This is a genomic window from Pseudoalteromonas sp. SWYJZ12 (genome assembly GCF_015864395.1).
In the GTDB taxonomy this organism is placed as follows: Bacteria; Pseudomonadota; Gammaproteobacteria; order Enterobacterales; family Alteromonadaceae; genus Pseudoalteromonas; species Pseudoalteromonas arctica.
This window is the reverse complement of sequence record NZ_JADYXH010000006.1, coordinates 1-230,686: the sequence shown is the minus strand read 5'-3', so window position 1 is coordinate 230,686 and position 230,686 is coordinate 1. Positions and strand designations below refer to the sequence as shown.

The following is a 230,686-nucleotide window of genomic DNA, read 5'->3' as shown; positions in this document are numbered from 1 at the left end:
AATGCTGTTAAAAGATGAAGTAAGCTTTCTTCTACTTCTCTAACAAGTTCTATAACACGGCGAATAACTTGACCTGTTAAGTCTTGATAGTCTTGAGCCATTAGTACATTTGTCATTAAGCTTTGAAGCTCATCGGTTTTATGATGAGAGTTATTCATAAACTTATCGATGCTGTGGCAAAGTTGTTTAAACTCACCTAACTCAATTTCGCGACTCATTAAACGATCCCATGTCGGTTTGATATGAGATATTTCATCTGCTAATTGCTGGGCTATAGGTAAACTAGCCTCAACAGCATCCATTGTTTTATTAGCCGCATTTTCTGTCATTTCTATAACATAATTAAGCCGCTTTTTAGCATCTGGAATAGCATCTGTTGTTAAATCTGTTAAACGAGTATCAAGATCAAAGCTTTTAAGTGCTTCGTGCAATTGACGGGTCAACTTTCCAACTTCAGCAAATAATTCAGACTGCTCTTGCGAGGCAGTCTCTAAAATTAACTGATTTGCTTTATCTTGCTCATCATTTTCTAAAAAAATAACGAGCTGTCGAGCTTGTTCTAACGTTATTTGAGGCGCAGCTGGTGCTGGCATAAGCCTCTCCCCCATCATTAGCCTAAGCGTTCAAATACTTTTTCTAACTTAGTTTTTAATGTTCCAGCCGTAAAAGGCTTAACAATATAACCATTAACGCCAGCTTGCGCTGCAGCTATTATTTGTTCTTTTTTAGCTTCTGCCGTTACCATTAATACAGGGATATGTTTTAACTTATCATCTGCACGAATTGCTCTTAAAAGGTCAATACCTTGCATTCCCGGCATATTCCAATCAGTAACTACAAAATCAAACACTTGATTTTGCAACATAGGCAAAGCTGTTGACCCGTCATCAGCTTCTTGAACGTTAGTGAAACCTAAATCACGTAACAGGTTTTTTATAATGCGTCTCATCGTTGAAAAATCATCGACTACAAGAATTTTCATGTTTTTATCCAAAACATCCCCCAGTGAGGTATTAACCTTTGTTTGCTTACTACTAATTTATCCAGTCATTGATTTTAGCTTTAAGCTTAATCATCGCCTGACCATGTATCTGACTTACACGCGATTCACTTACATCGAGTATATGTCCTATTTCTTTTAAATTCATTTCATCGTTATAGTATAAAGAAAGTACCATTGCATCACGCTCTGGTAATGACTTAATTGCACTTAGCAAAGACTCATTAAACCGATCATTTTTAACATTATTAAAAGGTTTATCTTGCGCTAAATCTTGGCCTACGGGAGTTATAACATCCTCATCAACACCAAGGTCTTCAATACCTAGTATTTTACTCGCATTCACATCATTTAAAATATGATGGTACTCATTGAGTGAAATTTCAAGTTTTTCAGCAACTTCTGTATCTGTTGGTTCGCGATTAAGACTACTTTCGAGTCCTGTAATTGCTTCTGCAACTTGCCGGCTTTTGCGATGTACTGAACGAGGAGCCCAATCACCACGGCGCATTTCATCAAGCATGGCACCGCGAATACGAATACCTGCAAAGGTTTCAAAGCTTGCGCCCTTAGTTGCATCGAAGTTTTTTGAAGCTTCTATTAAACCTATCATTCCTGATTGAATTAAATCATCAAGCTGAACGCTAGGTGGTAATCGAGCAATTAGATGACATGCCACTTTTTTGACAAGTGATGCATGTTTCTCAACAATCACATTTAAGTTTTGTGTTGATTGATATCCCATAGCTCTATTCACCAATATTGTCATAATTAACCGTTTACTAGTTTCTCAATGAAAAACTCTAAATGCCCAGATGGTTGGTTTGGTATTGGCCATTTAACTGCTTTGGTTGCCAGCGCTTTAAACGCGAGAGCGGCTGGCGAATTAGGAAAGAGCTCTACTATTACTTTTTGACGACGCGTTGCTTTGCGCATATTTTCATCATAGGGAACCGTTGCTACTAGCTCCATTGACACATCTAAAAAGCGATCGGTAACTTTAGATAGTTTTGCAAACAATTCAGTACCTTCACGCATACTGCGGACCATATTTGCAACAATTTTGAACTTATAAACACCATGCTCGCGGCTTAATACTTTAATAAGTGCGTAAGCATCGGTTATTGATGTTGGTTCATCGCACACTACAACCATTACATCTTGTGCTGCTCGTGAGAAGCTTAGCACCATGTCTGAAATACCAGCGGCTGTATCTACAATTAAAATATCGAATTCGGTATTCAATTCGCTAAACGCACGAATTAGTCCAGCATGCTCCGATGGTGATAACTCAACCATACTTTGCGAACCCGATGTAGCGGGTACAATTTTAATACCAGCAGGACCTTCAACTAAAATTTCGTCAAGCTCACATTCACCAGACAAAACGTGTGACAAATTACGCTCTACACGTAAACCAAGCATCACATCACAATTTGCCAAACCTAAGTCAGCATCCAGTACTAGTACTCTATTACCTTGCTGCCCTAGTGCTATAGCAGTATTTAGAGAAACATTTGTTTTCCCCACCCCACCTTTACCACCGGTTACAGCGATAACTTTAACGCCGTTGTTATTGTTTTGACTCATTTTGCGCAGGCCGCTTGCTTGATCTAATACTGTGTTAATCATACATCCCTACTGTACTTGGCGCCACTGCTTGATGCCTTGAATGTTGTGCTTTTGTTCTTTTTAAATATAATTGCTCAGCCTTTTTCACTAGTTTTTCAGCATTTGCAACACGAATATCTTCTGGTACTCGTTGTCCATTAGTAAGATACCCTATTGGAAGGCGATTTTGAATCGCAATACTAATAATCTCACCCAAACTTAATGATTCATCCAACTTGGTAAAAATACAACCACTTAACTGTACTTTTTTAAAGTGGCGTACAGTTTCTTGTAGTACATTAATTTGCGCTGTGGCACTGAGTACTAAGTAGCTGCGAATATCCACACGCTGGTTGCGCATTAACGTATTTAACTGCTCAGTTAAGCGTAAATCTCGCTGGCTCATACCTGCCGTATCAATTAACACTAGACGTTTATTTCGTAAATGATATAAAACTTCAGCTAACTCATTAGCATCTTTAACTTGTTTTACACCACAACCAATAATACGACCGTAAGTTGCAAGCTGCTCATAAGCACCAATTCTGTACGTATCAGTGGTTATTAAGGCAACTTTATCGGCGCCATACTTTTGTGCACCTAGAGCTGCAAGCTTAGCAACTGTCGTGGTTTTGCCCACACCTGTTGGACCCACTAACGCATATACACCACCTTGGCGAAGTATTTCGTTATTGGTTGTTTGCATTTGATCTTCAACCATTGTTAGCAATGCTTTCCAGCCTTGCTGACGAGACACGTCGTCAGGTACGAAACATGCCATTTGTTGCGCGACTTCTTTATCAATACCCATACCGACTAAACGGTCAACCATGCACGCACGCGTTGGATCGCGACGCGCCATATCTTGTTGCATTAAACCTGATACTTGATGTTCAAGTAACTGACGAATCGCGTTCATTTCTTCACGCATTGTTGTCATTTCTTCGCTTTCATTATTTTTATTTTGTGGGCGAGCAGTTACCGGGCTATCTAAATCATCAAAATCGCGGTCTAAATCATCAAAACCTAAACTATCGGCTTGAGTTTGTGGGCGAACTGGCGCTGCACTTTCAGGAATAAACATATTTTTAGTACGCGGCTGCGCAGCCGGCTCTTGATAGTTATCGGTAGTATCAATACCCGATTGTGAAAACATAGAAGCAAGTTCAGGGGAGCGAGGACGCGGTGATTGTCGCTCTAGTAATGCTTGTAAGCTGTCAGCAACCTTTGCTTGTGGCTCAGGCTTAGCACGCTGTGGCTCTGGTCTTACAAAGTTATGCATGCTTTGCTGTGGCGCTTGAGCACGAGGCTCAGCATTACGTTGTGGTTGCGCTGCTACTTTAGGGGCTGCTTTGTCATAATCAACTGCCGCTACAATTTCTACACCGTTAGCCAGCTTCTTATTTGACATAATAACCGCATCAACACCTAATTCATCTTTAACTTCTTTAAGTGCTGTGCGCATATCTTTAGCAAAAAAACGTTTAATTTTCATGATTCAACCCCTGTTAAAATCTTATTGTTGCCCTACAGAGCTAACAATCTTTATCTGTCTTTCATCTGGTACCTCTTGATAAGACATCACTCTCAATCCTGGAATGGTGTACTTAACAAAACGAGATAACACAGTGCGTAACATTCCTGACGTTAGCAATATAGAAGGTTCACCGGCCATTTCTTGATTTTGATGCGCTTGTGTTAATGACACTTGAAGTCGCTCTGCAAGTCCTGGCTCAATACCGGCACCTTCATCACCTGCATTTTGTAATGACTGATGCAACATCTGTTCCAACTCAGGCGCCAAGGTTATGACAGGAATTTCTGATGACATTCCCACCGCATCTTGAACAATTAATCTACGCAGGGAAATACGCACTGCAGCCGTTAATACATCAGGGTCTTGGCTACGCGGACCATATTCAACAAGGGTTTGAACAATTGAGCGCATATCGCGAATAGCTACACCTTCATTCAATAAATTTTGCAGTACTTTTACAATTGCAGTTAATGGCAACACATCAGGTACTAGTCCTTCTACTAAGCGAGGATGGCTTTTAGCAAGCATATCAAGCAGGTTTTGAACTTCTTCATGCCCTAGTAGCAACGCCGCACTGTTAGTTAATAACTGGCTAATATGAGTGGCAACTACCGTGGCTGAATCTACAACGGTATAACCTAGTGATTGCGCTTCATCTTTTTGATCAGGCTTGATCCATACTGCATCAAGGCCAAACGCAGGATCTTTAGTTTCAACCCCTTTAATAGGACCAAATACTTGCCCTGGGTTAATCGCTAGCTCGTCGCCATGTTTAAGTTCGCTTTCACCGGTTGAAACACCCATTAACGTTATTCTGTAAGCATTCGGATCAAGCTCTAAATTATCGCGAATATGAACAGGTGGTACTAAAAAACCAAGTTCTTGAGAAAGCTTTTTACGTACACCTTTAATACGATTAAGTAGCTCACCACCTTGAGATTGATCTACCAACGGAATTAATCTGTAACCTACTTCTAGGCCAATTACGTCAACCTGCTGAACATCATCCCAACCAAGTTCTTTTTGCTCTTGTTTATTGGCAATACCTGTTGCAGCGCTTCCGCCACTGGCGGCTTCTTCGGCTTCTGCTGCAGCGGCTTTTAACTTAGTTTGCTGTGTGTAGTAAGCTAAATAACCCAATAACGCACCTAAACTTAAAAAAGCAAAATGCGGCATACCAGGCACTAACCCCATGATGATCAAAATACCTGAAGCAATAAAGAGTGATTTTTCGTTACCTAGTTGTTTCTTAAATTGGTCACCCATATTGAGCGACTCATTTTGACGTGTTACAACAATCGCGGTACCAATTGAAAGCAGTAAAGAAGGGAGCTGAGCAACTAAGCCATCACCAATGGTAAGTAATGTATATACTTCCATTGCGTTGCCAAAACTCAAATTATGTTGAATCATACCGACAAATAAACCACCAACAATATTGATGATTAATATAACAATACCTGCAATGGCATCGCCTTTTACAAATTTACTCGCACCATCCATTGAGCCGTAAAAATCAGCTTCGCGAGTTACTTCCTCGCGGCGGTCACGCGCTTGCTCGGCACTGATAAAACCAGCGTTTAAATCGGCGTCAATTGCCATTTGTTTACCCGGCATTGCATCAAGGGTGAAACGTGCAGATACCTCAGAAATACGCCCAGCACCTTTAGTAATTACCACAAAGTTAATAATGATCAGAATTAAAAATACGACCAAACCAACTGCGTAGTTACCACCAATAACAACTGAGCCAAACGCTTCAATTACCTTCCCAGCAGAATCCCCACCGTTATGACCTTCAAGTAATACAACTCGAGTGCTGGCAACATTAAGCGCTAAGCGCATAATCGTAGCGATTAGTAATACAGAGGGGAATATACCAAACTCAACCGGCTTCATCGTGTAAACAGTCACGAGTAAAACCACTAATGCGAGGGCAATATTAAACGAGAAAAGGATATCGAGTAAAAATGGCGGTAACGGTAAGATCACCATTCCCAAGGCTGCAAGCACAAGCAAAGGAGTACCTACCCCTTTGGCATAGTCTTTTTTGTCTCTGTTAAGTTGTTGTAATACCGCTTTAAAACTCATAATTCTACAATTTCAAAAAATTGACACTACGTAGAATTTGCAATAACTATTCCAGGTTACTAAGTTAACGGTTTAATACTTGTAGGCATCGGGGATTGGGAGCTTGTTATTGAGCTTAGTTGGACGTTTACCGCGTCCTTTATTAAAGCGCTTAAGCTGAAATACATACGCTAAAACTTGCGCTACTGCAGTAAATAGCTGATCGGGTATTTGCTCTCCTACTTCAGCCGTATGATAAAGCGCTCGGGTCAACATAGGGGATTCTAAAATAGGTACTTCATTCCCTATTGCTACTTTTCTAATTTGCATCGCCATTTCATCGATACCCTTAGCAAGCACTATTGGCGCTCCTGCGCGCTCTGTATCGTATTTTAATGCTACTGAGTAGTGAGTTGGGTTGGTAACAATAACATCAGCGTCAGGGACATCTTGCATCATACGGTTTTGCGACATTTGCCTTTGAGTTTGCCTAATACGCGCTTTTATTTGTGGGTCACCTTCAGAGTTTTTATACTCATCTTTAATCTCTTGCATTGTCATTTTAAGTTGTTTGTTATGGTTATAACTTTGAAATGGTGCATCAATAGCCGCAATAATAATTAAAGTGCACGAAAGACCTAAAAACATCCAGCCTAAAATCTCTAAGGCATGGATAATATTACCCGGTGCACTTTCTAAACTTAAATGCAGTATTTCATCAAAATAGGTATTAATTAAAAATATAGCAAAACTTGCAACCAAGCCAAATTTTAAAAGTGACTTTACAAGCTCAATAGCCGCTTGCGGGCCAAACATACGTTTAAAGCCTTTCATTGGCGACATTTTACTTGCTTTAGGTGCAGCGGCTTCCCAGCTAAAATTAAAACCACCTAGTAACGTATTACCAATAAATGCAGCCAAAACTATAATTAATACAAACATAGCCATAGGAAACATTAAAGCGTCTGCAACCTCTCCCCATACGGCAAACATTTTAGTGGTATCAAAGGCTTCGTTGCGATTTAAACTAAGGGTTCGGCCCATTACATTGTATAAACCTTTGCCAATTTCTGGCCCATACATCAAAAGCGATATAGCCGAAAAAATAAGTACAAACATAGTACCTAGCTCTTTTGAGCGCGCTATTTGGCCTTTCTTTTTAGATTCTTCAAGCTTTTTGGATGTGGGTTCTTCTGTTTTTTCTTGTCCTGAGTCTTCAGACATGACTTTCTCCTAAGGTGAGCAACCAACTAAAGTACACATTAGCTCAACCATTTTTAACCATTGAAACTCAAACTGAGTAACAAAGTTACCTAGTGTCGCCCAAATAATAATAAGCCCCGCTACCAAGGTAAACGGAAAACCAATAGAGAAAATATTTAATTGCGGTGCTGCACGCGTCATAATACCAAACGACATATTAATAACGAGCATCGCGGTAAGCGGTGCAAGTGAGAGTACAAGTGCTGTAGTAAACATCCAGCCACCCCAGGTCACTATGTCCCAGTAATGATCTACAGACCACCATGTGCCATCAATGGGTAGCACTTGAAAACTATGCACCACCATTTGAATCATCATTAAATGACCGTTAAAAGCAAAAAATAATAGGGTGGCCAAAATAAGAAAAAACTGGCCCACAGCAGGCACACTCGCACCATTAGAAGGGTCAATAACCGAAGCAAAACCTAAACCGGTTTGCATCGCGAGTATTTGCCCTGCTAACACAAAAGTATTTAATAAAAGTATAGATGCAAAACCAATAGCAACACCAATCAGCATTTGTTGAATAACGACTAAAATCATCTCAAACGAAAATAAATTAGTGAATGTAGCTGGGGGCAGAACAGGAACTACAACAAAAGTTACAACAACCGATAAACCCATTTTTATACGTGTAGGAACATTTTTAGCCCCCAAACCAGCCATAATCATAATCATTGAGCTAATGCGTACCAGCGGCAACAAAAAATCGCTCAACCATTGAATAACGACAGCAAATGGGTATTCCACGTTTAACCTGCAATTTCAGGAATAAGTAATACTAGGCGAGTAAAAAAGTCCATTAGCTCTTGAGTAAGCCAATGCCCACCCACAATAAGCGCACTAATGGTAATTAATAAACGAGGTAAAAAGCTCAATGTTTGTTCATTGATAGACGTCGCGGCCTGAAACACAGCAACAACTAAACCAATAATTAAGCCTGGGACTACAATTGCAGACACCAGCTTAATAACTAAAAAAAGAGCGTCACTTAGGATATCAACAAAAATTTCCGGTTCCATGTTGTACTCCTATTGTTGGGTCATGTTAATGCTTTGCATACTAAGTCCCTAAACCAAAGCTTTTAGCTAGAGTCCCCATCACTAAGCTCCAGCCGTCTACAAGTACAAATAACATAATTTTAAACGGTAAAGACACAATCATGGGTGAAAGCATCATCATACCCATCGCCATTAATACTGAGGCGACTACTAAATCAACAATTAAAAATGGGATAAAAAACATAAACCCTATTATAAATGCGGTTTGCAATTCGCTGGTTACAAAGGCGGGTATAAGCACTATTAACGGTGTATCTTGTGGCGAATCAAGCTGATCGTAACCGGCAATTTTAGCAAACGTTTCTAAATCTTTTAAACGCACTTGTGAAAGCATAAAGGCTTTCATTGGCTCTTTAGCCAGCTCTAAAGCTTGTACTGAAGTAACCTGCTCATTTAAGTAAGGTTCTATAGCTCGCTCGTTTACCTGCTGATAAATAGGCGACATTATAAAAATACTTAGAAAAAGCGACATCCCTAATAACACTTGGTTTGACGGTGTTTGCTGCAAACCAATTGCTTGGCGCAAAATGGCGAGTACAACAATTATTCGTGTAAAGGAGGTCATCATAATTATGGCAGCCGGTATAAAACTCAGCGCCGTCATAATTGCTAAAACTTGTAACGTTACTGAGTAATCCTGTGTGCCATCAGCGTTTGTTGTAATAGTAAGCGCATCAATTCCTTCCGCGCTTACACTTGGTACAAACACCATGGCAAAAATAATAAGCAGCCACTTTGTCATAGGTTTAATTCTTTTTATTTTGGTTTGATTGTGGGTTTAAAAGTTTACCAAATCGTTTAGCGAGTTCAGGTAGTTCTTTTTCACTTAATGGGGTTTCTAACTTGTGTAAGTAATTAATACTGTGGGGAGTTACACCAAGTAAATGCTGAGCATTATCTATCTCAACAACCATTAAACGCTCGCGAGAACCCAAAGGTAGACTTCTGACTACTTTAAATTCATCGCTGTTTGCTAAATTTGGATTAAGCTTTTTAACAAAAAATGCCAGCACAATGATTAGTACTAGCACCATTACAAGCGACAGCACCATAGAGAGTATATCTCCAGTGGGTGTTGCCACATCTGCTTTTGAAAAAACGGAACTCGTTAAAGCAATTAATAAGCTCATCGTAGTTTTTTGATCCGCTCTACTTGGCTTATCACGTCAGTTAAGCGAATACCAAACTTGTCGTTTACTACAACTACTTCACCATGGGCTATCAAAGTACCATTAACTAGCACGTCTAGCGGCTCGCCCGCAACACGGTCAAGCTCAACAACAGAGCCTTGGTTGAGTTGCAATAAGTTACGAATATTAATTTTAGAGCGTCCTACTTCCATTGAAATAGTAACGGGGATATCTAAAATAGTGTCGAGTTTTCGTTTTTCATCGCCACTCATTTCGTGTTTTGAATCACTTAACTCATCAAGCTCTGCAACATGTGCTTCGCTACTATCATCTGGAGCTTCGGCTTCTGCTAATGCTGCTGCCCATTCATCCATTGTGTCTTGATCATCGCTCATACTTTTAACCTTTTAATCAATTACCAGTCTAAGTCTACACCGTCAGAGAGGTGTAAATCATCTTCTAGTTCTGCTAATTCTGCATCTGAGTCAATTTTCTTGCCGCCTTTGGTAAATACATGCAGCTCAGATTTAACTGAATCAGGTCGTTTAATTTTTTCACTAATTTGAAGCGCAACATTATCGCGAGAGCGACCCATTTTGGCTCTAAATGTAGGTAGTTCTTCAACAAACACGGTTATATGCTCAGGCATTTCAACCGGAATAATATCACCGGCTTTGAGTTCCATAATTTGTTTTAAGGTTAAATCAACTTCAAGTAACTGAGTTGATATTTCAACCTCTACATCCATTATTTCATCGCGAAGCGCTTTGCTCCAACGTAAATCAGTATCTTCAGTATCAGACTGAACACCCGCATCTAACAGCTCTCGAATTGGCTCAAGCATTGAATACGGAAGTGCAATATGAAAATCGCCACCGCCGCCATCGAGCTCAATATGGAAAGAACTAATAACCACAACCTCAGTTGGGCTTACAATATTAGCCATAGCTGGATTTACTTCAGAATCGAGATATTCAAACGATACATCCATAACCGGTGCCCAAGCTTCTTTATAATCTTCAAAGATTATTTTAAGGAGCATTTGTACAATTCGCCGCTCTGTTGGGGTAAATTCTCGGCCTTCTATTTTTGCATGATAACGCCCGTCACCACCAAAAAAGTTATCTACCAAAATAAACACAAGTCGTGCTTCCATGGTAATCAGGCCAGTGCCCTTTAAAGGTCTAAAACGGACCATATTTAAGCTGGTTGGAACAAATAAAGTATGAATATACTCGCCAAATTTAATCATTTGTACGCCGTTAATAGACACCTCTGCGGTGCGGCGCATCATGTTAAATAGGCTAATTCGCATATGACGAGCAAAGCGTTCATTAACAATTTCCAGCGTCGGCATACGACCACGTACGATCCGATCTTGCGAAGAAAAATCGTACTGAAGCGTACTCCCTCCGCCATCTTCACCATCGTGTATATCTTCCTCTTCAACGTCATCAACACCATGCAATAGCGCATCAATTTCCTCTTGGGATAATAAATCGCTCACGCTAACCCCTTATTGCATTACAAAGCCGGTAAACAATACCCGCTCAATTACTTTACTGCCTTCAACATCCATTAAGGCTTTTTGTACCTTTTCAAGTGCAGAAAAACGAAGTGTTTCTTTACCAGAGCTCGTACTTAACTCATCAGCAGTTGTAGTAGAAAACACGCTTAGTAGCGTCCCTTCTATAAGCGGAATATGTTTTTTAGCTGTTTCTTCATTGACTTCGCCACGTACCAGTAACTGTACTTTAATTTGCACAATTCTGTCGCGGCTTGAGCCAGGTACGTTAAATACAAATGGGCGTGGCATAGAAACATATAAAGCACTGCCTATTTCAGCTGAATCACCAAATCCAATTGACAGATCTACAGAGATTCCCGCTTCTTCATTTAAGGTTTCAACTGGCGCATCCGAACCCGACATAAAAAAGTAACCCGCTGCACTGCCTACAATAAGTAGTACAGCGACTATAATTATTATTAGTTTCTTTTTACTTTTACCGGTTTCTTCAATTTCTAAACTTGTTTCTTCAGCCATCATGATTCCTTTAATCGCAAAGGTACTTGCTTGTTTTAACTATTATAATAGCAGCACTTAGGCATAGTAATCTATTGATGATGAAGTTTGTTGTCGAGAACTTTGTGCAGTGTTATTTGCTTGCTCGTCGTTTTCATCATTAACTGACTTATTATTAGCCAAATTACCTTGAGTTCCACTCTCACTTTGATCAGCAGTTTCACTACCTGATTGCCCGTAAGAAATAGTGCTTTCACCAAGCTCTAGTCCCTGTTGCGCTAACATTTCACGTAAGCGTGGCATTGATTGTTCAAGTGCTTCTTTGGCTTGCTGGTTTTGTACTACAAAGTTTATATGTGCTTGTTCTGCATCGCTGCGAATACGTATTTGCATACTACCCATTTCGGGAGGATCTAGACGAATTTCTGCTTCTTTATTATTAATGCTCAGCATTGAGCTGACGCGATCTTGCAATAATTTAGCTGCATCACTTTTAACAATATTAATTGCTTGCATTACACCTGAGTCAATACTTACCTGCTTTACTTGCGATGTACTTTGTAATTGTTGAGTTTGTATTATTTGGGTATCAAGTAAGCTCTGATCATAACCCAATGAATCGTATTGGCTTAATGTACTCGGTTGCTGAGTATTTAAAGCAGTTGTAATTTGCGTAAATACTTGTGCTACACGTACCGGTACTTGCTCTGCACTTATATTTTTCAACCCATCTTTTTGTATCAGCTCAGATGATTTTGTGGCGTTTTCATCTTTTATAGAAGCTGTAGCAACCTTACTTGGTTCAACATTTTCACTTGTCGATATTTTTGAGCTGACTTTTTGCGCGTCATTTACAACGCTCTGAGTAACTGGCGCTACAAACGTTTTTGAGTCTGATTTTGCAGTATCGGCCAAACCTATTTCAATTGAAGCCTTTAACTCATTAACTGTTTGCTTAAGCACTGACAGCTGCTCGCCTTTTGGGTGCTCAGCTTTAATATAAGCGTTTAATTGTGTTAACAAGCTTTGTTTTTCAGTGGTATTAAGCGTATCAATCTCAGAACTAAAAGACTGTTTAGCTACGCTACCCTGTGCTTCTTCATTATCAGTAATAAATTGCGCAAGCATTTGTTTAAGGTTGGCAGTGCGATTAGTAGTCGCACTATTAGTCGGGTCGGCATTGTCTAATATCTTAATTTGCGCATTAAGTTGCGAGCGCTGCTCAGGCGTTAAACTAGTAATAACGTTATTAGCTTTAATTAAGCTCGTATCCTTAGTCATTAAAGTATCTATTGCAGCACTTTTTTCACTTTCAGATTTCTGTGGAGTTGCTGGCGTAGGCACTGGTGTTGGCAACACTATATTTTTTGAGCTTTTATCAACGGGTTTGCCTTGAGCTAATTGATCCTTTAAATCCATTGAAACTAATTTAGCATCATCAACTATAGGACCAATACTGTCATTAGGCTTTTTATTTATAGGATTTAATGGCTGTTCAATACCTTCGGCAACACCACTTTTATGATTTTTGCCTTCATTTAATGGTAACGAGTTCAAAGGTAGTGAGTTTGAGCTATCAATTTTTGCCCCCTTTGACTCCGCTGTTTTAGAGTCGCCATTATCTAACTCTGTACTTTCAGTTGCCTCAAAAGGCTTATTAATCGAAGTGCTCATTGCTTGTGCTGAATTAATTTGATCAAGCATCTCAACAGATACAAAAGTAACTTCGTCTGCGGTGTCTTCATCTGCCTTTGCACTCAGATTTTCATTGTCTTCTTTTTGTTTATGCTTAGGAATGGCAATCGAATTTTCGGCATTAGGGTTTTTATTGCCTTTTAGTAAAGGCTCCATAGAACTATGGGCTTCGTTTAGTTGGCTTAAAAACTCCTCGCCTAAATTTTCTTCGCTATTAGCTAAGCTATTGTCTTTAAAGGCTAACAAAGAATCTTTTTCAGAAGAAACTAAAAACGAAATGTTATTCATCGCCATAAATCACCTAATACCATTACGGCAATATGCCACCGCATACCGCCAAAAGTTGAATTCCACTAAGTAACAAAGCAATTAACGTGCCTGAATTACAAAGCTTTACGACGTTGAAAAAACTGATTAGCCGAAAATTCATCTAACATTTTTTGCTCATTTTTTGCCATTAACGCATTTGCTTTGAGTTTTTGATTTTCGATTAATTTGGCAACTGCTTTAGCTTTAATTTGCTGCTTAAGCCATAGAGTTTTACGTTGAGTAACAACTTGCTTAGCGGTATTTACGGTACTTGCTTGTTGGCGAATTGCCTCTTCAATTTTAGCTATAAAAGCATGGTACTGACCAAACCCTGCACTAGATAAACCCGACTTACCTTTTAGGTGTAACTGCTGAGAGTATTCCAGTCTAAAATTGTTTAAACCTTGTAGCTTTTGTTGATTCGATTGCAAGTTTTGATTAGCTTGTAAGTAACTCATGCGCAAACTTTCTTCTTTATCATTTTCAATTTTGAGCAATAAATCGAGTTTGTTTTTAGCCATTATGCTTGTCCTAGTAACTGAGCAAGACCTTGCAGACCATCATCGTAACTAATGACATCTCGCATACCTTGTTGTAAAAATGCATTTACTCTTGGCATCATATTTATGGCTTGGTCGAGCATTTGATCGGTCCCTTTTTGATAAGCGCCTAAAGTAATCATGTCTTTGTTTTGCTGATACATGGAATACACTTGTTTAAGTACACGGGCTTGTTGCATATGTGGCTCAGAAACAACTTGAGGCATAACACGCGAAATCGATTTTTCTATATCTATAGCGGGATAGTGCCCGCTGTCAGCTAAATCACGCGATAGTACAATGTGGCCATCTAAAATAGCTCGCGCTGCATCAGCAATAGGGTCTTGCATATCATCCCCTTCACTCAACACGGTAAAAAAGGCAGTAATTGAACCTTGCCCTTCACCGCCATTACCAGCACGCTCCACCAGCGCAGGTAGTTTAGCAAACACCGAAGGCGGATATCCCTTTGTAGCAGGCGGCTCGCCTACAGCAAGTGCAATTTCACGTTGCGCCATTGCATAACGCGTTACCGAATCGAGTAACAATAATACGTTTAAACCCTGATCTCTAAAATACTCAGCAATAGTGACTGCACTCTCACAGCCTTTTAAACGCATAAGCGGTGATGAATCAGCAGGCGCTGCGACAACAACTGAACGTTTACGCCCTTCTACACCGAGTATTTCTTCAATAAATTCTTTTACTTCGCGGCCACGTTCCCCCACTAAGCCAACAACAATGACATCAGCTTCGCTACCTCGGGTCATCATACCCAGTAGTACTGACTTACCCACACCAGAGCCTGCAAACAAGCCCATACGCTGGCCTTGCCCTACTGTAATAACCGAGTTAATAGCACGTACACCTACATCCATAGGCTTAGTAATTGGTCTTCTTGAAAGCGGGTTTATAGTATTTTGTGCAAACTTTAAATGATGTTCAGCATTAATTTTACCAAGGCCATCTAGCGGTCGCCCTAAACCATCCACCACGCGGCCTAATAAACTCATCCCTACAGGTAAACCTAAATTATTTACTTGAGGAATAACACGCGCACCAGGTAATACACCAGAGATGTGGTCGTTAGGCATTAAGTACAAAGTTTGATCGTTAAAACCGACTATTTCGGCGTCTACAAAGCCGTTGATAGTTTCTATTTTACATTGGCTACCAACGGGAGCACGTAAACCTCTAGCCTCAAGGGTAAGGCCCACAACACGCGTTAAAATACCTGCCACAGCAGGCGCTGGGGTTTTAATATGTTGTTGATATTGAGATAAGCGTTCGCTTAAAGGTGCACGTTGAGTTGACATAACACGCCAATAAAATAGTTAGATACCACTATTATGCAAAAAACTATCCAACGTTTCTTTGACACGTGTTTTAAGGGTCATATCGAGCGATGATTGCGCTGTTTTAACTTCACAGCCACCGCGCTCAAGAGTGGGCTCTGCCATTAATTGCCAGTTATTATCAATAATGGTTTGTTCGCCGTAACTCTCTTTTATGAGCTCTAAATCTTCGGGGTTTAAATGAATTCGTACTTTTTCTTGCTCCGCATTAAGAGAATCTATACTTTGCTTTAACGTATGTAAAATCACATCTGGCGATGTTTTTACTTCTTGATAAATAACAGCTTCCGCTAACATACTAGCAAGTTGTACTAATTGCTTTTCAGCTTGTTCATCTACTTTATCTAGCGGTGCAGTAAGTCCCTCTAAAATAGTTTTTAAACTTGTTAACTGCTCTTCAATTAATGGTTTTACGTCATCAAGGCCTTTTGTTTTACCTTGCTCTAAGCCTTCTTTGTAGCCTGCCTCTTTGCCCTCGCCAACGCCTTTTTCAAAACCGTCTATGTAGCCTTGCTCATGACCTTGCTTGAGGCCTTCTTCGTAGGCGTCTTGCCTAATGCGTTCAAGCTCAACCATAGTAAGCGCAGGCAATTCTGGTTCTTGTGGCTCATCAATTGGCATTTCTTCAGCTAATTCTTTTTTATACAGATCACTAAGCGGTGTGCCGTAAGCCGTAGAGCGATTGCCAAAGCTGCTCTCATCTGGTGCTACATCTGGAATAGCCCAATTTTTTAATAATTCATCTGCTTCATCAGCCCGAAGTGTGCGTCCTTTGAGTTTGCTCATAGTTTACAGGAACTCCTCGCCACCGCCGCCGCCCAGCTGAATTTCACCTGAGTCAGACAAACGACGCGCTGTTGATAAAATCTCTTTTTGCGCCGCTTCTACTTCGCTTATACGTACCGGTGCCATAGCTTCTAAGTCATCAGCAAGCATTTCGGCTGCACGCTTAGACATATTACCCAGTATTTTATCTTTAAGTGCATCATCAGCACCCTTAATTGCTTTCATTAGTACGTCTTGTTGTACTTCTCGTAGGATTGCTTGAATACCACGGTCTTCAACATCCATTAAGTTTTCAAACACAAACATAAGATCTTGTATTTGCTGAGACATCTCTTCGTCATGTTCACGAATAGAGTCCATTAACTGCCCTTCAACGTTAGTATCAAGGTAATTTAAAATATCTGCGGCAGCCTTCAACCCACCCATTTTAGCAGCTTGCGCACCTGCTTGGCCGGCAAATTGTTTTTCCATTATTTCGTTTAGCTCTTGCAGTGCTGCTGGCTGAACCTCTTCAAGGTTTGCAATACGCATGGTTAAATCTAAGCGTACTTTTTCAGGAAACTGAGAAATAATTTCAGCTGACTGTTCTGGCTCTAAATATGATAATACAATGGTTTGAATTTGCGGATGCTCATTGCGAATAATACTAGCGACCTGCTTAGAGTCCATCCATTTTAATGAATCCAAGCCTTTAGCGCCTGAGCCCATAACAATTTGGTCAATAAGGCTAGCGGCTTTGTCTTCACCAAGGGCGGCTGTAAGCGCTTTTTTAATAAAGTCTTCTGACTGAAAACCAATGGTACTAAAGCTTTGAATTTGTTCTATAAACAAGTTGTGTACAGCGCTAATCTTAGCTTGTGATAAGTCCTGTAAACCAGCCATCGCCATACCCACTTTTTGCACCTGTTTAGGTTCTAAGTGTTTAAGGATTTGCGCGGCATCTTCTTCTGATAAACTCAAAAGTAATATAGCGGCTTTATCTACCCCATCTAGCTTATCAACATCAAAGGCTGGCGGGAGTTGTTTTTGTTCTTGATCAGTCATCTTCTGTTAACCACGCTTTGACTACTTGTGATGATAGTTCTGGTTCGTTAGCTACAAGGGCACGAATTGCTTTAAGTAAATCTTCGTCGCCATGTAAATCCGGTAACTGCAGTGTACCATCACTTGAGAAACCAACCGAAGCAGAATCAAAGTCTTTATTTAGCATATCAAGCGTATTGTCGCCAATATCTACGCCTGAACTTAATGCATCTTCGTCGTATTCTTCTAGTGTATCGTCTGGGTAAATTAAGCGTTTAAGCATTGGTTTTACTACTGCCATTATCAATACAATGATAACTAAGGCGCCTAATACAAGGCGGGCTATTTTCATAAACCAGTCTTGTTCCCACAGTGGCACTTCTATTGCTAAATTTGTTTCTTCACGTACAAACGGCACTGTTACGACTTCAAGTGCATCACCACGTTGCATATCAAAACCTACACCACCTTGCAGTAAGCGACGAATATTTGACAATGCCTCTACCGAACGTGGAGTCATGGTTGTTTCGCCGTTTTCTCCCACTTTAGCAATGTAGTCAACAGCAACTGATACGCTTATTCTACGTATTACACCACTTTGCTGGCGCTTATGAGAAATTGTAGTGTCGAGTTCATAATTACGTGTGGCTTCTTTGTGGCTGCGTGTTGGTGATGTAGCTGTGCCTGCACCACCTTGCCCTGCAACCTCAGGAATGTTCGAGTTTAACGGTGGCTGATTTGTAAGCGCACCTGGAATACCAACAGCTAGGCCGCCAATGTTATTTTCTTCAAATGTGGTTTCGCTTCTAACCGCTGGTAGGTCTGGGTTATAACGCTTTTGAGTTTCCTCAATCGAGCTAAAGTCCATACTCAAATCAACTTGAGCTGTATAGTTTGCAAGCCCAACAACCGGTATTAAAATACTGTCTATTTTTTCAAGGTACTCTTGTTCGCGCTTACGTTCTAAATCGTATTCTTTACGAGAGCGTGCTGCTAATGAGCTTTGCGAACCTGAATTTAGTAATCGACCATTTTGATCGGTAACAGTAACTCGCATAGGCTCTAAACCCTGTACTGCCGAGGCAATCATATCAACAACAGAGTCTACTTCTTCACGGTCGAGTGAGCGTCCACGTTTGAGTGTTAATACAACGGTAGCTGATGGTTTTTTCTCTCTGCGGGCAAATACGTTTTCTTTAGGAATGGCTAACAATACTTTAGCGCGAGTAATATTATTAAGCTCTTCAATGGTCCGTGCTAATTGCTGTTCACGGCCATGTTTTAGGCGTTCACGCTCTAAGCGTTGGCTTACACCAAAGCCCATATCTTGCATAATTATATCAGAGCCCGACGCTGGCCCTTGCTCTAACCCTTCGCGGGTCATTAACAATTTAATATTTTGGTATTCGCTTTCATCAACCGATACAACGTTGCCATCTAGTTGATATTCAATTTGTTGCGCATCTAAAAAGTCGAGCGTTTGAATAAGCTCTTCAGTTTGCATTTTGCCTAACGGGCGCATATCTGGCTGACGAGCCCAAATAATAATGAAAATCGCGATAGCTAAACAAATAGCCAATGCTATAACCAATGTTACTTGGCGCAATACATCAACACCATTTAAAGCACTTAAGTAGCCTGACTTTTGTTCTTGTTGATCATCACCACCACTTTGGTCAATACCGCCACCAGCAAGTGCTAGGTCTGTAGATTGGTTAGATTGCGCCACAATAATTCTCCACTACCTAATTAAACAGGCATGTTCATGATTTCTTTATAAGCTTCAACAAGTTTATTACGAACCTGTACTGTAGCCTCAAAAGCAACTGACGATTTTTGAGAAGCAATCATCGCCTCAGCAAGGGATACACTTCGATCACCCATCTCAACCGCTTTTACTTTTTGACCCGCATCTTGTTGTAAACCGTGCACTGTATTTAGTGCATCACTTAGCATGTCGCCAAACTGGGAAGTAGAAGTAGGCTGAACTTGAGTCGGCAATTTATTAAGTTGATTATTACGGCCGGCCTCTAAAGCCATCGATTGCATTTCTTGAAATACAGCACTGTTTTGAATTTTCATAATTAATCTCTGACACGCAGTGAACTCTTACAAGTAATAAAGCACAAAGCATGCCAATTAATTAATCATTTAAATACAGTAGGTTAACTTTAATTTGTGTGAGTCAGAGTTTTGACAACCCTAAGTTCGCAGCGCAAACTTAGGGTTTATAGGAGGTTATGCAGGGAGTGAAATGCCTAAATCGCGCATTTGCGCAAGTTTATAACGTAAAGTGCGCGGGCTTATACCCAATGTTTCGGCAACGTCTTTACGCTTACCTTGGCAACGTGCAAGGGTTTCTAAAATAATGCGATGCTCTTTGTCTTTAAGCTCATCTTTATAGCTACCGGTGTCTGCCGCTAGCAAGCCCTGCTTAGGTTCAACCTCGGCATGTGATTTTTCATCATAATATGCAGAGCTTAGCGTGCTTTTATCAACGCCTTTATCTGCGTGAGCTAATTCTGTTGACGATACTGTTTGCGCCGGCGCCAATGATGGCTCCATAACAAAGTTATTAGCTGCTAAGTTTTCAATAAAAATGGCATGCTCGTTTATTGTATCGCCACTTCGCAGTATAAGTGCACGCTGTATAACGTTATCAAGCTCGCGCACATTACCAGGCCACGCGTGAGCCAGTAACTTTTGCTCGGCAGCTTTATCTAAATATGCCATAGGCTCTTTGCTTTTACTTATATGGCGCTCAATTAAATGCTTGGCCAATACAATAATATCGCCAGGGCGTTGGCACAATGGTCGCCACATAAGTGGAAACACATTAAGCCTGTAGTATAAATCTTCTCTAAACTGGTTTTTAGCAACCGCTTCTTGCAAATCACGATTACTGGTTGCCAAAATACGTACATCGAGCTGAATTGTTTTACGACCCCCTAAACGCTCTACTTCACGCTCTTGCAGTACGCGTAAAAGTTTAGCTTGTAGTCCTAAGTCCATCTCAGTAATTTCATCAAGTAAAATAGTACCGCCTTGTGCTTGCTCAAACTTACCCGGACATGCTTGAATCGCCCCCGTAAAAGCCCCTTTTTCGTAACCAAATAACGTGGCTTCGAGCATATTTTCAGGAATAGCCGCGCAGTTAATCGCTACAAATGGCTCATTACATCGGCTCGACTTATCATGAATATAACGCGCAAGTACTTCCTTACCCGAACCACTTGGGCCAAGTACCATTACACTTGCATCAGAGCGTGCTACTTTACTTGCAAGCTCCAATAATTGAATACTAGTTGGGTCAGCAACAATGGGGCCGTCGGTTTCTTTTGCTTTTTCAGGCAAATAACGGCTCACCATATTTAACAGCACTTCAGGTGCAAATGGTTTTGCCATGTAGTCAATTGCACCTAGGCGCATGGCCTCTACCGCATCGTCAATTGTGGCATACGCCGTCATCATCAATACAGGTAAATCAGGGTGGTTTAATTTAATACTGCGTAGTAAATCCAGTCCACTCATTGCGCCCATTTGCACGTCGCTTACAACAAGCGAAAATTGATCTTTTTTAAGCAGTAACATTGCTTGCTCAGCACTGCTCGCTGCAACACATTCAATACCCGACATTTCAAGGGTATCTATTAAGGCTTCACGAAGCCCTGCGTCATCTTCGACAACTAAAATAGTGTTACTCATAATGATCCCTCTAATTTAGATGTTGCCTTAATAGGCAGTAACAAGCTAAAGCAGGCACCACCCTGCGTATTATTGGTCACATCAACACGGCCTTGGTGCGCACTAGCTACCGAACTCACTACAGCAAGCCCTAAACCTGTGCCCTGACTTTTGGTAGTAAAAAATGGTTCAAAAATTTTATCGCTTTGGCTTAAATCAACACCTGGGCCATTGTCGCTCACACTAATACGAACCATATCTAAATCTTTTAAATCTCTTTGTGCGCTAATTTTTACTTTTGCACCGCCGCCGATAACTTGAATACTATTGTGCACAAGATTTTGAATAGCACTGGCCAATGCCGTTTTATTACCGACTATTTGTATATCTGGCTCTGGTAAGCTTACATCCAGCTCACTTTCATTAAGTGCGACCATCGCATCAGCGCCCGCTTTAACTTCTGTTAAAAGCTGCTGCATTGAAACTTGCTCAACAACTTGCTGATCGCCACTTTTAGCAAATAGCAGCATGTCGTTTACTTGAGTTTCTAAATCTTTTAAACGCGACATTAACTTTGTTTGAAAATTATCGCGAGATGCTTCGGGTAAGCGCTTAGACCCTAAATTAGCAGCATAAAGCATAGCGGCTGAGAGCGGCGTACGTACTTGATGCGCTAATGATGCAACCATTTTACCCAGCGCGCTTAATCGCTGCATATGTGCAACACGTTTTTGTAAGCGGCGAGTTTCGGTTAAATCCGTCATTAAAATAAGTTGCCCAGGCTCTGGTGCTAAAGCGGTAATATCAAGCTTTATTAGGCGCCCATCTTTTAAAGACACTTCGTGGCCATCATCTTGATGTGGCCTAAAAGAGCGCTGAATAACATTAAACCAGCGTTCGCCTTCAAGTGGCTCGCCAAGCATATCAATCGCTATTTGATTCGCTTTTGCAATCAACCCTTTGCCATCAAGTACAACCACGCCTGCTGGCATGGTATCAACCAAATGCGAAAGCCAACTTGCTTGCTTGCGCAGATCGCTTAATTCACCAATGTACTCCTCTTGAAGTAAACATGGGTTATACTGATTTGCAGAAAAAAACTGTGGTTTTAGCACGCTAGCAAGAGCCATAATCAAATCTCGAATTGATGTAGATACATGTCTAAATGCACGATTTATACCAAAATTTATTTACATACTTATCATTAAGTTACATCAATAATTTGAGCGACATAAAAATGACGCACACAAAAAGGAATAATAATGAGTGAGCAAATAAAGTGCCGTTGCCCGTGGCTCGACACCACTAAACCCGACTACGTTATTTACCATGATGAAGAATGGGGCGTCCCCCTTTACGATGATACAAAGCTGTTTGAATTTATCACGCTTGAATCAGCGCAAGCCGGCTTAAGCTGGTACACAATTTTAAAAAAACGCAGCGGTTACAAAAAAGCATTTGCTAATTTTGATGTAAAGAAAGTGGCACAATTCACACAAGATGACGTTGAGAGATTAATGCTTGATGAGGGTATTGTGCGCAATCGCTTAAAAATTGCGGCAACTGTTAACAACGCAAAGTGCTTTATAGAAATACAAAAAGAATTTGGAAGTTTTAGTAACTACCAATGGCAGTTTGTCGATAATAAACCGATTATAAGTAATTTAAATAACGCTGAGGACTACCCAGCAATTACAGAGGCATCAACCGCATTCGCTAAAGACTTAAAAAAACGGGGTTTTAAGTTTTTAGGCCCTACAACGGTTTACGCTCATATGCAGGCCTGCGGTATGGTTAACGATCACAGTAATGATTGTTTTAGAAAAGAAGAAATTATTGAGGCTTTTAGTAGTAAGTGATTTATAACCATAAAAGTGATTTGTTCACAAAGAGGTTAAGAGACGCTGCGCTATAGAGAAGTAACGCGTAAGTTGACTATGGTTTCTCATTTACCCTCGTTTTTCACGCGAGCAAGTCTAGCGTCTACAACAAAAGTAAAAACCGTGTAGGTGCGAATTTACTTCGCGCTCTTGCTAATATTTTTTAAGTAAAGTGCGGTATAAAACCGCACCTACAAAACGGGGGTTATTTATCTACTGTGTTTGGCCAATTTATAACTAAACACTGACAGCTGCTTTTAAACCTTAATCTCTTGAAAGATTATACTTTTTCATTTTCTCAACGAGTGTTGTTCTGCGTACACCTAATATCTCTGCAGCGCGAGCTACAACGTAATCATAGCGCTCTAACGCTTGGGTTATTAAGCTTATTTCGAGCTCGGCTAAATAATCTTTAAGTTCAATACCATCATCTGGCAATAGCCCACTACCCGTTTGGCTAAACTCAGCGTCTGGCTCACTTTCGTAATCGCTAAAACCGGTGCTAAATATGTCGTTAAAGGCATCTTTTTCCATTAACTCTTCAGGGTATTCTGGCTCGTACGCTTCAACTTCGATGTAACGATATTTGTTAGGTAAATCGGGAATATCAACCACTTTTTCAGGAAACATAATAACCATACGTTCCACTAAGTTAGCAAGCTCACGAATATTACCAGGCCAAGCATGTTCTTTTAAGCTCTCAACTGCGCGCTCGGTAAACTTAGCGGTAGAACCAGTCTGGTCGTTAACACGGCGCATTAACTCTTTTAAAAGCAGCGGAATGTCATCAGCACGTTCACTAAGCGATGGGTTTTCGATAGGAAATACATTTAAGCGGTAATATAAATCTTCCCTAAAACTACCCTCTTCAATCATTGTTTCCAAATTACGATGCGTGGCTGCAATAACGCGTACATCAGCTTGGATAGCCTTTGTACCACCAACACGTTCGTAGCTGCGCTCTTGCAATACTCGCAGCAACTTAACTTGCATTTGCAGAGGCATATCGCCTATTTCATCTAAAAATAGCGTCCCGCCTTGAGCTAGTTCAAACCGCCCTTTACGAGCCGATATAGCACCAGTAAACGCGCCTTTTTCGTGGCCAAATAGTTCACTTTCGAGCAGCTCTGCCGGAATAGCACCACAGTTAACAGGTACAAACGGTCCATTAATACGCTTTGAAAGCAAATGTACATTACGGGCAACCACTTCTTTACCTGTGCCTGATTCGCCTAAAATTAAAACATTGGCATCGGTTTTTGCCACTTGTTCAATTAAAAAGCGAACATCTTTTACGGCCTCTGTTTCACCAACAAGTCCATCAAAGGTTTTATGTGGTTTTGTATGCTTATGCTCATTAGGCAACATGCGCTGATACTGCTGGCAATCGTGAAGTAACTGCGTTGTCACTTCGTGATTAAATGGCTCGCAAATAAGCCCCACCACATTAGCGATACTTAATAGGGGTTTTAGCGTTTCGCCAATTAATAAAAACGGTAATGTTGGATAGCGTTTAATTAAGCTTTCGTGGTCAAGTGATTGCAATGCTCCTAAAATGATCATGCATTCTTGCTGCTGATATTTTTTGCATTCTTGTTCAAAGCAGTCTTCGCTTAATAGTTGAGCAGCTTCACCAATAAAGCCAAGTGAAGCATTTAATCCTATTGCGCGGTTGTTATTATTATCTAAAATCAAGATCATATTTAGCGAGCCGTACTTTCACTAATTTATATAGTTAGTTAAATTGTAAGCTAGTTCAGCATGGATGCAAGCGATAGCGGCAGTTTTTTGACATGAACGTCAAAAAACAGACGGGCTAGTTAAGTCAATCATACTTAATAGTTAATCATTAAGTATGAGTTATAGTTTTAACTTAGTTATTACTCAGCGATTACCTAACTATTACTTAACTATTACTTAACTATAACTTAGCCTTAAAAATTAATTTACTCGGCTATAAAAATGCTATTGTTAGTAAATAAACTCAATTATAAATTTAAGTTGAAGTTACAAATGCCGATACATAGATAAGTGAAAATGCTTGGCATTAATATTGCTTTGTTCTTATAAAAGTATAAAAGCTTTATTGATTTTTTGTATAAGTTTTTATATTAACTTTCACATAATTTTATCGTTTTAAATTTTAGGATTTTCCCATGGCTCATGTCTCATTAAAAAAATACGGTCAAGTTCGTGCTAGTAGTATTGCCGAAATGACTCCTTACGAACAAATAAACCTTATATTTAGTAATATTATCGGCCGTTTAGCAGCTACAAAAGGGTTTATTGAGCGCAAAGAAATAGCTAAAAAAGGTGAGAACATTTCAGCCTGTGTTTTATTATTTGGTGCCCTACAAGACGCACTTAATTTAGAAGTAGAGCAAGACCCTAGTATTTCTAACAATTTATTGGCACTTTACGACTACTGCCAACGCCGTTTAACGCAAGCAAACATAAACAACGATATTGAAGCAATTATGGAAGTATCAAGTATTGTTAAAGAAATTAAAGAAGGTTGGAATAATATTCCGCTAGATCAACGCAGCCCTGCGGTTTAATTTAAATTATGGACTCGCCAACATCTTCGCAGCAACTAACAAGCCATGCAGAGCAAATACAAACACTGCTTAGTAACATTGAAGTATTAGTAAATGATAATAATGCAGACGAAGCTCAGCCTTTTTTAGACACTTTAAATACTAAACTAAAGCAATGGTGCGAAAGCAGCAAAGCTCCAAGCGCAGAGCAATTAGAATTAATTCAGCTTCGTATAAATACTATTTTAGTAAAAGCAAATAGCGCTAAAAACGAGTCATCTAAAGCCATTATTAAACAAAAAAAATCTGGTAAGGCAATTAAAGCTTATAAAGCAGCCAATTAAAATTAACCTCAAACAGTAAATATAAAAAACCGTTGTAAATAACGGTTTTTTTATGTTTTTATTTAGCTATTAAAACTATATGCTATTTATATATTAAGAGTTATCTCGTACAACCCCAGGCATATTTTCCAGCTGAGCTTGAACATATGTACTGGTGTTATTAAGGCTAGCCACTAATAAATCCATCGCATTATATTGAGCGTATAATCGAGAGGATAGAGACTCCATTTTACTTTTAAGGTCCAAGCGTTGATCATCTATGTCATCAAGTTGGTTTGTTTTACTGTCTATTCGGTTTTGAATAATACCATCGGAATCTGTATAAAAGCTCATTAGCTCATCGAACGACTGCGCAAAACCATCATCGTCATCACCTACAAAAAACTGTTGCACTAAATCTACATCGCTTGCTATTTTTTCATTGAGTGTTTCTGTATTTAGCGTTAAAACACCGTAGCGATCTGTTTCAACACCTAATTGCGAAAGCGATAACGATTTTCCGTCACCTAAATCAACGGGATTTGTTATTTCGCTACGAAGCTTTGACATAACACCACGAAGCAGTGAATCCCCCGCCATAACGCCTGCGCCACCTTCGCCGGAGGCACCCAAGTTATTACTAAGCTCTAACAGTTCGTTATAACTTGAAATAAAACTATTTAAACCTGTTTTAATATTATTATTGTTTTCGGTAACCGATATGTCGCTTAAGTCGTCATCGGTATCGTGCGGTTTTTTAGCTGTTATATCCACGCCATCAATCACGTTACTAAATTCATTAGTGTTGCTTGATATCGTCAACGTGCCATCAATCGTTATTTGTGCATTTTGAGCAGCATTAACTTGCGTTAAATTAGTTGTGTGGTTAGCCGGGTCTGCATCTGATACATCATAAGCTAATCGAGATAATCCGCCTGTATCAGTATTACTGCCGTCATCGTCTTGTACGGTTATTGTAATTGCGTTGTCTTCGCCAGTTTCTTTACTAGTAAGTACTAAATGCTGACCGGTATCACTGGTTATTATAGTGGCGACAACAGAATCATTACTATCACTGCCAGTAAAAGGGCCATTATTAATTTGGTCGCGTAAATCTTCTAAGGTGTTAGTAGCCGACAAAACAGTAGAGAAACTATTTGCGCCAGAGCCAATTGTAATTACGCCAGCTCCTATTGCCTCGTCTGCTGAAAATGCAGGGGAAGATAATTTATGAGCTTGGGCTAATGCATCCACTTTTACGTTGTAGCTACCTGGTTGAGCATCTTTATCTGAACTAATAGATATAAAATCATCGTTACCCGAAGCGGTGCGCTTTTGGTAATTATCACTATCACCTAGTGCTTCCATTGAGGTTTGTACTTTCTCAAGCGCAGACTTAAGTGCACCAACGGCTGAAATATCCGTTGTTAATTTGCCTTCAGTAGTATTTAAACGAGCTTCAGCAGGGGCTTGCTCAGCATTAACTAGCGCATCAACAATATCTGATACTGCTAATCCCGAACCTAAACCAGTAAACGAAATAGCCATACTTCACCTCTTAAATACAAAAAAACTAACTTAACTCTTAATAATTAACACTTGAAAGATAATATTTTGAGCTGATTGCTAAACTGTTTGGTCAATTAAAATACCTGCCGACTCCGACAATTTAGAAACCAAACTTAATACTTCCTCAGAAGGATATTGTTTGATAACTTCACCACTGTCTTTATCGAGTACTTTAATTACATCGCGACCTGAATCTTCATCTACTTTAAATTGCAAACTACGGTTCATTTCGCCCATGAAGTCCTGCAATTGTTGCGCCATTTTCTCTAATTGTTCGCGCTCTAACGGCTGAGCAGTTACTTCTTGGTTATTTTTTTCGTATTGGTTTTGCTGTAATCGCTGTTGATTTTGTGTATCAGCATGCTTTACATCGTCAACAGCACGCTCAGTTAGCGAACTAGCAGCCTGACCAAATACTTTATCTTCACCCGCTAGCGGAGTTGGTAATGTAACTTCTGCATTGGAATTAATAGTATTCATAACAGATTCCTATTTTTCACTTAATTAAACTAATAATAGTTTAATTACTCTAAACCACAAAAGGAGGCAGCTAAAGCCACCTCCTTTTATTTGTAAAACTAATACTGACTTTATGTACTAGCTAGCTAACCATTAAGCTATTACTTTTAACTTATTAACCTAATAAGCTAAGTGCTGCTTGTGGTAACTGGTTCGCTTGCGACAAGATTGACGTACCTGCTTGTTGCAAGATTTGGTTCTTCGTCATGTTAGCTGTTTCAGTTGCAAAGTCAGTATCTTGAATACGGCTACGTGACGCAGATACATTTTCTTGAATATTAGCAAGGTTACTGATTGTGTGACCAAAACGGTTTTGAACCGCACCTAAATCGGCACGTTGGCTATCTATTTGTGCTAGCGCATCATCAATTACAGACAAAGCGTCTTGCGAACCAACTGCTGTAGATAAGTCAATACCATCAACGCTTGCAAAAGCTGCCGCTGCAGATAACCCTGTAACAGTTCCATCATCGACGGCTAAATCTTCAGATGAAGTTAAAGTAATTCCCTCTTGAGCTGCCGCAGTGGCAGAAACAGTACCACCGACTTCCAGTGAGACATCTGACGTAGCAGCATCCGAATCCGCAAAATTAGCAGCAATAGTTGCACCACCCGCACCGCCCGAACCAGCAAAATCACTTAGCTCTATAGGGTCACCAGCGGCATTTGTAATTGTAATAGTCCCCGAAGACTCTGCTGCAGTGTAGCCATCTAGTGCATCTATCGCTGTTGCTAGAGTAGCTTCTGAATCGCCACTTACTGAATCCCCGCCTATTTTAAATGAAATAGTACCAGTACCATCGAACTCAAAACTATCCAATGTTGCTACATTATTTTCTTTTTGACCAACTACAGCTGACGCACCATGCACACTTGTTGTAGCATTAATTGCCTCTGCTTTCTCAGTTGCCGTTGCACCACTTGCTACAGTTACAGTAGTGCCGCCAATTACAACATCACCCGTGCCAGCACCATCAATAGTTAAACTAGCCTTGTTACCACCAATATCTTTAGCTGCAGTGCTTGTTAAACTAATTGATATTGTTTCGTTAGCATTTGAACCTACTTGGAATTGTTTAGTACCAAAATCACCATTTAATAATTGCTGACCACCAAAAGAGGTTGTATCAGAAATTCGTGTTAACTCATCTTGTAAAGCTGTCACTTCTTTTTGTAGAGAAGCTCTGTCATCACTAGAATTCGAACCATTCGCTGATTGTAGAGCCAATTCACGCATACGCTGTAAAATGCTAGTAGACTCTTGCATTGAACCTTCAGCAGTTTGCGCCATAGAAATACCATCGTTAGCGTTACGCTGTGCTACACCTAAACCGTTTATTTGCGATGTTAAACGGTTTGAAATTTGCAGGCCTGCCGCGTCATCTTTTGCGCTATTGATACGCATACCTGATGATAGGCGTTCCATTGATGTCGCTAAGTCAGAACCTGATTGCGATAGGTTACGTTGGGCGTTTAGTGAAGATACATTTGTGTTTACTGAAATCATAATAAAACTCCTGATTACTTTCGTAATGTTGCTATTTTAATTTAACCAAGAGCTGTCACAAATGTATGCTCAGCTCCGTACTGATTAAGTTAACGGCAGGAGGTAAATTATCTTTAGGAGTATTTTAAAAATAAATTAGTTTATTTATTTAATAAAACGTAACCAACTGTTTTAAAATTAAAAATAGTTATTTGTTAATTTTTATAACGCATAAGTTTATGCTCTAAATAATTCTTACTATCTCAAAAAACAAAAAAACGCACTTCAAGTTGAAGTGCGTTTATATAAACAGTGACTAGTAAACTAAATAATTAGCCACCTAATAAACTAATTGCTGCTTGTGGTATTTGGTTTGCTTGCGAAAGTATTGACGTACCCGCTTGTTGGAGTATTTGATTTTTAGTCATTTGTGCAGTTTCGGTCGCAAAATCTGTATCTTGAATACGACTACGTGACGCAGATACATTTTCTTGAATATTAGCAAGGTTACTAATTGTATGACCAAAACGGTTTTGAACCGCACCTAAACCCGCGCGCTGCTCATCAATTTGAGCAAGTGCACCATCAATTATAGATATTGCACTTTGTGAGCCCAGCTCTGTAGATAAATTAATACTTTTAACAGTTTCAAGCGTACCAGTTACTGAAACACCAACTCCTGAGCTAGCATCATTTACTGCAAAAGATTTAGATGATGTTAATTCAACTGTATCTGCAGCAACTCCTGTAGCACTGTCAGCTGTAACCTCTGTTAAAGTAGTGCTTAAACCACTAGCATCTGTAAAAGTAGTGGTACCAGTTACAGCAGCATCAGAATCTGCGTAATTACTCAAAGCAATATCTTCACCAGATGCGTGTGTCAGAGTAAGTACACCAGAGTTGTCAACAGCCGAAATACCAGTCGTTGCTGTATCGGCATTAATTGCCGTAGCTAAAGCTGACTGGTTGGTCGTTGTGGCAGTTGCTGAGTAGCTCTTACCATTCAAATCAAAAGCTATAGTACCATCAGCAGTTGGAACTCCAAGCGTTGCTGTAGTAGTTTCAGCTTTACCTACAGCCGCCTTAACCCCATGTTCATTAGATTTTAAGTTTATTGCCTCGGCTTTTTCCGCAGCAGTTGCACCAGCAGTAATGTTAACAACAGTGTCAGCCCCATCTACGGTAAATGTAACATCACCGCCTGATGTTGTATCACTAGCTAAAGTCGCCTTAGCTCCACCAATCTGCTCTGCAGCTGTACTACTTAAACTAAGTGAAATTGTTTCATTGGCATTCGCGCCAACCTGAAAATTTCGAGTGCCATATGAGCCATCCAATAATTGCTGGCCACCGAACGATGTGGTGTCGGAGATTCGAGTTAACTCTTCTTGTAGGGCAGACACTTCTTTTTGCAATGCATCACGGTCTTCGCTTGAATTTGAGCCATTGGCAGACTGTAAGGCTAGCTCTCGCATACGCTGCAAAATATTAGTAGATTCTTGCATTGCACCTTCAGCTGTTTGTGCCATCGAAATACCGTCGTTTGCGTTACGTTGCGCAACGGCTAGGCCATTTATTTGCGATGTTAAGCGGTTTGAAATTTGTAGACCGGCGGCATCATCTTTTGCGCTATTGATACGCATACCTGATGATAAACGCTCCATTGACGTTGCTAAGCCTTCACCAGATTTAGTTAGATTACGTTGTGCGTTTAGTGACGACACATTAGTATTTACTGTTAATGCCATTTTACCATCTCCTAGGTTTAAACAGAGTGTGGTTCAACACGATTTAACAGGAACCACTGTTCGATAATTTCTTACAATAAGAAAAGCATTTACTGTGCCAACTTTAAATCAATTTTAACTCTTTGTTTTTAAATGTAAAAAATGGATTTTATTGAGTTAAAAAGTAGGTGTGAGGTTATTTGAAAAGAGTGACATTTTTTTGCCGCGGTTTTGTAGCCAATTTTTTGCCGCGATTTTATAGATAGTTATTGCCGCTTTAAAGTAGGTAAAGCGGCAAAGTATTTCTGTTTATAATCTACTTATAATCTGCTTATAACTTGCTTATAAGTAATCGAATAACGAGAGGTTAGTTAAACGGCCAAACGTGGCTTGCGATGCTTGCAGTGCCGTTTCTTGTTTAGTGAGTTCGCTAATAGCTTCTGCCATATCAACTTCAACTAAGTTAGAACGATTACTTTTATTTTGAATGTCGAGCGCTAAGTTTGAATCGCTTACTCTTTCAAGTGCATTCATACGTCCGCCTAAACTTGATTGGGTAAACACCACTTGCTCACTCGCATTTTGTAATTGAACCAAGCCATCGGCTAACACTTCTTGAAAATCATCACCTTCAAGTGCGCCATTATTAAGGCCGGTAATAAGTGATTGCAGTGTATTGAGTACGTTTTCTTTATGTGGTTTTTCAAGGCTAAAATCGAGTTGGCCAGGCGCACTACCCTCAAATTGAATTTTCATACCTGCAAATTCAATTGTATCATCTGTAACTTCACCAGTTTGAGGCGGGGTAAGCGACACGCCATCTTGTAAAATTTCATATGTATCTGGATCGTTTGTTGTCGCACCAGCGGTTGTAACTACACTAAAAGTATTTGCTGTAGGTGAAACTGGAGTCGTTGGATCAGCATTGTATTGAGCTTGATGGAACTTATCGAACTCGGCTTGGCCATCAACATAAACAGTGCCTTTAGTAATATTATTTGTAGGTGTTGTTGTTGGTATTTCTGCTTTATTATCGAGTACATTTAATCTGGCATCTGTTTTTTCAAACGTATCAAAGCCGTTATCACTCGCTTTAATTGATACACCTTCAGCTATTGTAATTTGGTGCTGACCTTGGTCGCCTTTATAGCTATATTCACCCACTGCAGAATCAAACTGATAAGGCTGCGTGCTGTCTTGGTAACCTGAAAATATAAATTTTCCATCTTCTGATCGGGTGTTCATTAAGTTAGCTAACGTTTGTTGAATGCCACTAAGCTCTGATGCAAACGTTTTTAAATCGTCTTTAGTGTACACACCATTACCAGCTTGAATAGTGAGCTCTTGCGCTTGTTGAATATTGCTATTGATGCTTTGTAATACGCTTTCTTCAGTTTCAAGGCGGCCATTTAGCTGGTTAATATTTTTAGTGTATTGCTCATTAGTTTGTATTTTATTTGAATACAACATAGCTTGCGAAATAGCAGCTGGCGCTTCTGAGGTGGTTAAATACTTTTCACCGGTTGTTACTCGCTCTTGAGCGCTGGCAACACCTTGTTGGTTGTCGAGTATTTTATTTATGTTGTTTTGGTACATTAAATTATTTGATAAACGCATAATTACCTCGCCGCATTTAATAAGGTGTCAAAAATTTCTTGAGCTGCTGCTAAAACTTGTGCTGATGCTGAATATGATTGTTGAAAACGCAGTAAATTTGCGGCCTCTTCATCAAGGTTTACACCCGATAGTGATTCGTACCATGCCTCAGACTGCTCTGCTAATGCATTAAACGCACTACCGCTTGTTATTGCTTGACCAGTTATAACGCCTATATCACTCACTAACCCTGAATAAGCTTGGTTGAACGTTTTATGATTGTCGGCCGTTGCTGTTGTTTCTACATTTAAACGGACTAACTCGCCATTTTGTAAATCAGCTAATTTTAAACCATTACGGTTATCATCAAAGCCGCCTTTATTAAGCTCAAGAGTGAATTTATCGCCTAAAGCAGGAGTACCTTCAATATCAAAGTCAAAACCTACTTCTTGTGCAGTTAAACTTGTTAGGTCTGCTAACTTTCCAGCAACTTCAGCTTGCTTTATTATATTTTCACTTGAAGTAACTTCAAACTGGCCTGTTGTATTAGTGCCATCACTTAAAGTATACATGTTGGGCTCTGCTGCTTTTGTTAGTATTAATGGTCCTGTATTTAGCGGTATCGATAAAGCTAGAGGCTCACTGGTAAATTTTGAAACATTTGTAACTTCACCGGCTGAGATAGTAGCTGTACCTGTATTATTTAAATCGTTGCCAGTACGAATAGGTGAAGCTAATGCTAAATCTTCGCCGCGACCTGTTGCAAGCGTGATGCTAGAAGCCGAGTCAGAATTAAGTTTAATTTGAAATTTATCTCCGGGATTACCAGTACCATTAATTTCTAGTTTTAAGCCAAATGAATCTTCAACTGTAGCCGGTTGTGGCGGCGTTGCATCAGGATCACCTGATGTAGGAGATTGTATAGCATCAGCATCTATGACGTTACTTGCTGGAATAATTGCTATGGCCGCATCGCCAATAGGCTCGCCTTTATTATCTATTGGTTGAATACTCACTTCATTTGGATTAGCTGTATAAGTAATAATAAAATCACTGGCAGGAAGTTCACTGCCTTTACCGGGCTCTACAGTTGCAGTCATACCAGCATCACCAGTATTCGCTTGATACGCATAAGCGCCAACGGTAGGTATATTAAAAATATTCCCCCCTAGCTGACCTGTTGCATCCATACCCAATTTGTTTTGTTCGTTAAATGCGTCGGCTATCGCTAAGCCCATTTGACCAATTTGGTTTTGAGCAGGGACTAATATGTCATCTCTAAAAGCGAGTAAGCCGCCAATTTTTCCTTTAAGCTTACTTACATCAACTTCAAGCGGCACAGCTTTGCCACCATTAACGTCAAGCGTGAATTCTTTAAAATTAGGATCAGGATCCCCTGTCATAGAAAATAAGTTAAATGCGCCGTTTTGCATAACAACCGCTTCGCCTGTTCCCATAAAAACGAGTTTTTCGCCATTTGGACCATCAAGCGTTTCAATGTCGATTAGCTCTGATAAGTCGCGTATTGCTTTATCGCGCTCATTGTAGGTTGAGCTTGCATCAGCTTCATTACGAGTGCCATTTACTGCTGCAATATCTTGATTTAGCGTACTAATACTTTGAATGAGTGAGTTTGCTTCATCTGAAAATATTTCGAGCTGCTCGTTTACTATACTTTTTTGATCAAGCACGATGCCCGAAAGCCTATCCATTTGATCAATTAAGCTTTGCGCGTCGGTCATTACTAATGAGCGAGCAACGGTAGATGACGGTTGATTTAGCGCTTCTTGCACGTTATTAAATAAAGAGTTAATGCCAGTCGATAGATTATTCGACTCTTCAGAAAAAATAGTATCAACTCTATTTGCCTCAGTAACAAATTGATCGAAAAACGATTTATTAGAGGTGTCACGATTTAGCTGTGACTGAGCAAACTCGTTTAGTAATCGGTATGTTTCGCCTCGCCCCACTTGGTTATCAACCATGGTGGTAAATTCAGTGCGCTCACGTACGTAACCCACGGTATTTACATTAGCGATATTTTTACTTGTCGTTTGCAGTAGCTCCGAGCTTGCTCTAACCCCAGAACTGGCAATGTTTAATAAATTAAACGACATGTTACTCTACTCCTTGGCGGATCACGTTTGCCGCAATGTCTTTTAGCTCGCTACTATTGAGCACTTTTTTTATTTTGCTGGCGTAATTTGGATCGGTTGCATAACCTGCTTTTTGTAATGAATCTAAAAAGTCATTTGGTTTTGCTGTATTTTGTAATGCTTCTTGGTAGCGTGGGTTTTGCGTTAAAAAATCAACGAAGTCGTTCACGCTATCTTTAATTGAATCGTAGGCTCTAAAGCTGGCTTGTTTTTTAACGGGTGTGCCTTGTTCAAACTCAAGCGTTACTTTGCTTGCTTTATCGCCTTCCCAGCTTTTATCTGACTTAATATTAAATAAGTTATTTGAGCTGCCACCGTCACTTTTATTAATAATGTGTTTACCCCAACCGGTTTCAAGTGCCGCTTGTGCAACCATTACTGCAGGGTTTAAACCAATTTTTTGCGCTGCAGTTTTAGCGTGTTCCCACACTGAACTTACAAACTCTTCTGCATTTTTAAAGGTTGGGCTATCGGCTTTAGGCTCTGCAGTATCGACTTTAGGCTCAGCAATATCGGCTTTAGTACTCTTAACGATAAGATCGGGTTGCTTATTTTTTTGCTCATGAGGAAGAGCGGATCCGACTTGGGTATCGCTAAAAATATCGTTGGTTGTTCTAAGCACCGAGCCTGGCATAAAGTTTTTAGACTCAGGCGATAACTGCTGAACAATTAAATCGGCAAGGCCTAACGAGCCATTTGATGAAAGCTCTGTAGAAAGTTGCTGATCGTGCATTTCTTCAAAAAACTTTACGCCACTTGAATTAAATGGACTGTCTTTGTCTTCAAATGCTTCGTTAGCTTTGCGCATTCCTTTGAGCAACATCTGCGTAAAAATAGCTTCAAATTGTGCGGCCGCTTTTTTGAGCGCAGCTTTAGAGGCATCAGTTGATGCATCGCCACTCGTTAAGGCTTCTTTACGAAGTGAATCTAAGTTGCCTAAATCAAAAAAGTTTTGTTTATCGAGGTGATTAGTTTCCATCGGCTTTTTGACACAAAATGAATAATGTAGTTAAAAATGCAAAAATTGAGCCACTCCCGATAAAACGAGGAAGATAAAAATAATAAACTTAAGTTGCTGTAAATAAAAAGCCCTAACTTCAAAAATATAGGGCTTAAATAATACGTTATTTATTGGCTTGGGTTATTTATATAACAACTAACTGTCCGTTAATTGCGCCAGCTTCTTTTAGTGCTTCTAAAATAGCCATTAAGTCACCAGGCGCTGCGCCTACTTCGTTAATTGCGCGAACTAAATCGTCAAGGCTTACACCTGGATTAAATACAAAGGCGCGCGAGTCATCTTGGTTTACATCAATAATACTTTGCTGCGTGACAACTGTATCACCGTTTGCTAGCGGATTTGGTTGTGACACATTTTGTTGTTCTGCAATTGTTACTGTTAAGCCACCATGAGTTATAGCCGCAGGCTGAAGCTTAACGTTTTTGCCAATGACAATTGTACCGGTGCGCGAGTTAACTATAATTTTAGCGGCCATGTCAGCTGGTTTAAATTCTAAGTTTTCGAGTGTTGATAAATACGATACACGCTGGGATGCATCGCGTGGTGCAATAACACGGATAGAAACAGAATCAATTGCTTGTGCGCTATTTGGGCCAACTAGGTCATTAATTGTTTTTTCTAGGCGTTTTGCCGTTGTAAAGTCTGGGCGGTTTAGATTGAAGGTAATGTAATCGCCTTGCATAAATGGGCTTTCTACAGTGCGTTCAACTGTTGCGCCATTTGGTATACGACCAACTGTAGGTGTGTTAATTACAACCTTACTACCATCAAGGCCTTGTGCGCCTAAGCCACCGACAATTAAGCTACCTTGTGCAATTGCGTACACGTTACCGTCTACACCTTTTAAAAAGGTTTGTAGTAAAGTACCACCACGTAAGCTGCCTGCACTACCAATAGAAGAAACCGTAATATCTATTCTTTGCCCTGGTTTTCTAAATGCGGGTAATTCTGCATGCACAGCAACAGCGGCAACATTTTTAATTTTAGGACTTTGAGTTGAAGGTAGCGTAATACCAAAGCTGTTTAACATGCCTTTAAAGCTTTGTTGTGTATATCTGTTTTGTTCACCTGTTCCTGGTAAGCCAACCACTAAGCCATAGCCCACTAATTGGTTAGAGCGTACGCCTTCAACCATAGACACATCTTTTATGCGCTCGGCACTGGCAGTAAACTGCCAACCTAATAACACAACTAAACATAAAGCTTTAAGGCTATTCATGTTGTTACCCTCTAAAATGGAAACAGCGAACTGCTAAAGAAACGTGTAAGCCAACCAGGACTTTGCGCTTCTTGCGTTTGCCCTTTACCTGAGTATTGAATACGTGCATTAGCAATACGATTTGATTCAACCGTATTATCGGCGCTTACGTCTTGAGGGCGTACTAGCCCTTCTAAACGAATAAACTCTTCGCCGGTATTAAGTGTTAGCCATTTTTCGCCGCGTATAACTAAGTTACCATTAGGTAAAACGCGCATTACATTAACCGAAATATCGCCCACCAAGCTGTTTGACTGGTTTGATTTTGAATCGCCCGTAAACGACGAATCGCTACCAATACCAAACTGAATACTATCGCCACCTATATTGACAGGTAGACCACCTAAGCCAATCACTGGGTCTAAGCTTGCATCAGTTTCTTTGTCTGTTTCTGTTTTAGCGGCTTTTGTTGCTTGAGTAGACTCTTGCAGTTTAACCGTAATTATATCGCCAGTACGTAGCGCTTTTTTATCAGAATATAAGTCGTTTGATGTATGAGTATTAAATAATGAACCTGTGGCTACCAGCGGCTCTAAAATAGGCTCGGGGTACATAGGTGCGTAGTAAGGGTCGTCCTGCACTACTTCACTATTTTGCGTAGACATACAGCCACTTAAAAATAATGTGCCCGCTGTAAATAAAATAATATTACGCATAATTCCCCCTACTCTATTAAAGCTGTTGATTGATATAACTCATCATTTCGTCAACGGCCGAAATTACTTTTGAGTTCATTTCGTAAATACGCTGAGTTTCGATTAGATTTACGAGCTCTTCAGTTACATTTACGTTTGAAGTTTCGAGTGAGCCTTGAATAATGCTACCTAACCCTTCAACACCAGGATTACCTTGTACCGGCGCACCACTTACAGCGGTTTCGGTATAAAGGTTTTGACCAATTGGCTCAAGACCCGATGGATTAATAAAATCACTAATAGTAAGCTGACCAATTACCACGTTATCGGCTTGGCCTGCAACACGCACAGATACTTCGCCGTCTTGCGAAACCGTAATTGATTGCGCGTCATCAGGTACATTCATTTCTGGCTGAATCACATAACCTGCGCCCGATGTTACAATTCGTCCATCGCCATCGGTAGTAAACTGGCCGTTGCGCGAGTAAGCAATATTGCCATCTGGTTGCAGTACTTCAAAGAAACCTTCGCCAGAAATCATCCAATCTAGTGAGTTTTCAGTGGTTAACATGTTGCCTTGCGTAAACTCTTTTTGGTTAGCTACAACTTTAGCACCCGCACCTAACATTAAGCCCGACGGCATTTCGGTATCTTGCGATGAACGACCACCTGGTTGATTAATATTTTGATAAAGTAAATCTTCAAATATAGCGCGGCTTTTTTTGTAACCTACAGTACTCGCATTCGCTAAGTTATTTGAAATAACCGATATATCGGTTTGTTGAGCGTCTAGCCCCGTTTTACTGATCCACAATGCTGGATTCATAATCGTGTCCTCACTTTAAAGTTAAACTATGCGTAATAACTGATCTTGACGCTCGTCAATTTCTTCAGCTGTTTTCATTAATTTCACTTGTAATTCAAATTGGCGCTGGTGGCTTATCATGTCGACCATTTCGTGAACCGGATTCACATTCGACATTTCAAGCGAACCACTTAAAACTTTTACATTGGCAGAGGTATCTACTGTTACATTGGCTTTTGGCCTAAATAAACCATCGTTACCTTTTTCGAGCTGTGAGCTATTTGCTTCAACCACTCTAAGCGTATCTACTTCTTCTAAAAAGTTAGCCGGTGCGCCTTGTGGTCGAACTTGAATAGCGCCATCTTGACTAAACCCTATTTTTTCGACCGGAACGGGTAAAATAACAGGGCCGCCTTCGCCAATTACTTGACGACCACCGCTCGTTACTAACATGCCTTGCGCTGTAATATTGAGCGTACCTACTTTGGTATAAGCTTCGTTGCCTGAGGCATCTTGCACGGCAAGCCAAGCGTTATCACTCATCGCGATATCTAAGTCTCGCCCGGTTTGAACAATGCCACCCGATACCATGTTAGAACCCGGACGCTCTTGCATTGCAAATACACGTGTAGGCAAACCTTCGCCAAACGCTTGCATAGAACGCGCCTGTGCAAAGTCGGCTTTAAAACCTGTTGTATTTGCATTCGCCAAATTATTGGCTTTAAGCGCAAGCCCCTGCAGGCTTTGCTTAGCGCCAGAGGCCGCAATGTAGACCATTTTGTCCATAGTATCGACTCACATAAAAAATCTATGAACTTACAAATGCAAAATAGATGCCAGATTAAATTTGACGCAACATTGAGAGGTATTTAGAAGGGCTTACGAAGAGGACTTATAAAAAAGGCTGCAAAAATGCAGCCTAATATATTCAATTGAGTGTAACTTATCGAATCTGCAAAATACTTTGCTGAATAGTTGAGTTAACTTCAAGCGCACGTGAGTTTGCTTGGTAATTACGCTGTGCTGTAATTAGGTCTACAAGCTCATTTGTAAGATTGGTATTTGATTGCTCAAGCGCTGATGAGTTAATTCCACCAAATGTACCAGAGCCGGCTTCACCTGCTACAGGTTCGCCTGAATCAATGCTTTGCTTCCAACTTGTATCACCTACTTGCGACAAACCTTGTGAATTAGGAAAACGTACCATAGCCACTTGGCCTAGGAATGTTGAGTCACCATTACTGTAAGAAGCAACAATTTTTCCGTCTGTGCCTATATCAATTCCGGCTAAACGGCCTACCGTTGAACCATCTTGATCGAGTGCTTTTACTTCAAAACCACTTGAATACTGAGTTGGGACACGACCTGCGGTGTTATTTTCGTCGCGCCAATTAAGTTCAATACCAGTACTTGGGAAAGTTGCACCATTGTCTAGTAATGTTGATAAGCCAGTACCAGGACCCGCTGGTAGTTTTTTTTCGTTGAAAGTTGTCCCAGTATTTGCATCGACGCCTGTCGTTGCTGGTAAACCGCTTGAGTCAAAACCAAGAGTTGTAACTGGCGTATAAGTTGCTGTTGTTTGCTCTTCACCAGTTGTGCCATCAACTACTTTGCCATCGAGTGTTGCGTATACATCCCAGCTATTTTCAGCACCAGTTGGCGATGCAGGATCCTGTTTCGCGAAAAAGTATTGTAAAATGTGCGGTTCACCTAGTGAGTCATACAGTGTTGTTGACGTAGATGAGTTATAAGTACCACTAGATGCTGGATCAAAATCTAAACCTGTTGGATCAGCTGTTGCATCTAAGTTAAACGACAAAAATACATTTTCTGTTGCGCGAGGAGAACCAGACGAATCAGGGATTTGAATTGGATCCGTTGTGCTTAAACTTACCGACGTTGTATCACCTGTAGATGAATCAACTGGAAATGCTTGTAAAAAGTTACCTTTAGCGTCAACCATAAAGTTATCTTGGTTAAGCTTAAATGCACCTGCACGTGTATATGTTAAATCTTGCGAAGATAAATCGTCGGTCATCGCAAAATAACCTTCACCAGTGATTGCTAAATCAAGTGAGTTATTTGTAAATTGTAGTGAGCCTTGATGAAACTGCTGCGCAACCATGGTTGTTTGAACACCGTCACCATTTTTAGTCTTACCAGAGCTAAATACTGACGATGCGTAAACATCGGCAAACTCAGCGCGTGACTCTTTAAAACCCGTTGTATTAACGTTTGCAATGTTATTTGCCGTTACGTCTAAATCTTTTTGTGCGGCAGCTAAGCCGGTTAATGCAATATTGAAGCTCATAATTCACCTCTAACCTGTTAATATTTAGCCTGCTGACAGGCGAAGTATAATTAAAATTTATTACGCGATTTCTGCGACATCTGTCAGCCTAACCGCACCTTCTTTAGTATTAATAATAATGCCGCTTGAGCCATTAATATTAACGCTTTCAATGTTCTTAAATGTAGCAATGGGCAAGCTTGAAAATTCGCCGTCAGTACTTCCTTCGGCGGTTACTGAGTATTCACCTTCTGGTAAACGCTCACCGGCTTCGTTTTTTCCATCCCATGCAAAACGGACCGCGCCTGCGGATTGAGAGCCCATATCAATAGTCCTCACAAGCTGGCCTGATGCGTCTGTCACTTTAATTTTTAAGTTGTCAACGGCTTCTTCTGCCACTGCAGAGCCTCTGGCATCACCCGTTTCATTTAAATCAAGAGCATTTGACTCAAGTAAAGCTTGCTTGCCAACAAGTGTTGATGCTTGCAGGGCTGAGTTTGATGTCATCGAAGTCGCTAAGTTATCAAAGTTTGAATTCAAATCACTAATACCTTGCGCCATGGTAAAGCTGGTCATTTGCGCAATCATTTGGTCGTTATCCGCAGGGTTACTGGGATCCTGATACGACAGTTGCTGTGTTAATAAGGAGAAAAAATCTTCCTGTGTTAACGCATCACTTTCACCATCGCTGGTCGCTACTTGCTTTTCTTGCCAGCGTATAGAGTCTAAATAGGATGAAGATGTACTAATATCGTTACTCATAACCTACCCTCGGTTACCGCTGCCCTAGCAACAGTGTTTTACTTAGCATTTGCTTTGCTGCATCAGCAACTTGCACGTTTGTTTGGTAAGAACGAGAGGCAGAAATCATATTTGCCATCTCCTCTACAACATTAACGTTGGGTTTATAGATATAGCCATTTTCATCCGCACTTGGATGGTTTGGGTTATATTCAATTTGTAATGGTGCATCGCTTTCAACAATGCCCAAAACTTTAACACCAACTGCGGAGCCCTGCTGGTTACTTACTGATGCTGAAGCCTTTGTCAGCTCAGCCGCAAATACAGGTTGGCGCGCTCGGTACGTTTTGTCTTGAGATGAACTAATGGTATTAGCATTAGAAATATTACTAGCTGTAGTATTTAAGCGAACGTTTTGTGCGCTCATACCCGAACCTGCAATATCAAAAACATTATATAAACTCATAATTTTTATCCTTGACTACCGAGAGCTTTATTCAGACCTTTGAATCTGCCGCTTAAAAATTGCAAGCTGGCCTGATACTCCATAGCATTCTGTGTATACAAGTTTCGTTCCACTTGTATATCAACCGAGTTACCATCTCCTGTATCTGATTGATTTGGTAAGCGAAATGATTCAGAATTGCCCATACTATGAGTACCTCCACTAATGTGTTTATCGTTAGTTCTTACCATGGTATTGCCGCTTTGCTGGGTTGACCTTGCCGCTTTTAATGCCGAGGCAAAGTCTATATCTTTTGCTTTATAGCCAGGCGTATCAGCGTTAGCTATATTAGTTGCAATTAATTCTGCTCGCTGTGAACGGATCAACATGGCTTGCGGATGCACACCTAATGCTTTATCAAAACTGATAGCCATAACCTTCTCCAAAAAATTGACTTACCCATGAATAAAGCAAAAAATAAGCCATTTATAATAAGGAAAGTTATATTTTTATAAGGCCATGTATCTAAATAGAAAAACGACGCTGAGTGCGTCGTTTTAGGGAAAGGAATTAGCTTAATTATTTCTTTTGGTAAATAATACCGGGGTTGCATCTAACCATATCGAACTCAGTACTTAAGCCAGTCAAGGACTCTGACGCACCTAAAAACAAGTACCCTTTTGGATTTAACGCTTGTGCAAACTGATTAATAATTTTAGCTTTTATTTCAGGTGCAAAGTAAATAAGTACATTGCGGCAAAAAATAATATCAAATTTGCCCATTAACGCGTACGAATCAAGCAAATTTAAATGCCTAAAACTAACTTGTTTTTTTATTGTATCGTTTACTTGTGCCATACCGTTGCCGCTATCTTTAAAAAACTTTTTACGGCGTTCTGCCGATAAGCCTCTGGCAAGTGCAAGCGCGTCGTATTCTGCATTTTTACACATATCGAGCATGGTATTAGATATATCTGTACCAATAATTTGCGCTCCCATACGTAGCACGCCAGGTTGCTTAGCTTGAAACTCGGCAACCGACATGGCAATCGAGTAGGGTTCTTGCCCTGATGAGCTGGCAGCAGACCAAATTTTTAATGGTCTTCTTAACTCTTTAAATTCAGGGAATAATTTATTTTGAAGTAATTCAAATGGGTATTGATCTCTAAACCATAACGTTTCGTTTGTGGTCATTGCATCAACAACAGCGGCTCTTAATTGCCGCTCATGAAGGCCAAGTGTTTTACTTACTAATTGTGATAAAGATTCCACATTAAATCGAGCCATGAGTGGAGCAAGTCGACTTTTAACTAAGTATTGCTTGTTTTCACCTAAAACAATACCGCATTGCTGCTCTAAAAACGAACGAAACTGGTCGTATTCACTTTGCTGCAAATCTTTATTATTCAAATCAATAACACCTATTTTTATTGGTCACTATGAACCCATTTTTTAACCGCTGTTGCTAACTCATCAGGGTTAAATTTGGCGATAAAGTCGTCAGCACCTACTTTTTCTATCATTGCTTGGTTAAACACACCACTCAATGATGTATGTAAAATAACATGTAATGGTGCAAGCTTAGGATCTGCTTTTATTTCAGCTGTTAATGTATAACCGTCCATTTCTGGCATTTCAACATCAGAAATAAGTAATGCAACTCGCTCAGTAATATCGTTTTTGCAATCAAGTTCTGCTATTTCTTTAAGCCTAATTAAAGCTTCTTTACCATTTTTAGCAAGTTCCGTTTGCACGCCTAGCGGTTCTAGGGCACGTTTAACTTGATTACGCGCAACAGCTGAGTCGTCTGCAATAAATACGATACGCTCGCCTAAGTCTTTTTGAATGTCGCCACTTTGTGCAACTTCAGCACTTACTTCTGTATTTACTGGGCAAATTTCATTAAGTATTTTTTCTACGTCTAAAATTTCTACTAATTCATTTTCGATTTCGGTCACGGCTGTTAAATATGAATAACGCCCGGCACCTGATGGTGGTGGCATTATTTTTTCCCAATTCATATTTACAATACGCTCAACCCCGCCCACTAAAAAGCCTTGAACCGAGCGGTTGTACTCAGCAATGATGATAAAACTGTCTTTAATATTTTCTATTGGGCGCCCGCCTACAGCCATCGACAGGTCGATTACTGAGATAGTTTGACCACGAATATGAGCAACACCACGAATATAAGCATTCGATTTTGGCATGCTTGTAAGTGGAGGACATTGCAATACTTCCCTCACTTTAAATACATTAATGCCAAAACGCTGACGCCCTCTGAGCTTAAATAAAAGTAATTCTAGGCGGTTCTGCCCAACCAACTGCGTGCGTTGGTTTACTGAGTCTAAAATGCCTGCCATTCAAATCTCCTAAAGAAAACAAATAATGCGGAACGATAATTGCTTTCTATTAATAAAGCTACATAACATCGCGGGAGCGTCTACTTTTTGACGCAAAATATTTATACCCTGTTTGAAACCATAAGCATAGTCGAAACATTATGAGTTTGTTAAAAAAAGTCAGAAGATACAGTGTTTTTTATTTTGTTGCTAGCCTCTGCTTTGCATTACCCTTGCAGGCCAAAGTATTTAGCAAAGATTTATTACAAGAGATGGCTGTTGCTTATATAACTGAGCAGATTGGTATATTAAAAAATACTAATATGCAATTAAGTGCACTGCCTTTAGACAGTCGTATCCCCGATCGTATTTGTAATTCTGACCTTGAATTATCAACTTCCGATGAACCACCATTTAACCGCCAAGTAACTTTACAAGCTAAATGTAATGATGCTCAAACATGGGCTCAATATGTCCATGTAAGAGTTGTTGAAATGGCGCCTGTTGTTGTAGCAATTGCTAACTTAGCTCGTGGTGAGGTAATAACTAAATCGCATTTGAGTGTTGAAATGAAACCAACTCACTTTGTAAGAGTGCAATATTTAGATGATCCCACAATTTTAATAGGTAGCAGAAGTAAACGAAATATTAGAAGCGGGATGCCCGTTTTACTAAACCAAATTTGTATGGTTTGTAAGGGGGATTCTGTTAATATTTACGCAAACCTCAGAGGCCTTAGAATTAAAACAACAGGTATTGCATTAGAAGACGGTACTTTGGGCGATCAAATACAAATTAAAAACAAAAAGTCAGGTAAAATTTTAAATGCGCGAGTAGATGGTGTAGAGTCTGTTCAAGTAAATATTTAATTTAGATTTATACTAAAGTATCCTACGTATATGCCGATAACTTGGCATAAGTTGGGTAATATACAGGTTTATTATTATGGTTAGTCAAGTTAATGGTAGTAATCAACAAGCTAATGCACTTACAAATGCAAAGCAACAACAAGTTGATTTAAAAAAAGATAATGCAAATACACAAGCTGCTCAAGCTCCTTCGCCTAAGGCTGCAAGTGATTCTGTAAGTTTAACGCCGCAAGCGCAGCAATTAAAAACGCTTCAAAATAAAGCACAGCAATCACCTGGCTTTGACAGCGACAAAGTTGCTGAGCTTAAAAAAGCAATAACTGAAGGTAAATACCAAGTGGACAGTGAAAAGCTTGCTAAAAATTTAGCTGATTTTGAGTTTAACGTATATGGCTGATCATAATAGTTTAATTAGCGTAAAACTAAACCAACAAGTAAGTTGTTTAGACTCTTTGCATACGCTATTAAACGACGAGCTTACTGCTATTGCCTCACGACGTGGTGCTGGTTTAAAAGAAATTGCCCAACAAAAAATGTCTTTTTTAACTAAGCTAGGCACTCTAGATAAAGAGCTAAGTAAGCTAATTGCTAGTAACGACTCACAAAATTCTGAAATATCTGAGCTAATAAGCCAAGTTAAAACCCAACTGGCTCAATGCCAAAAACAAAATAATGTTAATGCTCATGCTGCTCGCCAAGCGCAGTTAAGTGTTAAACAGCTCAAAGAGATTTTAATTGGTGCTCCAACAAGTATGACTTACGACCAAGCAGGTAAATCTGTAAATACCGAGAGTAAATTGGTTCGTAATTTAAAAGCGTAAGCCCAAAATTTTACATTAAAAAAGCCTTATTGATTTATCAATAAGGCTTTTTTAATGTCCTTTGTTCTTAAATTTCGTTATAAATAATATCCATTTGCTTAATAATGTAAGCCCCCTTAAAAATAATTAAGAGGGCTTTATTGAGATTAAATATCCGTTTGATTATTACTACTTTCAATTAAGTGTTTAATCATCTCTTCCGATTGATTTTGTACATCAACCGCAGGTGCTGCTGCATCAATGCTTCCCCCACTTTGAGCTGGAGTATAAGCAATTGCAGAGCCTTCATCCTCAACCAGCGTATTTAGCGCTATAAGCTGCTCTGCATCTTCGCTAATAATAACGTCATCAATATTAAGCGGTTCTGCCGAACTCATTTGCACCGTTTGCTCAGGTGCTGATAGACCACTCAAGTTACCTAAATCAATCGTTTCAGTGCTTAATACGTTGTTGATTGAAACTTCATTAGGGGTTGTATCGCCTAAAGCCGACTCCTCACTAAATGATTCAGGGATTGTGTCGCCTAAGGCAGAGCCTGCTTCTGATATACTTATAAGTTCAGTACCTTCACCATCAATAGTTGTGGTATTACCAGCTAGGTCTTCAAATATAATTCTGACATCGTTTAGTCCTAAACCTAGTAATCCTAGAGCATTTAAGTTGAGATCAATACTAGTAAACTCCCAGCTTCCATCGCTTTGAACTGTCGTTGTTTCGTTTCCAATGCTTATATCTAATAGTAGCGAGTTATCTAAAGTAACTGTGGTACCAGGCTCAGCATCTGTAGTGCCATGAAAACCTATAACAGCAATTTTTATAAGTCCTGTAATACCACCGAGTAAATAATCAACTTCAAAATCATTTACTATAGGTGGTGTAGTATCAACAACCAATCCAGATATACTACCACTGGATCCGATATTTCCAGCTGTATCGGTAACTGTTGCTGTGACTGTATAAACCCCATCAGTCAGTGCACCGTTGGGAGTAAGACTCCAATGACCAAATTCGTCGGCTACAACTTTGAATGCAGGATAACCAAGAATAGTTACTTCGACTGTATCACCTGTACCAGCAGTACCTGTTATCTCTGGTGTGGAATCCGCTGTTAATACTAAACCGGAATCAATAGTAACTACAGGAGCCGTGTTATCAACGGTACTGCTTGCTGATTCTTCCCCCGTATTACCTGCACCATCAGCAATGCCAACATCTACAGTGTAGTTACCTTCACTAAGTACTTCTGCTGATATCACACTCCAAGTTCCATCAGCTCCAACTGTTGTTTGAACATTGTGAGTGGCACCAGCTGAATCAGTAAACATAACGATTACTAACGCGCCTGCAAAACTTCCAGTTACTGACCCTGTAACAGTAGGTGTTATATCTTGCCCTACCAATATTGGATCTATGACTACAGTTGGCGCTGTGTAGTCTGTGCTTGACACCATTGTATCGCTTGATGAGTTACCCGCAGCATCACTCACTGTCGCAGTAGCACTAAAACCACCTTCACTAAGCGCGCTGGTAGCTGTTACAGACCATGTGCCATTGCCTGCAACTTGAGCGGTAATAGTTTGTGAATCGTTATTAGCATCAGTAATAACAACACTCACATTTGTACCTGCTGGTGCATCACTTATACCTGTTATAGTCGGTAGCGGGTTATTGATTACAGGTAATTGATCAACTTCAACTGTTGGTGGTGTTAAATCAATAATGCCACCAAGACTTGTGGAACTTGTAAGCCCTAAGTTTTCAACTGTAGCACTTACAGTAAAGGCACCTTCAGCTAATGGTGTTGTAGGTATTAGAGTCCATACACCTGCAATAGCTTGGGTGTTATATGTCGTTGCTGTACCGCTACTATCGGTAATAACTACCTGTACGTCACCTGCTAATATATCTGTGGTACCTGTAATTGTTGGCGTTGTATCGCTTGTATCTACAATTTGATTAATTAACAAACCTGGTAAGATTGTACTAATAGTGCCCGTTTGAGTAACTGTTGTTATATTCCCAGCATCATCTGTACTTATTGCCTCAATTGTTAAGTCACCTTCAGCAAGTAAAGGAGTAACAATAAGCCATGTTCCGTCTCCTAATACCGAAGTGGTAACTACATATAATGTATCTGTAGAGTCAGTAATATTTACGGTAATTAAACTTCCTACCTCTTCATCGCTTGTCCCTTCAATAGTAGGTGTTAGCGTATTAAGTACACCAAACGCATCAATCCCTAGCGCTGGCGCTATAGTATCTATGGTTACTTGCTCAATGGCCGACTGCCCAGTATTGCCTGCGGCGTCAGTTATACTTGCAGAAACAGTATATATACCATCTGATAAGCTAGTAGTTACTAAAGACCAATTGCCATCTCCATCAATTAAAGTATTAAATACCGTTTTTTCACCATTACTACCAATAACAGTTACATCAATATTTGTGCCTTCCGCTTCTGGTGATGTACCTGAAAGCTCTAATATATCTGTATTGCTAATGCTCAGTGGTAAAATTCCAACCACTGGTACTAGCGTATCAACGACGAATTCAAGCGTATCGGTAACTACATTACCTGCATCATCAGTAATACTCACATTCGCAACATGCTGCCCTTCAGTTAGTGCATCTACCTCGAGTGAAAATAACCCAGCTGCATTAACCGTGGTGGTTAAAACTGAACCGCCATCTAGTTGTATTTCAACAACACCATTAATTAAATCACTGGTACCTTGGATTATTGGCGTGGAGTCTGATGTTGTGCCAATAACCTGTAAGCCAAGTGTTGGCGATATTGTATCCACCACTGCGGTAAGTAGTTGCGTGGTAGTAATACCGACCTCACTTAACACGTCAACTGTTACGCTAAATGCCCCCTCAGCTAATGATTGAGGAACCTGCACAGCCCAAGTATTATCGGCTTGCACTATAGCCGTAAGCTCTTGTACTACATTTCCCCTATCTACCACTCTAACTAGCACTTCAGTGCCTGGTGCTTGGTCGGTCGTACCGCTAATTATCGGCAAATCTCCCTGGCCAGTTACAAAATCGACTACCGCATTAAGTAATGGCGTTGAGGCATCTACATCTGCAGTCGTTATAGTAGTGGTGTTACCCGCTTCATCGGTTGCAGAGGCTTCAACAACGGATAGGCCAATAACATTAACGGCTAGGCCTAATAGCTCCCAATCACCATTGGCATCGGTGGTTACATCGTATGTTAAATCGAGTAAGTCACCTGCAAGCTCTAGAGTAACCGTAACGGTTTTACCTTCGCCCAAATCAGATGTACCAGATAAAGATACAAGCTGCCCTAACAAGAACGAAGGCACAATAGTAAGCTCTGGCCCTACTGTATCTACTTCGCCACCCGTTTTACTATCAACAGAGGTATTTCCTGCGCTATCAGTAATCGTTGCCGTAACACTGTAAACACCGTCAGCTAAAATATTATTAGCAGCCGCTTGCCAGTCTCCATTGCCATCGGTTTGAACGGTCATTTGATGAGAAACTCCAGCAGAATCAGTAAAGGTAACAATAACGTTTGTATTTTCCTCGTTAGACGTACCTGTAATCAATGGAGTGCTATCTTGAGTTAGTATTAATGAACTTTGATTAATACTAATTTCAGGAGCAATTGTATCAATGGTTGCTGTATCTGTTGCGTCCCCGGTATTACCCGCGCTATCAGTAACAAATGCTTCAACTGAATAATCGCCTTGTGAAAGAGAGCTACTTGCCTCTACAGACCATATACCACCAGTTTGAACTGTTGTATTTACAGTGTGCTCATTACCTTGTGCATCGGTGAATACCACTGCAACAGCATCACCCACATTGGCACCTGTCACACTTCCAGAAATACCCGGGGTTAGGTCTGTACTTCCAACAATATCGCTAATAGTTACAACTGGCGCTGTTATGTCAATTACCCCTGTAGTAGTTGTGTTTACAGGGTTACCGGCTGTATCTGTGGTTGAAGCTGAAATCGTGTAAGTGCCCTCGCTCAACTCTGCACTTGCAGCTACTGACCATGTGCCATTTGCACCAACCGTAGCATTAACCGTTTGCTCTGCACCTAAGCTATCAGTAATTAAAATAATAACTAATGCGCCCTGTGGTGCGGTGGTTGTGCCTGAAATAGTTGGCGTTGTATCATTTAAAGTTACAAGCGGTGTAATACTAAGTGCAGGTGCTGTTAAATCTATAACACCACTGCCCGTTGCATTACTCGTTAAGCCTCCTTCAGTCACACTTGCCGAAACAGTAAACTCCCCCTCAGGAAGAATACTTGTCGCATCAACACCCCAAATACCGCCTACAACCGAAGTAGTTACAGTATGTGAAACGTTATTAACGTCAGTTATAACGACCGTAATTTCTGTGTTATCTGCCGCACTACTTGTGCCCGATATTGCTGGTGTTTGATCGTTCGTATCAACAATTGTGTTAATATTGATTGTAGGCGCATTAGTATTTAGCGTTGCGGTAGCATTTGCTGAAGCACTATTACCTGCGGTATCGACAATAGTTGCAGAAACTATTACTTCACCATCAGTCAGTGCGTCTGTTATATTTACACTCCAAGCACCTCCTGCGCCAACAACAGCGGTGTAAGCCTCGGTACTATCTCCATCGGTCACAGTTACTGTAATACTCGTGTTTTCAGGTTCATTGGATGTGCCTGAAATAGTTGGCGTGCTGTTATTAATTGTACCTAATGCATTTATAGTAATACTTGGTGCTTGAGTATCAACAAAACTCGAACCTGTATCGGAGCCTGTATTACCAGCATCATCGGTAATACTTACCTCTACATCATAATTGCCATCTGGCAAGCTTGGCGCTGTAACTTGCCAATCGCCGCTAGCATCAACTATTGCAGTTAAAATGTGTGTGTCATTATTGCTATCTGTAATGACTATATCGACCACCGTATTCTGTGGTTCAGTTGAAGTACCACTTATAATGGGTGTATCGGTGTTAAATACAGTTATATTATTAAGTGCAACAACAGGCACTTGGGTATCAATTGTTAAATCAATAGTCGTGCTGCTGGTATTATTAGCGTCATCGGTAATACTTACTTGCGCCGTATAATCACCATCAACAAGTGCTACGGGGACATCTACTTGCCAATTGCCATCAGTACCCACAGTTGCTGTTAGTGTTTGACCACCAATAATAATGCTTACATCTGCACCTATCTCATTACTTGTGCCTGAAATTGTAGGTGTTGTATCTATTGTCGCGTTAACTTCGTTCACAATTAATGTAGGATCAACACTGTCTATTTCACCTTGAGCCTGCTGCGTTGTTAAGTTACCAACACTGTCTCTAACCTCTGCAACAACGGTATATTGACCTTGCGCTAGCTCTGCAGGTACAGCAACAGACCAGTCGCCACCGGCTTGAACTGTCGCAGTAAACGCTTGGCTTTCTCCTTCACTATCAGTCACGGTTATATTAATTACAGTGCCTTGCCCCATATCGGTGGTGCCGCTAATTACTGGTGTACTGTCATTAGATAAAGCATCGACACTAACGGTTAGCTCTGGCGCTACGTTATCAAAATCAAGCGTATTAACTGTTCTTACATTACCGGCGGCATCCGTTGCACTGGCAGTCACATAGGCAAGGTTTAGTAAAGGTACTGTTATGTTTGCAAGCCCCCACGTACCATCAGGATTTGTTGTCGCTGTATAAGTTGCGCCAACTAACCCCCCAACTAGGTACTCTGTAATAGTGATTACAGAGCCTCCCGGTAGATCAGAATCTCCCGAAAGAGAAACCAAATTTCCTAATAAAAACGATGGAATAATTTCAAGATCCGGAGCGGTTATATCCACTTCGCCAGTGTCTTTACCCGTACCTGTGTTGCCTGCGGCATCGGTGATGCTGGCGCTGACATTGTAATTACCTTCAGCTAATGTACCTGTTGGTGTCGCACTCCAGTTACCGTTACTATCTGTTTGTACATCAATGCTTTGAGTGGCATTTGCTGCATCTGTAAACGTAACCGTGATGGTGCTGTTAGGTGCATCACTGGTGCCTGTCACTGTTGGCGTGCTGTCGTTTGTTAATACTGGCGCATCTACACTCACACTTGGTGCAGTGGTATCAATGGTGCCATTGCCTGTAATGTCGGTGCTGTTACCTGCCACATCGCTGATGTTGGCGGTGATCGTGTACGGCCCTTCTGCAAGTGCAGTCGGTACTTCCACCGAGAAGTTGCCATCAGCATCTACAGTGGTGGTAAAGGTTTGTGTATTGCCTTGATCGTCCACCACGGTGAAGTTAATAACGGTGCCTTCAACCGCATCGCTTGTGCCGCTCAGTGTCGGGGTTACGTCGTTGCTTGAGCCTGGGCTGGTAAGTACAAGTGTAGGTGCGGTGGTGTCTACTTCGCCGGTGCCTGTAGCGGTGGTGTCATTGCCTGCTGCATCGCTCACGCCTGCGCTGATGGTGTATCCACCTTCTGCAATGGCTGCCGGTACAGGAATTGACCACGTACCATTAGCAAGTACGGTGGCGCTCATTGTTTGCGCTGCACCACTGCTATCTGTCACTATAACCGTTATCGTACTGCCTTGCGGTGCATCACTACTGCCTGCAATCGTTGGCGTGGTGTCGTTGCCTACACCGTTGTTGGTAATAACAAGGCTCGGACCTGTTAGATCTATCAGACCTGTCTCGGTGGCACTGCCAATATTGCCCAGTCCATCATCTACCTCTGCGGTGACAGTATATTCGCCTTCTGCTAGTACGCTTGGTGCATCGACGCTCCATACGCCGCCCGTTACGGTTGTATCAACAGTCGTAATATTCCCTGCACTGTCTTCAAACGTTAAGCTAATGGCGGTGTCATCGGCCGCATCGCTTGTACCATTAATGGTTGGAGTGGTGTCGTTGGTATCAACCAATGCATTAATACTGATGCTTGGGGCCGTGGTGTTGAGTGTTGCGGTTTCACTTAACGTGGTGGTGTTGCCTGCACTGTCACTGACGCTTGCTTCGATAGTGAGCTCACCATCGCTCAGTGCATTCGGTACATCTGCTGACCAACTGCCATCGGCTTGCACTGTCGTGATGAACGTTTCTGTGTTATCTGCATCCGTGACGTTAATCGTTATAATCGTGCCTGCTGGCGCGTTTGATGTCCCGCTAATTGTTGGTGTGTTGTTATTCGTGGCGCCCACGGTATCCAGTGTTAATATCGGTGCTAAGGTATCAAGAGTGCCTGATTGAACTGCGCCACCAGTGTTGCCTGCATCATCGGTGATACTGGCTTGTACGTTGTAGCTTCCATCTGGTAATTCAAGGCTGGTTGCTTGCCAATCGCCGTTTGCATCCACAGTAGCGGTGATTGGGTGTTCATCACCGTTGCTGTCGGTAATAACAATGTTTACAACGGTGCCTTCAGGCTCTGTTGAAGTACCACTAATCACTGGGGTGCTGTCGTTACCAAGGCCCAGTGCATCAACGGTGACAACCGGTGTAATGGTGTCTACGTTACCACTGCTGCTCGCGGTGGTGTCGTTGCCTGCAGCATCAGTAATGCTGGCAACAACGCTAAAGTCACCTTGTGCAAGGGCACCTGGAATTTCAATATTCCAGTGACCATCGCTGCCAACTAGGGTCTCAATGGTTTGCACAGCACCTGCGCTGTCGGTGATGGTGAGTGTAACAGTGCCACCAATTTCATTACTGGTGCCCTGAAGCTCTGGTGTTAAGTCGCTGACATCACCTACATTTTGTATCGTAAGCGTTGGCGCTTGCGTGTCGATGGTGGTGGTATCACTCGCGGTGGTTTCGTTGCCGACACTGTCGCGTACACTCACTTCAATGGTGCTTTCACCTTCACTTAATGGTGTGGTTGGAGTGGCACTCCAGTTACCATCCGCATCAACAAGGGCGGTGATGGTCTGTGGGTTGCCGTTGCTGTCGGTAACCACAATCGTCACTTGTGCACCCTCACCTGCATCGCTTGTGCCGCTTATGACTGGCGTGTTGCTGTCGCTTTGTGCTGCAACATCAACAGTAAGCGTTGGCGGTGTATTATCAAAGTCATCTGAGCTAATTGTACGGGTATTACCTGCTGCATCGGTCGCTGTTGCGATCACTGAGCCTAAGTTCAGTAATGAGATATCAATACCAGTTAGTGACCAGTTACCATTGGCGTCAGTGGTTGTGGTGTAATTTACGCCCACACCGCCGCCAACAAGTTGCTCAGTAATAGTAATTTCACTGCCAGCCGGTAAATCAGATGTACCGTTTAATAACACCAATGAACCTAATAAGAAGGTAGGTGTAAACGCTAAACCTGGCGGTGTTATATCTACTTCGCCTGTATCTGTACCTGTACCTGTGTTGCCTGCAGCATCAGTGATGCTGGCGCTGACATTGTAATTACCTTCAGCTAATGTACCTGTTGGTGTCGCACTCCAGTTACCACTTGCATCGGTTTGTACATCAATGCTTTGAGTGGCATTCGCTGCATCTGTAAACGTAACTGTGATAGTGCTATTAGGTGCATCACTGGTGCCTGTCACTATGGGTGTGGTGTCATTGGTGAGTACTGGCGCATCCACGGTAATGCTTGGCGCGGTCGTGTCTATTGTGCCGTTACCTGTAATATCGGTGCTGTTACCTGCTGCATCGCTGATGCTGGCGGTGATCGTGTACGGCCCTTCTGCCAAGGCAGTCGGTACTTCTATAGAGAAGTTACCATCAGCATCCACAGTGGTGGTGAAGGTTTGTGTATTGCCTAAATCATCCACTACGGTGAAGTTAATAACCGTGCCTTCAACCGCATCGCTTGTGCCGCTAAGTGTCGGGGTGATGTCGCTACTTGAGCCTGGACTGGTAAGTACAAGTGTCGGTGCAATGGTATCTATTTCACCAGTGCCTGTGGCAGTGGCTTCGTTGCCTGCGGCATCGCTCACACTGGCGCTCACTGTAAAGGTGCCTTCAGCCAGTACTTGCGTGGCTGCTACGCTCCATGTGCCATTAACCCCTAATGTGGTCGTTACGGTATGAGTAATATTATTACTGTCGGTGATTTCAACGCTTACGGTGCTACCTTGTGGCGCATTCGCTGTGCCGGTGATCGTAGGTGTTGTGTCATCAGTCACGGTTACATCATTTACGGCAATATTAGGAATGGTCGTATCCACTACACCATTTTCTGTTGCTGTACTTGTATTGCCGCTTCCATCTGTAACACTCGCTTCAACTTCATAACTGCCTTCAGCTAAGTCAACAGGAGCTTCAACACTCCAGATACCGTCTGTAACGGTTGTTTGTACCGTGTTTGTTATGTCATTACTGTCCGTGATACTGACGGTGATAATAGTGCCATTTGCTGCACTGCTGGTACCGCTCACATTCGGCGTTGTATCATTTGTATCCATTAATGCATCAATATTAATACTCGGTGCATTGGTATCCAATGTTGCGCCTTCACTTAACGTGGTGGTGTTGCCTGCACTGTCGCTTACACTTGCTTCGATAGTGAGTGGACCATCAGTTAGCGCGTTCGGTACATCTGCTGACCAACTGCCATCGGCTTGTACTGTTGCGGTAAACGTTTCTGTATTATCTGCATCCGTGACGTTAATCGTTATAACCGTGCCTACTGGCGCGTTCGATGTCCCGCTAATTGTTGGCGTGCTGTTATTCGTGGCACCTACTGTGTCTAACGTCAATGTCGGCGCTAAGCTATCTAGGTTGCCTGATTGAACTGCGCCACCTGTGTTGCCTGCATCATCGGTGATACTGGCTTGTACGGTGTAGCTGCCATCTGGTAATTCAGGGCTGGTTGCTTGCCAATTACCGTTTGCACCGACGGTGGCGGTGATTGGGTGCTCATCACCGTTACTGTCGGTAATAATAATGTTGATAACCGTGCCTTCAGGCTCTGTTGAGGTACCACTAACAACTGGGGTGCTGTCGTTGCCTAAACCCAGTGCATCAACGGTGATAACGGGTGTAATAGTATCTACATTACCACTGCTGTTGGCAGTGGTGTCGTTGCCTGCCGCATCAGTAATATTCGCGCTTACAGTAAAATCACCTTGTGCAAGGGCACCTGGAATTTCAATAGCCCAGTGGCCATCGCTGTCAACTATCGTATCAATGGTTTGCACAGCGCCTTGGCTATCGGTGATGGTGAGTGTAACAGTGCCACCAATTTCATTACTGGTGCCCTGAAGCTCTGGTGTTAAATCGCTGACATCGCCCACGTTTTGAATGGTGAGTAGTGGCGCTTGCGTGTCGATAGTCGTGGTATCACTCACGGTGGTTTCATTGCCGACACTGTCGCGTACACTTACTTCAATGGTGCTTTGACCTTCACTTAATGGTGTCGCTGGTGTGGCACTCCAATCACCGTTTGCATCCACAAGTGCGGTGATGGTTTGTGGGTTGCCTGCGCTATCAGTAACCACTATGGTCACTTGCGCACCTTCACCCGCATCGCTTGTGCCGCTAATAACCGGTGTATTGCTGTCGCTTTGTGCTGCAACATCAACAGTGAGTGTCGGCGGTGTATTATCAAAGTCATCTGAGCTAATTGTACGCGTGTTACCTGCGGCATCGGTCGCTGTTGCGATCACTGAGCCAACATCAAGTAATGATACATCTAATCCGACTAATGACCAGTTGCCATCCGCATCTGTTGTAGTGGTATATGTTGCACCAATACCACCATTAACAAGTTGCTCGGTAATGGTAATTTCACTGCCAATAGGCAAGTCAGACGTACCGCTTAGGGTAATTAATAAACCAAGTTCAAACGTTGGTGTAAAGGCAAGTGCTGGCGGGGTTACGTCTACTTCGCCACTGTCCGTGCCGGTGCCTGTATTGCCTGCAGCATCGGTGATGCTGGCGCTGACGCTGTAGTTCCCTTCAGCTAATGTGCCTGTTGGTGTCGCACTCCAGTTACCATTAGCATCGGTTTGTACATCAATAGTTTGCACTGCATTCGCTGCATCTGTAAACGTCACCATGATGGTGCTGTTAGGTGCATCACTGGTGCCTGTCACTGTTGGCGTGCTGTCGTTTGTTAATAATGGCGCATCAACGGTAATGCTTGGCGCGGACGTGTCTATTGTGCCGTTGCCGGTAATATCGGTGCTGTTACCTGCCACATCGCTGATGTTAGCTTCAATACTATACGGTCCTTCTGCTATCGCTGTTGGCACTTCGACTGAGAAGTTGCCACCTTCATCAACCGTGGTGGTGAACGTTTGTGTATTGCCTAAATCGTCCACAACCGTGAAATTAATAACCGTGCCTTCAACGGCATCACTTGTGCCACTGAGTGTCGGAGTGATGTCATTACTTGAACCTGGGCTGGTAAGCACAAGTGTCGGTGCAGTGGTATCTACTTCACCAGTGCCTGTGGCGGTGGTGTCGTTGCCTGCGGCATCTTCAACACTTGCACTAATGGTGTATGCACCTTCTGCTAGTGCTACCGGTACAGGGATTGACCACGTGCCATTAGCAAGTACGGTGGCGCTCATTGTTTGTGGTGTGCCACTGCTATCTGTCACTATAACCGTTACCGTACTGCCTTGCGGTGCATCACTACTGCCTGCAATCGTTGGCGTGGTGTCGTTGCCTACACCATTGTCGGTAATAACAAGGCTCGGGCCAGTAAGGTCTATCTGACCTGTCTCGGTGGCGCTGCCGATATTACCTAGACCATCATCTACCTCTGCGGTGACAGTATATTCGCCTTCGGCTAAATCAGTTGGTGCATCGACGCTCCATACTCCACCCGTTACGGTTGTATCAACAGTCGTAATATTCCCTGCACTGTCTTCAAACGTTAAGCTAATGGTGGTGTCATCGGCCGCATCGCTTGTACCATTGATGGTTGGGGTGGTGTCGTTGGTATCAACCAGTACATTAATACTGATGCTTGGCGCAGTGGTATTGAGTGTCGCGGTTTCACTTAACGTGGTAGTGTTGCCTGCACTGTCGCTGACGCTTGCTTCGATAGTGAGTGGACCATCAGTTAGCGCGTTCGGTACATCTGCTGACCAGCTGCCATCGGCTTGCACTGTCGCGGTGAACGCTTCGGTTGTTGTGCCATCGCTCACGCTGATACTAATAACAGTCCCTGCTGGCGCGTTCGATGTCCCGCTAATTGTTGGCGTGCTGTCGTTGGTGGCGCCGACGGTGTCTAACGTCAATGTTGGCGCTAAGGTATCAAGGGTGCCTGATTGAACTGCGCCGCCGGTGTTGCCTGCATCATCGGTGATACTGGCTTGTACGTTGTAGCTTCCATCCGGTAATTCAGGGCTAGTTGCTTGCCAATCGCCGTTTGCATCGACTGTGGCTGTAATTGGGTGTTCATCACCATTGCTGTCGGTAATAACAATGTTTACAACAGTGCCTTCTGCCTCTGTTGAGGTACCACTAATGACTGGCGTGCTGTCATTGCCAAGGCCCAGTGCATCCACGCTCACAACCGGGGTGATGGTATCCACGTTGCCACTGCTGTTTGCTGTACTCTCATTGCCTGCAGCATCCGTAATACTGGCGCTTACAGTAAAGTCACCTTGCGCAAGCGCACTTAGGATTTCAATGTCCCAGTGGCCATCACTTTCAACGGTGGTGGTAATGGTTTGCACTACGCCGTCGCTGTCGGTCACGGTGAGTGTAACAGTGCCGCCAATTTCGTTACTGGTGCCTTGTAATGTCGGTGTTAGGTCGTTTACATCACCTACATTTTGTATCATAAGCGTTGGCGCTTGCGTGTCGATGATGGTGGTATCACTCGCGGTGGTTTCGTTGCCGACACTGTCGCGTACACTCACTTCAATGGTGCTTTCACCTTCACTTAATGGTGTGCTTGGAGTGGCACTCCAGTTACCATCCGCATCAACAAGGGCGGTGATGGTCTGTGGGTTGCCGTTGCTGTCGGTAACCACGATAGTCACTTGTGCCCCCTCGCCCGCATCACTTGTGCCGCTTATGATTGGCGTGTTGCTGTCGCTTTGTGCTGCAACATCAACAGTGAGTGTCGGTGGCGTATTATCAAAGTCATCTGAACTAATTGTACGGGTATTACCTGCGGCATCGGTCGCCGTTGCGATCACTGAGCCTAAGTTCAGTAATGAGATATCAATACCAGTCAGTGACCAGTTACCATTGGCGTCAGTAGTTGTGGTGTAACTTACGCCCACACCGCCGCCAACAAGTTGCTCAGTAATAGTAATTTCACTGCCAGCCGGTAAATCAGATGTACCGTTTAATAACACCAATGAGCCTAATAAGAAGGTAGGTGTAAATGCTAAGTCTGGCGGTGTTATATCGACTTCGCCACTGTCTGTACCTGTGCCTGTGTTGCCTGCAGCATCGGTGATGCTGGCGCTGACGCTGTAATTCCCTTCGGCTAATGTGCCTGTTGGTGTCGCACTCCAGTTACCACTTGCATCGGTTTGTACATCAATGCTTTGAGTGGCATTTGTTGCATCGGTAAACGTAACCGTGATGGTGCTGTTAGGCGCATCACTGGTGCCCGTAACCGTGGGCGTGCTGTCGTTGGTTAGTAACGGCGCATTTACACTCACACTCGGTGCGGTCGTATCAATGGTGCCGTTGCCTGTAATATCGGTGCTGTTACCTGCCACATCGCTGATGTTGGCGGTGATCGTGTATGGCCCTTCTGCCAAGGCTGTCGGTACTTCTATAGAGAAGTTGCCATCGGCATCAACCGTGGTGGTGAACGTTTGCTCTCCCCCTAAATCATCCGTTACGGTGAAGGTGATCACGGTGCCTTCCACCGCATCACTGGTGCCGCTTAAGGTTGGGGTTACGTCGTTACTTGAGCCTGGGCTGGTAAGTACAAGGGTCGGTGCAATGGTATCTATTTCACCAGTGCCTGTGGCAGTGGCTTCGTTGCCAGCGACATCGCTCACGCTTGCGCTTACGGTGAAGTTACCTTCTGCAAGGGCTGTCGTAACAGGGACTGACCACGCGCCACTTCCGCCAACTGTCGCGGTAATGGTTTGCTGTGCACCGGCACTGTCTGTCACAATAATAGTGACTTCACTGCCTTGTGGCGCATCGCTTGTACCCGAGATGGTCGGTGTCGTGTCATTGCTAACACCATTGTCTACAATAACAAGGCTTGGTGCGGTTAAGTCAATCTCGCCTGCTTCTGTGGCGCTGCCGATATTACCTAGGCCATCGTCTACCTCTGCGGTGACAGTATATTCGCCTTCTGCTAGTACGCTTAGTGCATCGACGCTCCATACGCCGCCCGTTACGGTCGTATCAACAGTCGTAATATTCCCTGCACTGTCTTCAAACGTTAAACTAATGGTGGTGCCATCTGCCGCATCGCTTGTACCATTAATGGTTGGGGTGGTGTCGTTGGTATCAACCAATGCATTAATACTAATGCTTGGGGCCGTGGTGTTGAGTGTTGCGGTTTCACTTAATGTAGTGGTATTACCGGCGTTATCACTAACGCTAGCTTCAATGGTGAGCTCACCATCGCTCAGTGCATTCGGTACATCCGCTGACCAGCTGCCATCAGCTTGTACTGTCGCGGTGAACGTTTCTGTTGTGGTGCCATCACTCACGCTGATGCTAATAACAGTCCCCGCTGGCGCATTGCTGCTTCCGCTGATTGTTGGGGTGCTGTCGTTGGTTGCACCGACTGTGTCTAACGTCAGTGTCGGCGCTAAGGTATCTAGGCTGCCCGTTTGTGTCGCGCCGCCGGTGTTGCCTGCGTCATCGGTGATACTGGCTTGCACACTGTAGCTTCCATCCGGTAATTCAGGGCTGGTCGCTTGCCAATCACCGTTTGCATCCACAGTAGCGGTAATTGGGTGCTCATCACCGTTACTGTCGGTAATAACAATGTTTACAACGGTGCCTTCAGGCTCTGTTGAGGTACCACTAACAACTGGGGTGCTGTCGTTGCCTAAACCCAGTGTATCAACGGTGATAACCGGTGTAATGGTATCTACATTACCACTACTGTTGGCCGTGGTGTCGTTGCCTGCAGCATCAGTGATGCTGGCAACAACGCTAAAGTCACCTTGTGCAAGGGCACCTGGAATTTCAATATTCCAGTGGCCATCACTTTCAACGGTGGTGGTGAAGGTTTGCTCAGCGCCTTGGCTGTCGGTGATGGTCAGTGTTACGGTGCCGCCAATTTCATTACTAGTGCCCTGCAGCTCAGGTGTTAAATCGCTGACATCGCCTACGTTTTGAATGGTGAGTATTGGCGCTTGTGTGTCTAACGTAATTGTATCTGTAACTGTTGTCGTATTTCCTGCTTCATCAGACACACTCACTTCTATGGTGTTATCACCTTCATTTAAATCTGCTTGTGGAGTTACTTCCCAGTTACCATTTGTATCAACAGTAGTGGTGAGTGTTTGTTCACCCCCATTTTCATCGGTAATAACAACCGTGATGCTGGTACCAACGTCTGCATCACTAGTGCCTGAAATGGTAGGCGTTGAGTCGTTGGTTACAGCTTCAAAGTCAACGGTTAAGCTAGGCCCTGATGTGTCTATATTACCGGTAGCAGTGGTTGAAGCGCTATTTCCTGCAGCATCAGATACTTCAGCTTCTACAGAATAATCGCCCGAGGCCAACTCTTGAGAAAGTTCAACACTCCAATTACCATCGGCATCTGTTGTTGTGCTAAATGTGCGAACAACCCCTTGAGAATCAGTAACCGTTAAATTTATAACCGTGCCTGCAACTACGTCAGTTGTGTTACCAGAAATAACCGGTGTTGTATCATTACTTGTTTCTAGTTCATTAACTTGTATTGTTGGAGGCGTAATATCAATTACAGCATCAAGCTCTGCATTAGCCGTTCCACCACCTATGTCTGTTACTGTTGCACTAATTAAAATGGTGCCCTCAGCTAAATTTGCAGGCGGAGTAACACTCCAAAGACCGTTTTCATCAACAACTGTGGTTAAAGTAATTATTGCACCCGCTGAGTCAGTGATCTGAACTTCAACTTGAGAGCCAGCTTGTGCATTAAAAGTATCACCATTTATTTGAGGTGTTTGATCGTTAGTTTCGCCAATAATATCAATGGTAATGGTCAATGCGCTTGTATCAATTGTGCCTGAAGCACTTGCTGTACCTTCATTACCAGCGCTATCACTAATACTTGCATCTACAGAGTAGCTTCCTTCAGCTAAAGCCGCGGACACTTCTACAGTCCAACTTCCATCTGCAATTACTTCTGCTGTAATTATTTGTACTATACCGTTAGCATCGGTCACTGTTAAAGTTACGCTTGAACCAGCTGGCTCACCGCTAGCTGTGCCTGAAATAGTTGGTGTTGTATCACTCGTATCGCCTAGCGCATTAATAGTAACTATTGGCGCTGTGGTATCAACTTCTCCCGTTGTTGTTACGGTTGTTTCATTCCCTGCTGTATCGGTAACCGATACCTCAACGCTAAATTCACCTTCACTTAATTCATCTGGTACATCCACACTAAAGGTGCCATCGGCTTGTACTTCAGTGGTAATTATTTGTGGATTACCTGCTTCATCAGTTACCGTAATAGTAACAACTGTACCCTCTGGCTCACCCGTTGCAGTACCTGAAATAGTTGGGGTGGTGTCGTTACTATCAGCCAGTGCATCTATCGTGATCACCGGTGCTGAAGTATCAACTTCTCCAGTCGTAGTTGCTGTGGTTTCATTACCTGCGGTATCGGTAACCGATACCTCAACTGTAAACTCACCTTCACTTAATTCATTTGGTACATCAACACTAAAGGTGCCATCAGCTTGTACTTCAGTGGTAATGATTTGTGGGTTACCTGCTTCATCAGTAACTGTAATAGTAACAACCGTGCCTTCTGGCTCACCCGTTGCGGTGCCTGAAATAGTTGGGGTGGGGTTGTTAGTATCACCTACGGGGTCAATAATAACTGTTGGCGCGGTAGTATCGACTTCTCCTGTTGTTGTTGCTGTGGTTTCATTACCTGCGGTATCGGTAACCGATACTTCAACGGTAAATTCGCCTTCACTTAATTCATTTGATACATCAACACTAAAGGTACCATCGGCTTGCACTTCAGTGGTGATTATTTGTGGGTTACCAGCGTCATCAGTTACTGTAATAGTAACAATCGTGCCTTCTGGCTCCCCCGTTGCGGTGCCTGAAATAGTTGGGGTGGTGTCGTTACTATCAGCCAGTGCATCTATCGTGATCACCGGTGCTAAAGTATCAACCTCGCCAGTCGTAGTTGCTTTGGTTTCATTGCCCGCAGTATCTGTAACCGATACCTCAACAGTAAATTCACCTTCACTTAGTTCATTTGGTACGTCCACACTAAAGGTGCCATCAGCTTGTACTTCAGTAGTAATTATTTGTGGGTTACCTGCTTCATCAGTCACGGTAATAGTAACAACCGTGCCTTCTGGCTCACCCGTCGCGGTGCCGGAAATGGTTGGTGTTGTATCGTTGCTATCTGCCAGTGGATCAATCGTAATAGCAGGAGCTGAGGTATCAATAGTACCCGTTGTTACTTCTGTACTTACGTTACCAGCAGTATCAGTGATTGATACGTCTACGCTGTATTCGCCTTCGCTTAATTCATCTGGTACATCAACAGTGAAAGTGCCGTCAGCGAGTACTTCTGTAGTGATGGTTTGTGGGTTACCAGCTTCATCAGTTACTGTAATAGTAACAACCGTGCCTTCTGGCTCACCCGTCGCAGTGCCTGAAATAGTTGGTGTTGTATCATTGCTATCAGCGAGTGCATCAATCGTAATAGTTGGTGCGGTATTATCGATAGTTCCCTGTGCTAAAGTTTCACTTTGGTTACCTGCTTCATCGCTAACGATGGCATTAACGCTAAAGTCACCTTCAACTAACTCATTAATAGCATCAGCTGTCCAGCTACCATCAGCTAGCGTTTGTGTTGTAATTGTTTGTGTATTCCCACCAGCATCTGTAACGGTTAACGTAACAGTTGTTCCGGCTGGTACATTTTGTACAGAACCTGAAATTGTTGGAGTAGTATCGGCACTATCTGGGATTGTATTAATTGCTATAATTGGAGCTGATAAATCAATTGTTCCACTAACAGTATCGCTTGCTTCATTACCTGCAGCGTCTGTTACTGTTGCCGTAATTGTAAAGTCGCCTTCAGCAACAGCTTGAGTTGCACCAACTTGCCAAGTTCCATCTTCTGACACAACCGCCGTCAATGTTTGAGACTCACCATTTGCATCAGTAACTAAAACACTAACAAGGCTACCCGGAGCTACATCACTTGTTGTTCCGCTAAATGTAGGCGTTGTATCGTTTGAATCAGCAAAGTCATTTATTGCAACTAAAGGAGGGGTGGTATCAACTGTGCCTAATTGTGAATCTTGGGCTGCGTTACCCGCATTATCAGATACATTAGCAGTTACGGTAAAATCCCCCTCACTTAAAGCAGTTGAAATCTCAATACTCCAAGTACCATCAGCACTTATAGTAGTAACTAACTGTTGCTCTGCTCCTAGACTATCAGTAACAGTTAAAGTCACTTCACTGCCCGATGCTAATCCTTGGGTAGAGCCGGTAAGAGTAGGTGTTGTATCGTTTGTATCAGCAATATTGTTGATAGTGACACTTGGTGCAGTTAAATCGACCGTACCTGTAACAGTTGCCGTACTGCTATTGCCTGCAGTGTCGCTAACACTTGCTGTTACTGTGAAATCACCTTCACTGAGATCTGCAATAATATCCGCTGTATATGTACCATCTGTATTTGTAATTGTTGTAAGTGTTTGTTCATTACCTTCACTGTCAGTTATTACTAATGTAACTTCGGTCCCTGCAGGTACATCAATTACAATACCGCTTACAGATGGGGTTACATCATTCGTATCCTCAATAGGATTAATCGTGATTGCAGGATCTGTTAAATCAATTTCTCCAGTTTCGCTTGCAGAAGCTGTATTACCCGCAGCATCAGTCACAGTTGCAATTACACTAAACGGACCTTCAACCAATTCATTACTTGCCTCAACTAACCAGCTTCCGTCAGCACCAGTAACTACTTGCACAGTTTCTGTTACGCCATCGCTTCCTGTAAATGTAACGGTTACTAATGCACCAGGCTCTACGTCTTGGGTAGAGCCGCTAACTGTTGGTGTTGTATCGTTAGTATCAATAATAAAATTAATGCTTACAGTTAAATCAACATTACCTACTGCACTTGCTTGCGCTTCATTACCCGAGTCATCTATAACAGCAGCAACTACGGTAAAGTCGCCCTCAGGTAGAGGGGTTGTTACTTGTGCAGTCCATGAACCATCTGCTTGCGTCACTGCAAGTAATGTAAATGTACTCCCATCGCTTGCCGTAATAGTTAAAGTAATGGTAGTACCTGCAGGCACATTACCGGTGTTACCACTTAAAAATGGAGTGGTATCGTTAGTATTAGCAATTGCATCGATTTGAATTGAAATAGGAGCAAACGTTATTTCGCCGTTTGTTTGCGCAGTAGCCTCATTACCTGCTGGATCGGTTACTGACGCAGTTGCTGTAAACTCACCACCTGGCAAGATTTCATTAGCATCAACACTCCATGTGCCATCTTCATTTAATAAAGTAGTTAAAGTTTGTACGTTACCGTTAATATCGGTTACTAATACTGTAATAACAGAGCCCGCAGGAGCGTCTTCCACCCTACCTACAAATGTTGGTGTAGTATCGTTAGTATCAGCAATTGCAGTAACGGTAATATCTGGGTTTGTTAAATCAACAACACCTTGGTTATTTGCTTGGGCTTGATTACCTGCAGCATCGCTTACACTTGCATCAACCTCAAACTGCCCTTCAGCCAATGGCGTAGTTACGTCGATAGACCAATCACCATCAGCGTTTGTTTGGGTTAATAATGTTTGAGTTTGACCATTAAAATCGGTAATAACCACACTAATAATAGAGCCTGCAGGTACATCTTGCGCGTTACCAGTAATAGTTGGCGTGGTGTCTTGAGTGTCGTTAATATTATTAATTTGTACCGTAGGCGCCGTTAAATCAACTACTCCTGAATCACTTGCTGATGCTAAGTTTCCTACACTGTCGCTTACTTGTGCATCAACAGTAAAATCACCTTCGGGTAAAGGAGTCCCAACTTCTACACTCCAGCTTCCATCGGCTTGAGTAACCGCAGTTAATGTTTGTATTTGTCCTGCACTATCTGTAACAGTAATTGTTACTTGCGTGCCTTCAGGAACACCATTTGTTGTTCCAACAAGTGGTGGTGTTGCGTTATTTGTTTCATCAGTTACATTTACTGTGATTACCGGAGCAGTTAAATCTACATTCGCTAAAGCTTGATCTACAGCTTGATTTCCAGCTGCATCAATCGCCACTGCGCTTACGTTAAACTCTCCTTCAGATAAAGGTGAGGTAGTAGTAACAACCCAATTTCCTAGCGCATCAACCTGAGTAACAATTGTTTGTACCGTACCTGCACTATCCGTTAACGTGACCGACACATTATCACCAGTGTTCAACCCAGATACAGTCCCTGTTACTGTCACTGTTTGAGAAGCAGAATCGGCAACAGGATCAATAGCAATAAGCGGAGGTGTTGTATCAATTTCTATAGAAATAGTGTCGTTTATAGGGTTGCCAACAGGATCTGTTGCTTCAACAACAACGGTCACAGGGCCATCAGCAACCGGAGTTGGTAGGGTTATTTCAAAGGTACCATCAGGGCCAATCACAACACTAACTACTTGAGAATTTCCATCAACATCAGTTACCGTCACATTAACCGTTTCGCCAATTAAGTTTTCACTCGTACCGGTAATTGTTGGTTGTGATGAATTAGTAACGCCCAGCTCATTAAGTGAAATAGAAGCCGAAGTTGCGTCAGGCACAATACCATCAGAGGTATCTCTTAAATTAAAAGCTTCAGTAGCGTTTTGATCAAAAGAAGAATCAAAAGTAACACTACTAGGATCAACACTTTCAGAAATTCGGGTTAACTGTACAAACGAACTACCTCCATCTGCACCAGCTGCATTACCGCCACCAGCGGCTGTTGCCTCTAAATTATCTAAAATGTCCCCATCACCCTCTAATGCATCTAAAAAATCTGTTACATCTGAATTAGCCGCCGTTGATGAGTCTTGCTCTGTACCTAAGTCTAAGCTTGCGATTGCTTCATCTAAACTTTCATCAAAAACAGTTGTTTCGCTAGAGTCTCTTGCTTCTTTAGCTAATAGGTCTGGTGTTATTTTTACCTTTTGATTTGCGGGTATAGATAAGGTTTCACCTTGCACATCTATTTGTAACGACGACTTAATAGCAGTAACAACTAAATCACCTACGGTAATAATGTCACCAACGTTTAACGCTCTTATTGATCCATCATCCAACACAACACCCGCCGAACCCTGAATATCAATAACTACAAGTTGATTTGCTTCCATTTAGGTACCCTCAAACTTTTTAAAATAACAATCTAATAAGTTAAAGATAGAACAAAAAAAGCACATAGATACTGGACTCAAGTACAGGTTTAGAAGAAAAATTCAAAAATAAAAAATCAACAAAAAAGTGGTAGAAATTTTTTTTTATGCTGTCCAAAAAGATTACTTGCAAAATTAGCACTCCTTTACTAAATATTTAAAAGAGTATTTTCGGTCTTAACAGGATCTAAGAGGAAGAAATGATTATAAAAAACACTTTTAAAAAGCATCAAGGGACTATGTTAATCGGATTAGCGATTACAGCCGTAACTTTATCAAACTACGTGCATGCAAACGAACAATCAGCAATGCCACTTACATACGTCTCAAGTAAAGCGATTGAAAACAATCCTGAAGTACAAGAAGCATGGCATGCTTTTAAATCTTCTATTTATGGAGTGGATGCTGCCCGTTCAGGTTATTTACCAAGTGTTGATGTATCAGCGAGCGCAGGATATGAAAGAAGAAATTACGGTATTGAAGAAGAATATAACCGTAATACAGCCGAATTAAGCGTTACTCAAATGCTTTATGACGGTTTTAGAACATCTAATACAGTTGACCGTTTTAAACGTATTCAACTTATTAGGTACTTTGAGCTTATTTCTCAAACAGAACAAACAGCACTTGAAGCCTCGATTGCACTACTTGACGTACAAAAATTCAAAGAGTTAGTACAACTTGCAGAAGCTAATTTACAAGAGCACGAGTCTGTATACCAACAAATAGAGCAAAGCGTAGGCGCCGGTGTAGCGCGCGCAGCAGACCTAGAACAAATTAGTGGTCGTTTATCTCTAGCGCAATCTAATGTATTAACGGAGTACTCTAATTTACATGATGTAAGCGCTCGCTACTTAAGAGTTGTAGGTGAGCTACCTATGAACGATATAAAGCAAGCTGACCTTGATGAAAACAATATACCAATTTCGGTTAACCAAGCGCTAGACATCGCCTACAAAAACAGCCCTTCATTTTATGCCTCTTTGTATAATATTGAAGCGCAAAAAGCGAACGCCAAAGCACAAAAAGCGGCCTTTCATCCTAACGTAGATTTATCTGCCCGCTACGGTAGCCAAGATAGAGATGAGCTTGGTCAAAATGAAACCAGAACAGAAGCGCGAGTCGGCATAGATATTAGTTATAACTTGTATAACGGTGGTCTTGATAGCGCTAATTTAGAACAAGCTTATCAAGATATAAACATTGCAAAATATCAACGAGATCAAGCCTGTATTGATATTCGTCAAAGTCTGCAAATTGCCTACTACAACGTCACTATACTAGAGCAAAAGTTGCCAGCGCTTAATCAACACCGCGAATCATCAACTAAAGTTAAAATTGCATATAAAGATCAATTTGATATAGGCCAACGAACTCTACTAGACGTACTTGATGCCGAAAACGAATCGTTCCAATCAACACGTTCATACATAGTTGCGCTATACGACCGCCAATCGGCTATTTTAACTATGCTAAAAGAAATGGGGAAATTATTGCCAGCACTTGACGTAATGTCAGGTAAATACCCTACATTAAAAGAGCTAACTGACGATCCTATTGTGCATAACGCACAAAATATTTGTCCGAGTTACGATGTAGCAACCACCTTTAGCCGCAAGGCATTTCTACAAAAAAAAGCGAAGCAAGATAATGCCTACATGAGTGTAACCGCTATGCCAAGGTACTTAGATATACCGTTGGAAACCGACACTACACCAAGTAACTTTTTAGATGATGATGGTGACGGCGTACCAAACGAGCAAGACACTTGTCCGAGTACACCGCTGTCAACTAATGTTGATTTATCTGGCTGTACAATTTATAGCGCATCAACCTCGAATATAGAGATTGGTATCCCTTTTTCTGCTGACTCAAGCGATGTAAGGTCTCAATATATTCAAGAAATTAGTCGGCTTGCAGATTTTTTAAAAGAAAACCCAAATAAGCAGGTTGAAATACAAGGTCATGCTTCTCTAGATGGAGATCGAACATATAACCGCAAACTATCTGAAAAACGTGCGTTTGCCGTTGCTGAAATCCTAATTAAACAATTCGATATAAAACCAAAACGTGTTAAATCGTTCGGGTACGGTATTGATCAACCTCGAGTAAACGAAATATCAGTAAGAGCAAATGCTGCGAATCGACGTATCGAAGCTGTAATTACTGATAGCTAAGTCAATTAACGTTATGTAAATAACCTAAACTCGGCTTGAAATATTTAAGTCGAGTTTAGGTTTACTAGTAACAATCGTATGCAGTTCTACATAACATTGGATGGTGTATGGAATTAAACGATGTACTTGATCATGGTGGCATCCTCGTTGACTGCCTAGCAGTTTTATGTCGTCATCATGGTAAAGAGTTTTCAAGAGAAGCACTATTAAATGGACTTCCTCTAACTGATGGAAATCTTACTCCATCAGGTTTTTCGCGCGCAGCAAAGCGCATTGGCTTTAAATCAAAAGTAGTTCATAAGCCACTACAAAAAATTAATACAGCACTGCTACCTGCCATCTTAATTTTAAAAGATAACCAAGCCTGTGTTATTAATTCTATTGATTACGATAAACAGTTGGTGAGTGTAATTTACCCAGAACTTACAGAATCAGTTATCGAACAAAGCATTGATGAGTTAGCTGCTAACAGTGTAGGTTTAGTTATTTATGCTCAACCAGAGTTTGCATTTGATGAGCGAACACCTGTACTTGAAAAACTATCGAAAGACGGATGGTTTTGGGGAGTAATTAAAGAATGCCGCTCACTTTATAAAGACGTAATTATTTCGGCTGTTGCTTTGGGCTTTTTGTCGGTTGCTATGCCTTTATTTGTAATGAACGTATATGACCGCGTAGTGCCCAACCACGCAACAGAAACCTTATGGGTACTTGCCATTGGCATTTTAATAGCACTCACTGCTGACTTTGTTTTGCGCTTAGTAAGAGGCTACTTTGTAGAGCTTGCTGCCAGTAGAATAGATGTCAAAGTATCGGCTGTAATAATGGAGCGGGTATTAGGTATGAAACTAAAAAACCGCCCATCATCCGCAGGCTCCTTTGCTAGCAACATTCAATCATTTGAAGCTGTACGTAACTTTTTTAGCTCCATAACACTTGTCGCATTAGTCGACTTACCATTCGTAGTTTTGTATTTAATTGTTATTGCCATTATTGGCGTACCTCTAAGTTTACCTATTATCGCGGGCGCACTTATATTATTAGCTTACGCTATAGCCGCACACCGCAAACTTGAGGCTCTTTCAGAACAAACAATGAAAGCAAGCTCAATGCGAAATGCAGTATTAGTAGAAAGTTTAACCAACATTGAAGATGTAAAAAGTTTTCACTCAGAGTGTAAAACACAATCTGTATGGGAAAAGTCGACCATTTACATTGCGCAAGTAAACGCACAAAGCCGACTCGTTTCAAGCTCTATATCAAATACAGCATCGTGGATACAACAATGTGTAGGCGTGATAATAATGATAATAGGCGTACACCTCGTTATTGAAGGTGAGCTAACTCAAGGCGGATTAATTGCAGCCTACTTATTATCATCTCGTGCTATGGGCCCTATTGGGCAGTCAGCCGCTGTTTTAGCGCAATATCATCATGCCGCAATAGCAATGCAGTCACTAAATGAGATTATGGAAAAAGAGGTCGAGCGCCCACCTGGTAAGCATTGGTTAAGCCACCCTACTTTAAAGGGCGATATAGAATTTAAAGATGTATGTTTTAAATACTCTGACGAATCTCATAATGCACTCAACGGCGTTAGTTTTAAAATTAAAGCCGGTGAAAAAGTCGCCATTTTAGGACGTAATGGCTCAGGCAAAAGTACATTAGAAAAGCTTATTTTAGGACTATACGACCCCTGTTCAGGATCAATTTTGATGGACAATAATGATATACATCAAATTGACCCAGCTGAGCTTCGTCATAATATTGGCTATCTCCCACAAACCGTTGCTCTGTTTTATGGAACCTTGAAAGACAACCTCACCATGAGTGCTTGGCATGCCAAAGACGAGCAAATTATTGAAGCCTGTGAGCGAAGCCAATTATTTGATTTAATTAATTCGCACCCAGACGGATTTGATTTACAAGTAGGCGAGCAAGGTCGTCAATTATCAGGTGGGCAGCGCCAAGCTGTAGGTATGGCAAGAGCCATAATTAACGACCCTCCAATACTATTACTAGATGAGCCAACTTCATCACTAGATCATAATAGTGAAAGTAAAATTATTAATAATTTAAAGGGTTATTCTAAAGATAAAACCTTAATCGTGGTGACTCACCGCTCATCATTACTCGAGCTTGTTGACCGTATTATAGTTTTAGATAACGGAAAAGTAGTTGCTGATGGACCAAAACAAAAAGTAATTGCGGCGTTAAATAATAAAACCGTGGAGCAAGCCTCATGAGTGATAACAAAAAACCACTTGAACAACGCTCTTTTGAATCTGTTAGCAAAGCAATAGAAGCAAGAAAACAAGGTAAGCCATCCGTATTTAATAAACTATTTAAAGGATGGATTTCACCGCCAAATACTCAAGACTGGGTAGTAGATGCACAGTGGGAAAAAATGCAGCAGGAACCAGCAAGCGCTAGGTTACTACTTTATTTAATTTGCTTAACGTTTATATGCCTTATTGTGTGGTCTGGTTTTGCTAATTTGGATGAAGTTGCTCGTGGCGAGGGACGGGTTATTCCCTCTAATAAATTACAGCTTATTCAATCTTATGATGGTGGTATGGTCGAAAAAATAAATGTCCGAGAAGGCCAAATAGTAAACGAGGGTGATGTACTCATTAAAATAGACCCTACCCGCTTTATTTCTAGCTTTAGGGAAAATCAATCCAAGGTTGAATCGTTAAGTGCAAAAGTTGCGAGGCTCAGAGCGCTCACTCAAAAAAAGGAGCTCGTATTTAACGAAGATGTTATAAAAAATGCGCCTCAGGTGGTTCAACACGAACGCTCTCTTTATTTGAGTAACAGCCAAGAGTTGGAGCAACAGGTAAGTATTCACAAGCGCCAACTAGAGCAGCGACACCAAGATTATATTGAAGCAAAAGCGGCACTTCAGCAGCATACCAGCGCGCTACGCTTAACAAACAGGGAGCTTAAAGTGACCCGCCCATTGTTACGCACCGGTGCTATTTCGGATATAGATATTATTCGTTTAGAGCGTCAAATAGTTGATTTAAACGGTGAGATAAACAGAACCAAGGCAGTTATAAATAGGAGTCTTTCGGCCATTAACGAAGCTAAAAATAAGGTAACCGAAGTTGAGCTCGTTATGATTAACCGCTGGAACAATGAACTCTCCGAAGCGCTACTGCGATTAGATTCAATTAAAGAAACTGAATCTGGCTTAGCCGATAAAGTAACTCAAACTGAAATACGCTCTCCTGTTAAAGGCACTGTACAACGATTATTAGTTAATACTGTTGGCGGTATTTTACAGCCAGGTAGTGATGTTATGGAAATTGTCCCGCTTGACGATCAACTTGTAGTAGAGGCAAAAATCCCGCCTAAAGACATTGCATTTTTACGCCCTGGGCAATCTGCAATGATAAAATTTAGTGCCTACGACTTTGCCGTATATGGTGGCCTTGAAGCCGAAGTATTACATATAAGTGCCGATACAATTACAGATGACCGCGAGAATACCTTTTATTTGGTGCAGCTAAAAACCACCAAAAATAATTTTTCAAAAGAGCTGACTATTATTCCAGGAATGACCACTCAAGTGGATATTATTACCGGTAAAAAAACCGTACTTGAGTATATTTTAAAACCGGTTCTTAGAGCTACATCGCAAGCAATGACAGAGCGTTAAAACATTTTATAAATGGAGAAGTAATGCGCCAAAGTATTTTTATTACACAGCCTGAATTTGAATCGAAACACTGGCATACAGCGTTTCCTGGTTGTTTGATATTCACAAAAGAACCACACAGAGTCACGGCATCAAGTATTATTTGGGTTTTGGCCGGCACACCTAATTGGCTTGAGCTTGTTAAAAAGTATTCTCAGCAACGTTTACTGGTTATCGTTATGACCAACGAACTAGAAATAAATCAACTAAGAAGTGCGCTTGAAGCAGGAGCTAGGGGGTACGTAGAAGCACTCGCTACTAAAGTAATTATTGAACAAGTACTGGAGACAATTTGTGCTGGCGGAATATGGTTACCAGGGCAATTACTATCTAACTTAGTAGGAGCTTTATCAAATACACCGTTTAAATATGCGAGCAAATGCGAGCTTGATGTACTCACAAAGCGAGAACGTCAAGTAGTTGATATTGTTGTAACAGGTGCAACTAATAAGCAAGCTGCAGAATCTTTAAATATTACAGAACGCACAATTAAAGAGCATATGAGCTCTATATTTAATAAGCTAAAAGTTCGCGACCGTATTCAATTAATGTTAGTTGTAAAAGGGCATTAACCGCACCGTTAATGCCTATTACTTACTCTTTAATAACCCCATCAAAACCTAAGTTAATAAGCGTATCTATATCATCTTGGCTTGTTACACCTTGAGCCACCACTTTAATGCCAATAGAATGCGCTAACGTGCACACTCCTCGCAGAAATGTTTGGTTATCTTGGCTGTAACTAATATTGTGTCCGTAAACACTATCAACCTTAATCATTTCAAGACCAAATTCCTGAATTTTATTAATTTTAGTAAATTCAGGGCCCACACGTTTTAATGCTACCTTAGCGCCCATACATCGAGCCTGCTCACAAAAATCTTTAAATATCTCAATTTCGCTAACGGCAATACTTTCACGAATATCAAAACAAATTTTAGAGGCTAAATCAGGAAACGCCGAAAGGTACGTAAGAATCGAAGCAAGTGCAGCATCATCAAGTAGCGTTTGAGCAGATAATTCAACCGAAATCAGTTCACTTGGTGGCTCAATACTATAATGAGCCACCAACGCCTTAATTAAACCCCAATCTAAACGCGCTAATAACTTTAATCGGTTAGCCCACTGGTAGTAGTAACTAGCACGGTATACTTGCCCACCAAGCTTTAGGCTCAACCCTAATTGATTTTGCATTACCTGCCCTGTAAAGCTAGTTACTGGGTAAGTATTTATTTCTAAATTATTATTGTTGAGTGCCTCTTCTATGGCATTTTTCCAGCTAGTTGCATTATCAAACAGCTCACTTTCTTGCTTGATCTGAGCTACTTTTGCTTGTACATCAGATTGTTTACCCGATGATTTTAAAAGTTCATCCGCACGCTTTAATACATCAAATCGCGTGTCGTCTTTTTGAATATAAGTACAGCTGTGAGGTATCGCTAGCTTAACGTTTTTATACTCTTCAACAAACGATTGATGCATCAATAAAATACGTTCACTGATTGCTTGAATATCATCAATATCACTAAATAAAACGGTAAAATCGCTGTGAGAAATACGTGCAATGTAATTTTCAGAAAAGTGTTCTTGGTTGCTCTCTAAGAAGCTAACCAACATCTGTGAAAATCGACGTAGAAAGTTAACCATTTCTACTCGTCCCACTTCCTCACTTACGCGATCGAGGTTAACAACCCTAAATAAAAACAAGGCACCATGGGCATGATCTTTCGATTTTTGTAAGTGAGCCTCAAGCGTTGCACCAAAGTATTCTCTATTTGCTAAACCAGTTAGCTCATCGTGTTGCGATTTAAATCTAAGCTCTTCTAAACGTTTATTATCTTCTTTAATAATACGGCTAAAACGGGTAGATAATTGGTTCATTGATTGCACTAATCGTGCAAACTCAAAAGTGCGCGGAACGCTCGATTTAATAAAACGTTTTTCACCAAATGCATTAGCCTGATACACAACATCATCTAGTGGTTTTAATATCCTACTTAAAAAGTAAGCACTAACTATACAAGCAAAAAAAGCGACAATTAAAAAACTAAAAAATAGTTTAAGCGCACTTTCCCATAAGGCTTGCTCAGCATATTGACTATGGCTTTCTATAAACAAAGTACCAAACTGCTGCCAACCATCATTTACTTGCCCAACCCCTGGCTGTACATTTAATCCATACATTGATCTAAACCACTGCGGAGCCGTCGCTTTAAGTTCATCGGTAAACGTGCGTTTAACAATCACCTCACCATTAGGGTTTTGTAGTTCTATTCGCTTATAGTGACCGGTATCAAATGTGGCCGATACTAATAACTCAAGCTCAACGGGGTCTTTGTCTAATTGGCTGATCATTAACGCGAGTGAACTGGCGTTATCTACATTTTTTAAGTACAGCTGGGTCGAAAAATAACTTTTAGCCGAATTAGTGCTAATTAAAACACTACTTATAAAGCCTACAAAAATAACAATTAATAATGCAATCCACAGCTCTTGCCTGAGTGTTATTTTTCGTTTTTTAAGATACTTAGATAAGGAAAATGATGCCATTACCACATAACTCCTTCTTTGGTTGTCTGCTCCAAAATTTTACGCCAGCGTGAAAGTCTTGCTGTTGGGCTGGCTACACTTTTGGTTGAATTATTAGCCCATAAACCTTGGCTGTTAAAGCTAAAAACAGGGCTTAAATCTACACGTTTTGCAGCAGGTAAAACCTTTGTTATTAAACTGTCTAAAATAAGTGGCTGAGCGTTTGGTGTAGCAAAATAACCTAACACCATATGTGCTTGCGTTTTGTTAGTGCCCGCAATTTTTGCTTTTACATAAATAAGGCGTAACTTGTCGTCACTCACCCCTAGGGCTCTCAAGCTTATATACTTTGCTATTGCGTAATCTTCACAATCACCTAGGCCTCTGCCTAACGTTTCTAAAGGGGTTGCCCAATAATCATTTTGTTTCCAAAGCAAAATATCAGTTTGATAGCGTAAATTACGCGCAAAAAAATCATTAACAATAAGAATTTGTTGTTGCTCTGGTTTGTTTTGAGTTTGTACCAACATACTTTGCCAGTTACGTGCAACAGCCGCTCGCGCAGGTCCATATTTTTGACCCATCAGCTCAATAAAGGTATTAAATTGAATAGTTAGTCGGCTTGCAAGCACACCACTGGAGAGTACAAAAAACAGTAATAGGTAGCGCAAATTGGCTTTGCACCATATAAATAATTTAGGATTTAAATAAGTTGGCTTAAACGCCATTTACAGAGCCACTGTTAATATAAGTGGCAATAAAATACATCTGTTGAGCACTACGCAATCTGCTTAAAAATTAATCCTAACAACAGCATAGCACTCAATATAAGAGGATGAGATATTTTGAATAACTTTTTTAATTAACTGGGCTATTTAGTAATAAGTTACTTTTTTAACTTCGCGTGGTTTTACTTCACCTATGTATAAATCGTGCACACGCTTCATATTAAGCTCAAGCTCGGTCACGTAAGTGTCATCTACTGCGTAAGTTTTAATTATTTGTGCACCTTTAATAAGCCCCTGCACTTTACTTTCTAAGTAATCGTCTTGAGCAATTGAACCTTCCACCGTTGTTCCGGCGGTAATTTTTTGCCCATATACTTGCTCAGTAAGCTCGCGGTAAGCCTCAAGCTTAGAAGCCTTAATTGCCATAAGTTGTTTTTGCGACGCGTTAGCGCCTTTTTGCAAGCTAATAGGTGCATACCCTATCGCTTTTAAAACGGGGTAATTATTTGGCTCTACATATTTATATTCAACATGCTTATCAAAAACGCTGCTACAACCACCTAAGGTTAAACACCCAAGTGTAATAAGTAATGAAATTGCTCGCATAGCATTTAGCCCTTGTATAGTAATTAGCAGTACATATGCACGTTTAATGCCATTTATAGCATTACTAATAATTACCAAATAACATTGGTACAGTCCTTGCTCTACCTAGTTAATAGCTAACGTTTAATTGGAGTAAAAGTATGAAGTCGTTTTTATCATTGGCATTTGCAGGGTTAAGTGCAACGGCATTATTAACTTTCTCCCCTTTCACTAAAGCGCAGTGGTATGAATCAACAGGCCATGCGAACGTTCAAAATGGTGATACGAGCGCAGCTAAATCTGCCGCTATAAAAGATGCGATTACACAAGCGCTAGTGTTCTCTGGCGCACGGGTTAGCTCTGTACAAACCCTGGTAGATGGCGTGTTAATGCAAGATCAGCTAAAAATTAGCAGCCACGGCGAAATTCAAAAAATTGAACTGATCAGCGAAAATAAATACGACAATAAATTTGCGATTACATTACGACTCGATATTTTTTCTCAAACAGAGCAATGCCCACAAAATAGTTTTAATAAGTTTGTGGCCGTTACACAAAGCCAACTTGTTCATCGTGAACACGCCAAAATGGGTCAAATATTTGACGTAAGCAAAGCGATTAGCAAAAATATTTTTACTTCCCTGCAAAAATCAAAAATGAGCGCAGTACCTATTGCTTACTATAATAATGCAATAAGCGTTGATAAATACTTTTCGCAGCAGCACGACTATTCAAACGCTCAATTAGAAGAAATATCTTCGCGCAGTAACGCTCAATATGTTCTGCTTAGCCAAATAACCAGCCTTTCGACTAGCGACAAACTCAATAACGATTATGCATTTTGGCAAGACGAGGCGTATGAGCGCAGTTACAACATTGAGTTTGCACTGTTTGATGGCACTACCTATGAGCAACTTTGGCAAAATAGTTACCATACTCAAGCAATTTGGCCATTTGAAAAAACAACCATAGTTGATGTTAATAGTGATAGGTTTTGGCAATCACCTTATGGGCAAAGCATAACCGATATCAACCAAGCTGTAAGTTATGACATTCAAGCAGCCATGGCGTGTTTACCTACTCAAGGTAAAATAATGCATATGGAAAATAGCAAAATCGTTATTAACTTAGGTAAAGCTCATGGGTTAAAAAAAGGCCAAATGCTAAGCATTGCACACCATAACTATTTAACCGACGCGGCAGGTAATGTTATGCCACACACCATCACCACGCTTAATAAAATTCGCGTTGAGCAGCTTTATCAGCAAACTGCAGTAGCTGTCAGTATTGATGACAAACCACTACCTGGCGTGCAAATTAACGATGTTGTAGAAATAATCAGCCAAAACCTTTAAATATTTAATTAACTTTTTTAGTTAATTTAGCTTTTAAATTAGGGTGAGCCGATAACCACTCGCCCAATTGTTCTACACCAGATAAATGCGGATAATGCTTTCTGCATGCAAACACCACATTACGCTGCTGATTAGGGAATATAGGCAAGTAATCAATCCCTACACGGTCGGTACATGCCAACTTTGGTACAAATGTAATACCGTCATCCATAGCCACTAACGCTAATAATGTTTCTAAACTATTACCTTTATACTGGTTAGATACATCGACCCCTGCAGAAAAACAAAACTTTTGGGCTTGATCTTTAAAGCAATGGCCATCACTTAACATTAATAGGCTGCATCCTTGAAGATCGCTCAGCGCTACTTTTTTATGCTTAGACAGCGCGTTATCGTGTGATACCGCCACTAAAAAATCTTCTTTGTATAAAGCAACCGTATGGTAATTAATAAGCTCTGGCACATCGGCTAAAATAGCAAAGTCGAGTTCACCCTTGTTTAAAGCTTCTAAAATTGTTGCTGTTTGCATCTCAATAAACGAAAACTGGCTATCAATAAATGCCGCTTTCATCGATGTTAGTAACGCAGGCAACAAGTAAGGCGCAATGGTAGGAATAATACCAATAGTTAATTTACCTTGTAGAGGCTCGTTAGAAGTAGCAGCAAGTTCTTTGAGTATTTGCGTTTGTTCTAAAATAATCTCTATTTGCGTCAACAAACGTTCACCTTTTGCTGTTAAGGTAACTTGTTTGGTTGAGCGATCAAACAAAGTAACGCCAAGCTCATTTTCGAGTTTTTTTACTTGACCACTTAATGTAGGCTGACTAACAAAACATGCATCGGCAGCTTTGCGAAAATGTTTATATTGCGCTATTGCTTTTACATATTCAAAATCTTTTAAGTTCATATTCAGCTCTACGTGATAGTTTATAACTATCAGTTTAATACAAATAAACGATTGGAACTATATTTAATTATTCACCATAATGGCTATCAACAAATCAAGAGGAACAAAAATTATGTTAAACAATATCGAAGGTCAAACAATCCCAAGTGTTACATTTGCAACTCGTCAAAATAACGATTGGAAATCAGTAACAACAGATGACATTTTTAAAGGTAAAACTGTTGTAGTGTTTTCACTACCAGGTGCATTCACACCAACATGTTCATCAACTCACTTACCACGTTACAACGAATTAGCAGGCGTACTTAAGCAAAACGGCGTTGACGAAATTGTATGTTTATCAGTAAACGATACCTTTGTAATGAACGCATGGGCTGAGCATCAAGAAGCGCAAAACATTACTTTATTACCAGACGGCAACGGCGAATTTACTGACGGCATGGGCATGTTAGTAGACAAGAACGACCTAGGCTTTGGTAAGCGCAGCTGGAGATACTCTATGCTTGTTAAAGATGGCGTGATTGACAAAATGTTTATCGAACCAGATTTACCAGGTGACCCGTTTGAAGTATCTGACGCAGACACAATGCTTGATTACATCAACCCTAAGCAAGCTAAACCAGAACCAGTAAGCATCTTTACCAAACCTGGCTGTCCTTTCTGTAAAAAAGCAAAAGAGCTTCTTGCAGAAAAAGGCTTCGCATATGAAGAGATTGTTATGGGTGCAGGCGCATCACTAACAAGCCTAAAAGCTGTATCTGGTCGTGACACTGTTCCACAAATATTCATTGGTGGTAAACACATCGGTGGTTCAGACGACTTAGAAAAATACTTTGCTTAATTAATAAGTAAATTAAATACCTAACGTTAGTAGGTAAAAAATAGGGGCTTTTATGCCCCTATTTATTAGAGGAAAAAATACTATGAAAGAATTGCAAACCGATGTTGTTGTTATAGGCGCAGGCACTGCTGGTTTAAGTGCTTATCGTAATGCTAAACAGTTCACACAAAATGTATTAATGATCGAATCAGGCCCATACGGCACCACATGTGCACGTGTTGGTTGTATGCCAAGCAAGTTATTGATTGCAGCCGCAGAAGCTGCACACGCAATTGAAATGGCTCCTGCATTTGGTGTTCATAGCTCAAAGCCAGTCATTGATGGCAAAGCAGTTATGGCACGCGTTAAAAGTGAACGAGATCGTTTTGCAGGATTCGTAGTAGAAGCCGTAGATGAATTACCAGATGGTGATAAAATTCGTGGTTACGCTAAATTTTTAGACACAAACCGCATACAAATAGACGACCACACAATTATTACAGCAAAACGCTTTGTAATTGCCACCGGTTCACGCCCTTCGTACCCTGGCGTATTTAATAACTTTGGCGACAAACTTATTATAAACGACGACGTATTTGATTGGGATGACCTACCAGAATCAGTCGCTGTATTTGGCCCTGGTGTAATAGGTCTTGAAATTGGCCAAGCACTTAGCCGACTAGGCGTAAATGTAAAACTATTTGGTGTAGGCGGCGCAATTGGCCCACTTACAGATCCAGTAGTAAAAGACTATGCAAATACTGTTTTTGCTGAAGAATTTTTTGTAGATACCGACTCAAACGTATCTGACATGATGCAAGTTGGCGACAAAGCACAGCTAACTTACACCGACAAACAAGGTGAAAAACACACCGAACAGTTTGACTACGTACTTGCAGCCACAGGCCGAGTACCTAACGTAGATAAACTAGGCCTTGAAAACACCGGCATTGAACTTGATGAACGCGGCGTACCGCACGCAGACACACATACAATGCAGTGTGGTGAATCGAACATATTTATAGCAGGCGATGCGAGTAACATGCTCCCATTGTTACACGAAGCATCAGACCAAGGTGCTATTGCAGGTCAAAATGCCGGGCGCTTCCCAGATGTGCGTATAGGTCTGCGCAGAGCTAAAATTGCAGCTGTATTTAGCGACCCACAAATAGCAATGGTAGGCGAAAGCTACAAGCAAATTACCGACCGTTTAGGCCCATGTGGTTGTTTTGAAGTAGGCGAAGTCAGCTTTGAAAACCAAGGCCGTAGTCGAGTAATGCTTAAAAACAAAGGTCATATGCGTGTATATGCAGAGCAAGGCACAGGCTTATTTTTAGGTGCTGAGTTTATTGGCCCACAAGCCGAACACATCGCTCACTTACTAGCATGGGCTGTACAAAACAAAATGACCGTACCAGAAATGCTTGATATGCCATTTTACCACCCAGTAATTGAAGAAGGGTTACGTACCGCCCTTCGCGACTTAAATGCCAAACTTAAATTTGGCCCAGACATTGTAAATTCATGTATGGAATGTGGTCCAGGCGCATAACCTATTTACTACACATACAAACTTGCTAAGTAAAAGCCAAAACTAACGTTTTGGCTTTTTTTTATAATTTTTTTAAGCTGACCTCTCAAAAAAAAATTTAGCTGTTACACTTAATTGATAATTCAATTAAAAAGATGGAATAGCTATGCCCAATAATAAATTTAGACTAGTCACTCGCAGCGATTTTGATGGCTTAGTTTGTGCCGTATTGCTTAAAGACTTAGACCTAATTGACGATATTTTGTTTGTTCATCCAAAAGACATGCAAGATGGCAAAATAGACATTACCGAAAACGACATTACCACCAACCTCCCCTACGTTGCAGGTTGTCACATCGCATTCGATCATCACCTTAGCGAAACCGTTCGTAACTCAAGCGACATAAAAAATCATATTATTGATCCAGAAGCCCCATCAGCAGCTCGCGTAGTTTATGACTATTATGGCGGCGCTGAAAAACTTCCAAATATTTCTGTTGAAATGATGGACGCGGTAGATAAAGGCGATGCTGCTCAGTTTTCAAAAGACGAAATATTAAACCCAACCGACTGGGTCTTAATGAACTTTATTATGGATGCGCGAACTGGACTTGGCCGTTTTCGCGAGTTTAAAATTTCAAATTACCAATTAATGATGAAACTGATTGATGCGTGTAAAGATCAGAGCATCGAAAAAATCCTACAAATGGAAGACGTAGCCGAACGTGTTGCTTTATATAACGAGCATAACGAAAAAGCCAAAGAGCAAATTTCTCAATGCGCTACCGTCCATAAAAACTTAGTGGTTCTTGATTTAACTCAAGAAGAAACTATTTACGCCACAAACCGATTTGTTATTTATGCAATGTACCCCGACTGCAATATTTCGATTCATAAAATGTGGGGCCTTAAAAAACAAAACGTAGTGTATGCCGTTGGCAAATCAATCACTAACCGCAGCTCAAACACGAATGTTGGCGAACTGTGCCTTAAATACGGCGGTGGTGGTCATTTAAATGCAGGTACTTGCCAAGTAGAAACAAGTAAATCTGAAGCCGTACTTAGTGAGCTAATCGATACGATTACAAGTGATGGCTAATATTAACTTACAATAACCAGAGTCATATAATAGCTCTGGTTATTTTATTTTAGTAGAGTGAGTTTTAATCGCTCTCTTTTTCATATAAATTTCTGTAATAATAAAAGAAATAATGACCTCATGTTAGATACTAAAAACTTCGAAAAAACACTTTATCAAGATACCAAAAAAGCGTTTAAAAACATTATACAAAAATACGGTAACGATCTTTATGTAATGGGCTTTTACCACACAGGTAGCTACTCACTACTTCCAATGTTTAATACCTTATCGGATTTAAAAAAAGTATTTGAAGAAGAGTACGGCAATGATATAAGTAGTTTCTACATGGCTAAATGGAATCCAGAAGACTACCCCACGCTTGAGGATTATTCCGAATACTTTGATGAAACAACTCTAGAGTGTCAAAAACTAGAAAACAGCATTGATTTGTTTCAATCAGATATAGAAGCAATGGATAATTGGCATCAATGGCTTACAACCATGGAGAAAGTGCTCATACAATTAGATACCGAAGGAATATTTTCAAATGGTATCGAACGCGAAAAAATTACTTTAGCAATACTCGCCTATGATGAAGAAGAAAGTATTCAATTTAAAAGAATCAAACGACTTAACCCACCAACTGTTCTAGCACAAATTCAAACTGACTTTGAAGCCATGATTACAGAGCGTGAAAAATGCGAGCAAGAAGCTTTAAACGCCTTCAATTAAAAAGTGCAACACTACTACATATACGCTATACACAAAGTATAAGGTAGGGAGGTTAAAATATAACTCATTGATTTAATTGGTAGCCCCTGCAAGAATCGAACTTGCAACTGCCCCTTAGGAGGGGGCCGTTATATCCATTTAACTAAGAGGCCACAAATAAGCTGTGTGCTTAGAAGTGTGAATTATAACGGCATCTGGTTTTTTATATCAAGCGACAACTGAACTTAATTGCTTGATAAGTATATATCTTCTTTATTTAGTACATATATTGGTATTAGTTTTCGACTACTCGCGACGATTTTTTTTGTATGCGCGTTAATTACACGTGTATTTACAACAACAGCATCACTGCGATAAATTAATGTACCCGCTAATACATGGCTCGCCATTTGCTCTTCGCTGAGCTTTTCAATATCACGCGAAAAAGCAAAATCACCACGGCTATTTACATCTATTGTTTGAGTGGTTTTAAAATCAACCACGCCATAACCAAACTTTTGTAACTGATGAATTAACGTCTCAGATATTTGATTACCCAATTGATTGCTTTTAGTAAGCGATGAATCAAGATCGACCAAGGTAGTAACGGCAATATTAATATTGGTGTCGGTATCACTTTCAAATTCAAGCGTATCAACCAAATCAAGTGCCATTTGCTCTACATAGTTAGCAAGTGTTTTATGGTGCTTAAGTGGTGTGAACTGCTGAGATGGACCGTATTCAACTTGCGATTGTATTGCTTGATTACTATAAGCAATATTAAGCTGATCATTACCACCGTTTACTGTGTAATCTGTTCGTGTTGTGTTTTCGTTATGCTCATTATTATGCGTCATTGAGCAGCCTGTTAACCCAATTAAAGTAGTAAATCCAACGATAGTAATTAGTATATACGACATAGTTAGCCTCACTTGCTTGCTTGCTTAAGCATTATGCCATCAGTGCGGTAGTTACTATTAAGTGCATCAACAACTGACTGCGGAATAAAACCTTGCGCAGTGCCTACTACGGCTTTGCTTTGCAGCCCAATAATACGTGCATTTACAAGGACTCCTCCTTGACTACTCACTAATGTGCCAGCGAGTACGTATTTAAAGTTTTGATCTTGGTTAAGCTCTAAATAATCTCGACTAAATACAAAGTCTCCTTCAGGTGTAACACGCATGTAGTCGGTTGTTTTAAAGTCAATAACGGGTATGCCAAAATTATGTAGCTCGTGCATAAAACTTTCTGATATTTGATTACCCAGTAAACTACTGTCATTAAAATCATCATCTAAAAATACAAAACTTGAAACAGCTAATGGTGTTTTTCCATTAACATATTGCAGATTTTCAACCATGTCTTGCATTATCCCGCGTACATAATGGTTTATGTTCTTTCGCATTGGCGGAGTCGGCTTAGTATGACTATTTTTTTGAGCAAAGTCCGATTGAAATAAACGGTCATTGGATACTGGATCTGCAACATCACGCTGATTATTAACGAGTTGCGTTGTTTGGTTATTATTTTGAACCTGGGTCTCATCCGTACCTGTATTCATACCATTTAGTATATGCGAACAGCCAAAGCCCAAAGGTAAACAGAGGGTAATTAATAGATTTCTCATTTTGTGCTCCTGGTTAGTATTCGCTGCGGTATAAGTAGCCATCGCGTTGCTGTATTTTTTCATTACCCCACATCACATTAATTGGGATCTCGGTACTTCCCGCAGAGAGCACCTGTTTATTTTCTATATTCACAAGCCGTGCATTAACTATGTATGCATGCTGCTGGCGAGTCACTGTTCCTGTGATAACTAAGTCAATATTTTGGCGATTACGTAATTTACTTAAATCGCGACTTAAAATACTGTCTGAGTTTTCTGATAAATAGAGGTTATTCCCAAGTCTGTACTCAACCGTGTGATAACCTAGTTGCGTAAATTGTGTAAGCAGACTTTCTTGGATCTGCTGACTTAAGCCTGAGGCTTGCCCTGTCACTAATTTTGTATCTAGTGCATCTGCATAAAAGAAGCTACTAACGCCAACACGTGCATTAGCATTTAATGCTCCATTTAGGTGGTTAAGTTGCGACGTTAAATTAACTACATAGTCATCAACAGTAAAAGGAGCCATGGCCGCTTTAGGTGCATCTGTAGGCACACTTGGTTCTGGCGGTGGCACCAAGTTACAAGCAGCTAAATTTAAAAATAATAAAGGCAGTAAAAGGCGCATAATTGCCATCCTCTTCAAAACATACTGAGGATGAAGCAATTTGTATGCCTATATCGTACTTCTGTAAGGTTGTTGAACATAATAGCTAACAAAACATGCTACTTGTTGCTTTATAAGAGCTAAATAATCATTTTTCGCATCCGCTGAATTGCTATAAGCACCTAACTTCAATCGATAAAAAGTTGTGTTATTAACACTTACGGTTTCTACATTTATCTCAGTGGATAAGATGATATTTTGTGGTATTTTTTTTTGGAATTCGCTGAGCTTCTTTTGCAATGCATTTTTATTTTTAAAAGCGGCAATTTGCAAAGCAAACAATGCCGAGTCGGTTTTTAATATACTTTCGTTATTAACTACATCATTTACACGAGTATTTAGAACATCAGACTCATTTAGTTGTTTTAGGTTAGTAGCAAGCTGCGTTAATTTATTTTCTAACTTGAGTAGCTGCTCTACTTTTGGTTGAGAGCTTTCCCATTGTGCCGCAGAGCTTTTGAGCAGCTCCAAATCAGACTTTTCAATAAGAATCGGTTGCGGGGTTGCTTGAGCCATTTTAACTTGTTGAGATGAGTTACATGCAGATAAAACAAGTACACCCATTAGCATCATGCATTCTAAGCTCCGTTTTAAAAGCATTTTCCTTCCCTGAAATGACGTTGTTTTATGGGGTCATATACCCCCTAAACGCATTTAATTATGAAGGGTGTATTTTATGGATAAACAGATTTTAAGCAAGTTTCTATTTTAACTACAGCTTTACTGGCTTATCAGTGTAGTTACTTACTATGCAATCGAGTTTATATAACTTGAATACGTCACAGTCTGCTTTTGCATTTTTAAAGTTTTGGTAAGAACCAAGCTTTAGCCTGTAAAACATTTTGTCGTTTATTTGGGCGGTTTCTACGTTAGTCAATATTTTGTCTCTAAACAACGGTGCTGCTTTAGTATTTAGCTCTTGCCATGCTTTAGCCACACCTTGCTCTGAGTCAACCGAAGCTACCTGTAAAGCAAATACATGTTTAGGTTTATTTAATTTTACAGTTTGTTTTTTATTACTGTAATTTTGTTTAACTTGTTGGCGTGACTTAACATTACGTGTGTTTCGAGGTGAGCGTACAGACTTGCTGCTATACCCTTGATTAGACTGCGCAATAGCTTTGCTGTTTATAATATCGATATGATTTACGAGGTAAGTTATTTCTTTTTCTAATCTTAAAATTCGCTCGATGCCTTCACGAGCTTGTTGCCACTGCATTGCGGCATCTTTTAGCTGAGCAAGTTCAAGGGCTGTAATTGATACGTAGTCAGGCGAGTTACTTTGAGGTTGTTCATCAATGGTTTTTATTTCAGGCGAGACGCTGCATGCTGTACTAAATAAAAGCATTAGCAAGCTAAGTAAAAGCCCAATGTTATTTTTTTTATATATAAACATGTATTAGTTGTCCTGAAAGCAGTGTTTTTACACTACATTTCAGTTAAACATTCTCACAAGAAAGCGTTTAACTTTATTTAAGCTGTGAGCTATAAAACTTAGCTCTTCGCATGCTTGTCAGTATTTCGTAAAACACAACGTTGCATACTCCACCCCTTCCTTGAGAGCATTATTTAATACAAATTCAATGCCAATTAACACAAACTTTACAACATAAATAACAATATGTCTGTAATGACTTAAAAAGTTTTATTTTAGAGCTATTCCTTTCCTTACTTCTATCCTGATAAAACTCATAAAAAAAGGCGCCGATATAGGCGCCTTTCATGTTTTACGTTAACTGTTAAATCAGTTTTTTAATAAATGATTTTAATTCATCGGCAAATTCATCGCGACGAAGTGCAAACTCAATCGTTGCTTTTAAGTAACCAATTTTACTTCCACAATCGTGGCTACGGCCTTTTATAGCGTATGCATCTACTTTTTCGTGTTCCATTAACATCGCAATTGCGTCAGTTAATTGAATTTCGTCGCCTGCACCTTGCGGAGTTTTTGCAAGTAACGGCCAGATATTTTCGCTTAATACGTATCGACCCACTACAGCTAAGTTTGATGGAGCTTCATCTACTGGCGGCTTTTCTACCATATTAAGAATTGGTGAGCTTTCACCTTGCTTTAAGTCAACATCACCTAAATCAACCACACCAAACTGGTTAACTTGTGCCATTGGTACTGGTTCTACCATAATTTGGCTGTGCTTGGTTTTCTCAAAATTAGCGATCATTTCTGCTAAGTTATCTTTTTTAAGATCGCTCTCTACATCATCAATAATTACATCTGGTAAAATAACTACAAACGGTTCGTTACCAATAATAGGCGCTGCACAACTAATAGCATGGCCTAAGCCTTTTGCTTCACCTTGGCGTACGTGAATAATGGTTACGTCTTTAGGGCAGATTGCTTGCACTTCGGCAAGTAGTTGCCGCTTAACACGCTTTTCTAAAGTAGCTTCTAGTTCAAAGCTTGTATCGAAGTGATTTTCGATTGAATTTTTACTTGAGTGCGTTACTAACACTATTTCTTTAATTCCTGCAGCAACGGCTTCGTTTACTACATATTGAATTAAAGGACGGTCTACCACTGGCAGCATTTCTTTAGGAATTGCTTTAGTGGCTGGTAACATACGAGTACCAAGGCCCGCTACTGGGATCACTGCTTTCATTTTATGTTTTCCTTAATCTTTTATTATACTGAAAATGGATATTGAATCGCTTCATGGCATTGATAGCCTGTTACTTCAAAGTCGTCTCGTGTTACCCACGTTTCTATGTCTTCTAATGATTTAATTTTTGGATTAATTTTTAACTGAGGTGATTCAAATGGCTCACGCGTTAACTGCACGTCTCGCATCAGTTCAAGTTGGTTTTCGTAAATATGTGCATTAGCAATTTTATGATACGCCTTACCCGCTTTATGGCCGGTAATTTGAGCCACTAACGCAAGCAACACAAAACACTGAATTTGATTGAAATTAAGGCCAAGCGGTACATCACAGCTTCGCTGGTATGACGTTAAGTATAGCGTATCGCCAAGTAGTGAAAAAGTGTGCGTATGCATACACGGGCGCAAACAACCAAGCTCAAACTCACCTGGATTATAAAACGTGATTATTTCACCACGGTCATCAATGCCATTTTTTAAGTTATTAATAACTTTGGAAAGCTGATCAAGCGTTGAGCCATCTGGACGTTGCCAACCACGGCCTTGTACGCCATAAACACGCCCCATGTCATCCTCACCTTTACGGTTAGGGTTATTGAGCCATGCGTTGTTATCGTTCGCGTTGGCATCCCATGTTTTACAGCCAATTTCACGAAACTGCTCAGCGCTGTCGTAACCACGTAAATATCCTAGTAACTCAGCAATCGCTGCTTTGTAGTAACTTTTTCGCGTAGTGATCATTGGAAACTTATTATTAGCCACATCGTATTCTAAATCGGCATTAATAACGGTTAAACAACGCGTACCTGTACGTTTGTTTTCGACCCACTGACCTTCGTCAACAATACGCTGACATAATTTTAAATATTGTTTCATGCTTTTCTTATTATGCCTTAGCTGTTTTAACGTGTTGTGGTTGCTTATATGCCCAAATTAATAAACCTAAACCACCCACTATCATAGGAAGTGAAAGTATTTGTCCCATTGAAATAAAGTCGGCAAATAAACCTAGTTGTGCATCGGGTTGGCGAAAATATTCAATACAGAATCTAAACACGCCGTAACCTAATAAAAATACACCGGCTACGCTGCCTGCTGGACGTGGTTTTTTAATAAACCATTGCAGGATTAAAAACAGCACTAAGCCTTCAAAAAATGCTTCGTATAATTGCGATGGGTGACGCGCAAGCGGACCGCCCGTTGGAAATACCATTGCCCATGGCACGTCGGTAACTCGGCCCCATAACTCACCGTTTATAAAGTTACCAATACGCCCTGCTAAAAGCCCTACAGGAACAAGTGGTGCAACAAAGTCGCCTACTTGAAGCAGTGACTTTTTACGCGTCCACGAAAAAATTGCGACGGCGGTTATAACGCCAAGTGTGCCACCATGGAACGACATACCGCCCTGATCTATCCTAAATAAATACAGTGGGTTTTCTATAAAATAACTAAACTGGTAAAACAATACGTAGCCAATACGCCCACCTAGTATTACCCCTAACATGCCGTAAAACAGTAAATCGCTTACTTGGTCTTTAGTCCAACCCGAATTTGGCTTTGACGCTTGACGATTAGCAAACCACATCGCAAATGCAAAACCTATTAAGTACATTAAGCCATACCAACGTACGCTTAGCGGTCCAACAGAAAAAATAATTGGATCAATTTGAGGAAACTCAAGTGCCATAAAAAATAAACCTTTAGCTAAAAACCATTTTAATTGCGATAACTACAAGCAGCACCGCGAAAACTTTCTTAATTGTATTAACAGGTAAATAGTGAGTTGCTTTGGCGCCAATGGGCGCAACAAACCACGAGGTAATAACAATCCCAAATAATGCAGGTAAATAAACAAACCCGGCAAAACCATTCTCTAAATCGGTAACATGCCAGCCTGCGCTGATGTAACCAATAGAGCCAAATAATGCAATAACAATTCCGCACGCTGCCGCGCAGCCAATTGCTTTTTTTATATCAACCGAAAAATAATTAAGCATCGGTACTATTAAAGCTCCGCCGCCAATCCCTATTAAACCTGATAACCCGCCCATTATTGCAGAAACGCCCCCTAAAATAAGACCTGCCGGCAACGGTTTTTCTGACATCGGTTTATTACGCGCGGAGAGCACCATTCTTGCTGCAATAAATACAACACTTATAGCAAACACTGTACGTAATATTTGTTCAGGGATTAAACTTGCTGCAAAGCCACTAATAAGTGCACCTAAAGCCACACCCGACATAACCCACGGGGCGATTGCCCAAGGCACATTATCATTTTTATGATGAGCCAGCGCTGAAGACGTTGAAGTAAATAAAATAGAAGCGAGTGAGGTTGCAATAGCAATTACTAATACATGATCAGCCGACGTTACATTAAATGAGAGTAGTAGAGTGCTTAGTACTGGAACGATAATTAAACCGCCGCCAATGCCTAGTAACCCAGCTAAAAACCCAACAATACAGCCTAGTAGTGCGCAGCTTGCGACTAACCAACCTAAGTCATACATAGTAATCTCAAATACCTTTTGGAGGGTTTATATATTAAAGGATTATAGAGCTAATAGCATCTGTGTATCAAAACTAATTAAGTATATGATACTTATTTTGGAGTATAAAATAAGTCACCTAATCTATGCTCTAGCATAAAGCTTCGCGTTAAACGTAGTACTTGTTTGGCTGTGGATTGCGCTAAGCATTCACTTAATAGTTGTTCCATGTCACTGACATTTAAACGCCTAAGTACCCATTTAACTTTATTAAGCGATGATAAATTCATACTCAGGCGTCTGTAACCCATGGCAATAAGCAAAATAGCCCCTTCAGGATCGCCGCCTAGTTCACCACACAAACTAAATGGCAGTTCATATTGCTCACATTCGTGCGCCACTTTATTTAGTACTCTTAGTACACCTGGGTGATAAGGGTTAAAAAGTTCGGCTACACGTGCGTTAGCCCTGTCTACTGCTAATAAATACTGTGTTAAATCGTTACTGCCTACTGAGCAAAAATCAACTTTTTTTGACCACTCTGGAAGCATAAATACACTTGAAGGTACTTCCAGCATTATTCCTATGTCGGGTCTTTCTATGGTTTGCTCTGGGTATTTTTCACTTAACTCAAAATAAGCCTGTTCAAATAACGCAAGTGACTCATCAACTTCTTCAGTGCCACTGATCATAGGGAGCATTATTTTTAAATTACCCAAACCAATATTTGCTTTAAGCATCGCTTTTAGTTGATCTAAAAATAACTCTGGATGATCAAGGCTTATACGAATACCACGCCAACCTAAAAATGGGTTTTCTTCGGTAATATTAAAGTAATCAAGTACCTTATCGCCCCCAATATCCAATGTACGCATAACCACAGGATTAGGATGATAGCTAGTTAGTACTTCTCGGTACCAATTTTCTTGCTCTGATTGCGAAGGAAACTGACCCTTTTGCATAAACCACGCTTCGGTTCGATAAAGCCCCACACCGTCACAAATATGAGCGCTACTTTGCTCAGTATTAAGCTCAAGGCCTGCGTTTAATAATAAGCTAACATGTTCACCGTCAAGCGTAATTGATTCTGAGTCTTGCTCAGCTAAAAAGCGGTTATTAAGTAGGTTATCTTGATGCTGTAACTCTGTGTATTCATCCATCAGCATTTGTGAAGGCGATATATATAAACGCCCAGCAAATGCATCTAAAATCATCGGTTTGCCATTAAACTGCAGTAGAGGTAAATCCTCTATACCCCAAATGGCAGGAATGCCCATCGCACGCGTTAATATAGAAGCATGGCTATTTGCAGAGCCATTTACGCTTACAACGCCTGTTAAGTGACCTTTTGGCACTTCAGCAAGCATGGCGGGTGTTAAGGTATTAGCAATTAAAATAGTGTTGGGCGGATAATTTTTAACAGCGTGCTCGGTATTTACAAGATGGTGTAATACGCGAAGACCAATGTCTTTAACGTCAACAGCACGCTCTTTTATATAAGGGTCTTGCATGGCATTAAATTGAGATATTAAACGCTCTATTACAATTTTTAGGGCGCTTTTAGCACACCAGCCTTCTTGTAATTGCATTTCAACATTATGCCCTAAACTTTTAGCATCAAGCAGTTGTTGATACACATCAAATACCGCAAGAGCTTCGTGCGGAATAGAATCGCTTAGCGTCATAGATAGGGTATTAAATTCTTTGCGCGTTGCAGCTACAGCTTGAGTAAATAAACGGCGCTGCTCAGTGACGTCACTGTCTTTTAAAAGCTCAATAGATTTAAAATCAAGCTTTGGTAATACAACAAATGCTTGTCCTATACCTATTCCTGGCGCGCTCGATACACCTTTTAAAACAGACGTTTGATGAGATGACTCATCTTGGCGTAGTATTTCTTTAATTTCAGCATGCGCTAACTGTGACGCAAGTTGGGCAGAAAGCGTTATTAAAAACGACTCTTCGTCTTGGCTAAATACACGTGCCATTTTTTGTTGGACAACAATAACGCCCAGTACTTTTTTTTGATGAACAACAGGTACAGATAAAAAAGCGTTGTAGCCTTCTTCGTTTACTTCGGGGGAGAGCTTAAAACGAGGATGCGATTTAGCAAATGCAATATTAATAGGTTCTTCGCGTTGCGCTACTAGGCCAACTAAACCTTCGGTAAAACCAATTCTAAACTTACCTACCGCATCGGGGTTTAGCCCTTCGGTTGCCATAAGTACAAAATTGTCCTGGCTGTAATCTGCAAAATAAATGGAGCAGCACTGGGTTTTCATGGCATCTTTAACCATTTGCACAAAGCACACTAATGCGCTGTCTAAATTCGCTTGTCGCGATACAGACTCCGCAATAGATCTCAGTGTAGCCAGCATGTCCTGCTCCTTTATTTTATTCTGAATTAACTACCTTTTACTTCGCCAATGGTCTTTATGTTGTTCTCTCTTATTAAAAGGCATGGCGAAAGGAGCAAACTCTTTCATTACACGTCGATAAACATCCCGTTTAAACGATACAACCTGTCTTACAGGATACCAATAACTTACCCAGCGCCAATCATCAAATTCAGGATGATGGGTTTTAAGTAAATTTACATCTTCGTCTTTACAGCGTAATTTTAGTAAAAACCATTTTTGTTTTTGCCCAATACACACCGGACTAGAGTCTCGGCGGATTAATCGTTTGGGTAATTTATAGCGTAACCAATGTTTTGAGCTTGCGACTATTTCTACATCTTCTGGTCGCAACCCTACTTCTTCGTGTAATTCACGGTACATGGTTTGTTCTGCAGTTTCGCCATCATCAACACCACCTTGGGGAAATTGCCAAGAGTGTTGACCATAACGTCTGGCCCAAAAAACCTGTCCCTGATTATTGCAAATCACAATTCCGACATTGGCACGAAAACCTTCGGCATCAATCACCTTAGTGCCTCATTTGTAAGTCGATTTTTAATGATTGTTCCACATTAGCCGCAATACGGCAAATACTATTATACCCAACCCGATTAGTAAGCTAAGTTTGAGCTTTTAGTACATTGATAAATTATGGAGAGTGGGTAAATATTTGGAAAATAACTTAACAAGGCTATTGCGGTTCTTGTTTTCCTCTAGTTACTCACAGTTTGTGCATAACTTTTGTAAAACACGCTCATTTTGCAAACAAATCCACAATATTAGATCTAAAAACTTGGCTTCTCCACAGATTCTGTGGATAAACATGTTCATATAGTTGTATTTATCCTTACAACTTTTAAATTGCTTAATCAAAACTGAATGTACAACATTAAAAAAACCAACTGAGTCAGTAACTTAAAGTAAAGCAGCTTAATTTCAATATGCTCAAAATTAACCCAAACAACAAGCGAGCAAAAAACACACAACTCTAGAGATATCCACGGCTTAGCCTATTTGCTATCATGGCTATGATATTTATACAACCGAAATTAAGAATACTGATTACGTTGAATTGACATTTATAATCGCAATAAAAAGTAGCTCAATAACAAAAAACTATCATATGCAGTTTCTCCGCATAAGTAATTTCAACGTAGTTAGTGAGTTATTAAACCTCTATAATATTCATATTTTAATAAAATTGGCATGACATGCGACCTACAAAACCACACTCAATTAACGATTTAATGCAACGCGTTAATAATATTGCCGGATTAACTCTAGGGCAGCTTGCTAACAAGTATAATTTTAAAACGCCAGATGATTTACTGCGCGAAAAAGGTTGGACTGGTCAGTTAATTGAATACGTACTAGGTGCTACTGCGGGCTCAAAACCACTTCCGGATTTTGAAGATTTAGGAATTGAGCTAAAAACACTCCCTATTTCCTATAAAGGTAGGCCACTTGAAACTACGTTTGTATCGGTTACACCTTTAATGAACGTTACAGGAATGACTTGGCATACCAGCTCTGTACGTAAAAAACTAAATCATGTTTTATGGCTGCCAATTTTAAGCGAACGTGATATTGCCCCGTTTGATAGAACCATCGGCAGCGGCTTTTTGTGGCAACCCACGTTTGAACAAGACACTTTATTACAGCGCGACTGGGAAGAGCAAATGGAGCTAATTGCGCTAGGTAGAGTCGACGAAATATCAGGCCATTTAGGCGATGCGATGCAAATACGCCCTAAAGCTGCTCATAGTAAAATAGTGACTGATGCTATTGGTCCAAATGGGCAAATAATTAAAACCCTACCCCGTGGCTTTTACTTAAAAACCAGTTTTACAGGTGATATTTTAAAGCAGCAGTTTCAGCTTTAACTGTGTTATAAAATATTAATTGTTGAGCCATTTTGTGAGTACCCTCTTTTCGCACTGCGTGCGCGCCAGCAAGCTTAACGCTACAACTTATTCTCATCTCTTTGAAAAAGTATCAGGCATAAAAAATCCCCGCTTATGCGAGGATTTTATCATCTAAAATTAAAAATTAGATTCTATATAAAATAGAATTACTGACCTTTAACTTCTTTAAGACCGTTGTACGGTGCTTTATCACCTAATTGCTCTTCAATACGTAGCAATTGGTTGTACTTTGCAACACGGTCAGAACGGCTCAATGAACCTGTTTTAATTTGACCTGCAGCAGTACCAACCGCTAAATCAGCAATTGTTGAATCTTCAGTTTCACCAGAACGGTGAGAAATAACAACAGTAAAACCAGCATCTTTAGCCATTTTGATTGCAGCTAAAGTTTCAGTTAAAGAACCGATTTGGTTAAACTTAATTAAGATTGAGTTAGCAATACCGTTGTCGATACCACGTTTTAAAATCTTAGTATTTGTTACAAATAAATCATCACCTACTAATTGGATTTTATCACCCATTAGTTTAGTTTGATGTGCAAACCCATCCCAATCAGACTCATCAAGACCATCTTCAATAGAAACGATTGGGTACTGATTAGTAAGATCTTGTAAGAAGAAGTTAAATTCTTCAGAAGTGAATTTTTTGCCTTCACCCTTAAGGTCGTAGATGTTTGCTTCTTTGTCGTAGAACTCAGATGCAGCACAATCCATCGCTAAAGTAATATCTTTACCTAGCTCGTAACCTGCGTTTGCTACAGCTACTTTAATTGCAGCAAGAGCCGCTTCGTTAGATGCAAGGTTAGGTGCAAAACCACCTTCATCGCCAACCGCTGTTGAATGACCATCAGCTTTAAGTACTTTAGCAAGGCTATGGAATACTTCAGCACCCATACGTAGGCCTTCGCGGAAGTTTTTAGCGCCAACAGGTTGGATCATGAATTCTTGAATATCTACAGAGTTATCTGCATGTTCACCACCATTGATGATGTTCATCATTGGAAGTGGCATAGAGTAAACACCTGGCGTGCCGTTTAAGTCAGCGATATGTTCATAAAGCTCAACTTTTTTAGACTGTGCAGCTGCTTTCGCAGTTGCTAGTGATACAGCTAAGATTGCGTTTGCACCTAATTTTTCTTTATTTTCGGTACCGTCTAAATCTAGCATCACTTTATCTACAGCGCTTTGATTTAATGCACTTTGGCCTTTTAAAGCATCAGCAATTTCGTTATTGATATAACCAACTGCTTTTAATACACCTTTACCTAAGTAACGTGATTTATCACCGTCGCGTAACTCTAATGCTTCACGAGTACCGGTAGATGCGCCTGAAGGTGCTGCTGCACGACCCCAAGAGCCATCTGCTAAATGTACGTCTGCTTCAACAGTTGGGTTACCACGCGAGTCCATAATTTCGCGACCGATTACTTTTACGATTTCTGACATCTTGATTCCTCTATATTCCCAAAATGGTGAGTTCAGCTAACTTTACTACGTTTTATATAGCTTAGTCAGCCCTTAAAACAAAAAAGCCGTGCAATATGCACGGCTTTTAAAATTACGAATTCGCTTTTTGGTGGATATGCGCGGCTGCTACAAACCCTTCAAATAACGGATGACCATCACGTGGAGTTGACGTGAATTCCGGGTGGAACTGCGCGGCAATAAACCATGGGTGATCTTTATTTTCGATAATTTCTACCAGTTTTTTATCTTCTGATAAACCAGTAAAGCTTAAGCCTGCTTTTTCAAGTATTTCTACAAAGTTATTATTTACTTCGTAGCGATGACGATGACGTTCAACTATTTCGTCGCTGCCATATACTTCGCGTACTTTAGAACCTGGCGTTAAATGACATTTTTGTGCGCCTAAACGCATAGTGCCACCTAAATCAGATTTTTCGCTACGTGTTTCAACATTACCTTCTGCATCTAGCCATTCAGTAATTAAGCCAACTACTGGCGCTTCTGAATTTGCATTAAACTCTGTAGAGTTTGCATCCGTTAAGCCTGCAACATTACGTGCATATTCAATTAATGCTACTTGCATACCTAAACAAATACCTAGGTATGGTACTTTATTTTCACGTGCGTATTTAGCCGCTAAGATTTTACCCTCAACACCACGTCCGCCAAATCCACCTGGCACTAAAATAGCGTCTAAATTAGATAACAGCTCAACACCTTTGCTTTCAAGATCTTGTGAATCTACGTATTGAATATTAATTGTTAAACGGTTTTTAAGGCCCGCATGCTTTAATGCTTCGTTAACCGATTTGTACGCATCTGGTAATTCAGTGTATTTACCAACCATACCAATTGTCACTTCACCCGTTGGGTTAGACTCTTGATAAAGTACTTGTTCCCACTCAGCTAAATCTGCTTCTGGTGGATCTAAGTGAAAACGACGACATACGAAGTTATCTAATTCTTGCGTTTTTAATAACGCAGGAATTTTATAAATGCTGTCTACATCTGGTAGTGAAATAACCGCTTTTTCTTCTACGTTTGTGAATAATGAGATTTTTGCACGCTCATTATTAGGTAGTTTACGGTCTGAACGACAAATAAGAATATCTGGCTGAATACCTACTGAGCGTAACTCTTTAACAGAGTGCTGAGTTGGTTTTGTTTTAACTTCACCTGCAGGGCCTAAAAATGGCACTAACGTTAAGTGAATAAATAGCGCGCGTTCGCGGCCAATTTCAGTTCCCATCTGACGAATTGCTTCAATAAACGGTTGTGATTCTATATCACCTACAGTGCCGCCAATTTCTACAATAGCAATATCATAACCTTCAGCACCGTCGTATACACGTTGCTTAATATCGTTAGTGATATGTGGAATAACCTGAATAGTAGCGCCTAGGTATTCACCACGGCGCTCACGACGTAATACGTCTTCATATACACGGCCTTGTGTGAAGTTATTACGACTAGTCATTTTGGTACGAATAAAACGCTCGTAGTGACCTAAATCAAGGTCAGTTTCTGCGCCGTCTTCTGTAACGTAAACTTCACCGTGTTGAATTGGGCTCATTGTGCCTGGGTCAACGTTGATGTAAGGATCCAGCTTTAAAATGGTAACATTTAAACCACGGGCTTCTAAAATAGCGGCCAGTGAAGCTGCGGCAATACCTTTACCCAACGAAGAAACAACTCCGCCAGTAACGAAGATAAATTTTGTACTCATGCGAACCCTAGAATATCAGGAATTAAAAGGAATATAACACCCAAAGAAGAGCCTAAGGGTATATCATCAAGACGGGGCGAAATTGTACCAAAACACTGCTTATCAATCCAGCTAAAATTAGCTAATGCGCGCACAAAAAATGTGCACTATTTAACATTAAGCCTATTTTACTTTTTTAATTGCATCCCACGCACTATCCATCTCTTCAAAGGTGGCTGTATCTAAGCTTTTACCTTGCGCATGCAAATAGGCGTTTACCTTTTCAAAACGCGCTGAAAACTTATCATTAGCGCTACGAAGCAGTTGTTCGGGATCTCGTTTAACATGGCGTACAACATTAACAGTGGCAAAAAGTAAGTCGCCGAGTTCTTCCGCTGTATGATCAGATAACGGGTCTCGCTCAATAGCTTCTTTTACTTCAAGCACTTCTTCGCTCACTTTATCAAGTGCACCATGATACGTTGGCCAATCGAAACCAAGTGCGGCAACCCGTTGTTGAATTTTTTTTGCTTTACTTAAGCTTGGCATATTGGCAGGAATATCTTGCCAAAAAGAAGGTGATTCGGTTTGCGCTCTAGCACTGCGTTCTTGTGCTTTGATTGCTTGCCACTGCTGCGATAGCTGCTTATCTGTTAGCTCTTTTTTATCGCCAAATACATGCGGGTGGCGACGGGTAAGCTTATCGTTTAATTGCTCCACTACATCATTAAAATCAAATAGATTTTGCTCTTGTGCAAGCTGCGCATAAAAAATAATTTGAAATAACAAATCACCCAATTCACCTTTAAGCTCATCTAAGTTGCCTGACTCAATACAGTCGGCAACTTCGTATGCTTCTTCTAGTGTATGCGGCACAATAGATTTAAAATCTTGTTTAAGATCCCACGGGCAACCGCCCTTGGGATCTCGCAGTGTTTTCATTATGCTAAGAAGTTGTGTAAGCGCTGCATTATCATTCATGATTAATGACCACGCTTGGCATCGTGTACACCTTCAATTTGGTGTAACTTAGAAAGAACACGGTTAGTACCCGATAAGTCGTGTACTTCTATTTGCATCGTAAATATAGCTAACTGATTATCTTCAACCGTATTTACGTTCATGTTTAAAACATTTACTTTTTCGTTAGCAAGTACTGAGCTTATATCGCGTATTAGCCCTGAACGATCGGTGGCTTCTATTTTAATACTTAGTGCGTACGAGCCGTTGATATCATCAGACCAACTTACCGAAATAACACGCTCTGGATGCTGATTTTTTAAGTTATTAAACGAATCACAGTCTTCCTTATGAACACCTATTCCTCGACCTTGCGTTATATAACCTATTATCTCATCGCCAGGTACAGGACGACAGCATTTTGCTACATGGCTCATTAAGCTACCAACGCCATCAACCACTATGCCGTTTTTGTCACCGGTTACTTTGCTAGGCGCTTTAATACGAATAACCGGCTCATCTTCTGTCCGATCACTTACAAAGTTAAGCATTTGATTGAGGCGTACATCGCCCGCACCAATTGCAACCATTAAGTCATCAAGTTCTTTAAAGTTAAAACGCTTAATGGCTGGCTCTAAATCTTTGTATGTTAAATTAAGCTTTTGTAATTCACTGTCGAGAATTTCTTTCCCCGCACTTAAGTTTTTGTCGCGGTCTAGCTGTTTAAACCAGTGATGAATTTTGGCTCTAGCGCGCGATGACTTGATATACCCTAATGACGGGTTTAACCAATCACGACTTGGATTTGGTTGTTTTTGGGTCAGTATTTCTACCTGATCCCCAGTTGTAAGTTGATGCGTGAACGGCACTATTTTGCCGAAAATTTTTGCGCCAATACAACGATGCCCTACATTTGAGTGAATGTAGTAAGCAAAATCAAGTGGTGTAGCGCCAAGTGGTAAATCGATAATATCGCCGCTTGGGGTAAATATGTATACGCGGTCTTCTACTACTTGGTTTTTAAGCTCTTCTGCTAAATCGCCACCATCAACCACTTCTTCTTGCCATTGAAGTAACTTACGCAACCAGCTAATTTTTTGCTCATAACCCGAGCCGCGTCCCGGTAATGCACCTTCTTTGTACATCCAGTGTGCAGCCACACCCAACTCAGCATCTTGATGCATATCGCTGGTACGAATTTGTATTTCTACTGTTTTACCTTCAGGCCCAAATACTACGGTATGGATTGACTGATAGCCGTTTTGTTTTGGGGTTGCTACATAGTCGTCAAACTCTTTATTAAGATGACGCCAATTGGTGTGCACAATACCCAGCGCTCCATAACAATCTTGTAGGCGTTCAACAACGATACGCATTGCACGAATATCAAAAAGCTGATCAAACTCGTAGTTTTTTTGCTGCATTTTTTTATAAATGCTGTAAATGTGCTTGGGGCGGCCATAAACTTGGGCCTCTATGCCCGCTTCACTTAAACGGTTTTTTACTTGCTCAACCATATCTTCCATATAGGCTTCGCGCGTAAGACGTTTGTCGTCAAGTTGTTTGGCTATGCTTTTATAGGTGCCTGGGTGCAAATATCTAAACGATAAATCTTCCAGTTCCCACTTTAATTGCCCTATTCCTAATCTGTTTGCCAATGGTGCAAAAATATCAGCCGTTTCTTTAGCGGCAATGACGCGGTCTTCTTCATCCGCATTTTTTACATTACGTAAATGACATACCTGCTCGGCAAGCTTAATGACCACGGCGCGCACATCTTCAACCATGGTTAATAACATTTTTCGAATATTATCAACTTGCATAGTTCCTTTACCTTGATGCGATAAAGTACTAATAGTGGCCATTTGTGCAACCCCAGTTAACAGCATGGCTATATTACTACCAAGCTGCTCTTCTATGGTTTCTAGTGATATTAAATCGTTTAAAAAATACGGGGTTAAATACGCAGTAGCTAACGATTCGGGGTCGAGATTTAGCTCAGCTAAAATTTCAACCATTTCGATTGCAGTAGTTTGCCTGCTTTCATTATCACATTTTACGCAGAGCGCTTGCGCTTTAGTAAGTAGCTCTGCTTTTTCTTCAGATAAGGCAAGAAATGAAAGCCGCGTGCTAAAATCTGTTGTCTCATCTTGTTGATGTGATTGTCGTGTAGCTACCATAATGCGTTCTACCTCCGTTGAAATAACGCCATAGTTTCAATATGCCCTGTATGGGGGAACATATTCATTAGCCCAATTTTATTAAGCTCAAAGCCAGCTTGCGAAATAATTGCACTGTCACGAGCTAAAGTAACAGGGTCACAAGAGACATATAAAATAGTTTTAAACTGCTTTAAAGGTAATTGCTCTAATACAGACATTGCACCGGTACGAGAAGGATCGAGTACAAGCACATCTAAATTTTTACTAAACCATGGGGCGCTTTGTATGCTTTGCGTTAAATCAAAGCAATGAAACTGCGCATTGGTAATAGAGTTAGTTTGCGCATTTTGAGCAGCCATTGCAACCGCTGAAGTCACACCTTCTACGCCAATTACAGATTTTGCTTGTTTTGCCAACACTAATGAGAAATTACCAATGCCACAAAATAAATCCAATAAATTTTCATCACCTTTTAAATCAAGCCAATTTGCGGCTTGCTTTAACATAGCTTCGTTAACTTGCGCATTTACCTGAATAAAATTACCTAAACCAAATTCAAATTTTAGATCAAACTCTTTAAGATAATAAAACGGCATGGCTAAGTGTGAATGCTCAATTACATCGCTCTCGCTTTGCCATACAACTTCAAACTGTTGGCTTTTTGTTATGTGCTCAACCAAAGCCTTTGTATCATCGTTAATTGCTTTAGTGTGACGAATAACAACAAAGTTTTTCTCATCACTTTGGCATAACTGTAAATGGCTTATACTGTGCAGCGCTTTGTGTTGATTAATTAAACCATCAAAAAGTGTAAAAACATCTGCAAATACTTCATCAAGTACTGCACATTTATTAATACTGACAATATTTTTTGAACCACTGGCTCTGTAACCCACACGCATTTTTTTTGCTGCTTTATCAAACATAACGGCTATGCGAGCGCTGCGCCTGTAATGCACAGACTTACTTAATAATGGAGCTTGCCAGTTTAAGCTGTTTAATTTAGCAAACTTACTAAATAGCTGAGTAACTGCAGTTTGTTTTTCTACAACTTGTTGGCTTACTTCTAAATGCTGTAATTGGCAGCCACCACACTGATTATAGTGCTCACAAAAAGCGTCTACTCTTGATTCACTCGCTTTAATAACTTTAATTACTTTTGCACTGCTGTATTTAGCTTTATCTTCGACGAGCATTGCTTTAACTGTTTCATTTGGTAATGCACCGCTTACAAAGCATACTTTATTATTATGCTTAGCAATGCCACGCCCTTGATGATCCATTCCCGTTATATTTAATTCTAATGTTTGTTGCTTAAGCGGTTTTTTTTTCGCTTTAAAAATTTGCGCCATTAGGCATTACCTTCAGTTTATTTATGAAGCACCTATATTTAGATGCTTTAGAATGCGTGTTGAACCGTATATACTCAAATCATACTAATAACGATAAAACGCTCCCATTATGACCAAATTAGGCTTACGCGATTCTGTTTTAACACTGACCCTGATCCCAACGGTGATCATAGGATTACTACTTGGTGGCTATTTTACAATAAATCGTTACATTGAGCTTGATGAAATTTTATATCAGCAAGGTACTACTATTTCTGAGCCCCTTGCTATTGCGCTTGAGCAACCCATGCTCGAAAAAAACAAACAGCTATTGAATCGCCTTATAAGCTACACACATAACAAGCACTCCCCTACAATTAAGTCGATTGCAATTTTTGATAAAAATAATGCGCTATTAATGACGAGTAATTATCACCGCTCATTTGAAAAGTTAATTAATCAAAAGACGCTCATAAATTTAAAAACGACCCACGTGCAAAAGTCAGATGAGCTTGTTACATTCTTCACGCCCATTATTAACCATACAAGTCACGACTCTAAATGGGATCCATCTGCTTTTCAGTCATCTCTGGGCACCGTTATTATACAGCTAAACAAAGACCAAGCGGTTATAGGGCAGCAACGTGCTTTATTAATTAGCGGTATTGTAATTATTTTATCATTGGTGTTTGCAGCAATTTTAGCTTTAAGGTTAAGCCGCATGTTTATGACGCCGCTTAATAAGTTAGTACTTGCAACCGACAAGTTAGTTGAAGGTAAAAGAAGTACTGGCCTTAACGACAACATGATAGGTGAATTTGAGCTATTGCGAGAAGGCTTAAATACCATTGCTCACACTATGGTGATGCAAAAAGATGAAATGCAAAAAAATATTGACCAAGCAACTAGCGACTACCGCGAAACACTAGAGCAATACGAAACTTCAAATATAGAGCTCTCATTTGCAAAAAAAGAAGCTCAAGATGCTAACCGCGTAAAATCAGACTTTTTAGCTAAAATGAGTCACGAACTTCGTACTCCGCTAAATGGTGTTATTGGATTTACACGCCAGCTTTATAAAACACCGCTGAATAAACATCAAAAAGATTATCTCGATACTATTATGCTATCAGCAAATAGTTTAATGACTATTATTAGCGACATTCTAGATTTCTCCAAACTAGAAGCGGGTGCAATGGAACTTGAGTCGATTCAGTTTCAACTTCGTGATGCTGTAAATGAAGTGATGACACTACTCGCTCCTAGCGCACACGATAAGCAATTAGAGCTATCCATTTACATTAACCAACAAGTACCAGATGACTTAACGGGCGATCCCACTCGCTTTAAACAAGTGCTGATAAACCTATTAAGTAATGCGATTAAATTTACTGAAAAAGGCTCCATTAAGGTCGACATAAGCCATCGGTTACTCGACGACGAACGTACTTCTTTACTTGTGTCAGTAACAGATACTGGCGTGGGTATACATGTGGATAAGCAAGACTCTTTATTTACGCCATTTGGGCAAGCAGACTCAAGCATTACACGTAAGTTTGGTGGTACAGGCCTTGGCCTCATTATTACCAAGCATATTGTTGAAGCAATGAATGGCCGCATAACATTAAACTCTGCACCAGGTAACGGTACCTGTTTTACATTCAATAGTGTGTTTAGTTTGCCCAATCATGTATTTACTAACGACTTACCGACTAAATCGCTCATTGGTAAGCGTATTTTGTATTTAGAGCCACACGAGCATACACATCACGCTGTACTTTCGTTATTGACTCAGTGGGAATCAAGCGTAACGGCATGTTTTAACGAGACTAGCTTTTTAGACGCTATAAAAAATACTGAACATAAATATGATGTTTGCTTAATTGGCCATATGGCATCAGTTGATGATATGCAGCAACTAAAAAGCTATGTGAAAGCCGTGCGTGAATCTACTGATTACTTATATTTAATGCTTAATACTGTATCGCACAATATGCGAGAAGCCTTTATAGGCAGCGGTGCTGATGCGTGTTTAAGTAAACCACTTAATCACCGTAAGTTGTGTGAGGTACTTGCCGCACCTTACAGGCTTGACCACCCTACTCATAATATTGAACAAAACGATCAAGCTTTGCTGCCGTTAAAAGTATTAGTTGTTGATGATAACGATGCCAACTTAAAACTTCTCCATACTTTATTAAGTGAACAGATTGAAGTAATAGAAACGGCACATAATGGTTCACAAGCATACAGCTTAAGTAAAAGTCATAAATACGACATAATTTTTATGGATATTCAGATGCCAATTATGGACGGTATAACCGCATGCAAGCTTATACAAGAATCATCACTTAATGAAGATACACCCATTATCGCTGTAACGGCACACGCCCTTCAAAGCGAAAAAGAGCAACTACTAAAAGATGGCTTTAAAGGCTATTTAACTAAGCCTATTGATGAAGATATGCTTAAACAAATTATTAGCGATCATAGTCCACAGACCCCGGTTAATCGCGATAAAGCTAAAACAGATACACCACAAAGTCCTGCACCATTTCAAAGTAGTCGAATTGATTGGGCACAAGCCCTGCAGCGTGCTGGCGGAAAGAGCGAGTTAGCGCTAGAGATGCTTAATATGCTACTTCTAAGCGTCCCTGAAACTCTTACATTGCTTGCAAAAGCGATAGAGAGCAATGATTGTCAGCAAGTCTTAAGTATTGTCCACAAGTTTCATGGCGCATGTTGCTACACTGGTGTACCTAAACTTAAATTACTCGCAGAAACAATTGAAACATCACTTAAAAATAAATGCTTGTTAGAGAATATTGAACCTGAATTATTTGAGTTACAGGACGAGCTTGAAAACTTACTTGCTGATGCAAGCGTAACTGAGTTACAAAGATAAGCTTTGAATTTTAGATACAAAAAAACGCGGCATTAACCGCGTTTTTTTAATTAAGCTTTTTAAATACTTATGTAGATTCGTATTACATTCTTGCTTCAATCATTAATCGTTTCATATCGCGTACGGCTTTATCGAGTCCATCAATCGCTGCACGAGCAATAATAGCGTGGCCAATATTTAGCTCATAAATCTCAGGCATCGCGGCAATGGGTTTAACGTTATGGTAATGAAGACCATGGCCAGCGTTAACAATCAAACCTAAGCTTGCTGCGTATTTAACACCTTCACGAATATGCTCTAACTCTTTGTGTAAATCAGTATCATTTGTTGCATCAGCATACGCGCCTGTGTGTATTTCTACATAAGGAGCACCACATTCTTTGGCTGCATCTAGTTGTGCTTTATCTGCATCAATAAATAGCGATACTTTAATACCCGCGTCGGTAAGCGTTTTTGTTGCGGCTTTAATTTTATCTATATTACCCGCTACATCTAAGCCGCCCTCGGTGGTTAACTCTTCGCGCTTTTCAGGTACTAAACACACGTACTCGGGTTTTACTTCAAGCGCTATTTGTATCATTTCATCGGTAACAGCGGTTTCAAGATTCATGCGAGTTTGGATAGTTTTAGCCATCACATAAACGTCGCGATCTTGAATATGGCGTCTGTCTTCACGTAAGTGAATCGTAATACCGTCTGCGCCTGCATGCTCTGCTACACTGGCTGCATGGGCTGGATCTGGGTAACTTGTTCCACGCGCTTGACGAAGTGTTGCAATATGATCTACGTTTACACCCAAAAGAATATCTTTCATTTTCTTACCTGTAAAATTACGTTTATTGAGAGGCCATAAATAGCTCACGGCTTTTTAATGGTTTACTACCTAATAAGGGTTTTAATAAATAGCGACTTAATTGCTTTGCCATATATAGCACATCACTTTGGCTAAAGTCATGATTTGCTATGGCGTTGAGTTGTTTGCCACTAAATCCAGAACGCGTATCTTCTTGTATTAAAAAACCAAGTTCGGGGAAATAACTATACGTCTGCTTTTCATCTATTGGTTCACCACTGGCATCAAAACTAAAATCAACGCCATAACCGAGTAATTCCAATAATTGAAATTCGTACGAGCGAAGCACTTCTTGTAAATTGGCTCCGCTGTTTAGGTTTCCTAGGTGGGATTTATATAGCTCAAATACTTGTTCAATTGGCTCATTAACAGGAACGATGCGATTAGTTAGCTCATTCAAATAAAAACCACAATAAAGCTCATCACCTTTTAAAAAGTGCGAGTTGCCATGCAGTTCAAACTTATTGATATATTTTAAATCGTACTTGCCACTGTAATTAACAAGGAGTGCCTGGAACGGCTGAAGTTGTGCTTTATGTTTAGTGGCCTGGCGACCACTAATTCGGGCCAGCATTCTTAACTGGCCAACGCCTTCTACAAGCATATCTAACATTACTTGGGAGTCACTATAAGGACGCCGATGTAATAAATACGCGGTGTAGAAGTCGCTATCCATTCACTAAGCTACTGCTTGGTTTAGTCTTCACTGTAGCCTAAGCTTCTTAGTGCACGTTCATCATCAGCCCAACCCGACTTAACTTTAACCCAAAGCTCTAAAAACACTTTGTTATCAAGCATTTCTTCTATGTCTTTACGGGCTTCACGGCCAATGGTTTTTAGCTTTTCGCCTTTATTACCAATAACCATGCGTTTTTGTGTTTCGCGCTCAACAAGAATTAACCCATTGATGTGCCAAATACCGTTGTCTTGCCACTTAAACTGCTCAATTTCAACAGTCACAGAATACGGTAGCTCTTCACCCATAAAACGCATTAGCTTTTCACGAATAACTTCAGCTGCCATAAAGCGCATCGAACGGTCAGTTACATAATCTTCAGGAAAGTAAAATTCGCAAGGAGGTAAGCGTTTAGTTACTTCTGCTTTGATTAAATCAACGTTTTTACCTTGCGTTGCTGATACTGGCATAATTCCAACAAAATCAAACTTGTCACTTAACCACTTCATATGAGGCAATACAAGATCACGGTCTTTAACTTGGTCAATTTTATTAATAACTAATAATACAGGCTTACCACTTTGCGATACTTTATTAAGTACCATATCGTCATCTGCATTCCAATGAGTGCCTTCAACGACAAAAATAATAAGCTCTACATCGCCGATAGAACTAGACGCTGCTCGATTCATTAGACGGTTAATAGCACGCTTTTCTTCAACGTGTAGACCCGGTGTATCTATGTATACCGCTTGGTGTTTATCTACGGTATGAATACCCATAATACGATGACGTGTTGTTTGTGGTTTACGTGAGGTAATACTCACTTTTTGCTCAATGATTTCATTAAGCAAAGTCGATTTACCTACGTTTGGTCGACCGACAATCGCCACCATTCCACAAAATGTATCTACATCACGTTCATGAGGCTGTATTAAGGTATCAAGGTTCATTTTTAAGTATCTTCAATGCTTTTTCAGCAGCTTTTTGTTCGGCCTTACGGCGCGAGCTACCAACAGAAATTATGCTATCCATTCCATCAACAATACATTCAACCGTGAATGTTTGATTGTGTGCTTGGCCTTGTGTATCAACCACTGTGTAGCCCGGTAACGATAATTTACGGGCTTGTAAATACTCTTGCAGCAGGGTTTTAGGATCTTTCTGGTTAAGCCCTGGTGAAATAGCATCCAAACGTGATTGGTACCACGCCAATATAAGATCGCCACAACTGTCGATACCTGAATCTAAAAATGCAGCGCCTATAATCGCTTCTACTGCATCAGCAAGCGTTGACTCGCGACGAAAACCGCCACTTTTAAGCTCGCCCGGCCCTAAGCGTAAATAATCGCCTAGACCAAATTCAAGACCAAACTCGGCAAGTGTTTGACCACGCACAAGTGTTGAACGCATGCGGCTTAAATCGCCTTCACGCGCTTTAGGAAATTTGGCATAAAGTGCATTGGCAATCACAAAGCTTAAAATCGAGTCGCCTAAAAATTCTAGTCGCTCATTATGTTGGCCTTTGTGGCTGCGGTGCGTCATTGCTTGTTCAAGTAAACCTTGATCAGCGAATTCATAGCCAATTTTTTTATATAATTCTGTTACATTTTTTTTCATCGTTACTGAATATTACCTAGGCGTTCAAAGCGAACACCAGTTGGAACCCATCCTGGTAAAATATCATCAGGGCCATTCTCAAATTCAAAACTCATCCATATAAAGACAGCTTTACCCACCAAGTTTTCTTTTGGTACAAAGCCCCAAAAGCGACCATCTTGGCTGTTGTCGCGGTTATCACCCATCATAAAATAATGATCAGCAGGAACAGTCCATTCATCAGAAGGCGTGCCCGGTTGCTGATAGTAACGCCCTTTTCTTTCAGGCGCTTGTGGGTTGATTAATATATCATGCGTAACTGTTGTTAAATTTTCATTCACACGAGCTAGAGGCATTGGGCCTTGTTTAAATTCGTTATCATTAATTAGTTTAAAATCAATTTTATTGAATTCATTACATAAAAGCTCACCCTGTTGGGTTTCGCCTTCTTTACAGTTTGGCTGAATATATAAACGTTTATCACGATAAACAATTTTATCGCCAGGTAAACCAATCGTACGTTTAATATAGTCAACACTTTCATCTAAAGGGTATTTAAAAACAACAATATCACCACGTTCAGGCTCACCGATATCAACTAACTGAGTGCGCCAAACTGGGTCTTTTATTCCATATGAATACTTTTGTACTAAAATAAAGTCACCCACTAACAGTGTAGGCATCATTGAACCAGATGGAATTTGAAACGGTTCAAAAATAAATGATCTAAAAATAGTAATTGCTGCAATCATCGGGAAAATCGACTTTGCTGTTTCTGTTAGTACTGGTTCTGGTGCAATTAATGCCGCAGTTTCTTCATCTAACGGAGCTCCAGCAGACGTTTGCGCTATCGCTAAGCGTTCCTGTCTTTTAGGTGCATACATTAAGTGATCTATTAACCATATTAAGCCTGAGCCTAAGGTTAATAGCACCAATAAAACTGAAAAATAACCAGCCATTTATAATCCTTTGTTTTTATTTACCAACTTTTAAAATAGCTAAAAACGCTTCTTGAGGCACTTCAACATTACCTACTTGCTTCATACGTTTTTTACCATCTTTTTGCTTTTTAAGTAGCTTTTTCTTACGACTCACATCGCCACCGTAACACTTAGCAATTACGTTTTTACGTAACTGTTTTACCGTAGTACGTGCAATAACGTGTTGTCCAATCGCTGCTTGAATCGCAATATCAAACATTTGACGAGGAATAAGCTCTTTTAATGCATCAGCTAACTGACGACCACGAGACTGAGCACCATCGCGGTGAACAATAATCGCAAGTGCGTCAACACGCTCACTATTGATTAAAATATCAACACGCACCATATCTGATGTTTGAAAGTGTTTAAAGTTATAATCAAGCGATGCAAAACCACGGCTTGTTGATTTTAATTTATCAAAAAAGTCCATTACCACTTCAGCCATAGGTAGCTCGTACGTAACAGCTACTTGCTTTCCGTGATAGGTCATTTTTGTTTGGCTGCCGCGTTTTTCAATACACAAAGTAATAACATTACCTAAGTATTCTTGTGGTACCAAAATATTAGCTTCAACAATCGGCTCACGAATTTCTAAAATATCGTTTACTGCAGGTAAATCAGACGGGTTATCAATCTGGAATGTACCTTCTTTAGTAACTATCTCATAGATTACCGTAGGTGCCGTTGTAATTAAATCAATATCGTATTCACGCTCTAAACGCTCTTGAATGATTTCCATGTGTAGCATACCTAAAAAGCCACAGCGGAAACCAAAACCTAATGCAGTTGAATTCTCTGGTTCAAAGAATAACGACGCATCGTTTAAGCTTAATTTATTAAGCGCATCACGGAATGATTCATACTCATCTGATGCAATTGGGAACATACCTGCATAAACCTGAGGCTTAATTTTTTGAAAACCAGGTAAACGAAGTGGAGCCGCATTTTTTTGATGAGTTATAGTATCGCCTACTGGCGCACCATGTATCTCTTTGATGCCAGCAATAACAAACCCTACTTCACCTGTTCTTAAAATACCGGTGTTAGTTTGCTTAGGTGTAAACACACCCACTTGGTCGGCAGTATGTATATGCTCATTCGACATTATTTTTATTTTGTCGCCAGTGCGTAATTCACCGTGCTTAATACGCACTAATGATACAACGCCTTGGTATGGGTCAAACCAAGAATCGATAATAAGTGCTTGTAGAGGTCCATCTGTATCGCCTACTGGCGGCGGAACATCTCTAACAATCATTTCAAGAACTTCGGCAATACCTACACCCGTTTTAGCGCTACATTGCACTGCATCAAGGGCATCAATACCAATAATCTCTTCAATTTCTTCTGCAACGCGCAAAGGATCCGCTTGCGGTAAATCGATTTTGTTAAGTACTGGAATTACTTCTAATTCCATTTCAATAGCGGTGTAACAGTTAGCTAATGTTTGTGCTTCAACGCCTTGGCCTGCATCGACAACGAGTAGTGCACCTTCACATGCAGCTAAAGAACGCGATACTTCATATGTAAAATCAACGTGTCCTGGAGTATCAATGAAATTAAGTTGATAAGTTTCGCCATCGTTCGCTTTGTAATTCAACGTTACACTTTGCGCTTTAATGGTAATACCACGTTCGCGCTCAATATCCATTGAATCCAAAACTTGTTTTTGCATTTCACGGTCGGTTAAACCGCCACAAACTTGGATCAAACGATCTGAAAGGGTCGATTTACCATGGTCAATATGGGCGATGATCGAAAAATTACGGATATGCTTCATAAACTGGATTCTATACTTCTATTTTAATGGACTAAATATGAATACCTAAGTGACTTGAAAATACTTGCTGTAGGATGCCATAAGCTCAGTTTGTAAATTACAAACATCACGAATGCTTTTTAATATTGATTAAAACCATTTTATTTATTGAATAACAATAAGTTAAATTTATTTAACTTACATAATTCAGCTAGATAAAATAATTTAAAAAACCACTATTCCCTGTATTTCCAAGTTACTTTGGTATAAAACGGCAATTTTACATTTAATTGGCGTCAATCACCATCTATTTGAGTTAAAGGGATACTAATTGGGTGAATTTTTATAACTTTTATATCGTGCTTTAGCGATTTCACGCGAGTTTTAGCTATAAAGAAACCAGTAACACCACCTAACGCTGCCGCTAATATTTGCCAACCTTCACTTATTAAAAATAACTCAGATGCAATCATTGCAAACACAAGACTTAAAAATAGAGGTAGCATGTATACCGCAAATGCATGCTTAACGACGTGGCTATCGTCAAGTGACAAAGTTACTTTTTGCCCTATTTCAACAGAGGATTCGAATTTATAAGGGAAGGTTTTTTTTGCAGTGCCAAATAGCTTACCAAACACTTGTGAGCCGCAACGACCATTGCAGCCTTCACAAGCTTGTTTTTGTTGTGCTTCTAAATGAGCAATGTGGCCATCGAGGGCCACAACAGTGAGGGTTTGTTCAATCATAACAATCCTTACGAATCGTTTATAATGCGCGGGTAACTGACTCAGCAATCGCTTTTGCGGTCATACTCGGTACATTACCAACAACCGATACATCAAAATTACCGCCATTATGCACATATACTGTCGTTGCACCAGAGGTTAGTGCACCACTTAAACGCTTACCCGGTAATGGACGCTGAATAAATACCGAAATTTCAACAAAACCATCAGAGAACAAGTAATAGTCTGTTAATTCGTTATTTAAATCGAGCTTATGTCTGTCTGATTTTAGTAATTCAAAGCCATCCGGTAACCAACTAATTTGCCAGTTAGTCGCTGTACTGTCTTCGTTTATAAGTGCATCGTTTGGTAAAGGCGTTGGAAAGTTTCGATTGAGGACTTCAAGTAACATACCTGCTGGCTGCTCTGTCACACTAATGTGAGTAAGCTGTAACTGCTCTAAGGCCTCACCTTCATGGTTAACGTACGCGGCTTTTAGTAACAACGACGACTCCATATCCAGCCAAATCCAATAATTATATTTATACTCGTCTTTAGATTCTATGCGAACTAGTTGTGCAGCACGCCCAGCAATACGACCTTTCCCGCCTAGTACAAAATCATAGTGCGCGCTTAAGCGATCTATATCTTTAAAAAGTACTTCAGGGATTGGACCCGCTATTGAATCTGTTTTTAGGGAGTATGGTTCTGACTGAGGTTCAAAATAAGTAACTTGGTTGTCAATACGGACCATTTCAAGCCCAGCACCATTAAGTAAACTTAAATGCTCAAGTTCTGTGTCACCTTGTAAAGCATGCACCCATCGGTAGGGCTCCATTGTTTTACCTTTGACAACCACAAACGAAGCGTCAAAATTACGGGTGTGAACGGCATTAGCCATTTTTAGTAATAAATCTTTGGCAGGATTTGTGTCGTTGGCAAATGCATTAAAGCTTACTACCAACGACAGAACAAAAGTGATTACTTTCATTTAATTAGTTTTTTTCCTCAGACGCTTTGGTATTAGTTTGCGCTGTTTCTAAAGAATTCGCAACTCGTGCTTGGCGTTGATGCTCAAGAACTAATGCGCCAATACGTTGTTGCTGTAATTCACGTAAACCTTGCTCTGCATTTTCAAGCGCAGGCTCAGATGAGTAACTTACTGGCGACGCCATACCTGTCAGCGGTGTGGTTTGTAGTAATGGAATTTCGCTTTGTTGCTCGTTGTTACTTTGAGGAAGCGTATTAACTCCCACAATAGCAAACATTGCCACACTGGCTGCAATTGCTAGTTGAGCAACTGGCTTGCGCCAATTAAAAGCCACTACTTTATTATCTTGTACCGTCTCAGTGATTGCTTGAGGCTGTGTTTTTGACTGACTAAAGTCAGCATAAACAGGCTCGCTTTCAAGTGCTAATGCAACGCGATCGCTAATATCAATATGTATGTCGTTATTATTTTTTTGAGCACGCATCGCATCACCAATTAACGCATAACGGCCAAACGTAGTTACATCTTGCTCTGCAATTTTTGCATCAGTCAGATGTTGCTCGCCATCAAGTAATGCCGATAACGCTTCGTTATCTAACTTGTTAAGGTGTGCTTTTGTCATACTAAGACTCGCCTATTAATGGGTTTAATTTGTTATCTATTGCTTCACGGGCACGAAATATACGCGAACGCACAGTCCCGACCGGGCAATCCATTACCACTGCTATTTCTTCATAGCTCATCCCTTCGATTTCTCTAAGGGTGATTGCGGTTTTAAGATCTTCAGGCAAACTATCAATCGTATTAAAAATAACAGCGCGTACTTCTTCGCTTAAAAGTAGGTTTTCAGGAGATGCATTAGATCGCATTGAATCTGCACAATCATAAAACTCGGCATCTTCAGCGTCTATATCATTTGCTGGCGGCTTACGCCCCTGGGCTACTAAGTAATTTTTAGCACAATTAACGGCAATACGGTATAACCACGTGTAAAAGGCGCTGTCACCTCTAAAGTTAGGAAGTGCACGGTAAGCTTTAATAAAAGCCTCTTGTGCTACATCAGCAATATCGCCTTGGTTTGATACATAACGTGAGATCAAACCTGCAATTTTGTTTTGATACTTCTTTACTAATAGGTTGAAGGCGTTTTTATCTCCTTGCTGGACCCTTTTTACTAGCACTAAATCTAATTCCTGCTCGCTCATTCGAGCCGGTACTCCTATGTCTGATTTTTGCTTGTTATTCATATTGTCGTCATTGTTCACAAATACTCTGACCTCTTTATGAATAAAAAGTTCTGCTTAATATTATTTTTTTATAAAATAGATGATAAATAACGGCGCTAAGCCTTTAAAATCACTACGTAGTAGTATGACAAATATGGTACAACTACAGATATTAAAAACAAATATTGCTCTATACGAGCATTGTAACCGCAAAGTACCTCTGACATGAACCAAAATAAACATCACATTGCAGATGTCGCTATTATAGGTAGCGGCGCAGCAGGCTTATCACTTGCATTATCTCTAGCTAATTATTGTAACGTTACCGTGATCAGTAAAGGAGCGCTTACAGAAGGTTCTACTTTATATGCTCAAGGTGGTATAGCAGCTGTATTTGATAAACAAAACGACAGCATAGAATCTCATGTTGAAGATACACTCGATGCGGGCGGCGGTTTATGCGACAGAGACGCTGTTCATTATACTGCCAGCAATGCTCACGATTGCCTACAGTGGTTAATCGACCAAGGTGTTCCCTTTGATATGGAGTTTGATAGCAAAGGAAAAGAGCGTTTTCATTTAACACGTGAAGGCGGTCACAGCCATCGTCGTATTTTGCATGCAGCCGATGCTACTGGCAAAGCTGTGCAAACCACGCTTATTAGCCAAGTTAAAATTCATAAGAATATAACGCTCTTAGAGCAATACAATGCTATTGATTTAATTACAGATAAAAGCGCCGGAAAAACAGGATCACACATTGAAGGTATGTATGTGTGGAACAAAAAAGCTAAAAAGGTAGAAACCATTTCAGCTAAATTTGTTGCTCTTGCCACTGGTGGCGCAAGCAAAGTGTATTTGTATACATCTAATCCAGATGTATCAAGTGGTGATGGCATTGCAATGGCATGGCGCGCAGGCTGTAAAGTTGCCAATATGGAATTTAATCAATTTCATCCAACGAGCCTTTATCATCCAGAGCTACAAAACTTTTTAATTACAGAAGCTATGCGCGGTGAAGGGGCTTATTTAAAACGACCTGATGGCACTCGTTTTATGAAAGACTTTGACAGCCGTGAAGAACTTGCTCCACGCGATATAGTGGCACGCGCAATCGATTTTGAAATGAAGCGTTTAGGTGCTAATTGTGTTTATTTAGATATTAGCCACAAAGATAAAGACTTTATTATTGAGCACTTTCCTACTATTTATGCAAAATGCCTAAGTGTAGGGCTTGATATAACAAAAGAAGCAATCCCAGTTGTACCTGCTGCGCATTACACTTGTGGTGGCGTAATGACCGACTTTAACGGTAAAACAGATCTCGATAACTTGTATGCTGTTGGCGAAGTCGCTTACACAGGCCTACATGGTGCAAACCGTATGGCAAGTAATTCATTATTGGAATGTATTGTATTTGCCCACGCTGCAGCTAAAGATATTTTAAGTAAAATTGAACATGCACCAGAGCCAATGGCTCTACCTCATTGGGATGAAAGCCGTGTTAGTAACTCTGATGAAGAAATTGTTATTACCCATAACTGGCATGAACTACGTTTATTTATGTGGGATTATGTAGGTATTGTACGCTCTACTAAACGCTTAGAACGTGCACTGCATAGGGTTGAGTTGCTGCAGCAAGAAATACATGATTATTATGCAAACTTTAGAGTAAGTAATAACTTGCTTGAGCTTCGTAACTTAGTACAAGTGTCAGAACTCATTATTAGAAGTGCAATGGAGCGAAAAGAAAGCAGAGGCCTACATTATACTATTGATTACCCTGAACAAAATGAAAATCCAACACCGACTATTTTGACTCCAAAACGCAATTAATCGCGCTTAAAGTAGCACGTTTTAGACGCGCATAGCTTTGTTCATTAACACCATTGGCTGAAATTATAAGCCAATGGTTGTTACTAAAACCTTTAATATGTAGCCATATATTATTGCCATAAAAACGGCTTTTTTTACTAATTTCACCCTGAATTTTTAAACCCTCACCCTCAAACCTAAATAGCTTGGGTTCTAGAATTATAACGCCATGGTTTGGATGAATTACCAACACTTTTTGCCACACTAAAAAGCCAGCTAATATATTAATTATCAAACAAAAAAGCATAGCTAGTAGCGAATCTAAAAATAAACATAATATTAAACTGAGCATGCAAAAAAAGACCACAATAGGTTTGTGGTCAGCGTTATTATTAGTAACTGTAAACCTATACACGAACTCGGTCTAAGATCAGCGAAACCATACCGTTTAACTGCTCATCTTTACATTCTTGATGACCCATAAACCATGCAAATAAGTCAGGGTCTTCTTCTGTTAGCAAACGCTGAAAAATAGCCTGTTGCTCTGCGCTTAAAGAGTCGTATGCTTCTTCAACAAACGGCATAAACAAAACATCAAGCTCTAACATGCCACGACGGCAAGCCCAACGAATACGTGCTTTACTATGAATTTCAACCATTTTAAACCTCATACTTAATTGACTCGAGTTTAACAAACACAAGCCTATTTAGCAGCTATTAATCTCTCATTAAAGAATAAACCCGCACCAATAAGCGCTTGTCTGTACCATACGTAACAACTGCGTTATTATGTCACTTCATTTATATTGCAAAGAAGGTTTTTATGTCGAGCGTTTATGCATGTCCGTTATCTCATCAACTTATTAGCCTCTGCGGTGCTGATAAATTATCTTATTTACACGGGCAAATCACTCAAGATCTAAATAAATTAACCAGCAGTAATTATTTGTGGGCTGGCCATTGCAGCGCTAAAGGTAAACTTTGGGGCGTATTTAAATTATTTTCTTATCAAGACAGCTACTACCTTACAGGCAGCGAAAACGAAGTAGAAAAATCGTTAGCTGAGCTAAAAAAGTATGCCGTATTTGCAAAAGTTGACATTAGTGCATGTTCAAAGCGATTAATTGGTCTCATTGGTGATGATTTATCGGATGTACTCGCACAACTTGATATTAACTTTGAAGGTGATGCGAGCGCGTGTGACTTTGAAAGCGGTAAAGCACTAAAATTAGCTGATAACCGTGTTTTATTGATGGTCGATAGCCAGTTTAGTATGCCTGATGACGTATCTACACTTGATAACGAAGCTCCTTGGCAACAAGCATCTATGCTTGCAGGTGAACCTCAGTTAAGTGCAGATGCAATTGGCGAGTATGTTCCTCAAATGGTAAACCTACATGCTATTGGCGGTATAAGCTTTAAAAAAGGGTGTTATACCGGTCAAGAAACTGTGGCTCGTATGAAGTACCTAGGTAAAAATAAGCGTGCAATGTATATAGTCTCAGGTCAAAGCGAAGGGATACTTTCAGAGCCCGATTTAGAAACCCAATTAGGCGAAAACTGGCGCCGTGCGGGTAAACTCATTGCACAAAGCTTTAATGAACAAACAAATAAATTAACAGGCCTCGTTGTGTTGCCAAACGATACTGATGTAACTCAGGTACTTCGTGCAAAACACACACCTCAGGTGGAGCTAAGCATTCTGCCTCTACCCTACTCTCTTGAAGATGAATAAATAGGAATGACTATGATCGTTGCGGCAAACAAAGTGGTAAAAATGCATTATTCGGTAATGGATAATGATGGCAATAGCATTGATAATTCGTTCGGTGGTGAGCCACTACACTTTATCATTGGCACAGGCTACTTAATTTCAGGCCTAGAAAATGCTTTGCAAGGCAAACAACCAGGCGACACACTTAGCGTAAAAGTTGAACCTGATGAAGGTTATGGCGAACGCCACGATAACCTAATGCAAGCTGTACCTAAGTCGATGTTTGAAGGTATGGAAATTGAAGTCGGCATGCAATTTCGTGCATCAACAGATGATGGTGACCAATCAGTAATGATCATCGATATCCAAGATGAAGAAGTTATTGTAGATGGTAATAACCCACTTGCAGGCATAACACTTAACTTTGATGTAGAGATATTAGAAGTACGTGATGCAACCGAAGAAGAACTCACTCATGGTCATGTACATGGTGAAGGTGGATGTGGTCACGACCACTAATACACTGTTAAACCAAGTAAAAAAGCGCCTAGGGCGCTTTTTTTATATCATATTGTTGCGCTTAACCGTTTCAGTTTTTGCCTTACTAGGCAGCGCGATTGATACATTATTTTCTTTTAGAGCGGCTAGTAAACCTTTTTGATCGTTTGTGCCAACTCGATACAAAGTGCCATCTTTAAGCGTTAGCTGTATTGCACTAAAGCCAGATACTGTATACACCCAACCATCGTGAGTAATTCGCATACCAATACCGTGTCTGTAAGAGTTTTGAACAGCCTTAGCTTCTACTACTTCGCCAAGCTCAATGCTTTGCCCTGCAACGCCTGGGCCAAACGCCCAGCTAATTTTTTTATCATCTACTTTTACTGTTAGACCATGGAACAAAAAGCCCACCAGCACTAAAATCCCAGCAAATATCATTAAAGGTCCATCAGCGCCTAACAAGTTCCATGCAAGCGCTACAAAACCGCCTATCCACGCTAATACAAAAAAGATAAACACCGCATACTGTTTATGCTGATACATAATATTCTCTAAATTAAATAAATACTTAAAAGCTGTACACCAATGTAGCACTCAGCTCTGAGTCAAACTTGAGTTTATCATCTTCGGGTTTTGAATTATAACGATACATGTAGGTAAATTTGAGTGATACCGCACCAATCACTTGGCTTATTAGTGCGGTTTCCGATTTTAAGCGAGAATTAAGACCTGAGAGCGACTGCTCTATACTCACATCTTGATTAAAACGAGTACGCTTAGAAACCAAACGTTCCCACTGCATTGCAACACGTACTAAATAACCAGTTTTATTAATTTCATCTTCGCTCACATCCGAATCTTCATCGGCTACTGAACGGTATAAACCAGGTCCTATATCAATATCTACTTTGTTTTTAGAGCCTTGGTATACACGCGCACCATAGCCTGTTGCCACCGTACTTTTAAAATCAAGTCCACTAAACTCATCTTCTTCGTAATCACCGTAAATAAAAAATGAGGAGTTTTTAACACCTACTTTATAGTTACCTTGCGCTGATACAAAAACACGATTAGCTGTAACATCAGTGCCACCGCTTTCATCGTTCTCATCACGCTTATAAAGAGAGTCTATTTTAAATTGGTTACGCCACTTTTCAAAGTCTTGGTATAAATTACCTTTGAGCTTAAAACTGGTCGAATTGGTGTTACCTTTACTTAGAATAAAGCCAAATTCAGTATCACCGTAGAACATGTCACCTTTGTGTAACTCATGAATTTCTTCATCAGAGAGCTTGCCATATTCATGAAAATCTTCAAATGGATCAACGGCCCAACTTGGGCAGCTAATTATTAAAAAAATTAAAAATAAATACTTACGCACAATACTCTCTCTGCACACAATTATAAAAATAAGCAGTATTGCTTATTCAGTTTCTTTCCATAAAATATGACAAAACGGAGCATCTTTATCACGACTAATCAAAATTTTAGCAAACAAAACATCATCATTTTCAAATTCTAAACCAACCAACACCTGAATAAAGTGCTCTGGCTCTATTTCAAGGGCTACAAAGTCTTGCCACTGGTCATCTGGCTCGTCTTCTTCAATAAAGCCTAGGTCTTCTCTAAACTCATTAAAGTCTTCAACATCTTTTTCACTCAAGTTATTTGGCGCTAGCTCTAAAAAAATATCATAAGCTTGGTGAGTAGCTTCTTCTACCGTATATAAACGTGGACCCGACATATGTGCTTAACCTTAAGCTTTTAAGTTGCGCTATATTATCAAATCTCATCATCATTTTGATAAAAAAAAGCGTAAAACACTGACTTTTTTGTAACTGAGTCATGCTTTATTCAGCATACAGCTCAAACAATAAATAACAATTTAACTAACCCATTGAATACCAAGATTACTTTTTTAATTTAAGCTTAAAATAACAACGTAAAAAATTTTATTATCTCAAGTTCTAATTGTTTAGCTTTTTCTCATCTAAATCTAACCCTTTAAGACTACAGCTTTAGCAATAAATTCCATTTATTTAAAAAATACCGTCACTTTACTTAATTCTTATAACAACATAAGCTCAACTAACAGGTCAGAGGAGTGTGTAATGATAAAACTAGAAAAACAAAATGGCATTGCAACCGTCACGCTTAGCAGAGCAAAAAAACAAAACGCATTAAGCTTTGAAATGTTTGTAGAGCTAAACAAAGCCATTAAAAACATAAAAAGAGATCGCAGTATTCGTGCTGTAGTAATAAAAGGCGATGGCGAGCATTTTTGTGCAGGGCTTGATATATCAGCCGTAATGGCGGCACCATTGAATATTATAAAATTATTGCTTAAATGGTTACCTGGCAATCAAAATTTAGCGCAAAAAGTAGTATTAGGCTGGCAATCACTCAGCGTGCCCGTTATTGCACAAATTGATGGCAACTGCTTAGGGGGTGGATTACAAATAGCGCTGGGTGCCGATTACAGGATTGTTCATGTTGATGCCAAGCTTGCCATTATGGAAGCGCGTTGGGGGTTGTGCCCCGATATGGGCGCCAATGTAATGATGAGCGGTTTAGTTAAGCGTGACCAAGCCCTTTGGCTTGCAAGCCACGCAAACCCAATCACAGCACAACAAGCAAATGAGCTAGGTTTAGTTACTCAGCTTACCGATGATACTCAACAAGCCACTCAAAACATGCTCAGTACATTACTTGAGCGCTCACCCGATACGCTTGCTGCTATTAAACGTGTTACACAACTTAGCTATAAACCAAACCAACGAAAAATACTCGCTAAAGAAACTTTCAGCCAAATTCGCTTACTGCTAAACCCAAACACTAAAAAAGCAATTGCTAAAGCAAAAGGAAAAGCGGATATAACCTACGCAAATACAAAGCACTGGTAGACTATTGCACAATGCATAAAAGAGTTTGATTTGTTAAAGTTAAGCTCTTATCTTTTCTGTGAGCCACTTTGATGAAATATCTGCTCAGTAGCGCTATTATTTTACTATGTTTAGCCTGCGCTAAACTCATTATGCACTTTATTGGTGGAAGCTTTCCTGCACCGTTACTCGCTATGGTTATTTTATTAGTTTTACTCTTATCGGGTATTGTAAAAGAGCAACATATAAAACCATGCGCCTCCCCTATTTTAAATATTATGCCTATCTTTTTCATTCCAGCGGGTGTGGGATTTATTGAGCATCTCGGCCTTATAAAATCGCACTGGGCATTTTTAGCATCAGTTGTGGTGCTTGTCCCTATAACTACGTTATTGCTTGTTAGCAGTGTAATTGCGTACTTTAAGGGAAGAGAAAATAATGACTAATTTTACTTTTTCCGCTATTTCAGAGCTACAGCCTAATTTATGGTGGCTAAGTATTCCTTTTATTATTGTATTATTTTTAGCACTAAGGGCCGTAAACCAAAGTATAAAAAACAGCGTATTTAAATCGCTCACCAACCCCGTATTTTTAAGTATTAGTATTATCGCTTTACTACTCGTTAATCTAAATTTGCCTTATACGCAATTTGCCACGCACAGCAAATTACTAAGCTGGTTATTAGAGCCCGCAATTGTGGCTCTAGCGCTTCCTTTATATCAGCAGTTTACACACATACGAAAAAATCTATTACTCATAGTCGCAACATGTAGCTTAGGCATTGTTAACGCAACCGTTGTGGCATTTTTGCTAAGCATATTATTTAACGCACCTGCACAGCTAAGTGCATCTGTTGCCGCACTCAGTGTGACGACCCCAATATCTTTAATTGTTACCGACTCGTTAGGAGGGATTAGCTCACTTGCTGCGGCTTTAGTTATTTTTATTGGTTTACTAGGCGCTTTATTTGGTTTTATGCTTTTTAAACTCATTAATATTTTTAATCACGAATCTCAAGGCGTTGCCATGGGCACAGCTTGCCATGCAATTGGGACCGCTGCTGCTATTGCTGAGCATCCAAAAGTAGGCGCTTACTCATCAGTTGCAATGGCACTAAGTGCTTTATTAACAGCGATTATAGTGCCGCTGTTATATCCATTTTTAGTCAATATTTTGCTATAGTTGGAAAAATACAACATAGCCCTAACATAGAGCGCTTTATGATCAGTTCTGAAATCGAACAGTTTGAAAAATATTACACCATGCTTACTGAGTATATGGTTACCTACAGTATGCAAATTGTTGGCGCTATTTTTATCGTCCTCATTGGTTTGTGGATAGCACAAAAGCTTGCCAAATTTGTAGCCGCGTTAATGACCCGCCATAACGTTGATATTACGCTCACAAACTTTGTCAGTAGCGTGGTAAAAGTACTGCTCATTGTAATGGTTATAATTATTGCACTTGGCAAAATAGGTATCAGCGTTACGCCATTTGTCGCAGCCATTGGTGCTGCGTCTTTAGGTGCAGGTTTAGCGCTGCAAGGAATGCTTTCTAATTATGGTGCAGGCCTTGCCATTATAGCCACTCGACCTTTTGTTGTTGGTGATACTATTGAAGTTAAAAATGTAAGCGGCCAAGTTAAAACAATTGAGCTTGGCTACACTATTTTAATCAATGAAGAAAAAGTAGAAATCACCATTCCAAATAAGCACATAGTGGGTGAAATACTTCATAACTCATTTAGTTACTCATTGGTCAAAGGTGAAATAGACATAGCCTATAGTGCTTGCTCTGATAACGCGATTAGCCTCATTGAAGACGTACTTAAAGCACATGAATTAGTCGCACAAAATCCGTTATCACAAGTGGGTATTGAACGCTTCGCCGATAGCGGTGTTACAATAAGCTACCGATATTGGGTGCCTACTACTAAAATTATCGAAACCAAACTGGCTATTAACGGTGGTGTTTATAAAGCAATTAATAACGCTGATATTGAAATTCCATTCCCTCAACGCGTCATTACAATTAACAAAGCCGACCTAGAAAGCTAATTTATTTTTATTTTGAGCTTGCATATCTGCAAGCTCATCCTTTACTACCCCCCCCCTCTGCTCAGAATAAACTCAAATAGTTGTGTTATAGATTTATTTGCCATATAAATAGTGTTAATAAATATCAATACGCACTTAATTTTAATAATAAAAAAACAATAATGAGTAATGATGATGCGCAACCCCTTCTACCTAGGCGATTGGCAAGTAACACCTTCAACTAACTCAATTCAGCTCACTGGTAAAGCCAAACAGTTAGAGCCCAAAGCGATGGAAGTTTTATTGCATTTGTGTCAACAAAATGGCGACATTGTAAGCAGCGATGAATTGCTCAATAAATGCTGGAAAAATACTGATATTGGCGATAATCCATTACATAAAACTATCACTCAGCTAAGAAAAGCGCTCGGTGATAAAGCCAATGAACCACATTATATTGAAACTATCCGTAAACGTGGCTACCGCATTATTGCAAAATTATCTTTTCCGTTAGCAGATCCTATACCAAGCACTAAAAGTACATGGCAGGGAGGATCCCCTTTCTTAGGCCTGCGTGCATATAACCCAAATGATACCCACGTTTTTTTTGGCCGTACCCAATCTATAGCTACCCTGCTGGAAAGGATATCTAGCCAGGTAAATTACGGTCGTGCTTTTTGCTTAATACTTGGCCCTAGTGGTACAGGTAAATCCTCGCTTGTTAATGCTGGAATTTTACCAAAACTGCTAGATGAGCGAGGCTATAATGGCATCGGGGTTATTTCCTACACCCAGATCGACTTTGCAGATGTGCATAAAAATAGACTTTTTCTAGATTTAGCTTCTGCATTACTTGATTGGGATATAAACGCCCAGCCTGTGTTTGAAGGATTAAGCGCGCAAACACTTGCAGAGCAACTAGAATTGGCAATAGATGGCGTAATTAACGCCATACAAGCTGCACTTAGTAAAGCCTCTACACAACTTAAAACACCCCAGTTATTTTTATTTATTGACCGCTTAGAAGTACTGCTTTCTTCTCCTATATTTAGTAGCGAAACACGCAGCCATTTCTTATCGGTTATTGAGCGCTTAGCAATCTCTAAAGCTGTGATTGTATTTAGTGCGTGTCGTAACGACTTTTACCCTTTAGTGGTTGAACAACCAAGTTTAATGGCAGGCAAAGCTCATGGCGCGCACTACGATTTAACACCGCCAAACCGCCAAGAGCTTCAACAGATTATTCGCCTGCCAGCGTTAACCGCTAATTTAACGTTCTCCAATGACCCACAAACCCAAACACCACTGGATGAAATATTGTGCGCCGATACAGCTAATAACCCCGATGCATTACCCATGCTGCAATACACATTGCAAGAGCTGTACTTGCAGCGCAGTGATAGTAACGAGCTACTGCACAGTGTTTACACAAAACTCGGGGGTATTGAGGGCGCCATAGGCAAAAAAGCAGAAGATATATTTATTGACCTTAGTAATGAGCAACAGCAACAACTAAAAAGCGTGTTATCACAACTGATCACTTTAAACCCAGATGGTAAAACCATTACGAGCCGCGCTGCCCGCTGGCAAACATTAACCAACACAAGCCAAAAAGAGCTTGTGCAAGCCATGGTCGATAGCCGTTTATTTGTATCGCATTTACAAAACCAAGAAGCCTGTTTTAGCCTTGCTCACGAGGCATTATTGCGTCAATGGCCGCGCGCAAAACAATGGATTAATGACCATAAAGATGCCTTAGCAATAAAAAGTCGTTTACAACATCAAGCTCAAAATTGGGTAGATGAAGATAAAAGTAGTGCTTACCTCCTAGCGCCAGGTAAACCGCTACAAGAAGCGCAGCTATTACTTAACGACAAACTGTTTAAATTAGATGATAACGAGCATGCTCTTATCAAAAGCTCTGTAAAAAAAACAAAAACAAAAATAAGAGCAAAACGAGTGACAGTTGCCTTATTGGGCTTACTTACATTTACCGCGTTATTAATGAGCTTCACTAGTTTTAAAGCCCAACAACATGCGCAAAAAAAGCAGCTGGAGGCCGAAAGCTTACTGGGGTTTATGGTCGGCGACTTTGCCGATAAATTACGTAGCGTTGAACGTATGGACTTACTTGATGGTATTAGTAATAAAGCACTTGAGTATTTTACTGATCAAACTGACGATTCAAGTTCACTTTTTAGCTTTAGCGATAATAAAGCACAATTTAACAAGCGTTTTCAGTACGCACAAACTCTTGAGGCAATGGGTGAAGTAGCTTATTCCCGAGGTAAAACCGATGAAGCCTTTACCGCCTTTGAAAACGCCCGCACCCGCCTTGAGGCATTATTAAAAATACAGCCTAACAACTTAGAGCTACTAACGCTTGCAGGCGCCAATGCCTTTTGGCTTGGTCAATTAACTTATGATCAAAATGATCATCAAGCTACTGAGCAAATGTTTAAAAAATACCACGCTTACAGTAAAAAAATGTATGCGCTGGCAGCCAATGATTTTAACTCCATTATGGAATTATCGTATTCATCTAATTCTTTAGGTTCTTTATACATAGAAAAATCCAACTACAGCGCTGCAAAAAAGAACTTTGCAGAGTCACTTTTACTTAAAAATAAAGCGCTTAAACTGAAACCCAATAACAAAGATTTACTTCGAGATAAATCCGATACGATTAGTTGGCTTGCAAAAACAGAAGAGAAGCTAAGTAACTTTAATGAAGCAGTTAATATATTGGAAGGTGCAGTTGGCGTAATCACAAAATTGATTGCTAACTACCCTAGTGATGCAAGCCTTTTTTACACGTCAGCAAACCTATATATGCAACAAAGTTATTTACTGAGCTATTTGAGTGATAAACGGATGGCCCATAAAAAAGCCAGCTTGGCGAATCAAGTTATCAATGAAGCTTTAGTACAAGATCCAAAAAACAATAAATTTCAGCTTATGTATTATCGCTCTTTAGCACATTCACTAATGCTATCTACTGATGAAGCTACTGACTCAACAATTGAAAAAATAATTAATTTTTTAAAATCTCAAAATTTTAAAAATACCAGCACTATTAATACACAAATTACACTGATTCAATATTTTATAAATAGACAATCACCACTCAAAGCGCAGGAGTTATTAACTGAGCTTGAGAATAATGAAAACTACAAACATCAATTAGCCAACCTAACTAAAACTGGTGATTACTTAGTATATACAAGAATAAACTTAATCAAAGCAAACTTAGCTACAACTAATAAACAGCGAGAGCAATTTTGCTTAAGTGCTATCAAAGCTATTTCTGAAGCTGCAAAAATAAGTCAGAGCGTAAAAATAACATACCCACTAGTACAAGCTTATAACTGTTTAAACAGAGAAGACGAGATATCAGAAATAAAAACAAGCCTAGTTAAATTAGGCATTACGAACTTCCAACTATAATTACTCATAAAGGAAATGATATGAATAACACCCTAGAAAATGTCGACTTTCAAGTAAATATTAAACTTAACAACGGTGAAGCTATTTTTAGCTATACAAAAAATGGCGAATCCGCTACTGGCGGTTTTGTTGTAAGAACTGAAACCGCTGGCAACTACAATTTAGACGATGCCACAATTCAAAATGGTTTCGTATTTACTGGCGCTACTATCACCGATATCGACACACAAAAACCATGCGCCCAAGACTTCAGCTATAAAGTAAGTGACAACGGCCACACAATTATCATTACCGACACAGATGAAAATAATGGCTCTGTATGCTTAATCTTTAACGTTGAGTGTAATGGCAATAAATATGAAAGCGCAGATCCTCAAGTTAAGAATGAAAAAGAACTCTAATTAGTAATGCTTATTTTTAAATTGCACAGGCATATTAATTGCGGTGCAATTTATTTAAAAACGCCCCTTAAATAAACATAAATAACAACAACTTAAATCAGAAGGTTACCGAAAGGTTTAAAAACTATAAATTGAATAAACTGCTAGACATAAAGTTTCATTAACAATAAAAATGAGCAACACCATGTCTAACAATAATGAAAATAGCAGAGAAAACAACACCGACAGCGCTGTATCTGCATTAATCAGCAGCATCTCTAATACCGTTAACAATGAAAAAATAAGCGCAATTATTAATGTCACTAATGTCATGGCCGATGCTATTTTTATTGTTAATGCAGATGGGGTGTTTGAATCAGTAAATCCCGTTGCAGCGCGTTTTTTCAATGTAACGTCTGATTCATTAATAGGTAAAAAATGGCAAGATTGTTTACAAGAACAGTATCGCGATGACTATAAATACATGTTTGAAAGTTGGAAAAACAACTATCAAACACCACTCAATCATGGTCCAAAAGAAGTTAAAATAAGAAAAAACAATGGTAACTGTTTAGATGTTGAGTTATCTATATCATGTTTACCCGAATCGGTAGTCGCAAGTACCCCACTTTTTATTTGTATAATGCATGATATTTCAAAGCACGTTAAAAAGTATAAAGTACTGGAAAACGTAGCCAAACTTGATCACCTCACTGGTATTGCTAATCGTTGTACTTTAGAAAAAACCATCATTAAAAATTGGCAAGAGTGCATAGTTAACAAGCAGCCTCTTAGCTTTATACTTATCGATATTGATTACTTTAAATTATTTAACGATAACTTTGGCCATGTAAAAGGTGATAAGTGCCTTCAAAAAGTCGCTCGTACAATTGAAGAGTGCTTACCATCTAAAGACAGTTTAGTAGCACGCTATGGTGGTGAGGAGTTTGCTGTTGTGCTGCCTCGTTCGCACATTTCAAATGCACAAATGATTGCTAAGCGTATTCAGGAAAAAATACTCAACATTAATTTTAGAGATCTCGGTTTACCAGCGAATGTAAAAATAAGTGTAAGTCAGGGTTTAGCGTGTGAATACAATAATCAATACAGAACATCTGAGGCATTAATATGCGCGGCGGATACTGCCTTATACAGGGCGAAGTCGGAAGGGCGTAATAAATTATGTATAAGATGATGTACTAACTATTTGGTATAGCATTTATCTACTAAAATAAAAAACCGCAATTGCGGTTTTTTATTACTTGAGAAAAGCTTAAATATCGATTAGCAATCCTTCGTCCTTTTTAATCTTTTCGATCACCATATAAGTATGATGAGTGCCCACGCCGGGAATATCTACTAAGTCGCCAAGAACTTGTCTATATTCTTCCATATTAGAAACGCGAATTTTTAATAAGTAATCATAACCACCAGCAACCATGTCACATTCGACTACTTGTTCTATCCTTAATATGTGCTCTCTAAATACTTTAAATACAGCTGTATTTGAAGCAACAAGCGATACTTGAACATGCGCTACTAAGCTCTGATTAAGTTTAGCTTCGCTAAGCTTGGCGTAGTAGCCTTCGATATAGCCTTCTTGCTCTAATCGTTTTACACGATCTAGGCACGGGCTTGCACTCAAATTAACCTGTTTTGCGAGGTTAACATTTGAAATTCTGCCGTTCTTTTGTAGAACGTCTAGTATGGCTAAATCAATACGATCTAGCATGCGTAATCTATTTGGAATTGTCATAACAGAATTTTATGCGGATAAGTTAAATTTATGCCCTGTAAATTATCGTAAAACGCGAAATTTAACCAGCATATTCTGCTGAAATTTAATTAGAATGCACTCACAATATCACTGGTAATTTATTGGTAATTAATTTTACTTTAATTCTTAACACTCCTGAGGGTTGCTTATGTTATTCAACGGCGATTTAACAACGATTTGTCCTATTAGACAAAGAATCCGTGACTTCTACCGCATAGATGAAAATGCGGTTATTGATCATATTTTACCGCTTGCAGAAGTAGGCGTAAAAGCACGAAGTCGTGCCTGGGAAAGAGCCCGCCAGATTGTTTTAAACATTCGTAAAGAGCAAGATGGGCAAGGCGGTGTTGATGCGCTTTTAAATGAATTTTCACTCTCTAGTGAAGAAGGCGTTGTATTAATGTGTTTGGCCGAAGCACTGCTTCGCGTACCAGATAAAGCGACTCAAGATGTACTTATTCGTGACAAGTTAGCGAAAGGTGATTGGAGCTCTCATTTAGGCAGCAGCGATTCTTTATTCGTAAACGCGTCTTCTTGGGGATTATTAGTTACCGGTAAAATGGTTAACTACACAGACAAAACGAAAGAACAACAGTTCGGCATGCTTAAAAAGACCATTGGTCGTTTAGGTGAGCCAGTTATTCGTAAGTCTGTAAATTTTGCTATGAAAATTATGGGTAAGCAATTCGTTATGGGTCGTACCATTGACGAAGCAATTGAACGTGCTGCCGATACAGAGCAAAAAGGTTATGTATATTCTTACGATATGCTAGGCGAAGGCGCGCGCACAATGAAAGATGCGAAGCGTTACTTTGACAGCTACATGAATGCTATACACTCGATTGGTAAAGCGGCAAATGGTCGTGGTCCAATTAAGAGCCCTGGTATTTCAGTTAAGCTTTCTGCTATTCATCCACGTTATGAGTTCACTCATAAAGACCGTGTGATGGAAGAAATAGTCCCTAAGTTAAAAGAACTTGCGCTTGCTGCTAAGAAATACGATATCGGCTTTACCGTTGATGCTGAAGAAGCTGACCGTTTAGATATTTCATTAGATGTCATTGAAGCGGTATTTAGTGATGAAGATCTTGGTGATTGGCAAGGATTTGGCTTAGCAGTTCAAGCGTATCAAAAACGCGCTATTTTTGTAATTGAATGGCTAACAGACCTTGCAACCCGTGTTGGTCGTAAAATGATGGTACGTTTAGTTAAGGGCGCGTACTGGGATACTGAAATCAAAACCACACAACAAGATGGTTTAGAGCATTTCCCTGTATTTACTCGTAAAGCAACAACCGATGTTTCTTACAAAGCATGTGCAATTAAAATGCTTGAAGCGCGCGACGTACTTTATCCACAATTTGCAACGCACAACGCTTACACTGCCGCGACTATTTTAGAAGTAGCGAAAGGCGATAACACCGGTTTTGAATTTCAACGTTTGCACGGTATGGGTGAATCATTATTCGACCAAATCGTTAACGAAGAAAAAATTCAATGTCGTGTATATGCACCGGTTGGTCAACACGAAGACCTACTTGCTTACCTTGTTCGTCGTTTGTTAGAAAATGGTGCTAACTCATCATTTGTAAACGCGATTGTAGATACAACAAAACCTGTTGAATCATTACTACCAGACCCTGTAGAAACACTGCAAGGCCTGCGTAACAAGTACAATACGCAAATCAAAATGCCAATTGATTTATACGGTGAAGAACGTGCTAACTCTAAAGGCATGGATTTAACCGATATTAACGTTATTACCCCTTTCAAAGAGAATCTTGAAACATGGTTTAATGAGCACTTAATTGAGCAAAGCCAAGTACCAGAAGGCTCATTGGCTGTTAAAAACCCAGCAAATCACAAAGAAATCATCGGCCACGTTAAGTTACAAACTGGCGAGGAGATGAAAGTATTACTGGCTAACGCTGAAGCGGCACTTGAATCATGGTCACAAACACCAGTAAAAGAGCGTGCTAATTTACTGCGTCGCGTTGCTGACATTTTAGAGCGTCATCATGATGAACTAGTCGCTATCTGTATTAAAGAAGCGGGTAAAGTAGCGCAAGATGGTATTGATGAAGTACGTGAAGCGGTTGATTTTTGTCGTTACTACGCAGCGCGCGCTGAAGAGTTATCTAAAGATGAGCGTTTTGAAGCCCGTGGCGTTATTTTATGTATTAGCCCGTGGAACTTCCCGCTTGCAATATTCTTAGGTCAAGTTGCTGCTGCGATTGTTACAGGTAACACTGTAATTGCTAAGCCTGCTGAGCAAACAAGTTTAATCGCCCTTCGTGCCATTGAACTAATGCTATCAGTTGGTTTACCTGAGCACGTTGTTCAACCGGTTATCGCTCGCGGCTCTGAAGTAGGTAAAACAATTGTTCCTGATGAACGCATTCAAGCGGTTATGTTTACAGGCTCTACTGAAACAGGCACATTAATTTCTCAAACACTTGCTGCACGTAACGATATTCAAGTACCGTTAATTGCAGAAACAGGTGGCCAAAACTGTATGATTGTTGACTCAACGGCGCTTCCTGAGCAAGTAGTTGACGATGTGATCAGTTCTGGTTTTCAAAGTGCTGGCCAACGTTGTTCTGCTCTTCGTGTTTTATTCATTCAAGATGACGTAGCTGATGGCATTATCGAAATGCTTAAAGGCGCTCTAGCTGAGTTACACATTGGCGATCCATCGTTACTATCAACTGATGTTGGCCCTGTAATTGATGAAAAAGCACTTAAAAACTTAAATGAACACGTTGAGTACTTAAAAGGTAATTCTATACTTCATTACGAATGTAAAATTCCTGATAATACTCAAAATGGCGCATACTTTTTTGCTCCTCGTTTATACGAAATTAAAGACTTATCAGTACTTAAACGTGAAGTATTTGGCCCATGTGTTCATATTGTTCGCTTTAAATCGAATGAACTTGATGATGTGATGGATCAAATAAATAACACGGGCTATGGTCTGACAATGGGTGTTCACTCACGTATTGAAGAGCGCTGTGAGTACCTTGCTAAAATGTCACGTGCGGGTAATGTTTACATTAACCGAAACATGATTGGTGCCATTGTTGGTGTGCAACCGTTTGGTGGCCGTGGTTTATCAGGTACTGGCCCTAAAGCCGGTGGCCCTAACTACCTACAACGTTTAGTAAAAGAAAAAGCATCACCAGATAACGTACAAATGACTAACCTAACGCCTGACGAACTTGATTTACACCACTACAGCGGTGCGAATGAGCAAGTTAAAAAGCTAATGGCTAACTCAATGCGCGATGAGAAAATCTGGCGTGCAACACCACTAAACGACCGTGTTTCGGCTGTACGTCAGTTGCTTGCTAAAATCGCGACGGTAGAAATTATCGACGATTTAGCAGACGACTTAGCATTAACATTATCAGAAGCACGTGCACAGCTTAACCGCCTTGAAAAGCACATGCGTAAGTTTACTACCCTGCCTGGGCCAACGGGTGAGTCTAATACACTTCATCTAGAAGCACGTGGTTGTGTAGTGTGTTATGCAGATAAGAGCACATCATTTAACTTCTGGGCATTGTCTATCATCACTGCTATTGCCGCAGGTAATACGGTAATTACTGTAGCGTCTGAGCTGTTTTATGATGAAGCCGTTGCCTTTAAAGATAAATTTATCTCTACAGGTGTTGCAGAAGGTGTTTTCCAAGTAGCTAAACCTAACCAGTTACAAGCTATTTTGGCGCACCCTCATTTAGCCGGTGCGGTAGTTGCTGCTCGCTCGTCTCGCTTGGGCTACTTTAGCCAACAGCTTGCACAGCGTAAAGGTGCTATTTTACCGGTAATTAGCTCTGAGTATTACGATACATTAATCAAACGTCTTATTACTGAAAAAACAATCAGTATTGATACAACAGCATCAGGTGGTAACACATCACTAATGACGCTTGTTGAAGATGATGAATAATTAAGCTAATGCTTTTTAACTAAAAAATAAAAAAGGCACTGAAAAGTGCCTTTTTTATTAGGTAGTAACGTATATATTTGTTAGCTTAATGAAAGATTAACAATAGAAGTAATAAATTTGAAAATAATTCCTGTTGGTCAGTTACTGCCTGGTATGTTTGTGCAAAGCGTTACTAGACAAACTGGCAGTATTAAAATTAAAAATCAAGGCTGGGTTAAAACTCAGGCTGGTATTAATAACCTAATAAAAGCAGGTATTTTAGAAGTAGAAATCGACCCTGATAAAACCCTCATTGACTCAGTCCCTGAAAAAGCTCCTATTGCTGTACCTGCAACAAAAATAAAGCGTGACCCTTGGCAAAAAACACACAGTGCCGAACAAGAAATGGGAAAGGCAAAAAAACTGTATGACGAAGCTAAAACACTGCAAATAAAAGCATTTAAAGATATTAAAGCAGGCCGCGATATAGATATTGCACCATTCAAAGAGCTGGCAAGTGGCTTTATGGACTCTGTTTTTAGAAACCAAGATGCCCTAGCCTGCCTTACCCAAATGCGCCAAAAAGATGCTTACCTACTTGAGCACTCTATTAATGTATCGATATTAATGGGGATTTTCGCTAAGCATTTAGGTATAGAAAAAAACATTATCGTTGAACTGACTACCGGCGCACTTTTACACGACATTGGTAAGATAAAAATCCCTGATGAAATACTCAATAAGCCGGGTCGCTTTACCGATGATGAATTTAAAATAATGAAAATGCACTCGCTTTTCAGTAAAGAAATATTAGAAGAGTCTGGCTTAACGGGTGTTGCGGTTGATATTGCAGGTATGCATCATGAAAGGCTTGATGGTAAAGGCTATCCGTTTGGTAAAAAAGGCGACGAAATAAGTCAGTACGTACGTATGGCATCAATTGTAGATGTGTATGATGCACTTACCGCAGAACGTGTTTACAAAGCAGGCATGGAGCCAATAAAAGCGTTTAAAATACTAAAAGACGGATGCCCAGATAGCTTCGATCCAGTGCTGCTTAATAAGTTTATTCAATGTATTGGTATTCATCCGGTAGGAACGCTCGTTAGATTATCGAGTCAAAAAGTTGGTTTAGTGACCGAGAGTAATCCCAGTACACCACTAAAGCCTATCGTTAAAACATTTTACAGCGCCAAACATAGTCGCTATACAGAGATAAAAGATATCGATTTATCTAATAAAAAAACCTTAGATACCCTTGAATCAGCGGTGAAACCTAAAGAATATAATATTGATTTAGAACGCTTTTATAAAAACTCAATATTACCCTAAGCAATATTGAGAGCTCAACATTCTACCGAGCTCTCAACATAATAGCTAAACGTTTACTGCGGCCAGTCTTGCAAAGCCTTTAAGCTAAACTCATAACCATCAAAATCAAGTACACTTTGCTCGGGTGTAATCTCTCTTACAGTTAAAGCACCTATGCTCTCTCCTTCATGTAACTCTCGGCCATTTAGCTTGATCCAACGTTTGTCAGCACTCGATGAATAAATATGCGCTTGATATTTAATACTAGGCAACATTGATTGCAAACCATCTGGTAGTAATTCTACAGGCTCAACACGTGATGACGTTTTTGATGCATGGGTAACTTCATAATCCTGATTTTTTTCGACGTCTTGTATAGCTTGCGCAAACGCATTTTTAAGTGTTGTAGGCACCTCATCAAGCTCAGGATCGCTCATCTGTTGAGATTGGTTGTTACCATTAATTGGCTTACCTAGTACTTTATATTTACTCATATCTAGTTGAGCTGATGCTGTATTTTGACTTTGCCCAAATACCGAAGCGTTCTGTGTATTATTTGGATTGTAATTATTTTGTGGATTAAATACTGGCTGATTATAATTTTGAACTGGCATTACTTGTTGCACGTTCTGCTGATTATAACCCGTTGCGCTCGAGACCGGACTCGATGACATAGGAATATATTGCCCATTAGGCGTCAATAACATTTGCTGTACACCATTAGGTGTTTGCACATGTACAAGTTGCCCTTCAATCGTTGCAGTATTTGTTGGAGCTACTTTAGCGGGTTCTAACTTAGCTATTTGCTGTTTTTCAACTGCGGCATCTACCTCTTTAACTTGTTCTTTAGGTGACGATTTTTCGCTTTCAACCACCTTAATTACAGCGGGTTCCGATGTGTTTAATAAAGTAGTACCTTGAAACCACTTACCAGTAGTAAACCCACCAGCTACAGCAATAAAAGCAGCTAAGCTTGTACCAAATACTAACGCTAATCGTCTATAACGCTTTAGTGCTTGCTGTTGCTTTAACTGCTCTGATTGTAAGTCGTATTGCTCAGCACTCATATCTGATTGCTGCGACTGCTTTAGCGCATCTAATAAATAAGACATAACTTACCTAACTATAAAATAAATGAAAGCCCAATGCCTACGGCAAATAAAGCAGCGAATGCAAGGCTATATGGTACAAATGACGTTGCTTTGTTGGACTCATTAACTGGCGCTACAAAATCCATGGGTAATGACTCATGTGCTGATTTTTTTATTATATCGCTATCAACTATCAACTGCTGCTTTGCAAAAGTGCCTACCAAAGCTCGCTCACATACCAAGTTCATTAATCGTGGCACACCACCGGTTAATTGATGAACAGCTTGCATGGCATCCATCGAAAAAATTCCTTTATCACATCCTGCAACATGTAACCGATGCTTTATGTAAGCAACTGTTTGGCCTTGTGTAAGTGGTAATAAATGGTAACGAGCTGTTATTCTCTGGGCGAGTTGCCTTAATTCATTGCGCTTTAAAAGCTCTTGTAGCTCAGGTTGACCAACCAATACTATTTGTAATAATTTTTTATGATCGGTTTCTATATTTGTCAGCAAGCGTAATTGTTCAAGCACATTAGGGGCAAGTAACTGCGCTTCATCAATTATAAGTATGGTGTGCCCACCCGATTTATTATTGATCTCTAAGTGCTTTTTTATAATATCGGTAAGACTTTTAAGCGTCGCATTATTAGCATCGTAACTAATGTTGAGCTCATCACAAATACTAGCCAATAACTCCAGCTCTGATAGTGCTGGGTTATGGATCATCGCTACTTGCGTGTTTTCAGGTAACTGCTCTAACATACTGCGGGTAATTGTAGTTTTACCAGTACCCACTTCGCCTGTTAATAATACAAAACCACCGTCTTCACCTAATCCATAGGTAAGGTGTGCTAAGGCTTCTTTATGTCGTTCACTTAAAAATAAGTAATGAGGGTTGGGCGAAATTGAAAAAGGTTTTTCATTCAGGCCAAAATAGCTTAAATACACCGTGATGTTCCTTCGTAATTAAATCACGGCCTATAATGGCAAAAAAACGCACTAAGTGACAACGTTGTAAGCGCTTTATTATTGAAATAACGTAAATTTATGTAAAACAAAAAAATGCAGCGGTTTTAAGGCTGCACTTTCATCTGTCTAATCTTAGTAAGTACTTTATTCTTCGTAGCGAACTAACCGTAAATACACATTACTAGTTTTGGCGTGCAAGCTATTCAGCCCACTATCAAATTGATAAACCCATGCAGAGCTCATCGTGCTCACACCCGATGTATTTGACCAATAGTTTTGAAGCTTAGTACCAAAAAACACCTCTTCATTAATGCTCGGCTCGGTGCAACTGTGCTCTAAAATACTCGCCAACTCTTTAATGTTAGGCATTTGCCAATCATCATAATCTGCGGTTGCATCATTTTTAGCACCGCGAAGTGCCTCTTGCCAAGTAAGAGAAGGTGTAGAGCCTTCGCAAAGTTTTGTCTCTGTATTATAAGTTTGCCCATAACTACAGCGTTGCCACATAAGGCCTGTTTCGGTATCAGACACTGTGCCATCTGTATTTATGGTAAATCTATCTGTCGGCGTTGTGGTATCTGCACCGTCGTAGCACGTTTGCGCCGCTGCAATATTAAAGCTCAAGCTTATAGTTGCTAGTGCATAGAGTAATTTTAATCTCATTATTTTCTCCTAACGGCTTCTAACTAAACGAACATACGCGGTATTTTCTTTTGGATAAGCAAGATCGTTACCATCACTCATATCAATAATGTACGCTTGCGATAAACTTGTACCATCGGCTGCGGTTTGTGAAGTCCAATAACGTAAGTGACTTAATGCACTTTCACTTGGCATATTGGGGAAAAACACCTCATCAATTAATATGCTTTGCCCTTGTTTACCATAATCAATTAAACCTAAAAGCTCTGTATAAGTAGGTAACCGCCAATTTGTACCACCACAAAAATCTAAGTTATTCACTTCGTTTATATAACTTTGTACTCCACAACTCGTATCATCCGGACAAGTTGAATTGGCTGTACTAGTATCGGTAAAAGTAGTGTCGCCTAAATCCCAAAAGTAATGATTTTGCCCCTCACGCAAGCTTGTATTTGGCAATACTCCTGAGGATTCACTTTTTACTTCCCATACAAGTCCAGTAACATTATCGCGTATACAGGTAAAGTCACTACTATCATCACCAACTTCATCCGCAAACTGATTAAGTTTAGTGTAATCAAACGCTAAATTACCTTTACCAACCTTATCTAAGCGGTTTGCATAGCTATCGCGTCCAAGTTCAGCATCTTGCGCTGGAAAGTCATCGCTTTCACAGTTAATGCGTTGGGTGTTGTTATAGCACTCACCAACACCACTATCGTTTATAAGCCCAAGCGCTTTTGGTGATACATCAACAAATAAAGAATCTGTATCGGTGCGTCCTTTTGAGTCGGTTACCGTTACTTCAAAGCTCAACGTGGATTCAGTATCTACATCAGAGGCAAAAAATGTCGTTGTACATTGGTCGCTATTACTTAATGTTTCGCTATTACCGGTAAGTTGTTGCCACTTACACTGATAGGTATCGGTAACAGTTTCGCTATTCGTTGCATCAAGCGTTACTTCTTCAAACTCTTCGACATTTTGATCAGCGCCTGCATTTGCATCCACCAACTCATTTGTTTTGTTAAGCGTCATCGAATATTGAGTACTCGCCTCACCGCCTTCATCATCAGTGACTGTTAGCTGCCAAGATAAATTTACGTTACTTTCAAGTAATGGATGAGAAAAGCTAAGAGTTGACTCATTAAAGCTCGTAATATCTAAGTCAGGACCTGATAGCAATTGCCACAAATAACTATCAATTTGGCCATTATCATCAGGATCGATCGACTCAAGGGCGCTCAAAGTCACAGTATCTTTGTAAACAGAAGGAAGTGTTTCAGGAGATGTTTGTGTAACAACAGCAAGAGGAAGTTGGTTATTAGAGCTCACTGAAATAGAAATATCGTCACTAACAGCGCTACTACCCGTACTTTGATAGCTCACTCTTAAGATTATTTCACTATCAGTTTTTACGTCAGGTGCGGTAAGTGTTTGCTCAGCACCATCAAGCGGAAAACCTTCTAAGCTTGGGCCGCTAACTTGTTGCCATGAAAACGTACCATCAGCGGGAGAGCCTTGTGCTGTGATGGTAAATTCAGTTTTTTCGATAATTTGTAAATCGATTCCAGCATTAACAGAGGTTTCTACAACTGTATTATCACTATCACCACCACCGCCTCCACACGCACTTAACAAACCACAAGAAATGAGAGGGATTAAAGCAAACGCTTTCATACGCAGCACCTTATTATGTCAAATAATTACTATAGTGTAATTACTAGCAATAAAGATGCCATTAAAGTACTACATATAAGTACTACATATAAGTATCTTGATGAATACGTACAAATAGCTTTGTGCCTATTTTACTGTAATCAATTTTATACTCTCGACCATCTAACGCTTGAATAAACAATAATTGTTTTTCTTCGCCAAATATATCAGCGCTACTTACATAAACCATCTCTAAATAACGCTCTTTTGCGTCTCGACGGTTTTTGGGTAACTCTTCTTTAAATGGCTCCAAGCCATGTTGCGTTACTTTAATTTTGGGATGAATTTCAGAGTTTACAATCACTAAATCAAGTTTTTTATCTTTATGTATTATGGTATTTCGACCACTTTTTAAAAAAGCTCTGTCTTGGCTCATTTTCTTTCCTACAGTCGCAGCTTAATTGTTAATTTGCGACGCTATAAACTGACGGGGCTCGCGCTTCCACTTATTTAAGTTAGCACTAAATGCCCAAATATCTCTATCTAATACACTGGCAGGTAATAATAAATCGTAACCTGTTAGCAGTTGAAGGTGCTTAGTTCTGTTAGCAAACATAGCTATAAGACCAGTATAGCTTACCCCTTTATGGGATGTGTATTGCGTATCTTCTATTAACCATTCTGATGGGCAATTGCCATTTTTGCAATGTTTTTGAACAACTTGCATAAACAAATTACGCTGTTCTATTAAAAGCTTTCCTGCAATTCTTGGTGCGATATTTGTTAAAAACTCATCTATGTCGTTTACTTTAACACCCACTGCATTGAGCTCTAAGTAATCAAAACCATCTTCTACTTTGGGTATACCACTGTGATGAAAGTTATTACGAGACATGTTCCAAGCCCCATATTTATGGCAATAAACAAGCTCCGACTCACTTATCAAAAGGCTATAATACGGCTCTTGAGTTTTTAAATATCCAATAAAAATAGCGGCAATACACAAACTCACTAAAAATATTTCAAGTATGCTAATCTCACCCGGCCTTAGTAAATTAAACAACATAATAAAAACTAAGCCAATGGCACCTGCAACAAGCACCTCAATTGCGTTTCGCGCACCTTGTGCCCGAAACTTAATGACATTGTTAGATTTATCCATATTGGTAAAACACCATATAAAAAACAAACATAATAATGGTCCAAATTATGATCTTTCTTGTTGTTATACATAAGTTACAGGTCGTTTTAAATTTCATACATTACCGCTTTATCCTCAACAAAATAGGAACAATGAATAAATCTTATTTACTTTTACGCTTAACGCACAAATTTATGAGACACATAACCGCCTTTTCTCGGTCTTATTTCGTACAATGGATATAATTAATTTTCAGGTATGAAAACGATGTACTCAAGACAATCAGGTAAAGCTCTTTTTCCATTTATTATTACATTACTACTAATATTTAGCGTTTATTTATATTTACCCGCTAGCCACGGCGAACAAGCCGATTCATCACAAATGTCTACTCAAGTAACAGCTCATACTGTTACCTCTCAGGAAAACGCAGTGATGATAGAAGCCATTGGTAGCGCACGTGCAAACCAAGCAATCTATATAAAAAGTGCGCAAAACGATTATGTCACAGGTATATATTTTAAAGACGGCGACTTAGTCAGTAAAGGACAAAAGTTAGTACAGTTACAGAGCCAACAAGAACAGCTTGCCGTTAAAGAGCTTGGTATTAACTTACGTGAAGAACAGCGCCAGTTAGATCGCCTAACCGAACTTTCACGCTCGCAATCAACGGCAAAGTCGTTACTTGAGGAGCAGTTATCTCGTGTTGATGCAACAGAGGCCCAACTAGAAAGCGCTAAAACTAAATTAAACGAAATGACTATTAGTGCGCCGTTTTCAGGCCTGTTAGGTAAGCGTGAAATATCAATAGGTGCCTACGTAAGTAATACAACAATAATCACAACACTTGATGATATTAGTATTATTAAAGTTGACTTTAAAGTACCTGAAAAATATTTAGCACAATTAAATATGGGTATGAAAGTGCTTACGCAAAACGATGCCTACCCAGGACAAACATTTAACGGCAAGGTAACGCATATTAGCTCGCGTATTGATTCGGTTACTCGCAGTGTTGAAGTAACAGCAAGCTTTGCCAATAAATCAGGATTACTTCGCCCTGGTATGTTACTAAATACAGCACTTGAGCTAAGCAGCAACCAAGCTTTAATGGTGCCAGAAAAAGCGGTTATACCTTTGCAAGACAAACACTTTGTTTTTCAAATTCAAGATGGGATAGCTAATAAAATTGAAGTGCATGTTGCTAGCAGAAATAATGGCTGGGTTGCTATCGACGAAGGCCTAACTGATGGCGAGCAAATTGTTACTGAGGGGCTAATAAAAATTCGCTCTGGAAGTAAAGTAAGCGTAAAGGGGTAATACGTGAAAATTACTGATACTAGCGTTAAACGCCCCGTTTTTGCCATAGTAATTAATTTACTGCTTCTTACTTTTGGACTGGTTGCGTTTACTATGCTGCCACTTCGTGAATACCCGGATATTGAAACGCCGATTGTAAATATCAGCACTGAATACACAGGTGCTTCTGCCGAAATTATAGAAACCAAAATAACGCAAATAATAGAAAATCGAATTTCAGGTATTGAAGGTATTAAAAGTATTAACTCATCGAGTCGTAATGGACGTTCAAACATTACCATTGAGTTTGATATTAACCGCGACATAGATGCTGCATCTAACGATGTACGCGAACGTGTAGCACGTGCACTTGATAGTTTGCCGGATCAGGTACGCCCACCAGAAGTATCTAAATCAAATAGTGATGAAAGCCCAATCGCCTGGTTTGTATTAAACAGCGAAACAATGGACTCGTTACAGTTATCTGATTACGCGCAGCGTTTTATTGTTGACCGCTTAGCCGTAGTAGATGGTGTATCTAACGTACGTATTGGTGGTGAGCGCCAATACGCCATGAAAATTTGGCTAAACCGCCAAGCAATGGCTGCACGGGGTATTACCTCAAGCGATATAGAAAATACACTGCGTACAGAAAATGTTGAACTACCGGCTGGCGAAATAGAATCTATAGATCGTGACTTTACCGTGCGTACTGCACGTAGTTATAAAGATCAGCGCGATTTTAAAAACCTCGTTATTAAACGTGGTGATGAAGGTTACTTAGTACGTTTAGGTGAAGTTGCCGATGTACGTTTAGAAGCTGCCGATGACGAAAGCTTATTTCGTGGTAACGGGCGTAATATGATTGGCTTAGGTATTGTAAAACAAGCTAAAGCAAACACACTAACCGTAGTAGATAACGCACGCAGCGAACTTGAAAAAATCAAACGCAACCTACCTGAAGGCACTACAATTCAAGACAGCTACGATTCGTCTGTATTTATTAAAGAGTCTATTAATGAAGTTTACAGCACACTTGCCATCTCTATGGGTTTAGTCGTACTCGTTATATTTTTGTTTTTAGGCAATATACGAGCAACGCTTATTCCTGCGGTCACCGTACCGGTCGCACTTGTTGGTAGCTTTATGTTTTTATTGGCAATGGGCTACTCAATTAACTTACTAACTTTACTTGCCTTAGTACTGGCCATTGGTTTAGTAGTAGATGATGCTATTGTAATGCTTGAAAACATTCACCGCCGTATTGAACTGGGTGAGCCGCCGTTACTAGCTGCATTTAGAGGCGCGCGTGAAGTAGGTTTCGCTATAGTAGCAACCACTCTTGTACTAATATCGGTGTTTGTGCCATTAGTATTTATGGATGGCCGTATAGGTGCATTATTTACTGAGTTTGCTATGGCGGTAAGTGCTGCCGTATTTTTCTCAAGTGTTACAGCACTGACTCTCGCACCAGCCTTGTGCTCTAAAGTACTTAAAGTATCAGACAAACCAAATAAATTTAGCCAATGGATGGACCGCCAGTTTACTAAAATTGAAGTAAGTTACCGTAATTCACTCTCCACCAACATAACCCGTAAATGGGGTTTAATGGTGAGCTTATTATTAGCTGGCTTTGTTAGTTACTCGTTGTTTTTACAAGTTCCTTCTGAGCTAACGCCAAAAGAAGATCGTGGCACGTTCTTTATTATGATGAGCGGCCCTGAGGGCGCAAGTTACGAAAATAACGCCGCTAATATGGCTAAAATTGAAGAGCGCTTAATGCCTTACTCGCAAGCCGGTGAGCTAAGTCGCGTACTTGTTCGAGTGCCTGGCTGGGGTGGCAGCGGCGGTGTTGCGATTGTGGGTATGGCCGATTGGGATAAACGCAAACGCTCAACGTGGGAAGTAATGGATGAAATAAGCGGTAAAATGCAAGAAGTTACCGATGTTCGTGCATTTGCCATTATGCGCCGTGGTATTGGTGGTGGTGGTTCATCTCGCCCAATTGAGTTTGTACTGCAAGGTAATGATTACGCTCAATTAGCCGATTGGCGTGACCGTATAATTAAGCGTGCTGAACAAAACCCAGGTTTAGTAAGAATCGATCATGATTATAAAGAAACCTTCCCGCAGTTTTTAGTCAGCATAGATAAAAACAAAGCTGCCGATTTAGGCGTTTCGGTATCTGATGTAGGCCGTACACTAGAAACAATGCTTGGCCAGCGCCGTGTTACGACCTTTATTGACCGCGGTGAAGAATACGATGTGATTTTAAAAGGAACAAAAGAAGATTTTACCAATCCTACTGATATTTCAAATATATACCTTAAATCACGAAGCGGTGAACTAGTTCCACTTGATAGCCTTATCAGCTTAAAAGAAGAAGCAACAGCATCGCGCTTAAACCGTTACAACCGTATGCGCGCAATTACATTAAGCGCCAACTTAGCTGATGGCTATACACTTGAGCAAGCGCTTAACTTTTTAAACGAAGTAGCCGCGCAAGAAAACGATATAGATGGCGCAGTAGATTACAAAGGTGAATCGCAGCTTTATTACGAAGGCGCATCAGCGATGACCTACGTATTTATACTTGCACTCACCGTTACCTTCTTGGTGCTTGCTGCACAGTTTGAAAGCTTTATGCACCCATTTGTCATTATGCTTACCGTACCGCTTGGTTTAATGGGCGCTATGTTTGGGCTTTGGGCTACAGGACTGACCTTAAATATTTACAGCCAAATAGGTATTGTTATGCTCATAGGCTTAAGTGCTAAAAATGGTATTTTGATTGTAGAATTTACTAACCAATTACGCGATAAAGGCGTTGAGTTTAGTGAAGCAATACTACAAGCAGCTACCCAGCGCCTTCGCCCAATAATAATGACCTCACTAACAACCGTTATGAGCTCTGTTCCTTTGGTTTTTGCCTCAGGCCCCGGCGCCGAAAGCCGCATGGTAATTGGTGTAGTTGTGTTTACAGGGGTTATTGTATCTACCCTGCTGACTCTTTTTGTTGTACCTGCTGCGTATTATGCTCTATCGAAAAATACACAATCACCTGAGTTTTTACAACAAAAGCTAAATAAACAAGCTGCTGAAAAGCCTTTCGAAGAGATCTAATCTCTTTATTGCGCCGTAACCTTGTTGTTGCGGCGCATACAATTTATGCTCGCCTTTAAACTCCATATACATTTTAGGAATACTTATGAGCTCAACAACGCAAGTAGCCACATTTGGTGGCGGCTGTTTTTGGTGTATAGATGCAGCATTTAGACGTGTAAATGGCGTATTGGATGTGAGTTCTGGCTATACCGGTGGCGAAACCGACACCCCAACCTATAATTCTGTATGCTCTGGCACAACTGGGCACGCTGAGGTTGTTAAAATTGAATTTGATACTACTGTAGTTAGCTTTGAAACACTTTTAGCAATGTTTTTCACTTTGCATGATGCAACACAATTGAATCGCCAAGGTAACGATATAGGCACACAGTACAGAAGCGTTGTTTACTATCACGATGAAGCCCAACTAAAGCAAACCAATGAAATGATAGCTCAACTGCAAAGCCATGTGAGTGAGCCAATTGTGACAGAAGTCAGCCCTGCCACTACGTATTATCCAGCAGAGCATTATCATCAAGATTACTATAACGAAAACCCACAGCAGGGTTACTGTAGTATTTTAATAGCACCTAAATTACATAAGTTTGAAACCGTATTTAAAGAGTTTTTAACTGATTAATACCAATCAGCATAAGTATAGAAGCTATTTAACGATAATAAAATTGCGCTCTAACTAGGCAAAAATTTTATATCCAGTGGTTCTAAATAAAAAATTTATAACGACGTTAGCGTGTGATTTAATCCGTTAAACTGTTTAGAGGTCTATGCAGGTTGGTATAACTTAAAAGTAAACAGAAAAGGCAAAAAGCCCGATAATTTATCGGGCTTTTGTATTTTTAATAACTAAATAATAAATTTAGAACTGGTAGCTAATCCCAGCAAATACTTGTCTGCTGGGTGCGCTGTAGCCTAAAAGCTCACCACTTGCGGCAAAGCCAATACCCGCAGTGAAGTACTCTTTATCAGTTAAGTTTTCAATACGTGCATGTAGCGCTAGATTATCTAAAAGCTGATAGTTAGCAGCAATATTAAACACAGTAAACGCTGCAATTTCTGTATCGTAGTATGAAATTGAATCGCGAGATGAGCGATATAGCATGGTTAGATTGGCGTCAAAATGTCCCCAATTTTTAGTTAGTGTATAATTAAATGCTTCAGATGGACGACGCGCCAACTCTTTACCCGTAGTTTCATCTTCTGTATCTAAAAAACTTAAGTTAGCGTTATGTTCAAACCCTAATGCGCTAAACTCAGCACTAATTTCAACCCCTTGCATAGACACACGCGCAACATTTGAAGGTACATATTTTCCCAAATTAGCGTCATATTGGTTTTCAATTAAGTTTGTAATATTATTATCAAAAATAGTAATATCGTAACGACCCCATTTTGTTGTAAGCGTAATGCCCAGCTCATTATTGACAGCCTCTTCGGGCTTAATATCGCTGTTACCTACATAATAGAGGCTATTCGTTACAAACGCGTTCACCAATGATGGTGCTCTAAATGCTGTACCGTGACTTGCACGAACACTAATATATTTATTAGCTTTATAACCAACACCTGTGCTGTATGTATTAGCGCGACCGTGGTAATCGTAATCATCGGTTCTAATAACAGCACTAGCAAGCCATATGTCATCGTCATAAAAAGCACCAATAAATAATGCTTTATTATCGCGTTTTTCATGTACTGAAGTTGCTGTAGAACCGGATAAATCTTCTTGTAATAAATTAACACCGCCACTTAATTCTAGTGTTTGAGTTAAAGTATATAGACCACGATATTCTGCTTCAAAACGTTCAGTACTATAAAAAGTATTTACTGCAGTCCCTGTTTGCTCATTTTCTTCTTGCGATAAACTGACTGAAACACCTTGATTATAATTTTGAGAGCTTTTTTCCCAACCTAATTTAGCTATATAGTTTTCAAAATCATAAGCGTCGCTAGAGTATGCCGAGTCGTATTCGCCCTCACCTTCACTATACTGTGCTTGTGCGCTAAATTGACCCAAATCTTCAGTATGATAGCTTAAGTTAAAACCAATATTTTTATTTCTATAGCCATCATCATCATGATCTTTAGTAATTGCAGCAGTAGGGTCTTTTTCAGTAACATCAAAGCCATCTGTTTCTTCATAACCTGCATTGTATTTAAAGCTCAACGCATCTTTAGCTACCCCACCTGCTAGCTGATAGTTTGAGTAACTATTGCTACCAAATGTTGCAGATAAAGTATTATTAATTGCATCACGAGTAATGATGTTAATAACCCCTGCGATTGCATCTGAACCATAAATGGCCGCGCGAGCACCTTTGATAACTTCGATACGTTCAATGCTATTAACAGGGATATTAGTAAGCGACACACTACCCGAAGTCGCATCACTTATCCTAACACCATCCACCAAAACCAATGTGTATTTTGCCGACGCGCCACGTACAAATACATCCGCTTTTTGCCCAAAGCCCCCATTACTTACAATATCAAGACCAACAACTGTATTTAAAAGAGAGGGTAAATCGCGTACGTTGCTTGCTTCTATTTCTGCACGCTCAATAACATTTACACTTGCTAAAACGTCATTGATTGATTGCTCAAATTTATTAGCTGTAACGGTTATTTTTTCAATTGATTGCTCTGCGCCAGACACAGAAAATGAAAGCGCAGCAGAAATAGCAACGCCTAAAGTTGTTTTGTTTAACATGATGTCCCCTACCTTTGCCCACCGCAAAGATTTAAGTAAGTAAGATTGCATCAAGGCCGGTCTCCGGACTCAGTAAGCACATCAAAATATGCAATACTTTACCGTTGCGGGGGCAGTGTTGGGCTTGTAGTCATCATGAAAACGCACCAACTTCCCGATTATCCTGCTAAAAAAATCATTACATGAAGTGGCTAGCAAGCACCTTGAAAATATGTCGCTATTGTGAGTATTTTGTTTACAAATGTCAATGGACGTCTATACAGCTAAAAACCTTTTTAAAATGCAGTTAGGGCCTAGTATAGTTTGAAGAAACGCCATATTTATCAAGTAGTTTCTGAAGTTGTATTTGTGCAGTAGGTAAGCTTAGTATTTCATCCATTTTATTACTGGTGATCTTATTTAATTTAGAGTTAACTAAAAAGTGCGTTTTATAAACGGCATCTGGTACGTTACTTTTATAGAGTAAATCCATATTAAAAGTATTTTGATTTTTAAAATATTGGTAAGCAATATTATTTAAAACGCCTACTTCCGCGCGCTTTAATAGCAGCATTTTAACAACATTGAATTCATCAATGGTTAAACTTACTTGATGTTCCTCACTTAAAAATTCAGCATCTGTATTAAATCCAGCAAATTGATACGAGTACCCCAGAACCCCAACCTTTGTTAATGACGTAATGTCGTCAAAGTAAGCTTGCTCATTTGTATTTTCTTTAAGCGTATAAAGCTCATTTTTGGTAATGGTATAAAATTCGGTTTTTTTAATATTCTCTTGCGCTGATTGTGGGATCCATTGCAGTGCCATTAAAAATAAAACATCAAAATTATTTTTTTCAACTGACAAAGCAAGCCTTTTTACAGGTAGAGACTTAAGTACGAAGTTAAACTCCTGCTGTGCTCCGTTTAAAATCTTAATAAACTCAGGAGCAAAACCCTGCTTTTTTTGCGCATTAATAATAATGGGAAAGTAGCCATCTTCAACCAGTACATCAATATCAACTGTTTTTGATAAGCTTGGTTTGGTAAATGTAAGCAAAACAAATAACAAAAATAATTGATGAAGTTTCATTTTAATACCTTCTAGTGTGAAGTACTTAATTGCATGTGATTAAATATAATAGCTTAAATATCAAAAAGGAGATTAATACATACGGGAGTATCTAGGCAGCAAAGAGGGATAATAGTGAGATATTTAAAAAGAGTAAGTAGCTTCAATCTGTCTGTAAGTATAAACAGATTAAAGCATGCTTAATTTAAAACTATTTATTGATTAATCGCGGAAATTTTTAAACTGAAAAGGCTGACCTAGCTCAGCACTGCGCACTACTTGCATAGCCTCTTGAAGATCGTCACGTTTTTTACCCGTTACACGTACTTCTTCGCCTTGAATAGCAGCTTGAACTTTAACTTTAGAGTCTTTAATGGCTTTAACTACTTTTTTAGCCATGTCCTTTTCGATACCTTGCTTTAAGCCAACGTTACGAAATACATTTTTACCTGCACGGGTAATATCTTGAAGCTCTAAGCTTGATACATCCATACCACGCTTAGATATTTTGTTAGCTAAAATATCAAATAATTGCATAACCTGAGAGTCTGCTTCAGCTTTAAGCTTAATTGTTTTGTCATTTAGCTCAATAGATGCATCAACGCCTCTAAAGTCAAAGCGAGTCTCTAGCTCACGATTTGCATTATCAACTGCGTTTTTAGCTTCGTTCATTTCTACTTCAGATACAATATCAAATGAAGGCATTGGTTTGCTCCTAACTATTTAATCTTAATTTTATGTGGTAATTATAACGCTAAAATTATAAATCTTTACATTTTTCTGCATCTTGTTCAGGTGCGATATTAAATTAGTTTGATATACTTGCGCCTCTTTTTTAAGCGATTTTAGGATTTGTCGTGACAAGGCGTGTTTATCAAGCAATTTTTTTAATCAGCATAGTAGCTTTTACCTTTTTATTTGCCAAAGAAATAAAAGGTGGCGTTGTAAATTTATTTCCTCATGTTGATAAAGTGGCCCATTTTGGGATTTTTTTTATACTAGCCATAATAATGGATAAAGCGTTTAAGCTTCCTTTATATGCGCAAATACTTTTATTGGCAGGTTATGGCGCCTCTATAGAAATAATGCAAGACGCACTTCCATATAGGCAAGCATCACTCGGTGATTTTTTTGCTGATTTTGCAGGTGCCGCAAGCTACTTTTTACTTAGATTAATTTTTACACCTCGAAAAAAGAACCCATATGGCTAATATTTTAATTGTCGGCGATGGTGCTATTGGCTTGTTACTTAGTCATTTTCTAAGTGCGTCGCATAATGTCAGTGTTTTAACTCGCAAAAGCCCAACAAATACCCGCTTTTATAGTCGAGGTAAGGGTGCATCTAAAAAAATTGACGCACAATTTATTGCATTAAATCAGCTAAATAAAGCGGCTGAATTTGATGTTGTTTTATTTACCGTTAAAGCCTTTCAAGTACTTGATGCATTTACGCAAATAAAGCCTCTTCTACCAAGTCATTGCTCTGTTGTACTTTCGCATAACGGAATGGGTAATGTTGATGAGGTAAATAGCCAGCTAAGCACTCACCAAGCACTCTACTTTTTAACGACGAGCATAGCGGGCTTTAAATCAAACCAATACATTGTGCAGCACACTGGTGAGGGACAAAGTGTTATTGGTGCTTGTAATGAATTAGCTTTTCAAAATAGCGCGCCAATAGCTGATATTTTTAAAGTAATACCCAGCCTAAAGTTTACTAATAACATTCAGCAGCTTCGTTTTGAAAAACTACTCGTAAATATTGCCATTAACCCATTAAGCGCTTTAAGTAATGTAAAAAATGGTGAGTTACGCGCACCTAAGTACAATGCTATAATTTTTAATGCACTCACTGAAGCATGCAATATAGCAAAGGTACAAGGGCTTAATATCCCATTGATTAAAGCACTTAATACCGCTTATAAAATAATGGAATTAACGTCTGACAATTACTCTTCAATGCAGCAAGACGTCGCGCATTGCAGAGAAACTGAAATATCAGCTATATGTGGCTATATTAGCCAACAAGGCAAACTTCACGGTATTCCTACACCTTACAACGATGAGTTGTTTGTCAAAATTCAGGCAAAAAAAAGCGTGGTATAAACCACGCTTATATAAATTCTTAACTTTAAGACGACAAACCTTATGGGCGGTAAACTTTTACCGTTTCAAAGCCTTGTTCGTGCAGCATAAGTGCCTGTAGTTGGCTCATTACGCCTCTATCACAGTATAAATAGTAGTCGGTGTCTTTTGGTAAATCACCAAACTTAGTCGCCAGACGGAAGAACGGTAAATGAACCACTTCAACACCGTCGATTGCAAGCGGTGCAGCTTCTTCTTCCTCTGGTGAGCGAATATCAACTACCACAGAGCCTACAGGCAAATCAGCAACCGATTCAGCTTCTTTAAGTTCTTGTTTGGCTTCTACGTCAATATCACGCACGTCCATTATACGTGCGTTGTTTACAACGGTATCAAGTACATCAAAGTCGAACTTTTCTTCTTCACCAAGAATAACGTCTATTTTGGCTTTAACCGTTGGCTTTTTAGAAATAACGCCACAGTATTCAGGCATTGTTTCTGCCATTTCGGCCGTACCAATTTGACGAGCAATATTAATAATTTCTTGCTTATCGTGTTGAATAAGCGGGCGTAAAATAAGCGTTTCAGTAACACGGTCAATCACGCTTAAATTCGCTAATGTTTGACTAGATACTTGGCCAATACTTTCGCCAGTGACAAGTGCTTGAATGTTTAACTTTTGCGCAACCACACTCCCTGCGCGCATCATCATACGTTTAAGTACAACACCCATTTGACTGTTTTCAACGTTTTCTAAAATTTCAGCAACAACAGGTTCAAAATCAACCGTTACAAATTTAACTTTATGTGTAGAGCTGTATTTTTTCCATAAGTAGTAGCTTGCTTGCTTAACGCCAATTTCGTGCGCTGCGCCACCTAGATTAAAGAATAAAAAGTGTGTGCGTGCGCCTTTTCGAATCATTTGGTAACTTGCTACGCCAGAGTCAAAACCACCAGACATAAGCGAAAGCACATCTTCTTGAGTTGGCAAAGGAAAACCAGCCATACCAAAATGTGTATGAGAAACAATGTAAGCTTTATCGTCTTTTACTTCTAGGCGTATTGTTACTTCTGGGCGGCTAAGCTTTACGCTTGCGCCTTCAATATGTTGATTTAATCCACCACCAACATAACGCTCTAAATCAGTTGAGGTAAAATCGTGTTGCCCTATGCGCTTAGCACGAACACAAAAGGTTTTACCCACAATAGTATGACCAACTAAAGCGATGGTTTTTTGATAAATATCATCAAGAGTTTCGAATTGTGTTTCGGTTACTTCAATAAATTGAACAATGCCAGGGATGCGTTTAAGGCTATCGATAAAATCAAGGCGAACTTGCGCGTCTTCAAGCTTTGTAACAACTGAAATGTTATCCCAGTTATTTCTTACTTGTACTTTTTCGTCAACACGGCGCAATACAATTTTAATGTTATTTTCTAACACTTTAGTAAAGCGTTTACGGACTGAACGGCTTTTAATGGCTATTTCAGGATGTAGTTTGACGATAAATTTAAGCATAGTTCACTCTTAGACTGCGGGAATTCGCGCTCCCAGGCATTTGGCGCGGGATTATAGCAAAAAATTCAGCGCCTAGGAAACAGCCTATTACTATCGATTAAACTACTGTTGGGGCTTGTTGCGCTAATTCAGTATATTTTTCACGTAGCAGGTTCATTTTATCAATGCTTTTATCAGTACTGTACGCTCTAAATAATGTAAGTACTTTTAAAATGCCATGATATATATCTTGCTCAGCAAGCGTACCACTTGGCCTACGGGCTTTAATATAAGGCGTCCAAAAACTAACCGTTAACTTTAGTGTATGTGCTAAATCAATGACATCTTGCTCATCAATAGCAATCATTTCACTGTCGCGAAGTCCTAAAATAATTTTACGAACTTGCTCTAACAACTCTAACTGAAAATCAATATAAGCTTGTTTTAAATCAGCATCTCTAGAGAGAATATCCCCGAGATTATCGTAAAAAAAATGATAGCGCCACATCAGCTCAAATAACGAATCTAGGTAAGCCGTTAAATGATTAAATGCATCATCATCTTTATTAATAGGTTTAAAGTGAGTATTTAAATGATCGCGATACAGCGCAAAAATATGACGGATAATGTCTTCTTTATTTTTAAAATGATAATAAAGATTACCCGGGCTCATCCCTAAGTTTGATGCAATATGATTTGTCGTTATTGCACGCTCACCATTTTCGTTAAACAACAAAATACTGGTGTGTATTATTTTATCCTTGGTATTCATATGCTAATACTCAAATTATCTATAGGCTACATTACACTCAAAAGAGGTAAACAGTATAAACAAATATGAATCATTAAAACACTCCCACCATGGACTGACCTGTTTAAAGAAAGTAAGTGTTTATATGCTTTTTTAGCTAGGCTGCTTTGTGGCATAAACACTGTTAAACTAGCGCTAAAATAATAAATAGTGAACATTATGAAAGTTATTGCAATTTACCCTGGCACCTTTGATCCACTAACTAATGGGCACACAGACCTTATTCAACGTGCAGCTAAAATGTTTGATACTGTATTAGTTGCGGTTGCTAATAACCCAAGTAAAAAACCCTGCTTTAACCTTGAAGAACGTGTTGAGCTTGCAAACTCTATTTTAAGCCACATAGATAATGTTAAGGTGATTGGTTTTTCTGGTTTATTGGCTGATCTTGCACGCGATCACAATGCTAATGTGCTTATTCGCGGTATTAGAGCGGTATCTGATTTTGACTATGAATTTCAATTAGCTAACATGAACCGCCGCCTGAACCCCGACTTAGAAAGTGTATTTTTAACACCCGCAGAGCGAAATTCATTTATTTCATCAACACTCGTTAAAGAAGTAGCTCGCCACAATGGTGATGTAAGCGAGTTTGTAGACCCTGTAATTGTTAAAGCGCTAAAAACTAAATTGGGCTGTGGTGCCCAATAACACTTCCCGAATTAGCGCATAACTTGTATGCGCTAATTCAGCTTTTGTATAGATGATTTTAATTTTTTAATTAACCAAACAAGTTTTAGCAAATCTTTATTGATAATTAGTATTAGCGCCATAATGATATCAATAATAGGCATAAGAAAACCATACAGCATCCACAACCACCAAAAATCCCAATTGCCATAAAGAGTATTATCAATATACATCCCCATAAACAGTGAGGCATTGATAGCAAGCCCTACAATAAGATAATAAAATCCGTACGGTATTTTACGTCCTAAAAAAATACGCCACATAAAAATAACGGCAATTGTTAGTACATCAAATATAAACAACTTTAAATGCGGAGCCGCAGTAGTTATGTCCATAAACAAACTAAATGTATACGAAGCCATCATAATAAAGCAAAGGTGAACTCGGCTTTTATCTTGCTTATTAATAGCCGCTGATAGAGTGAATAAAAAAGAAAAAACAAAAAGCCATGTAATAAATATTCCAAAATATTCGTTAACTGAATTTAATTGCCAAAATAGCTCCTCCATTTTATTCAACCTTTTGATGAGTGTTTATTATACGATTAAGTAAATACCGTTTTAATGCAACCAAACCTAAAAAGTCTTTATTAATTAGGAGAACTAAAAGCATCGTTAAATCAGAAATTATTTGCCCTATTACATATAAGGCCCAAAACCACCAGTAATCCAAACTTCCTAAAACAATACTGTCGTAGTGCATTCCAAAAAAAACAAATGCGTTAAAGCTAAGTCCAACTAAAAGATAATAAAAGGCTACGGGGAGGTTTTTACTAAAGTATATCCGCCATATAATCAGAAAAAACATAGTTACGATATCAAATATAAAAAGGGTCAAATGGGGTGTGTTGCTCAAGGGATCCATAAAAATACTTGAGGTGTAAGATACCATCATAATGAATGCAAGTTGTGTGCAGCTTTTGTCAGACTTGTTAATGCTTGCAGACAAATTATATAAAAAAGCGAGTACAAAAGACCATGTAGTAAAAATAGTTATATAGTCGTATAAACTAGCCAGCTGCCATAAAAAATCATGCATTGCGTGACCTTTTAAATTTTTCAGTTAAAAATTTAGTAAGCTTAACTAGACCTAAAAAATCTTTGTTAAAGATAAGCGCTAATGGCATTATCAAATCTGTAAAGTACATACCAAATACATAAACGTTCCAAAACCACCAATAATATAGAGTACCTAAAATCTCTATATCGTAATGCATAGCTAAAAATAAAGATGCATTAATACTCAGACCAAACACAAGATAATAAAATGCGGTAGGAATTGGGCTTTGGCTGTAGTACCTAAACGTAAAAATAATAATTAGAGTTACAATATCGAAGTAAAAATAGTTTAAGTGAGACACTATAACCATATCGAACAGTGTACTTAAGGTGTACGAAATCATCATAATACCAGAAAGGTACATTGTATTTTTATAGGGACTGTTTATGCTTGCTGACAAATTATAAAGAAATGCAATTACAAAGAACCATGTAATAAAAATACCTACATAATCTCTAATCGCTACCAGATCCCACAATATGTCAGCCATCATGCCCTCTTCAAACTCGTAATCAAACCATTTCTAAATTTCATCAAGCATAAAAAATCTTTGTTTATAAAAAATATAGCTACCATTATGAAATCAGCAGCGTTGACCCCTATCGCGTAAGCATTCCAAAGCCACCAGTAGCTTGTATTATTTGATATATAGATGTCGTAATGCATGAGAAAGTGTAGAGCTGAGTTTATAGCTAAACCAGTAATAATATATAAATAGGTAATACCATCATGCCAGAGCTGCCTAAGGGAAATAATAACTAGGAGAGTTAAAATATCGGAAAACAAAAAATCTAGATAAGTTACCGTATCCATATTTGTAAATATACTAAACGAATATGAAACACTCATAACCAAAGACAAATACACTCTTTCTTTATTAGGCTTATTAATCGAATGAGCAAGGGAGTACAAAAAAGCCATAAGAAATCCCCATTGTACAAATACACCTATGTACAGAGAAACTGTTGGGCTAATTAAAAGCTCATTCAATATTTTTCAACTTTTTAAAGTTCAATGTAACCCCTCTTTTAAAAATGGTATTTTTATTGAATACTAGTGAAAGAAACATTAAAACATCGAACATATTAACGCCAATAGAATAAACATTCCAATACCACCAAGGCTCATAGTTATATAAAACGTATAGATCGTAATGCAATATTAAGGTGAGCACAGCATTTATTATTAACGCAAAGATGATGAAGTGAAAAGCTATAGAGCGGTGAAGTACTTTAAAGTACTCTAAAATTAACAAAGCTAAAATTGTAATAAAATCGTAGAGCGCCCAATTTAAATATAAACTTTCTAATAAGTTTATGTAACCACTGGAAATATATGAGCAGAGCATAAGCGCAGATAAATAAACCGAGGATTTATTTTCTTTATTTATACTGGAAGCTAAACAGTATAAGAAAGCCATTAAAAAGCCCCATTGAGAGAAAGCTTCTACATAATCCATCAGGGCTTCAGTAACGTACATTTAAACTAGGTTACTTTGTGGGTATCGTTTGATTTGAAATATTTAAGGAATTTGTTCTTTAGTTTATGAAGACCGAGAAAATCTCTATCTACAATAAGAGCTACGACCATTAGTAAGTCATTTGCTGTTACTAAAAATGTATATATATCCCAAAAAAGCCAAGGTTTTTGATTGTTATATATAAATACATCTAAATACATAAATGCAGCTAAAATCATATTCACCGATAAGCCAAAAATTAAATACAAAAAAGAAGCTGTTGTTTTACTAAATATCTTTAAAGCAATTATAAGAGATAAAATGGTAATAAAATCATGTAATGCCCAATCAAGATATGTCGTATTATAGTAAGATATCCAAGTGAAAAAATAATCGGTGGCAGTATATGAAGCCATCATTATAAATGAGCTAAATAATAAAGTAGTTTCTCTTTTAACTCCCAGGCTATAAACAAATAAATTGAAGAAAAAAGCCATCAAAAAAGCCCACGTAACGAGGGCCGATAGAGAGAAATAACCAAAAAATTCAGCTAAAAACATTTATTACCTTAATAATCATTTAGGGCGAGGTTTCAAAATTGTATTGCCACGCTCTAACTCAGCACCACTAACGGCTCTTGCTTCTTGAGAGATGCTTACTGTATCAGATTGCAGGGTTTTAGGGCTAGCAGTTTGTTCCATTGCAGGCTTTAATTGTTGTGTTTTGTTGTATGCTTGCATTTGTACTTGGCTATTAGCTGAAACTTGCATGTGATTGATCCTTGTGAAGGTTTTAATTATATCTGGTGCAACTTTTAACCACATTATTATGTAGATAAATGCATCACCTGTTTAAAGTAGTGATAGCTATTTTGCTATCTACCTTATACAAAGCAACCAATGTGCCAACTTTTTTTGACACCTTAAAACTTACTCAAAACATACTTATATAATCAAACCAAACAGCTCCGACCAGTTTACTACAAACATAAAAAAACGCACAGGGATAACCGTACGTTTTTTGTATCCAGGGAGTTTAAGCTACGTATTTACACGGGATCTCCGCACGTGTACTTAGCTTCAAAATATATTCCATTGCTACTTCGTCACAATTTTCTTTACGAAGGCAAAGTTCACAATCTTTCATTACTTTTTCAGGCAAAGAGTCTTTGCTACAAAAAGTAAAACGTTGTTGTTCAAAAAAATCTGGTACGCGTGTTAATACAATAACTCGGTTAAGTGCCAATTTTTTGGCTTTAGTAAGTAGATGATCAACAAGCTGTCTACCCTGCCCCGACACTTTACTTTTTGGGTCTATACCCAATGAGCGTATTTCAGCAAGGCCGGTATCGTAAATGTATAACGACGCACAGCCCGACACTTTTCCATTTATTTCCGTTACTGCAAACTCGTTAATAGAGTGCACCATATCGCTTTTTGCACGAGGCAGGTTTTCACCTACCGTTGCCCAATGCTGTATAAGTGTGGCAATTGCTTCTACATCATCTAAATTTGCATCACGTACCGTTATTTGCTGTTTTTTTTTGGCTTCTTTAACAGCATTAGTTACTTGTTCAATAGACGTCCCACCAAGGGCTTTACGTGCTTTTATACATGCATCAATTTCAAGTACTGGGTAAACATCGTCTTCAAATACAGTGTTTACTGATTTGTACTGCTCAAGCGATAGCTCTTCAAGCGTTTTACCTTCGCTAATCGCAAGCTGTACAAGTACACCTACAATGTGATGCCCTTCTCTAAATGGCACACCTTTAGCAACTAAGTAATCAGCAAGTTCGGTGGCATTTGCATGCCCTCCTTTTGCTGCAGCAAGTGTCTTATCACCGTTTACTTTAACGCCTTTAATACATGCTTGCGCCATATGAATACATGCAAGCCATGTTGGCATAGCGTCGAACAGGCCTTCTTTGTCTTCTTGCATATCTTTATTATAGGCAAGTGGCAGCGCTTTTAACGTCATCATCATAGCGCTAAATGCACCAAATACACGTCCGGTTTTACCGCGAATAAGCTCGAGTGCATCAGGATTTTTTTTCTGAGGCATGAGCGATGAGCCTGATGTTACGTTATCAGCAAGCTCTATAAATCCGGCTTCACCCGAATTATAAAAAATCAGATCCTCTGACATACGAGATAAGTGAATCATCGAAATAGACGCACAACTTAAAAGATCTAAAACAAAATCACGATCAGATACGCCATCAAGGCTATTTTTTGTAGCCGCTGTAAAACCTAATCCGTGTGCTAATGCTTGGCGATCAATCGGATAAGCTGTACCTGCTAATGCACCACTGCCTAATGGGCAAAAATTCATGCGCGCTTTAGCATCTTGCAGGCGGCTTTCATCACGCTCTAGCATCTCTACATACGCCATACACCAGTGGCTAAATAATACTGGTTGTGCGCGCTGTAAGTGCGTGTAACCTGGTAATATTGTGCCAAGCTCTCGCTCTGCAAGCGCTACAAACTCGCCTTTAAGCTGTGCAATAGCATCTAGTAAATGGTCAGCCGTATCACGGCACCATAATCTAAAGTCGGTGGCAACTTGGTCATTACGGCTTCGGCCTGTATGTAATTTTTTAGCTAAATCACCTACTTTTTCAATTAGAGCTGCTTCAACATGTGAATGAATATCCTCTGCACCTGAAGTAGCTACCGCTTGTGGATCTGCTTTAACTTCTTCAAGCAGCTCATTTAATGCAGCCACTAATTTTGTGTGCTCGTCACTTGAAAGTACACTTACCTGCTCTAGTGCACCAGCCCATGCCACAGAGCCAATAATATCTTGCTCTGCTAACTGGTAGTCAAAGGGAAGAGAGTCGTTAAATTGCTTAAACGCCTCATCTGGACCCGTAGAAAAACGTCCGCCCCATAATGCCATGAAATCTCTCCAAACCCTGTAGTGCCCCTTTTATAAGGGGCGTAATAAATTACTTTTTAGCGAGTGCTGAAATTCTGCTTGAAAGCGAGAATAAACGAATAAAGCCTTCAGCGTGTGATTGGTCGTACACATCATCTTCGCCAAATGTAGCAAATGCTTCGCTGTATAAGCTATTTGGTGACTGCTTTTGAACTGCAGTTACTTGGCCTTTGTATAGCTTAAGTACCACTTCACCTGTTGCCACTTTAGAAAGTGCTTCAGCACCGGCTAAAATAGAATCTTTAAGAGGCGTAAACCAACGGCCGTCGTATACTAAATGCGAGAACTCGCCACCGAGTACTTCTTTCCACTTACGGCTTGCTTTATCAAGCACTAGCTCGTCAATGGCTTGAAGCGCTGCCATAATGACTGTGCCGCCTGGCGTTTCATAACAACCGCGTGACTTCATGCCAACTAAACGATTTTCTACAATATCAACACGTCCAACACCATGAGGCGATGCAATATCGTTTAATTTAACTAAACAATCGTAAGGTTTAAGTTCTACGCCATTTACAGCAACCACTTCGCCTTCAACAACTTTTAATGTTACTAGTTCTGATTTATCTGGAGCTTGCTCTGGAGAATTAGTCCAAGTCCATACTTGTTCAGTTGGTTGACACCATGGGTCTTCAAGCTCACCACCTTCGTGCGAAATATGCCATGCGTTAGCATCACGGCTATAAATTTTTGTAGCAGATGCTGAACACGGAATGTCACGCTCTGCTAAGTAATCAAGTAATGATTCACGGCTCGATAAGTCCCACTCACGCCATGGCGCAATTACTTTTAAATCAGGGGCTAGTGCCGCAAAACATGATTCAAAACGAACTTGGTCATTACCTTTACCAGTACAACCATGAGAAAGTGCATCAGCACCTACTTTACGTGCAATTTCAACTTGTGCTTTAGCAATAATTGGGCGCGCCATAGAAGTACCTAATAAATAAGTACCTTCGTAAATTGAGCCCGTTTTAAGCGTTGGGTAAATGTAATCACTTACCATTTCATCTTTTAAGTCAACTACGTAACATTCAGATGCACCAGAGGCAATTGCTTTAGCTTCTACGCCTTCAAGTTCTTCAGCGCCTTGACCTACATCGGCAACAAACGCGATTACTTCACAGCCGTAGTTTTCTTTTAACCATGGCACGATAGCCGACGTATCAAGACCACCAGAATAGGCTAAAACGACTTTTTTAATTGAACTCATAGGTGTTCCTTAACAAAATTTGGATTTAGTAATGTAACTAGCAGAGCATTTTGCGCATGCATGCGATTCTCTGCTTGTTGAATGATTTTTGATGCTGGACCATCCATTACCTCAGAGGTAATTTCAAATTCACGGTGTGCCGGTTGGCAATGTAATACCGTAGTCGCACCTGTTTGATCTAGCAATGCCTGGTTTAATTGATAAGGCATGTATTTTTCTTTTACTTGCTCAAGCGGCGTTGTATCACCCATTGATACCCATGTATCTGCGTATACAACGTTTGCACCAACTGCAGCTTCAACTCTATCGCTCACCATGACTGATGCGCCATTCATTGCTGCAATTTGCTCTGCTTTTTTAAGTATTTGTGAATCTGGCGAACACCCTTTTGGTGTTACAGCAACAAAGTCAGTACCTAGCGTTGCGGCAAGTAACATCAATGAATGAGTTACGTTATTGCCCTCACCTAAGTAAGCTACTTTAAGCTGACTCACATCGCCATGTACTTCTTGAAGTGTTAAAAAATCAGCAAGTGCTTGGCAAGGGTGGTACAAGTCACACAAGCTATTTACCACAGGTACCGATGAATATTCACCTAACGTGGTTAATGTGCTGTGCTGATTTACACGCGCCACAATACCGTCGGCCCAAGTAGAGATATTAAGTGCAAAATCTTTAATTGATTCACGTGCACCCATAGCGCCATTTTGCTGATCTAAATAAACAGCATGACCACCAAGGCGATTAATACCTATATCAAACGATAAACGTGTACGTAAACTTTGCTTTTCAAACAATGTTACGATTGATTTACCCGATAATACTTGGCTGTATTTTTCTGGCTTTGCTTTTATATCTTGCGCTAACTTTAATAAATTAAGTGCGCCTTCTTGGTCTAATTCTAAACCCGTTAAAAAATTCTCAAACATAATAAACCTATGGTGTAATCTTTGTTCCGACATGCTCACCTTGCAGCAGAGCAGTTAAATTTTCTGGCTTTTGCCAGCTGGAAATATACACACCGCGTCGTAAATGTTGGGCAGCGTGAAGGCTGGTCTTAACTTTGACCTCCATCCCGCCCACAATTACTCCATCTGTAATTAAAGTATCAATGTGTTTTGTGTCAAGTTGATGTAACGGTTGTTTATTTGCGTCAAGTACCGCTTCTACATCCGTCATAAAAATTAGTTCTGCATTTAAATTACTGGCAATAGCCGCTGCAGCTTCATCTGCATTTACGTTGTACCACAAGCCTTGTTCATCAAAGCCGATAGAGCTAACAATAGGTAAACGAGAAATTTTAAGTAAATCGTTAATAATAGAGTCATCGTTGCTTGTACATTTACCCACTAAGCAAAGCGCTTTTAATTTTTGGGTTGCAGTCACACCCGCCTCAAAAAGACTTAAGCCGACAGGCTTATGCCCTGCGCTTATAGCTTGAGTCATTAATTGTTTATTAGCGCAACCTGCAAGCGCACCCACTATATAAGGCATTTGCTCTGCTGGACTAATACGTAAACCTTGGTGTTTAGCACTAGCAAAACCCGCTTGCTTTAGCCATGTATCTACTAAAGAACCACCGCCATGAACAATGACAAACTCATCATTTTTTTGCTCGCTTAGCACGTCAAATAACGCTTTTGCTGCATTTTCTGTATTAAGTACTGCACCACCGAGTTTAATAACCCACGTTTTTTTACTCATTTAAAACGCTCCTTTTAAGCCCGTAGTGTGATCTAAATTCATAGAAATATTAATACACTGCAAAGCTTGTCCAGCAGCGCCTTTTAATAAGTTATCAATGGCAGACATTACAATTAACTGCGTGCCTTGTTGCTGCCAACCGATATCAACAAATGGTTGCTTAGCAACACCTTTAATTGACGGTATTTTATCGCCTAACAAACGAATTAATGGTTCGTTAGCAAGCACTTGATAAGCAGATGCAACGTTTTCCTTGGTAACGCCTGGCTTAAGTTGTACATAAATAGTTTCTAAAATACCGCGCGCAAAGCTACCTAGATGCGGTGTAAATAATACTTTGTGGCCAAGGTGTTGTTCAATTTCAGGACCGTGGCGATGGTTAAACAAACCATAAGGTGCAAGCGATACCTCACAAAAATGTGTTCCTACACTCGCTTTACGCCCGGCACCCGTAACACCCGAAACGGCATTAATAATAATACTTTCGCTGCTCAATAAGCCTGCTTGTTTAAGCGGTTTAAGTGCATTGAGCGCCGCTGTTGGGTAACAGCCTGCAACAGCAATTAGCTTTGCGTTAGCGATAGCATCACTGTTCCACTCAGCTAAACCGTAAGCCGCTTCATTTAAAAGCTCTGGGTGTTGATGCTCAAAACCATAATAAGTAACGTAATCATCATTATTTGCTAGGCGATAGCCACCAGATAAATCAAATACTTTTTTACCCATAGCTAAAAATTGAGGCGCTAAATCAACACTTACTTTGTGATCGGTACATAAGCATACATAATCAGCATCACTTTGAATGTCATCAAAAGCTGATGCACTAAGAGGAAGTAAAGGACAATCTAGTAAGCCAAGGTGCTCTGGGTATAAATCACTTAGTAATTTATTTTTATCTAAGCTACCCTCAGATACATAACAGCCTGTTAAGGTAAGGTTTGGATGATTAGCAACTAAGCTTGCTAACTCTGCGCCGCTATAACCGCTTGCGCCAATAATAACTACATTCATTGATTACTCGTTATTTTAAAATTTACTGCTAAATATATATGTTGTTCGCTTAAACTAGCTAAGACGCTAAATTAAGACTTAATTTAATGAATTTGTAGATTATCGTCGCATTATTTCCATAGCTTTACTTTAATATATTTATGCTTAAAAAGTGAATTGATATTCATCATAAATACTTTTATATTGTTATGCAATTAAATTGAATAATAATTTTGGATTTTTTTATGCCTTTGCCTTCGTTTATTTCTATGTATCAACAATTAATTGCAGCCCCTTCTATTAGTGCAATTGAAGACAGCTTGTGTATGAGCAATAAAAACGTAATTGAACTCCTTGCGAGGTGGTGCGAAACACTCGGTTTTACGTGTGAAATTATTGAATTAGAAGGAGGTAAAGGCCGCTTTAATTTATTAGCAAAGCGTGGAAAAGGTGATGGCGGGTTAATGCTTGCGGGCCACACTGATACAGTGCCTTTTGATGACAGCCGCTGGAACCACAATCCGTTTAAACTTACTGAACTCGACAATAAATTGTACGGGCTAGGAAGCATTGATATGAAAGGTTTTTTTGCTTTTGTATTACAAGCAATTAGTGAACTTGATGAAAAGCAGCAAACTCAACCTATTTTAATACTCGCCACTGCCGATGAAGAAACAACTATGGCAGGTGCACAGCAAATATGTAAGCACCCTAATTTAAAACCTGCGCGTTGTATAATTGGCGAACCTACTGATATGACGCCAGTATTTATGCACAAGGGCCATATGAGTACAGCAATAAGAGTGGTTGGTCGCTCTGGGCATAGCTCAGATCCCGAACGTGGCCTTAACGCCATTGAAGTAATGCATAAAGTGATTACAAAATTGATGTTCTTAAAAGAGCAATTAAAGCATAAGTATTCAATAAATCACTTTGAAATTCCTTATCCAACATTAAACTTAGGTAATATTCATGGTGGCGATAATGCGAATAGAATTTGTGGTTGCTGTGAAATGCATATAGACATGCGCCCATTACCAGGTTTAAGTGTACAAGAACTACAAGCATTAGTGCTTGATGCAACAAAAGAGATAAATCAGCAATACCCAAATGCGGTGAGCGTTATTGATTTACATGAACCAATCCCGGCATTTAGTGGTAGCACCGACAGTGCTTTAGTTAAAATGGCTGAAAAAATAGCGGGGCAAAAAGCGGTCGCGGTAAATTATTGCACTGAAGCGCCGTTTATCCAGCAACTCGGTTGTGAAACAATCGTAATGGGCCCAGGCTCAATTAACCAAGCGCATCAGCCTGATGAGTTTTTAGCGATGGAAAAAATAAAACCATCACAACAAATAATCACCAATATCATAAAAGCAAACTGCTTTAGCAAAAAGCAGTTACTAACTGCTTATAACAACACAAAATAATAAAGGCGCCAATTGGCGCCTTTATTAATACAAAACTAAGGCTTAATCACCTTTAACTTCTAAGTTAATAAACTTAACTAGCTCTTCAGGTTGCCCTACTAGCATCATAACTTGTTGGTTAATTTCCATCATAGTTTTACCTTCAGGTAGCTTTGCAGACACACTGAATGAATTTAAACCTTTAGCAAAGCTAGTTAAAGCCTCTGCAATATTTTCAGTTACAGGAGCTTGTTGTAACTGCTGCTCTAACATCATTTCCATTTGCTCTAGCGTCATGCCTTGCTTTTCAAGCTCACTTGATAGTAAGTCTTTTAACTTACCTTGGTTATTTAAGGCAAAGCTAACATTGCGCGGCTCTATCTTACTCATTGCTTGCATAACAAGTGTTTGCTGCTGTAACTCTTGCTCATAAGTAAGTGGCTGGTTACCCGCTTCTTGCTGCGCTTTACTAATCGCCAATGAAGCATCCATTAATGCTTTTGAATTAGCCAAGCCCATATCCATATTAAAACTAACAATGTCTTTTGCATCAAGCTTAACTACTACATCACTATTGCCAGACTCTTCATCGTAATCAAGTGATGAATGTAAATCGTAACTTGCCGACGCGAGCATTTCATTTGTATCAGCAGGTAATTTTGAAACAAAATCTTTATCAAACTGAAAGCTTTTTACATCAAATGATGTATGCGGTGATATTTTATCTGGCTCGTAACCTGTTATTTCAATGCTTTGAATATTAGCAACATTGTCGCCCTCTGGGCTTATTACTTCCATGTTTGTTATTTCTACGCTTTTTGAAATAACACTTGCCGATAAACCAGCGTATTTAAATGTAGCGCCAGTTTGCTCGCTTACTAAAGCAAGTTGCTTATCTACTTCTGCACGCACTTCTTGTGTAGCTACATAATTTGCATAGCTCACGCCACCAACGCCCGCAGCTACAATCGCTGCAACTATTACTAACTTTTTCATGTTATTTCCTTATTCTATTCTTTGTGTAAACCGAGTTTTATTAAGAGTAACATTACACATTAACACCCGTAAGTATTAATTAATTAAACTAAGCAACTCATGTACTGTTTTAACTGGGGTAATTTTAGCGCCCAGCCCTTCCATCGACTTATGGTAATTACGAAATGGAATATATATTTCTGTAAAACCATGTTGTGCTGCTTCTTTAACACGTGGCACACCACTATCAATTGGGCGTACATCGCCGTTTAAGCTGAGTTCGCCCATAATACACGTGGTACGTGGCACAACAAATTCATTTAAGCTGCTAAGTAGCGCGGTAACCAATGCTAAATCTATACAAGTTTCTGTTTCATCTATTCTTAGGCCACCCACAATATTAAAAAACGTATCGTGGAATATTTTGGTTTTAGTGTGTTTTCGTAATATGCCAGTCAGCATTTTTATGCGGTTCATGTTTAAACCAACGCAAACACGCTGCGGAAATTCCGCCTCGGTTTCGGTAGTTAAACATTGAATTTCAAGTAGTAAATTTCGATTACCTTTACGGATACAGGTAATTGTAGAGCCTGGCGAGTCGGTTGTAGACCCCGATAAAAATATTTCGCTCGGGTTATCAACGCTTAACATCCCACGTTCACACATTTTAAAAATGCCAACGGTATCTATATCACCAAAGCGGTTTTTATTTGCCCTAAGGGTTCGTATTTGCCCATCGTTGGTGTCTATGTGTAAAAGCGCATCGACAATATGTACAAGTGTTTGAGGACCTGCTATTTCGTTATTTTTATTTACATGAGCAATAATGAACATGGTTACATCATTTTGCTTACAGTATTGAGTCAATGCTTGGGCGGCGCTTTTTACTTGCGAAGGGGAACCTGGGCTACCATTTGCAGTTTCGGTTACAACCGCTTGAATAGAGTCAATAACAGCAAACTTAATTTTATTTTTCTCGAGCTCTTCAATGATGGTTTCAACACTGGTTTCTGAAAGTAAATAAAGCTCGTCAGGGTTATAGTTTAACTTTAAACGATTTACCCTGTTTTTAAACTGCGATAATGACTCCTCGGCCGTACAGTAAAGTGACGGCATACGTTGTGACATTCTCGCTACTAGGTCAGATAGCAATGTTGTTTTACCAGCACCTGGATCACCCGAAATTATATTAACAGAGCCGGTAGTTACACCACCGCTTAGCACACGATCGAGCTCGCCAATTTCTGTCAGCTGTTTTTCTGCCTCTGACGTAGCAATATCATTAATTTTTTTAGAGCCGCCACCAGCACCGCCAGCATAACCACCTACATTTGCTCGAACTGACGCTTTTTTACTCTGCCCTGCTGAAGGTTTAAATTCTGCTAATGTGTTCCACGCACCGCAGCGGCATTGACCCTGCCAACGTGGGTAGTTCATGCCACATTCTGTACACACAAACTCTATTTTTGCCGCTTTAGTCATTTATAACCTTATCTACGATTCTCTAATTTTAAAAACATTTACTGTTAATAACTTATTTTGCCACTTCAAGCATTTACTTAGCAACAAACTCTTGCCTGCGTAAAAATCTAGCGTCACAATCATTAAATACACATGGTGTTTCTTTTTAGCTATAATTTAGGGCATACTTTTTGCTTTGAAATAGTTTAAAGTAACTTGCCAACAAAATGGCATATAACACATAATAACAAGAGCTAAACAGTAGTAACTAAAATAATTGTACCTATATTAATAACATAGCGCGATTTAACGTTTATTGAACTTCTAATAAATGGACTTAACAGTATACCTACTTTTTCAATTAGACGGTGATGGTTTTATAAATGGCTGATGACATAATGCTCAAACACGAAGACCTCGTGAATGAGTTAAAAACATATTTAGGCAATGCTAAATTTGACCTAATTTTCAAATCAAAAACCGCTGGGTTAACCAAACCTGAGCAATTTTTGATGAAAATGGAAATGTCACGCTTATCTCAGCCAGTGGCACGCTTTGTTGATCTTCGTGGATTAGTGACGGGCCAAGTAAAACCGTATGAGCATAACGGTAAACAGCACTTTATGGATGACACAGCCATTGAAGTGTTTGAAAAAGCACTTAAACAGCATGGTGAATATACCCTAGCCGTTTACGAAGCCGTAATGAATACAGAAAATAACCACCGCGTATTACAAAAACAAGCCGCCGAAAAATCAGAACTACAAGAATCAGAAAGTAACTTAAGCACTGAAGTAATTAAGTTTGCCTCTTACGAGAGCCGCCGTGAAGAACGGATGAATTACTCAATAAAAGTAACTATTGATTACAAAGATAAAAAGAACATTGCTGCTAGCACCTCAGATATATCTTTAAGCGGTTGTAAAGTTAAGCTTGCAACGCGCTACTCTATAAAAAAAGGTGAACTAATAGCAATGCGCTTGGTAGGCCTTGAACAAGACTTTGAACTTGGCCTAAAAAACGGTATTCAATACGAGGTTGTTGCCGTTGAAAATATCTCTCGTGAATACAACCACATTCGCTTAAAACGCACTTATATCGAAAATAACGATGCCTTTAATGACTTTTTAGAAAGCTTTATTCACGGTAATAAACGTCGTTATAAAGTAAATTTAGATAACACGCTCGATGCTGTAGTATCAAAGGGGTATGAGCAATACTACATCCCTCGTGTAACGTCTTTATATGTATTTTTAAGCAAAAAAGATGAACAGTATTACCCAAGCCTTAGCCTTACTACTGAAAATAATATTTTTATCCAGCGCTATTTTACCGATGAAAGAAAAACACCGTGTTTGTACAATATACTCAATCATCAGCGCATTACACAATTACTAACCCAAATTACCGCGGTCAAAGAAGATTACCTCTATACATTTACACATATATCATCGGGTAAAATTTACTATTACTCTGCGACACGAACTGAGCTAAATAATAACCCTAAATTACGTGATCTATTTTTAGGTTTTGGTAGCCAAAAAGAAAGTTGGCAGTGCTTTAAAATACAAATAATGCCAAGTCATCCAGATGATTCTTTTATACCGCTTTCATTACCTAATAGTGCTGGCGCTAATATTGAAAAACTCAACAAGCCGCCTTCCCCTCGAGTTAAAGGCCTTATAAAAGACGTTAAATATATTGTTGTACTTACAAGTATTGGCAATAAAACAGAGCAAGCAGATTATAAACAACTTACTTTTGACAAAGCGTTAGTAAATCAGCTTAAGCATTTTGGCCATGCTAAACATAAAACGCCACCTTATTTAGATATTGTGCCACTTGAATACGTAAATTTACGCTCGCATAAGCGCTACCTTTATAAAACACCGGTTAGCGTCACTATTAATGATGAAGTATTTAACGGTTATACACGTGACTTTTCTGTAATGGGTTTGCAATTAGAGTGCGAGCAACCAGTCACATTTAAAAAAGGTGATATAGTACTTTTAACATTTCCTGAGCTTCAAAAAATAACTAAAAAGCATAAACTTAGCGAACTAAAGTACGAAATAATGGCCATTAGTAAGTCATTCACTACTATTAACCTAAAAGCGAATCGTATTGCTGATTTACCCCATGCTGGCGTAACCTTTTTTACTCAGTTGATAGAAGGTAATAAAGACAAACTTAAAGTATCTGAAGAAGCACCAAAAGTAGAAGGCCTATCTACCGCGCTTAGAAATATGGTTACAAAAAGTGTATGCCAATTTCCGCTGTATTTACACAAAGAAGCAGCACACTTTAAAACAGGTGCAATTGGTTATGGCTTATACGCCAGTCCTATGCATGTTATTTTGCAAAACTTTGGCTTATTAGGTAACAAAACTGACTTTTCGAGTATTCTTACCGAAGAGCAAATTATTAATGTAATAACGCCTAATATTAAAGATCGCAGTCGCCAAGATGCACCGCTTGCTTTTACACTCGCTATTAATTTCGACCCTCGTAAGGGTAAAATTGAAGAAGCTATTGTTAGCCAATGCGCTTTAGGTGAAGACTACTCAGGCTTTTATAAACAAATTAGTAAAGACATTACATCGCAACTTATATTTGTAATGCGTTTGTATATTTCGCGCACAGGTCGCCCCGATACTGACTATCTATCAAACGAGCTTAAATACGTAAGCCAATACGCTATGCATAAAGCAAAAGATTTAGAAGAAGCTTTATGGGCTGTTGCAGGCGTGGGGGACGTAGTAGATATAACTGAAGAAGCTCTAAGCCATTTAGAGCTTAAAAAAGAGCAAGTTGAACAAATGGGCCGCCGTAAACTAATCTGGTTAAACCGCTTACGCTAAGCGGTTTAACTTAAACAACTTTAAAGAGCGGGCTCATTTTCTAACGGAATAGCCAACATATACAGCAATTGCAATAATGACCCTTCACAAATAGCCGCTTGTGCTTGCTCAACTACTTTAGGTTTGCCATGCACTGCTACACCTAGGCCAGCTTTAGCCATCATGATTAAATCGTTTGCGCCATCGCCAATAGCAACTGTTTGCGACTTCTCAAGCCCTAGTTTATGTTGTAACGACTCTAGAATAATTGCTTTTTGTTGTGCATCTACAATTGTACCCAGTACTTTACCGGTTAGTTTATCGTCTTTAAATTCGAGTACATTAGCGTGCACTTCATCTAAATTAATAAGCTCTTGAACGCGCTCTGCAAACGGTACAAAACCACCTGATGCAATTGCTAAATACCAGTCATGCTGTTTTAGAATTTGACACAGCACTTTAATACCCGGCATGAGTGGCAATGCACTTTTTAGCTCTTCAATTAAGCTTTTTTCAACACCAGCCAGTTTAGCTACGCGCTGATTTAAACTCTCGCTAAAATCAAGTTTACCCGCCATTGCAAGTGCGGTTACAGAGGCAACTTCGTCGTAAACATCCGCAAGGCGTGCTATTTCGTCTATGCACTCAATAGTTATTGCAGTTGAATCCATATCCATAACCAATAAACCAGGCTCATATAAATTAGGCGCAGTAGCAACTTGCACTAATTGACAATCTAGAGTGCTTGAAAACTCTTGTAGTACTAACGGGTTTATAGCTTGATCGGAGTTTTGCGCGTAAAAACACAGTGCTGGAGCTAACCCTAAATCTGGTTGATATTGGCATATAGCAGTGACGGTTTGGTTATGCATAGCTAAAAAATCAATAATGCTAACAATGTGTTTTTCTTCAAAATCACCCGCAAATGCGATGCTAAATAACCCTAATGCTTTGTTTGGTATATAATCAAGAGGTGTAAATACACCACCACTATAGCTAAACCATTTATTTAGAGTTAAGTGTTGTAATGGTTGCTCAGCAGCTTGCTGTGCCATGTTGATTTGCGACATGGGATCTCCGTGTTTATTTTTATTTTCCTGATAATTGGCATATCATAACTGGTATTCTCAACACTAAATTCGCCATCAGGTGGGGTTTAAGGTTATAGTTAGTGTAGTTGTAACATCAAATCAAAATGCTGTCAGTAGCATAAACGGTGACTATGAAAAATAACCATATTAAAAACCCTATTACTGCTTCTCAAAGAAAACGACTTGTTCGCTTAATACTAGCGGCTGGTTGTTTTGTATTACTAAGCTGGGTAGGTGTTAATAGTAGTTTTCAGAGTCATCAGTTACTTTATGATAGTGCCGATAGCACGGCAAAAAGCCTCACTCAGTTTATGGCTTTAAATGTTAAAACACCGCTTATTGAAAAAAACAAACCACAGCTCAACGCCATTTGTAACGATATAAGTAAAGATGAATTTGTACTTTCTGCGACTATTTATGATCAACAAGGCATTTTAATTGCTAGCAGTGACAATTGGCAGTCACACCATATTTATGGACAACTCCCTGACTCTACACCGGGTATTAGTAAGCTAAAAACACCTTTTATGGAACCCGTGATAAGCGATGATGACCGCCCTATAGGCTTTGTGTCTGTTACTTATTTAACTCGCGCCGCAATATCAGACAGCCATAATCATTTTCATGACTTAGGTCGACAGGTCCTATTAATGTTAGTGATTGCATGTATTTTTACGTGGCAGTTAGGGCGTGGATTAAAACGTTGGCAGGTAAATCGCTATATGCAAAAAACATCTGAACAAGAATCGTAAAGCTGCTTTGCAAGCGTCCCTCTTTTACTATGTGGCTTTAAATCACATAACGCGTTAAATACATCAGGTATATGTAATGGCGTGTTAACTTCACCTTGATGACCGCTTAACGGCATTGAAGGTGAGTCGGTTTCAAGCACTAAGTGCTCTGGCTCAATAGCAGCAATAACAGCGCGTGTTTTAACTGCGCGATCATAGGTAATAACGCCGCCTATGCCAAGCTTAAAACCCTGCTTAATATAGTACTGCGCTTGTTGAAGTGAGCCCGAAAAGGCATGAATCACTCCCCCGTTTTTTGGCTTACACCGCTTAAACGATTGCGCAATTAAATCATGGCTTTGCCTATGATGCACAATGAGCGGTAAGTTAAGCTCATTAGAAAGCCCTATTTGCTGCTCAAATAAATAAGTTTGTTTAGGAAGGTTTTCAATACTTCGATCAAGCCCGCACTCCCCAATAGCTACCAACTGATGCTTATTTGCAGTCGCGAATTCAAATAACGCTTCTATGTGCGATTCGTTATGTTGCTCTAAAAAGTAAGGATGTAGCCCTGCGGCTATTTTTATACTTGGGTAAGTTGCTTTGAGTTTTATGAGAGTACGCGATTGAGCAAGCGTAATACCCGGCACAACAAACTGATTAACTCCCTTTGCTACACACTCACTTATGAGCGATTCACGATTCGAATCAAACTCGCTAAAGTCGAGGTGGCAATGAGAGTCAATAAATTGCACGGTTACTTACTCATCTATTTATTAAGGATTTAAGCGCGTAACTTGCCAGCTATTATCTGCTTGACGCTGGTACATAAAGCGGTCATGCAAACGATGCGCCCCACCTTGCCAAAACTCAATTTTAGTGGGTACTACACAATATCCGCCCCAAAAATCAGGGAGTGGAATTTCACCTTTAGCAAACTTACTTTTCATGCTGGCGAAGGTTTCCATGAGTACTTTACGTGATGACACCGGACGGCTTTGCGCTGACGCCCACGCCGCTAATTGGCTTTCTTTAGGACGAGATAAAAAGTACTTTGCCACGGCAGATGTAGGTAATGGTTTAGCCTCGCCATATACAATAACTTGGCGTTCCATGTGGTGCCACGGAAAGTGCAGCGATATTTTGTTATTACCTTTAAGCTCTTGCGCTTTACGCGAACCTGTATTGGTAAAAAATACAAAACCGTTATCATCCAGATGCTTTAAAAGCACAATGCGCTGTGAAGGTTGACCGGTTTCATCAACGGTTGCTACGACCATTGCTGTTGGATCGGGTAGTTTGCTTGCTACCGCATGCTCAAGCCACGTTTCAAACTGCTTAAACGGATCATCTTGCAAGTTATCTTCGCTTAACGCGTCTTGCAGGTATTCACGGCGGATATCTTCGAGTTTCATAACAAGTCCTTTAAATAAAGCCTTAGAAAAGAGCTTAGAGTAGCGAGCTTAAAACAATGGGTGTTGAGTAGTAACAAATATTAAGATTCAGGTGTATGCGATAACAATAACACCGAGTCTCAGGCATATCGTTGGGTTTCGTTTCACTCAACCCAACCTACAACGTAAACTACGCAACTCAGATATCTGCAAGTGTAGAAGTGCTGACAAGACGGAGTGCTTTTTTATGCCAAGGAGCATACATTTAGTATGTGACTTAGGCTAAAAAAGCACGACAACGCAGTCAAAGCGAACTACACGCAGCAGACGGTTCACCTAAGTAGTTTAGCCTAAGACAAGGCGTCCAACCTGACTTATCCCTATGAGCATACGGTTTGTATGTGATTAGGGTAAGTCGGATTGGATAACGCAGTATTAGGTTAAAATACGACGGTGATTACATTTGCTCCATAACTTCAATGCCTAGCAAATCTAATCCCGTTTCAAGAGTTTTAGAAACCAAATTACACAGCACTAAACGGCTATCGCGCACGCTTGGCTCTACGCCCTCTTTAAGTACTGGGCAGGCTTCGTAAAATGTCATGTATAAGCTTGCTAACTCATATAAGTAACCACATAGTACGTGCGGTGTTGCTTCGCTGATCATTAAATCAAGTACTTCTTCAAGCTGTAGTAGCTTAAGTGCAAGTGCTTTTTCTTGAGGCTCAACAATTGCAACGTCTGAATTTAACGTAGCAGCATCAACGCCTGATTTGCGGAAAATACTGCGTATACGCGTATAAGCATATTGTAAATAAGGAGCGGTTGCGCCTTCAAAGCTTAGCATGCTGTCCCAGTTAAAAATGTAATCGCTGGTACGGTGCTTAGAAAGGTCGGCGTATTTAACTGCGCCAATACCTACTTTACGTGCAATCTCGTTGCGATCGCTATCACTTAAATCCGATTCACGTTCAGCTAGTTTTGCAGCTGCACGGTTAATTGATTCTTCCAATAAGTCAGCAAGTTTTACTGTGCCGCCAGTACGTGTTTTAAATGGTTTGTTATCGGCGCCCATCATGGTGCCAAACGGGCAAAACTCGTAACTTGTTTCGTCTCGTAGTAAACCTGCTTTACGCGCTGTTAGCTCTACTTGATTAAAGTGTAGGTTTTGACGTGCATCTACAAAAATTAAGATACGATCAGCACCTAATTTATTTGAACGATAATCACATGCCGCTAAATCGGTTGTTGCATATAAAAAACCACCGCCAGATTTTTGTACGATAAACGCAGATGGTTCACCATCTTTGTTGGCAAGTTCATCTAAAAACACAACTTGCGCGCCTTGCGACTCTACGGCAATATTTTTATCTTTAAGTAGGCTAATAATATCGTTAAGTTCTGCGTTGTATGCGCTTTCAGCCATAATATCGGCTTGAGTAAGTGTTACATTTAAACGCTTGTATACTTCTTCAGAGTGCTTAACTGAGGTAGCTATAAACAGTTTCCAAAGTTTTTCACAGTGCGCATCGCCGCCTTGTAGTTTAACAACGTAATTACGTGCTTTATCAGCAAAGCCTTCTTCGTCGTCAAAGCGTTTTTTAGCATCGCGGTAAAAGGTTTCTAAATCAGCAAGCGCTACAGAATCTAAATCAACACCTTGGCTAATTTGATCTTCCAAATGCGCGATTAACATACCAAATTGCGTGCCCCAATCACCCATGTGATTTTGACGTACAACCGTGTCGCCTCTAAATTCAAGCGCACGCACAATTGAGTCACCAATAATGGTTGAACGTAAATGGCCTACGTGCATTTCTTTAGCAAGGTTTGGTGATGAATAGTCAACAACCACTTTTTGCGGGTTAGCATGCTCGTTTACAGCAAGCTTTGCATCACTGTTAGCTGCTTTAACGCTTTGCGCTAAAAACTCAGGTTTTAAATGAATATTAATAAAACCTGGGCCAGCAATTTCAGTCTTTTGAGCAATATCGCTTACATCAAGGTTATCTATAATTTTTTGCGCAAGCTCACGTGGGTTGCTTTTCATTTTTTTAGCCGCGCCCATTGCTGCATTAATTTGGTAATCACCAAATTGTGGACGTGTGCTTTGTGTTACTGCTGGGTTTGTATCTTCAGGTAAGCCTGCGCCCGCCATTGCGGCAATGGCTTTTTCGATTAAAATAGTACGAATATTCATATTTTTTACCTTTGTAAGCCCGCCAAAGCAGGCTTTCAGTTAACTGTAGTCAGTCGATTCTAGTTTTCGCGAGTGTGGTTAAATGTCACTTCTGGGTAACGCTCTACCGATAAATTAAGATTTACACGGCTCGGCGCTATGTAAGTTAAGTTATCGCCACCATCGAGTGCTAAATTACTTTCGCACTTGCGTTTAAATTCTTCAAACTTTTTAACATCGCTGCTTTCTACCCAGCGTGCTGTATTTACGTTTATACCTTCGTAAATAGCATCTACGTTATATTCAGCTTTTAAACGTGCTACAACCACATCAAACTGAAGTACACCTACTGCGCCCACAATTAAATCGTTGTTTATAAGCGGTCTAAATACCTGCACAGCACCCTCTTCAGAAAGCTGTACTAAGCCTTTTAATAATTGCTTTTGCTTAAGCGGATCGCGAAGACGAATACGGCGGAATAATTCAGGCGCAAAGTTAGGGATACCGCTAAATTTAAGTTTTTCGCCTTGGGTAAATGTATCACCAATTTGAATTGTACCGTGGTTATGCAAACCAATAATATCGCCAGCGTAAGCATCTTCTGCTCGCTCACGATCGCCCGCCATAAAGGTTACCGCATCAGAAATGCTCACTTGCTTGCCAATTCGCACGTGATTCATTTTCATGCCTTGGCTGTACTTACCCGACACAATACGCATAAATGCAATACGGTCTCGGTGTTTTGGATCCATGTTTGCCTGAATTTTAAATACAAAGCCGGTAAAGTTTTCTTCAGTTGCAACAACAAGTCTGTCTTCAGTTTCACGTGGTAATGGCGTTGGTGCCCATTTAGTTAAACCATCTAAAACATGGTCAACACCAAAGTTACCCAGTGCAGTACCATAATAAACAGGCGAAAGCTTACCGGCTAAAAACAGCTCTAAATCAAATTCGTTTGATGCGCCAATAACAAGCTCAAGCTCATCGCGTAATTGCGCAGCTAAATCTTCACCAATGGCAATATCAAGTTCTGGGTTATCAAGCCCTTTAATGGTACGAACTTCTTGAATTTTATGACCTTGACCTGTTTTGTATAAAACAGCTTCGTCATTATGAATGTGGTAAACACCTTTAAACTCTTTACCACAGCCAATTGGCCAAGTGATGGGCGCACAGGCAATATTTAGCTCTGTTTCAACTTCGTCAAGCACTTCCATTGGGTCGCGTATTTCACGGTCACACTTATTCATAAACGTAACAATTGGCGTTGTACGCAGGCGTGTAACTTCCATGAGCTTACGGGTACGATCTTCTACACCCTTTGCCGCATCAATAACCATTAAGCACGAATCTACCGCTGTTAGCGTGCGGTAAGTATCTTCCGAGAAATCTTCATGTCCTGGAGTATCAAGTAAATTAACAAGTGCGTTGTTATATGGAAACTGCATTACAGAGGTAGTAACAGATATACCACGCTCTTTTTCCATTTCCATCCAGTCAGACTTTGCATGCTGGTTAGAGCCACGGCCTTTTACAGTGCCGGCTCGTTGAATAGCTTGTCCGAATAACAATACTTTTTCGGTAATGGTTGTTTTACCAGCATCTGGGTGAGAGATGATAGCAAAGGTTCGTCGTTTATTAATTTCGCTAAGGAGATTTTGATCTGCCATTAAAAAAGTTCTTTTAGTTTGTATACGGATATTATCCACTTTAAGTATGCTGAGCTTTCAAGGCTTAAATAATACCAATTGCATTAAATTAGCGTTCTATTATAGCGATAATAAAATAGCGCAATAACAAGGCGAAATTATCACATAGAGTTATTCTCTATGAATAATTTTTAACGTAGTTAGTGAGTTATTTAATACGCTAGAACGATCTTGGTTTAATAAAATTGGTATAGAGCAACCTCGAAAGCTCAACACACCATCAGAAAAGCCCTAAATTGGCCCTTCACATGCGATCCGTTATGTTAATCGTAATTGGAAACTATTTTCGCTGATCTTGGCCTTATAAACAATCAATGGTTGGTTATTAGCTGATCTTTTTTATTAATATGGATTTTGGGAAGCCTAACTGCAAATGAGGTATAAAAAAATCAGTAATAAGCCAAATAAATAGAATCAGCACACAATACACCAAGCCTCTGCACACCATTAGAATTTTTAAGCCTTGCTTGAGAATATAACCTAGTGGCCCGGCTAACAGCCCTGCGTTAACCCACTGGTATTTATAACTAAGAGTAAATTAGAAAATTCAATTTTAAGTGATAGCATTTATCTTTAAAAAAATGACTTTAAAAGATGTAAATTTATGTAAACTTTTTTGAACAATAAAATAACGGTTATAAGCATGTAACTTATTAAATTAAAATAACTTAATAAAATAAAAAAACACCAATACAGAGCTAAATACCATGCAACTACTGATTGTAATTTAGCCACCAAGACCGCCACAAGCTTGTGTAATAAAGTCGTAACGCATATTATTGATAGATTGCATGGAGGATAAGTCGTTTGGTCATGAAAACCAGTAAGTTAAGTATTAGATTATTATGGTATATAACACCCCTTGTTATTCTACCGCTGCTATTTTTAGGTGGCTTTACGCTCACCAATGTAACTAATTCAACACAAAAACAAGCTGATTTAATAATGAGCCGTTTTGTTGAGCAACAACAGCAAAAAATATTTAATTATATCGACTCTTTTCACTCTACTGCAAAACTACTTTCAACCTCGCCAGTACTTAGTGATTTTTTAGCAAACGACATTCGTGCCAACGGTAATTACACCCGAAAACTTGGCGCGCTTATGGATGTATTTGCCAGTTACAGTGAGGCTTATCCCGATATAATTAGCATTAATTTAGTTTCAGCCAGTGGGAAAAGCGATGCCTACTACTCTAACAACCTAACAACAGCGCCTAAAAGCTACCCGTTTTTTAATCAAGTATTGCAAAGTAATTTAAGTAAACAGCAATTTATGATTCAAAAGGATGATGGCACCACTAGTTTGTATTTTATTCAACGAATTTATAGTGTTGATTACTATTTAAAACGACCACAGCAGCTTGGTTTTATTGTAATACATATAGAACCTTCAATACTAAACTCTAGTATTTTAGAAGCGCCATATAACAACACGCTTAATTTAATGTTGACTAAAGACGGGAAAATTTTATTTAGCTCCGATTATAATATGCGTGGCCAATACATAAGCGAGTACGAACTTAATCAAGTGCACGACCTCGCTGATATCGGCATGCTTTCAACTATTGAACTCTCAAGCATAGACAAAATAGAGCGAATGATTTTTGCAGTGCAAATGCCCGGCGGATATTATTACGTATCGACCATTCCCAAAGGGGTGCTTTATCAATCAGGTAAAGCCATAAGTTTAATAACAGGCTTAATTGTTATTATTTCGGTGATCACCCTGCCAATATTAATTTTTGTAGTGGTCCGCAATTTATTACTTAACCCAATTGAGTTACTCGGGGCTGCGAGTCATCGTGTTGGTGATGGCGATTTGTCGGTGCACTTACCAGCTCATACAAATGATGAAGTAGGTGTTTTATTTAACGACTTTAACCACATGGTTAATCAAATAAGGCACTACCAACAACAGCTTGAAGAATACAAACACCACCTTGAAGATAAAGTGGAAAGTCGTACCCAAGCACTTGAAGCTATGAACAGCCAACTTGAGTTAGCTATTGGCCAAGCTGAGCAAGCTAATCAACTTAAGAGTCGTTTTTTAGCCAACATGAGTCACGAAATACGCACGCCGCTCACGGCCATTATGGGCTTTACAGAGCAGTTACTACATAACGATAAAGTAGCGAATGACAAACAACACCTAAGCACTATTTTACGTAATTCCAAACACTTACTAGAGTTAATAAATAACATACTCGATTTATCTAAAATTGAAGCTGAAAAGCTGGCTGTTGATTTGTCAGCGTTAAACGTAGTGCAGCTTGTGCACGACATTGAATCAATTATTCAACCACTGGCACAAGAAAAACAATTAACCCTTAATATCGACTATCAACTGCCGCTACCCCGCACCATTTATAGTGATGTGACCCGCTTAAAACAAATACTTATAAACATTGCTAATAACGCTGTTAAATTTACCGAAAATGGCAGCGTGTCTATTTGTGTGCATTATTTACAAGCAAGTCAAAAGCTAGAGTTTGTAATTAAAGATACTGGTATTGGTATGTCTGAGCATCAAATAGAACGTGTATTTAAGCCGTTTGAACAAGCCGATGCCACAACTACACGTCGTTTTGGTGGTACAGGTCTTGGGTTGTGTATTTCTAAAAACTTAGCACTGTTACTTGGTGGCGATGTAAACCTTGAAAGTGAAGTGGGTGTAGGTAGCCGAGTTACAATTAGGGTGGCATGTCAGCTATCTGATGATCAACCCATGCTTGAATTTTTAACGCAAGACAGCCAGTTAATACCAGAGAAAGACCCTCTCTTATCGTTTGCAACCAATAGCTTCGACGCCAATATATTAGTGGCTGAGGATAACCCAGATAACCAACTATTAATTAAATTATTACTGCAAACCTGGGGCCTTGAACCCGATATTGCCAGTAATGGCGCACAAGCTGTAGAAATGGCGCTCGTAAACGACTACCAACTTATTATTATGGATATGCAAATGCCTGTAATGGGCGGATTAGAAGCGACTAAAATGCTTCGTCATGCAGCGTATGATGGCCCTATCATTGCCCTTACTGCCAATGTAATGAACCATGATATAGGCACTTATCTAGAAGCTGGTTGCGACAAAGCACTGGCTAAACCTATTGATAAAGATGCTCTGGAAAACGTACTCGTAAGCTACCTGCATCTTGAAAAAGATAATCAAAATAAATGGGATAGCCTATTAAAGAGCGAAAAGTTTCAGCAAATTGCCGATAATTACTTAGCTAACTTACCTACATATTTAGAAGAAGTTAAAGCTTTGCAGCATTGTGATGATTGGGAAGCATTAAGAGGTATAGCGCACAGTGTTAAAGGCAGTTCTGGATGCTTTAACTTTGATGAAATTTACCATAGCGCTGCGGCACTTGAAGAGAACTTAAAAAGTAACAATAAAGTACCAAGAGACGAGCTGGTAAATGATTTAATAGCAGCCATTGAGCAAGCAATTAGCGACAAAGTAACCTAAAAAGCAAACTTACAAAACGGTACAAATGCAGTACTTTAGCGGCTCTATATTTTAAATGCTAATTACCGACTTTAATTATGAAAAGTTTAAACCTAGCGCCATACCCATTAAAATAGCGTCTTCAAAGCCATTTTTAGCAGGGTTATCACTTGGGTAGTAGTTTTTACGCACTGACATCTCAGCAAAGCCTGCGCGCTCGTACAGCGCAATAGCACGCGTATTTGATTCGCGAACTTCTAAAAAGAGGTTTTCAGCATTTTGCTGCTCACCATATTCAATAAATTGCGCTAACAACTGCCTTGCAATACCCTTACCCTGGTGACTTGGTGTGACACAAATATCCATAAGTGTAAAATCAGGCCCTGCTTTTTCACCAATATAAAAACCAATCATGCTTGCCTCATCAAATGCGGCAACATTAAAATAGCGCCCGCCTATACATGAACCCATTGTATTTAAAGTCCACGGATGGCTATGACACGCTGTTTCGATGGCCATTAATTGAGGTATTGCAGTTTCATCTACTGATTTAAAGTTTATCAAGGTGTTCACTCATTAAAGCCCATAAAGCACGCTTCTCAGAGCCGTTGAGCTGTGGGGTTGGCAATGTAAGCTTATTGTCGTTTAATTGCATCTCACTGCCCTGCACAACGCTATTTATAATAATAGGCTCTGCACTGAGTTTAATGTCTGCAAGTAGTTGCTCATTTAGCGTTAAAGAACTAGCTATCGTGCTTTGCGATAAAGTATTAGCTTGATCATTTGTTTGAGGACAATAATGTTGATTGAGTTCAAGATTTTCTATATCAAAAATAGCTGCGTAACGTGGATGCATAACAACTCAGTAGATTAGACATTTGAACAATATAAGAAGTAATAAAAACGATGTAAAGAAGAAATGGCAGGGGCGGAGAGATTCGAACTCCCAACCATCGGTTTTGGAGACCGCTGTTCTACCAATTGGAACTACGCCCCTGCAATGACGACGAATTATAGAGAAGTTTCGCCAAAGGTAAAGAGAAAAATCACTCTTTTAGTTTAACTGCTTTTTAAATAAACAAAACGGCGAATTAGCATGCTAATTCGCCGTTTTTTAATCACTTAAAATTAGTTAATTAAAACTAAAATTAATTATTCCCATTCGATAGTTGCAGGTGGTTTACCTGAAATATCGTAAACAACACGAGAAATACCATCTATTTCATTAATGATACGGTTTGATACCACACCTAAAAACTCATAAGGTAAATGTGACCAGCGCGCTGTCATAAAGTCGATTGTTTCCACACAACGAAGTGATACAACCCAATCGTACTTACGTGCATCACCCATAACCCCTACCGATTTAACAGGTAAGAATACAGTAAACGCTTGGCTTACTTTATGGTAAAGCTCAGCTTTGTGAAGCTCTTCGATGAAAATCGCATCAGCGCGGCGTAATAAATCACAGTATTCTTTTTTGATTTCGCCAAGTACACGCACACCTAAACCTGGTCCAGGGAAAGGATGACGGTAAAGCATATCGTACGGTAAACCTAGCTCTAGGCCAATTTTACGTACTTCATCTTTGAATAATTCACGTAATGGCTCAACAAGGCCCATTTTCATGTCATCTGGTAATCCGCCCACATTGTGGTGAGATTTAATAACATGCGCTTTACCAGTTGCAGATGCCGCTGATTCAATTACATCAGGGTAAATTGTACCTTGTGCTAACCATTTTGCATTTTTAAGCTTTTTGGCTTGCTCATCAAATACATTAATAAACGTATGACCAATGGCTTTACGTTTATCTTCTGGGTCTGACTTACCCGCTAGATCATTTAAAAACTGCTCTTCAGCTTCAACTTTAACAATATTTAAGCCAAATTTATTACCAAACATGTCCATTACTTGTTGGCCTTCGTTTAAACGAAGTAAACCATTATCAACAAATACACATGTTAGTCTTTCGCCAATTGCACGGTGAATAAGCATAGCCACAACCGATGAATCAACACCACCAGAGAGGCCTAAAATAACTTCGTCATCGCCAACTGTTTCTTTAATACGCTCGATAGCATCATCGATAATTTTTGCAGCAGTCCACAATTTTTCACAGCCACAAATATCAATAGCAAAACGCTCTAATAAGCGCTGACCTTGATGCGTGTGCGTTACTTCTGGGTGAAACTGTACGCCATAAAAACGTTTTTCTTCGTTAGACATTGCAGCATGTGGACAAGTAGATGTTTTAGCTGTTGTTGCAAAACCAGCTGGAATATCCATTACTTTGTCGCCATGACTCATCCATACGTCGAGTATGCCGTTGCCGCCATCGGTAATGCTGTCTTCAATTGCATCAAATAATGCACAGTTGCCTACTTTTTCTACTTGTGCGTAACCAAACTCTTTTTTATCAGAGCTGTGTACACTTCCGCCAAGTTGAGCTGCCATTGTTTGCATACCGTAGCAAATACCTAGCACAGGCACGCCTGCATTAAATACATACTCAGGAGCGCGCGGGCTGTTTTCAAGTGTTGTTGATTCTGGACCACCAGAAAGAATAATACCTTGTGGGTTGAACTCGCGGATTTGTTCTTCAGTCACATCCCATGCCCAAAGTTCACAGTAAACACCAATTTCACGCACACGACGGGCGATTAATTGAGTGTATTGTGAACCAAAGTCTAAAATGAGAATTCGTGAATCGTGAATATCTTTGCTCATGGAGTATCTCGTAAAGTCTGATGCTAAATGCCGCTTTGAATACCAATTTTATTAAACATTACTAATTCTTGCAGGCTAAATAACTCTCTAACCACGTTAAAAACTTCTTATTTAGAAGAAACTAAAAATCGAAATTTTTGCCTCGTTATTGAGCCATTTATCTGTCGCAATAATTGACCACTTTATTAATGCAATTGGTATTTATATAAACGACTAAAAAGAGGGCTTGCAAAGCAAGCCCAGTATATTAAATTAATTACGCTGCTTAACCTAAGCGGTAATTTGGTGCTTCTTTAGTGATTTGCACATCATGAACGTGCGACTCACCCATACCTGCTGAAGTAACACGTACAAATTGTGGTTTTGTATTTAGCTCTTCAATTGTTGCGCAACCCGTTAAGCCCATAGCGCTTCGTAGGCCGCCCACTTGCTGATGAATAATCGTTGCAATAGGACCTTTGTAAGCTACGCGACCTTCAATACCTTCAGGTACTAACTTGTCTGCTTCGTTTGATTTTTGGAAGTAACGATCTGATGAACCTTCTTTTTGATCCATCGCGCCCAATGAGCCCATACCACGGTAAGATTTGTAATAACGGCCTTGGTACAATTCGACTTCACCTGGTGCTTCTTCAGTACCAGCAAGAAGAGAACCCACCATTACACACGATGCACCAGCAACAAGTGCTTTAACAATATCACCAGAAAAACGAATGCCACCATCAGCAATAACAGGAATGTCGCGACCTTTTAAGCCTTCAACAGCATCTGAAATTGCGGTAATTTGTGGAACGCCACAACCGGTAACAATACGTGTAGTACAAATAGAACCTGGGCCTATACCTACTTTTACTGCATCGGCACCGGCATCAGCAAGTGCAATCGCACCTTCAGCTGTTGCAATGTTACCTGCAATAATTTGTAAGTCTGGGTACTCTTTGCGAGTTTTAGTAACACGGTCAATAACGCCTTGAGAGTGACCATGCGATGTATCGATGAGTAAAACATCAATACCCGCTTCTACTAATGCAGCAATACGTTCATCAGTACCTGCACCAACACTTACAGCAGCACCTACACGTAAACGACCTTGGTCGTCTTTACATGCGTCAGGTTTGTCTTGGGCTTTTTGGTAATCTTTTACTGTGATCATGCCTTTAAGTTTAAATTCATCATCAACAACAAGGATTTTTTCAATGCGGTGTTCGTGCATTAAGCCTAAAATTTCTTCGCGTGCTGCGCCTTCTTTAACGGTAACAAGCTTTTCTTTTTTAGTCATAACGGTAGAAACAGGCTGTTCAAGCTTAGTTTCAAAACGCATATCACGACTAGTAACAATGCCTACAAGCACATTATTGCTATCGGTAACCGGAAAGCCTGAAAAACCTTTTTCGTGCGAAAGCTCAATTGCATCTGCAATTGTTAAATCGGCAGTAACCGTTACAGGGTATGAAACAATACCTGCTTCGTAGGTTTTAACTTTACGTACGTTTTTCGCTTGTTCTTCAATAGTCATGTTTTTATGAATAAAACCAAGACCACCTTCTTGCGCAAGGGCAATAGCTAAACGAGCTTCTGTAACAGTATCCATAGATGCTGAAATAAGCGGCAAGTTAAGTTTGATACCACGCGTTAAGCGAGTTGAAATATTTGCCGTGTGTGGCAAAACAGTAGAATGACCAGGTACTAAAAGTACGTCATCAAAGGTAAGAGCTTCTTTAGCGATTCTAAGCATTTTGGCAACTTCTCACATGTGGATCTAAGATAAGGAATTGCGGCCAAATTTTAACAGCGTTGTTGGCATGAGTAAATAATATTTCGCAAATATTTATGATAAAGTAGTGCAATAAATAGTTTTAGGTTGTTTTTTATGTTTTCGAAGCCTTCGCAGGCGGTTTACACCGTTTCACGCCTTAATAGAGAAATTCGCACAATCCTTGAGCAAGGTTTTGCATCTTTAGTGCTCACGGGCGAAATTTCTAACTTTATTACCCCTGCATCTGGACATTGGTACTTTTCGTTAAAAGACGATAAAGCACAAATTAAAGCCGCAATGTGGCGAGGCAATAATCGCAACCAAAGCTACCGCCCTGTAAATGGCGCACAAGTTACAGTAAAAGCGCGTGTATCGCTTTATGAACCTCGCGGTGACTACCAGCTTATTGTTGAGCATATGGAACCCGCAGGCGAAGGTCAGCTAAAACAAGAATTTGATGCGCTTAAAATGCGTTTAGCCGCCGAAGGATTATTTAGCTCTGCTCACAAACAGCCATTACCCCAAAATATTAATCGCATTGGTGTTATTACCTCAGCAACCGGCGCTGCTATAAAAGATATTTTAACGGTACTCAAACGCCGTGCACCGCAGCTAGAAGTCATCATTTACCCTGCTATGGTACAAGGCAAAGAAGCGCACGTGCATTTAATTAACCAAATTGAATTAGCTAATGCTCGTGATGAAGTAGACGTACTTATTTTAGGGCGAGGCGGCGGATCACTTGAAGATTTATGGTGTTTTAATCACGAACAGCTCGCCCGCGCTATTTTCAAAAGTGAATTACCCATAGTAAGTGCGGTAGGCCACGAAATAGATACCACTATTAGCGATTACGTTGCTGATGTTCGTGCAGCGACTCCATCAGCCGCAGCTGAGCTTGTAAGCCCAAATACGCAAGAGTTACACAACAAAGTAACGCAATTAGTTAATCGTTTATCTAACGCGTTTAAGCACGGCATTGCCGACAAGCGCGCACTAGCAACGCAGTTACAACACCGCCTTAATTTATGTCATCCGCGTAATCAGCTTAATCAAAAATCACAACGTTTGGATGAGCTAAGCATTGCGCTGCAACAGGCGATGCGTAATCGTTTATACCAGCAAGAACGCACACTCAATAACTTAACGCCGCGTTTAATGCACCAATCACCCGATAAAAAACTCGCTACAGCAAGCCATCAACTTTCGCAATTACAAGCTAGGCTAAACCAAGCTATACAGCATCAGTTACAGCAAGCGAATAATAGCTTAGCACTGCAAGCAAGCAGGTTAGATTCAGTAAGTCCGCTTAATGTTTTAGCGCGCGGTTATAGCATCACTAAAACACAGCAAGGGAAAGTAGTTAAATCTGTGGGGCAAATTAAAACAGGCGATGTTTTGATTACAGAGCTCGTTGATGGCTCTATAGAATCACAGGTTATACCTGTTACATAAAGTTGGTATTACTTAAAACTCTGTACTTAGCAACAATTTAAGCTCGCTATCGCTTGATGTGGAGGTAGTGCTTTTAAATTGTTGCCAAAACTCTTGCTTCATCAACTTGTCGTTTAGTTCTCGCCATTGAGAATTATCAAATGTGTCGTTATCAGCGGGTGCGGCTAGTTCAAATTCACATATCGTCGTTTTACATTTTGCACTAACAACATCGGGTATAATCGCTAAATCAGCTGTTAATAAAAAATCTTGTAATGCCATTTCAGTACGATAAGCCCATTCTTCGTCACGCGTTTGCTTTTCAAATTTATCACGTAAGATCTTCTCAAAATCTGAAGGACCTCTCATTTGCTTTAAAATGCTTTTAACTGTCGCTTTCTGCTCAGCGAGTTGCTGCTTAAGCTGAGTTACTTGCTCTTCTAAAGGTAGTTCATCAAGCATTTGGGTTTCTGAATAGGTTGGAGGCGTATCTTCAGCGGGCTCTATACTAGCGACTTGCTCAGGTACTGCAGAGTCTGCATTACTTAATACCTCATTACTTTGTTGTTCAGTATGAAGCTTTTGCTGTTTTTCATAACTTGGCTGCGACTTAACAGATTCAGGATGACTTGAAGCTGCATTAAAGTAGCCCCAAGTTAAACCTACACCCGCAATAAACCCAATCCCTAGAGCCAATAAACTATTCTTGTTCATGTTAATTCCTTTTAAGTTTTATGATTTTTAATTACTTATAGCATTGCACTCGTGTGCGATTCGTTTTCAGGCTCAGGATTTGCTAAAAAGTTTTGGTTCATACTTTGTGCCGGACACTCACAATCCGGTCGACCAATAATTTTAGCGGGTACGCCAACAGCGGTTGTGTGTGGTGGAACATTGCTAAGTACAACTGAGCCCGCACCAATTCGTGCGCCCTCACCTACTTCAATATTACCAAGTACTTTAGCGCCGGCGCCAATTAACACGCCCGCTCTAATTTTAGGATGACGATCGCCCTGCTCATTGCCTGTACCGCCAAGCGTTACAGATTGAAGTATTGATACGTTATCTTCAATTACCGCTGTTTCACCAATAACAATACCGGTTGCGTGGTCAAACATAATGCCTTTACCTACTTTACATGCTGGGTGAATATCAACCCCAAACACTTCAGAGTTACGGCTTTGAATAAAGCGCGCTAACTCTTTGCGGTTTTGTTGCCACAAGCAATTAGCCAAACGGTGTGCCTGAATAGCATGAAAACCTTTTAGATTTAATATAACCGTAAGATAGGTTTCTGATGCAGGGTCGCGGTCTTTTACCGCTTTAATATCCTCGGCAACAAAAGATAGCATACGGTCACATTTTACAAATGCTTGGTCAAACAGCTCTCGGATAGTGAATGCCGATACCACCGCATCAGCCAACTTATTAGCAACAATAAAGCTCAATGCCGAACCTAAACAATCATGATTCAAAATGCATGAATAAACATGACTTGCTAATAATGGTTCACGTGTTACTACATCGTTAGCTTCGTCGCGAAGCTGTTGCCAAATTGCATGACGCATAATACTGCACTGCCTTAAGTTGATATAAAATAGCCTTTTCCCAAGTCTAACGGATTTAACCACTAAGGTGTTAATCCCTTAGTTATTTGTTCTGGTTATTAGATATAACTAGGGCGTGTTGATCTTTGGTGATTGGATTTGCAGCAGTATATTTGGTTTTTAGGCAAGGCAGAGCCTATGTAGCGTGGTTACTCCCCATAAATAGGCGATAACGCAGCATAAAGACCAAACATGCGCTGCCCTTTGGGTTCTTTCTAGGGACGATTAACTCTTTGTTGCTCGATTTTTACTTATTCTTACATGGATGTAAGCCAGTAGAATAACGCAGGAGCAGTTATCGAGCCCACTAGGTTACAAACCTCGCGCCGCGATTAAATCGACCCTAGATTGAACAAATTTCAATCCACAGAGTTCAACACGCCCTAGCACCCAGAAATGATATTTCAAATACGTACCCATTTTTTAGATTAAGTTATACGACAGTAGCTAAAATGACCAATACAGACTTAAAATATAATAAATTAATAAAAATCAAAAGCTAACAACATATGACAGCTCACCTGTCATATGCCAAAATACATACTGGCGTACAGCTGACGGCGTAAATAACAAAAACAAACGCTAAATTAGCATCATCAACTCAACAAGGATAACGATGATGAAAAACGATATATTAAATACAAGAAAATTAGGTTACAAATTTTACTTTCAAGATGGCGACAATCAAATAGCCTGTTTTGGCAGCTACTTTACAGGCAAAGAAGAAATCTACGTAAACGACGATTTAGTTAGTAGTAAGCGTAGCGTTGGTAGAAAAAGCACGCATACATTTGAGTTTAAAAAACATAACTACCAAGTTAAGTATCACATGCTAAATATTATCACTGGCAAACTAGAATGTACTTTTTTTAAAAATAATGAGCAAATAAAACAACAAGAACAAACTTTACTTCCTTTTATTAAGGATCCGAAAAGAGCCGTCCTATTTTTTTCTGCCTGTGTACTAGCCGGATACTTGGGTGGGTATTCAACCTTTGCGCTAATTGACTTAGTGGTAGGTAAATAAACGCATGCAACTTAATCCTAAAACAATAAAAGAACTTAGGCAGCAATTTAATTGGACGCAACAGCAACTTGCCGATGCCTGCGATGTAAGCTTGCGTACCGTTCAGCGTGTAGAGAAAGAAGGTGCGGCATCAAAAGAAACCACAATGGCTTTATGCGCAGTATTTGAAGTGCGCCAAGGCGAGCTTATAAAACTAGACGACTTAGAAGTAGATGAAACAGTTAAAGTCCAATCAACGCAAAAGTTTATTGTAGCTATTGCTATAAGCTCTTTAATTAGCTTTACACTCGGTGTTGGCTGTATGCTATTAATAACAAGCTTATGATATTAGTAACGAGCTTATTTTATTAGTAACGAGCTTATTTTATTAGTAACAAGCCTTTGCTTTGGCTTAAAGTATTAATATAAAAATGCCCCAGAGCTTTAAAGCACTGGGGCATTTTTTATACGTTTCAAGATAGTTTAAAAACCACTTAAATTATTGAAATACTTTATCGACTTTCATCACTTCAATATTTTTTGCAGGAATTGCTAATTTATAATCGGCAATCACTTTATCCTCAGCAACCAACTCAGCAGGTTTATTAGTGTTGTAAACCATTGGTGAGGTTTGCTGCGATGCTAAACGTTTTTGCATATCAGCGCCGTCTGCGGTTATAAACACATATTGAACATTGTCTGTTTGTAAGTTTTCTTTAATAACGCGATTTACATCAGCAACGCTTAACGTTTTAAGTTTGTTAGTTACGTAACTTACAAAGCTATCTGTGTTGTAAAATTCGCTATCAAGTGCGTAACCTAATTGGCGGTTTTGACTTGCAACCATTTGCGGCACAAAGTTAATTAAAAAGTTACGCGTAGCTTCAAAGTCGTCTTCGCTCATACCATTTTTAATTAGCTTATCTAGCTCAAACAAGGCGGTACGTGTGGCAAAGTGCGCATCGTTATTAGAGCGAAGTGGGCGTAACCACACTTGAAATATTTGCTCAGAGCGCCCTAGATTTGCATCAGGCTTGGTTTGAAACATACCACGTGGAAAGTATTCAATGTATGCATAATCGCCATAGTTCATACCGCGAGTTTCACGAATGCGCTCATATAAAAAGCTGTTAGAACTACGGTGCTCACCGAAGTACGAACGCACAAGCCAAAGGGCTGTCCAGTCTTCGCTACTTCTTATTGTATCAATAGGAAAACCAAACGATACCGCAGTCGATTGCGCTGACTTTTCTACAATCGTTGCATGATGACCTTTAAGCACTGGTGCATCAGGAATACTTAAACGGCTTTGATCACCTTTTGGTAGCGTTGCAAAATCGCTCATTATTTTAGCTTTAAGTTTTGCAGGAACAGCCCCAATTAAGCCAACCGTGAGTTTAGATTGCGTAAGCTCGCTGTTATAAAACGCTTTAACATCATCTAGCGTCAACGCTTCTAAATCCGAAATATCACCGTAGTTGTAACTTTCGTAAGGGTGATTTTTGTAAAGTGCACTGTATAGCACTTCTTTGCCTAGCTCTTCATCGTTAGATGCTTTTAAGCCTGATTTAATACCGTCGATCATTTCTTTTTTAAGGCGCTTAAAGTCGTCGTCTCTAAAACCTGGGTTTAGTAATTGATCGCTCACAAGTGTATACCACTGCGCCGCATTATCTTTATGGATACGCCCTTGAAACGACAGCATTTCTTTATCTATTTGATAGCCAAAGCTACCCGCAAGCGGATAAAGTGCTTTTTGAATATCTTTATAGCTTGTCGCCTCTGAGCCACCTTGTGCAAGCATAGCCGCAGTTAACGCAGCAACACCTTTTTTGCCTTGTGGGTCGGCAGCCGCACCGGTATTGAATAAAAAGTTAACATCAATTAATGGCGAGCTATTGGTTTTATCAAGTACTTTAAATACAGGTGCCGTAGGTGCTTGTTCAAGCTTTGCAGTAAGCGCATTTAAATCAACTTCTTGCTCAAAACCTGGAGCTTTATCAAGTGCCGACATTGTTAATGTGGTACGTGTGTTATCAGTAAAGTATTTATTAGCAACGGCTTTAATATCTGCGCTGGTAATGTTATCTGCCGATTTATACAGCTGGTTTATAACCTCAGGATCGCGCTCAAAATGCATGTAGCTGGCAAGGGTTGATGCAATCGCTTGCGACGAGTCTAAGCCATTTATAAAGCTGTATTTAAGGTTCGATTTTAAATCACTCAGCTTTTGCTCATCAACAAGCTCAGTGCGTGCTTTTGCATAAGTTCGGTTAATTGCATCGCGTGCAGTGGCTAAATCATCTGCGTTTTCTACTTTAACAAATACGTGTAATAAACCCGGATCTTTGGTCTCTGGGTTATAGGTAAACATTTGGCTGGCAATTTGTTTGTCGACCACTAGCTCTTGATATAAATCTGAATTACTTGAAAAATAAAGCTGTGAGATTAAATCAAGCGCCGCTCTGTCTTTTTTAGCAGGCTCCCACGCAGCGCCTTTGTAGGATACAAGTAACCAATGCCCTGGTAGCGCTTCATCTTGCTGGTGCAAATATTTTGGTGTTTGTTGAACAGGCTCTGCTTTAATGTCAGCAACATAGTTACCCTTTTTCCAGCTGCCCCAATGCTTTTTAACCATTGCCATTGTTGCTTGTGGGTCTACATCGCCCACAATAACAAGTGACACATACTCAGGCTTATAAAATTTAGCAAAAAACTCTTTACCGTACGCCATTTGATCTGGCATGGCTTCTATGTCTTTAAAAAAGCCCATAGTGGTGTGTTTATACGTGTGCTTATCAAACGCTTCTTCGCGTACAGCGCTTAATAATTTACGAATTGGACTCGCGTTGTTTTTTAAGTACTCACCTTTTACCGTTTGTGCTTCTGTTCTAAATTGCTCTTCGGTGTAAGTTAAGTTTTGAAAAATATCAGCTTCAAGCTCAAGTACTTTATCAAGATGCTGCTTTGAAAAGTTTAAATGGTAGTTTGTAAAATCGTTTGTTGTATAGGCGCGGTTATCAACACCTGAATTTTTTAATATGTCTGAATACACATCTTCAGGGTATTTTTGTGAGCCTTTAAACATCATGTGTTCAAAAAAGTGAGCAAAGCCTGTTTTGCCCTCTTCAACTTCGTTACGCGACCCAACCGATACCGGAATTTGCAGCGACACCACATCAGGGTAATCGGTTTTAACAACCATGACACGCAAGCCATTTTCTAGCTCTTCAATTAAATAATCTTGCGAAAAAACACGATCATCAGCTTTATTTACTTGTTCTTGTTGTGCTGTTGTTTGCGTGCTTTGGTTTTGTTGCATGGCGCAACCTGTTAACGCCAGCGATACCGCTAAGCTGGTTGCTAATAATTTAAATTTCATTGTTGTCCCTTTTTAAATTGAGCAAATTTGTTGTCAGATTTAATACTAACTCACTCTCGATTATGCCCCAAAGCCAATAAATATAAGAGCCCAAAGGGAATTTATTATGTAAACAACTGTGTCAATTATAAATTATAGGAACAAGCACTATGAATAAACATCATGTTAGTTGAAAAACTTTCATTAAATAAATCTATCTAGACGTCTAAATGGCTGCTATATTAAATCCATCAAAACAAACTTAGCTGGAATGAGGATTATGGCTTTATCACTAAAAGAGAAGATAGTGGACACCAACCAAGGTGTTTATCTTATTGGTACTACCCCGCCTAAAATTGGCACCGATAAAGCGCAATTAAAAACCATTGCAGAAAAGCTATTAGGTCGCTTACACGAAATTGAATACGACGGTGTGATAATTTACGACATTCAAGACGAAAGCAGCCGAACTAACCAAGACCGCCCATTTGCGTTTAAACAAACCGTTGATCCGCGTGAATACAGCCATTTACTTCGTAATTTATCTGCACAAGATGTAATTACTTATAAGAGTGTGGCGCAGCGTGGCGTAGGCGAATTTAAAGATTGGCTAAGTGAAACTAAAAACGACTACGATTTACAAAATGTTGTTTTAGTAGGTAGCCCATCATCGATAGGCGATATAAAGCTAAGCCTGCCAGATGCTTATAAAGCGATGGCTGAGCAGTCAGATGATTTCTTTTTAGGTGGCGTTACTATTGCCGAGCGCCATTCAAGCAAACGAAATGAGCACGAACGATTAATAGAAAAAACAGCACAAGGTTGTCAGTTTTTTATATCGCAAGCTGTTTACGACGCACAAGCTACTATAGAGCTAATTACTAGCTACGCACGTACGTGTAAAGCACAGGGTATTACACCTCAACGTATTATATTAACGTTTACCCCGTGCGGCGGCGAAAAAACCTTAGATTTTATGCAATGGTTGGGTATCTCAGTGCCAGAGGCAACTAAATGGCGCATGCTTGATGCAGACAATACATTAAGCGAATCAGTCCGTATTTGCCGCGAAAACCTCGACTTAATACTTAAAAGCTGTGCGCATTTAGATGTACCGCTGGGCCTAAATATTGAAAGCTTAACAAACCGTAAAGAAGAAATTGACGCGTCAATTAACTTATACCGTTTATTAAAAGCCATTATGGAATTAAACCTTGCGGAAAAGCTAATAGCTTAAAGGCTAGGTAAGAGCTAATTAACACCCTTCTTGGCAAGCCTCATGGCTTGCTTTTTTATGTCCGTTCTTTGAAAAATTAATTAATAAATACAAGTAAAGATTTGCAGCTTAAGCTATTTATTGAAGGTGTTTTTGGTTATTACTCTCAAGCCTTTTTAAGGCAAACCCCATAGAGGAGCACATAACACCAAAAATTATTCCCTCATTAGATATAAATCTAATGCTAGGGAACGTTTCAAATAAGCTTATTATTGCTAAGGAAAAAATAAAACCTATCGCAGAAAAAACTAGCCAAGTTTGTGTGGCATGAGTCATAACGAACCTCCTTTTATTATTGTGCTTTTTTAGCGAGCTTGTACGCTTGTTTATTTTTATACATTGCGTGGTCTGCATCATTTAATAGCGCTTCAAAGGGCTGCTTTTGTTTATTAGTAAAACTATAACCAATACTAAGCGATAAATCGCAAACGTCTTCTTTGAGTAAGGCTTTTGAATACTCAGTCGAAATTTTATCCATGATGTAGTTAATCTTGCTTTTATCGCTTACTTGCATTACTGCAACAAACTCATCGCCACCTAAGCGCCCTACTATATCAGCATCTCTTAAATGCGTTTTTAGCGTATCTGCCAATATAATTAAGGCTTTGTCGCCCACTTCATGTCCGCAGGTGTCGTTTAATTTTTTAAAGTCGTTTATATCGATAAACAAACAACACACGTCAAAGCCTAAACGTAGCGCTAAGTTAAGTTTTTGCTGGGCTAATAAGTTAAGTGCTCGGCGATTATAAATATTCGTTAATGAGTCTAACATGGCTATTTCGCGCATTTGCTCATAGCTATACACAAGCGCTAGGTCGTCTTCAATCAAATCGCGTAGTTGTTCTATGAGTTCAAAATATTCATCGGTATAGCTTGTTATTTTAGTGTCTTTTAAACATAACGTGCCAAACACTTCGCCTTCAGGCCAATGAATAGGTAAACCTAGGTAGGATTCAACACCGTCTTCAACTACTTCTGGTAGGGTATTCCATGTATCGTTATTACTTGCATCATTAACATATAATGTATTGTTAGTTTCAGCTACGTGGCGACAAAACAGAGGTGTTTGAGGAGGAAGTATAGGATTGGTCTCAAAGTTAGAGCCACCTTCGTTACTTCTAATAACAACGCGATAGCCTTTGCTTGTTGCCTGAACTATATAACCAGACGGGGCTGAAAAAAGCCCCGTTATAAGGTCGATTGTTTTTTGCCATTTATGCAAAGATATTTGGCCATCAATACCAGAAAATGCCCATTGATCAATTTCAAACATTGCTTTACCTCGGCTATTTAGTAGCTCCAGTATAGGCAAAAAAGCAAAGTAAAAGCTATTATTTACGACGTCTACTTGGCTCTCTTTTACCAGTGATGCGTTTTTTATCGCGATCTTTTCGCGACTTGTTAGTATTTTTACGATTATCTTTTGGCTTTTTATTAGGATCTGGCTCGTAACCTTCTAACCACTGCGGCGTTAAACGCGTATCGAGTAGTACTTCAATTTCTTCTAGCAGCCATTGCTCATCAAGACTTACCAGCGACATAGCAAGTCCTTGTTCGCCAGCACGACCTGTACGGCCAATACGGTGCACGTAATCCTCGGCAATGTACGGTAGTTCAAAGTTAATTACGTATCTAAGTGTAGAAATATCTAAACCACGCGCAGCTACATCGGTTGCAACAAGTACGCGTGTAATACCTTCTTTAAAGTTTTGCAATGCACGGTCGCGTGCGCCTTGCGATTTGTCGCCATGGATTGATTCGGTTTTTAAACCGTCTTTACACATTTCTTTAGCAAGCTGATCAGCCATTTGTTTTGTGCGAGTAAAAATAAGCACTTGGCGCCAGTTTTTCATGCCAATCATGTGCGATACAAGTTCGCGCTTACGATCCTCATCTACAGCGTAAATAACTTGCTCTACTTCAACGGCTGCTGAGTTACGTTTATCAACTTCAATTAGCTCTGGGTTTTTAAGTAACTTTTTACTGAGTTCAAACACGCTGTCATCAAACGTAGCTGAAAATAGTAAAGTTTGGCGATCGCCCGGGATATGTCGCAATATACGTCTAATTTCATCAATAAAGCCCATATCAAGCATGCGGTCAGCTTCGTCAAACACTAAGGAGTCTACGCTTGAAAGTACCACACTGCCTTTAACTATATGATCAAGCAAACGCCCAGGTGTTGCCACTATAACTTGCGCTGTTTTAAGTGCTTTTATTTGAGGGCCAATACTTGCGCCACCATAGGCTAAAGCGCCATTGATATTAGTGCCTTGTGCGTACTTTTCAAAGCTTGCAAATACTTGCTGAGCAAGCTCACGGGTTGGCGTTAAAATGACTACACGTGCAAGGCCTTGCTCATCTTTTTTAGGGGTATTTAAAAGCTTATGTAATAAAGGTAAAACAAAGGCGGCAGTTTTACCCGTACCTGTTTGCGCGCTGCCCATTACATCACTTCCGGCTAAAATAGGCGGAATAGTTTTAATCTGAATTGCGGTTGGTTGAGTGTAATTATTTTGCTCAATCGCTGTTAATAATAACGGGTCGAGATTAAGTGATGAGAACGTAGTGGCAGACATAGGCTTAGCTTTAAAATAACAAAGAGCGCTATTGTACGCATATTACTGTACTGCGTAAATTAACCAGTCCAGAAAAGTATTTAATCGTGGTTGCTCACTTTCACTTTAGCGCTAAAAACAATAAAAAAGGCGCTAAATAACAGCTGTATTTAGCGCCTTTTATAATTTGCTGTAGCTTTAAGCTGGCTTTAGTGTCGCTTTACGCTCGTTGTAAAACGCTATTAAATCGTCAACTGTTGCTTGGCAGTATTCGCGTATACCCGAAACTACCATATGCTTTTCACCACTACCCACTTTAACGCCGTTTTCTAACAGGTTAAAACGTAGTGTAATTTTTCCGCGCTTACCGGCATACTCAAAACTAGGCTCTGCAAACTCAAGTTCTGGTTCTGTAATATCAAGATTATCAAGATTGATAAGCATTGATTCGTAAATAATCATTGGGCGAGCAGGGTTTATCATTACCTCTTGCTTGCCCATTAATGGAATAATTACATGCGGAAAAGTAGTACCAGAAAACTCAACATAATTTTTTATAAGACTATTAGTTAGTGCTGGGCATTGGCTGGTTTTACCGCTGCGCTTTACCTTTAAAATAACTTTTTCGCCATTGGTTACATCAAACTCATCAGCCCCTTCAGGGAAGTTAAGTTTGGTGTTTTCATCAACCATACCGGCAAAAGTAAATTCCATTTGTTCACTAATACCGTAGCGGTCTAGTACCAATGAAAAAAGTAAGTCTCCTGGCGCGCAAAACTTTTTGGCATCTTTGTCATGAAGTGGATTAAAATCGTCAGCAACGCATTTAGCGAATCGACAACCCTGCTCACGAGAGATAGAAACATAATCAGCATGCTGCTGAAAAAAAGGACTTAACATAGTTTGTTCACTGCTTAAACTGCTTATAACCTATCTATATTACCAGAAAAAAAATACTGAGAGGTCGAATCTGTTAGATTAGTTGCTAAATAAAACAGAGCAATAAAAAACAATGACCTTTTATTTATTAGCGCTATCAATTATATGTGTTTTTCCGTACTGCAAAATATCAATAATGCGGCAACCCCTTTGGCACTACTTACTAGCTTTAAGTGTTGTAAGTGCATATTTTCAAGGTTATATAAATTTATATGCCCTGCTGTTAACCGGGCTTTACGTTGTTTTATACTACTGTGTGCTAAATACAAAACAGCCAATAATACGCGCTACTTTAAGTACTGTTTTTATAGTCTCCTCATTGGCATTAGCACTTCATTGGGTGCCTGATTTTAATAACCTCCCCATTGTTATAAACGAGCGTATTACAAGCGATGCGATTGCTTTTACCCTTTATGCTAACTTTGATAAAGCTATGGCTGGGTTATTTCTTTGTGCTTACTTTTATTCGAATAAAAAAACTTTAAAAGCAGACTCTAATAAAGCAGACCCATTAAACGTTAAACAAGCTACTTTAATAATTATTACTACTGTTTTAGCTTCGCTCACTGCGGCTTTAATGCTTGGACTTGTAAGCTTTAACCCTAAGGTTCCTGACTTTTGGTTAGCCTTTATGGCTATTAATCTTTTATTTACCTGTGTTGCCGAGGAAGCTTTATTTCGAGGTTTACTACAAACTAAGCTTAGCAAAATAATTACACCTACCCGTTTAGCAATACTTGCCCCTGTAATTACTGCAGGTATTTTTGCTTTGGCACATTTTGCTGGAGGAATTAACTATGTATTGGTTTCATTTATTGCCGGCTTGGGGTATGGCTATGTTTTTTATAAAACGCAGCGCTTAGAGTGGGCTATTTTATGCCATTGGTTGGTTAATGTTTGCCACTTCTTTTTGTTTACTTACCCTATGCTCAATAAAATCTAAATACATTTACAAATGCTAACAATTTACTTAGTAGTAAACATTGCCCGCATTTGATTTTGTTAGTAATTTACTACTTTATACCAACCTGCATAAACCTTTGAACAATTTAACGAATTAAATTTCACTATAACGTCGTTAAAAATTTTTTATTTAGAACAACTAGATACAAAAATCTTTGCCTAGTTTTAGCGTAATTTTCTTAACGTTAAATAGCCCCCATATATAAGCAGATTGGTATTAAATAAATTAAGGGACTAATAAATATGCTACGTTTTATAACGGCAATAACAGTGCTCGCCACAATAACGGGTTGTTCAGGCATGACTTATCATACAGATATAGACAACGGCGTTTTATCTCAAGAAATTGGCACCTACGTTAATAAAAGAGATTTACAGCAGTTTTATAGCGACCAAGAAGCACACGAAAGTGGCGCAACACTTTTAGGGCGAATAGAAGGTGAGAGCTGTGATGGCGACGGTATGGGCAGCAATAATGTAAGTTACAATCGCTCTAAATCAAACGCAATTGATTTACTTAAAGCTGATGCTATGCGCAGAGGCGGGAATGCTTTTACTATCAATTCTTGTAGCGAAACGTCTGTATCGTATTGCGACCTATCTGTTTTATGCACCGGACAGGCCTACGACTATTAATAAGTAAAAGTGCAAATTATATATTAAGCGCAAAGCTAAGTAGTACGCGCTTTCCAGACTCGATTTTAGATACGCTGTGTTCGTACTTATCGGGTCTGAATAAATACACGCGATTAAATAAATTTATAATGCATTTTGAGCATTTAAAGACCCCACCCGCTTTAGGTTTTTCTAATACAAAGTTGAGCTTGTAATAGCGCCCTTGCTGCACAGGGTCAATATGGTTCATTACGCTGTGATTAGTTGGGTAAGTAACAAGGTTTATCGAAAATGTATTACTGCTAAAAATAGCTTTGTTTTTAACGGTTGCAATCATACTGCCTCCTATGAGTTTATATGCCGCATTGTAGCATTTAGTAAATTGTGAATGCTTAGGCTAAACAATATCAAAATACGATGTCATATAGCTAAACAGCCTGAAACAAAAAAGCCGAGCTTAATAAAGCTCGGCTTTTAAAAGTACATTTTAGCAATTATGCACTTGGGTATTCGCGGTACGCACGCTCTATATTTTTAGCCTGCTTTTTAGAAATACCTAAATGAGCAAGTGCAACACGTAAACGAGCACGTGATAAGTCAGACCCCAATATTTCCATTGCATCAAGCACTGACGTACTTGACGTTTTGCCAGTAATTGCGACAAATATTGGCTCTAAAAAGTCTTTAATCTTAAGCTCGTGGAATGTTGCAACTTCTTTTGCAATTGCAAAAATAGCGGGCTTTTCAAAGCTACGTAAACCTTCAAGCTGCCATACAAAAAATTGTAGCGCTTGGCGAATCACGTTTTCGTCTGCTTTGCCGGCTGTTAACAGCGAAGGATCGTAAGTTGGAATACCACCTACAAAGTGCCCTGCAAGCTCAACCATATCCGACAGCGTATTAATACGAGTTTTAACTTCTGGTAATATTTTAGCTAACATTTCGCCATTAAACTTCCAATCAACAAAGCGCTGAATTAACTGCTCGTCGGTTAGATTTTCGCGGATCCACATGCCGTTTAACCAGCTTAATTTATCTACGTCGAATACTGGACCACCAAGCGATACGCGCTTCATGTCGAAGTTTTCAATCATCTCATTAAGTGTGAACTTTTCACGCTCATCAGGCATTGACCAACCCATACGGCCTAAGTAGTTAAGCACGGCTTCTGGCAGGTAGCCCATTTCTTTATAGTAATTAATAGACGTTGGGTTTTTACGCTTAGACAGCTTTGATTTATCTGGGTTACGTAGCAATGGTAAGTGACCAAGTACTGGTGCTTCCCAACCAAAATCTTCATAAAGCTTTAATAGCTTAGGCGCTGAGTTAATCCACTCTTCACCACGGAAAATATGACTAATTTCCATATGGTGGTCGTCAACTACGTTCGCTAAAAAGTACGTTGGAAAGCCATCCGCTTTTAAAAGCACTTGCATATCTACGTTTTCCCACGGGATCTCAATTTCATCACGTAAGTAGTCGTTAAACTTAAATGTGCCTTCGCTTGGGATTTTCATACGTATAACGTAAGGTTTGCCTTCAGCTAAGTTTGCTTTAATTTCGTCATCTGTATGGTTTAAACCACGACCGTCATATTTAGGGCGTAGGCCTTCTGCCATTTGCTCTTCACGCATTTGATCAAGCTCTTCGCTTGTTGCAAAGCAGTAAAACGCTTTGCCATCGTCAACTAACTGATGCGCGTATTTTTTATATAAATCGCTACGCTCAGATTGACGGTAAGGACCAAATTCGCCACCCACATCAGGACCATGATCCCACTCAAGCCCTAACCAACGTAGGCTATCCATAATCGCAAGTTCAGACTCTGGCGTGCTACGTACTTGGTCTGTATCTTCTATACGAAGTACAAATTCACCGCCTTGTTGTTTAGCAAAACAGTAGTTAAATAAGGCGATATAAGCGGTGCCAAGATGCGGGTCACCAGTTGGCGACGGGGCAACACGGGTGCGAATTGTCATGGTATATTCTCTTTAAATAAGTGAGATAATAAAAGTGGTTTATGCAGCTACTTTGTTTAAGTAAGCAATAATATCGTTTGATTCGTACAGCCATTGTACTTGGCCGTTTTGCTCTATACGCAGGCAAGGCACTTTAACTTTGCCGCCTTGTTCTAGTAGCTCTTGACGATATTGCTCATTGTCTTTTGCATCACGCGTTTCTATGTTTAAGCCTTCGCGTTTAATAGCGCGACGTACTTTTACACAAAACGGGCATGCTTTAAATTGATACAGTTTAAATTGTGAGGTTTGCTGATCAAGCTGTGCTTGCTCGTCGCTTGCACGCTTTTTACTGCGAGGAGTAAATACAAAATTAAAGAATAAAATTATACAACCTAAAAACCAACGAACTAATTTCATGTTCTGTGCTCTGCTTACAACAATTTAAGGAGCCAGATTTTAGCACAAATTTACAATCAAAAAAGTGTAATACTGCGAGAATTACACTCAAGTAATTTAATTTACTAAAAGTGCTTCTATAGCAATACCATATCATCCCTATGAAGTACTTCTGCGCCACTATCGTAATCGAGTAATAGGCCTATTTGACTAGAGTGCGCACCCTTTATTTTATTTACTTCAACGCTACTAAAGCGCGTTAAGCCCCGTGCAATTACTTGATTTTTATTATCTATTAAATCAATTAAATCACCGCGTTCAAAACGTCCAAATGCATTAGTAACGCCTTTAGCAAGTAAGCTTGCGCCTTTATTTTGAAGGGCGCCAATAGCACCTGCATCTATAACAATTTGGCCGGTACTTTTAGGCCCGGCTAGTAACCATTTTTTACGGCCATCTTTTGGAGCGGTGAGTTTTAAAAAACGCGTGCCTGGTAACTCGTCACTCATGCATTTTAAAATAACGTTTTTACCTGCGCCTTTAGCAATAATAACTTCAACACCTGCGCGCCTTGCAATGTCGGCGGCCTGCAGTTTAGTCGCCATACCGCCGGTGCCTAAATTTGTACCACTGCCACCAGCAAGTTGTCGCAGCTCATCATTTATATGTGTTACTTCACCAATGAGGGTGGCATCGGCGTTTGTGCGCGGATCGCTGGTAAATAACCCTTCTTGATCGGTAAGTAGCAGTAACTTATTAGCATTAGCCAAAATAGCGACAAGTGCCGATAAATTATCGTTGTCGCCTACTTTTATTTCGCTGGTAGCGACTGCGTCATTTTCGTTAATGATGGGTACAACGTCGTAATTTAATAATGCATTGAGTGTATCGCGGGCATTAAGGTAGCGCTCTCTGTCGTCTACATCAGCGCGAGTAAGCAGCATTTGCCCCACATTTACCCCATATAAACCAAACAAGCTCTGCCAAATATGAATAAGTTGACCTTGTCCAATTGCAGCAAGCATTTGTTTATCAATTAAGCTTCTGCCACAGGGTTTTAATAGTTGTTCGCGCCCAGCAGCAACCGCGCCGCTCGATACTAAAATAACCTGGTGGCCTTGTTTTTTAAGCTCGCAGCATTGGCGTACTAATTCAACCATATGTGCTTTGTCTAGCTTATCGGTGCCGCCAGTTAGTACGCTTGTACCAAGCTTTACAACTATTACCTGTTCCCTTTGCATGTGCTTTTTACTAATGATTAATTAAAGATGAATTAATTTATACCAGCTCGGTATTTTTGAACAAGTTAAAAATTTTCATGCTAGGATCTGATTTTATTAAATTAAGTAAATTACTCTCTATGCCTGCCAGTTTATGTTTAATTATTGCCACCTTTTTATGGGGCAGCTCTTTTATTGCGCTCAAATACGCCATTGCTATTTACGACCCTGCATTGGTGATATTTTTACGCATGCTCACCACGTTAGTTTTGTCGCTTTGTTTATGGCGCTACGTTATTCGGTTTGAGTATTTAAAAGGTGACTGGAAGTATTTAGTGGGTATGTCGCTTGCTGAGCCTTGCTTGTACTTTTTATTTGAAGGCCATGCAATGGAATACACATCGGCCTCGCAGGCTGGGGTTATTGTGTCGTGCTTGCCCATTATTATTGCGCTGCTTGCCTTTTTATTACTTAAAGAATACATAAGTAAATCCATCGTGGTCGGCTTTACGCTGTGTATTGGCGGCAGTATTTTACTTACGCTTCTTTCACCCAGTTCTGAGCAGGCACCTAATCCGCTGTTGGGTAACTTTTTAGAGCTTATGGCGATGGTGTGCGCTGCATTTTATACCGTAAGTATTAAACATTTAGCTAATCGCTACTCGCCTCTTACTTTAATTGCGTTGCAAGGTATTAGCGGCAGCTTGTTTTTTGCGCCATTTTTGTTTTTTATCGACCTGCCAAGCGAAAACCAACACGACTTAACCGCACTTATGAGCATTTTGTATTTAGGCTCGTGTGTAACCCTTGGCGGCTACGGCATGTACAACTACGCTATTAGCAAAGTATCGGTATTAACCGCTGCTGCATACTCTAATTTAATTCCTATTTTTACACTTATTTTGTCAGCTATTATTTTGGGCGAAGTGCTCAACGTTTGGCAATGGCTGAGCATATTTGTGGTATTTATTGGCGTAATGGTAAGCCAGCGCCATCAAGAACTCGTGGTTGATATACCGCTTAGTGAATCAGGCGAAGACATTTGCGCAGATACAAGCAATCTTAAATCAGTACCCGAGGCAAGCGAATCAAAAGGGTAACAGGTAAGCAAATACAGCCCAGGTGTTTGTAAAAATGAGTTTTGGGATTGATGAATAACCTCAATCCCCGTTACCTTATAATTTTGAATCACCCCACTTTGCAGCTGCAAAGTAAACGCCTCTCCCACTTTGGCGTTTTGTAAAAATGCAAAGTGGGTGTCGTTATGCCCAGCTATTAGCGCGCCCTTTTCGTTTCCAAATTCTTTTCCGCCAAGCTCCCCTGCGGGTAAAAATTGGCTAGGCGCAAACGCTAAATTACGACCACTCGCTCCAGCCAATACACTTAATGTTTTATTATGACTTGGCCAATCAAGCTTTGCAGTCACGTAGCTGTCGGCGTAATACCACGGCTTTACTTTAGTGCCGGGTGATTTAAGCGCCTCTTGCCATGCTTGCTCAATTAATACTTGAGCAAGCCATGCTTTTGCCTGCATATAAGCACCGTGACCAAATAATCCAAGCCCAGCTATTAGTAAACCCGCGCTTAGCCACCTTTTCATTTTAAGTCTCTTTTCATTTAGGGATTCGCTCTGTGTTTAAATTTAAGAGCGCCAAATCCCAATAATAAAATACAGCCTAGTAATATATGTAACCTGCTTTGCCCATCGGTTTGCGGTAAACGCATTGCCATACCTTGTGGTAATGCATTAGTAGCTTGCGCCGTTTGCTCTGCCACTTCTTTTATTTGAGTTTGTTCAATCGCTATAAAAGCAGTAAACGGGCTAAGTAATTGATGAGTAAGCGCAAGCTCCTGTACTTCATCTTTAACTACACTTTGCTCGTTGTATAAAAGTAATGACTTGATTTTTTGGCGCGCCCACAGTTTTGCTATACCTTGAGCGCTTGAGCTATTTTGTGTACTTAATTTAATACTTAAAGGCCCTTGTGCTGTTTGCCCAGCAAGTACCACACTTTTAGCATTATTAAGTTTTATAGCGACCATGATAGGCTCGCCAAAATATAAATCAGGTAGTGGTGATGGCCAAAAATCTAAGTTGTTACCGCTTTCATCGCTTAGCGCCAAATTAGTAATCGCAGGATGTGCAAGCTTATCAAACAACTGCTGCATTTTAGGTTGCACCTCGCTTGTGCTGCCTATAAACGTAAATGAGCCCTTACCGACATCTGCCGCTCGGCGCATAAAAAAGCTGTTAGGTGCGCTGCCAATACCCACTGTAAATAAGCGGCTATCACCTAATTTATTTTGAATATTTTTAAACAATACATCCTCATTACTAACGCTACCATCAGTTAAAAATACAACTTGGCGTACAAAACCATCAAACTCGCTGCCATCAAGTACGGCATTAAGCGCACCTTGTATTTCTGTGCCGCCGTCGGCTTCTAGGCTATAAATAAATCGCTCTGCACGGCGTAAATTAAAGTCACTGGCTATAAGTGGTTTATCGCTCATTGGAGTCACTATGTTGTCAAAACCAATAATGTTAAAACTGTCGTCGCTATCAAGTAATGACAGCGCATAAAACAAGGCTTTTTTAGCTTGCTCCATAGATTGCCCGTGCATAGAGCCTGACGTATCAACTACAAATACCATTTCGCGAGGTAAGCGCTGAGTTTGTGTAAAGTTATCCCCCGGTGGCATTAGCATAGCAAGCCCGTATCGGTCACCATTTTCAAACTGCTGAGTAAAAAATGCGGCTTGAGCTTGCTCTTTTTGCAGCGGTTTAAACTCAAGTACAAAGTCGCGATTAACTGCATTTGTCTCATTTAACGCTATTTTATATTGTCCAAACGCGGTGTTTTGTACATCAACATTATGAAATTTAGAATTGATATCAACCAGCTCTAAGCCTACGTCTATATCAATGTTTAAGCTAAATTGGCTGCTTGGTACGTTATCATTTTGAGTACTGCTTTTAATACTGTAAACAGGGCTTAACCATCCCGTTGGGAGCGGATTAACATGCGCTTGATTTTGAGTATTAACTTCACCACTAATCGCGTGATAACGCGGTGTAATAGTAGTAGGAAATCTAATAGCAAATGTGCCGCTGCTGTAGTCAATTATTTCTTGATACTCAAGCTCAATTACTACTTGCTCACCAGGACCAATATTTGCCACACTCGTAATAAACATATTGGCGCGTTGCTGGCGTACAAGGGCCGCTTGCTTGCCTGCTTTTTTAGCCTCCTCGTATTTTTTTTCGGCCTCTACCTTTTTATCAATTTGGCCTTTAATAACTCGCTCACCTATACGCATTGTCATGGCGTGCACAGCGCTTTCATCTGGCAATGGAAAAACGTAGCGCGCGTTAACTGCAAACGGGTTTTCGTTTTGATAGGTTTGCGTAACTACAACATGATTAATTAGGCCAGTTAAGGTCATATTGGCGTCGCTTTTTAATATTATTGCTGGGCCTGCTGGCGCACCATTACTATCAAAAAGCTCTAACTTGGGTGATTGCGCATGGCTTTTAAAGCTCACTAACAGCACAATCGCTATGAATATAAAAATGCTTACCTTAGTAAGCATTTTGGTTGGTTTACTCAATTTAAACATAAATCACTCCATCGAACGCTTAGCTTTACTTAGATTCAGTTAGTTTTAGTTACTCGCCGTTTGGCCATTTACACTATTCATTGAGCGAGTGGTAAGCGTTACGCGCCTATCAAAAAAGTTATCTTCCACCGTGTTGCTTTTAGCCAATGTTTGCTGCTCGCCAAATGCCTGCGTGCTTAAACGTTTATGGCTCACGCCGTGTTTTATTAAGTAGCTTTGCACGGCATTTACACGCGCTTTAGAAAGTAAAAGATTAGCTTGCTCATCGCCGCGTTGATCGGCAAAGCCACTTAAATCAAGTGCGAGTTGTGGTTGATTGTTTAACAAGGTAACCAGTTGGTCTAACTGCAGTGCAAAATGCGGGGCAATAACACTTGAACCTGTTTTAAATTGCACCGTCATGGCTAGTAAGTTATTTATTTGAGCCTGAGTAAACTGCTCATTTTGATTGGCAAGCACTTCTAACTGCTGCTCTAACATATTGTTGTGATTAAGCACGTGTTGGTAATCGCTGGTTTTTTCTTTCATTAGTGTAATTGCACGCTCTTGCTCTGCAACTTTGTTATCAGCTACTTTTGAATCACCTATTAAGCCACCGGCAAATGCACCAATAAACGCACCAATTGGTCCGCCCACTACGCCGCCAATAATAGCGCCTGCACCTAGCCCAATAGCCGTTTCTTTATGGGCTTCTTTTGATGGCGAGTTAGATGTTGAGGCAATTGCTGGAGTACAAAAACTAGCAACCAGTGTTAACGCGATTAATGTCTTCTTCATGATTTGATCCTTAAACTTACTTTTTAATTTGTGACGTTTTGTTTTGATGGCTGTATTAAAACAAGCTCAAGTGGCAATAAAGGGGAGCAAAAATGGCAAACTGCTGAGCAATTGTGGCAAAAAAATGGCAATTGCCTTTTTAAGCGTACTTAGCTTAAAAACTTCGATATAGTGCACAGCACAGTAGAGTAGCTAATGAATAAGATGAAAAAAATAGCCATCATTGAAGATGAACCCTCAATCCGCGAAAACTACATAGAAATGCTGAGCGCACAGGGCTACCAAGTTAGTGGCTTTGCAGATCGCGCCAGCGCTGAAGCTGCATTTAAAAATGCCCTGCCCGATTTAGCCATTGTTGATATTGGCCTAGGCCATGAAATAGATGGTGGTTTTTTACTGTGCCAAACATTGCGATCGCTTTCTAAAACACTGCCTATTATTTTTTTAACCGCCCGCGATAGCGAAATAGATACTGTATGCGGCCTGCGCATGGGCGCCGACGACTACCTAACAAAAGACATAAGCTTGGCTCACTTGGCTGCGCGTATTGGTGCGCTGTTTCGCCGAATGGAAGCACTTGAACAACCTGCTGATGCAAACGCACTCATAACACGCGGACAATTAACGCTCGACACACAACGCATGCAGGTATTTTGGCAGCAACAATTAGTTGATTTAACCGTAACCGAATTTTGGATGCTGCATTCACTCGCCCAGCGACCTGGCCATGTTAAAAGCCGTAACGAATTAATGAGCGATGCAAAAATTTATGTAGACGACAGCACCATTACTTCACACGTAAAACGTATTCGTAAAAAATTTATAGCACTCGATAGCACCTTTGATTGCATAGATACCGTGTATGGCATGGGCTATCGGTGGGAACAACACTAATGCTACGATTTGGTCTGCGCAGTAAATTTATATTACTTTCATGTTTTTTGTTTTTGCTACCGTGGCTTGGCTACGAGTACGTGTGGGAAATGGAAAAGTTTTTACGCCAAGGCCAAGAAAAAACCCTCGTAGGCACCACTCGAGCACTTGCTACTGCATTACATGAGCGCCCCGCATTATTTGACGAGCAAACCAACTTTTTAGACCAAGTAGTAAAAGGCCGCGATTTATACGCTTATAATCTTAAAAACCCTATTCAGCTCGACGGTAAACTTAACGATTGGGACAGCTACCAGCCGTTATTTTGGCATTACGACAAGCGCTACTTACAAAAAACAGATAACAAACATCAAGCCAGTGACTTATCGTTTGATCATATGGTGGGAAAATTTGATAACTACTTATACGCCGTATTTAAAGTCACCGACAATACCCTTATTTATCGCGCTAAAAATAGCTTAAGCATTACCAATAACGATTATTTACAAATTGGCCTAAAAACGCCAGACGGTCAGTTTAATACTTACATTATTGCGCCGCGCCAAGATGGTTGGGTTAATGCGTTTGATGCAAATACCAAAGCCCCTTTTACAAAAATTCAGGGCTATTTTGAAAGTACCAAATCAGGATATAACGTAGAGCTGCGCTTTCCTATTAACATGCTGGGCAACAAACTTGGCTTTGCCATTGTTGACATTGATAGTAAAGAGGCATTGTTAGAGCCTAAAATAATGTCGACCTCAAACTTAAATAACCCAAACGATTTAGGCTCTGTATTAGTCCCTTCTCCAGAAATTAGCCGTATTTTAAAAGGCATGGGCCACAGTGGTAGCCGCATTTGGGTGGTCGATAACCATCATCGCGTACTTGCGCAGTCGGGTACTATTCAAAATGCAGATGGCGTTTGGGCTGATGGACTTGCTAACCAAGCACCTGAAACGTGGTGGCAGCGCTTTGAGCAAAATTACTTACACCCAATTTACTATAAAATTTTAACGCGTCCCGAAAATGAGTTTTTAGATACCCTGCACGATGTAGCTTCTATGCAGGGCACACATTTAGCGAAAGCATTAAAAGGACAACCAGCATCGTCTTGGCGCTTAACCCCCGACAGCAAAGCCGTTATTTTATCGGCCGCTTACCCTATTTGGATCCAAGACCAAGTAATTGGCGCAGTAATAGCAGAGGAAACCACAAACGGCGTACGTACGCTGCGTAATAAGTCACTCGAAAAACTGTTTAACGTTATTTTAGCTGTGATGCTAATTGGTACTGTGACTTTATTCTTTTTTGCCTCACGTATATCGAACCGTATTAGACGACTACGCGATACCGCTGAACAAGCAATTGATGCACAAGGGCGTGTTACCGGCAGTATTAATTACAGCGATGCTAACGATGAAATTGGCGATCTGTCTCGTAGTTTTTCAAACATTGTAAGCCGACTTGGCGGCTATACCGATTACTTAGAAAATATGTCGTCGCGGTTATCGCATGAACTACGCACGCCTGTTGCGGTAGTACGCTCATCACTTGAAAACTTACAAAGCTTGCCACAAAACGAGCTGAGTCAAAAATACCTCGATCGCGCCAGTGAAGGCGTTGAACGCTTAGGTAAAATAATAACCACCATGAGCGAAGCCACTCGCCTTGAGCAAAGTATTCAAAGCAACGAGCCTGAGCCTTTTGATTTACAAAAAGTAATAAATGGTTGCATGCAAGGCTATCAGCTTACTTACCCAAACCAGTTATTTACGCTTGATGTATGCCAAAACAAATTACCTATGCAAGGTGCACCGGAGTTTATAGCTCAGCTGCTTGATAAACTTATTAATAACGCGCTGGAGTTTAGTGAAGCCAATACGGCTATTAATGTAGGCCTTAAGCAGAGCGAAAATAAAGCAACATTAACAGTGAGTAATACAGGCCCCGCGTTACCCGAAGGACTCACTGAGCATATTTTTGACTCTATGGTGTCGGTACGTAGCCAGCAAATGCAGCAACAGCCACATTTGGGATTAGGGCTTTATATTGTAAGGCTGGTGTGCGACTACCATAAAGGCAGTGTAACAGCGCAAAACAACGAACAAGGTGATGGTGTAGTGTTTACCGTAACACTGCCGTTAGTTAATGGTTAAGGCTGTATTTATACCGTTATATTTGTACCGTTATATTTATAGCCACAGCATTATATGCAAATAGTAAGTACGCAATAAATTAAATTCAGCTGTATATTTTTAGTTAAAAAGAGTTATTAAAATTTACTTTGACTCCATATAAATTAACAAACAAACCCCTCTCATCCCTCAAAACCTGCCGGTTACAATTTAGTACAACTTCAAATGTAACTATTCACTTTTAATTCAGTCGAATGACCATACCCTACATCATATTAAAGTATTAAATTGAAGGAATACTCATGAAACCATCACTAGAGCGTGAAGAACTAGACTTTATTTTTGACTTATACAGGCCCTCTAAAAAACCTGAGTCTGAAAATGTAAAACCAAAAAGTACAAACTACAAAGAGCTAAGAAAGCACGACGCGACTAAAAACCAAGGCGTATCGCACTACTTAGTCTAATTTTATTACGCTTGGGACTTCTCATGTTCTAAAAATGCTTTAATGCAGTTTATTTCTGCAAGTTTTACTTCTTCGCCTATTTCAGGGCCTTTTTTGCCATTTTTAAGTGCATTTTGCACTACCAGTTTCTTATCCATTTTTTGCAGTTCAGTATGAATTGCTCGCAGCTTAGCTGCTTGCGGGTATGGCTTATCAACAAGTGTTTCACCACGCCCTTGTGCATCGCATTGGCATGCTTGGGTAAACGCTATAAAACGTTCTGGGTGTACCAACGCATTTAAGTTAGTCACTATTAGCTTGTGAATGGTTTGCGGCCTTAACTGATCAATCGTGTGGCAAAGGGTGTGATTATCACTGGTGAGTACGCCAACATCGCGAAAACGGTTAGGCACTTTTAAGCGCTCACAAAACGCCTCAATAACTGCAACACCTTCGCGTTCGTGTCCACGTAGGTTTCCATATTTTTTAAAACTAAGCGCTTTTCCAAAATCATGGGTTAGTGCAGCAAAACGAGTTTCCAAGTTAAAATTCAAATCCGCTGCACGCCTAAGTACCAGCATAGTATGCACAAATACATCACCTTCAGGATGATGGTTTGCTGGTTGCGGTACATTAACCATGCGCTCAAGCTCTGGAAAAACCCCCAAACCTTGCAGTGCTTCAAAATAAAGCTCAGGGTGCTTTTCACCCAGTGCTTTTTCAGTTTCAAGCCACACGCGCTCAGGTACTAAATGATTTAGCTCACCTTTATTTTTAAGCTCGCGCATTAATGCATACGTACTTGGGTGAATACGCCAATCACTGCCATAGCGCGCTAAAAAACGGGCAATACGCAGTACTCGAACAGGGTCTTCTACAAATGCCTCAGTGGTGTGGCGCAGTGTTTTATTTTGTAAGTCAGTTTGGCCATTAAACGGATCAATAATATTACCGTGTTCATCAAGCGCCATTGAATTTATGGTTAAATCACGCCTTGCTAAATCTTCTTCTAGCGTCACTGTTGGGCTGGCATCAACCACAAAGCCAGTATAGCCTTTGCCGCTTTTACGCTCTGTGCGCCCAAGTGCATATTCTTCTTTTGTTTTTGGGTGCAAGTAAACCGGAAAGTCGCTACCTATTGGTACAAAACCGAGCGACTGCATTGTGTCTGGCGTTTCACCAATCACTACATAATCGTTATCTTTTGATTTTATATTTAGCAGTTTGTCGCGCACTGCACCACCAACGAGGTAAACTTTTTTTAAGTTACTTTTCACTTTATTCCCATAAACATTAATAAAATTGTTTGATACTAATCATAACATTAATTAAAAAATTCTGCGGTGTTTGCCAAGCTTAAGTAAGCTCATTACAATGGCGCATTATTTTCAGCTATAGCCTCACAATTAATGAAAAACCATTCATCAAAAAAAGAACTTATGTTACTACCTATTTTATTAGTGGTTATTTTAATGTGTGTGGCGGGTCACTTTTTACTACAAGCAAATTTTCAAGACAGTAATGTGGTTGAATACATGTTAGCAGCACTGCCGTTTGCTATGTTTGGATTGGTTATTGTGGCGTTTAAAATGGCGGCTAAAAGCGAAAAGGATGAACAAAACGAGCAGGACTCTTAGTCCTGCTTAGTTTTAGCTACTTATTATAATTTAAAGTATGTGATAGCCAAACCAGTCTGGCTTTATAGGCTGCGATATACCGCTGGGCGTGAGCTTAATGTTTAGCTGGCTGTCGAGTAAATCAATGGCAAAGCAATCGTCTACGTCATGTAAATCATCTTTATGGATATGGCTAAGCCCTGCTAGCAAATCGCTTTTAGCTCGCTCTTTAGCTTCATGGCTACTGCTTGCAACATACAGTGCAAAGTCGTGTTGCTCAGCCATAGAATCACTTCTGTAAGCGCCTAAATTTACAAAATAGAGTTGTTTATTTTGCTCCACATAGCTATCGACTACTTCTATTTTAAAACCATCTATATGATTAATTGCCATGTAGCTATCCATGTGAACACTACTTCTGTCGCCTACCCATTGGCTTTTTAACTTTGAATAAGTTTGCTCAATGTTTTGCCCTACAACAAAACGAATATCATGCATTTCAATGTGGCAACCTTGAATCCGGCCACCTAAATACACCATAAATAACTGCATGCTTTTCCTTAACCTAAATTATCAACATCAATATTATGCTTTTTAATCAACTTATAAAAATCTGAGCGATTGCGCTTGGCAAGCTTAGCGCCTTCGGCTACGTTACCACCTGCCATTTTTAAAGTGTTAATCACATAGTCGCGCTCAAACTCTTTTTTAGCGTCGTTTAGTGATAATGGTTCTACGTTTGTTTCATTACTATTTAGCGCAGCTAACACTAAGTGCTCTGAAATAACATCGCTTGGCGTTAATGCTACAACCTGCTCTACTACGTTTTGTAATTGGCGGATATTACCTGGCCAGTCGTAACGCACAAGCGCATGCATAGCATCGCTGGCAAAGTGTTTTTCAGTTTGCTTCATGCGCTTAGCAATGCTTGCACTAAAGTGCTGTGCTAATAAGCTTATATCTTCGCGGCGCTCACACAGTGGCGGTAATTTTAAATTAACTACGTTTAAGCGATAGTATAAATCTTCTCTAAATTGCTGGTTTAAAATAGCTTCAGGAAGATTTTTATGTGTTGCCGATACAATACGTACATCAATCGCTATTTCTTCTTGAAAGCCTACGGGGCGAATTGTTTTTTCTTGTAATACGCGCAGTAACTTAACCTGCAAGTTAAGTGGCATATCGCCTATCTCGTCTAAAAATAGCGTGCCGCCCTCAGCTTGCTGAAACAAACCTTGATGATCTTTAATTGCGCCCGTAAAAGAGCCTTTTTTATGACCAAATAATTCAGACTCTAAAAGCTCACCCGGTACAGCGCCGCAGTTAATTGCAACGAAAGGGCCACCGCTTACATGACTATGCTGATGAATCGCCTGTGCGAGTAGCTCTTTACCTGTACCACTAGCCCCCGAAATCAATACATTAACTTGCGTTGGCCCAAGTAGTTTTACTTGCTCTAACAAGTGCAGCATTGCACCACTGCGCGTAACTATATTACTTTTAGGTGCTGCTTCATCTGCATTAACACCATGTATTTCTATCGCTTTAGCAAGGCTGTCAAATAGCTCATCTTTATCTACAGGTTTAGTTATAAATGCAAAAATGCCCTGCTTAGTTGCCTCTACGGCATCAGGAATTGAGCCGTGCGCTGTCATCATAATGACAGGTAATGCAGGGTAGCGGCTTTGCAGCTGACGATGCAGTGCCATGCCATCCATTTCATCCATACGTAGGTCGGTTATTACGGCGTCAAACACTTGGCTTTTAAGTATTTGTAGTGCGGTTAAGCCGCTTTCACAGGTCGTTACTTCGTATCCTTTTGATTCGATACGAATAGCGAGCAGTTTTAATAAGCTAGCGTCGTCGTCAACGAGTAATACTTTTGCACCTTGCACTTTAGTTGCTGCCATAGTTACTGCTCCTTAGTTTCTTCTCGTAGTAAAAGCTGCTGCTCAATTGTTGCTAACGATGAGAGGGTTTCTTGCATTTTATTATTAAGTGCTTGCTGCTCTTTTTTAGCATTTATTTGCATAGTCACTTGCTGCTTTTGAAGCCATAAATATTGCTTTATATCATCTGGCCAAAAGTAAGCAAGATCGAGTTTTAGCAACTTAGTCATTACCGTATTTGGATCATCATTTATGCTTAAGCACATAAATTTAAAAAAACGTTTAAGATCGTTTTCACCTGTAAAAATATCTTTTTTTGGCACCAATTTAAATCCGCCACACTGATTAGCGTGCCATGCAATAACTTGCTCTGCAGGCGGATAGCTTGGTTCAATTTTTGGTCTGGGTTTTGGACTAGGTTTACTGTTTTTGTCATTCGTTATTTTGGTATCGACCACAGGTGCAGGTGTAATTGACACACGCTCTTCTTGCACATTATTAATTTCACAACCTGATATAACCATGCTGCTACTGAGCACACATAAAATAGCGATTAAACGCAAGCGCATGTTAATTAACTCCTAGATTTTTTTGTTATGGGAATTTTAATTGAAAACCGGCAACCATGCGGCTCGTTATGCTCAACAGTAAGTGTACCTCTTAGCTGTTCAACAGATTCTTTCACAATAGTTAAGCCAAGCCCACTGCCTTGCAGCGTAACATTTTTACTGTGTTTACCTTGATAAAATGCGCTGAAAATTTGAGTTTTTTCTTGCTCTTTAATACCGCACCCTTTATCAAGTACAGCAATGCAAAGTTGGTTTTGCTCAAGCGCTAAATTAATAGTAACGCTTTGCTTATCTTGTGAAAATTTTAAGCCATTTGAAATAAGCTGAATTAAAATCATCTCAATAAGCTCACTAGGTAAAGCAAGCTGTTTATTAGGTAAGTTATTTTGCCATTGCAGAGCTTGCTGACGCGCACTTAAGCGATGTTCAAAATGGCTATTAATTTTATTAATAAGATAGCTAAACTCAACTTCGCTTAGGCTGTCTTTACTGGTGCGAATCGCATTATAACTCAGCAGGCTGTCAATCATTGTACGAAGGCGCACCATAGATTGGCTAATAAGCTCAAGCACTGCTTTTTGCTCAGTAGTAATTGGGCCTACTATTTCATCAGTTAGTAAATCAGTGCCTTCGACCATTGAAGCAAGCGGCGTTTTTAGCTCATGGGTAACATGGCGTAAAAAGGTATCTTTTTGCTGCTCAAGCATGTGAAGTTGCTCTTGCACCCATTGGAGTTTTTCTCCTAGCTCAACTAGCTCAGCGGAGCCTTTCACAGATATTTTTTGCTGCCAATGCCCCTGCCCTAGCTTATCAATAACCGTAGTTAACCCTTTTAGTCGCCCACTTATACGCCATAAAAAACCACCACCAACAATTAAAGTAAGCGGAATAAGTGCCACCAGCCAGTTTATAAATGAAGTTTGTAGGCTTGTAAGCTCATTTTGGTTATTGGTAATTTGCGCTTCATTTTTATCACGTAACCATAAAGTAAGCTCAGCAACTAAATCGCTCACTGGCACAAATAGCTCCGCTTGCTGTTGTTTTTGCTCAACAAGCTCTACATGCGCTGTTTGTAAGGTGGCATATAAGCGTTGCCATTGGTGGGTGTAATCTTTATCCGTGTTTACAAATTTAAGTTCATCAATACTTTGCAGGGATGATTGCCATTTATCGACAATGAGCTTATCTAACGATTCACTTTTTAATACCCAGTTTTGCCTAGTGGCGCGCTCAAGGCTGTTAAGTTCTTGTTTTAGAGTATTAAACGATTTGGTAACTTGGTAGTTGTTACTCACGATACTTTGAGTCACTGCTAATTGCTTGTTAAGCGCATTTAAAAATACAATCACCACTATAGAAAGCGGGAGTAACGAAAGCAGCATACTCATTGCAAATTGCCCAATTAAATTAGGCCGCCAGTTAAGCATTGCATGGTATTTTTTAGCTATGATTGCTGGCATTTCGTTTAGTCCTTTTAAGTTAAGCGTTCTATTATTAAGTGCTTACCTTATACACTAGCTGAACCAGCAATTATATTTAATACGATTAACAGCCAGCGCTACAAAAACAATGTGTCGCCAAATAGAGACAACGTAAACCATTGATTTTTAAACCCTACCTTTAATCTCACTACATAGTGTTGCAAAAGTCACACAAAAATTACAATAAACCCCGTAAAAACTTCCCACCTCTTTCAAGTTAAAAATATAAACACTTGAAAATTAACAACAATTATTTTTGGCATCATTTTTGTATCAGCAGTAATAACTTTAATCAATAAGGAAATAATTATGAACAAACGCATTTTAGTAACTTCATCATTACTGGCTTTAGGCTTTTTAGGCGCTAACGCACACGCAATGGACGTTCACGCGACTTTTAACGAGCTTGATAAAGACAGTAACGGCACATTAAGTGAAGCCGAAGCAGGTGAAGATGCCGTTCTACACGAAAATTTTTTACAAATTGATACTAATCAAGATGGGCAATTGTCGCTAGATGAATTCAAAAAATTTATTCAATAAACTCATTCAATAAGGAACGTGATTATGAAACAACTTATAGCCGCTTTTTCATTAATGTTTTTAGCAATTAGTGCCACCGTAATTGCATCGCCAACAAACGTGCGCTTTGCCCATTTAGATAAAGATATGGATGGACAAATATCAATTGTAGAAGCAAAGGAAGACAAAGAAGTAATGAGACAATTTGCCGACTTAGATGAAGACGGTGATGAAAAAGTCTCAAAAAAAGAATTTGAAAGCTTTAAGCCTTAATGAGTAATTACTGATTAAGCTTTACTTAAGCTTGTTACATGTAAACTGAATTTAAAAGCATTTGCCATAATCCCTGAGGGAGTGTGTAAAAGGATTTAATGTTGGGAGTTAAATTACGGCAAGTGCTTTTTCCTTTTTACTTTATTTTAGCCACGAACTTTTAATACATCTTTTGGAAGGAAGACCATGAAGATACTTTCCCTTGTTATAAGCATTTTAATGCTATTAAGTTTTGATGCCGCGGCACTTGATGTAAAGCAACGCTTTGATCACCTAGATAGCGACAAAAGTGGCTATTTAACACACGACGAACTTGATCCCCAACCACAACTTTTAAACACCTTTGTAAAATGGGACAAAAACCAAGATAACCAAATTTCGCTAGTCGAATTTAAAAGTTATCTAACTAACAACCTTTACTAAGTGATTTGTATGAAAAGTATTAGCTATATAACGCTGCTGGCGTTTAGTATTTTTAGCGCATTTAGTTTTGCCGCAAGTAACGACATTGCAAAGCAATTTAAAAAGCTAGATAGGAATAAAGACGGTTTTTTATCACGTTCAGAAACCGCTATAGATCCGGCTTTGTGGTCACGGTTTTCAAGCTACGATCAAGACAAAGACGGTAAGCTAACGCTAAGTGAATACAGTTTATACACTAGTAAATAAACCTTTTCAAAAGCTAGATATTTTTATGTTCTAGCTTTACTGCTTTTTTCTTCATCATAATTCGTCTCACATATTGGTATTATAAAATTGGGTTTGCTAATGTTAACGCACTAACAATAAAAAATAATGCCTTATGTTGCTCAAAAAAATAATCAAACCTCTCATCCTAGCAAGTCTTTGTGCAAGCTCTAGTTACACTCTCGCACAAACTAAAGTAATTTATAACGCCAATGGTTATACCCCTTTATACCAAGGTGAAGTACAGCAGTTTACTACCCTCGTTATTAAAAATGGCAAGGTAGTAAAACTAGGTAGCGATACACTTAAAGATAGCTACCCGGATGCCAAGCTAATTGACGCGCACGGTAATACCTTATTACCAGGCTTAATTGATGCTCATGGGCACGTTATTGGCCTTGGCGATAATTTATCGCAACTTGATGTACGCGGTGCAAAATCGGTTGATGAAGTAAAAAATAAACTAAAAATATTTGCTGGCAACAAACAAGGTTGGATTATAGGGCGAGGTTGGAACCAAGAGCTTTGGGCTGATACACGATTTCCTACAGCTAAAGATCTAGACAAAGTAGTGAGCGATCAACCTGTGGTGCTTTCGCGGGTTGATAGCCACGCCATTTGGGTTAATTCAAAAGCACTCGAACTTGCTGGTATTACTGCTCAAACAAAAGCGCCTGAAGGCGGTGAAATAATTAAAGACGAATTTGGCAATCCTACAGGTATTTTTGTAGATAAAGCAGAAGCGCTAATTACCCAGCATATGCCAGCCCCTTCAAAGCAAGATATAAGTGACTCGCTAGATGCAGCAGGTAAGCATTTATTAAGTTTAGGCATTACCTCTACTCACGATGCAGGTATTGATAAAACCACATGGGAGGTTTACAAAGAGCGCGGCGACCTCGGTAATTTACCGCTACGTATTGTGGCAATGTTAAGCGGTGCAAGCCCTGATTTAGACACGATGTTAAAGGCAGGCCGATACCACGACAAAAATGATTTTATGGAAATTCGCAGTGTTAAAGTTTACGCCGATGGCGCACTTGGCTCTCGCGGAGCCGCTCTGATTGAAGAATATGCAGACAGACCTGGTCACCATGGTTTAATGCTTGAAACACAAAGAAAACTCGAAGCGCTCTTTACACAAAGCTTTAAAAGCGGCTTTAGCGCAAATACTCACGCAATTGGCGATAAAGCAAATAAAGTAGTACTTGATGCCTATCAAAATGTGTTTAAAAAAACGGGCGGTATATTACTACGTAACCGAATAGAGCACGCACAAATTGTAACGCCTGAGGATATCCCTCGCTTTAAAGCGCTAAAAATAATCCCTTCAATGCAGCCAGTACATGCCACTTCTGATATGCATATGGCAGAGCAACGCTTAACTGAAAAACAATTAAGCGGTGCCTATGCTTGGCAAACATTTTTAAAGCAAGGATCGGTTGTTGCAGCTGGCTCTGATTACCCGGTAGAGCTTGCAAATCCATTTGATGGTTTGTATTCAGCCATTACACGCATGGATCATAACAAACTACCTGAAAACGGCTGGCGCGCAAGTGAAGTACTAAGCCGCGAAGATGCATTACGTGCATTTACTCTCGGTGGCGCTTATTCAGCCCATCAAGAATTTAAGGTGGGTAGTTTAGAAAAAGGTAAATGGGCAGACTTTATTTTACTTGATAAAGACTACTTTAAAGTACCTGTTGACGAGATATACAAGACGAACGTACTACAAACCTGGGTTGCAGGTAAACTTCGCTATAAAAAAGAAGAGATTAAAAAAACACCATAATCAAAAATAAACAAAGTAATTATTAAATTTAGTTAAAGTAATCAAAAAGTGTGTCGATAAAGAGGGGTATTTATAAAATTCCCTTATGTTTCAGGAAGAAAACATGTTATCAAAAAAGATATCTCTTACTTTATCGGCACTTTTTACACTTTCACTTTCAGCGTGTTCTACTCATCCTGTTTATAATGGACATGCACCACAAAACAATATTGGCTATAATAACGCTCACAATCGCTATGCTGAATATAACCAGCCTCGTGTAAGTAACTGGCAGTTTCCTGAAAATAATTACCGCCCAGTTAACAGCAGTAAGTTACTAAGCAATTACACAGAGCAATTAGCAATGAAGCTAATTGAAAATATGAATTACATAAATAGTAGTACGCCTATCGCTATCACTTCGTTTGTAAATTTAGACGATAACCTGCAAACCACTAATATTTTTGGTAATCATTTAGCTGAAAGCTTTATTACTGAATTACAAGAGTTTGGTTTGTCTGTTGTTGATTATAAACACACAGGCACAGTACATGTGACGCCGATGGGTGATTTTTCGTTTAGCCGAAATGGTAAAGATATTAAAGGCTACCCACATATTGAATACACTTTAACTGGCACACTTACCTACACTAACCGTGGTGTTATTGTTAATGCCCGCATTATTGGCGCTAAATCTAAAGTAGTGGTGTCATCAGCTAAAGGATTTATTCCAAGCTTTGTAGTTGAGTCGCTATATCCTACTCGCAGAACCGATGGAATAGTACTAGACGCTATTCAATAAAATTAAAAAGGGTTAACGCAAGTTAACCCTTTTTATCTATGTGATAAAACATGTTTAGCTAAACATGTTTTTCACATCTTTTAGCATATCGTTGTATTCATCACTTGTGAATAATTGCATAGACGGTATTACACCTTTATCTATGTACGTTTGCAGCGCTGCTGACTTATCAGAAACCTGTAATGTTCCCTCTAAAATAGCCCCTACTCGTATAAAGTCTACGTAACTAACTTTATCAGGTTTGTAACTTGGATCTGCCCAGCTTAGAGCTACATCAACAAACTCTTTAGGAAATTCCCACGCTTGCATAATCGATGAGCCAATTTTCCCACTCAGCTTTTGAATTGCGTGAGCTAAAAAGCTTGGATTTGCAAATACTTCAGGGTGGCGCTCAGCTTCAGTTAAAATTGGTAATACACCAATATTATAAACAAGCGCAGCTAATGTAATTGAATCACGATTTAATGAAGTGTGTTTATTGTTTTTTAAGTAAAACTCCATGAGTGTTATTGAATGGCTAGCAACGGTTAATGTTTTTTGCCAAGCCTTGCCCATGTAGCCTTTAATTAGCTCATTGTTTGATATAAATAATTGCTCCATAGCCATAGCCGTTGCAATATTTTTAATTTGGCGCAGTCCAATACGTGTCACTGCTTGATGCAAATTAGATACTTTTACAGAGCGTCCCATAATTGCACTATTAGCTACTTTTATCATACGAGCTGAAAGCGCTGGGTCTTGTGAGATTACATCTGACATTTGCATTAAATTCACATCAGGGTTATCTGCAGCTTGGCGAACCTTAATCGCTACTTCAGGTAGCGTTGGTAAAACCAACGTATCGTTATTTATTCTATCGACTAGAATCGTTAATAAAGCGTTTTCTGTAGACATAAAGCTGCCGTCCTTTTGTGTTCAGCCTGTAAAGTAACTGCAAACTCAGGCAGTTAATTTTTATATTAGTAATATAATTAGTATTGTCTAACTTACCGATAAAGTTAAGAAAATTATAGAAGTTTATTTTATTTATAATGTTTTACCGCTCATGCTTGCCTTACAACGCCAAATACTTGCTATTTACCATTTAGTTTTGCTTTAATGCACTCACAATAAGGAAGCGTTTGTACATATTTAGTCTTTTAACTAAAGCAGTACAAATTATTAAACTTACTTTTTAACAGGCAATATAATGATCTTAAATAAAATTAGCCAAGCAATTATGCTCTCTGGTGTTGTTTTTCTTAGTGCATGTTCTGAACAAGCGCCGTCTTCTACCGACAACACAGCCACAGAACTTGCTCAAAAAAGCAGTGCACAATCAGGTCCTAAGCTTATTAATGCAGATAAACAACGTTTAGATATTTACACCGACTTTAGCCTACAAAGTGATTTATCGCACTTAAGCGACAACCAACGAGCAATGGTTGCAAAGCTTATTGATGCTTCAAAAATAATGGACGAGTTATTTTGGAAGCAATCTTTTGGCGAAAATAAAGACGCTTTTTTAGCAAAACTAAACGACGACAAAGTACGTAAATTTGCCGATATTAACTACGGTCCATGGGATCGTTTAAATGGCGATGAAGCGTTTTTATCCAGCTATAAAGAAAAACCTCTTGGCGCACAGTTTTACCCTGCCGATATAACCAAAGAAGAGTTAAACAATGCAGATGTTGAAGACAAAACAGGCCTTTACTCTGTAATTAAGCGTGATGAGCAAGGTAAGCTTTACAGCGTGCCATATTCAAAAGAATACGCTAATGAGCTTGCAAAAGCCGCTGACCTTTTACGTCAAGCAAGTAAACTTGCTGACGATAAAGAGTTTGCTAACTATCTAAACTTGCGTGCTGATGCCCTACAAAAAGATGACTTCCAAGTATCTGACTTTGCTTGGATGGATATGAAAAACAACCCAGTAGATGTGGTTATTGGTCCAATTGAGACTTATGAAGATCAATTATTTGGTTACCGCGCAGCGTATGAATCTTACGTACTTATTAAAGATTTAAAATGGAGCGAACGCTTAGCTAAGTTTGCCGCATTTTTACCGGAGCTTCAAAAAGGCTTACCCGTTGATGCTAAGTACAAACAAGAAGTACCAGGCTCTGACGCCGACTTAAACGCTTATGATGTTGTTTACTACGCTGGGCATTCAAACGCGGGGAGTAAAACAATAGCGATTAACTTGCCAAACGATGAGCAAGTACAGCTAGAAAAAGGAACTCGTCGCCTGCAACTTAAAAATGCGATGCGTGCTAAATTTGATAAAATTTTAGTACCAATTTCAAAGCAGTTAATTGTACCTGAGCAGCGTAAACACATTACTTTTGATGCATTTTTTGCCAATACGATGTTCCATGAAGTCGCTCACGGTTTAGGTATTAAAAATACAATCACAGGTAAAGGTACTGTTCGTCAATCATTACAAGAACACGCAAGTGCGCTTGAAGAAGGTAAAGCCGACATTTTAGGCCTGTACATGATTGAGCAATTACTTAAAAAGGGCGAAATTACAGAAGGAACTATTGAAGATTATTACACGACCTTCATGGCGGGTATATTCCGCTCAGTTCGTTTTGGAGCATCAAGTGCGCATGGTAAAGCAAATATGATCCGCTTTAACTTTTTTGCTCAAGAAGGCGCTTTTTCTAAAAATGAAGAAGGCCTGTACCGCGTTAATATGGAAAAAATGAGCATTGCAATGGCCAAGCTTTCTCGCTTAATTTTAACCTTACAAGGTGATGGCGATTACGAAAAAGTAGATCAACTAATTGCAACGCATGGCGATATAAAAGAAGAACTTGCTGAAGACTTAGAAAAACTAAGTAAAGCAAATATCCCTGTAGATGTAACGTTTAAGCAAGGTAGGGAAGTACTAGGGCTTAAGTAGTGTAAATTAAGATTTAAAAAAGCGTTACAGTAAACACTGTAACGCTTTTTTTTATACCAATTGCATTAAATTAGTGATCTATTATAGCGATAAGAAAATAGCTCAATAGCAAGGCTAAAATTATGATACATAGTTGTTCTATATAAATAATTTTTAACATAGTTAGTGAATTATTTAATACGCTAGAATGATCATGTTTTTAATAAAATTGGTATTATTTATCGTTTATCACTTCACGCACTACAGGCTCTAGACTTTTCATACCCCAGCGTTTTCCTTTATCAAGCGCGGCCTCTACATCAAGACCTTGCTCATGTGCAGAAATTGCTATCAATGCCCCGACTCGATTGCTACTTGCACAATGCACTAAAATCGACTCCCCCTTAAACTCATTAAGTAAGTTTGTTAAATTAAGCGCATTTTCAACGGTAACATCCTTCGCGCCCGCAATCGGTAATGTGTGATAGTTCATTCCTAAAGATCGTACAAGCTCACCTTCATCCCACGTTTGTTCACTGAAAGCGCGCAGGTTTATGACATGCTTTACACCCGCTTGTGATAATAACTTGATCTGCTCAGCATTGGGCTGTGCGCCCGAGTAAACATGATTACTATGTTCAACTAAATTTTCTATATCTGTCTTTTTAATAATTTCAGTGTTAACTGCCCGCTCAGCTGCAACAGCAAAGTGCCCACCTGATAACGCGACAATAAATAAACCCGTACAAAGTTGATTGATTAGTTTCATTTTATTCCTCATTAATTAGGCTCTGTTGACCTTCAGTATTAAAATTTTTTCGGCCTAGGGCAGCGCATGTTTGGCATTTATACTACGTTATCGACTATTTATACGAAGCAGACGCCCAACATAAACATAAACTCTGCCTTGCCTAAAAACCAAACAGACTGCTAAAAATTTAACCTCGAAATATAAACAAATCCTAACAGCTATTAAAAATGGGCTTTTAATTTTACTATCTGCTCATCAGTATAAGGGACTGCAGGAAATTTCCCCCAAATTGGCGCAGGCCAAGCAGCATCAGTAGTAAAGCGTGCAATATGGTGAATATGTAATTGCGGCACCATATTACCCAAAGCCGCTATGTTTAACTTATCAGGGCTAAACACATCCATTAATAATTTACTTAGCTTGGCTGACTCTTTTAAATACACAACTTGATCATCCTCAGATAAATCAATTATCTCTTTTAAGTTAGCCTGCCTAGGCACTAATACAAACCACGGATATTGGCTGTCGTTCAATAAAAGTACTTTACACAGTGGCCAATCGGCAAGCTCGATACAGTCACGTTTAAGTTCTGGCGCTAGTTTAAATTCAGGGTTAGTCATTGTTATGTCCTACTTTGTCTTTAATAATCGCCACTTTATAGCATTTAGTTGCAGTTGCACACGCTTGGCTTTACCATCAAAGCAATATTTATAATAAGCTAAGGCAACCTTGTGCTAAAAAAAATAAAACACCTCTCACTAGCCCTCCCATTAATGGTTGGCGCTATTAGTGTTCAAGCAAAACCTTTATCGTTGGAGCGTATTTTTGACGATCCGAGCCTTTCAGGTAAATCACCTGTACAACTTAAATTTTCGCCTGACGGCAGCCGTGTAACTTATTTACAAGGCAAAAGCGATGACTACAACCGCTACGATTTATGGGAATACAATATAAAAGATAACACCAACCGTGTGCTAGTTGATTCGGCAAAGTTATTTTCAGGCCCAGAAAACCTATCTGATGAAGAAAAAGCACGCCGCGAACGCCAACGTATTTTTGGTAAAGGCATATTAGAATACAAATGGTCTAAAGACGGTAAAGCACTTTTATTCCCACTTAACGGCGACCTTTACTATTACGATTTAGCCTCTGCTAAAAGTAAAAAACTAACCGACACTGAAACATTTGAAACCGATGCACGCTTTTCACCTAAAGGTAACTACGTATCGTTTATTCGAGAGCAAAACCTATTCGCTTTAGAGCTTGAATCAGGTAAAGAAATTCAGCTTAGTAAAGATGGCGGCGGCGTAATTAAAAACGGCATGGCCGAATTTGTAGCTCAAGAAGAAATGAGCCGTATGACGGGTTACTGGTGGTCAGGTGATGAAACTAAAATTGCCTATACCCGCGTTGACGAAACCCCAGTAAAAGAAGCTATCCGTAACGAAATTTACGCTGATGAAGTTAAATTATTTAATCAACGCTACCCGTTTACAGGTACAGATAACGTAAAAATTCAACTCGGTGTGGTTAAACTAAATGATCAAAAAGTAGATTGGATTGATTTAGGTAAAGATGAAGACATTTATATCGCGCGTGCTAAATGGCTAAAAGACGGCAATACACTGTCTTACCAATGGCAAAATCGCTCGCAACATAAATTAGAGCTTCGTTTTTATAACAGCGAAACTAAAGTCCAAAAAGTAGCATTAACCGAAAACAGCGAAACGTGGATTAACCTACATTTTGATCTTGAGTTTTTAAAAGACAAAAAACATTTTGTATGGGCATCTGAGCGCGACGGTTTTAAACACTTATATCTGTATCGCACAAACGGTCAACTTGTACGTCAAATCACCTCTGGTGATTGGGCTGTTGATAGCTTAAAAGGTATTGATGAGAAAAAAGGCATTGTTTACTTTGCCGGTCGAAAAGATACACCGCTTGAAAGCCATTTATACAGCGCGCCTTTATTTAAAAAAGGCGATGCCAAACGTATCACCGAAAAAGGTCAGTACCATAATGTTGTGCTAGCAAAAGACAGCAAAACCTTTATCGATAATAGCTCGTCTGATAATAAACCAAACTCAGCAGCGCTTCGTAAAGTAAACGGCGAATTTATTACATGGCTTGAAGAAAATAAGCTTGATAGTAACCATCCGCTTACTCCTTATTTAAGCGACTTAACAAAACCAGAATACGGCACAATTAAAGCCGAAGATGGCCAAGTTATGCATTACCGTTTATTTAAGCCTAGCAACATTACTGATGGCAAAAAGCACCCTGTTATTGTTAACGTATACGGCGGCCCGCATGCTCAACGAGTGACGAATAGCTGGCGCAGTAAAAACTTGTACTTTCAGTACATGGCGCAACAAGGTTACGTAATTTTTCAACTGGATAACCGTGGTTCGTACAACCGTGGTAAAAAGTTTGAAGATGCTATTTATAAAAACCTAGGCGTGGTTGAAGTTGCCGATCAAATTAAAGGCGTAGAGTTTTTACGTACACTTGATTACGTAGACCCACAACGCATCGGTGTTTATGGCCACAGCTACGGCGGCTACATGGCACTTATGACTATGTTTAAAGCAGGCGATTACTTTCAAGCCGGCGTATCAGGTGCTCCTGTAACCGATTGGGCTCTATACGATACGCATTACACAGAGCGTTATTTAGGTCACCCTGATACGAATGCTAAAGGGTATGAAGACAGCGCAGTATTTCCATATGCTGATGGCTTAAAAGGCCCATTAATGATTTATCATGGAATGGCTGACGACAACGTGCTGTTTACTCATTCAACTAAATTGTTTAAACAACTGCAAGATAACGAAAAACAGTTTGAAATGATGACCTACCCAGGCTCTAAGCACAGCCTACGTGGTAAACAAGTACAAACACACTTACATCAAACAATTACAAACTTCTTTAATCGCCATTTTGACGTTAAATAAGCAAGTAAAGTAATAACAGACTAAAGGCTGATTGATAAATCAGCCTTTTTTTTGCATTAATAGGCGTAAGCCTAGATTAAACTCTTTTTTTAGCTACGCTTATTCTATGCGCTAAAGCGCACACTTTTTGAGGATAAATGTATGCCTAGTCTACGGAGTTTTAGTATATCCCAGCGTTTCTCGCTGCTCATAGCTATTGTTGTATTTGGGCTTATAGCGCTTAGTGTAGCCAGCCTAACTCACCAATATAGCTCTCTTAAAAACGAGCAGTACCTTAAAACACAAAATGTAGTAGAAACTGCGTACAGTATAATTGAGCACTTTTATGACCTTGAGCAAAATAATACTCTCACTCAACAACAAGCTCAATCGCAAGCACTTAATGCAATAAGAGCTCTGCGCTACGACAAAACCAATTACTTTTGGATTAACAATTACCAGCCAAAAATGGTTATGCATCCTATAAAACCTGCGCTTGAAGGAAAAGATTTAACCAATAATAAAGACCCTGACGGCAAAGCATTGTTTGTTGATATGGTTAATATAGTTAAACGCTCTGGCGAGGGATTTATTCCTTATAAATGGCCAAAACCAGGTAAAGAAAAACCAGTTGAAAAAATCGCATTTGTTAAAGGTTTTAATCAATGGCAATGGATTATTGGCTCAGGTGTTTATCTTGATTCAATTGACGAAGCATTTAGCGAGCAACGTAATCTAATAGTCATCAGTGCAACAATTATGATTATTGCTGTTATTTTACTTAGTTACTTTATAGGCAAGAGCATTTTAATACCTACTCGTTTAGCAGCCGATATGATGAAAGATATTTCACAAGGTGAAGGCGATTTAACTCGTACATTAAGTGAATCCGGTAACGATGAAATATCTGAACTATCACACTCATTTAATTTATTTGTTTTAAAAATGCGAGAGTCTCTTGTTCATGTATCACAAAGTGCAAACGATGTAAGCGAGCATGCGCATACAGTTGATGATTCAAGTAGAACAAGCCACTCGTTTATTGAGCTTCAAAACGACAGCTCAACCCAAGTTGCAGCTGCCATGGAGCAAATGACTCACCAAATACATGATGTAAGCCGTAACGCCGAAGCCGCAGAGCAAGCAGCTAAAGATGCAGCACAAAACGCATCAACGGGTAAAAATGTGGTTGCGCAAACAATTACAGCAATAGAAACACTCTCAAGCAACATAGAAACAGTCAGCCGTGTAACAGAAGATTTAGCCAACGAGAGTCATAATATAGGCTCTGTACTTGATGTAATAAGAAGCATATCGGAGCAAACAAACTTACTGGCATTAAACGCTGCCATTGAGGCTGCTCGCGCAGGAGAGCATGGCCGAGGATTTGCTGTTGTTGCAGACGAAGTAAGAACACTGGCCAGTCGTACAGGGCAAAGTACCGACGAAATTCAAACCATGATCACTAAACTTCAAGAAGGTGCAAAAGCAGCAGTAGAAGCAGTTAAATCAAGCCAAGCACTTTCAGTTTCTACCGTAGATCAGGCGTCATCAGCCAATACTTCACTTAATGAAATAGAACGACTTGTTTCAATTATTACCGAAATGAACAGCCAAATCGCACGCGCCACAGAGCAGCAAACTCAAGCTGCCGACGAGGTTAATTTGCGTATTAATGAGCTATCTCAATCAACTGAGCAATCATTAAATAATACTAAACAGCTTACCGATGCCAGTGATAATCTTAAACAAAGTAGCCAAGAGCTTTCGAGCGTAGTTAATCGTTTTAAATTAGATTAATCGATACCGTTCTCATTAAATGCAAAAAGCCCTGAATTAACAGGGCTTTTTTATTGCATGTAAGTTTTTAGCTTACAAACAGTAACGTGCAAACAAGCTCGTTACTGATGCAGCCGTTGGCTTGCCATGCTGCCAATCACCGCCTTCAACACCGCTTCCTGCAATGTCCATATGCACATAAGGCAAAGGCTGTGCAGAGTCGTTACCGTGCTTATCAAGCCCACCAACAATAGCCATAAACGCCATAGGGAACTGATGCCCACGCGCTGTAACCGCAGATGCTGCGTTATTGCTAGATAAAACATCGTCAGCTAGCGTGCGTGGTTTAATAAAGTCGTAATCTTCACGGCGAGAACGCGATACTTCAGCGCCATCGGCCCACAAATCTCCAAGGTCAGCTATTTGACGTGAAACACCAGCGCTACGAGCTGGACCATTTTCAACATACGCACCGTAAGGACCCATTGCACGTGCCGCGTGACCCGTTAATGTAGCTACAGTAAATAACGTTGGGTTTATTTCGCCTTTAGCTAAATCTTTCATTTCGCTAAGCAGGTCGCCCATTGCTAAGCGCCCTTCTGCATCGGTATTACCAATGCGTACACGGATACCTTCGCGGCTAGTAATAATTTCATCTGGCACAAAACAATCCGAGCCAATAGAGTTACGAACAACAGCCAAGTACGATACTACTTTAACGCCTTTAGGCTGATAATCCGCAACAGCTTTCATAAAGCCCGCAACAGAAGCTGCGCCGCCTTTATCACGGCTCATGCCTGCCATATGGCCACCTACTTTTAAATCTGCACCGCCTGTATCGTATACAAGACCCTTACCTACAAACATAAGTGTACGAGTAATTTCGCCCTCTGGTACATATTCAAGCTTAACAACACGTGGGTGATGGCGCTCAACTGCATACGATGCACGAGCAACAGTGCTTAACATTGGGTAGTTTTTATCAATAGCTGCAATATCATCAATTACGTCAACCGCAATGTTTGAGCCTTTAAATAAATCAACGCAGTAATCAGCAAAACGTGGTGGAGCCATACGCTCAGGTTCAGTGCCACATAAGTCACGCGCGGCATATTGGCCTGCAGCAATTGCATTAACAGCTTTAATTGTTTGCTCGCTTGCGCTAACTAAACCAATTTGAGTAATAGGTTCAATACTTTCACCGTGATATTCACGCGCTTCTAATGGCTGCCATAAGGCTTGGCAAGCGCCTAAATAAGCAACTTCTAAAGCATGCTGATAACGGCTATCGCCATTTAAATTTGGTAAAAATAATGCAGGGTTAACACTACCCGACGCTTTTGCTTCATTAATTGCTAATTTAGCAGCATCAAAATAACGGCGTACATCGTCGTAATCTCTGTTTAACGGACCCGTTGGCGCAAGTACAACGCGTTTGTTTTCAATCACTAATAAAGTAACTTGTTTACCAATACGAGAATCAACTTTTGCTTGGTCTAAAATAGCATCACGTAATGAGTTATTTGGTAATAGAGAAAAGTCATCACTAATAATAATAAGCGCATCATGAGATGTGCATTCAAGGCTTGCACTAACCGCTTGAGGGTATGCCATAAATAAAGTCCTGTTAGAAAACATAAGCCCCTATTATCGTCGATTTAAATATTGAAGACCAGCAAGGTGCGATGGGCTAATTATACAACTTGCCAATAAATGGCAACTTGGGGTTACAGGCTTTACAGCTTAATCGAGAATACTCAGTTGGAAGTTTTGTTCTGGCTCGCTTTTAATGCCAACGCCTATGCCAAGTAATCTTACAGGTTGTTGTAGCCCTCGTTGATAGGCCTTAGTAAGAAGTTGAATAAATATTTCTGTGTTTAGCTCGTGGTATGCCTGATCGGCGGAGGTCACTACAAAATTTGCAAACTTCACTTTAACACTCAGCTTATTAATACGGTTTTGTAATTGCTGTTTATTAAGCCTTAAAACTAATTCGTCTAACAATTTTGGCAGCTCATCTAAGCACTCTTGCAAACTTGTTTTGTTGTATTCGTAGGTATGCTCAACACTCAGCGACTTTCTGATGCGATCTGTTGACACTTTACCAACATATTCACCTGCACATTTTTGATAAAGCGACACACCAAAATTACCCACATGTTGCTGCATCCAGTTAACGCCTTTTTCACGTACATCCTTGCCGGTATATAAGCCTTTTAAATTTAGCTTTTCGAGCGTTACTTTACCCACTCCCGGAATTTTCCCCAGCGGTAATTGCGCTAAAAAATCATCGACCTCATGAGGCAAAACGACAAATTGACCATTCGGTTTTTTTTCGTCGCTGGCTATTTTGGCAATAAATTTAATCGGTGCAATGCCTGCTGATGCAGTGAGCCCGGTGGCATTGTAAATATCGGCTCTTATTTGCTGTGCAATAAGTGTGGCACTGCCTTTACAAGCGGTGCTGTCTGTTACATCTAGGTAGGCTTCGTCTAAAGAAAGAGGTTCAACTAAACCTGTGTAGCGGCTAAATACTTCACGTATTTGATTTGAAGCTTCTTTGTATACAGCCATGCGCCCTGGGACAATAACTAAATCGGGGCATAATTGTTTAGCATGATAGTTCGACATAGCCGATCGCACGCCATATTCTCTAGCTATATAGTTAGCGGTTGAGAGCACGCCTCGTCGGCTATTGCCTCCAATAGCAAGCGGTACACATGCAAGTTTTGGATTATCTCGCATTTCTACTGCTGCATAAAAGCAATCCATGTCTATGTGAATAAACTTCTTCATCACCACAATAATAACTGGTTATTTATACAGTCATTATTATAGAATCAAATGTGATAAGCAAGCCTAGGGCCTGTTTATCTTTCGAGGTTAAATTTGCAGCAGTATGTTTGGTATTTAGGCAAGGCAGAGCCTATGTAGTGTGGTTATTCCCCATAAATAGGCGATAACGTAGCACAAATGCCAAACATACGCTGCCCGAAGGGTTCTGCCTAGGGGCAATTTACTCTTTGTTGCCTACATGGATGTCATAGGTAAGATCTTAAGAAATTGAGTTGAAGCTCAATTCATGATCAAATGGTTATTACCACACAAACCACAG

General features: G+C 39.8%; 193 protein-coding genes, 2 tRNA genes, 1 pseudogene and 1 riboswitch (1 of these 197 cut by a window edge). Of the genes and pseudogenes, 59 read left to right on the top strand and 137 right to left on the bottom strand.

Annotation, left to right across the window (positions count from 1 at the left end; translation table 11 throughout):
* The 23 genes from I6F42_RS10175 to I6F42_RS10065 form a co-directional block, all read right to left on the bottom strand.
* Nucleotides 1-593: the 5' portion of a protein phosphatase CheZ gene (locus I6F42_RS10175; RefSeq protein ID WP_010553897.1), read on the bottom strand. The gene continues 181 nt to the left of window position 1, outside the view; the window shows 593 of its 774 coding nt (coding positions 1-593); it begins with the start codon at nt 591-593; the stop codon falls past the left edge of the window.
* Between the two features lie 17 nt (nt 594-610).
* Complete coding sequence (gene cheY / locus I6F42_RS10170) at nt 611-994, bottom strand: chemotaxis response regulator CheY (RefSeq protein ID WP_008132609.1); 384 nt, start codon at nt 992-994, stop codon at nt 611-613.
* Nucleotides 995-1,034: 40 nt separating this feature from the next.
* Complete coding sequence (locus I6F42_RS10165) at nt 1,035-1,745, bottom strand: RNA polymerase sigma factor FliA (RefSeq protein WP_033012732.1); 711 nt, start codon at nt 1,743-1,745, stop codon at nt 1,035-1,037.
* A gap of 26 nt (nt 1,746-1,771) precedes the next feature.
* A complete protein-coding gene (locus I6F42_RS10160; RefSeq protein ID WP_010553899.1) occupies nt 1,772-2,632 on the bottom strand; it encodes a MinD/ParA family protein in 861 nt (286 codons plus the stop codon).
* Nucleotides 2,625-4,106 (bottom strand): flagellar biosynthesis protein FlhF, encoded by a 1,482-nt coding sequence (gene flhF, locus I6F42_RS10155; RefSeq protein ID WP_010553900.1) that lies wholly within the window; start codon nt 4,104-4,106, stop codon nt 2,625-2,627. The genes I6F42_RS10160 and flhF overlap by 8 nt, the downstream gene beginning before the upstream one ends.
* Before the next feature lie 21 nt (nt 4,107-4,127).
* Nucleotides 4,128-6,239, bottom strand: coding sequence for a flagellar biosynthesis protein FlhA (gene flhA / locus I6F42_RS10150; protein ID WP_010553901.1), 2,112 nt, complete (start codon nt 6,237-6,239; stop codon nt 4,128-4,130).
* A 72-nt stretch (nt 6,240-6,311) separates the two neighbouring features.
* Nucleotides 6,312-7,442, bottom strand: coding sequence for a flagellar biosynthesis protein FlhB (flhB, locus tag I6F42_RS10145; protein WP_007585806.1), 1,131 nt, complete (start codon nt 7,440-7,442; stop codon nt 6,312-6,314).
* Nucleotides 7,443-7,451: 9 nt separating this feature from the next.
* Nucleotides 7,452-8,231: a flagellar biosynthetic protein FliR gene (gene fliR / locus I6F42_RS10140; RefSeq protein ID WP_007585805.1), complete on the bottom strand. Its 780-nt coding sequence runs from the start codon at nt 8,229-8,231 to the stop codon at nt 7,452-7,454.
* Nucleotides 8,232-8,233: 2 nt separating this feature from the next.
* Nucleotides 8,234-8,503, bottom strand: coding sequence for a flagellar biosynthesis protein FliQ (gene fliQ, locus I6F42_RS10135; RefSeq protein ID WP_002959325.1), 270 nt, complete (start codon nt 8,501-8,503; stop codon nt 8,234-8,236).
* Between the two features lie 40 nt (nt 8,504-8,543).
* Entirely contained in the window at nt 8,544-9,284 is a 741-nt protein-coding gene (gene fliP / locus I6F42_RS10130; protein WP_007585804.1) for a flagellar type III secretion system pore protein FliP, read from the bottom strand.
* A gap of 4 nt (nt 9,285-9,288) precedes the next feature.
* Nucleotides 9,289-9,672 carry a flagellar biosynthetic protein FliO gene (gene fliO, locus I6F42_RS10125; RefSeq protein ID WP_010553903.1) on the bottom strand — a complete coding sequence of 128 codons (384 nt, stop codon included), beginning with the start codon at nt 9,670-9,672 and terminating at the stop codon, nt 9,289-9,291.
* Entirely contained in the window at nt 9,669-10,067 is a 399-nt protein-coding gene (gene fliN, locus I6F42_RS10120; protein WP_007585803.1) for a flagellar motor switch protein FliN, read from the bottom strand. The genes fliO and fliN overlap by 4 nt, the downstream gene beginning before the upstream one ends.
* A gap of 20 nt (nt 10,068-10,087) precedes the next feature.
* Nucleotides 10,088-11,179, bottom strand: a complete 1,092-nt coding sequence (gene fliM / locus I6F42_RS10115; RefSeq protein ID WP_010553904.1) for a flagellar motor switch protein FliM — start codon at nt 11,177-11,179, stop codon at nt 10,088-10,090.
* Between the two features lie 9 nt (nt 11,180-11,188).
* Nucleotides 11,189-11,716: a flagellar basal body-associated protein FliL gene (gene fliL / locus I6F42_RS10110; RefSeq protein WP_197152040.1), complete on the bottom strand. Its 528-nt coding sequence runs from the start codon at nt 11,714-11,716 to the stop codon at nt 11,189-11,191.
* Nucleotides 11,717-11,773: 57 nt separating this feature from the next.
* The gene (locus tag I6F42_RS10105; protein ID WP_197152056.1) at nt 11,774-13,678 is read right to left on the bottom strand and encodes a flagellar hook-length control protein FliK; all 1,905 of its coding nucleotides are present in this window, start codon (nt 13,676-13,678) and stop codon (nt 11,774-11,776) included.
* Nucleotides 13,679-13,773: 95 nt separating this feature from the next.
* Nucleotides 13,774-14,220 carry a flagellar export protein FliJ gene (gene fliJ / locus I6F42_RS10100; protein ID WP_010553907.1) on the bottom strand — a complete coding sequence of 149 codons (447 nt, stop codon included), beginning with the start codon at nt 14,218-14,220 and terminating at the stop codon, nt 13,774-13,776.
* Entirely contained in the window at nt 14,220-15,554 is a 1,335-nt protein-coding gene (gene fliI, locus I6F42_RS10095; protein WP_197152039.1) for a flagellar protein export ATPase FliI, read from the bottom strand. Before fliI ends, fliJ begins: the two co-directional genes overlap by 1 nt.
* Nucleotides 15,555-15,572: 18 nt before the next feature.
* On the bottom strand, nt 15,573-16,379 hold the full coding sequence (fliH, locus tag I6F42_RS10090; RefSeq protein WP_002959339.1) for a flagellar assembly protein FliH: 807 nt from the start codon (nt 16,377-16,379) through the stop codon (nt 15,573-15,575).
* 3 nt (nt 16,380-16,382) lie between these two features.
* Nucleotides 16,383-17,423: a flagellar motor switch protein FliG gene (gene fliG, locus I6F42_RS10085; protein WP_010553910.1), complete on the bottom strand. Its 1,041-nt coding sequence runs from the start codon at nt 17,421-17,423 to the stop codon at nt 16,383-16,385.
* On the bottom strand, nt 17,416-19,131 hold the full coding sequence (gene fliF / locus I6F42_RS10080) for a flagellar basal-body MS-ring/collar protein FliF (RefSeq protein WP_007581880.1): 1,716 nt from the start codon (nt 19,129-19,131) through the stop codon (nt 17,416-17,418). Before fliF ends, fliG begins: the two co-directional genes overlap by 8 nt.
* A 20-nt stretch (nt 19,132-19,151) precedes the next feature.
* Nucleotides 19,152-19,484, bottom strand: coding sequence for a flagellar hook-basal body complex protein FliE (fliE, locus tag I6F42_RS10075; RefSeq protein WP_010553911.1), 333 nt, complete (start codon nt 19,482-19,484; stop codon nt 19,152-19,154).
* 156 nt (nt 19,485-19,640) lie between these two features.
* Nucleotides 19,641-21,107, bottom strand: coding sequence for a sigma-54 dependent transcriptional regulator (locus tag I6F42_RS10070; RefSeq protein ID WP_197152038.1), 1,467 nt, complete (start codon nt 21,105-21,107; stop codon nt 19,641-19,643).
* On the bottom strand, nt 21,104-22,216 hold the full coding sequence (locus I6F42_RS10065; RefSeq protein WP_007581877.1) for a PAS domain-containing sensor histidine kinase: 1,113 nt from the start codon (nt 22,214-22,216) through the stop codon (nt 21,104-21,106). Before I6F42_RS10065 ends, I6F42_RS10070 begins: the two co-directional genes overlap by 4 nt.
* A gap of 132 nt (nt 22,217-22,348) precedes the next feature.
* Here I6F42_RS10065 and I6F42_RS10060 point away from each other — a divergent pair, with 132 nt between their 5' ends.
* A complete protein-coding gene (locus I6F42_RS10060) occupies nt 22,349-22,945 on the top strand; it encodes a DNA-3-methyladenine glycosylase I (RefSeq protein ID WP_197152037.1) in 597 nt (198 codons plus the stop codon).
* A 285-nt stretch (nt 22,946-23,230) separates the two neighbouring features.
* Here I6F42_RS10060 and I6F42_RS10055 read toward each other — a convergent pair whose 3' ends face one another.
* Nucleotides 23,231-24,667, bottom strand: a complete 1,437-nt coding sequence (locus I6F42_RS10055; protein WP_169059714.1) for a sigma-54-dependent Fis family transcriptional regulator — start codon at nt 24,665-24,667, stop codon at nt 23,231-23,233.
* Between the two features lie 455 nt (nt 24,668-25,122).
* Between I6F42_RS10055 and fliS the strand changes: the two genes are divergently transcribed.
* The gene (gene fliS / locus I6F42_RS10050; RefSeq protein ID WP_010553915.1) at nt 25,123-25,524 is read left to right on the top strand and encodes a flagellar export chaperone FliS; all 402 of its coding nucleotides are present in this window, start codon (nt 25,123-25,125) and stop codon (nt 25,522-25,524) included.
* 8 nt (nt 25,525-25,532) lie between these two features.
* Nucleotides 25,533-25,847, top strand: coding sequence for a hypothetical protein (locus I6F42_RS10045; protein ID WP_197152036.1), 315 nt, complete (start codon nt 25,533-25,535; stop codon nt 25,845-25,847).
* 93 nt (nt 25,848-25,940) lie between these two features.
* Here I6F42_RS10045 and fliD read toward each other — a convergent pair whose 3' ends face one another.
* The 18 genes and pseudogenes from fliD to I6F42_RS09960 form a co-directional block, all read right to left on the bottom strand.
* Nucleotides 25,941-27,374, bottom strand: a complete 1,434-nt coding sequence (fliD, locus tag I6F42_RS10040; RefSeq protein ID WP_197152035.1) for a flagellar filament capping protein FliD — start codon at nt 27,372-27,374, stop codon at nt 25,941-25,943.
* Nucleotides 27,375-27,452: 78 nt separating this feature from the next.
* Nucleotides 27,453-27,875, bottom strand: coding sequence for a flagellar protein FlaG (locus I6F42_RS10035; RefSeq protein WP_197152034.1), 423 nt, complete (start codon nt 27,873-27,875; stop codon nt 27,453-27,455).
* A 154-nt stretch (nt 27,876-28,029) separates the two neighbouring features.
* On the bottom strand, nt 28,030-28,785 hold the full coding sequence (locus I6F42_RS20405) for a flagellin (protein WP_374939247.1): 756 nt from the start codon (nt 28,783-28,785) through the stop codon (nt 28,030-28,032).
* A gap of 276 nt (nt 28,786-29,061) precedes the next feature.
* Nucleotides 29,062-29,421 (bottom strand): annotated as a pseudogene (locus I6F42_RS20400) (flagellin); the annotation flags it as partial.
* A gap of 311 nt (nt 29,422-29,732) precedes the next feature.
* On the bottom strand, nt 29,733-31,148 hold the full coding sequence (locus I6F42_RS20330) for a flagellin (protein ID WP_197152032.1): 1,416 nt from the start codon (nt 31,146-31,148) through the stop codon (nt 29,733-29,735).
* Nucleotides 31,149-31,469: 321 nt separating this feature from the next.
* Complete coding sequence (flgL, locus tag I6F42_RS10020) at nt 31,470-32,744, bottom strand: flagellar hook-associated protein FlgL (RefSeq protein ID WP_197152030.1); 1,275 nt, start codon at nt 32,742-32,744, stop codon at nt 31,470-31,472.
* Nucleotides 32,745-32,746: 2 nt separating this feature from the next.
* The gene (gene flgK, locus I6F42_RS10015) at nt 32,747-34,840 is read right to left on the bottom strand and encodes a flagellar hook-associated protein FlgK (RefSeq protein ID WP_197152029.1); all 2,094 of its coding nucleotides are present in this window, start codon (nt 34,838-34,840) and stop codon (nt 32,747-32,749) included.
* 1 nt (nt 34,841) lies between these two features.
* Nucleotides 34,842-35,858 carry a flagellar assembly peptidoglycan hydrolase FlgJ gene (gene flgJ, locus I6F42_RS10010; protein ID WP_197152028.1) on the bottom strand — a complete coding sequence of 339 codons (1,017 nt, stop codon included), beginning with the start codon at nt 35,856-35,858 and terminating at the stop codon, nt 34,842-34,844.
* A gap of 166 nt (nt 35,859-36,024) precedes the next feature.
* Nucleotides 36,025-37,119, bottom strand: coding sequence for a flagellar basal body P-ring protein FlgI (locus I6F42_RS10005; protein WP_010553252.1), 1,095 nt, complete (start codon nt 37,117-37,119; stop codon nt 36,025-36,027).
* Nucleotides 37,120-37,130: 11 nt separating this feature from the next.
* Nucleotides 37,131-37,814: a flagellar basal body L-ring protein FlgH gene (flgH, locus tag I6F42_RS10000; protein WP_010553251.1), complete on the bottom strand. Its 684-nt coding sequence runs from the start codon at nt 37,812-37,814 to the stop codon at nt 37,131-37,133.
* A 16-nt stretch (nt 37,815-37,830) separates the two neighbouring features.
* Nucleotides 37,831-38,619: a flagellar basal-body rod protein FlgG gene (flgG, locus tag I6F42_RS09995; protein WP_002959420.1), complete on the bottom strand. Its 789-nt coding sequence runs from the start codon at nt 38,617-38,619 to the stop codon at nt 37,831-37,833.
* 21 nt (nt 38,620-38,640) lie between these two features.
* On the bottom strand, nt 38,641-39,384 hold the full coding sequence (locus I6F42_RS09990) for a flagellar basal body rod protein FlgF (RefSeq protein WP_010553250.1): 744 nt from the start codon (nt 39,382-39,384) through the stop codon (nt 38,641-38,643).
* 157 nt (nt 39,385-39,541) lie between these two features.
* Entirely contained in the window at nt 39,542-40,909 is a 1,368-nt protein-coding gene (gene flgE, locus I6F42_RS09985) for a flagellar hook protein FlgE (protein WP_197152027.1), read from the bottom strand.
* Between the two features lie 60 nt (nt 40,910-40,969).
* Nucleotides 40,970-41,650, bottom strand: a complete 681-nt coding sequence (locus I6F42_RS09980) for a flagellar hook assembly protein FlgD (RefSeq protein WP_197152026.1) — start codon at nt 41,648-41,650, stop codon at nt 40,970-40,972.
* 13 nt (nt 41,651-41,663) lie between these two features.
* Complete coding sequence (gene flgC, locus I6F42_RS09975) at nt 41,664-42,095, bottom strand: flagellar basal body rod protein FlgC (protein WP_002959429.1); 432 nt, start codon at nt 42,093-42,095, stop codon at nt 41,664-41,666.
* 5 nt (nt 42,096-42,100) lie between these two features.
* Nucleotides 42,101-42,508, bottom strand: a complete 408-nt coding sequence (gene flgB, locus I6F42_RS09970) for a flagellar basal body rod protein FlgB (protein WP_165723551.1) — start codon at nt 42,506-42,508, stop codon at nt 42,101-42,103.
* 145 nt (nt 42,509-42,653) lie between these two features.
* The gene (locus I6F42_RS09965) at nt 42,654-43,484 is read right to left on the bottom strand and encodes a protein-glutamate O-methyltransferase CheR (protein ID WP_010553245.1); all 831 of its coding nucleotides are present in this window, start codon (nt 43,482-43,484) and stop codon (nt 42,654-42,656) included.
* Between the two features lie 17 nt (nt 43,485-43,501).
* Nucleotides 43,502-44,437: a chemotaxis protein CheV gene (locus I6F42_RS09960; RefSeq protein ID WP_010553244.1), complete on the bottom strand. Its 936-nt coding sequence runs from the start codon at nt 44,435-44,437 to the stop codon at nt 43,502-43,504.
* Between the two features lie 140 nt (nt 44,438-44,577).
* Between I6F42_RS09960 and flgA the strand changes: the two genes are divergently transcribed.
* The 3 genes from flgA (at nt 44,578) to flgN (ending at nt 46,106) form a co-directional block, all read left to right on the top strand.
* Entirely contained in the window at nt 44,578-45,285 is a 708-nt protein-coding gene (flgA, locus tag I6F42_RS09955) for a flagellar basal body P-ring formation chaperone FlgA (protein ID WP_197152024.1), read from the top strand.
* A 76-nt stretch (nt 45,286-45,361) separates the two neighbouring features.
* Nucleotides 45,362-45,682, top strand: coding sequence for a flagellar biosynthesis anti-sigma factor FlgM (gene flgM / locus I6F42_RS09950; RefSeq protein WP_197152023.1), 321 nt, complete (start codon nt 45,362-45,364; stop codon nt 45,680-45,682).
* Nucleotides 45,675-46,106: a flagellar protein FlgN gene (gene flgN, locus I6F42_RS09945; RefSeq protein WP_197152020.1), complete on the top strand. Its 432-nt coding sequence runs from the start codon at nt 45,675-45,677 to the stop codon at nt 46,104-46,106. The genes flgM and flgN overlap by 8 nt, the downstream gene beginning before the upstream one ends.
* 146 nt (nt 46,107-46,252) lie before the next feature.
* Here flgN and I6F42_RS09940 read toward each other — a convergent pair whose 3' ends face one another.
* The gene (locus I6F42_RS09940) at nt 46,253-67,555 is read right to left on the bottom strand and encodes an Ig-like domain-containing protein (RefSeq protein ID WP_197152018.1); all 21,303 of its coding nucleotides are present in this window, start codon (nt 67,553-67,555) and stop codon (nt 46,253-46,255) included.
* Between the two features lie 239 nt (nt 67,556-67,794).
* Here I6F42_RS09940 and I6F42_RS09935 point away from each other — a divergent pair, with 239 nt between their 5' ends.
* The 4 genes from I6F42_RS09935 (at nt 67,795) to I6F42_RS09920 (ending at nt 74,046) form a co-directional block, all read left to right on the top strand.
* Nucleotides 67,795-69,771 (top strand): TolC family outer membrane protein, encoded by a 1,977-nt coding sequence (locus tag I6F42_RS09935; RefSeq protein ID WP_197152016.1) that lies wholly within the window; start codon nt 67,795-67,797, stop codon nt 69,769-69,771.
* Between the two features lie 107 nt (nt 69,772-69,878).
* Nucleotides 69,879-72,017 carry a type I secretion system permease/ATPase gene (locus tag I6F42_RS09930; protein WP_197152014.1) on the top strand — a complete coding sequence of 713 codons (2,139 nt, stop codon included), beginning with the start codon at nt 69,879-69,881 and terminating at the stop codon, nt 72,015-72,017.
* Nucleotides 72,014-73,435 (top strand): HlyD family type I secretion periplasmic adaptor subunit, encoded by a 1,422-nt coding sequence (locus I6F42_RS09925; RefSeq protein ID WP_024608819.1) that lies wholly within the window; start codon nt 72,014-72,016, stop codon nt 73,433-73,435. Before I6F42_RS09930 ends, I6F42_RS09925 begins: the two co-directional genes overlap by 4 nt.
* A gap of 23 nt (nt 73,436-73,458) precedes the next feature.
* Complete coding sequence (locus tag I6F42_RS09920; protein WP_197152011.1) at nt 73,459-74,046, top strand: response regulator transcription factor; 588 nt, start codon at nt 73,459-73,461, stop codon at nt 74,044-74,046.
* Nucleotides 74,047-74,068: 22 nt separating this feature from the next.
* On the opposite strand, the gene I6F42_RS09915 is transcribed toward I6F42_RS09920, so the two are convergent.
* From I6F42_RS09915 to I6F42_RS09905, 3 genes are all read right to left on the bottom strand, one after another.
* A complete protein-coding gene (locus I6F42_RS09915; RefSeq protein WP_197152009.1) occupies nt 74,069-76,024 on the bottom strand; it encodes a LapD/MoxY N-terminal periplasmic domain-containing protein in 1,956 nt (651 codons plus the stop codon).
* A complete protein-coding gene (locus I6F42_RS09910) occupies nt 76,024-76,731 on the bottom strand; it encodes a transglutaminase-like cysteine peptidase (protein WP_007583156.1) in 708 nt (235 codons plus the stop codon). The genes I6F42_RS09915 and I6F42_RS09910 overlap by 1 nt, the downstream gene beginning before the upstream one ends.
* Nucleotides 76,732-76,878: 147 nt before the next feature.
* Nucleotides 76,879-77,337, bottom strand: a complete 459-nt coding sequence (locus I6F42_RS09905; protein WP_008168853.1) for an LPP20 family lipoprotein — start codon at nt 77,335-77,337, stop codon at nt 76,879-76,881.
* 140 nt (nt 77,338-77,477) lie between these two features.
* On the opposite strand from I6F42_RS09905, the gene I6F42_RS09900 reads away from it, so the two are divergent.
* Nucleotides 77,478-78,671, top strand: a complete 1,194-nt coding sequence (locus tag I6F42_RS09900) for a flagellar assembly protein FlgT (protein WP_197152007.1) — start codon at nt 77,478-77,480, stop codon at nt 78,669-78,671.
* Nucleotides 78,672-78,675: 4 nt separating this feature from the next.
* On the opposite strand, the gene I6F42_RS09895 is transcribed toward I6F42_RS09900, so the two are convergent.
* Nucleotides 78,676-79,578, bottom strand: a complete 903-nt coding sequence (locus I6F42_RS09895; protein ID WP_024589976.1) for a LysR substrate-binding domain-containing protein — start codon at nt 79,576-79,578, stop codon at nt 78,676-78,678.
* 112 nt (nt 79,579-79,690) lie between these two features.
* Between I6F42_RS09895 and I6F42_RS09890 the strand changes: the two genes are divergently transcribed.
* The 4 genes from I6F42_RS09890 (at nt 79,691) to I6F42_RS09875 (ending at nt 83,742) form a co-directional block, all read left to right on the top strand.
* On the top strand, nt 79,691-80,419 hold the full coding sequence (locus I6F42_RS09890) for a glutathione peroxidase (RefSeq protein ID WP_010553231.1): 729 nt from the start codon (nt 79,691-79,693) through the stop codon (nt 80,417-80,419).
* 82 nt (nt 80,420-80,501) lie between these two features.
* Nucleotides 80,502-81,950 carry a dihydrolipoyl dehydrogenase gene (locus I6F42_RS09885; RefSeq protein ID WP_007583146.1) on the top strand — a complete coding sequence of 483 codons (1,449 nt, stop codon included), beginning with the start codon at nt 80,502-80,504 and terminating at the stop codon, nt 81,948-81,950.
* 145 nt (nt 81,951-82,095) lie between these two features.
* Nucleotides 82,096-83,028, top strand: coding sequence for an exopolyphosphatase (locus I6F42_RS09880; RefSeq protein ID WP_197152005.1), 933 nt, complete (start codon nt 82,096-82,098; stop codon nt 83,026-83,028).
* A 120-nt stretch (nt 83,029-83,148) separates the two neighbouring features.
* Nucleotides 83,149-83,742, top strand: a complete 594-nt coding sequence (locus tag I6F42_RS09875; RefSeq protein ID WP_197152004.1) for a DUF4303 domain-containing protein — start codon at nt 83,149-83,151, stop codon at nt 83,740-83,742.
* A 77-nt stretch (nt 83,743-83,819) separates the two neighbouring features.
* Here I6F42_RS09875 and I6F42_RS09870 read toward each other — a convergent pair.
* From I6F42_RS09870 to rppH, 12 genes are all read right to left on the bottom strand, one after another.
* Nucleotides 83,820-83,894, bottom strand: a tRNA-Arg gene (locus I6F42_RS09870).
* 72 nt (nt 83,895-83,966) lie between these two features.
* Complete coding sequence (locus I6F42_RS09865; protein WP_197152003.1) at nt 83,967-84,641, bottom strand: FlgO family outer membrane protein; 675 nt, start codon at nt 84,639-84,641, stop codon at nt 83,967-83,969.
* An 8-nt stretch (nt 84,642-84,649) separates the two neighbouring features.
* Nucleotides 84,650-85,351, bottom strand: a complete 702-nt coding sequence (locus I6F42_RS09860; protein ID WP_010553226.1) for a FlgO family outer membrane protein — start codon at nt 85,349-85,351, stop codon at nt 84,650-84,652.
* A gap of 13 nt (nt 85,352-85,364) precedes the next feature.
* A complete protein-coding gene (locus I6F42_RS09855; protein ID WP_121953499.1) occupies nt 85,365-85,958 on the bottom strand; it encodes a FlgO family outer membrane protein in 594 nt (197 codons plus the stop codon).
* A 48-nt stretch (nt 85,959-86,006) separates the two neighbouring features.
* Complete coding sequence (locus I6F42_RS09850) at nt 86,007-86,513, bottom strand: SPOR domain-containing protein (RefSeq protein ID WP_197152002.1); 507 nt, start codon at nt 86,511-86,513, stop codon at nt 86,007-86,009.
* Nucleotides 86,514-86,709: 196 nt separating this feature from the next.
* Nucleotides 86,710-87,393: an SPOR domain-containing protein gene (locus I6F42_RS09845; RefSeq protein WP_197152001.1), complete on the bottom strand. Its 684-nt coding sequence runs from the start codon at nt 87,391-87,393 to the stop codon at nt 86,710-86,712.
* Between the two features lie 343 nt (nt 87,394-87,736).
* Nucleotides 87,737-88,615: a UTP--glucose-1-phosphate uridylyltransferase GalU gene (gene galU / locus I6F42_RS09840; RefSeq protein WP_007583126.1), complete on the bottom strand. Its 879-nt coding sequence runs from the start codon at nt 88,613-88,615 to the stop codon at nt 87,737-87,739.
* Nucleotides 88,616-88,638: 23 nt separating this feature from the next.
* Entirely contained in the window at nt 88,639-89,490 is an 852-nt protein-coding gene (locus I6F42_RS09835; protein WP_007583124.1) for a thymidylate synthase, read from the bottom strand.
* 10 nt (nt 89,491-89,500) lie between these two features.
* Nucleotides 89,501-90,304, bottom strand: coding sequence for a prolipoprotein diacylglyceryl transferase (gene lgt, locus I6F42_RS09830; protein WP_007583122.1), 804 nt, complete (start codon nt 90,302-90,304; stop codon nt 89,501-89,503).
* 13 nt (nt 90,305-90,317) lie between these two features.
* Complete coding sequence (locus I6F42_RS09825) at nt 90,318-91,127, bottom strand: sulfite exporter TauE/SafE family protein (RefSeq protein WP_010553220.1); 810 nt, start codon at nt 91,125-91,127, stop codon at nt 90,318-90,320.
* A gap of 92 nt (nt 91,128-91,219) precedes the next feature.
* The gene (gene ptsP / locus I6F42_RS09820; protein ID WP_197152000.1) at nt 91,220-93,484 is read right to left on the bottom strand and encodes a phosphoenolpyruvate--protein phosphotransferase; all 2,265 of its coding nucleotides are present in this window, start codon (nt 93,482-93,484) and stop codon (nt 91,220-91,222) included.
* A 30-nt stretch (nt 93,485-93,514) separates the two neighbouring features.
* A complete protein-coding gene (gene rppH / locus I6F42_RS09815) occupies nt 93,515-94,033 on the bottom strand; it encodes an RNA pyrophosphohydrolase (RefSeq protein ID WP_002958704.1) in 519 nt (172 codons plus the stop codon).
* Nucleotides 94,034-94,716: 683 nt separating this feature from the next.
* Here rppH and mutH point away from each other — a divergent pair.
* A complete protein-coding gene (gene mutH / locus I6F42_RS09810) occupies nt 94,717-95,388 on the top strand; it encodes a DNA mismatch repair endonuclease MutH (RefSeq protein ID WP_197151998.1) in 672 nt (223 codons plus the stop codon).
* Nucleotides 95,389-95,576: 188 nt separating this feature from the next.
* Here mutH and eno read toward each other — a convergent pair whose 3' ends face one another.
* The 5 genes from eno to rlmD form a co-directional block, all read right to left on the bottom strand.
* Nucleotides 95,577-96,875: a phosphopyruvate hydratase gene (gene eno, locus I6F42_RS09805; RefSeq protein WP_121953496.1), complete on the bottom strand. Its 1,299-nt coding sequence runs from the start codon at nt 96,873-96,875 to the stop codon at nt 95,577-95,579.
* 112 nt (nt 96,876-96,987) lie between these two features.
* On the bottom strand, nt 96,988-98,622 hold the full coding sequence (locus I6F42_RS09800) for a CTP synthase (protein WP_169044253.1): 1,635 nt from the start codon (nt 98,620-98,622) through the stop codon (nt 96,988-96,990).
* Between the two features lie 162 nt (nt 98,623-98,784).
* Nucleotides 98,785-99,582 (bottom strand): nucleoside triphosphate pyrophosphohydrolase, encoded by a 798-nt coding sequence (gene mazG, locus I6F42_RS09795; protein ID WP_197151996.1) that lies wholly within the window; start codon nt 99,580-99,582, stop codon nt 98,785-98,787.
* Between the two features lie 2 nt (nt 99,583-99,584).
* Nucleotides 99,585-101,741 carry a GTP diphosphokinase gene (gene relA / locus I6F42_RS09790; protein ID WP_197151994.1) on the bottom strand — a complete coding sequence of 719 codons (2,157 nt, stop codon included), beginning with the start codon at nt 101,739-101,741 and terminating at the stop codon, nt 99,585-99,587.
* An 8-nt stretch (nt 101,742-101,749) separates the two neighbouring features.
* Nucleotides 101,750-103,075, bottom strand: a complete 1,326-nt coding sequence (rlmD, locus tag I6F42_RS09785; protein WP_197151992.1) for a 23S rRNA (uracil(1939)-C(5))-methyltransferase RlmD — start codon at nt 103,073-103,075, stop codon at nt 101,750-101,752.
* A 109-nt stretch (nt 103,076-103,184) separates the two neighbouring features.
* On the opposite strand from rlmD, the gene barA reads away from it, so the two are divergent.
* Complete coding sequence (gene barA / locus I6F42_RS09780) at nt 103,185-105,959, top strand: two-component sensor histidine kinase BarA (protein WP_197151983.1); 2,775 nt, start codon at nt 103,185-103,187, stop codon at nt 105,957-105,959.
* Nucleotides 105,960-106,041: 82 nt separating this feature from the next.
* On the opposite strand, the gene pdxJ is transcribed toward barA, so the two are convergent.
* From pdxJ to rpoE, 10 genes are all read right to left on the bottom strand, one after another.
* On the bottom strand, nt 106,042-106,773 hold the full coding sequence (pdxJ, locus tag I6F42_RS09775; protein WP_007581734.1) for a pyridoxine 5'-phosphate synthase: 732 nt from the start codon (nt 106,771-106,773) through the stop codon (nt 106,042-106,044).
* A gap of 22 nt (nt 106,774-106,795) precedes the next feature.
* A complete protein-coding gene (gene recO / locus I6F42_RS09770; RefSeq protein ID WP_197151980.1) occupies nt 106,796-107,488 on the bottom strand; it encodes a DNA repair protein RecO in 693 nt (230 codons plus the stop codon).
* 20 nt (nt 107,489-107,508) lie between these two features.
* Nucleotides 107,509-108,441 (bottom strand): GTPase Era, encoded by a 933-nt coding sequence (gene era / locus I6F42_RS09765; protein WP_007581730.1) that lies wholly within the window; start codon nt 108,439-108,441, stop codon nt 107,509-107,511.
* A complete protein-coding gene (rnc, locus tag I6F42_RS09760; protein ID WP_007581728.1) occupies nt 108,431-109,108 on the bottom strand; it encodes a ribonuclease III in 678 nt (225 codons plus the stop codon). The genes era and rnc overlap by 11 nt, the downstream gene beginning before the upstream one ends.
* 2 nt (nt 109,109-109,110) lie before the next feature.
* Complete coding sequence (gene lepB / locus I6F42_RS09755) at nt 109,111-110,046, bottom strand: signal peptidase I (RefSeq protein WP_007581726.1); 936 nt, start codon at nt 110,044-110,046, stop codon at nt 109,111-109,113.
* A gap of 16 nt (nt 110,047-110,062) precedes the next feature.
* Complete coding sequence (gene lepA / locus I6F42_RS09750; protein WP_007581724.1) at nt 110,063-111,850, bottom strand: translation elongation factor 4; 1,788 nt, start codon at nt 111,848-111,850, stop codon at nt 110,063-110,065.
* Between the two features lie 275 nt (nt 111,851-112,125).
* Nucleotides 112,126-112,575 carry a SoxR reducing system RseC family protein gene (locus I6F42_RS09745; protein ID WP_007581722.1) on the bottom strand — a complete coding sequence of 150 codons (450 nt, stop codon included), beginning with the start codon at nt 112,573-112,575 and terminating at the stop codon, nt 112,126-112,128.
* A gap of 19 nt (nt 112,576-112,594) precedes the next feature.
* Nucleotides 112,595-113,545: a MucB/RseB C-terminal domain-containing protein gene (locus I6F42_RS09740; RefSeq protein WP_007581719.1), complete on the bottom strand. Its 951-nt coding sequence runs from the start codon at nt 113,543-113,545 to the stop codon at nt 112,595-112,597.
* 4 nt (nt 113,546-113,549) lie between these two features.
* Complete coding sequence (locus tag I6F42_RS09735; protein WP_007581717.1) at nt 113,550-114,167, bottom strand: sigma-E factor negative regulatory protein; 618 nt, start codon at nt 114,165-114,167, stop codon at nt 113,550-113,552.
* 1 nt (nt 114,168) lies between these two features.
* Entirely contained in the window at nt 114,169-114,750 is a 582-nt protein-coding gene (gene rpoE / locus I6F42_RS09730) for an RNA polymerase sigma factor RpoE (protein WP_002958721.1), read from the bottom strand.
* 246 nt (nt 114,751-114,996) lie between these two features.
* On the opposite strand from rpoE, the gene nadB reads away from it, so the two are divergent.
* Nucleotides 114,997-116,607, top strand: coding sequence for an L-aspartate oxidase (gene nadB / locus I6F42_RS09725; RefSeq protein WP_007581714.1), 1,611 nt, complete (start codon nt 114,997-114,999; stop codon nt 116,605-116,607).
* Here the strand turns inward: nadB and I6F42_RS20160 are convergent.
* Both I6F42_RS20160 and I6F42_RS09720 read right to left on the bottom strand, forming a co-directional pair.
* Nucleotides 116,582-116,938: a hypothetical protein gene (locus I6F42_RS20160; RefSeq protein WP_024592972.1), complete on the bottom strand. Its 357-nt coding sequence runs from the start codon at nt 116,936-116,938 to the stop codon at nt 116,582-116,584. The genes nadB and I6F42_RS20160 overlap by 26 nt on opposite strands.
* Nucleotides 116,939-116,993: 55 nt before the next feature.
* Nucleotides 116,994-117,245, bottom strand: coding sequence for a succinate dehydrogenase assembly factor 2 (locus I6F42_RS09720; RefSeq protein ID WP_007581709.1), 252 nt, complete (start codon nt 117,243-117,245; stop codon nt 116,994-116,996).
* Between the two features lie 164 nt (nt 117,246-117,409).
* Here I6F42_RS09720 and I6F42_RS09715 point away from each other — a divergent pair, with 164 nt between their 5' ends.
* A complete protein-coding gene (locus tag I6F42_RS09715; protein ID WP_165741703.1) occupies nt 117,410-118,321 on the top strand; it encodes a folate-binding protein YgfZ in 912 nt (303 codons plus the stop codon).
* Between the two features lie 12 nt (nt 118,322-118,333).
* A complete protein-coding gene (locus I6F42_RS09710; protein ID WP_007581704.1) occupies nt 118,334-118,819 on the top strand; it encodes a peptidylprolyl isomerase in 486 nt (161 codons plus the stop codon).
* 42 nt (nt 118,820-118,861) lie between these two features.
* Here I6F42_RS09710 and I6F42_RS09705 read toward each other — a convergent pair whose 3' ends face one another.
* Genes I6F42_RS09705 through I6F42_RS09695 form a run of 3 tightly spaced genes read right to left on the bottom strand, consistent with a single transcriptional unit; the run spans nt 118,862 to nt 120,545 of the window.
* On the bottom strand, nt 118,862-119,344 hold the full coding sequence (locus I6F42_RS09705) for a hypothetical protein (RefSeq protein ID WP_197116621.1): 483 nt from the start codon (nt 119,342-119,344) through the stop codon (nt 118,862-118,864).
* A 25-nt stretch (nt 119,345-119,369) separates the two neighbouring features.
* Nucleotides 119,370-120,182 (bottom strand): DUF481 domain-containing protein, encoded by an 813-nt coding sequence (locus I6F42_RS09700; RefSeq protein WP_010553209.1) that lies wholly within the window; start codon nt 120,180-120,182, stop codon nt 119,370-119,372.
* A gap of 42 nt (nt 120,183-120,224) precedes the next feature.
* Nucleotides 120,225-120,545: an HI1450 family dsDNA-mimic protein gene (locus I6F42_RS09695; RefSeq protein ID WP_007581697.1), complete on the bottom strand. Its 321-nt coding sequence runs from the start codon at nt 120,543-120,545 to the stop codon at nt 120,225-120,227.
* A gap of 367 nt (nt 120,546-120,912) precedes the next feature.
* On the opposite strand from I6F42_RS09695, the gene I6F42_RS09690 reads away from it, so the two are divergent.
* The 7 genes from I6F42_RS09690 to I6F42_RS09660 all read left to right on the top strand — a co-directional run bounded on the left by I6F42_RS09690 (nt 120,913) and on the right by I6F42_RS09660 (nt 128,741).
* Nucleotides 120,913-121,704 (top strand): crotonase/enoyl-CoA hydratase family protein, encoded by a 792-nt coding sequence (locus tag I6F42_RS09690; protein WP_197151978.1) that lies wholly within the window; start codon nt 120,913-120,915, stop codon nt 121,702-121,704.
* Nucleotides 121,705-121,775: 71 nt separating this feature from the next.
* On the top strand, nt 121,776-122,129 hold the full coding sequence (locus tag I6F42_RS09685) for a CidA/LrgA family protein (RefSeq protein WP_002958731.1): 354 nt from the start codon (nt 121,776-121,778) through the stop codon (nt 122,127-122,129).
* Complete coding sequence (locus I6F42_RS09680; RefSeq protein WP_197151976.1) at nt 122,122-122,865, top strand: LrgB family protein; 744 nt, start codon at nt 122,122-122,124, stop codon at nt 122,863-122,865. Before I6F42_RS09685 ends, I6F42_RS09680 begins: the two co-directional genes overlap by 8 nt.
* Before the next feature lie 38 nt (nt 122,866-122,903).
* Nucleotides 122,904-123,740 carry a mechanosensitive ion channel family protein gene (locus tag I6F42_RS09675; protein ID WP_002958733.1) on the top strand — a complete coding sequence of 279 codons (837 nt, stop codon included), beginning with the start codon at nt 122,904-122,906 and terminating at the stop codon, nt 123,738-123,740.
* A gap of 171 nt (nt 123,741-123,911) precedes the next feature.
* On the top strand, nt 123,912-127,166 hold the full coding sequence (locus I6F42_RS09670) for a winged helix-turn-helix domain-containing protein (RefSeq protein ID WP_010553205.1): 3,255 nt from the start codon (nt 123,912-123,914) through the stop codon (nt 127,164-127,166).
* Between the two features lie 20 nt (nt 127,167-127,186).
* Nucleotides 127,187-127,567 (top strand): DP-EP family protein, encoded by a 381-nt coding sequence (locus I6F42_RS09665; RefSeq protein ID WP_010553204.1) that lies wholly within the window; start codon nt 127,187-127,189, stop codon nt 127,565-127,567.
* A 184-nt stretch (nt 127,568-127,751) separates the two neighbouring features.
* Nucleotides 127,752-128,741 carry a sensor domain-containing diguanylate cyclase gene (locus tag I6F42_RS09660; protein ID WP_149602239.1) on the top strand — a complete coding sequence of 330 codons (990 nt, stop codon included), beginning with the start codon at nt 127,752-127,754 and terminating at the stop codon, nt 128,739-128,741.
* Nucleotides 128,742-128,819: 78 nt separating this feature from the next.
* Here the strand turns inward: I6F42_RS09660 and I6F42_RS09655 are convergent, their stop codons facing one another.
* Entirely contained in the window at nt 128,820-129,302 is a 483-nt protein-coding gene (locus tag I6F42_RS09655; RefSeq protein WP_024596882.1) for a winged helix-turn-helix transcriptional regulator, read from the bottom strand.
* Nucleotides 129,303-129,471: 169 nt separating this feature from the next.
* Here I6F42_RS09655 and putA point away from each other — a divergent pair, with 169 nt between their 5' ends.
* Together putA and I6F42_RS09645 are read left to right on the top strand one after the other, a co-directional pair.
* Nucleotides 129,472-133,275 (top strand): bifunctional proline dehydrogenase/L-glutamate gamma-semialdehyde dehydrogenase PutA, encoded by a 3,804-nt coding sequence (gene putA / locus I6F42_RS09650; RefSeq protein WP_010553201.1) that lies wholly within the window; start codon nt 129,472-129,474, stop codon nt 133,273-133,275.
* A gap of 117 nt (nt 133,276-133,392) precedes the next feature.
* Nucleotides 133,393-134,586 carry an HD-GYP domain-containing protein gene (locus tag I6F42_RS09645; RefSeq protein WP_197151974.1) on the top strand — a complete coding sequence of 398 codons (1,194 nt, stop codon included), beginning with the start codon at nt 133,393-133,395 and terminating at the stop codon, nt 134,584-134,586.
* Nucleotides 134,587-134,639: 53 nt separating this feature from the next.
* On the opposite strand, the gene I6F42_RS09640 is transcribed toward I6F42_RS09645, so the two are convergent.
* The 6 genes from I6F42_RS09640 to I6F42_RS09615 all read right to left on the bottom strand — a co-directional run bounded on the left by I6F42_RS09640 (nt 134,640) and on the right by I6F42_RS09615 (nt 140,090).
* Nucleotides 134,640-135,677 (bottom strand): general secretion pathway protein GspB, encoded by a 1,038-nt coding sequence (locus I6F42_RS09640; RefSeq protein ID WP_197151972.1) that lies wholly within the window; start codon nt 135,675-135,677, stop codon nt 134,640-134,642.
* 11 nt (nt 135,678-135,688) lie between these two features.
* On the bottom strand, nt 135,689-136,606 hold the full coding sequence (locus I6F42_RS09635; RefSeq protein ID WP_197151971.1) for an AAA family ATPase: 918 nt from the start codon (nt 136,604-136,606) through the stop codon (nt 135,689-135,691).
* Nucleotides 136,607-136,771: 165 nt separating this feature from the next.
* Nucleotides 136,772-137,290, bottom strand: a complete 519-nt coding sequence (locus I6F42_RS09630) for a DUF1566 domain-containing protein (protein WP_197151970.1) — start codon at nt 137,288-137,290, stop codon at nt 136,772-136,774.
* A 9-nt stretch (nt 137,291-137,299) separates the two neighbouring features.
* Nucleotides 137,300-138,949 carry a DUF1566 domain-containing protein gene (locus tag I6F42_RS09625; RefSeq protein WP_197151969.1) on the bottom strand — a complete coding sequence of 550 codons (1,650 nt, stop codon included), beginning with the start codon at nt 138,947-138,949 and terminating at the stop codon, nt 137,300-137,302.
* An 82-nt stretch (nt 138,950-139,031) separates the two neighbouring features.
* Nucleotides 139,032-139,364, bottom strand: a complete 333-nt coding sequence (locus tag I6F42_RS09620; RefSeq protein ID WP_010553197.1) for a hypothetical protein — start codon at nt 139,362-139,364, stop codon at nt 139,032-139,034.
* Nucleotides 139,365-139,385: 21 nt separating this feature from the next.
* Nucleotides 139,386-140,090: a DUF2982 domain-containing protein gene (locus I6F42_RS09615; protein ID WP_197151968.1), complete on the bottom strand. Its 705-nt coding sequence runs from the start codon at nt 140,088-140,090 to the stop codon at nt 139,386-139,388.
* Nucleotides 140,091-140,336: 246 nt separating this feature from the next.
* Between I6F42_RS09615 and I6F42_RS09610 the strand changes: the two genes are divergently transcribed.
* From I6F42_RS09610 to msrA, 3 genes are all read left to right on the top strand, one after another.
* Complete coding sequence (locus I6F42_RS09610) at nt 140,337-141,389, top strand: efflux RND transporter periplasmic adaptor subunit (protein ID WP_010553195.1); 1,053 nt, start codon at nt 140,337-140,339, stop codon at nt 141,387-141,389.
* Nucleotides 141,390-141,392: 3 nt separating this feature from the next.
* A complete protein-coding gene (locus tag I6F42_RS09605) occupies nt 141,393-144,491 on the top strand; it encodes an efflux RND transporter permease subunit (protein ID WP_010553194.1) in 3,099 nt (1,032 codons plus the stop codon).
* Between the two features lie 85 nt (nt 144,492-144,576).
* Entirely contained in the window at nt 144,577-145,113 is a 537-nt protein-coding gene (gene msrA / locus I6F42_RS09600; protein ID WP_010553193.1) for a peptide-methionine (S)-S-oxide reductase MsrA, read from the top strand.
* 237 nt (nt 145,114-145,350) lie between these two features.
* Here msrA and I6F42_RS09595 read toward each other — a convergent pair whose 3' ends face one another.
* The 3 genes from I6F42_RS09595 to I6F42_RS09585 all read right to left on the bottom strand — a co-directional run bounded on the left by I6F42_RS09595 (nt 145,351) and on the right by I6F42_RS09585 (nt 148,957).
* Nucleotides 145,351-147,201 (bottom strand): TonB-dependent receptor domain-containing protein, encoded by a 1,851-nt coding sequence (locus I6F42_RS09595; protein ID WP_024604436.1) that lies wholly within the window; start codon nt 147,199-147,201, stop codon nt 145,351-145,353.
* 36 nt (nt 147,202-147,237) lie between these two features.
* Nucleotides 147,238-147,422, bottom strand: a riboswitch (cobalamin riboswitch).
* A gap of 65 nt (nt 147,423-147,487) precedes the next feature.
* The gene (locus I6F42_RS09590) at nt 147,488-148,273 is read right to left on the bottom strand and encodes an ABC transporter substrate-binding protein (RefSeq protein ID WP_197151967.1); all 786 of its coding nucleotides are present in this window, start codon (nt 148,271-148,273) and stop codon (nt 147,488-147,490) included.
* 201 nt (nt 148,274-148,474) lie between these two features.
* Complete coding sequence (locus tag I6F42_RS09585; RefSeq protein ID WP_007377833.1) at nt 148,475-148,957, bottom strand: YajQ family cyclic di-GMP-binding protein; 483 nt, start codon at nt 148,955-148,957, stop codon at nt 148,475-148,477.
* 152 nt (nt 148,958-149,109) lie between these two features.
* Here I6F42_RS09585 and I6F42_RS09580 point away from each other — a divergent pair, with 152 nt between their 5' ends.
* Both I6F42_RS09580 and I6F42_RS09575 read left to right on the top strand, forming a co-directional pair.
* On the top strand, nt 149,110-149,463 hold the full coding sequence (locus I6F42_RS09580; RefSeq protein WP_197151966.1) for a VanZ family protein: 354 nt from the start codon (nt 149,110-149,112) through the stop codon (nt 149,461-149,463).
* Nucleotides 149,456-150,358: a ketopantoate reductase family protein gene (locus tag I6F42_RS09575; RefSeq protein WP_197118673.1), complete on the top strand. Its 903-nt coding sequence runs from the start codon at nt 149,456-149,458 to the stop codon at nt 150,356-150,358. The genes I6F42_RS09580 and I6F42_RS09575 overlap by 8 nt, the downstream gene beginning before the upstream one ends.
* A 40-nt stretch (nt 150,359-150,398) precedes the next feature.
* Here the strand turns inward: I6F42_RS09575 and thiI are convergent, their stop codons facing one another.
* Both thiI and I6F42_RS09565 read right to left on the bottom strand, forming a co-directional pair.
* Nucleotides 150,399-151,856: a tRNA uracil 4-sulfurtransferase ThiI gene (gene thiI, locus I6F42_RS09570; protein ID WP_101164302.1), complete on the bottom strand. Its 1,458-nt coding sequence runs from the start codon at nt 151,854-151,856 to the stop codon at nt 150,399-150,401.
* Nucleotides 151,857-151,953: 97 nt separating this feature from the next.
* The gene (locus I6F42_RS09565; RefSeq protein ID WP_007581663.1) at nt 151,954-152,607 is read right to left on the bottom strand and encodes a TetR/AcrR family transcriptional regulator; all 654 of its coding nucleotides are present in this window, start codon (nt 152,605-152,607) and stop codon (nt 151,954-151,956) included.
* A gap of 198 nt (nt 152,608-152,805) precedes the next feature.
* Here I6F42_RS09565 and coaD point away from each other — a divergent pair, with 198 nt between their 5' ends.
* Nucleotides 152,806-153,297 (top strand): pantetheine-phosphate adenylyltransferase, encoded by a 492-nt coding sequence (gene coaD / locus I6F42_RS09560; protein WP_024592299.1) that lies wholly within the window; start codon nt 152,806-152,808, stop codon nt 153,295-153,297.
* 32 nt (nt 153,298-153,329) lie between these two features.
* Here the strand turns inward: coaD and I6F42_RS09555 are convergent, their stop codons facing one another.
* The 10 genes from I6F42_RS09555 to argC form a co-directional block, all read right to left on the bottom strand.
* On the bottom strand, nt 153,330-153,845 hold the full coding sequence (locus tag I6F42_RS09555) for a hypothetical protein (RefSeq protein WP_197151964.1): 516 nt from the start codon (nt 153,843-153,845) through the stop codon (nt 153,330-153,332).
* 1 nt (nt 153,846) lies between these two features.
* Nucleotides 153,847-154,374, bottom strand: a complete 528-nt coding sequence (locus I6F42_RS09550; protein WP_197151962.1) for a hypothetical protein — start codon at nt 154,372-154,374, stop codon at nt 153,847-153,849.
* Nucleotides 154,367-154,888: a hypothetical protein gene (locus tag I6F42_RS09545; RefSeq protein ID WP_306790314.1), complete on the bottom strand. Its 522-nt coding sequence runs from the start codon at nt 154,886-154,888 to the stop codon at nt 154,367-154,369. The genes I6F42_RS09550 and I6F42_RS09545 overlap by 8 nt, the downstream gene beginning before the upstream one ends.
* A gap of 992 nt (nt 154,889-155,880) precedes the next feature.
* The gene (locus tag I6F42_RS09540) at nt 155,881-156,414 is read right to left on the bottom strand and encodes a hypothetical protein (RefSeq protein ID WP_197151960.1); all 534 of its coding nucleotides are present in this window, start codon (nt 156,412-156,414) and stop codon (nt 155,881-155,883) included.
* Between the two features lie 15 nt (nt 156,415-156,429).
* A complete protein-coding gene (locus I6F42_RS09535) occupies nt 156,430-156,624 on the bottom strand; it encodes a hypothetical protein (RefSeq protein ID WP_197151958.1) in 195 nt (64 codons plus the stop codon).
* Between the two features lie 265 nt (nt 156,625-156,889).
* Nucleotides 156,890-158,755, bottom strand: a complete 1,866-nt coding sequence (gene argH / locus I6F42_RS09530) for an argininosuccinate lyase (protein WP_024592296.1) — start codon at nt 158,753-158,755, stop codon at nt 156,890-156,892.
* Between the two features lie 49 nt (nt 158,756-158,804).
* Complete coding sequence (locus I6F42_RS09525; RefSeq protein WP_007581653.1) at nt 158,805-160,007, bottom strand: argininosuccinate synthase; 1,203 nt, start codon at nt 160,005-160,007, stop codon at nt 158,805-158,807.
* Nucleotides 160,004-160,936: an ornithine carbamoyltransferase gene (locus tag I6F42_RS09520; RefSeq protein ID WP_024592295.1), complete on the bottom strand. Its 933-nt coding sequence runs from the start codon at nt 160,934-160,936 to the stop codon at nt 160,004-160,006. Before I6F42_RS09520 ends, I6F42_RS09525 begins: the two co-directional genes overlap by 4 nt.
* A gap of 7 nt (nt 160,937-160,943) precedes the next feature.
* Nucleotides 160,944-161,711, bottom strand: coding sequence for an acetylglutamate kinase (argB, locus tag I6F42_RS09515; RefSeq protein WP_169044237.1), 768 nt, complete (start codon nt 161,709-161,711; stop codon nt 160,944-160,946).
* Nucleotides 161,712-162,722 carry an N-acetyl-gamma-glutamyl-phosphate reductase gene (argC, locus tag I6F42_RS09510; RefSeq protein ID WP_197101131.1) on the bottom strand — a complete coding sequence of 337 codons (1,011 nt, stop codon included), beginning with the start codon at nt 162,720-162,722 and terminating at the stop codon, nt 161,712-161,714.
* A 224-nt stretch (nt 162,723-162,946) separates the two neighbouring features.
* Here argC and argE point away from each other — a divergent pair, with 224 nt between their 5' ends.
* Nucleotides 162,947-164,131, top strand: a complete 1,185-nt coding sequence (gene argE / locus I6F42_RS09505) for an acetylornithine deacetylase (protein ID WP_197151956.1) — start codon at nt 162,947-162,949, stop codon at nt 164,129-164,131.
* A 42-nt stretch (nt 164,132-164,173) separates the two neighbouring features.
* Here the strand turns inward: argE and I6F42_RS09500 are convergent, their stop codons facing one another.
* A complete protein-coding gene (locus I6F42_RS09500) occupies nt 164,174-165,106 on the bottom strand; it encodes a hypothetical protein (protein ID WP_197101135.1) in 933 nt (310 codons plus the stop codon).
* Between the two features lie 75 nt (nt 165,107-165,181).
* On the bottom strand, nt 165,182-166,567 hold the full coding sequence (radA, locus tag I6F42_RS09495; RefSeq protein ID WP_024590039.1) for a DNA repair protein RadA: 1,386 nt from the start codon (nt 166,565-166,567) through the stop codon (nt 165,182-165,184).
* Nucleotides 166,568-166,929: 362 nt separating this feature from the next.
* Between radA and I6F42_RS09490 the strand changes: the two genes are divergently transcribed.
* Nucleotides 166,930-169,407: a PilZ domain-containing protein gene (locus I6F42_RS09490; RefSeq protein ID WP_197151954.1), complete on the top strand. Its 2,478-nt coding sequence runs from the start codon at nt 166,930-166,932 to the stop codon at nt 169,405-169,407.
* Nucleotides 169,408-169,427: 20 nt separating this feature from the next.
* Here the strand turns inward: I6F42_RS09490 and serB are convergent, their stop codons facing one another.
* Nucleotides 169,428-170,456, bottom strand: a complete 1,029-nt coding sequence (gene serB, locus I6F42_RS09485) for a phosphoserine phosphatase SerB (RefSeq protein ID WP_197151952.1) — start codon at nt 170,454-170,456, stop codon at nt 169,428-169,430.
* 152 nt (nt 170,457-170,608) lie between these two features.
* On the opposite strand from serB, the gene I6F42_RS09480 reads away from it, so the two are divergent.
* A complete protein-coding gene (locus tag I6F42_RS09480; RefSeq protein WP_007581635.1) occupies nt 170,609-171,229 on the top strand; it encodes an AhpA/YtjB family protein in 621 nt (206 codons plus the stop codon).
* Here I6F42_RS09480 and I6F42_RS09475 read toward each other — a convergent pair.
* The 4 genes from I6F42_RS09475 to prfC form a co-directional block, all read right to left on the bottom strand.
* Nucleotides 171,196-171,963: a TatD family hydrolase gene (locus I6F42_RS09475; RefSeq protein ID WP_197151951.1), complete on the bottom strand. Its 768-nt coding sequence runs from the start codon at nt 171,961-171,963 to the stop codon at nt 171,196-171,198. The two genes, I6F42_RS09480 and I6F42_RS09475, sit on opposite strands and share 34 nt — an antisense overlap.
* Nucleotides 171,964-171,984: 21 nt before the next feature.
* Nucleotides 171,985-172,623, bottom strand: a complete 639-nt coding sequence (pdxH, locus tag I6F42_RS09470; protein ID WP_197151949.1) for a pyridoxamine 5'-phosphate oxidase — start codon at nt 172,621-172,623, stop codon at nt 171,985-171,987.
* Between the two features lie 436 nt (nt 172,624-173,059).
* Nucleotides 173,060-174,802, bottom strand: a complete 1,743-nt coding sequence (gene argS, locus I6F42_RS09465) for an arginine--tRNA ligase (protein WP_197151947.1) — start codon at nt 174,800-174,802, stop codon at nt 173,060-173,062.
* Between the two features lie 59 nt (nt 174,803-174,861).
* Entirely contained in the window at nt 174,862-176,451 is a 1,590-nt protein-coding gene (gene prfC, locus I6F42_RS09460) for a peptide chain release factor 3 (RefSeq protein WP_165721062.1), read from the bottom strand.
* Nucleotides 176,452-177,303: 852 nt separating this feature from the next.
* Here prfC and I6F42_RS09455 point away from each other — a divergent pair.
* Nucleotides 177,304-179,970 carry an ATP-binding protein gene (locus I6F42_RS09455; protein ID WP_007581624.1) on the top strand — a complete coding sequence of 889 codons (2,667 nt, stop codon included), beginning with the start codon at nt 177,304-177,306 and terminating at the stop codon, nt 179,968-179,970.
* Between the two features lie 75 nt (nt 179,971-180,045).
* On the opposite strand, the gene rimI is transcribed toward I6F42_RS09455, so the two are convergent.
* The 5 genes from rimI to guaB form a co-directional block, all read right to left on the bottom strand.
* On the bottom strand, nt 180,046-180,513 hold the full coding sequence (gene rimI / locus I6F42_RS09450) for a ribosomal protein S18-alanine N-acetyltransferase (protein ID WP_007581622.1): 468 nt from the start codon (nt 180,511-180,513) through the stop codon (nt 180,046-180,048).
* Nucleotides 180,500-180,805, bottom strand: a complete 306-nt coding sequence (locus tag I6F42_RS09445; RefSeq protein WP_197151945.1) for a hypothetical protein — start codon at nt 180,803-180,805, stop codon at nt 180,500-180,502. Before I6F42_RS09445 ends, rimI begins: the two co-directional genes overlap by 14 nt.
* Before the next feature lie 64 nt (nt 180,806-180,869).
* Nucleotides 180,870-180,946, bottom strand: a tRNA-Trp gene (locus tag I6F42_RS09440).
* Between the two features lie 155 nt (nt 180,947-181,101).
* A complete protein-coding gene (guaA, locus tag I6F42_RS09435; RefSeq protein WP_008170177.1) occupies nt 181,102-182,679 on the bottom strand; it encodes a glutamine-hydrolyzing GMP synthase in 1,578 nt (525 codons plus the stop codon).
* A 265-nt stretch (nt 182,680-182,944) separates the two neighbouring features.
* Nucleotides 182,945-184,414, bottom strand: coding sequence for an IMP dehydrogenase (guaB, locus tag I6F42_RS09430; protein WP_002958783.1), 1,470 nt, complete (start codon nt 184,412-184,414; stop codon nt 182,945-182,947).
* 135 nt (nt 184,415-184,549) lie between these two features.
* Here guaB and xseA point away from each other — a divergent pair, with 135 nt between their 5' ends.
* On the top strand, nt 184,550-185,890 hold the full coding sequence (xseA, locus tag I6F42_RS09425) for an exodeoxyribonuclease VII large subunit (RefSeq protein WP_197151941.1): 1,341 nt from the start codon (nt 184,550-184,552) through the stop codon (nt 185,888-185,890).
* Nucleotides 185,891-185,902: 12 nt separating this feature from the next.
* Here xseA and I6F42_RS09420 read toward each other — a convergent pair whose 3' ends face one another.
* The gene (locus I6F42_RS09420; protein ID WP_007581614.1) at nt 185,903-186,583 is read right to left on the bottom strand and encodes a hypothetical protein; all 681 of its coding nucleotides are present in this window, start codon (nt 186,581-186,583) and stop codon (nt 185,903-185,905) included.
* 35 nt (nt 186,584-186,618) lie between these two features.
* Nucleotides 186,619-187,437, bottom strand: coding sequence for a serine O-acetyltransferase (cysE, locus tag I6F42_RS09415; protein ID WP_007581613.1), 819 nt, complete (start codon nt 187,435-187,437; stop codon nt 186,619-186,621).
* A 658-nt stretch (nt 187,438-188,095) separates the two neighbouring features.
* Between cysE and I6F42_RS09410 the strand changes: the two genes are divergently transcribed.
* Together I6F42_RS09410 and I6F42_RS09405 are read left to right on the top strand one after the other, a co-directional pair.
* Nucleotides 188,096-188,503: a hypothetical protein gene (locus I6F42_RS09410; RefSeq protein ID WP_197152052.1), complete on the top strand. Its 408-nt coding sequence runs from the start codon at nt 188,096-188,098 to the stop codon at nt 188,501-188,503.
* Between the two features lie 4 nt (nt 188,504-188,507).
* The gene (locus I6F42_RS09405) at nt 188,508-188,828 is read left to right on the top strand and encodes a helix-turn-helix transcriptional regulator (RefSeq protein ID WP_121954705.1); all 321 of its coding nucleotides are present in this window, start codon (nt 188,508-188,510) and stop codon (nt 188,826-188,828) included.
* Between the two features lie 153 nt (nt 188,829-188,981).
* Here the strand turns inward: I6F42_RS09405 and I6F42_RS09400 are convergent, their stop codons facing one another.
* Nucleotides 188,982-191,864 carry a pitrilysin family protein gene (locus I6F42_RS09400; protein WP_197151939.1) on the bottom strand — a complete coding sequence of 961 codons (2,883 nt, stop codon included), beginning with the start codon at nt 191,862-191,864 and terminating at the stop codon, nt 188,982-188,984.
* Between the two features lie 259 nt (nt 191,865-192,123).
* On the opposite strand from I6F42_RS09400, the gene I6F42_RS09395 reads away from it, so the two are divergent.
* Nucleotides 192,124-193,080 carry a methylenetetrahydrofolate reductase gene (locus I6F42_RS09395; RefSeq protein ID WP_024593278.1) on the top strand — a complete coding sequence of 319 codons (957 nt, stop codon included), beginning with the start codon at nt 192,124-192,126 and terminating at the stop codon, nt 193,078-193,080.
* 117 nt (nt 193,081-193,197) lie between these two features.
* Here the strand turns inward: I6F42_RS09395 and I6F42_RS09390 are convergent, their stop codons facing one another.
* From I6F42_RS09390 to I6F42_RS09375, 4 genes are all read right to left on the bottom strand, one after another.
* Nucleotides 193,198-193,395, bottom strand: a complete 198-nt coding sequence (locus tag I6F42_RS09390) for a hypothetical protein (protein ID WP_024590050.1) — start codon at nt 193,393-193,395, stop codon at nt 193,198-193,200.
* 16 nt (nt 193,396-193,411) lie between these two features.
* Complete coding sequence (locus tag I6F42_RS09385) at nt 193,412-194,392, bottom strand: sensor domain-containing diguanylate cyclase (RefSeq protein ID WP_197151937.1); 981 nt, start codon at nt 194,390-194,392, stop codon at nt 193,412-193,414.
* 58 nt (nt 194,393-194,450) lie between these two features.
* Nucleotides 194,451-195,698: a DEAD/DEAH box helicase gene (locus I6F42_RS09380; protein WP_024593280.1), complete on the bottom strand. Its 1,248-nt coding sequence runs from the start codon at nt 195,696-195,698 to the stop codon at nt 194,451-194,453.
* Between the two features lie 177 nt (nt 195,699-195,875).
* Nucleotides 195,876-196,577, bottom strand: coding sequence for a DUF3581 domain-containing protein (locus tag I6F42_RS09375; protein ID WP_165725583.1), 702 nt, complete (start codon nt 196,575-196,577; stop codon nt 195,876-195,878).
* 112 nt (nt 196,578-196,689) lie between these two features.
* Between I6F42_RS09375 and I6F42_RS09370 the strand changes: the two genes are divergently transcribed.
* Together I6F42_RS09370 and I6F42_RS09365 are read left to right on the top strand one after the other, a co-directional pair.
* Nucleotides 196,690-197,559: a CPBP family intramembrane glutamic endopeptidase gene (locus tag I6F42_RS09370; protein WP_197151935.1), complete on the top strand. Its 870-nt coding sequence runs from the start codon at nt 196,690-196,692 to the stop codon at nt 197,557-197,559.
* 263 nt (nt 197,560-197,822) lie between these two features.
* The gene (locus I6F42_RS09365; RefSeq protein ID WP_197151933.1) at nt 197,823-198,215 is read left to right on the top strand and encodes a hypothetical protein; all 393 of its coding nucleotides are present in this window, start codon (nt 197,823-197,825) and stop codon (nt 198,213-198,215) included.
* Nucleotides 198,216-198,231: 16 nt separating this feature from the next.
* Here I6F42_RS09365 and I6F42_RS09360 read toward each other — a convergent pair whose 3' ends face one another.
* The 4 genes from I6F42_RS09360 to proB form a co-directional block, all read right to left on the bottom strand.
* Nucleotides 198,232-198,531, bottom strand: a complete 300-nt coding sequence (locus I6F42_RS09360) for a hypothetical protein (protein ID WP_021032137.1) — start codon at nt 198,529-198,531, stop codon at nt 198,232-198,234.
* Between the two features lie 157 nt (nt 198,532-198,688).
* Nucleotides 198,689-200,173 carry a glutamate--tRNA ligase gene (gltX, locus tag I6F42_RS09355; RefSeq protein ID WP_197151932.1) on the bottom strand — a complete coding sequence of 495 codons (1,485 nt, stop codon included), beginning with the start codon at nt 200,171-200,173 and terminating at the stop codon, nt 198,689-198,691.
* A 39-nt stretch (nt 200,174-200,212) separates the two neighbouring features.
* Nucleotides 200,213-200,572: a glutaredoxin domain-containing protein gene (locus tag I6F42_RS09350; RefSeq protein WP_007581591.1), complete on the bottom strand. Its 360-nt coding sequence runs from the start codon at nt 200,570-200,572 to the stop codon at nt 200,213-200,215.
* 116 nt (nt 200,573-200,688) lie between these two features.
* A complete protein-coding gene (gene proB, locus I6F42_RS09345; protein ID WP_197151931.1) occupies nt 200,689-201,792 on the bottom strand; it encodes a glutamate 5-kinase in 1,104 nt (367 codons plus the stop codon).
* 119 nt (nt 201,793-201,911) lie between these two features.
* Here proB and I6F42_RS09340 point away from each other — a divergent pair, with 119 nt between their 5' ends.
* Nucleotides 201,912-202,871, top strand: coding sequence for a DMT family transporter (locus I6F42_RS09340; RefSeq protein WP_033013031.1), 960 nt, complete (start codon nt 201,912-201,914; stop codon nt 202,869-202,871).
* On the opposite strand, the gene I6F42_RS09335 is transcribed toward I6F42_RS09340, so the two are convergent.
* Genes I6F42_RS09335 through pdsO form a run of 3 tightly spaced genes read right to left on the bottom strand, consistent with a single transcriptional unit; the run spans nt 202,766 to nt 206,169 of the window.
* Nucleotides 202,766-203,371: a class GN sortase gene (locus tag I6F42_RS09335; RefSeq protein WP_197151930.1), complete on the bottom strand. Its 606-nt coding sequence runs from the start codon at nt 203,369-203,371 to the stop codon at nt 202,766-202,768. The two genes, I6F42_RS09340 and I6F42_RS09335, sit on opposite strands and share 106 nt — an antisense overlap.
* 17 nt (nt 203,372-203,388) lie before the next feature.
* Nucleotides 203,389-205,392 carry a marine proteobacterial sortase target protein gene (locus I6F42_RS09330; protein ID WP_197151929.1) on the bottom strand — a complete coding sequence of 668 codons (2,004 nt, stop codon included), beginning with the start codon at nt 205,390-205,392 and terminating at the stop codon, nt 203,389-203,391.
* Nucleotides 205,393-205,437: 45 nt separating this feature from the next.
* Nucleotides 205,438-206,169 carry a sortase-associated OmpA-like protein PdsO gene (gene pdsO / locus I6F42_RS09325; RefSeq protein ID WP_197151928.1) on the bottom strand — a complete coding sequence of 244 codons (732 nt, stop codon included), beginning with the start codon at nt 206,167-206,169 and terminating at the stop codon, nt 205,438-205,440.
* Between the two features lie 204 nt (nt 206,170-206,373).
* Between pdsO and pdsR the strand changes: the two genes are divergently transcribed.
* The 3 genes from pdsR to I6F42_RS09310 all read left to right on the top strand — a co-directional run bounded on the left by pdsR (nt 206,374) and on the right by I6F42_RS09310 (nt 209,647).
* Complete coding sequence (gene pdsR, locus I6F42_RS09320) at nt 206,374-207,063, top strand: proteobacterial dedicated sortase system response regulator (RefSeq protein ID WP_197152050.1); 690 nt, start codon at nt 206,374-206,376, stop codon at nt 207,061-207,063.
* Nucleotides 207,063-209,201 carry a proteobacterial dedicated sortase system histidine kinase gene (gene pdsS / locus I6F42_RS09315; protein WP_197151926.1) on the top strand — a complete coding sequence of 713 codons (2,139 nt, stop codon included), beginning with the start codon at nt 207,063-207,065 and terminating at the stop codon, nt 209,199-209,201. Before pdsR ends, pdsS begins: the two co-directional genes overlap by 1 nt.
* A gap of 281 nt (nt 209,202-209,482) precedes the next feature.
* Complete coding sequence (locus tag I6F42_RS09310) at nt 209,483-209,647, top strand: hypothetical protein (RefSeq protein WP_007581574.1); 165 nt, start codon at nt 209,483-209,485, stop codon at nt 209,645-209,647.
* 5 nt (nt 209,648-209,652) lie between these two features.
* Here the strand turns inward: I6F42_RS09310 and I6F42_RS09305 are convergent, their stop codons facing one another.
* On the bottom strand, nt 209,653-210,903 hold the full coding sequence (locus I6F42_RS09305) for a multifunctional CCA addition/repair protein (protein ID WP_024593291.1): 1,251 nt from the start codon (nt 210,901-210,903) through the stop codon (nt 209,653-209,655).
* Nucleotides 210,904-211,035: 132 nt separating this feature from the next.
* Between I6F42_RS09305 and I6F42_RS09300 the strand changes: the two genes are divergently transcribed.
* A complete protein-coding gene (locus tag I6F42_RS09300; protein ID WP_007581571.1) occupies nt 211,036-211,263 on the top strand; it encodes a hypothetical protein in 228 nt (75 codons plus the stop codon).
* Between the two features lie 30 nt (nt 211,264-211,293).
* On the opposite strand, the gene I6F42_RS09295 is transcribed toward I6F42_RS09300, so the two are convergent.
* The 4 genes from I6F42_RS09295 to I6F42_RS09280 are packed head-to-tail and all read right to left on the bottom strand — an operon-like array spanning nt 211,294 to nt 215,160.
* Nucleotides 211,294-211,794, bottom strand: coding sequence for a DUF1543 domain-containing protein (locus I6F42_RS09295; RefSeq protein WP_197151925.1), 501 nt, complete (start codon nt 211,792-211,794; stop codon nt 211,294-211,296).
* 8 nt (nt 211,795-211,802) lie between these two features.
* Nucleotides 211,803-213,152: a sigma 54-interacting transcriptional regulator gene (locus I6F42_RS09290; protein ID WP_010553151.1), complete on the bottom strand. Its 1,350-nt coding sequence runs from the start codon at nt 213,150-213,152 to the stop codon at nt 211,803-211,805.
* A gap of 2 nt (nt 213,153-213,154) precedes the next feature.
* The gene (locus I6F42_RS09285; protein WP_197151924.1) at nt 213,155-213,700 is read right to left on the bottom strand and encodes a hypothetical protein; all 546 of its coding nucleotides are present in this window, start codon (nt 213,698-213,700) and stop codon (nt 213,155-213,157) included.
* A 5-nt stretch (nt 213,701-213,705) separates the two neighbouring features.
* Nucleotides 213,706-215,160, bottom strand: a complete 1,455-nt coding sequence (locus I6F42_RS09280; protein WP_197151923.1) for a HAMP domain-containing sensor histidine kinase — start codon at nt 215,158-215,160, stop codon at nt 213,706-213,708.
* A gap of 330 nt (nt 215,161-215,490) precedes the next feature.
* Between I6F42_RS09280 and I6F42_RS09275 the strand changes: the two genes are divergently transcribed.
* The 6 genes from I6F42_RS09275 (at nt 215,491) to I6F42_RS09250 (ending at nt 219,236) form a co-directional block, all read left to right on the top strand.
* Entirely contained in the window at nt 215,491-215,724 is a 234-nt protein-coding gene (locus tag I6F42_RS09275) for an EF-hand domain-containing protein (RefSeq protein ID WP_197151922.1), read from the top strand.
* A 24-nt stretch (nt 215,725-215,748) separates the two neighbouring features.
* Nucleotides 215,749-215,976, top strand: coding sequence for a hypothetical protein (locus tag I6F42_RS09270; protein ID WP_007581559.1), 228 nt, complete (start codon nt 215,749-215,751; stop codon nt 215,974-215,976).
* A gap of 186 nt (nt 215,977-216,162) precedes the next feature.
* Nucleotides 216,163-216,399 (top strand): hypothetical protein, encoded by a 237-nt coding sequence (locus I6F42_RS09265; protein WP_007581558.1) that lies wholly within the window; start codon nt 216,163-216,165, stop codon nt 216,397-216,399.
* 9 nt (nt 216,400-216,408) lie between these two features.
* Nucleotides 216,409-216,645 carry a calcium-binding protein gene (locus I6F42_RS09260; RefSeq protein ID WP_010553148.1) on the top strand — a complete coding sequence of 79 codons (237 nt, stop codon included), beginning with the start codon at nt 216,409-216,411 and terminating at the stop codon, nt 216,643-216,645.
* A gap of 133 nt (nt 216,646-216,778) precedes the next feature.
* Complete coding sequence (locus tag I6F42_RS09255) at nt 216,779-218,455, top strand: amidohydrolase (protein ID WP_197151920.1); 1,677 nt, start codon at nt 216,779-216,781, stop codon at nt 218,453-218,455.
* A gap of 103 nt (nt 218,456-218,558) precedes the next feature.
* Nucleotides 218,559-219,236, top strand: coding sequence for a FlgO family outer membrane protein (locus tag I6F42_RS09250; RefSeq protein ID WP_010553146.1), 678 nt, complete (start codon nt 218,559-218,561; stop codon nt 219,234-219,236).
* A gap of 54 nt (nt 219,237-219,290) precedes the next feature.
* Here the strand turns inward: I6F42_RS09250 and I6F42_RS09245 are convergent, their stop codons facing one another.
* Entirely contained in the window at nt 219,291-220,130 is an 840-nt protein-coding gene (locus I6F42_RS09245; protein WP_010553145.1) for an HDOD domain-containing protein, read from the bottom strand.
* 295 nt (nt 220,131-220,425) lie between these two features.
* On the opposite strand from I6F42_RS09245, the gene I6F42_RS09240 reads away from it, so the two are divergent.
* Nucleotides 220,426-222,126: a Zn-dependent hydrolase gene (locus tag I6F42_RS09240; protein ID WP_197151918.1), complete on the top strand. Its 1,701-nt coding sequence runs from the start codon at nt 220,426-220,428 to the stop codon at nt 222,124-222,126.
* Nucleotides 222,127-222,340: 214 nt separating this feature from the next.
* Here I6F42_RS09240 and I6F42_RS09235 read toward each other — a convergent pair whose 3' ends face one another.
* Both I6F42_RS09235 and I6F42_RS09230 read right to left on the bottom strand, forming a co-directional pair.
* Nucleotides 222,341-222,874 carry a hypothetical protein gene (locus I6F42_RS09235; protein WP_010553143.1) on the bottom strand — a complete coding sequence of 178 codons (534 nt, stop codon included), beginning with the start codon at nt 222,872-222,874 and terminating at the stop codon, nt 222,341-222,343.
* Nucleotides 222,875-223,077: 203 nt separating this feature from the next.
* On the bottom strand, nt 223,078-223,476 hold the full coding sequence (locus I6F42_RS09230) for an HIT domain-containing protein (RefSeq protein WP_197151915.1): 399 nt from the start codon (nt 223,474-223,476) through the stop codon (nt 223,078-223,080).
* Between the two features lie 111 nt (nt 223,477-223,587).
* Here I6F42_RS09230 and I6F42_RS09225 point away from each other — a divergent pair, with 111 nt between their 5' ends.
* Both I6F42_RS09225 and I6F42_RS09220 read left to right on the top strand, forming a co-directional pair.
* Entirely contained in the window at nt 223,588-225,813 is a 2,226-nt protein-coding gene (locus I6F42_RS09225; RefSeq protein ID WP_197151912.1) for a S9 family peptidase, read from the top strand.
* A 141-nt stretch (nt 225,814-225,954) separates the two neighbouring features.
* The gene (locus tag I6F42_RS09220) at nt 225,955-227,592 is read left to right on the top strand and encodes a methyl-accepting chemotaxis protein (protein ID WP_197151910.1); all 1,638 of its coding nucleotides are present in this window, start codon (nt 225,955-225,957) and stop codon (nt 227,590-227,592) included.
* Nucleotides 227,593-227,664: 72 nt separating this feature from the next.
* On the opposite strand, the gene I6F42_RS09215 is transcribed toward I6F42_RS09220, so the two are convergent.
* Together I6F42_RS09215 and dinB are read right to left on the bottom strand one after the other, a co-directional pair.
* Nucleotides 227,665-229,185, bottom strand: coding sequence for a leucyl aminopeptidase family protein (locus I6F42_RS09215; protein ID WP_197151907.1), 1,521 nt, complete (start codon nt 229,183-229,185; stop codon nt 227,665-227,667).
* A gap of 129 nt (nt 229,186-229,314) precedes the next feature.
* Nucleotides 229,315-230,367 (bottom strand): DNA polymerase IV, encoded by a 1,053-nt coding sequence (gene dinB / locus I6F42_RS09210; protein ID WP_197151905.1) that lies wholly within the window; start codon nt 230,365-230,367, stop codon nt 229,315-229,317.
* Nucleotides 230,368-230,686 lie beyond the last annotated feature (319 nt).

Coding starts and splice junctions, on each gene's coding strand:
- I6F42_RS10165 (WP_033012732.1), bottom strand. CDS start 1,745: ATGGGATATCAATCAACACAAAACTTAAATGTGATTGTTGAGAAACAT.
- I6F42_RS10160 (WP_010553899.1), bottom strand. CDS start 2,632: ATGATTAACACAGTATTAGATCAAGCAAGCGGCCTGCGCAAAATGAGT.
- flhF (WP_010553900.1), bottom strand. CDS start 4,106: ATGAAAATTAAACGTTTTTTTGCTAAAGATATGCGCACAGCACTTAAA.
- flhA (WP_010553901.1), bottom strand. CDS start 6,239: ATGAGTTTTAAAGCGGTATTACAACAACTTAACAGAGACAAAAAAGAC.
- flhB (WP_007585806.1), bottom strand. CDS start 7,442: ATGTCTGAAGACTCAGGACAAGAAAAAACAGAAGAACCCACATCCAAA.
- fliQ (WP_002959325.1), bottom strand. CDS start 8,503: ATGGAACCGGAAATTTTTGTTGATATCCTAAGTGACGCTCTTTTTTTA.
- fliP (WP_007585804.1), bottom strand. CDS start 9,284: ATGACAAAGTGGCTGCTTATTATTTTTGCCATGGTGTTTGTACCAAGT.
- fliO (WP_010553903.1), bottom strand. CDS start 9,672: ATGAGCTTATTAATTGCTTTAACGAGTTCCGTTTTTTCAAAAGCAGAT.
- fliN (WP_007585803.1), bottom strand. CDS start 10,067: ATGAGCGATGATCAAGACACAATGGATGAATGGGCAGCAGCATTAGCA.
- fliL (WP_197152040.1), bottom strand. CDS start 11,716: ATGGCTGAAGAAACAAGTTTAGAAATTGAAGAAACCGGTAAAAGTAAA.
- I6F42_RS10105 (WP_197152056.1), bottom strand. CDS start 13,678: ATGAATAACATTTCGTTTTTAGTTTCTTCTGAAAAAGATTCTTTGTTA.
- fliJ (WP_010553907.1), bottom strand. CDS start 14,220: ATGGCTAAAAACAAACTCGATTTATTGCTCAAAATTGAAAATGATAAA.
- fliI (WP_197152039.1), bottom strand. CDS start 15,554: ATGTCAACTCAACGTGCACCTTTAAGCGAACGCTTATCTCAATATCAA.
- fliH (WP_002959339.1), bottom strand. CDS start 16,379: ATGAGCAAACTCAAAGGACGCACACTTCGGGCTGATGAAGCAGATGAA.
- fliG (WP_010553910.1), bottom strand. CDS start 17,423: ATGACTGATCAAGAACAAAAACAACTCCCGCCAGCCTTTGATGTTGAT.
- fliE (WP_010553911.1), bottom strand. CDS start 19,484: ATGAAAATTCAAAACAGTGCTGTATTTCAAGAAATGCAATCGATGGCT.
- I6F42_RS10070 (WP_197152038.1), bottom strand. CDS start 21,107: ATGAGTAACACTATTTTAGTTGTCGAAGATGACGCAGGGCTTCGTGAA.
- I6F42_RS10065 (WP_007581877.1), bottom strand. CDS start 22,216: ATGGCTCTTGCTAGCGTGCTAAAACCACAGTTTTTTTCTGCAAATCAG.
- I6F42_RS10060 (WP_197152037.1), top strand. CDS start 22,349: ATGAGTGAGCAAATAAAGTGCCGTTGCCCGTGGCTCGACACCACTAAA.
- I6F42_RS10055 (WP_169059714.1), bottom strand. CDS start 24,667: ATGATCTTGATTTTAGATAATAATAACAACCGCGCAATAGGATTAAAT.
- fliS (WP_010553915.1), top strand. CDS start 25,123: ATGGCTCATGTCTCATTAAAAAAATACGGTCAAGTTCGTGCTAGTAGT.
- I6F42_RS10045 (WP_197152036.1), top strand. CDS start 25,533: ATGGACTCGCCAACATCTTCGCAGCAACTAACAAGCCATGCAGAGCAA.
- fliD (WP_197152035.1), bottom strand. CDS start 27,374: ATGGCTATTTCGTTTACTGGTTTAGGTTCGGGATTAGCAGTATCAGAT.
- I6F42_RS10035 (WP_197152034.1), bottom strand. CDS start 27,875: ATGAATACTATTAATTCCAATGCAGAAGTTACATTACCAACTCCGCTA.
- I6F42_RS20330 (WP_197152032.1), bottom strand. CDS start 31,148: ATGGCATTAACAGTAAATACTAATGTGTCGTCACTAAACGCACAACGT.
- flgL (WP_197152030.1), bottom strand. CDS start 32,744: ATGCGTTTATCAAATAATTTAATGTACCAAAACAACATAAATAAAATA.
- flgK (WP_197152029.1), bottom strand. CDS start 34,840: ATGTCGTTTAATTTATTAAACATTGCCAGTTCTGGGGTTAGAGCAAGC.
- flgJ (WP_197152028.1), bottom strand. CDS start 35,858: ATGGAAACTAATCACCTCGATAAACAAAACTTTTTTGATTTAGGCAAC.
- I6F42_RS10005 (WP_010553252.1), bottom strand. CDS start 37,119: ATGAATAGCCTTAAAGCTTTATGTTTAGTTGTGTTATTAGGTTGGCAG.
- flgH (WP_010553251.1), bottom strand. CDS start 37,814: ATGCGTAATATTATTTTATTTACAGCGGGCACATTATTTTTAAGTGGC.
- flgG (WP_002959420.1), bottom strand. CDS start 38,619: ATGAATCCAGCATTGTGGATCAGTAAAACGGGGCTAGACGCTCAACAA.
- I6F42_RS09990 (WP_010553250.1), bottom strand. CDS start 39,384: ATGGACAAAATGGTCTACATTGCGGCCTCTGGCGCTAAGCAAAGCCTG.
- flgE (WP_197152027.1), bottom strand. CDS start 40,909: ATGAGCTTCAATATTGCATTAACCGGCTTAGCTGCCGCACAAAAAGAT.
- I6F42_RS09980 (WP_197152026.1), bottom strand. CDS start 41,650: ATGAGTAACGATATTAGTACATCTTCATCCTATTTAGACTCTATACGC.
- flgC (WP_002959429.1), bottom strand. CDS start 42,095: ATGAGTTTATATAATGTTTTTGATATTGCAGGTTCGGGTATGAGCGCA.
- flgB (WP_165723551.1), bottom strand. CDS start 42,508: ATGGCTATCAGTTTTGATAAAGCATTAGGTGTGCATCCGCAAGCCATG.
- I6F42_RS09960 (WP_010553244.1), bottom strand. CDS start 44,437: ATGGCAGGCATTTTAGACTCAGTAAACCAACGCACGCAGTTGGTTGGG.
- flgA (WP_197152024.1), top strand. CDS start 44,578: ATGAGTTTGTTAAAAAAAGTCAGAAGATACAGTGTTTTTTATTTTGTT.
- flgM (WP_197152023.1), top strand. CDS start 45,362: ATGGTTAGTCAAGTTAATGGTAGTAATCAACAAGCTAATGCACTTACA.
- flgN (WP_197152020.1), top strand. CDS start 45,675: ATGGCTGATCATAATAGTTTAATTAGCGTAAAACTAAACCAACAAGTA.
- I6F42_RS09940 (WP_197152018.1), bottom strand. CDS start 67,555: ATGGAAGCAAATCAACTTGTAGTTATTGATATTCAGGGTTCGGCGGGT.
- I6F42_RS09935 (WP_197152016.1), top strand. CDS start 67,795: ATGATTATAAAAAACACTTTTAAAAAGCATCAAGGGACTATGTTAATC.
- I6F42_RS09930 (WP_197152014.1), top strand. CDS start 69,879: ATGGAATTAAACGATGTACTTGATCATGGTGGCATCCTCGTTGACTGC.
- I6F42_RS09925 (WP_024608819.1), top strand. CDS start 72,014: ATGAGTGATAACAAAAAACCACTTGAACAACGCTCTTTTGAATCTGTT.
- I6F42_RS09920 (WP_197152011.1), top strand. CDS start 73,459: ATGCGCCAAAGTATTTTTATTACACAGCCTGAATTTGAATCGAAACAC.
- I6F42_RS09915 (WP_197152009.1), bottom strand. CDS start 76,024: ATGGCATCATTTTCCTTATCTAAGTATCTTAAAAAACGAAAAATAACA.
- I6F42_RS09910 (WP_007583156.1), bottom strand. CDS start 76,731: ATGGCGTTTAAGCCAACTTATTTAAATCCTAAATTATTTATATGGTGC.
- I6F42_RS09905 (WP_008168853.1), bottom strand. CDS start 77,337: ATGCGAGCAATTTCATTACTTATTACACTTGGGTGTTTAACCTTAGGT.
- I6F42_RS09900 (WP_197152007.1), top strand. CDS start 77,478: ATGAAGTCGTTTTTATCATTGGCATTTGCAGGGTTAAGTGCAACGGCA.
- I6F42_RS09895 (WP_024589976.1), bottom strand. CDS start 79,578: ATGAACTTAAAAGATTTTGAATATGTAAAAGCAATAGCGCAATATAAA.
- I6F42_RS09890 (WP_010553231.1), top strand. CDS start 79,691: ATGTTAAACAATATCGAAGGTCAAACAATCCCAAGTGTTACATTTGCA.
- I6F42_RS09885 (WP_007583146.1), top strand. CDS start 80,502: ATGAAAGAATTGCAAACCGATGTTGTTGTTATAGGCGCAGGCACTGCT.
- I6F42_RS09880 (WP_197152005.1), top strand. CDS start 82,096: ATGCCCAATAATAAATTTAGACTAGTCACTCGCAGCGATTTTGATGGC.
- I6F42_RS09875 (WP_197152004.1), top strand. CDS start 83,149: ATGTTAGATACTAAAAACTTCGAAAAAACACTTTATCAAGATACCAAA.
- I6F42_RS09865 (WP_197152003.1), bottom strand. CDS start 84,641: ATGTCGTATATACTAATTACTATCGTTGGATTTACTACTTTAATTGGG.
- I6F42_RS09860 (WP_010553226.1), bottom strand. CDS start 85,351: ATGAGAAATCTATTAATTACCCTCTGTTTACCTTTGGGCTTTGGCTGT.
- I6F42_RS09855 (WP_121953499.1), bottom strand. CDS start 85,958: ATGCGCCTTTTACTGCCTTTATTATTTTTAAATTTAGCTGCTTGTAAC.
- I6F42_RS09850 (WP_197152002.1), bottom strand. CDS start 86,513: ATGGCTCAAGCAACCCCGCAACCGATTCTTATTGAAAAGTCTGATTTG.
- I6F42_RS09845 (WP_197152001.1), bottom strand. CDS start 87,393: ATGTTTATATATAAAAAAAATAACATTGGGCTTTTACTTAGCTTGCTA.
- galU (WP_007583126.1), bottom strand. CDS start 88,615: ATGAAAGCAGTGATCCCAGTAGCGGGCCTTGGTACTCGTATGTTACCA.
- I6F42_RS09835 (WP_007583124.1), bottom strand. CDS start 89,490: ATGAAACAATATTTAAAATTATGTCAGCGTATTGTTGACGAAGGTCAG.
- lgt (WP_007583122.1), bottom strand. CDS start 90,304: ATGGCACTTGAGTTTCCTCAAATTGATCCAATTATTTTTTCTGTTGGA.
- I6F42_RS09825 (WP_010553220.1), bottom strand. CDS start 91,127: ATGTATGACTTAGGTTGGTTAGTCGCAAGCTGCGCACTACTAGGCTGT.
- ptsP (WP_197152000.1), bottom strand. CDS start 93,484: ATGCTGGCTACACTGAGATCTATTGCGGAGTCTGTATCGCGACAAGCG.
- mutH (WP_197151998.1), top strand. CDS start 94,717: ATGCGACCTACAAAACCACACTCAATTAACGATTTAATGCAACGCGTT.
- eno (WP_121953496.1), bottom strand. CDS start 96,875: ATGTCAGAAATCGTAAAAGTAATCGGTCGCGAAATTATGGACTCGCGT.
- I6F42_RS09800 (WP_169044253.1), bottom strand. CDS start 98,622: ATGAGTACAAAATTTATCTTCGTTACTGGCGGAGTTGTTTCTTCGTTG.
- mazG (WP_197151996.1), bottom strand. CDS start 99,582: ATGAATGATAATGCAGCGCTTACACAACTTCTTAGCATAATGAAAACA.
- relA (WP_197151994.1), bottom strand. CDS start 101,741: ATGGTAGCTACACGACAATCACATCAACAAGATGAGACAACAGATTTT.
- rlmD (WP_197151992.1), bottom strand. CDS start 103,075: ATGGCGCAAATTTTTAAAGCGAAAAAAAAACCGCTTAAGCAACAAACA.
- barA (WP_197151983.1), top strand. CDS start 103,185: ATGACCAAATTAGGCTTACGCGATTCTGTTTTAACACTGACCCTGATC.
- pdxJ (WP_007581734.1), bottom strand. CDS start 106,773: ATGAAAGATATTCTTTTGGGTGTAAACGTAGATCATATTGCAACACTT.
- recO (WP_197151980.1), bottom strand. CDS start 107,488: ATGGATAGCGACTTCTACACCGCGTATTTATTACATCGGCGTCCTTAT.
- era (WP_007581730.1), bottom strand. CDS start 108,441: ATGAACCTTGATACCTTAATACAGCCTCATGAACGTGATGTAGATACA.
- rnc (WP_007581728.1), bottom strand. CDS start 109,108: ATGAAAAAAAATGTAACAGAATTATATAAAAAAATTGGCTATGAATTC.
- lepB (WP_007581726.1), bottom strand. CDS start 110,046: ATGGCTGGTTATTTTTCAGTTTTATTGGTGCTATTAACCTTAGGCTCA.
- lepA (WP_007581724.1), bottom strand. CDS start 111,850: ATGAAGCATATCCGTAATTTTTCGATCATCGCCCATATTGACCATGGT.
- I6F42_RS09745 (WP_007581722.1), bottom strand. CDS start 112,575: ATGATTGAACAAACCCTCACTGTTGTGGCCCTCGATGGCCACATTGCT.
- I6F42_RS09740 (WP_007581719.1), bottom strand. CDS start 113,545: ATGAAAGTAATCACTTTTGTTCTGTCGTTGGTAGTAAGCTTTAATGCA.
- I6F42_RS09735 (WP_007581717.1), bottom strand. CDS start 114,167: ATGACAAAAGCACACCTTAACAAGTTAGATAACGAAGCGTTATCGGCA.
- rpoE (WP_002958721.1), bottom strand. CDS start 114,750: ATGAGCGAGCAGGAATTAGATTTAGTGCTAGTAAAAAGGGTCCAGCAA.
- nadB (WP_007581714.1), top strand. CDS start 114,997: ATGAACCAAAATAAACATCACATTGCAGATGTCGCTATTATAGGTAGC.
- I6F42_RS20160 (WP_024592972.1), bottom strand. CDS start 116,938: ATGCTCAGTTTAATATTATGTTTATTTTTAGATTCGCTACTAGCTATG.
- I6F42_RS09720 (WP_007581709.1), bottom strand. CDS start 117,245: ATGGTTGAAATTCATAGTAAAGCACGTATTCGTTGGGCTTGCCGTCGT.
- I6F42_RS09715 (WP_165741703.1), top strand. CDS start 117,410: ATGTCGAGCGTTTATGCATGTCCGTTATCTCATCAACTTATTAGCCTC.
- I6F42_RS09710 (WP_007581704.1), top strand. CDS start 118,334: ATGATCGTTGCGGCAAACAAAGTGGTAAAAATGCATTATTCGGTAATG.
- I6F42_RS09705 (WP_197116621.1), bottom strand. CDS start 119,344: ATGTATCAGCATAAACAGTATGCGGTGTTTATCTTTTTTGTATTAGCG.
- I6F42_RS09695 (WP_007581697.1), bottom strand. CDS start 120,545: ATGTCGGGTCCACGTTTATATACGGTAGAAGAAGCTACTCACCAAGCT.
- I6F42_RS09690 (WP_197151978.1), top strand. CDS start 120,913: ATGATAAAACTAGAAAAACAAAATGGCATTGCAACCGTCACGCTTAGC.
- I6F42_RS09685 (WP_002958731.1), top strand. CDS start 121,776: ATGAAATATCTGCTCAGTAGCGCTATTATTTTACTATGTTTAGCCTGC.
- I6F42_RS09680 (WP_197151976.1), top strand. CDS start 122,122: ATGACTAATTTTACTTTTTCCGCTATTTCAGAGCTACAGCCTAATTTA.
- I6F42_RS09675 (WP_002958733.1), top strand. CDS start 122,904: ATGATCAGTTCTGAAATCGAACAGTTTGAAAAATATTACACCATGCTT.
- I6F42_RS09670 (WP_010553205.1), top strand. CDS start 123,912: ATGATGCGCAACCCCTTCTACCTAGGCGATTGGCAAGTAACACCTTCA.
- I6F42_RS09665 (WP_010553204.1), top strand. CDS start 127,187: ATGAATAACACCCTAGAAAATGTCGACTTTCAAGTAAATATTAAACTT.
- I6F42_RS09660 (WP_149602239.1), top strand. CDS start 127,752: ATGTCTAACAATAATGAAAATAGCAGAGAAAACAACACCGACAGCGCT.
- I6F42_RS09655 (WP_024596882.1), bottom strand. CDS start 129,302: ATGACAATTCCAAATAGATTACGCATGCTAGATCGTATTGATTTAGCC.
- putA (WP_010553201.1), top strand. CDS start 129,472: ATGTTATTCAACGGCGATTTAACAACGATTTGTCCTATTAGACAAAGA.
- I6F42_RS09640 (WP_197151972.1), bottom strand. CDS start 135,677: ATGTCTTATTTATTAGATGCGCTAAAGCAGTCGCAGCAATCAGATATG.
- I6F42_RS09630 (WP_197151970.1), bottom strand. CDS start 137,290: ATGAGATTAAAATTACTCTATGCACTAGCAACTATAAGCTTGAGCTTT.
- I6F42_RS09625 (WP_197151969.1), bottom strand. CDS start 138,949: ATGAAAGCGTTTGCTTTAATCCCTCTCATTTCTTGTGGTTTGTTAAGT.
- I6F42_RS09620 (WP_010553197.1), bottom strand. CDS start 139,364: ATGAGCCAAGACAGAGCTTTTTTAAAAAGTGGTCGAAATACCATAATA.
- I6F42_RS09615 (WP_197151968.1), bottom strand. CDS start 140,090: ATGGATAAATCTAACAATGTCATTAAGTTTCGGGCACAAGGTGCGCGA.
- I6F42_RS09610 (WP_010553195.1), top strand. CDS start 140,337: ATGTACTCAAGACAATCAGGTAAAGCTCTTTTTCCATTTATTATTACA.
- msrA (WP_010553193.1), top strand. CDS start 144,577: ATGAGCTCAACAACGCAAGTAGCCACATTTGGTGGCGGCTGTTTTTGG.
- I6F42_RS09595 (WP_024604436.1), bottom strand. CDS start 147,201: ATGTTAAACAAAACAACTTTAGGCGTTGCTATTTCTGCTGCGCTTTCA.
- I6F42_RS09590 (WP_197151967.1), bottom strand. CDS start 148,273: ATGAAACTTCATCAATTATTTTTGTTATTTGTTTTGCTTACATTTACC.
- I6F42_RS09585 (WP_007377833.1), bottom strand. CDS start 148,957: ATGCCTTCATTTGATATTGTATCTGAAGTAGAAATGAACGAAGCTAAA.
- I6F42_RS09575 (WP_197118673.1), top strand. CDS start 149,456: ATGGCTAATATTTTAATTGTCGGCGATGGTGCTATTGGCTTGTTACTT.
- thiI (WP_101164302.1), bottom strand. CDS start 151,856: ATGCTTAAATTTATCGTCAAACTACATCCTGAAATAGCCATTAAAAGC.
- I6F42_RS09565 (WP_007581663.1), bottom strand. CDS start 152,607: ATGAATACCAAGGATAAAATAATACACACCAGTATTTTGTTGTTTAAC.
- coaD (WP_024592299.1), top strand. CDS start 152,806: ATGAAAGTTATTGCAATTTACCCTGGCACCTTTGATCCACTAACTAAT.
- I6F42_RS09555 (WP_197151964.1), bottom strand. CDS start 153,845: ATGGAGGAGCTATTTTGGCAATTAAATTCAGTTAACGAATATTTTGGA.
- I6F42_RS09550 (WP_197151962.1), bottom strand. CDS start 154,374: ATGCATGATTTTTTATGGCAGCTGGCTAGTTTATACGACTATATAACT.
- I6F42_RS09545 (WP_306790314.1), bottom strand. CDS start 154,888: ATGATGGCTGACATATTGTGGGATCTGGTAGCGATTAGAGATTATGTA.
- I6F42_RS09540 (WP_197151960.1), bottom strand. CDS start 156,414: ATGTTTTTAGCTGAATTTTTTGGTTATTTCTCTCTATCGGCCCTCGTT.
- I6F42_RS09535 (WP_197151958.1), bottom strand. CDS start 156,624: ATGCAAGTTTCAGCTAATAGCCAAGTACAAATGCAAGCATACAACAAA.
- argH (WP_024592296.1), bottom strand. CDS start 158,755: ATGGCATTATGGGGCGGACGTTTTTCTACGGGTCCAGATGAGGCGTTT.
- I6F42_RS09525 (WP_007581653.1), bottom strand. CDS start 160,007: ATGAGTTCAATTAAAAAAGTCGTTTTAGCCTATTCTGGTGGTCTTGAT.
- I6F42_RS09520 (WP_024592295.1), bottom strand. CDS start 160,936: ATGTTTGAGAATTTTTTAACGGGTTTAGAATTAGACCAAGAAGGCGCA.
- argB (WP_169044237.1), bottom strand. CDS start 161,711: ATGAGTAAAAAAACGTGGGTTATTAAACTCGGTGGTGCAGTACTTAAT.
- argC (WP_197101131.1), bottom strand. CDS start 162,722: ATGAATGTAGTTATTATTGGCGCAAGCGGTTATAGCGGCGCAGAGTTA.
- argE (WP_197151956.1), top strand. CDS start 162,947: ATGCCTTTGCCTTCGTTTATTTCTATGTATCAACAATTAATTGCAGCC.
- I6F42_RS09500 (WP_197101135.1), bottom strand. CDS start 165,106: ATGAAAAAGTTAGTAATAGTTGCAGCGATTGTAGCTGCGGGCGTTGGT.
- radA (WP_024590039.1), bottom strand. CDS start 166,567: ATGACTAAAGCGGCAAAAATAGAGTTTGTGTGTACAGAATGTGGCATG.
- I6F42_RS09490 (WP_197151954.1), top strand. CDS start 166,930: ATGGCTGATGACATAATGCTCAAACACGAAGACCTCGTGAATGAGTTA.
- serB (WP_197151952.1), bottom strand. CDS start 170,456: ATGTCGCAAATCAACATGGCACAGCAAGCTGCTGAGCAACCATTACAA.
- I6F42_RS09480 (WP_007581635.1), top strand. CDS start 170,609: ATGAAAAATAACCATATTAAAAACCCTATTACTGCTTCTCAAAGAAAA.
- pdxH (WP_197151949.1), bottom strand. CDS start 172,623: ATGAAACTCGAAGATATCCGCCGTGAATACCTGCAAGACGCGTTAAGC.
- argS (WP_197151947.1), bottom strand. CDS start 174,802: ATGAATATTCGTACTATTTTAATCGAAAAAGCCATTGCCGCAATGGCG.
- prfC (WP_165721062.1), bottom strand. CDS start 176,451: ATGGCAGATCAAAATCTCCTTAGCGAAATTAATAAACGACGAACCTTT.
- I6F42_RS09455 (WP_007581624.1), top strand. CDS start 177,304: ATGAAAACCAGTAAGTTAAGTATTAGATTATTATGGTATATAACACCC.
- I6F42_RS09445 (WP_197151945.1), bottom strand. CDS start 180,805: ATGCATCCACGTTACGCAGCTATTTTTGATATAGAAAATCTTGAACTC.
- guaA (WP_008170177.1), bottom strand. CDS start 182,679: ATGAGCAAAGATATTCACGATTCACGAATTCTCATTTTAGACTTTGGT.
- guaB (WP_002958783.1), bottom strand. CDS start 184,414: ATGCTTAGAATCGCTAAAGAAGCTCTTACCTTTGATGACGTACTTTTA.
- xseA (WP_197151941.1), top strand. CDS start 184,550: ATGTTTTCGAAGCCTTCGCAGGCGGTTTACACCGTTTCACGCCTTAAT.
- I6F42_RS09420 (WP_007581614.1), bottom strand. CDS start 186,583: ATGAACAAGAATAGTTTATTGGCTCTAGGGATTGGGTTTATTGCGGGT.
- cysE (WP_007581613.1), bottom strand. CDS start 187,437: ATGCGTCATGCAATTTGGCAACAGCTTCGCGACGAAGCTAACGATGTA.
- I6F42_RS09410 (WP_197152052.1), top strand. CDS start 188,096: ATGAAAAACGATATATTAAATACAAGAAAATTAGGTTACAAATTTTAC.
- I6F42_RS09405 (WP_121954705.1), top strand. CDS start 188,508: ATGCAACTTAATCCTAAAACAATAAAAGAACTTAGGCAGCAATTTAAT.
- I6F42_RS09400 (WP_197151939.1), bottom strand. CDS start 191,864: ATGAAATTTAAATTATTAGCAACCAGCTTAGCGGTATCGCTGGCGTTA.
- I6F42_RS09395 (WP_024593278.1), top strand. CDS start 192,124: ATGGCTTTATCACTAAAAGAGAAGATAGTGGACACCAACCAAGGTGTT.
- I6F42_RS09390 (WP_024590050.1), bottom strand. CDS start 193,395: ATGACTCATGCCACACAAACTTGGCTAGTTTTTTCTGCGATAGGTTTT.
- I6F42_RS09385 (WP_197151937.1), bottom strand. CDS start 194,392: ATGTTTGAAATTGATCAATGGGCATTTTCTGGTATTGATGGCCAAATA.
- I6F42_RS09380 (WP_024593280.1), bottom strand. CDS start 195,698: ATGTCTGCCACTACGTTCTCATCACTTAATCTCGACCCGTTATTATTA.
- I6F42_RS09375 (WP_165725583.1), bottom strand. CDS start 196,577: ATGTTAAGTCCTTTTTTTCAGCAGCATGCTGATTATGTTTCTATCTCT.
- I6F42_RS09370 (WP_197151935.1), top strand. CDS start 196,690: ATGACCTTTTATTTATTAGCGCTATCAATTATATGTGTTTTTCCGTAC.
- I6F42_RS09365 (WP_197151933.1), top strand. CDS start 197,823: ATGCTACGTTTTATAACGGCAATAACAGTGCTCGCCACAATAACGGGT.
- I6F42_RS09360 (WP_021032137.1), bottom strand. CDS start 198,531: ATGATTGCAACCGTTAAAAACAAAGCTATTTTTAGCAGTAATACATTT.
- gltX (WP_197151932.1), bottom strand. CDS start 200,173: ATGACAATTCGCACCCGTGTTGCCCCGTCGCCAACTGGTGACCCGCAT.
- I6F42_RS09350 (WP_007581591.1), bottom strand. CDS start 200,572: ATGAAATTAGTTCGTTGGTTTTTAGGTTGTATAATTTTATTCTTTAAT.
- proB (WP_197151931.1), bottom strand. CDS start 201,792: ATGCAAAGGGAACAGGTAATAGTTGTAAAGCTTGGTACAAGCGTACTA.
- I6F42_RS09340 (WP_033013031.1), top strand. CDS start 201,912: ATGCCTGCCAGTTTATGTTTAATTATTGCCACCTTTTTATGGGGCAGC.
- I6F42_RS09335 (WP_197151930.1), bottom strand. CDS start 203,371: ATGAAAAGGTGGCTAAGCGCGGGTTTACTAATAGCTGGGCTTGGATTA.
- I6F42_RS09330 (WP_197151929.1), bottom strand. CDS start 205,392: ATGTTTAAATTGAGTAAACCAACCAAAATGCTTACTAAGGTAAGCATT.
- pdsO (WP_197151928.1), bottom strand. CDS start 206,169: ATGAAGAAGACATTAATCGCGTTAACACTGGTTGCTAGTTTTTGTACT.
- pdsR (WP_197152050.1), top strand. CDS start 206,374: ATGAAAAAAATAGCCATCATTGAAGATGAACCCTCAATCCGCGAAAAC.
- pdsS (WP_197151926.1), top strand. CDS start 207,063: ATGCTACGATTTGGTCTGCGCAGTAAATTTATATTACTTTCATGTTTT.
- I6F42_RS09310 (WP_007581574.1), top strand. CDS start 209,483: ATGAAACCATCACTAGAGCGTGAAGAACTAGACTTTATTTTTGACTTA.
- I6F42_RS09300 (WP_007581571.1), top strand. CDS start 211,036: ATGAAAAACCATTCATCAAAAAAAGAACTTATGTTACTACCTATTTTA.
- I6F42_RS09295 (WP_197151925.1), bottom strand. CDS start 211,794: ATGCAGTTATTTATGGTGTATTTAGGTGGCCGGATTCAAGGTTGCCAC.
- I6F42_RS09290 (WP_010553151.1), bottom strand. CDS start 213,152: ATGGCAGCAACTAAAGTGCAAGGTGCAAAAGTATTACTCGTTGACGAC.
- I6F42_RS09285 (WP_197151924.1), bottom strand. CDS start 213,700: ATGCGCTTGCGTTTAATCGCTATTTTATGTGTGCTCAGTAGCAGCATG.
- I6F42_RS09280 (WP_197151923.1), bottom strand. CDS start 215,160: ATGCCAGCAATCATAGCTAAAAAATACCATGCAATGCTTAACTGGCGG.
- I6F42_RS09275 (WP_197151922.1), top strand. CDS start 215,491: ATGAACAAACGCATTTTAGTAACTTCATCATTACTGGCTTTAGGCTTT.
- I6F42_RS09270 (WP_007581559.1), top strand. CDS start 215,749: ATGAAACAACTTATAGCCGCTTTTTCATTAATGTTTTTAGCAATTAGT.
- I6F42_RS09265 (WP_007581558.1), top strand. CDS start 216,163: ATGAAGATACTTTCCCTTGTTATAAGCATTTTAATGCTATTAAGTTTT.
- I6F42_RS09260 (WP_010553148.1), top strand. CDS start 216,409: ATGAAAAGTATTAGCTATATAACGCTGCTGGCGTTTAGTATTTTTAGC.
- I6F42_RS09255 (WP_197151920.1), top strand. CDS start 216,779: ATGTTGCTCAAAAAAATAATCAAACCTCTCATCCTAGCAAGTCTTTGT.
- I6F42_RS09250 (WP_010553146.1), top strand. CDS start 218,559: ATGTTATCAAAAAAGATATCTCTTACTTTATCGGCACTTTTTACACTT.
- I6F42_RS09245 (WP_010553145.1), bottom strand. CDS start 220,130: ATGTCTACAGAAAACGCTTTATTAACGATTCTAGTCGATAGAATAAAT.
- I6F42_RS09240 (WP_197151918.1), top strand. CDS start 220,426: ATGATCTTAAATAAAATTAGCCAAGCAATTATGCTCTCTGGTGTTGTT.
- I6F42_RS09235 (WP_010553143.1), bottom strand. CDS start 222,874: ATGAAACTAATCAATCAACTTTGTACGGGTTTATTTATTGTCGCGTTA.
- I6F42_RS09230 (WP_197151915.1), bottom strand. CDS start 223,476: ATGACTAACCCTGAATTTAAACTAGCGCCAGAACTTAAACGTGACTGT.
- I6F42_RS09220 (WP_197151910.1), top strand. CDS start 225,955: ATGCCTAGTCTACGGAGTTTTAGTATATCCCAGCGTTTCTCGCTGCTC.
- I6F42_RS09215 (WP_197151907.1), bottom strand. CDS start 229,185: ATGGCATACCCTCAAGCGGTTAGTGCAAGCCTTGAATGCACATCTCAT.
- dinB (WP_197151905.1), bottom strand. CDS start 230,367: ATGAAGAAGTTTATTCACATAGACATGGATTGCTTTTATGCAGCAGTA.